Here is a 230,686-nt window from a genome sequence, read left to right as displayed (position 1 = left end):
GTCGGCACTCGAAGCCGTCTTCTGCGCCACTTCGTCGTCCTCTTCTCCCCCGGCTCATCGCCGTGCTCTCTCGTGGGCCTGACCGTTCTCACCCGGCTCGCCGGGCGACGCACCCCGGTCAGGTCGCCTGTTGATCGGCGTCATCGGACTCATCGTCGGGCCCGGGCCGACCGCCAGAGCCGAGCAGCCGTGCGGCGTCGGAGCGTCCCCGCCGGGTGCCGGTCTGGTACGAACTCATCATGCGCCGAACCTGTTCGGGCTCGCGGATCACGTCGTCGTCCCCCGGCACCGCCTCAGGCTCGGCCCGCAGTGCCGGTGCCAGGCTCGCCTGGCGTACCCGGACCGGTAGGCCCGACTCGGTGCGGCTCACCTCGATCTCGGCAGCCGTGGGGCCGCCCGCGTCGGCCGGGGTCACCGGTCGTGCCGGCTGACCCGGGGCGGGTTCGACGTCGGGCCACCCACCGGCACCGGTTCCTGGGCCGGGCTCGGTCGGCCGGTGCGGCGGTGACGCCATGCCGTCGCCGGACGCGGAGGTGACCGGCAGACCGAGCGGGAAGGTCGGTCCGTCGAGCGCTGAGGAGTGCCCGGAGTGACGCCGCGGCCTGGTCGGCAACTCGGACCCGTCGGCATCGTCACCGGCCGCGGGCTGGGCCGCAGTCGGTAGCTGCCGGCCGGTCCCGACCACGCCGCCGTCGCCCGTCGAGCGCGACTCGGCCTCGTCCGGGACGATCAGGGTGCTCGGGATCAACACCACAGCTGTCGTTCCGCCGTACACGGACTCCCTGAGCCGGACCCGTACCCCATGCCGCTCGGCCAACCGGCTCACCACGTAGAGGCCCAGCCGGGCGGCGTCAGCGGGGTTCAGCTCGGAACGGTCCACGATGCGGTGGTTGGCGGCGGCGAGATCCTCCCCGGTCATACCCAGACCGCGGTCCTCGATCTCGATGGCGAAGCCGTTGGCGACAAGCTGTCCGCGTACCTCGACAGTGGTGTGCGGCGGGGAGAACGAGAGTCCGTTCTCGATCAGTTCGGCGAGCAGGTGGATGACGTCGCCGACGGCCTCCCCGGCAAGTGACGCGCCGCCCATCGCCGGCACGGTGACGCGCGCGTAGTCCTCGACCTCACCTACCGCGCCGCGAACCACGTCCGTCATCGGGACGGCGCGCCGCCAGGCCCGGCCGGGTGTGGCGCCGGCGAGCACGATCAGGTTCTCCGCGTTGCGTCGCATCCGGGCGGCCAGGTGGTCGACGCGGAACAGGTCGGTCAACTCCTCGGCGTCCCGCTCGCGTCGCTCCAGCGCGTCGAGCAGGGTGAGCTGTCGATGCACAAGTGCCTGGGTACGCCGGGCCAGACTGAGGAACACCTCGCGCACGGCGCGGCGCAGCTCGGCCTGTTCGACAGCGGTACGGACGGCAGTCTCCTGCACCACGTTGAAGGCCCGGCCGACCCGACCGATCTCGTCGTCGCCGAATCGCAGCGGCGGAGCCTCCTCGGCGATGTCCACCTGCTCACCGCGCCCGAGCCGATCGGCCACGGTCGGCAGCCGTTCGTCGGCGAGTTGGAGCGCGGCCTCGCGCAGTCGCCGCAGGCGCCGCACCAGGGATCGGGCCGTGGTGATCGAGAGGATCACCGCGGCGATGACCGCGAGCAGACCGAGACCGGCCACCAGCACCAGCCGTACGATGACACCTGTCGCGACCGGCGTGGCCTTCGTGACGACGTCGTCGCCACCGGCCAGCACCACGTCACCGAGCTCGATCAGCGCCGCACCCGTGGTGTCGGACCACTCACCGGCCGGGAACGGCGGTCGGGAGGTGCCGTTACCGGTCGAGATCTGGTTCTTTAGGTCGGCCAGCCGACGGAAGTTCGCCCCGGCGACCATCTGCTCGTAGCGGCGCTGATCCGCCTCGGGCAGCCGGACGATCGCCTGCTCGGCAACGAACTGACGGGCACCGACCAGCCGGGTGAACTCGGCCCGCTCGACCGCGGTGATCCGTCTCGCGGCGAGCGCGCCGGCCAGCAGGGCGTCCTGCTGGGACAGCAGCTCCCGGGATCGGCTGAGCCGGATCAGTTGGCTGCTGTCCTCGGCGACCTGATCGTCGTCGAGATTGCCGAGCTCGTCGTACACCTCGTAGATCGACTCGATGAGCTCGGTGAAGGTCGCACCGGCCTCGCCACGGCCGATGTTGCGCCCGTCGACGGCGGTCCGCGTGTCCGCCAGCGCGGCCAGTCGCCGTTTCAGCTCCGCGACCCGCTCGTGCAGGCCGTCGCCGCCGAGCAGGTCGACCTGCCAGTTCTCGGACGACTCGGCGAACTCGGCGGCCAGTTGGTCGGTGCGTTCCCGCAGCCGCGTCAGCTCCTCCAGTTGTCCCTCGTCCGGGCGTCCGAGGTAGACGAGCGAGGTACGCCGTTCCAACTGCAACTGCAGCAGCAACGGCTCGGTGGGATCGAACACCCGCTCGTCGAGTACCCGCACACCCACCAGGTCGACGCCATCTCGGACGGTGACCCAGGCGGTGAAACCCCAGAGCGCCACCAACAAGGCCAGCAGGGCCACCACCTTGGTGCGAAGATTCGTACCGCGGGAACCCATCACACCGTCCATGGCCCTGAGTTCGTTGATCGGTCAGTCAGGATGCGTCGCACAGCACACCGACCCCGGCGCAACCTAACAGCGTCACCGCGTCAACTCAAGCCTCATGATCATGCCCTGGTCGGCCCGGTTCACCCGCCACGGGTGCACCTTCCGACGGCGGTCCGGCGACCTCGACAGCCAGTCGTCGGGCCGCCAACACCGCCGCCCGCACGATGAGCAACGGCGCGTAGAGATCCTTGTCGTGCCAGAGCGGCGGATGGTCGTTGCCATCGACGGTCAGGTGCGCCAGTGCCCCCCGGACGGCCGGTGGCACGTCGGGCCGGCTCCGCTGGCCGGTGGCGAGCAGGATCTGCACCGCGTAGGCGGTCTCCTCGGGCGTGCTCGCCCAGCGGCCCCAGCCCCCGTCGGCGCGCTGCGTCGCCAACACCCAGTCCACTGCCCGGTCGAGGGCACCGGTCGCCGTACCGGTTGGCGCGTATCCAGCCAGAGCCTGCACCACGCAACAGGTGGCGTAGTACGGCGAGGCGTGCCACCGGTCCACCCAGTGCCCGTCGCGTTGCTGCCGATCGGAGAGCCAGTCCGCCAGCGCCGCCACCCGCGCCGCGTACCGACCGGCACCGTCGCGGGTGTGTCGGGCGTGCCAGCCCAACGCCTCCAACACGTGCGCGTTGGTGGTGACCGAGTGCCCGTCCTCTCCCCGCCAGGTGCAGAAGTGACTGCCCAGGTCGTAGTGGGCCAGGCTGACCGGCTCCACCGGACGGCCCAGCCGGGCGAGGGCGTACAGCACCACCGAGGTGGTGTCGGCGTCGGCGGGCAGCCCGGGGCCGGTCGCCGCGCCGGTCGGTCCGAGCGCGTCCGCCAACTCGGCCACCAGTCCCGGCGAGGGCCGGACCGGCAGACCCACCCGGGCGAGCGTGGCCAGGGTCCAGGACCGCTCGAAGGCGGTGATCGGGGTGCAGCAGGGCACCGGACCGCCGTGCCGGGCCACCACGTCGTCAAGGTACGTGCGGGCGGCCCGGTCGGCGGCGGGACGGTGACCCAGCCAGGCCGCCGTGGCCGCCGGTGACGCGCCCACCGCTCCGGCCACCGGGCGGACCTCGGGGCGGCCGGCGGCGGCCGGTCCCAGCACCTCGTAGGCGTGCCACAGCTTGTCGGGCACCTGTCGGTCGGTGGCGAGCAGCGCACCTACCGCGTCGAGCCGCCGCCGGTCCACCGGGGGCAGTGCTCTGGGTGCCCCGGCCAGCAACGGGTCGTTCAGGTCGCGCAACCGGGACAGGTGGATGTCGATCCGGGCCGCCAGGGCCGGCACGATCAGGTCCGCCGCCGGGGTGTCCGGCATGGACTGCTCGGCGTCGAGTCGCCGGGCCAGGGCGATCAGTCCCCGGATGGCGGCCACGGCCAGGTCCGCCCGGGTGAGGCCATGGGGCTCGGCCTGGTCGGCCCTGGCGCGGTCGCCGGAGTCGGCCGGGTCGGCCCTGAGGTGGCCGCCGGAGTCGGCCCGGTCGGCCCGGACCAGGTCGGCCAGCAGCGCCTCCACCGCGCTCGCCGTCGGCACCAGGGCGTAACCGCCGACGCCACCCCAGGTGCCGTCGGCGCCCTGCTGCCCGAGCAGGTATCCCAGCCGCCGTGCGTGCCCGGTGAGCCACGGCGCGTCGGCGACGAGCCGGCCGGTCTCGTAGACCGAGGTGCTCACCTGTCCGGACGGTTCCCGTTCGAGCTGCGCGACCAGTTCACCTGTCGCGTCGTCGACGGCGGCCGTCGCCGTGGCCGAGGTGGTGACCGTCGGGGCCGTCACGGCGCACCCCAGCGGCCGGTGGAGCTGCTGAAGCCGATCTGCCGGGCCAGGCGGGTGGCGACACTCTGGACTGACATGGCGTGGGTCGGCTCCCCTGAAAGGGCCCCAAGGGTGCGGGGCGTCACTCTTCGAATTGCCGTGGTTGCAATGAGCATGACATCGCACCGGCGTTTCTCACTAGTCGCGTGGCGAGAAATCTTCGCGGTCGACATTCCCACTGTCCACTACGGACCTGAGCGCTCCAGCGCTCCCGCGCCGACCGTGTTCGGTGCCCTCGGCCGCGTCGCCGCCCTGCCGCATGAGCGCCTGCGCACCACGATCTGCCTGCCCAGGGCCCATGGGGACGAAACCGGCGACCGGTGCGCAGCTGCGGTGCTGTCGATGTCCGCCCACGCCGAGACCCCGATCGGACCGAATAGGTGATCTACGTCATGCTGGTCGGCGGCGTTCGGCGGCTGTCGATGGCTACGGCCGACCGGCGCCCCGACCGACGGGGCCCGGAGCGCCGATCCGTGGGATTCGCCGACGGGAATGCGGGCCGTGGTCGGCCTCGCTGTGCCAGGCTCAGGGACATGGACGACACGACCATCCTGAACCGGATCTCGGATCTGGTTGACGAGGAGCACCGGCTGCGCGCACAGGCGCAGGCCCACGAGTCGGGCACCGACGACGAGGCCCGCACCCGCCTGCGTGAGCTGGAGGAATCCCTCGACCAGTGCTGGGACCTGCTGCGCCGCCGCCGCGCCGCCCGGCAGGCTCATGGCGACCCCGAAGCCCAGGGCGCCCGCCCCGTGTCCGAGGTCGAACGGTATCTGCAGTAACTGCCGCTCAACCTCACCTCGCGGTCCGGCCGGTCCCGGTCGGCAGGCACGCCGCGTGGCCGGGTTGGGCAGGTTCGGTAGCCGCGCACGGGCTCTGGGCGGCGGTCGCCGCCACCCGGAGCCCGTCGGGTCAGGCCAGGCCGGCCTCGCGGCACAGCATGTCGGTGAGCACTGTCGGGTCCGCGAGGTCCGCCGGCAGGCCCCGGGCGGTGAACCAGTGGGCGACGATCCGAACATCGCGGGCCAGGAACTCCCGCCCCTGCGGGTTGACCACCACGTCGACCACCTGGGGCAGGTCGATGAGCGCCAGCCGCCCGGCATGCACCAGCAGGTTGTACGGCGACAGGTCGCCGTGGGCGTACCCGGCCCGAGCCAGGACGACAAGCGCGTCGACCAACTGCCCCCACAGCTCACGCAGCTCGGCCGGTGCGGGTCGCAGCTCGGCCAGCCGGGGGGCGGCCGTTCCCTCGTCGGCGTCGCCGAGGAACTCCAGCATCAGCTCGGTGCCCCGCAGCTGCACCGGGTACGGCACCGTGATCGTGCCGTAGCGCCTGCCGATCTCCCAGAGCCGACTCAGGGCGGCGAACTCCGCCGCCGCCCACTGTCCGGCGATCATCTGCCGGCCGAACGCCGTCCGGCCGGTCATCGCCCGCATCTCACGTGAGCGGCGCACCCGGCGCCCTTCGAGGTACCCCGCGTCGCGGTGGAAGAGCCGGTGCCGGGGGTCCCGGTACCGCTTCGCCGCCAGCAGGCAGGATATGTCGGTGCCGGGAATTCCCCGGCGGACCAGGTGGACGTCGGCCTCCTTGCCGGTCTTGAGCACACCGAGTTCGGTGTCCTTCGCGGCCAACTCGGTGACCAGCCACTCCGGGTGGGGCGATGGCCCGTGCACCGCCTCGTCCCAGGAGGACCAGGTCTCGTCGCTGCCCGGGTCGGACGCGTCGTCGTAGTCGGTGGAAGCGGCGGCGGCCGGCCGACCGCGCTTCAGGAACCGTGGTTCGTCGTCGTCGAAGCGGCGTCCGCCGCGGACACGGCGCTCGGGCGCCGGAAAGTCGTCATCGCGCATCGCGCTGGAAATCCCTTTGTCGAGGTTTTGGGAGGCAGGAAGTGACAGGCGAAGACGGCCATGACCGACCCCCTCTCCTCGACCGGGCGCACACCCGGGGTGCACGATGCGCGGACCATGCTCGTCGGCAGTTCCGCCCGGGTCAACCGAATTAGGGCGCGTGCCATCGGGCCGGGCCCGGCTGCGCCGGGCGAGCCTGATGAAACGCGCCCCAGCGACTCAGGCGCCCATGATCTCGGCGATGGCGGCTATCACGGAGTCCACCGTCGCCGTGGGGGCGAATCGGGCGTCGGTCCAGGGACGGCCCCGGTGCAGCCAGACGCTCGGCAGGCCGACGGCGGTGGCGCCGCCGATGTCCGCCTCCGGGCCGTCCCCGACCACCCAGGCGCCGCGCAGTGGCATCCTGGCCCGCTGTGCGGCGAGCGCGAAGATGCGGGGGTTGGGCTTGCTGACCCCGGCCTCCTCGGAGATCACCCAGTCGGCGACGTACCGGTCCAGCCCGGTGCGGCGGATCTTGGCGTCCTGCTGCCGAACCGCGCCGTTGCTCACCACGACCGGCATCCAACCGGCGTCGTCGGCGATCCGCAGGGCGCACGCCACAAGCGGGTCCAACCGGGTGAACTCGACGACCCCGTCGTGCAGTTCCTCCACCAGGTCGATGGAGGGGATCCGCAACCGGTAGCGGTCCCGGATCGCGTCCGCCACGTCCCAGCGATCCGTCAATCCGTCGGCGTCGATGGATAGCAGCCATTCGATGTCGTGCGGTGGCGCTCCGATGCCGTCGAGGAAGCGCTCTGCCCAGGTGCGGAACGGCCCGGCCCGGTCGAGCAGGGTGTTGTCCAGATCCAGCAGGAGCAGCGGCACTCGGGCACCTTACGGGAATCGGGTACCTCGCCGACAGGGCAGAAGGTTACGCAGTGATGTCAGGCGGGGCCGGCTGCCGCGCGATCCCGGCCAGCAGCACCAAGCCGTACGTACGGTTTGCGCCAGTCGGGGGGAGCTGACACGATCGGCACGTGCCCAGAGTAAGTCAGGATCAGCTCGACGCCCGCCGACAGGAGATCCTCGCCGCCGCGCGTGCCTGCTTCGCCCGGCACGGCTACGAGGGCGCGACCGTACGTCGGCTGGAGGAGGCCACCGGCCTGTCCCGAGGCGCGATCTTCCACCACTTCCGGGACAAGGACTCCCTCTTCCTCGCCGTCGCCGAGGACGACGCGGCGACGATGGTGGAGACGGTCGCCCGCAACGGACTTGTCCAGGTGATGCGTGACCTGCTCGCCCGAGCGGTCTCCCCGGACACCACCGGATGGCTCGGCAGCCAGTTGGAGGTGTCCCGGCGGCTGCGCACCGACCCGGCCTTCGCCACCCGCTGGGCCCAGCGGTCGGCCGCCATCGCCGAGGCGACCCGGGACCGGCTGGCCCGTCAACGGGAGGCCGGCGTGCTCCGCGAGGACGTACCCATCGACGTGCTGGCCCGCTTCCTCGAACTCGCCTATGACGGTCTGGTGCTGCACCTGGCCATGGGTCGGCCGGCCGGCGACCTGGGCGCCGTGCTCGACCTCGTCGAGGAGGCGGTGCGCCGACGCTGACTCGTCAGGTAACGAGAAGATAACTCGACAGTCCGGGCAGCCGGATGCTGGCATCGCCGCTCCACAATGAAGCCGCGTTCCCTCGCGCGACAGGAGCAGGCCATGACGGGTTTCGCTGTCGATTACGACACCTGGGGAGTTCCCGGTCCCACCTTCATCACGCTCTACCTGGTAGCCACGGTGGTCGCCGTCGCCGTGGTGCTGATCCGCCGCCGGGCGCTGCTGGGCGGCCGGGCCGCTCCGCCCGCCGACCAGGTGAGCCCGCAGCAGGTCGCCTACCTCAACGGCGGTGCGGACTTCGCCGTCTGGACCTCGCTGGGCGCGCTGCGCAGCCAGGGCGCGATCGGTGTCGACGCGGCGGGCCGGCTGACCGCCGACGGTCCGCTGCCGCCCGCCGTCACCTCACTCGACCGGGCCATCCACTACGCCGCGACGCAGCGCGTCCCGGCCAAGGACGTACGGCGTACCGAATGGGTCGAGCGCGCCCTCACCGAGCTGCGCGACGGACTCGACAAGCGCGGCCTCGCGATCGGTCCGGACCGCCGGGCCGCCCTGCGGCAGGGGCCGCTGCTGCTTGTCGCGTTGCTGGTGCTCGGGGTCGTCCGGATCATCGCCGGGATCGCCAACGACCGCCCGGTCTGGTACCTCGTGCTCACCGTCCTCGCGCTCGCCGCACTGACCACCGTGCTGCTCGTCCGGGTACCCCGCCGCACCCGGGCGGCCGAGGCCGCGCTCCGGACACTGCGCCAGCGCAACCGCCACCTCGCACCCGCCGCCAACCCGGCGTACGCCACCTACGGAGCCGCGGGAGCGGGCATGTCTGTCGCTCTCTACGGCACCGCCTCGCTCTGGGCGCTCGATCCGGTCTTCGCCCAGCAGGCTCAGATCCAACGCCACGTCGCCGCCAGCGGCGCGAGCTCCAGCGGAGGGTGCGGCGGCGGCAGCACCGCCGGCGCCGGCGGCTGTGGAGGTGGCAGCAGTTGCGGCGGCGGAGGTGGCGGGGGCTGCGGCGGCGGAGGCTGCGGCGGATGACCACCCCGCACGGCGTCGGCATCGGCTGGCGCCCGGAGATCGCCGGATTCGTCGCCGAGTTGCCCGGCCTACGCTTCGTCGAGGTGATCGCCGAGTCGGTACCGACCGCCGGCCCGCCACCGGACGACCTGGTCGAGCTACGCGACCGCGGCGTCACGGTCGTACCCCACGGCGTGCGGCTCTCCCTCGGCGGCGCGGAACCTGTCGACCCGGCCCGGGTCGCCCACCTGGCGGCGGTCGCGCAGCTACTGGCGGCTCCCCTGGTCAGCGAGCACATCGCCTTCGTTCGCGCCGGCGGCCTGGAGGCGGGCCACCTGCTGCCGCTACCGCGAAGCCACGAGGCGGTCGACGCGGTCTGCGCCAACATCGTCCGCGCCCAGGCGGAGCTGCCGGTGCCGATCGCGCTGGAGCCGATCGCCGCCCTGTTCGACTGGCCGGACGACGAACTCGACGAGGCGTCGTTTCTCAACGAGATCCTGGAACGCACCGGGGCGCTACTGCTGCTCGACGTCGCCAACGTGTACGCCAACGCCCGGAACCGGGGCACCGACCCGCTCGCGCTGCTGGACCGGCTGCCCCTGGAACGGGTGGCGTACCTGCACGTCGCGGGTGGTGCCGAGCGCGGCGGCTTCTACCACGACACACACACCGACCCGATCGGACGCGAGGTGTTGGACCTGCTCGCCGAGCTGTCCGCCCGGCAGCGCCCACCAGCAGCACTACTGGAACGCGACGGGTACTACCCACCCGCGGCCGAGCTGCGTACCGAACTGGACGCCATCGCCGCCGCCTGCGGCTTCCCGGTGGTGACGTGACACCGGCCGGGACCGGCCCGGCCCGCCGGTCCGAACCGCCGACCGCGACGGCAGCCGGATCGCTCGCCGCGCGGCAGGCGGAGCTGGTCGCGGCCCTGGTGGCCGGTGGTCCGCCGCCGCCCGGCTTCGTTCCCGGACCGTTGGCCGCCGCCCGCGCCGCGTTGCTGCGCAAGCGGGCCGGTGAGGTAGCCCGGCACTGGCCGCTGCTCGCCGCCGGGCTCGGCCCTGACTGGCCTACGGCGTTCACCGAATGGGCGGACGGCCGGCCCACCGGCGGCGGGCTGCGCGACGGCTGGGATCTGGCCCGCGCATTGCACGCCCGCGCCGCCCTACCGCCGCTGGGCGCGGAGGAACTGGCCGTCCGGGAGGCGGAGTTCCGCTACGACGGGCACCGGGCACCGCGCCGCCGCCGGTCCCCCGCCCTCGGACGGGCCGGCGGCGCGATCGCCGTCCAGGTCGCCGGTCGGGTACGCCTGCTGCGCCCGACCCGCCCCTGAACCGAAACCCGGGCCTGTTTCCCGCCGGGCCGACTGGGGCAGGATCCTCGGCATGGATCTCGGACTGACCGATCGGGTGTACGTGCTCACCGGTGCCTCCCGTGGACTCGGTTACGCCACCGCGCAGTGCCTGGTGGCCGACGGCGCCCGGGTGGTGCTCTCCGCCCGGCACTCCGACGCGGTGCAGGCCGCCGTGGCCGGCCTCGGTGGGCCCGACCGGGCTGTCGGCGTCACCGCCGACCTGGCGGACCCGGCGACCCCCGAACGGCTGCTGGCCGCCGCACGGCAGCACTTCGGCCGCGTCGACGGTGCCCTGGTCTCCGTCGGCGGACCGCCCGCCGGCAGTGCCGCGTCCGTCGCCGACGAGCAGTGGCGGCAATCCTTCGAGACGGTCTTCCTCGGCAGCGTCCGCACGGTACGAACTGTCGCCGCCGCGCTGCCCGACGGCGGTGCGATCGCACTGGTGCTCTCCACCTCGGCGCGCGGCCCCGTGCCCGGACTGGGCATCTCCAACGCCCTGCGGCCAGGTCTGGCCGGTGTCGCCAAGGACGTCGCGGACGAGTACGGCCCGCGCGGCGTACGGGTGGTCGGGCTGCTGCCGGGACGGATCCTGACCGACCGTAACCGGGAACTGTTCGCCGCCACCGGTGACCCCGAACGGGCCCGGGCCGAGGCGGAGGCCGCCATCCCGCTGCGCCGCATCGGTGACCCCGCCGAGTTCGGTCGGGTCGCCGCCTTCGTCCTCTCCCCCGCAGCCAGCTACCTCACCGGCGTCACCGTGCCGGTCGACGGCGGCGCGCTGCGCGGCCTGTGACCGCCGGGCAGCCGCCCCACCGGCGGACCACCGGCGGCAGGTCGACGAAGCCGGCCCGACCGGGCCGCACGGAGCCGGGACCGTACCCGCGTCCGAGCCGGGAAGAACTCGCCGCGGCGGTCGACAGGACCATCCCGGACGTCATCGCGGTCGGGTTGGACGTGCTCTTCGTCGGGATCAACCCGGGGCTCTGGTCGGCGGCTACCGGGTGGCACTTCGCCCGCCCCGGCAACCGGTTCTGGCCGGCGCTGCACCGGGGTGGGTTCACGCCACGGCTGCTGCACCCCAGCGAGCAGGACGGCCTGCCGGCGCTCGGGCTGGGCATCACAAACATGGTGGCCCGGGCCAGCGCCCGCGCGGACGAGCTGACCGCCGCCGAACTTGTCGACGGTGCGCGGCAGCTCACCGACAAGGTGGCCCGGTACCGGCCGCGCTGGGTCGCGGTGGTCGGCGTGACCGCGTACCGGGTCGGCTTCGCCCGGCCGAAGGCGGGGTTCGGGCCACAACCGGAGCAGTTGGCCGACGCCCGGCTGTGGGTGCTGCCCAACCCCAGCGGCCTGAACGCCCACTACACCCCGCAGACGCTCGGTGCCGCCTTCGCCGAACTCCGCTCGGCCGCCCTGGATTGAACCGGGCAGAACGGGCCGGCGACCGGCTCGGCGGTCTGGGCGCGGCAGCCGTCAGTTGGCGGCGGCGGGCGGCATGGCCTCGTCGGCGATGTACTCCCGGGACGGGATGACCACCGGCTCCGGACCTGTGGCGTCGGCGTACGGAGTGGGTGAGTCGGCCACCGCGAACTGGGTGCGGTACAGCTCGGCGTAGAGACCGCCGACGGCGACCAGCTCGTCGTGCCGGCCCCGCTCCACGATCCGGCCGTCGTCGAGGACCAGGATCTGGTCGGCGTCCCGGACGGTGGAGAGCCGGTGGGCGATCACCAGGGCGGTGCGCCCGGTCAGCGCCACCGACAGCGCCCGTTGCACAGCCGCCTCACTCTCCGAATCCAGGTGGGCTGTCGCCTCGTCGAGGATCACGATGGATGGCGCCTTGAGCAGCAGCCGGGCGATGGCGATGCGCTGCTTCTCGCCACCGGAGAAGCGGTAGCCGCGCTCCCCGACGGTGGTGTCGAGCCCGTCGGGCAGCGACCTGACCAGATCGGCGACCTGTGCCCCCGCCAGGGCCGCCCACAGCTCGTCGTCGGTGGCCTCCGGCTTGGCGTAGCGCAGATTCTCCGCGATGGTCTCGTGGAACAGGTGCGAATCCTGGGTGACCACACCGATCTCGTCGCGCAGCGAGTCGAGCCGGGCGTCGCGGACGTCGACGCCGCCGACCAGCACCTGCCCGTCGGTGACGTCGTAAATGCGGGAGATCAGCATGGACAGCGTGGACTTGCCGGCACCGGAGGGCCCGACCAGCGCCACCATCTGCCCCGGCTCGACGCTGAAGGAGACGCCCTTGAGCACCGGTTCGTTGACCGTACGGTCCAGCGCCGCGACCTCCTCCAGCGACGCGAGGGAGATCTCCGCAGCGCTCGGGTAGCGGAACCGGACGTCGCGGAACTCGACAGTCCCCGCCCCCGGCGGCACCCGCACCGCGTCGGGCCGTTCCTTGATGCCCGGTTGCAGGTCGAGCACCTCGAAGACCCGGTCGAACGAGACGAGCGCGCTCATCACGTCCACCCGGACGTTGCTCAACGCGGTGAGCGGGCCGTAGAGGCGGGTGAGCAGCAACGCGAGGGTCACCACGGTGCCGGCGCTGACCTGGCCGCTGACCGCGAGCCAGCCGCCGAGGCCGTAGGTGAGTGCCTGGGCCAGTGAGGCCACCAGCAGCATGGCCACGAAGAAGGTCCGCGAATACATCGCGGAGGTGATGCCGATGTCGCGCACCCGCTCGGCCCGGGCGGCGAAGCGGGCCGCCTCCGCGTCCGGTCGGCCGAAGAGCTTCACCAGCAACGCGCCGGCGACCCCGAACCGCTCGGTCATCGTCGCGTTCATCCTGGCGTCGAGGTCGTACGACTCACGGGTGATCTCCGCCAGCCGCCGGCCCACCCGACGGGCCGGGATGATGAAGACCGGCAGCAGCACCAGTGACAGCGCCGTGATCTGCCAGGACAGGGTGAACATCACAGCTGCGGTGAGGACCAGCTGGATCACGTTGCTGACCACACCCGACAGCGTCGAGGTGAACGCCCGCTGGGCGCCCATGACGTCGTTGTTGAGCCGGCTGACCAACGCACCGGTCTGGGTCCGGGTGAAGAACTGCAACGGCATCCGCTGCACGTGGTCGTAGACGCGGGTCCGCAGGTCGAGGATGATGCCTTCGCCGATGCGGGCCGAATACCACCGTTGGGCCAGCGACAGCAGGGCGTCGGCGACCGCGAGCGCGGCGATGAACATGGCCAGCCGGATCACCAGCGCGCCGGCCTCGGAGCCGCCCCGGGTGATCGCGTCGATCACGTCACCGGCGAGCAACGGGGTCGCCACCCCGATCACCGCAGCGACGATCACGGTCAGCAGGAAGACGACGATGTCGCGTCGGTAGGGGTGGGCGAAGGCCACGATCCGGCGGGCGACACCGCGCTTGAGCCGGTGTGCGGCGATGTCGTCCTGGCTGCGCATCGACCGGAGCATGCTCCAACCGCCCATGCCGCCAGCGGCCATGTGGTTGGACATGCTCACCTCCGGATCAGGACGTCGTACACCGTCGGGTCAATTCTCCCGATGACTACGACAACCACGCGAGTAACCCGGATCTTCCCGAGCGGTCCTTACCTATTCTCCCCGGCCGGCGAGGTCCCGCAGCCGTCGCGTCTGCGCCTCCCGCTCGGCGCGCTGCTGCTCGGCGTGGGTACGCCCGGCAGCCCCGGCGAGCAGCGCCTTGATCTCGACGACGGTGTCCCGGTTGTGGGCGAGCAGCCCGGCGGTCAGGTCACGCACCGCGTCGTCCAGCTCCGCGGCGGGCACCACCAGGGTGGCCAGCCCGATCCGGTCGGCCTCCGCGGCGTCCATCCGCCGCCCGGTGGTGCAGATCTCCAACGCCCGGGCGTAACCGACCAGCTCGACCAGACGCTTGGTGCCGGCCAGGTCAGGTACCAGCCCCAACGCCACCTCGGCCATGGAGAACTTCGCGTCCTCGGCCAACACCCGCAGATCGCAGGCGAGGGCGAGCTGGAAACCGGCGCCGATGGCGTGCCCCTGCACCGCGGCGATCGAGATGATGTCGGGCCGGTGCAGCCAGGTGAAACCACCCTGATAGTCGGCGATCTTGTCGGCGCACTCCTGCTCCGGCAGGGTGGTCAGCTCGGCGAAGGAGCCGGGCCCGGAGGCACCGGCCACCGACAGGTCGAGGCCGGCGGAGAAGGCTCGCCCCTCGCCGCGTACCACGACCACCCGCACATCACCGGGCAGGTCCCGGGAGAAGTCGCTCATCGCGCGCCACATCGCCGGGGTCTGCGCGTTGAGCACGTCGGGCCGGCACAGGGTGACCGTGGCGACCGGCCCGTCGCATTCCAGCCGGACCCCGGTCGCCTCGGCGGTCACCGGGCGGCCCGGGTCGCGGTGGTGGTGGCGGTGCTGCTGGACAACGCTGACGGGCGGGTCACGCCTTCTTGCGACGCCGAGCGCCGCCGCGCTGCCGCAGCTGCACCCCGGACTCGGTGAGCACGCGGTGGATGAACCCGTACGATCGCCCGGTCGAGGCCGCGAGCGCCCGGATGCTCTCGCCCCCGGTGTACCGCTTGACGAGGTCCTTCGCGAGCGTCTGACGCTCGGCTCCGACGATCCGGCGACCCTTCTCAGTGCTGGTGGCTGTGCCAGTGGCTGCCATGCTGTGTCCTCACGTCCCAGACTGTGCGGTTCGGATACGGTCCCACCTATTAGACCGTCTCGAACGATCATGCGCCAGATATCAACTATTCGCCAACCGACACGCTATGCAATGTCAGCTTCCCGATAGGTGATGCCGCGAGCCGGTCAGGCCAACTCGACGAGTTCCAGCAGGTCGTCGCTCCAGGCGTCCTCGTCACCGTCCGGCAGCAGGATCGCCCGGTCCGGCTTGAGCGCGAGGACCGCCCCCGGATCGTGCGTGACCAGCACGATCGCCCCCGGATAGCGGGCGATGGCGTCGAGCACCTGCTCCCGGCTGACCGGGTCCAGGTTGTTCGTCGGCTCGTCGAGCAGCAGCACGTTGGCACCGGAACAGACAAGAGTGGACAGCGCCAGTCGGGTCTTCTCCCCGCCGGAGAGGACCCCGGCGGGCTTGTCCACGTCCTCGCCGGAGAAGAGGAAGGCACCCAGGATCTTCCGCAGTTCGGTGTCGGTCTGCTCGACCGCGGCGGCCCGCATGTTCTCCAGCACGGTCCGCTCCACATCCAGCGTCTCGTGCTCCTGAGCGTAGTAGCCCAGTCGCAGACCGTGACCGGGCCGCACCTCGCCGGTGTCCGGCTCCAGCAGACCACCGAGCATCCGCAACAGCGTGGTCTTGCCGGCACCGTTGAGCCCGAGGATGGCCACCCGGGAACCCCGGTCCACCGCCACGTTCACGTCGGTGAAGATCTCCAACGAGCCGTACGACTTGGACAGTCCGGTCGCGGTCAGCGGGGTCTTGCCGCACGGCGCGGGCGCGGGGAAACGCACCTTGGCCACCTTGTCGGCGACGCGTACCTCCTCCAGGCCGGACATCAGCCGTTCGGCTCGGCGGGCCATGTTCTGCGCGGCTACCGTCTTGGTGGCCTTGGCCCGCATCTTGTCGGCCTGGGCCATCAGCGCGCCGGCCTTCTTCTCGGCGTTCGCCCGCTCCCGACGGCGACGACGCTCGTCGGTCTCCCGCGCCTCCAGGTACGCCTTCCAACCCAGGTTGTAGACGTCGACCACGCTGCGGGTGGCGTCCAGGAACCACACCTTGTTGACCACCGACTCCAGCAGGTCCCCATCGTGGGAGATCACGATCAACCCGCCCTTGTGGTTGGCGAGGAAACCCCGCAACCAGGTGATCGAGTCGGCGTCCAGGTGGTTCGTGGGCTCGTCCAGCAGCAGGATGCCGCCACCGTTCTCGCCCGCGTCCCGGAACAGGATCCGGGCCAGCTCGATGCGGCGACGCTGACCGCCGGAAAGGGTGCCGATCGTCTGCGCCAGGGCCCGGTCGGGCAGCCCCAGGTTGGCGCAGATGCGGGCCGCCTCGGCCTCCGCCGCGTACCCGCCGAGCGCGGCGAACTGGTCCTCGAGCGCGCCGTAGCGGCGCACCAGGCGCTCGTCGCTGTCCTCGGCGAGCCGAGCCTCCAACTCCTTCATGCCGGCCATCAGCGCGTCCAGGCCACGGGCGGAGAGCACCCGGTCGCGGCCGGTGACGTCCAGATCGCCGGTACGCGGATCTTGCGGGAGGTAACCGACAGCGCTACGCCTGTCGACCTGCCCGGCGTACGGCTGGCCCTCACCGGCGAGCACCTTCAGCGTGGTGGTCTTGCCGGCGCCGTTGCGCCCGACCAGGCCGATCCGGTCACCGGGCTGCACCCGCAGCGTGGTGTCGGACAGCAGGATCCGGGCTCCGGCGCGCAGTTCCAGGCCGGTGGCAGTGATCATTTCGGGGTACTCGCTCTCGGGATCCGAAGGGCTGACTCAGGGCACACGAAAGCGCCGGCGGATCGTGGTGACCCGTCGGCGCGGGGCGTTCAGCCTTCGCAGCGCAGCACGGCACCAAGTGTACCGGGCCCCGGCCGACACCCCACGCGGATTACCGACCAAGATCGTCGGGTACCGGATCGCCGACCGGACCGGTTCCGGCCCACGAGCCACTTACTGATCGGGGTCACCATGGAGCTGAACGAGAACGCACGGATCGACACCAGCCAGGTGGAGGACCGGCGAGGCAGCGGCGGAGGCGGCGGGATGGGCATCCCCATCCCGATCGGCGGCGGGCGCGGCGGCATCGTCGGCATCGTCATCGCCGTGCTGGTGGCCCTCGTCGGTGGCGGCTTCGGCCTGAACGCCATGACCGGCGGCGAGGAGCAGGGCGACAACGCCGCGTTGGAGCAGCGTTGCGCCGCCGAGAACGCCCTGGAACAGCTCGACTGCCGCAACACCCTCTACGTCAACTCGATCCAGGCGTACTGGCGTACCGCCCTGCCGGAGGCGCTGGGCGAGCAGTACCGCCCGACCCGCACCGTCTTCTTCAGCCAGGCCGTCAACACCGCCTGCGGCCAGGCCGACTCCGGCGTCGGCCCGTTCTACTGCCCGGCCGACTCGCTCGTCTACATCGACCTCTCCTTCTACGAGGTGCTCGCCACCCAACTGGGCGCCGAGGGCGAGTTCGCCCAGCCGTACGTGCTGGCCCACGAGTACGGTCACCACGTGCAGAACCTGCTCGGCACCAACGAGCAGGTTCGCCGCCAGCAGCAGCGCGACCCGGGCAACGCCAACGACCTGTCGGTACGCCTGGAGTTGCAGGCCGACTGCTACGCGGGCGCGTGGGCGAAGAACGCCACAGGCACCGCCGACGAGAGCGGCCAGAAGATCTTCACCAGCATCACCGAACGGGACATCGCCGAGGCCATCGACACCGCGGAGGCGATCGGTGACGACGCCATCTCAAAGCGCGCCGACCGGCCGGTGAACCCGGAAGAGTTCACCCACGGCTCGTCCGCCGACCGCAAGCGGTGGTTCAACCGGGGCTACGAGAGCGGCGACCCGGCCTCCTGCGACACGTTCAGCGGCGCGGTCTGACGAATCGACACCCAGCGGGCCTGGTCACTCGTGACCGGGCCCGCGTCTGCGCGACGAGCCAGCCCACACCGGCGGTGTCCTAGCGGCCGGCGTCCGATTGCGGCTCGCGAACCAGAATGCGGACCGACCGGGCGGCGGCGAGAGCGGCGACAAGTACCGCGTACCGGGGTTCCGGGACGTCGAGCAACCGGTCGGCGCGCCGCGCGGCGAGCGGGGCGAGCCGACGGTCGGCCAGCACGGTGTCCACCGCCCGTCGGTCGCCGCCGGCGACCAACGCGTCGAGCCGGTCGGCCTCCGGCAGCAGCAGGCGTACGGCAAGATCCGCCGCATCGGCCAGCGCCGCCTTCGTCTGGTTGTCCCGGCGGCGGGCGAAACGCTGCTGCGACCAACCACCGGCGGCGGTACGTCCCTGCACGTAGCGGGTGTCCACCTTGTGCACGCTCAGCTGCGTACCCTCGGCCACCCCCATCGCCACCGCCCCTTTGCGGGCCAGCAACAGTCCGATCCGGCGCGGCGTGACGACCTCCCGGACGAAGGCATCCAGCTCCGGCAGGACAGGTGCCCCCGGCGGGGTGTGCAGTTCGGCGGTCGCACCGTCCGGGGCGGACAGCAGCAGGCCGTACGCCTGCCCGGTGACGGTGGGCGGGCCGTGCCGGTCGGCGAAGCCGGCGACCCAGCGGGCGGTCCGGTCCGGATCGACCTCCACCCACCGGCCACCGCCGGCGGCGGGTCGGCTGCTCATCAGCCGACCGTACGGCACGGGCCGCCCGGGTCAGCCACCGAGGAGCATGGCTACGGCGAGCACGGTGATGATGGCACTTGACAGCAGGGCGGTGACCAGCCGGCCACGGTCACTTGTGAGCACCCGCCCGATCAGTGAGCCGCCCCCGGCGATCAGCAGCTGCCAACTGGCCGAGGCGAGGAACACCCCCAGGCTGAAGACCACCGCGACGGCGGCGCCGGAGCCACCCAGGTCCGCCCGACCGAGCACCAGTGCCGTGAAGTAGACGATTGTCGCCGGGTTGAGCAGGGTCAACGCGAGGATTCCGACGAAGGCCCGGGCCGGCGTGTCCAACCCACGCGCGGGCTTCGAGGAACTGCGTGGGCGGCGTACCCGCAGGGCGCGCCACGTGCCGTGGGTGGCGAGGGCGAACAGCACCATGGCCCCGACCAGCCGCAGCGGCCCGGCGACCGGCGCGAGCCAGCCCGCGACCACCGCGCCGCCGAGCGCCGCGACACCGGCGTAGAGCCCGTCGGCGGTGGCCACTCCGAGTGCGGCGGCCGAGCCGACCCGGAACGAGGTCCGCGCGGTGAGCCCGAGGATGAGCACGGCGATCGCGCCGACCGGGACGGCCACGCCGTAGCCGGCGACCAGACCGGCGAGGAACGCGCCGGTCACGACAGACGCCGTGCCGAGACGCGACCCGACGCGAGCCGCTGTCGACGCGCGGCGGTGGCCACGGCGACAGGACACGGCTTCATCGGGTACGCCTCACTCACCGCGCCATCCTGCGGCGAGCCGGCGCAGCAGCGCCACGGATTTTCCGACCCGGGCGGCACGCCTCTCGATCCCGTCGGACAGCTCGGTACCGTGACGTCGCCCCGATTGCCGGTCGCCCGGCGCCGCTGCCTCATCAACGCTGTCGAGCTGAACCGTCCACGCCCTCAGGCATCCGCCCCGCCACCCCACACCCGGCAAGGCCGTCGCCGGGTCGGTTGCGATGCGCCCACGCCCTCAGCTCGACAGCGCCACGACCACCAGCACCCCGTGCCGGGACACGCTGGCCGCCGCCGGGAGGTTGGCCATTGTCGCGGCGGCCCGAGCCGTCGACGGATCCGCAGCGAGACGTCGGGCGCGGCATCCGGTGGATGCCGCGCCCGAGGTGGCACTCCGGAGCCTGCCCGGAGAAGCTGTCAGACGTTGAACCCGAGGGAGCGGAGCTGGTCGCGGCCCTCGTCGGTGATCTTGTCCGGTCCCCACGGGGGAAGCCAGACCCAGTTGATCCGGATGTCGTCGACCAGACCACCGCCGGGGCCGGTGGTCAGCGCCTGGCGGGTCTGGTCCTCGATCACGTCGGTGAGCGGGCAGGCCGCCGAGGTCAACGTCATGTCCAGGGTGGCCACGTTCTGGTCGTCGACGTGCACCCCGTACACCAGGCCGAGATCGACCACGTTGATGCCCAGCTCCGGGTCGACGACGTCCTTCATCGCCTCCTCGATGTCGGCGACGGCGGCCTTGCCGCCGGCCGGCGCGGTGTTCTCACTCATGCCTTCACCTCCGTCGGGCTCGCGCCCACACCGGCGCGTGCCGCGGCGTCCTTGAACGCCATCCACGGCAACAGCGCGCACTTGACCCGGGCGGGGTAGCGGGCGACACCCTCGAACGCCACCCCGTCACCGAGCACGTCCTCGTCCGGCGTGACCTGACCACGACCGGACATCAGCGCCAGAAACGCCTCGTGCACCTCGAACGCCTCCGTCGCACCCCGGCCGGTCAGCAGCTCGTGCAGCACGCTCGCGGACGCCTGGCTGATCGAACAGCCCATCCCGTCGTACGACACGTCGTGCAGCAGCTGACCGTCGGTGGCCACCCGGACGGTGATCTCGTCCCCGCAGGTCGGGTTGACGTGGTGCGCTTCGCCGACCCGGTCGGCCGGGTCCTCGGCGTCGCGCAGCCCGCGACCGTGCGGGTGCTTGTAGTGGTCCAGGATGATCTCCTGGTAGAGAGATTCAAGCTGCATCAGCCGAAGACCTTCCGCACCTGCTCCAGGCCCGCCACCAGCGCGTCGATCTCCTCGGTGGTGGTGTAGAGGTAGAACGAGGCCCGGGTGGTGGCCGGCACCCCGAACCTGGCGCAGACCGGACGGGCGCAGTGATGGCCCACCCGCACCTGCACGCCGAGGGAGTCGAGCACCTGACCCACGTCGTGCGGATGCACGTCTCCGAGGGCGAACGAGATGGTGCCGCCCCGGCCGACCGGCACCTCCGGGCCGAAGATCCGCAGGCCGGGCACGGTACGCAGGGCGTCCAGCGCGTACGCGGTCAACTGCTTCTCGTGCCACTGGATCGCCGGCATGCCGACGCCGGTGAGGTAGTCCACTGCCGCACCGAGCGCGACCGCCTCGGCGATCGGCGGGGTGCCAGCCTCGAAACGGGCCGGCGGCGCGGCGTACGTGGAGCCGCCCATCGTCACCGTCTCGATCATCGAGCCGCCACCGAACACCGGCGGCATCGCGGCCAGCAGTTCGGTCCGGCCCCAGAGCACGCCGATGCCGGTCGGGCCGCACATCTTGTGCCCGGTGAAGACGATGAAGTCCGCGTCCAGGTCGACCACGTCGATCGGCATGTGCGGCACCGACTGCGAGCAGTCCAGCAGCAGCAGCGCCCCCACCTCGCGGACCCGGGCGGTGATCCGCGAGGTGGCGTTGACGGTGCCGAGGATGTTGGACATGTGCACCAACGAGACGATCTTCGTCCGCTCGTTGACCAGGTCGGTCAGGCCGGACTCGTCCAGCCGGCCGTTGTCGGTGACCGGGAACCAGCGCAGTGTCGCACCGGTCCGCTCGGCCAGCAGCTGCCACGGGACGATGTTCGAGTGGTGCTCCATCTCCGAGATGACGATCTCGTCGCCCGGCCCCAGCCGGAACCGGGGGTCGGCGTCGGGCCGCAGCGAGGCGTTGGAGAACGCGTACGCCACGATGTTGATCGCCTCGGTGGAGTTCTTGGTGAAGACCACCTCGTCGACGCTCGGCGCGTTGACGAACGCGGCGACCTTCCCCCGGGCCCCCTCGTACGCCTCGGTGGCCTCGGTGCCGAGCGTGTGCACCGAGCGGGACACGTTGGCGTTGTGCCGGGCGTAGTGCTCGGCCAGCACGTCGAGCACCTGGCGCGGCTTGTGCGAGGTGTTGGCGCTGTCCAGGTAGACGAGCGGATGCCCGTTGATCTCCCGATCGAGGATCGGGAAGTCGGCGCGTACCGCCGCCACGTCGTAGCGGGGCACGTCGTCGTACTGCGGCATCCCCGGGGGGATCGCGATGGTGGTCATCGTCGTGACCGGCCCTTCCTTCGGGATCAGACCCGCGCCGGACCAGCCCCGGCCGCGTACCGCTCGTAGCCGGACTCCTCGAGCTTGTCGGCCAGCTCCGGGCCACCCTGCTCGACGATGCGACCGGCGACGAAGACGTGCACGAAGTCAGGCTTGATGTAACGCAGGATCCGGGTGTAGTGGGTGATCAGCAGCAGGCCGGTGTCACCGGTGTCACGCACCCGGTTCACCCCCTCGCTCACCACCCGCAGCGCGTCCACGTCGAGGCCCGAGTCGGTCTCGTCGAGGATGGCCATCTTCGGCTTGAGCAGTTCCAGCTGGACGATCTCGTGGCGCTTCTTCTCACCGCCGGAGAAGCCCTCGTTGACGTTGCGCTGGGCGAAGGCCGGGTCCATGTGCAGCCGCTCCATGGCACCGCGCAGCTCGCCGCCCCAGGTGCGCAGCTTCGGCGCCTCGCCGTCGATCGCGGTCTTGGCGGTACGCAGGAAGTTCGCCACCGAGACGCCGGGGACCTCGACCGGGTACTGCATGGCGAGGAAGAGACCGGCGCGGGCCCGCTCGTCGACGGACATCTCCAGGACGTCCTCGCCGTCCAGGGTCACCGAACCACCGGTGATCTCGTACTTCGGGTGGCCGGCGACCGAGTACGCCAGGGTCGACTTGCCGGAGCCGTTCGGGCCCATGATCGCGTGGGTCTCCCCCGACTTCACGATCAGGTCGACACCGTGCAGGATCGGCTTGAGCTCACCCTCGGGCAGCTTCACCGACACCTGCAGGTCGCGGATCTCCAGGGTGCTCATTATCGGGTCACTCCATTGCTCGGCGTCAGACTGACGTAGATGTCACCGTCGCGGACTTCGACGGGGTAGACGGGTACGGGTTCGGTGGCGGGCAGCCCGGTGGGCTCGCCGGTACGCAGGTCGAAGCGGGAGCCGTGCAACCAGCACTCCAGCGTGCAGCCTTCGACCTCGCCCTCGGAGAGCGCCACGGCCGCGTGCGAGCACTCGTCGAACACGGCGTAGAACTGGTCGTCCTCGCCGTGTACGAGCGCGATCTGGGTGCCGTCGACGTCGGCGCTGATCACGGTGCCCTTCGGCACGTCCTCGATGGCGCAGATGCGGATCATCAGGCGCCCGCCTTCGCCAGCCGAGCCTCGATAGCGTCCCCCAGGCGCTCACGCAGGGGCTCCACCGGGATCTTGTTCAGCAGCTCGGCGAAGAACCCGCGCACCACCAGCCGGCGTGCCTCAGCCTCCGGGATGCCCCGGGCCATCAGGTAGAACAACTGCTCGTCGTCGAAGCGGCCGGTGGCGCTGGCGTGGCCGGCCCCGGCGATTTCGCCCGTCTCGATCTCCAGGTTCGGCACGGAGTCGGCTCGGGCGCCGTCGGTGAGCAGCAGGTTCCGGTTGATCTCGTACGTGTCGGTGCCGGTCGCCTCGGCCCGGATCAACACGTCGCCGACCCAGACGGTGCGGGCGCTCTCCCCCTGCAACGCGCCCCGGTAGCCCACGTAGCTGCGGCAGTCCGGCACGGTGTGGTCGACCAACTGGCGGTGCTCCTGGTGCTGGCCGGAGTCGGCGAAGTAGACGCCGTACAGCTCGGCCTCGCCGCCACGGTCGGTGTACTCGACTGTGGTGTGCTGGCGGACCAACTCGCCGCCGAGGGTGACCTGCACGTGCAGCACCCGGGCGTCCCGACCGAGTCGCACCTTCAGGTGCTGCGCCTGCACCGCGTCGTCGGCCCAGTCGGCCACGGTGACCAGGGTGAGCTTCGCCCCGTCGCCCACCGACACCTCGACGTTGTCCGCCAGGGTGGCCGAGCCGACGTGCTCCAGCACCAGGATCGCCTCGGCGAACCGACCCACCTCCACGACCGTGTGCCCGAAGGCCAGGCCCTCGACGCCGCCACCGACCGCCCGGAGGATGGCCGGGCCACTGATCACGGCGTCCTGCGCCACCCGCACCAACAGCGCCTGCCCGGCTCCGGTGTACGCCAGCGCGCTGACCCGGTCGAACGGGGTGAGCACGCTGCCGACCCGCGGGTCGTCGTGGCCGATGCGCTCCACGGACACGCCCTCGGGCAGGTCGGCGTACTCGTGCCGAATCGTGCCGGTGGCGGTCGGGTCGTCACCGACCAGCCCACGCAGCCGCTTGAGCGGGGTGAAACGCCACTCCTCCTCCAGGCCGGTCAGGGCCGGGAAGTCGGCGACATCGTACGAACGCAGCGCCTGCGACTTGGTGCTGGGCGGCGCGGAAGCCTGGGTAGTCATCTCGTCCTTGATCTGTTCTACGACGACGGTGTCATTGACTGGAGGGTCGGTCAGGGGGCGCACGCCCCGGCCCGACGGATGGCGTTCGCCGGTGACGCCGCTCGGCGTCAGCCGACCGCGCCCTCCATCTGCAGCTCGATCAGGCGGTTGAGCTCCAGCGCGTACTCCATGGGCAGTTCCTTGGCGATCGGCTCGATGAAGCCGCGCACGATCATCGCCATCGCCTCGTCCTCGCTCAGGCCCCGGCTCATCAGGTAGAAGAGCTGGTCCTCGCTGACCTTGGAGACGGTCGCCTCGTGCCCCATCGACACGTCGTCCTCGCGGATGTCGACGTAGGGGTAGGTGTCGGAGCGGGAGATAGTGTCGACGAGCAGGGCGTCGCACTTGACCGTGCTGGCGCTGCTGTACGAGCCCTCCAGCACCTGCACCAGGCCCCGGTACGAGGTCCGGCCGCCGCCCCGGGCGATCGACTTCGACACGATGGTGCTGCTGGTGTGCGGTGCCGCGTGCACCATCTTGGCGCCGGCGTCCTGGTGCTGGCCCTCACCGGCCATGGCCACCGAGAGCACCTCGCCCTTGGCGTGCTCGCCGGTCATGTAGACCGCCGGGTACTTCATGGTCACCTTGGAGCCGATGTTGCCGTCGATCCACTCCATGGTCGCGCCCTCGTGGCACACGGCGCGCTTGGTGACCAGGTTGTAGACGTTGTTCGACCAGTTCTGGATGGTCGTGTAACGGCACCTGGCGTTCTTCTTGACGATGATCTCCACCACGGCGCTGTGCAGCGAGTCCGAGGAGTAGATCGGGGCGGTGCAGCCCTCGACGTAGTGCACGTACGCACCCTCGTCGACGATGATCAGCGTCCGCTCGAACTGGCCCATGTTCTCGGTGTTGATCCGGAAGTACGCCTGCAGCGGGATCTCCACGTGCACACCCTTCGGCACGTAGATGAACGAGCCGCCGGACCACACGGAGGTGTTCAGCGCGGCGAACTTGTTGTCGCCGACCGGGATCACCGTGCCGAAGTACTCCTTGAAGACGTCCTCGTGCTCCTTGAGCGCGGTGTCGGTGTCGAGGAAGAGGACACCCTGCTCCTCCAGGTCCTCGCGGATCTTGTGGTAGACCACCTCGGACTCGTACTGGGCGGCGACACCGGCGACGAGGCGCTGCTTCTCCGCCTCCGGGATGCCCAGCCTGTCGTAGGTGTTCTTGATGTCCTCGGGCAGGTCCTCCCAGCTGGCGGCCTGCTTCTCGGTGGAGCGCACGAAGTACTTGATGTTGTCGAAGTCGATCCCGGTGAGGTCGGCGCCCCAAGCCGGCATCGGCTTGCGCTCGAACAGCCGCAGACCCTTCAGGCGCAGGTCGAGCATCCAGGCCGGCTCGTTCTTCTTGGCCGAGATGTCTCGCACCACCGCCTCGTTGAGGCCGCGCTGAGCCGAGGACCCGGCGACGTCCGGGTCGGCCCAGCCGTACTCGTAGTTGCCCAGGGCGGCGAGCTGCTCCTCCTGGGTCAGGGGCTGGACGATCTGCTCGGTCATCTATCTGTCCTCACAGTGGTGACGGTCTTACCGGACTGGGCGTGCGGCGAACCCGGAATGTGCGTGGTGCACACCCCGTCGCCGTGCGCGATGGTGGCCAGGCGCTGCACGTGGGTACCGACCAGGCGGGAGATCACCGTGGTCTCGGCCTCGCACAGCTGGGGAAACTCGGCGGCCACGTGCGCCACCGGGCAGTGGTGCTGACAGAGCTGGCCGCCGGAGGCGATCGTGGAGGCACTGGCAGCGTATCCCTCCGCGGTCAGCGCCGCGGCGAGTGCCTCGGCACGGGCCATCGGATCGTCGCCGGCATCGGCCAGGGCGGCCTGACAGCGCGTCTCCAGGGCGGCCACCTGCTCGGCGGCGAACCTCTCCACCGCGCGTGAGCCGCCGGTACGCGCGATCCAGCGCAGCGCGGCGGTGGCCATGTTGTCGTAGTGGTGCGTGCCACACCGGCTCCGGGCGGCGTCGGTGAGCAGGAACACCTTTGCCGGTCGGCCCCGCCCCCGGTGACCGCGTACGGTCTGCTCACGGGCCACGACGTCACCGTCGGCGAGCATCGCGTCCAGGTGCCGGCGGATCGCCGCCGGGCTGAGCCCGAGCGCGTTGCCCAACTGGGCGGCGGTGGCGGCGCGACGTTCCAGCAGCAGCAGGGTGACCCGGTCCCGGGTCGACGGCTCACCGGCCGGTGTTGCCTGGGTGCCGGCCGGGACCTGCGGGGCGGATGTGACGACGGGCAACGACCCGCCGACGGCCGGCCCGGCCGTCGGCTGGTGCCCGGTGAGTCCCGCCGCCTTTTTCACAACGCCCACGTTACGTAATTCAATCTGGGCCCGCAAACGTGACCCCGGTGATCCGAGCCACCGCACCGGCGGAGTCACCCGATCGGCGACAACTACGTTGCGTAGGATTCGGCTCGTGAATCGACCCGCCCGATCTCTGGTCTCCATCACCCTGCTGCGTCGACTGGCGTTGGCCAACGTCGTCGCGAACGTCGCGATCGTGGTCACCGGCGGGGCGGTGCGGCTGACCGCGTCCGGGTTGGGCTGCCCCACCTGGCCCCGGTGCACCGACGAGTCGTACACCACCACGGCCGAGATGGGCATGCACGGGGTGATCGAGTTCGGCAACCGCCTGCTCACCTTCGTGCTGGTGCTGATCGCGGGCGCCACGCTGCTGGCCGTGCTCGCGTACCGGCCCCGCCGACGGGGTGCGGTGCCGCTGGCACTGGCCGTCGTCCTCCTCATCGTGGCGCAGGCCGTGATCGGCGGGATCACCGTCCGCACCCAGCTGCATCCCTCGATCGTGGGCATCCACTTCGTGGTGTCGATGCTGCTGCTTGTCGTCGCGTACGCCCTGTGGCGTCGGGTGGGCGAGCCGGACGGCCGCAAGGTACCGGTGGTGCCGCCGGCGCTGCGGTCCCTCACCTGGATCACCGTGGTGGCCAGCGCGGCGGTCATCGTGGTCGGGGTGGCGGTGACCGGTAGCGGACCGCACGCCGGCGACGCCGACGCCGTCCGCAACGGCCTGGATCCGCAGACGATCTCCCAGATCCACGCCGACCTGGTCTTCCTGCTCGTCGGCCTGACCGTGGGCCTGTGGCTGGCGTTGCGGGCGGTCGGCGCGCCGGCGCGGGCGGTACGAGCCGCGCTGACCCTGCTGCTTGTTGAACTGGGTCAGGGCGTGATCGGCTTCGTGCAGTACTTCACCAACCTGCCGGCGCTGCTGGTCGGCCTGCACATGCTCGGCTCCTGCCTGGTCTGGCTCGCCACCCTGGCCGTGCTCTGGTCAACCCACGAGCGCCACCCCGCCGACGACCCGACGCCAACCCAGCCAGCCGCCCCCACCCCCACCGAGCCCGCCCACCCGGCCCCCACCCCCGCCTGACCTCGCATTGATCATGAAGTAGTTGTCACTCTCTCCGGCGTGGCACGACAACAACTTCATGATCAACCCGTCGAGGCGAGGGGGGGCAGCGGGGGGGCAGCGGGGGTCAGGGGGTGGGGTGGGAGAGGTGGGTGAGGTAGGTGAGGATGGCGTCGGCTAGGCGGTCGGGTGCGCCAGCGGAGTGGCCGAGGAAGAGGGAGGGCTCGGTCAGTTCCAGCTCCACCAGCACCGGGGTGCCGTCGGGGCCGGGAATCAGGTCGACCCGGGCGTAGAGCAGGCGGTCGGACCCGCCCGGCACCGCCGCGAGGGTCTGCTCCGCGACGGCGAGTTGCGCCGGCTGCGCCGTGCGGGCGGTGATTTCCTCGACCTTGTACAGCCCGTCGACACCCTCGTCCGGCCCGGTCAGCATCGGGCCTTTGCGGATGGCGTGGCTGAAGGTCAACCCGGTCGGGCCGGCCAAGAAGAGCAGCGCGGTCTCTCCGTCGGTGTCGACCGCGTTCAGGTACGGCTGGACCATTGCCACCCGGCCGGCCGCACCGAGCCGACGCACGTGGGCGACCGCGAGGTCCCGGTGCCCCGGGTCGGCCAGGTCGTACCGGCCGGTGTCCTGGCTGCCGGCGCTCACGGCCGGCTTGATGACGTACTCACCGTGATCCGCAGGTGGCTGCCACGGCTCGCCGGGCCGCACCCAGCCGGTCGGGACCGTGGGTACACCGGCGGCGGACAACTCGTCGAGGTAGCGCTTGTCGGTGTTCCAGCGCACCACGTCCGCTGGATTGACCAGTCGGGGCACGCCCGTGGCCCAGGCGACGAACTCGTCCCGGCGGGACATGTAGTCCCAGGGCGAGCGGAGCACGGCCAGGTCGTAGCGGGCCCAGTCGACGTCCGGGTGGTCCCAGACGACGGGTTCGGCGAGGATCCCGCGCGCGGCCAGCGGAGCCACCACGAGACGGTCGTCGTCGTCGAGGTCGGCCAGATCGGTGCAGGTGACAAGAGCGACCCGGGGTTTCCCCCGGGTCGACTGGTGGTGATCGGTCAACTTATCTCAACGGGCCATCGTGCGCCGGGCCATCGAACGCCACAGGTCGTTGCTCGGGCGCATCTGGTCCATCAGTTCCCGCTCCCAGGCGTTCTCCACGGCCACCCCGGCCTGCGCGCAGGCCTCACGGGCGGTCACGGTGTCCTCGGCGAACTGGTCGCCCCAGGCGCCGTCGGAGCCCACCAGGACGATGCGGGCGCCGCGCTTGCCGACGTACTCGATGACCGCCTTCGCCCCGCCGTGCTCGGCGGCGAACGACTTGATGCCCGCGACCAGCCCGTTGGAGGCCTGCCCGGAGGCGGTCTGATCAGCCGTCAGCGTCGTATCGGAACCATCTGCCATAACGTGAAGCCTAAGCAGACAGCCACTCGAACGGGCGAGAACCGTGAAGCTTTTGTGATACCCATTACCCGAAGGTTTAAGCGGGACCACAGACGTTTCGCCCGTATTTATCAGCATCAAACAGGGTCTTTCGGAGCGGCGAAAGCGTCACCAACCGGGCGCATCTGGAGACACGGCACTCATGCCCCACTGCCCCGCCCACCGCAGCGACCGGCGAGCAGGCGGTCAGAGCAGGGCGTCGAGGGCCGCGGCGGCGAAGACGATGGTCAGGTACGTCGTCGACCAGTGGAACAGCCGCATCGGCTTGACCGGCTCGCCCCGGCTGGCCCGGCCGGCGAGCTTGTGCGCCTCGGCCACGAAGATCGCGCCGACCACAAGCGTCGGAACACCGTAGACCGCACTCAGCCCCAGCGGCCAGACGGCCAGCGAGGTCAGCACGGTCAGCCAGGCGAAGAGCACGATCTCGGCGTTGACCCGGCGGACCGACGCGACAACCGGAAGCATCGGGATGCCGGCCCGGGCGTAGTCGTCCTTGTACTTCATCGCCAGCGGGTAGAAGTGCGGCATCTGCCAGAAGAAGACCACCCCGAACAGCGCCCACGCCACCGGCGACAGCGAGCCGGTCACCGCCGCCCAGCCGATCAGCACCGGCGCGGCGCCGCAGGCGCCACCCCAGAAGGTGTTCGCCGCCGTCGTGCGCTTGAGCCACAGGGTGTAGACCACGTCGTAGTAGACGATCGCGGCAAGCGTGAGCCCGGCGGCGAGCAGATTTGTGAACACCGCCATCAACGCGACCGAGACCACCGCCAGCACCAGGCCGAAGATCAGCGCGTTGCGGGGCGTCACGGTGTGCGCCGGCAGCGGCCGTCGCTTCGTACGCCGCATCACCTGGTCGATGTCCCGGTCGATGTAGCAGTTGAGCACGCTGGCCGCGCCCGCCGCGAGCGAGCCGCCGACAAGCACCACCGCGACCAGCCACAGCGACGGCAGCCCACCGTGCGCGAGCATCATCGCCGGCACCGTGGTGACCAGCAGCAGCTCCACGATCCGCGGCTTGGTCAGCGTCACGTACGCCGCCACCACCGCCCGCAGGTCGCGGGGGCGGGCTGGGGTCTCCCCGGCCGTACGCACCGGCGTCTGCCCGGCAGGGTTGCTGACGGGGCGCTCGGTGATCATGCTCACGGATTGCCACCTTCCGGCGTCGGGAGGGGAGGTCACGGCGGCCGGACCGGCTCGGGTCCACACACCGACCCACACACTACGCGTTGTCGTTTTGGCTGCCCGGGCGACCCGGCAACGGTGCCAGTCGTCACACCGACGGGCTGGCGGACGGCCTGACGGCGGGCTGAACCGTGTAGCGCACCCGAAACGTACAGACCAGCATGCTGAGATCCTCGGGCGCACGTTTAGCCGCGCTCGATAGGGTCATCACTGAGGGTTCCGCCCATCTCGCCGAGGAGCACAAACCACCGTGGCTGCCAACCGACCCGCGCCCCCCGCACTTGACTGGTCCGACCTCGACCGCCGTGCCGTGGACACCGTCCGCGTACTGGCCATGGACGCCGTGGAGAAATCCGGCAACGGCCACCCGGGCACCGCGATGAGTCTCGCCCCTGCGGCGTACCTGCTGTTCAACCGGGTGATGCGGCACAACCCCGCCGACCCGAACTGGCCCGGCCGGGACCGCTTCGTGCTCTCCGCCGGCCACTCCAGCCTGACGCTGTACATCCAGCTCTTCCTGGCCGGCTACCCGCTGAGCCTGGACGACCTGAGGTCGCTGCGGCAGTGGGGTTCGCTCACCCCGGGCCACCCCGAGCACGGGCACACCCCCGGCGTGGAGACCACCACCGGCCCGCTCGGCCAGGGCCTGGGCAACGCCGTCGGCATGGCCATGGCGGCGCGGCGCGAACGCGGCCTGTTCGACCCGGAGGCCGAGGCCGGTGAGTCCGCCTTCGACCACCACATCTGGTGCATCGCCTCCGACGGCGACATCGAGGAGGGCATCAGCCACGAGGCCAGCGCCCTGGCCGGGCACCAGCAGCTGGGCAACCTCTGCCTCATCTACGACGACAACGAGATCTCGATCGAGGACGACACCCGCATCGCGATGAGCGAGGACGTGGCCGCCCGCTACGCCGCGTACGGCTGGCACGTGCAGACCGTCGACTGGCGGCGCGGCGACGCGGAGCAGGGCGACTACCACGAGAACGTCGAGGAGCTGTACCAGGCGCTGCTGGCCGCCAAGGCGGAGACCGGCCGCCCGTCGTTCATCGCGCTGCGCACCATCATCGGTTGGCCGGCACCGAACAAGCAGAACACGGGCAAGATCCACGGCTCGGCGCTGGGCGCCGACGAGGTGGCCGCCACCAAGGAGGTCCTCGGTTTCGACCCGGCCGGTTCGTTCGAGGTCACCGAGGAGGTGCTCGGCCACACCCGGTCGGCGCTGCGTCGTGGCGAGGCCGCCCAGCAGGAGTGGACGGCCGCCTTCGACGCGTGGTCGAACGCCAACCCGGAGCGCCGCGCGCTCTACGACCGGCTGGCCGGCCGGACGCTGCCCGAGGGCTGGGCCGACGCCCTGCCGGAGTTCCCCGCCGACGCCAAGGGTGTCGCCACCCGGGCCGCCTCCGGCAAGGTGCTGGCCGCGCTCGCCCCGGTGCTGCCCGAGCTGTGGGGTGGCTCCGCCGACCTGGCCGAGAGCAACAACACCACGATGAAGGGTGAGCCCTCCTTCGTCCCCAGCCAGTACGCCACCAAGGAGTTCCCGGGCCACGAGTACGGCCGGACCCTGCACTTCGGCATCCGCGAGCACGCCATGGGCGCGATCCTCAACGGCATCGCCCTGCACGGTGGCACCCGCCCGTACGGCGGCACCTTCCTGGTGTTCAGCGACTACATGCGGCCCTCCGTCCGGTTGGCCGCGTTGATGAAGCTGCCGGTGGTCTACGTCTGGACGCACGACTCCATCGGTCTCGGCGAGGACGGCCCGACCCACCAGCCGGTGGAGCAGCTGACCGCGCTGCGGGCCATTCCCGGCCTGGACGTGGTCCGGCCGGCCGACGCCAACGAGACCGCCTGGGCCTGGCGGCAGGCGCTGGAGCACACCGACCGGCCGACGGCGTTGGCGTTGAGCCGGCAGGCGCTGCCGACGCTGGACCGCTCGCAGCTGGCCGGCGCCGAGGGCGTCGCCAAGGGCGGCTACGTGCTGGCCGAGGCGTCCAACGGCAAGCCCGAGGTGATCATCGTGGGTACCGGCTCCGAGGTGCAGCTCTGCCTGACCGCCCGGGAGCGGCTGGAGGCCGGCGGCACCCCCACCCGGGTCGTGTCGATGCCCTGCCAGGAGTGGTTCTTCGAGCAGGACGAGGCGTACCGGGAGTCGGTCCTGCCGCGCGGGGTAAAGGCCCGGGTGAGCGTGGAGGCGGGCATCGCGATGTCCTGGCGCGGCATCGTCGGCGACTGCGGCGAGACCGTCAGCCTGGAGCACTACGGCGCGAGTGCCCCGCACTCCGTGCTCTTCGAGCAGTTCGGCTTCACGCCGGACCGGATCGTCGCCGCCGCGCACGCGGCGCAGACCCGGGTCGGCGACATCACCGGTTTCACGACCGGCAACTGAGGGGAGCGCTGGCGCAACATGACTGACCGACTGGGCGAACTGACCGCTGCGAAAGTGGCGGTCTGGCTCGACGACCTTTCCCGGGTACGACTCAGTTCCGGCGGGCTGGACCAGCTGCGCCGGGAGCAGCACGTGGTCGGGGTGACCACCAACCCGACCATCTTCGCCAAGGCGCTGAGCGACGCCGACACCTACGACTGGCAGCTGCGTGACCTGGCCACCCGCGACGTGGACGTGGAAGAGGCCGTCCGGATGCTCACCACGTACGACGTGCGGTGGGCCTGTGACGTGATGCGCCCGGCGTACGAGGCCAGCGACGGCGTCGACGGCAGGGTGTCGATCGAGGTGGACCCGCGTTCGGCACACGATTCGGCCAAGACCATCGCCGAGGCCAAGGCCCTGTGGTGGCTGGTGGACCGGCCGAACCTGTTCATCAAGATCCCGGCGACCGAGGCCGGTCTGCCGGCGATCACCGCCGCCCTGGCCGAGGGGATCAGCGTCAACGTCACCCTCATCTTCGGGCTGGACCGCTACTCGCAGGTGATGGAGGCGTTCCTCACCGGCCTGGAGCAGGCCCGGGAGAACGGCCACGACCTGTCGAAGATCGCCTCGGTGGCGTCGTTCTTCATCTCCCGGGTGGACAGCGAGGTGGACAAGCGGCTGGAGAAGATCGGTTCGGAGCCGGCCAAGGCGCTGCGGGGCAAGGCCGCGGTGGCCAACGCGCGGCTGGCGTACGAGCGCTACAGCGAGGTGTTCTCCTCGGACCGGTGGCAGGCACTTGCCGACGCCGGGGCGCACCCGCAGCGGCCGCTCTGGGCGTCCACCTCGACCAAGAACCCGGACTACCGGGACGTCATCTACGTCGAGGAGCTGATCGCGCCCGGCACGGTCAACACCATGCCGGAGTCGGTCATCCACGCGTACGCCGAGCACGGTGAGACCCACCCGGACACCGTCACCGGCGCGTACGACGACGCCCGGGGGGTCTTCGCCGCCCTGGAGTCGGCCGGCGTGGACCTGGCCGACGTGATCGCCACGTTGGAGCGGGAGGGCGTGGAGAAGTTCGAGGCCAGCTGGCAGGAACTGCTCGACGGCGTCCGCAAGTCGCTGGCCGCCGCGGGTCAGGGCAGCAGCAACCCCAGCGACGCCGCCCGGGGCAACGCCGACGCCGCCGTGCGTGCCGGAGGAAATGCGTGACGGTGCCGTCCGGCGACACCCACGCCGCCACCTGGACCGGGTGGCGGCGTGGGTCGGCGGTGGTACGCGAGTGGTTCGCAGGTGAGTAGCTTCTTCAGACAACCGGTACGGTCGGCGTTGATCTACCGGTGCCCGGAAACCCGTACTCCTGGGCGGAGTCGCCGGCGGTGACCGGTGCCCCTGGCCGGTCGGGGGACGTCCGCCGCCACGCCGGCACCCGACCGAGCGGCAGACGGACCCGGACCGGTCGCGGCGCGGTGGGTCGCTACGGGCATGACGATTGACGACGTGGACGAGCGGAGCGAGGAGGCAGCGTGAACCCGCTGCGCGACCCGCAGGACCGGCGACTGCCCCGGATCCCGGAGCCGTGCGCTCTGGTGATCTTCGGGGTGACCGGTGACCTGGCCCAGAAGAAACTGCTACCCGCGATCTACGACCTGGCCAACCGGGGGCTGCTACCACCCGGCTTCGTGGTCGTCGGGTTCGCCCGGCGGGACTGGGGCGACGGCGATTTCGCTTCGCTGGCCCGCGAGGCGGCCAAGGCCCACTCCCGGACACCGTGGCGGGAGGAGGTGTGGTCCCGGCTCGAACACAACATCAAGTTCGTCGGTGGGTCGTTCGACGACGACACCGCGTTCGACAATCTCGCGCGCTGCCTGGATGGTCTGCGCGACAGCCACGGCATCCACGGCAACGCGGCCTTCTACTTCTCCATCCCACCGGCGGCCTTCCCGGTGGTGCTCAAGCAGTTGGCCCGCACCGGCATGGCCGACAACGAGAAGTGCGGCGGCTGGCGCCGGGTGGTGGTGGAGAAGCCGTTCGGCCACGACCTGCCCTCGGCCAAGGCGCTCAACGACCTGGTCGACGACGTCTTCACCCGGCAGGACGTCTTCCGCATCGACCACTACCTGGGCAAGGAGACGGTCCAGAACATCCTGGCCCTGCGCTTCGCCAACAGCCTCTTCGAGCCGTTGTGGAACTCGCAGTACGTCGACTCGGTGCAGATCACCATGGCCGAGGACGTCGGGATCGGCAGTCGGGCGGGCTTCTACGACTCGGTCGGCACCGCCCGCGACGTGTTGCAGAACCACCTGCTGCAACTGCTCGCTCTGGTGGCGATGGAGGAGCCGACAAGCTTCGACGCCGACGAGATCCGGGCCGAGAAGCTCAAGGTGCTCAAGGCCATCACGCTGCCCAGGGACGTCAGCGAGGGCACGGTACGCGGTCAGTACCTGCCGGGCTGGGTCGGTGGGCAGCGGGCCAGGGGCTACCTGGAGGAGGACGGCGTCCCGTCGACGTCGACCACCGAGACGTACGTGGCGGTGCGGCTCGGCATCCAGAACCGCCGCTGGGCGGAGGTGCCGTTCTACATCCGGGCCGGCAAGCGGCTGCCGCGGCGGGTCACCGAGGTCGCCGTGGTGTTCAAGCAGGCCCCGCACCTGCCGTTCACCGCTGCCGACATGGAGATGCTCGGCAACAACCAGTTGGTGATCCGGGTCCAGCCGGACGAGGGCGTCGTGCTCAAGTTCGGTTCCAAGGTGCCCGGCACCACGATGGAGGTCCGCGACATCGCGATGGACTTCCAGTACGGCGAGGCGTTCACCGAGTCCAGTCCGGAGGCGTACGAGCGGCTGGTGCTGGATGTGCTGATCGGCGACCGGACACTCTTCCCGGACGCCGCCGAGGTCGAGCAGAGCTGGGCCGTGGTGGATCCGCTGGAGGTCGCCTGGGAGGGCACGAAGCCCGAACCCTACCGGTCCGGCGAGTGGGGCCCGCGGGCCGCCGACGAGATGCTGGCCCGCGAGGGCCGGGCCTGGCGGCGGGCGTGAGCGAGCGTAGCGAGCGAACCATCAGGCTCAGTAGCGTGGCGCCTCGCGCCGCCGGTGAGCGAAGCGAGGCGGCGGCGCGAGGCGAGCGAAGCAGGAGGCTGCGGTGATCGGACTGTGGGACACCACCGGCAACGAGGTGGTCAAGGCGCTCGCCGCGGAACGGCGCAGCGCGGGCGGCGTGGCCAGCGGCATGGCGCTGACCCTGATCGTGGTGGTGGATGAGAAGCGGGTCCGCGAGGCTGAGGCGGCGGCCACCATCGCCGCCGCCGCACATCCCTGCCGGCTACTGGTGGTGGTCCGCTCCGACGTGGACCGGGACCGCAACCGGCTGGACGCCGAGATCGTGGTCGGTGGGCGGCTGGGCCCCTGCGAGGCCGTGGTGATGCGGATGTACGGGCGGTTGGCGCTGCACGCCGAGTCGGTGGTGATGCCGCTGCTGGTGCCGGACGTTCCGGTGGTCACCTGGTGGCACGGTGAGCCGCCGGAGGAGATCGCCACCGACTTCCTCGGTGTGGTGGCCGACCGGCGGATCACCGACTCCGCGCAGGCCGCCGACCCGATCGCGGCGCTGCGGCAGCGGGCCCGCGACTACGCCTCCGGTGACACCGACCTCGCCTGGACCAGGATCACCCCGTGGCGCACCCTGGTGGCCGGCGCCTTCGACACCACCGACGCGCAGCTGACCGAGGCGGTGGTGGTCGCACCGCCGACCGACCCGACAGCCGCGCTGATGCGGGGCTGGCTGCGCAGCCGGCTCGGCATCAAGCCGCGCTGGGACCGCACCCGCGAGTTTCCCCGGATGCGGGAGGTGCAGTTGCGCTGCGGCAACGGCGACGAGCTGACCCTCACCCGCGAGGACAGCGTGGCCACCTTCCGGCGTACCGGCCAGGAGGATCGGATCCTGCCGCTGGTGCGCCGGCCGCTCGGCGACGAACTGGCCGAGGAACTGCGTCGGCTCGGCACCGACCAGGTGTACGCGGAGGCGTTGGGTGCCTTCGCCGGGCTCACCAACCTGGACCGGCGGCCCAGCCAGCGGGTGCACGTCTGGAGGGATCCGGCCACCGCCCAACGGGCCGAGGCCGGCGTCACCGCGCATTCCACGACGAGCAGTGCCTCCTGACCCCCACCTCTCAGCTACGCACGACAGCGACCGCCACGCGGTCCCGGAAGGACACCATGAGTGAGGCGAGTGTCGCCGTACACGCCGACGCCGACCTGCTGGCGCAGGCGGTCGCGGCCCGACTGGTGGTGCGGCTGCTCGACGCACAGGCCGAACGCGGTCAGGCATCGGTGGTGCTCACCGGCGGTCGGATCGCCGCCGCGGTCTACCGGGCGGTGGGCACCTTGCCCGCCCGGGACGCGGTCGACTGGTCCCGGGTCGATTTCTGGTGGGGCGACGAGCGGTTCCTGCCGGCCGGCGACCCGGAGCGCAACGAGACCCAGGCCCGTGCGGCGCTGCTCGACGCGCTGCCGGTGGACCCGGCCCGGATCCACGCCATGCCGGCCTCGGACGGCGGTGCCGACCCGGAGGAGGCCGCCGCCCGGTACGCGGCCGAACTCGCCCGGGCAGCCCGGCCCGGCACCGCAGTGCTGCCCCACTTCGACGTGCTGATGCTCGGGGTCGGTGAGGACGGGCACGTCGCCTCGGTCTTCCCGGAGCACCCGGTGCACTACGAGAGCCGCCCGGTGAGCGCGGTGCGGGGCAGCCCGAAGCCGCCACCGGTGCGCATCACCCTCACCCTGCCGGCGATCAACACCGCCGAGGAGGTGTGGCTGGTGGCCGGCGGCGGCGACAAGGCCCACGCGGTAGGCATGGCGCTGGCCGGCGCCGGCCCGGTGCAGGTGCCGGCGGCCGGGGTCCAGGGCACCGGACGTACCCTCTGGCTGCTGGACCGCGCCGCGGCGGCCGACCTGCCGGCCCGCTTCCGCAGCCTGCGCTGACGACGTGAGCACCTGACGTGCCCGGGCCCACCGAGGGCCCGGGCACGTCGGGTGGCGCCACCGCCGGCTGATCGTCGCTTGTCGACGCCGGGTGCGCCGAACTGGTACCAGCGACTGTCACCTAGCTGGTCTGGCTCTCGCCCCCTCCTGGCCGAAGACTGTGCTCACCGACCGAAGGTGAGCCTCGCTCGTCCACGCTCGCCGGAATGTCGGATCACCATGCGGCGGTGCAGGCTCGGGAGGGGCTTCGGTGAAGGAACTGTTGCTGATCGGTGCCGGCTACATGGGCACCCCCTACCTGACAGCTGCCGAGCGCCTCGGGGTACGCGTCACCGTGGTCGAGTCGGCGCTGCACCGCGACCGGCTCGCTCCGCAGGCGGACCGCTTCATCCTCACCGAGGGCACCGCCGAGGAGGACTGGGCGGCAGCGGCCACCGCCGCCGCCTATTCGTGTGAACCGGACGGCGTGCTGGGGTTCGCCGAACCGCAGGTCATCGCCGCCGCTCTGGTGCAGGACGCCCTCGACGTGCCCGGCCCGTCGCTGCACGCCGCCGTCGTCTCACGGAACAAGGCCCTGCAACGTGGCTGTTTCGCCACCGCCGGGCTGTGCCAACCGAAGTACCTGATCGTTCCGGATGTCGAAGCGGGTGTCAGCTGGGCGCGGAACCGCTATCCGGTGATCGCCAAGCCGCTGCACAGCAGCGGGAGCGCCGGTGTGGTCCAGGTGCTGGACGAGCCCACCCTCGTCGCCGTGCTCCGGTCCCGGCTGCCCCAGGAGAAGGTGCTGCTGGAGGAGTTCCTCGTCGGCACGGAGTACAGCTGGGAGGCACTCGTCCGGGGCGGTGAGGTGATCTTCGAGAACGTCACCGCGAAGGAGACGACCGGCCCACCGGACTTCGTCGAGCTGGCGCACGTCGGTGGCGCACGGATGTCCGGTGCGGACATGTTCACGATCGACAGCCTGGGCCGTGGCGTCGTGGCGGCGATGCGGATGCAGACCGGCATCGTGCATCTGGAGTTCCGGATGACCGCGGACGGCCCGGCGATCGTCGAGGTCGCGGTCCGCACGCCCGGCGACTACATCATGGACGTCATCGCGCTCACCCACCGGTTCGATCCGTACGCCGCGCTGATCGCCATGGCGCTGGATCTGCCCGTCGCCCTGCCCTCGACGGCGACGCCGGGAGCGCACGGCGCCAGCTGGTTCCCGCAGTTCCCGGCCGGTCGGGTGGCACGCGTCAACGGCCTGGACGCCCTGCGCGCCCAGCCGTGGGTGGCCGACGTCAAGCTCAAGGTGCGGGCCGGCGAGACGATCGCTCCGTACTCCTCGTCGGCGCAGCGGGTGGGGCACGTCCTGTTCCAGGCTCCCGACCTGGACGCGTTGACCGCGGCGATGGAGCTGGCCCGCAGCACGCTCACCGTGGATCTGGTCGACGAGCCACAACCGTCCGAACCGGCCCTCGGGATCAGCGCGTCGGTGTCCCCGTCGTCGAGCCGGTCCGGCTAGCGGAACGCAGTCGTCGCAGGGCTGTGGCCCTTTCGATTCCGTTTCGTGCCCCACGGGTGCGGCCTAGGGAGAGACACCTCATGCAAGGCGACCTTCAGCCGGTCATCGTCGGTTACGGACGAGCCGGTCGTGACCTGCACCATCGCGCGCTACGTCCGTTCCTCGACCCGGACGACTGCGTGATCGTCGTGGACCCGCGTCCGGTGCCGGCGCAGCCGGGGATCCAGTGGGTGGCGACGCTTGCCGAAGCAGCGCGGGCCCTGCACGCGATGTCCGTACCGATGCGTCGGGCGGTCTTCCACCTGACCACTCCCCCGGCCGCGCACCTGGCCGGGGTGGAGCAGCTCGTCGCGCTCGGCGCCCGGCAGGTGATCCTGGAGAAGCCGATCGCCACAAGCGTGGCGGAGGCGCACCGGATCGCCAGCCTGTCGAGCGACATCGCCATCATGCCGGTGAGCGTCTGGCTGGAGAGCACCACGAGCACGGTGGTGGAGCGCGCGGTCGCCGCCGGTGCGGTCGGCCGGGTGACAACTCTGCACATGGAGCAGAGCAAGCCCCGGTTCCGGCGGAACCTGGAGGCGACCGACGCGCACACGACGCCTTTCGACGTCGAGTTGCCGCACCAGATGCTGCTCGCGTTGCACCTGGCCGGAGCGGACGCCGCCGTCGAGTCCGCCGTCCGGTGGTCGATGTCCTCCTGTGACGAGTACGGGCACGTCATGGGTGGCGCCGCGGTGACGCTGACGCACGGATCGGCCGTCACCAGCACCCTGCTGTCCGATCTCACCGCACCCATCCGACGTCGCCGGCTGGTGGTGACCGGCATCCACGGCCAGATCGTGGCCGACTATCCGCTGAGCTCCGACGACGACTACGGGCAGGTACGCATCCGTGGTCGTGGCGATCGCCAGATCGTCCGGGATCTGCCGCTGTCCCAGTTCCTGAAGGCCGCGTACGACTCGCGGCGCGGTGCCGGCCCGCCACCTCGTGGCGACCTCGGCATGCACGTACGCAGCATCGAGCTGCTGGACCAGGCCCGGAGTACCGCCGTGACCATTCCGCCTCAGGTGGCGCTTCCCCAGCTGACGGAGTTCGCATCATGGCAAGGCTGATCATCATCGAGCCCAGGTCGTCCGGCTGCCTGCTCATCGACCGCGCCCGGGAACTCGGCCATGATCCGGTGGTGCTGACCGCTGACCGGGGCGAGCGAGCCGTACCCCGTGAGCGGTTGGCCGCCGCGAGCGAGGTGAAGATCGTCGACACGAACGACGACACGGCCGTGCTCGACATGCTGGAGACGTTGCACCGGGCCACGCCGCTGGGTGCCGTACTACCCGGGTTCGAACACTACGTCCCGGTCGCCGCCCGGGCGGCGGCCAACCTGGGCCTGCCGGGGATCGACCCCGACGCGGCGATGAAGCTGCACTACAAGCACCTGATGCGCCAGGCGGTCACCGACGCGGCCGTGGACCAGCCCGCCGCCGTGCTGGTCACCGAACCGAACGAGGTCGAGGCCGCGGTCACCAAGGTCGGCCTGCCCTGCGTGGTGAAGCCGGTCAACCAGTCCGGCAGCCTGTTCGTCCGTCGGGCGGACACGCTGGACGAGGCGATGGCCGCGTTCGACCGTATCCGCAACCCGGCCGCCACCTATCTGGACCGGCAGACGTTGCCCGTCGCCCTGGTCGAGGAGTACGTGCGGGGGCCGGAGTTCAGCGTCGAGGGTTACGTCCACGACGGCGTGACACACGTCCTGTGCATCACCGAGAAGATGCTCGGGGCGGAGCCCTGGTTCGTGGAGGCGGGCCACGTCCTGCCGGCCGACCTGCCGACCGGCCTGGCAGCCGAGATGGCCGCCTATGTCCGGCGGGTCGTCGCCGCGCTCGGTCTCGGGCTGGGTCCGTTCCACGCCGAGGTCCGGCTGGCCGACCGGGGGCCGCTGTTGATGGAACTCGCGGCCAGGTTGCCGGGCGATCACATCCCGGTGCTGCTGTCGCTGGCCCAGGACATCGACATGCATGCGATCACGGTGCGGGCCCACCTGGGTGAGCCGATCGGCCCGCTGGCGCACGGCGTCCGTCGACAGACCGCGGGCATCCGTTACTTCCTGCGGCCGGAGATCCGCCGCTTCACGACGATGACGGTCGGCCGCCGGGTGGCCGACGATCCTCGGATCAAGGAGATCTCCCTGCTGCACTCGCCCGGTGCCGAGGTGCCGGACCCAGGGAGTTCGTCGGGCCGGCTCGGCTACGTCGTGGCCACCGGTGCGACCTATCAGGAGACGACCGCGCTGCTCGACGCGGCAGACGCGGCGGTCGTCTTCTCATGATCTTCTCAGCCACCGCCTCGTTCAGGAGTTGACCGTGTCCAGTCACATTCTCATCCTCAACCGATGGAGCAACGAGTTCGGCGAGTACCACCGCTACGTCGACCACCGGAGCAACCGGGTGGCGTACCTGACCACGCCGGCCGGTCGGGAGCCGCTGGACGAGCAGCTCGCCGAGGCGATCGTCACGCTGCCCGATCTCGGTGACGTGGCGGCGGTCACCACTCAGGCGAAGGAGTTGTCCACCCGGTACGGACAGTTCGACCACATCATCGCGCTGTCCGAGTTCGACCTGGAGACGGCGGCGGAGTTGCGGGCCATCCTCGACGTGCCCGGTAAGAACTCGGCGGAGGTACTGAAGGTCCGCGACAAGCTGGTCATGAAGCGGCACATCGAGCAGGCCGGGCTGCGGGTGCCGGCGTACGGTCCGGCGAACTCGGTCGAGCAGGTGCGGGAGCTGGTCCGGCGGGTGGGCCTGCCGATCGTGCTCAAGCCCCGGGCGGGTGCCGACAGTCAAGGAGTCTTCGTCTGCCGTACGGAGGCCGAGCTGGACCGGCTGCTGGCCGACGAGTCGTTCACCGACTACGAGGGCGAAGAGTTCGTCGAGGGCGGGCTGTACCAGGTGGACGGGGTGGTCCAGGACGGTCGGCTGCTTGTCGTCCGGAGCTGGCAGTGCCTGGCCGGATGTCTCGACTTCGCCCAGGGCACGCCGTTCGGCTCGGTCGCCAACGACGATGCCGAGTTCGAGCGGCGGGTCATCTCCTACACCGAGCGGGTGCTGGCCGCGTTGGGCCTCACCGACGACGTGTTCCACCTGGAGTTCTTCCGCACCGACACGCCGATCGGCGACGACGAGCACGCCGACATGGTCTTCCTGGAGATCGGTGCCCGGGCCGGCGGGGGCCAGGTGCGGTTCGTCTGGCGCGACGTGTACGGCGTCGACCTGATCGACGCCTCGGTCAGGTTGCAGATCGGGGAGAAGCTGGACCTGCCGGCGATGGACCTCGGCACCGTGGCCGGTTACCTGATGATGCCGGAGCCACCGGTACGCCCGGCGGTCGTCCACGCGGTCGGTTCCCTGCGCGGCCGGGTGGACGACCTGTACGACGAGACCCTGCCGCCGCCCGGCGCGGTCCTCAACGGCACGGGCGGTGCCCGCCACACGGCCGGCACGTTCCGGTTCCGGGCGCCCACCGCCGCACGAGTGAAGCAGGCGATCTCCCGGGCCGCCGAGCTGTACGAGCTGTCCTGGTCACCGGCGCAGGCCGAGCGCGACGCCACCGGAACGCACGGGTGAGCCAGGACCGCGGAGCCGACTCGCTGCTGTCCGACCCCCCGTCGCCCGATCGACCGCCGGAGGTGGCGGCATCGCTGTGGCGCCACCCCGATTTCCTCCGGCTCTGGGGAGCACAGACCATCGCGATGCTCGGTTCCCGAGTGACCGAGTTGGCGCTACCGCTTACCGCGATTCTGCTCCTGGACGCCGGACCGACCAGTTTGGGCCTGCTCAACGTCGCCGAGTACCTGCCCTTCACCCTGGTCACGTTGTTCGCCGGGGTGCTGGCCGACCGTTACCGACGGCGTGGCCTGCTCATCGGTGCCAACATCGGCCGGGCGTTGATCCTGGCGGTGGTGCCGCTGCTCGCCCTGACCGATCAGCTGTCCATGACGGCGCTCTACGTCGTGGCCTTCCTGATCGGTGTCCTGACCTCGCAGTTCGACGTCGCTTACCAGGCGTACGTGCCGGTGCTCGTGTCGCGGGCCCAGCTCGTGGAGGCCAACTCGAAGCTGCAGTCCACCCGATCCATCGCCGAGACCGGTGGCAAGGGCTTCAGCGGTGTGCTCATCCAGGTGTTCACCGCTCCCGGCGCGATCATCGTCGACTGCCTGACGTACCTGATCTCCGCCGCGTCCTTGCTGGCCATCAAGACCCGTGAACCACGTCGCTCCACCACGTCCCGAGGGTTCAGGGGGGTGTGGAGCGAGATCGGCGAGGGATTGCGGGCAACCCTCGGTCATCGCATTCTCCGGGCCGTCCTCCTCCAGGCCGCCTGGTTCAACCTGTTTCACGACGTCGTACTCGTGCTGTTTCCCCTGTACGGCCTCAAGGACCTGGAGCTGTCGCCGGCGCTGCTGGGGTTCATCATCGCCTCGGCCAGCGTCGGCGCCTTCGGTGGCTCACTGATCGCGGGAGGGCTGGCGCGACGCCTCGGGATCGGCCCGGCGATGGTCGCGGGCGTGCTGACCTCAGCACTGGGCCTACTGGCGTTGCCGCTGGCCACCGGCTCGCCGACGGTGCAGTTGCTGCTGCTCGGCGCGGGGTACGTGGTCAGCGGCGTGGGCATCACCATCTTCAACATCCACTCGGTGGCGCTGCGCCAGGCGATCATCCCCAACCGTCTCCTCGGGCGGGTCAGCGGCACCTACCGCTTCGTCGCCTGGGCGGTCATCCCGCTGGGCGGCCTGCTCGCCGGAGTTCTGGCGAACGTCCTGAGCGCCCGAGGCGCCCTGTTGATCGCCGGCATCGGCCTGATGGTCGGGGCCGTGGTGTTCGCGTTCACCCCGGCCGGACGGATCGCCGAGGCACCGGAGGGACCGGAGGCCGAGATGCCCACCAACCTCAAGCGCTCGGGCGACCCGAGGTAGCGATCGAGTCGTGGCCACGGCACCACACCGCCACCCCGCCCGGCACGCGCTCCCGTCGCGCCCCGGGCACCGATGCAGAATATGGATGTCGAAGGAGGACATGCTTGTTCATCAAAGTCTGCGGCCTGAGGACCTCGACCGATGTCGCCGCCGCCGTACGGGCCGGGGTGGACGCGGTGGGCTTCATGCTGACGGAGAGCGTTCGTCGAGTGACCCCGACGGAGGCCGGCCGCCTCGCGGCCGAGGTGCCGCCACAGGTGCTGACCGTCGGGGTGTTCCGGGGTGAGCCGGTCGACGTCATCCGCGAATGTGTGACCACCGCCGGTCTTCGGGCGGTGCAGTTGCACGGCGGCGAGCCCCGCGAGCACTACGAGGCGCTGCGCGACCTGGACGTCGCCCTGATCAGGGCGACGTCGCTGGCGGAGGGGCAGGACCTACAACCCGGCTCGTACGGCGAGGACATGCTGATCATCGACTCTCCCCAGCCGGGTTCCGGCAACCAGTGGAACTGGTCCTCCCTGAGGACGAAACCGGTGGCCGGGCGATGGATGCTGGCCGGTGGCCTCAGCCCCGGCAACGTCACGGCCGCCGTCGCGGCACTGTCTCCGTGGGGGGTCGACGTCTCCAGCGGAGTGGAGGTGCGCCGGGGGATCAAGGAACCGCGGCTGATCGCGGAATTCGTAACGGCTGCCCGATCGAACGGGTCAGGCTCGCCCCATTCCGGTTAGGCCGGGGGTCCGCGTACCAGGCGTAGGACTCACCGACGCGGGCGAGCGCCTCGTTGATGTCACTGGGCCGTACCGCCGAGTAGCCGATGACAAGCGCTGGACGGGTGGTGCGGCAGGGGGTCTCGGCGAGACGGAAGTGCCCGCCCCCGCGCAGGAGAACCGACCGGCGCAGGGCGCCGTCGACGACGGCCGCCTCGTCCACGTGGTGGGGCAGCTCGACGTAGACATGACGGCCGGCGGACGCGCCCCTGATGCTCGCACCGGGCAGATGTCGCCGTACCGCCTGGACGACGGTCTCCAGCCTGGACCGGTACCTCGGCCGCAGCCGCCGCAGGTGCCGGTCGAGCAGGCCGGCACGGAGGAACTCCGACACCGCCAGTTGGGTGATGCTGTCAGAGCCCTGGTCCGATGTGGCCCGTGCTCGTTCGACCGCACCGAACAACCATTCCGGCATGGCGAGCCAACCGAGGCGCAGCCCGGGGGCGAGTACCTTGCTCAGGCTTCCGCCGTAGACGACCCGCTCCGGGTCGCTGCCCTGGATCGCCGGTGGTCGCTCCCGCTGGTCGAACCAGAACTCCGTGTCGTAGTCGTCCTCGATGATGATCCCGTCGACGTCGCTCGCCCACCGCAGCAGCGCTTGCCGGCGTTCGAGCGACATCATCGCCCCGGTGGGAAACTGGTGTGCCGCGGTGATCAGGACAGCGCGGACACCACTACGCGCCAGGGCGTCGAGGTCCACGCCGTCGGCATCCACCGGTACGGGCACCGCGCGCATGCCGGTGCTGCGGATGAACTGGAACTGCTTGCCGCTACCGGGATTCTCGACACCGATCCGGTCGATGCCCACCGTCGGAAGGGTCCGGCAGATCAGACCGAGGCCGTGGGCGAAGCCCATCGTGACCATGGTGTGGGCGGGTTCCACCCGTACGCCCCGCACCCGGCCCAGGTAGCTCGCCAACTCCGTACGCAGCGCCGGGATGCCGGTTATCGGCGGATAGCTCAAGTCGTTGGCCCCCAGGCTCTGCGTCGCCCGTTGGTAGCACGACAGCCATTCCTGGAGTGGAAAGTTCGTCACGTCCGTCGCACCGACACGGAGGTCCCAGCGCACGACCGGTACCGACGGCTCGTCGAGACTGGATCCCCGGTCCACGCCGACGACGGGCCGGGCGGCGACGCGGGTACCCGAACCCTGGACGGCTTCCAGGTACCCCTCGGCGGTCATCTGCTCGTACGCCTCGACCACCACGCTGCGCGACACTCCGATGTCACGAGCCAACAGGCGGCTCGACGGCAGCGGCACGCCGGGCAGGAGAACACCATTTCGAATCTTCTCCTTGATGGCGCTCTGGATCTGCCGACTAAGCGGCTCGTCGACATCCCGGCAAACGCTGATTGTCAGATGCCACGGCATTCTGGAATTGCCCCCTCAGCATGGCAGCATCGCCCTTGGCTTTTGCTCATCGGATGTCACGTGCTGAACTTTAGGTCGGTCACCAATGACCGAATCCGATGATCGCCGCCCCACCCACAATGGCACGCAGAGTGGATTCTAGCGTCGCCGCGCAGCCGACACCGAATCGTGGCCGACGAAACAACGCCGCCGACCACCCGGCGCAGAGTGCCCATCGTGGATCAGGGGCCGCCCGTAGCGCGCCCTTTAGCCAAATCCGCCGGGATGATCCGGCAACCTAAAGTAGGCGAAATCGGACGCACTGTAGCCGCGAGCGGCCCGCACCACCGAACTACGCCCATTTCGACGCTTTGGTGCTCGCTATTGCCATATGCACCTCGTGCGGAAGCAGGAGCGGCCCATCGCATAGGCGGCAATTACTGCCCGGACGGTGCACCGGCGAGACGATCCGGCCGAGCGAAGATTGACCAATACGTGGACGACACCCAGGTCAACCCAGACGATTCGTGGCGTAACCCGGTCCTGGTCTGCCGATGTCCCCGTTCAGTGGTCTGGGCCGGGCGACCGGCCGGCTGATTGGATCGCCGCTGGCACTCAGTGGCCGAGCATTCACGCCCACCGCTTGGAGCTGTACAAATGGTTACTATGGTCAGCTCGCCCACCGATTCCAGAGCAGCGGACCCGCGCGCCGGCACCGTTGTCGAGGTGGCCGACTTCGATCGCCTCATCGCCAGCCGAAAGGCGGTCGTCGGCATCATCGGGCTCGGCTACACCGGCTTGCCGCTGGCTACCGGTTTCGCCGCGGCGGGCTTCTCAGTGGTCGGTCTCGACACGGACGCCCAGAAGATCAACGCCATCGTCCGGGGCGAGTCCTACCTGCCCGACGTCTCGGACCTGGAGCTGGAGGAACTGCATCCACTGTTGTCGGTAGGAACGTCCCCGGCCGCGATGGCGGCGGCAGACGCCGTGGTCGTCTGCGTCCCGACACCGACCAGTCACGGCGTCGCCGACCTCTCGCACGTCGACGCCGCCCTTGCCGTGGTGGTCCCGCACCTGCGACCGGGGACGCTGCTGGTGTTGCAGTCCACCATTCCGCCGGGAACCACGTCCGCTGCGGCGCGCCGGCTCACCAGCGAGGGTGGCATACGCATCGGCACCGACCTCTACCTGGCGATGGCTCCGGAGCGGATCAATCCAGCGAACGCCGACGGCTGGCGGATGACCAACACGCCCAAACTGGTCGGCGGCCTCACCCCCGAGTGCACCCGCCGGGCCACCGTGTTGTTCGAGCAGGTCTGCGAGCAGGTCCATCCGGTCTCCAGCCCAGAGGTCGCCGAGCTGGCGAAGGTCTTCGAGAACACCTTCCGGCTGGTCAACATCGCCCTGAGTCTGGAGCTGTCCGACCTCTGCCGGCACCTGCGGATTCCGGTCCGGGAAGTCATCGACGCGGCGGCGACCAAACCGTACGGCTTCCTCGCGCACTACCCGGGTCCCGGTGTCGGCGGTGAGTGCATCCCGGTCGATCCGCTCTTCCTCCAGCCCCTGGCGCAACTGGCGGGCACGGACCTCAGCCTGGTCCAGGCCGCACACCGACGGATCACCGAGCGTCCGGGGCAGGTCGTCGACCGGATCGTGGAGCTCGTCGCGGCCGGGGGCGGAACGATCCAGCAGGCCCGGGTGCTGATCGTCGGCGTCAGCTACAAGGAGGGCGTCGCCGACCTGCGCAACGCGCCGGCCCTGGACATCATCCGGGCGCTGCGGCACCGCGGCGCGCAGGTCAGCTACTACGACCCGCTGGTGCCGTCGATGGTCCTCGACAACCAGGTTGTGCCCGTGGCGTCCTGGACGCCCACGGAACTCGCCGCACAGGACTGCGTCGTGCTGGTGACCCCGCACAACCGCATCGCGGCGGACCCGCATTGGAGCGCAGCACCGCTGGTGCTGGACACACGCAACGTCCTGACGCCGGCCGACAACATCGAAATCCTGTGACGCCGGCCTGCCGATCCCTGCCCGTGGCACCGGCCGGACTCGACGATCTGTGCGGCGAGCCAACCGCCGTCACCGCCGCCGGACCCGACTCGCGTTGACGCAGTCACCACTACCCAGCAAGGAGTTCCGCATGCATCTCGACGACATCGTCGCGGCGAAGCGGTCGGCCTGGACAGGTGCGCGAGCGCCGGTGTCGAAGGCGGGCGGGCGTGCCACGCCCGCCCGTCCCGGCACGTTCGCCGCCGCCCTGAGCGGTACCGACGTGGGCATCATCGCCGAGGTCAAGCCGAAGTCGCCGTCCAAGGGCGACCTGCTGCCCCTGACCGAGGCGCTGCCGCTGGCCCGGACGTACGCCGGAGCCGGCGCCGCTGCGGTGTCCGTCCTGGCCGACACCGCCTACTTCGGCGGCTCGCCGGACCTGGTCGCGCAGGTCGCCAACGACCCCGAGGTCACCGTTCCAGTGCTGTTCAAGGACTTCCTGGTCGACGTACGGCAGGTGCAACTCGCACACGACTGCGGCGCCGACGCGGTGCTGGTCATCGTCCGGGCGGTCGACGACGCCCTGCTCGCCGACCTCCTAGCGGCCGCCGACGATCTCGGAATCGACGCGCTTGTCGAGACCTTCACCGAGGAGGAGGTGGACCGGGCCGTCCGGGCCGGCGCCCGGATCGTCGGCGTGAACAACCGCGACCTGCGCACCTTCGCGGTCGACCTGGACAACTCGACGCGGCTACGTCGGTTGATCCCGCCCGCCGTGCTGACGGTCAGCGAGAGCGGTCTGCACACCCCGGCCGACCTGGCCCGCATCGGTGCGCACGGCTTCCACGCCGCGCTGATCGGCGAAAGCCTGCTCACCAGTGACGACCCGGCGGACAAGCTCCGTTCGCTACGCGGTGTCCGGATCGTGCAGGCTGTGCGATGAGCGGGTGGTTCGGCGGGTACGGCGGCCAGTTCGTGGCGGAGACGTTGGTGGCTCCGTTGGAGGAACTGGAGGCGGCGTACCAGAAGGCCCAGGCCAGCGAGGATTTCCTCAGCGAGCTGGACGACCTGTTGAACAGGTTCGTCGGGCGACCCACCCCGCTGACCAGACTTCGCAGGTTGGGGGTCGAGACCAACGGCTGCACCCTCTGGCTCAAGCGGGAGGACCTGACCCACACCGGCGCACATAAGATCAACAACGCGCTCGGGCAGGCTCTGCTGGCCCGGCGCATCGGCAAGCGGCGCATCATCGCCGAGACCGGGGCGGGCCAGCACGGTGTGGCCGTCGCGGCGGCGTGCGCTCATCTCCAGCTCGACGCGACCATCTACATGGGACGCGTCGACGCCGAGCGGCAGGCGCCGAACGTCCAGCGGATGGAGTTGCTCGGCGCCGAAGTGCGTCTGGTCGACAACGGCACGGCGACCCTCAAGGACGCCATCAACGAGGCGATCCGCGACTGGATCGCCCACCCCGACTCCACCCACTACCTGCTCGGCTCGGTGGTCGGGCCACATCCCTTCCCCACGATCGTGCGCGGCTTCCAGTCCGTCATCGGTCGGGAGGCCCGACAGCAGTTCCTGGACAGCGTCGGCGATCTGCCCGACGCGGTGGTGGCCTGCGTCGGCGGTGGCAGCAACTCGGTCGGGATGTTCAGCGCGTTCCTCGACGACCCGGTACGCCTGATCGGCGTACAGGCGGCCGGTGAGGGGCTGGGTCCGGGCGGCCGGCACGCCGCACCGCTGCTCTACGGCGAGCCCGGCGTGCTGCAAGGTACCCGCACCTACCTCCTCCAGGACGACGACGGACAGATCCTGCTGACCCACAGCGTGGCACCGGGACTGGACTACCCCGGCGTCGGACCGGAGCACAGCTACTTCAAGGACACCGGCCGGGTCGAGTACCGAACGGCCAGCGACGAGCAGGCGCTCGCCACCTTCGCGCTGCTCAGCCGCGCCGAGGGAATCATCCCCGCCCTTGAGTCCGCACACGCGGTGGCGGGTGGGCTCGAACTGGCTGAGGAACTGCCGCACGGCAGCAACATCCTGGTGAACCTCTCCGGACGCGGCGACAAGGACCTGGTCAGCGCGCTGGCAGCGATACGCGAACGGGATGGAGCAGACCGGTGAGGCGACTTGAGCACGCGTTCGCGGACAGCCAGCGCGAAACCGCGCTTGTGGCATACCTGACCGCCGGCTACCCGAGCCTCGACGAGACCGTCGATCTCGTCGACGCCGCCTGCGCGGCCGGTGCCGACGTCATCGAACTTGGCGCACCGTTCTCCGACCCGCTCGGCGACGGTCCGGTCATCCAGGCCACCACCCAGCAGGCGTTACGCGCCGGCGTGACGGTGGCGGCGACGCTCGACCTGGTGGCCAAGGTGCGGGCCACCGGCAACGACGTGCCGATCATGCTGATGGGTTACTGCAACCCCTTCCTCCGGTACGGGCTGCCGAAACTCTTCGCCGACGCCGCATCGGCCGGTGCCGACGGCTTCATCGTGCCGGACCTGCCCGCCACCGAGAGCACGGACTGGCTGGTGGAGGCGGAACGGCACAACCTGGGCCAGGTCTTCTTCGCCGCTCCGGGCAGCAGTCCCGAGCGGCTGCGCCGCACCGCGCGACAATCCCGCGGATTCCTGTACTGCCTCGCCGACAACGGGGTGACAGGTGTCCGGGACCGGCTCGCCGACGGGCTCGACGCCTACCTCGCCCGGGTCCGAGCCGCGGCGACCACGCCCGTCGCGGTGGGCTTCGGCATCTCGCGACCGGAACACGTCGCCGCCCTGCGGGGCAAGGTCGACGGCGTCATCGTCGGCAGCGCGCTGCTCAAGCGAATCGGGGCGGCCACCACCCCGCAGCAGCGGATCGCGGAGACGACCGCCCTGATCAGTGAGCTGAAGGAGGCGTGCCGATGAGTGCTCCGACGACGACCTCCACCACCGCGGTGCCGTTCTTCAGTGGCGCGGCGTCGATCCGCCGGGACTGGGCCGGGCTCGCCGCCAGGCTGCGTACGGTCACCGACACGGGACGGTTCACCTTCGGACCGGTGGGCGAGGAACTGGAACGGGCGATCGCGGAGCGTACCGGCGCCCGGCACACGGTGGCGGTGAACAACGGCACCGACGCGCTGATCATCATGTTGCGGGCGGCGGGGATCGGGCCGGGCGACGAGGTGATCGTTCCCGCGTACACCTTCTTCGCCAGCGCCTCCTCGGTGCTGCACGTCGGCGCCAGGCCGGTCCTTGTCGACATCCAGCCCGGCTCCTACGCGTTGGACCCCGAACGGGTCCGCGCCGCCGTCACGGATCGGACCCGGGCGATCATGCCGGTGCACCTGTTCACCCAGATGGCGGACATGGTGGCGTTGGGCGAGGTGGCCGACGAGCACGGCCTGCAACTGCTGGAGGACAGCGCCGAAGGCATCGGCATGCACATCGACGGCCGGCACGCCGGCCGCTGGGGTCGGGCCGGGGTGCTCTCGTTCTTCCCCACCAAGACGCTCGGCGCCCTGGGCGACGCGGGCATGCTGCTCACCGACGACGAGGATCTCGCCCGCACGGCACGCCAACTGCGCTGCCACGGTCAGCCGAGCGACGGCTCCTACGAATACCTCGAACTCGGCTACAACAGCCGATGCGACGAGCTTCAGGCCGCGTTCCTGCTGTGGCGGCTGGAGTCGTTGGACGCGGAGATCGCCCGGCGGGCGGACGTGGCGGCGCGCTACGACAAACGGCTCGGCGAACTCGCGCCACTGGTACGCACCCCCTGGCTCGCTCCTGCCGGCAGGCAGAGCAACCTCGTCCACTACGTCTACCTGATCGAGTGTGAGCGACGTGACGAGCTGGTCGCGTACCTGACCTCTCACGGCGTGGGCACCGAGGTGTACTACCCCCGGCCGCTCACCGAGCAGCCCTGCCTGATCACCCGGGCCGGGGTGGACCAGCCCGTACCGGTCGCGAAGGCGGCCAGCCAGCGGGCGGTCGGACTGCCGATGTATCCCGACCTGACCGACGAGCACGTCGACCGGGTCTGCGAGCTGATCCACGAGTTCTACCGGGAGCGACAGTGACCATGGCAGTCCCGTACTTCGACTACCCCACCCGGTACGCCGGATGGACCGAGGACGTCCTGGACGCGGTCCGGGAGGTCGGCGAGTCGGACGAGTTCATCCTCAAGTCCCGGGTCGCGGCCCTGGAAACGGCTGTGGCGCGGCGAACCGGCGCCGCCGAGGCCATCGCGGTCGCCAGCGGCACCGGCGCGTTGACGGTGATCCTCACGGCGATGGACATCGGCCCCGGCGACGACGTGGTCACCCCCGCCTTCTCGTTCATCTCCTCGGCCAGCACGGTGGCGCTGTGCGGTGCCCGTCCGGTCTTCGCCGACGTCGACTACGACACGGCGATGCTGACCGTGGCGACCGTCGAGGCCGTCCGCACCACGGCGAGCCGGGCTGTCCTGCCGGCGTACCTCTTCGCGAGCAGCCCCGACATGCCGGCGCTGCGGGCACTTGCCGACCGCCACTCGATGCGCCTGATCGAGGACAGCGCCGTCGCGCTGGGTGGTCAGGTCGCCGGCCGACCCGCCGGCCGCCACGGCGACGCCGGGGTGTACTCCTTCTTCCCCGGCAAACCGCTGGGCGGGATCGGGGACGCCGGCATGATCGTCACCGACGATCCGGAGCTGGCCACCACCTGCCGGATGCTGCGCAACCACGGTCAGGACCTGAAGGTTCGGTTCCTGCACCACCTGGTCGGCTTCAACAGTCGGATGGACGAGGTCACGGCGCTGTTCCTGCTGCGCCGGCTGCCGCACCTCGACCAGTTCCTCGCCGAGCGTCGCCGGCTGGCCCGCCAGTACGGCGAGCTGCTGCGCGAGGCCGCGCCCGTCGTGCTGACGCCCACCGGAGACCTCACCGGGCAGGCCGTCTACACCTACGTCGTACGCGCGCCACAGCGCGACGACCTCCGCTCGTACCTGGCCGGACGCGGTATCGAGACGAAGGTCTACTATCCCCGGCCGCTGCACCTGCAACCCGCGTTCCGGCACCTCGGCCACGGGCCGGGTGACTTCCCGGTCGCCGAGCGCCTGTCCCGCGAGTGCCTGGCGCTGCCGTTGCATCCGGAACTGCCCGCCGGAACCGTCGAGCGGGTCGTCGAGGAGATCGCCGGCTTCTACCGGCAGGGCGCATGACAGCGGTGGGGATCTGGGCCAGCCGGGTCTGCGGCATCGGTGACGAGGCCGCCCCGGGCCTGGTGAGACAGCTCGACGTCCACCGCGACCTGGGCATGTCCGGGGTGGAGCTGCGTACGGTCGACGGTCGGGGTCTGCACGAGCTCGGCACCGACGAGGTGGCCGACCTGCGTCGGCAGATCGAGGCCAGCGGTCTGCGGGTACCGGTGCTGGACACGCCGATCGGCAACTGGTCCACCACCGTCGCCACCGACCTCGACACCGAACTGTCGATCCTGAACCGCACCGCGACTGTCGCGCACGCGCTGGGCTGTCGGTGGCTCCGGGTCATGTCGTACCCCAACGACGGCTGGCCGGACGACGCGTGGGCCGCGGAGTCGCTCCGGCGCATGCGGTTGCTGGCCGACGAGGCGGGCCGGCTCGGAGTCGTGCTGCTGCACGAGAACTGCCAGGGGTGGGCGGGGGCCTCCGCCGCCAACACGCTGCGCATGCTCGACCACGTCGACAGTCCGCACCTCAGGCTGATCTTCGATGTGGGCAACGGCCTGGCGTACGGCTACCAGGCCGAGGAGTTCCTCGCGCAGGTGCTGCCCTGGGTCGAACACGTCCACATCAAGAACGGCCACCGAGACCCGGACGGCCAGGCCCGGTTCACCCTGCCCGACGCCGGCGAGCTGGACCTGGCCGCCTGCATCCGCCGGCTGGAAGCGGCAGGCTACCGGGGCTGGTACAGCCTGGAACCACACGTGGCGCACATTCCGCACCTGCAGGTCTCGGGCGACCCGGAGCAGCTGGAGCAGAGCTACCGGGCCTACGCGACGGGCTTTCGCGACATCGTCGAAGGGGCAGCCCAGCCGTGACAGCCTGCTGGACGCAGACCGACCTGGACTGGTTGCGGCAGTTCATGGCGGTGGACTCGGTGTCGCCGTTGGAGGGCGGACGGATCGCCGCCACCCGGCAGGCGCAAGAGGTGTTCCTCGCCGGTGCGTCCGCGCGCGGCTTCCAGGTCCGCCACTACGACAGCCCGCCCGCGCAGAGCATGACGTCCGGGGAGATCCCGATGCCGGTCCGGCGGGCGCTGGAGGCCGCCCCCGACACCTTCCTCGATGCCCAGCCCTCCCTGGTGGTGGCCATGGGAGACCCGGCACCACCGGAGCGACGGCTGGTCATCAACTTCCACGTCGACACCGTCGGCCCGCACATCGAGTCGCGCCTCGACGGCGACATCCTGCACGGCCGGGGCGCCGTCGACGACAAAGGACCCGGGGTGGCCGCCGCGGTGGGTGTCGCCGCCGCGTTCGCGGATGATCCCTCGCTGGCCCGACGCATCGAGGTGATGCTCACCAGCGTGCCGGGTGAGGAGGGCGGCGCGATGGGTGTCCTCGGCACCCGATGGCTGGTGCAGCAGGGCTACACGGGTCGACTGATGCTGTTCGCCGAGCCGACCGGCGGCCTAGTCATGGACGCCTGTACGGCGGCGATGACCCCGCGACTCCGGGTGCTCGGCGAGGGCAGCACTGACGACCATCCCGCCGACGCGCACAACGCCACGGTGGCGCTGGGTTTCCTCGCGGATCATCTGGTCCGCGCGGTCGGCCCCCGGGCCGCCGCCCTCGGCGCCAAGCTCTGCGTCGCCGGTCTGCACACCGGGACCGCGCACAACCGGGTCTACGGCGAGGGCGAGTTGCTGCTCAACATCGCCTACCGGGACCAGGTCAGCGCGGAGACGCTTGTGCACGAGCTGGAGCGGGCGGTCGAGGAGGCCCGTGACGTCTTCGCCAAGGCACACCTCGGCAACCCGTTCACCGCCCGCCTGGTCGACGACTGGGATCGGGTGGTGCGGTTGGACTGGCTCAAGCGAGGACTGCCGGTGCTCGACAACCGCGACCCCGAGATGGAAGACCTGCTCGCCGCGGCGGGATTCCCCCGCCACGACGGCCTGGCCGACGGCAGCGCCTTCACCTGCGACGCCATCTGGGCCGGCGGGCCCGGCCGGTACGTCGCGGTGTGCGGACCGGGCCGGCTCGACGAGAACGGCGCGCACACCGCAGCCGAGTGGGTACGCGTCGACGACCTGGCGACCTACGCGAGACAGATCCGCGACCTCGTGGTGCGTTTCGGCGCCCACGTGCCGACACAGTAACGGGAGAGACATGGCCAACAGCGTGACGGTCGAGCACACCCAGCTCACCACCTTCGTACGGACGGTTCTGCTGCGGTGTGGACTCGACGAGCCGGCGGCGACGACGGCCACCGAGGTCATCTGCTACGCCGACATCCACGGCTTCACCACCCACGGCACCAACGCGCTGGCCGGGATCTACGCCCCTCGCCTGCGCAGCGGGAGCATCCGACCCGACGCGCAACCCAAGGTCGTGGTCGAGACCCCGACCACGGCCGTCGTCGACGGCGACAACGGCCTGGGAGCCGTCACGATGGTGACCGCCGTCGACCTGGCCGCGGCCAAGGCGCGGGAAATCGGCCTCGGCATGGTGACGGTACGCAACAGCAGCCACTTCGGTAGCGCCGGCTACTACGCCAGCCGGGTCGCCGCCAGCGGGCTGATCGGGATCGTCATGTCCAACTGCGGCGCTCAGGGTGTCGTCCCACCGCTGGGCGGTGTCAAGCGGCTGCTCGGCACCAACCCGCTGAGCGCGGCGGTGCCGGTCTCGCACGGTGCGCCGTTCGTCCTGGACATGAGCGCCACAGCCGTGGCCACCGGCAAGATCCGGGCGGCCCAGCGCGAAGGACGACCGGTCCCCGAGGGCTGGCTGGTGTCCGCCGACGGGTCGACGACCACCGACCCCGACGCGTACTTCGACGGGCACGCCGACGTGGCCTGGCTGGGCGGCACCGCGCAGACCGGTGGCGCCAAGGGGTACGGCCTCGCGCTGCTTGTCGACCTGTTGTGCGGACCGTTGGCCGGAGCCGCGTACGGGCCCCGGCCGCAGGCACTGACCGAGACCGAACCGGCCGAGGACGTGAACATCGGCCAGGTCGCCCTCGTGATCGACCCCGCCGCGTTCGGCGTCGCGGACGGTTTCCCGACCGAGACCCGCGCGCTGTTGGACACGGTGTCGTCGTCGCCCGCCGCACCCGGACAGCGGGTGACCTACCCGGGGGCTCCGGAGGCGGAGCGGGCCGCGACGTCGTACGCCGAAGGGATCCGACTCCCGCACCACGTCGCCGTCCAGCTGGTACGGCTCGGTGCCGAACTCGACGTGACAGTCCCGGTCGCGCTGGCTGAGGTGGGACCGGCATGAGGATCGGGGTCATCGGCCTCGGTGTGATCGCTCCGTACTTCCTGCGGGCCATCGAAGACGACGAGCACCTCACGCTGACCGCCGTCTGTGATCGCAACGACACGAAGCTCGTGGACTTCGCCGACGGCAGCCGTGACGTCGCGACCTACACCGACCACCGCGAACTCCTCGCCTCGGGTCTGGTCGACGCGGTCGTGTTGACCCTGCCGAACGCGGTGCACGCCGAGGTCGCCGCCGACGCGCTACGCGCCGGGGTGCACGTCTGCTGCGAGAAGCCGATGACCGTGCATCTGGCGGACGCACACGAGCTGACGGCGTTGGCGCGGGAGTCCGGCCGGACGCTGTTCACCGCCTTTCACCGGCGGTACAACCGCAACGTGGCCGCGCTGCGCCTCGGAGTGGGCGATCCGGACGCCATCGAGCGTCTGGTGTGCCGCTACTCCGAGCGCATCGAGGAGCACACCGGATCGGAGGCGTGGTACCTCGACCAGGATCTGGGCGGCGGTGGCTGTGTCATCGACAACGGCCCGAACGCGCTGGACGCGGTCCGCACGATCGTCGGCGACCTGGAACTTGTCGACGCCACGATCGGCGATGTCCGTCGTGGGGTGGAGTTCTGCGCCGAACTCCACCTGCGCTCCGTCAGCGGCGTGCCGGTCACCGTCGAGCTGGACTGGGCACTGCCGTCGGGCGAGGTCAAGGACATCACCGTGTACGGAAAGGACGGCTCGGTCCGGTCGGCCGACATGCTGGCCGGATTCTCCGGGTTCAAGTCCTCGCTCGACCACGAGTACGCCGCGATCATGGCGGACTTCCGGCACGTGGTGTCGCTCGGTGACGCGTACACCGATGCGGGTCCGGACATCGTCGCCCTCGTCGAGCAGGCGTACGCGCTCGCCCGGCGCAAGGAACCACGGCTGCGTACGCCATCGAAGCGACCGACGATGGCGCGGTTCGTGAAGCTGTTGTTCCACAGGCGCGACGAACGCGGCATGACCATGTCGCCGTGGCTGTCGCGGTGTGTCCGACAGGGCGAGATCCACGAGTTGGTGACGACCACGGACCAGCCGACCCGGCCGGGTGACCGGGTGGACGCGGTCGGTTTCCTCGGATTCGCCGAGTTCAGTACGGCCACCGTCGTGCAGCGGGGCGACGTGGTGGTCTGCAACGGGCAGCGGATCGGCACCGTCGCCGGTTTCGACGAGTGTCACTGGCCCAACCACTACAACATCCTCATCGACACCGAACGCATCATCACGGCCGAGGACCTAAGCTTGCAGGTCGGCGATTCGCTGCAACTTCTGGAGGCTGTGCGATGACTGCTCAGGCGCACCTGCCCATGGCCGAGGTCACCGTTTCCCCGCCGGTCGCGGCAGCATTTCCCGATGTCAGGGTGCTCTGTGTCGAGGCCGAGGTGGGCGGTGGTGACGCCATCGCACGCGAGGTGCAGGAGCGTTGGACGCAGCAGCACGGCCGGTGGCACGGGGTGGCGAAGGCGGAGATCCGCGCACACCCGGCGATCGACGCCTACCGACGCTTCTCGCGGCAGATCGGCGTGGACCCGGACCGCCAGCCGCCGTCGATCCAGGCACTTGTCGAGCGTGGCCTGCGGACGAAACCGCTGGGCAACTGGCCGAAGATCAATCCCACTGTGGACGCGGTGAACGTGACGGCGGTGGCGACAATGGTCGCGCTCGGCGTGTTCGACGCGGAGCGGCTCTCCGGTCCGGTCCGGCTGGCCCTGAGTCAGGGCGGCGAACGCCTGCGACCGATCGGTGCCCAGGAGGACGTGGCGGTGGAGCCGGACCGGCTGATCCTGGCCGACGACGCTCGGGTGCTGTCGCTCTTCGCCCACCGCGACGGCGTTCACCAGGCGGTGCGGGCGGACACCCGCCGGGTGTTGCTGCTCGCGTGCGTGGTGGACGGCATCGCCCCCGATCAGGCGGCGGACGCGCTACGGCAATCCGCCGACCTGCTCAACCTGCGCTGACCGGCGGCTGGCCGGCCGCTGTCCCCCGTGGCCGGCCTCCCCGCCGCCGGGTCGACGCCGGGGAGGGAGCATGCCCAGGCTCACGCCCGCCCCGACCAGGACGGCGCCGAGCAGGACCTGCATCGACAGGTCGGTGGTGCCGATCCCGGCCGCGATGAGGGTGGCAGCCACCGGGACGAGGCCGGCCAGCAGGCCGGCCCGGTCCACTCCCAGCGACCCGACGGCCGCGTACCACAGCGCGAACGCCACGGCGGTGACGAAGACCGCGAGGAAGGCCAGCGACAGCAGCTCCACGCCGGTGGGCACGGTGGCGACGTCGCCCCGCTCGACGAGCAGGGCGGTCACGGCCAGCATGACGCTGGCCAGCGCGCAGGTGTACGCACTGACCCGCACCGGCCCGAGCCGGGGCAGCAGCGGGACGGCGAGCAGGGAGAAGAGGCACTCACCGGCCAACGCGCCGAGGGACCACAGCACGCCCGGCAGACTGAAGTGCCCCCCGCCGAGGACGGTGCCGACTCCGACCACCACGATCACCGCCGATGCCGCCACGAGCGGCGACGGCCGACGACCCGCCAGCAACGGCCCGACGATGGCGAGCACCAGCGGAGCCGCCCCGACGATGGCTCCGAGCACCGGAGGGTCGGTGTGCCGGGCGGCCTGAAGCAGGCACACGTTGAACGCTGCCAGACCGGTTGCGGCGAGCAGGACGAGTCGTGCCCAGTCCGACCGGCCCACCCGGACCCACGGCAGCCGGCGCAGCCACAGATAGCCCAGCAGCAGTAGAGCCGCGGCCGCGTAGCGCCACGCCTGACCGGTCAACACCGGATAGTCGGTGAGCAGCGGGCTGACGGCAGCGGAACTGCCGACGAAGGCCATCGCGAGCGCCCCGCTGATCAACCCCGTACGGTAACCGGTCACAGCCATTGCGTGAGCATAAGACCTCGGCATTCACGGCGATGACCCGCGGCGTGCCGGGACGGCGGGCTCACCCCCCGCCGCGCCGGTTACGCAGGGCGGCGAGGGCCTCGGCGAGGATCGCCTCCCCCTCGGCGTCGGTACGTCGTTCCTTCACGTACGCCAGGTGGGTCTTGTACGGCTCGGCCCGGGTCCGGCCCGGCGGATCCTGGGCGTCCTGGCCGGCGGGCAGCCCGCAGCGGGGGCAGTCCCAGACGGTCGGGGCCGCCACGTCGGCGACGATCCGGATGTCGGTGCGGTGCCCGTTGCGGCACCAGTAGCTGACCGACCGGCACGGGACCGGCTGGTGGCGTTCGGGGGACGTGGGGGCGCGGACCCGACGCGGGCGCCCCGGATGACGTGGCCGTTCGGCACGGCGCTGACTCCTGTCGTCGGAGGGGACCGCCGTCGACAGGGGTGGACGGCGGGCGACGCGGTGCAGCGGGTGAAACGGACTGCGCGCGGCCCGTCGGGTGACGGACCGCGCGCAGATTGTACGCCTGTGGGGTCGGATCAGACGCCCGTACCTACCTCAAGCCGGAGCCAGAGACCGAGCCCGATGATGCAGGCGAACCAGACGATGCCCACCAGAACGGTGTAGCGGTCCAGGTTCTTCTCGGCCACCGACGAGCCGGCCAGGCTGGAGCTGACGCCACCGCCGAACATGCTGGACATTCCACCGCCCTTGCCGCGGTGCAGCAGGATGAGCAGAACGAGCAGGAAGCTCGTGATGACCAGCAACACGATCAACGTGTAGGCGAACCAGAGCGGCATGGCGGGGGTCAGTCCTCTCGTTACGATCCTCGCCCGGGCAGATCGGGCACGGCGGCACCGACCGGCGGACGGGCGGAGTCAAGGATAGCGAGCGATCAGCCGGTGATGTGCTCCGGGAACCGGCAGATCTTCGCGAACTCCTCGGCGTCCAGGCTGGCGCCGCCCACCAGGGCACCGTCCACGTCCGGCTGCGCCATGATCGAGGCGACGTTCGAGGACTTGACCGAGCCGCCGTAGAGGATCCGCACCCCGTCGGCGGTGGCCTGGTCCACGGTCTCGGCCAGCCGGGCCCGCAGCGCGCCACACACCTCCTGAGCGTCCTCCGGCGTGGCCGTCTTGCCGGTGCCGATCGCCCAGACCGGCTCGTAGGCGACAACCACCCGCTGGATCTGCTCCGGGCTGAGCCCCTTGAGGGCCGCGTCGAGCTGGTCGGTGCAGTGCGCCACGTGGGTGCCCTGCTCCCGGACGTCCAGCCCCTCCCCCACACAGAGGATCGGGGTGAGCCCGTGGGTCAGCGCCGCCTGCACCTTGGCGCCGACGAGCGCGTCGTCCTCCCGGTGGTACTGCCGGCGCTCGGAGTGCCCGACCGCCACGTACGTGCAGCCGAGCTTGGCCAGCATCGCGCCGGAGATCTCCCCGGTGTACGCGCCGGAGGCGTGCGGCGACAGGTCCTGCGCGCCGTAGCCGATGAGCAGCTTGTCGCCCTCCACCACGGTCTGCACCGTGCGCAGGTCGGTGAAGGGTGGCAGCACCACTGTCTCCACCTCGGTCAACTGCTTCTCGGTGAGGCTGGCCGCCAGCTTCTGCACCAGCAGGTTCGCCTCAAGGTGGTTGAGGTTCATCTTCCAGTTGCCGGCCATCAGCGGCCGGCGGGGAGCGCTCGCCATCAGTTCTCCAGAGCCGCGATGCCGGGGAGGGTCTTGCCCTCCAGGTACTCCAGGGACGCGCCACCGCCGGTGGAGATGTGCCCGAAGGCCTTCTCGTCCAGCCCCAGGGCCCGTACCGCGGCGGCCGAGTCACCACCACCGACCACGCTGAACGCGTCCGCCCCGGCGATCGCCTCGGCCACCCCACGGGTGCCGTGCGCGAACGCGGGCATCTCGAACACGCCCATCGGGCCGTTCCAGAAGATCGTCCGGGCGCCCTTGAGCGCTGCGGCGAAGCCGGCCACCGTCTTCGGGCCGACGTCCAGCCCCACCCGCTTGCTGGGGATGCCCTCGGCCGGCACGGTGTCGTGCGCGGCGTCCGGGGCGAACGCGTCGGCGGCCACCACGTCGACCGGGAGCATGATCTTGCCCTCGGAGCGCTCCAGCAGGTTGCGGCAGGTCTCCACCATCTCGGCCTCCAGCAGCGAGGAACCGACCTCGTGACCCTGGGCCTTGAGGAAGGTGAAGCACATGCCACCACCGATGAGCAGCCGGTCGACAGTCGGCAGCAGCGCCTCGATCACCGCGAGCTTGTCGGAGACCTTCGACCCGCCGAGCACCACCACGTACGGCCGCTCGGGGTCGCCGGTGAGCTGCGAGAGCACCTCCACCTCGCGCAGCACCAGCCGGCCGGCGAAGTGCGGCAGCCGCGCGGGCACGTCGTGGACGCTTGCGTGCTTGCGGTGCACCGCGCCGAACGCGTCGTCGACGTACACGTCACCGAGGGCGGCCAACTGGTCGGCGAAGGCGCCCCGCTCGGCGTCGTCCTTGCTGGTCTCCCCCTTGTTGAAGCGGAGGTTCTCCAGCAGCGCCACCTCGCCGTCGGCGAGCGCCGCCACCGTCGCCTGGGCGGACTCACCGACCGTGTCGGTGGCGGCGTGCACGGTCGTGCCGAGCAGTTCACCGAGCCGCCCGGCGACCGGGGCGAGGCTGAACTGCGGGTCCGGCGCACCCTTCGGCCGGCCCAGGTGGGAGCAGACGACGACCTTGGCGCCGGCCTCGGTCAGCGCACCGAGGGTCGGCAGCACCGCCCGGATGCGGCCGTCGTCGGTGATGTCGCCGGTCTGCTTGTCGAGTGGGACGTTCAGGTCGGCGCGCACCAGCACGCGCCGACCCGAGACCCCCTCGGCGAGCAGGTCGTCGAGGTTACGGATGCTCACAGCGAGCTACCCACCAGCTTCACCAGGTCGACCAGGCGGTTGGAGTAGCCCCACTCGTTGTCGTACCAGCCGACGACCTTCACCTGGTTGCCGATGACCTTGGTCAGCGGCGCGTCGAAGATGCACGACGCCGGGTCGGTGACGATGTCGGCGGAGACGATCGGGTCCTCGTTGTAGGTCAGGATGCCCCGCAGCGGGCCCTCGGCGGCGGCCTTCATCGCGGCGTTGACCTCGTCCACCGAGGTCTCCCGACCGACGGTGACGGTGAGGTCGGTGGCGGAGCCGGTCGGGATCGGCACCCGCAGCGCGTACCCGTCGAGCTTGCCCTTGAGGTCCGGCAGCACCAGGCCGATGGCCTTCGCGGCACCGGTCGAGGTCGGCACGATGTTCAGCGCGGCGGCCCGGGCCCGACGCAGGTCCTTGTGCGGCGCGTCCTGGAGGTTCTGGTCCTGGGTGTACGCGTGGATGGTGGTCATCAGACCCTGCTGGATGCCGAACGTGTCGTGCAGGACCTTCGCCATCGGCGCCAGGCAGTTGGTGGTGCAGGAGGCGTTCGAGATGATGTTGTGGCTGGCCGGGTCGTACTGGCCGTCGTTGACGCCCATCACGACCGTGACGTCCTCGTTCTTCGCCGGAGCGGAGATGATGACCTTCTTGGCCCCGCCGTCGATGTGCGCCTTGGCCTTGGTGCCGTCGGTGAAGAAGCCGGTCGACTCGATGACCACGTCCGCGCCGACGTCGCCCCACGGCAGCGCCGCCGGGTCCTTCTCGGCGTACGCCTTGATGGACTTGCCCCCGACGGTGATCTCGTCGGCGGTGGCCTTGACCTCCTGCGGGAGGCGACCCAGGATGCTGTCGTACTTGAGCAGGTGGGCGAGCGTCGCGTTGTCGGTCAGGTCGTTGACGGCCACGACCTCGACGTCAGCGCCGGACGCCAGCACTGCCCGGAAGAAGTTACGGCCGATCCGGCCGAAGCCGTTGATGCCAACCCGGATGGTCACAGGTCCCATCTCCTCGCGTTCTGGTCCGCCGGCGTGGAGACCCTCGGCCGGCGAAGCGGTGTGCGCCGACCGTTGGAGCCGGCCGTTGACGGTTCATCCCGGCCACCCCGCCGCGGTCCGAGGGACCTGACCGCCGTCGAGGCGGTGGGTACGGCGGGAAACACCGGTGCCGGCCCCCTTGCCGTACGCAGCGACCATATCCGAGCGTGCCGAGCCACGCTGCGCCGGGTGGTCGCCCCACCGTCCTATCAGACCACGAGCATGTCGGGCGTGACGGCCGCTTCGGTATCCGGGATGCCCAGGTCCCGGGCGCGCTTGTCGGCCAGCGCCAGCAGCCGCCGGATCCGCCCGGCGATGGCGTCCTTGGTCAACGGCGGGTCGGCAAGCGCGCCAAGCTCCTCCAGCGACGCCTGCCGGTGCTCCAGCCGCAGCCGACCGGCCGAGGTCAGATGCTCCGGCGCGTCGTCGGCGAGGATCTCCAACGCCCTGGTCACCCGGGCCGCCGCGGCGACCGCCGCCCGGGCCGAACGCCGTAGGTTGGCGTCGTCGAAGTTCGCCAGCCGGTTGGCCGTCGCCCGGACCTCGCGCCGGACCCGACGCTCCTCCCAGGCCAGCACACTGGAGTGGGCACCGATGCGGGTGAGCAGCGCGGCGATCGCGTCGCCGTCCTTGACGACCACCCGGTCGACGCCGCGTACCTCCCGGTTCTTGGCGGTGATGCCGAGCCGCCGCGCCGCGCCGACAAGCGCCAGCGCCGACTCCGGCCCGGGGCAGGTGATCTCCAGGGCGCTGGAGCGCCCCGGCTCGGTCAACGAGCCGTGCGCCATGAACGCCCCCCGCCAGGCGGACACCGCGCAGCAGACGCTCGCGGCCACGACGTGCGGCGGTAGTCCCCGTACCGGCCGGCCACGCACGTCGAGCAGCCCGGTCTGCCGGGCCAGGGCCTCACCGTCCTTCACCACCCGGACGATGAAGTGGCTGCCCTTGCGCAGCCCACCGGAGGCGAGCACATGGATCTCGCTCGGGTAGCCGTAGACCTCGGCGATCTCCCGCCGCAGCCGCCGGGCCACCGCGCCGGTGTCGAGTTCGGCCTCCACCACCACCCGCCCGGAGACGATGTGCAGCCCACCGGCGAACCGCAGCAGCGCCGCCATCTCCGCCCGCCGGCAGCAGGGCTTGGGCACGTCGACCCGACTCAGCTCGTCCTTGACCGCAGCCGTCATCGCCATTGTGCGTCCCCTCACGGACCGGTTCCGGCGTGTCGCCGGAGATTACGTACGTGTCTAACGATCGGCGCCCAGTACAGGCACCAGGGCGGCGCCCAGAGCAGCCGGATCATGACGGGGAGTGCCGTCGTCGACCGCGACGGGAGCGAGGACCAGTCGGGCTCCCAGGGATTCTGCCGCACCGTGGACCGGTTCGGGGTCACCCACCGCCTTGGCGTCGGCGAGCACGAAGTCGACGGTCAGCTCCGGCAGGTACCAGCGCAGCGCCACCAGGTGGTCGGCGACGGAGAGCCCGAGCGTCTCCTTCTCGGCGGCCAGGTTGAGAGTGACGAGTCGTCGCGCCGGGCTGGCCAGGATCGCCGTGGCCAACTGCGGCACCAGCAGATGCGGCAGCACGCTCGTGTACCAACTGCCCGGCCCGAAGATCAGCCAGTCGGCGGTGCCGATCGCGGCGACCGCCTCCGCGCACGCCGCCGGAGCCTGCGGGGTGAGCCGCAGCGACTCGACCCGGCCGGTGGTGACCGCCACCTGGTGCTGTCCGCGTACGGTGCACACCTCGTCGGGTCGGCCCGGGTCCGCCCCGCGTACCCGGGCCTCGATGTCGACCGGCTGACGGGACATCGGCAGCACCCGGCCGACCGCACCGAGCATCGCCCCGGCGTGCTCCAGCGCCGCCACCGGGTCGCCGAGTGACTCCATCAGGCCGCAGAGCACCAGGTTGCCCACCGCGTGTCCGGCCAGCCCGTCACCCCGGCCACCGGCCGCGACCTCGGCGAACCGGTGCTGGAACAGCCCGGCGCTGCGTCGGGTGGCGGGATGGTCGCCGGCCAACGCCACGAGTGCCTGCCGCAGGTCGCCGGGGGGCAACCCGCCCCGCTCGGCACGCAGCCGGCCGCTGGACCCGCCGTCGTCACCGACGGTCACCACAGCCGTGATGTCCAGGTCCAGTTCGGGAGCGCAACGGCGCAGCGCGCGCAGCGAGGCGGACAGACCGTGCCCGCCGCCGAACGCCACCACCCGGATCGTCATTCCCGCCCCAGGTCGCGGTGCTGGGCGTTGGCCGCCAGCCCGGAGCGGCGCAGCCGGGCCGCCAACTCCTCGGCGATCGCCACGCTGCGATGCTTGCCACCGGTGCAGCCGACCGCCACGGTCAGGTACCGCTTGCCCTCCCGCTCGAACCCGGCAGTGGTGGCGTTGACCAGGTCCGCGTACGCATCGACGAAGGCGTCCGCACCCTCCTGCCCCAGCACGTACGCGCTCACCGCCTCCTCGCGCCCGGTGTGCTCGCGCAGTTCGGGCACCCAGTACGGGTTGGGCAGGAACCGGGCGTCCATCACGAAGTCGGCGTCCGGTGGCAGGCCGTACTTGAAGCCGAAGGAGATCACGGTCAGCCGCAATCGACGGGCGTCCTCCCCGCCGAACAGCTCCTCGACCCGCCGGCGCAGCTGGTTCACGTTGAGGTGGCTGGTGTCGATGATCACGTCAGCCTGGTCGCGGGCCTCCTCCAGCAGACCCCGCTCGACGGCGATGCCGTCGGCGAGCCGGCCGTCGCCCTGCAACGGGTGCGAGCGCCGCACGCTCTCGAACCGGCGGATCAGCACCTCGTCGTCGGCGTCGACGAAGACCACCCGGGGTGCGTAGCCACGCTCCTTCAGCTCCCGGATCGCCTCGGCCAGATCGGTGGAGAAGGCCCGGGAGCGCACGTCGAGCACCATCGCGGTGCGCCGGGCCGCCCCACCCGCCTTCACCGCCAGCTCGGCCATGTCCAGCAGCAGGGCCTGCGGCAGGTTGTCGACGACGTAGAAGCCGACGTTCTCCAGCGCCCGGGCCACGGTGCTGCGGCCACCGCCGGACAGGCCGGTGACCACGACCAGTGTGGTGTCCGTCTCGGCGGTCGCCCCGGTCTGCTCACCGGGAACGCCCGTACGGTGACCGGTCGTGTGCGCCTCGCCCACCCGTCAAACCTCCAGCCGCGCTGCCCCGGCCGGTCCGGCCGGGCTTGGTCAAGCAGCGACTCTAGCTCGCCGGTGTCCGGCTCCGCGGGACGCACCGCCGCGTTCCCGGCAGGGTCACCGAAAGCGCCGGCCGGTCTGTCGGCTGACTGACGGCGCGCGACGCGCGCCGCGGCTATTCTCCGGCCATGGGCAGGCACGGGGCGCGGCTGCGCTGGGTGGTTGCCCTGGTGTCGGTCACGATCGCGGTGCTGGCCACGGTGGACCGCTACGTCGACCGCGAACGCGAATGGGCTCGCGGCGGCGACCAGGTGGCGGTGACCGTCGAGGCGGTGCTGCCGGATCCGGACGGGGTGACGGGCGCGGTCGTCGCGTTGGGCTGGCCCGAGCCGGTGGACAACGTCATAGGTGACCCCGACCGGCAGTCGGTGGTGTTGCGGCTGCGCTGGTCCGGGCCGCCACGGAAGGGCTACTACCAGGTCATCCTGCTCGACTCCCGGGTGGAACCCGCCCGGGTGGTGCAGCCCTACGCCGGCTGGGACCGCGACGGCGGCACCGGTTCCAACTGGGCCGGAGCGTACGACGTGCTGGCCGAGCGGTACGCCTGGCTCGCCGACACGGCCACCCGCGAGGAGCCCGAGGGCACGTTCACCACCCCGGACAACGTCGGCGCGGTGGGCACCCGCGCGACCGCCGACGGCAGCCTGATCGCCGTCTTCCGACTGGTGCCCGGCGCCCTGCCGTTGACCGACCCGTCGCGTCTGGTGGTGGCGTTCTGCCACGTCGACCCCGACGGTGACGTGCGCTGGGCCAAACGCGTCCCCGTCCCACCCACCCCGTGACCCCCCGCCCTGATCAGTGGCTGCGCGGCGCCCCGCGTCGAACTGTGGCACCCCAGGTGGTCGACACGCCGAACCGGCAGCACCGGAACTGCCACGGATCGAGCGCGGAGATCAGCCGCTCGTAGAATCCTCGGATGGTCTCCCCCGCCGACCCGAGCAGCGCCGACGTGAGCGTCACCGACCTGGCCGCTTCCGACGCACCCACCGCCGAGAAGGTGACAGCGACGCTTGAGGTGCTGCGGCGGGTCTTCGGGTACGACGCGTTCCGGGGCTTTCAGCGGGAGGTCATCGACCACGTGGTGGCCGGCGGCGACGCGCTGGTGCTGATGCCCACCGGCGGCGGCAAGTCGTTGTGCTACCAGATCCCGGCGCTGGTCCGCGACGGCGTCGCCGTGGTGATCTCGCCGCTGATCGCGCTGATGCAGGACCAGGTCGACGCGCTCACCGCTGTCGGCGTCCGGGCCGGTTTCCTCAACTCCACCCTCGACCTGGACACTCGTCGGCTGGTCGAGGCGGAGTTCGTGGCCGGCGAGATCGACCTGCTCTACCTCGCGCCGGAGGCGCTGGCCAGCCGGGCCACGCTGAGCCTGCTGGACCGGGGGCGGATCAGCCTGTTCGCCATCGACGAGGCGCACTGCGTGTCGCAGTGGGGTCACGACTTCCGGCCGGACTACCTGAACCTGTCGATGCACGAACGTTGGCCGGGTGTACCCCGCATCGCGTTGACCGCCACCGCGACGAGCGCCACCCGGTCCGAGATCGCCACCCGGCTCAGCCTCACCGAGGCGCGGCACTTCGTGGCCAGCTTCGACCGGCCCAACATCCAGTACCGGATCGTGCCGAAGCGGGAGCCACGCAAGCAACTGCTCGCTCTGCTGCGCGACGAGCACCCCGGCGATTCCGGCATCGTCTACTGCCTGTCGCGGGCCTCGGTGGAGAAGACCGCCGACTTCCTGGTCGCCAACGGCATCGACGCGCTGCCCTACCACGCCGGCCTCGACGCCGGCACCCGCGCCGCCAACCAGCAGCGCTTCCTGCGCGCCGACGGCGTGGTGATGGTGGCGACGATCGCCTTCGGGATGGGCATCGACAAACCCGACGTACGGTTCGTCGCCCACCTCGACCTGCCCAAGTCGGTCGAGGGCTACTACCAGGAGACCGGCCGCGCCGGCCGCGACGGGTTGCCGTCCACCGCCTGGCTGGCGTACGGGCTCCAGGACGTGGTGCAGCAACGAAAGATGATCGACACCTCCGAGGGCGACCTGGCGCATCGGCGCAACCTCGCCGCCCACCTCGACGCGATGCTGGCGCTCTGCGAGACGGTCCGCTGCCGCCGGGCGCAACTGTTGGAGTACTTCGGTGAACCGGCCACCGGCGGCTGCGGCAACTGCGACACCTGCCTGGAGCCGCCCGAGTCCTGGGACGGCACGGTGGCCGCGCAGAAGCTGCTCTCCACCGTCTTCCGGCTGGACCGCGAGCGCAACCAGCGATTCGGTGCCGGGCACTGCATCGACATCCTGCTCGGTCGCGCCACCGACAAGATCACCCAGCACCGGCACGACTCGTTGACCGTGTTCGGCATCGGCGACGATCTGAGCGAGGCGGAGTGGCGCGGCGTGGTCCGGCAGCTGCTCGCCGAGGGACTGCTGGCCGTGGAGGGCGACTACGGCACGCTGGCGCTCACCGACGCCAGCGGCGAGGTGCTCGGCCGGCGGCGCACCGTGATGCTGCGCCGCGAGGCGGCGCGTCCGGCGAAGGCGGCCAAGCCCCGGGGCGCGGCCACCGTGGTCGCCGAACTGCCGGCGGAGGCGGCCGGCACGTTCGAGCGGCTGCGGGCCTGGCGGGCGGCCACCGCGAAGGAGCAGGGCGTACCCGCGTACGTCATCTTCCACGACGCGACGCTGCGGCAGATCGCGGCCGATGCGCCGTCGTCACTGGCCGACCTGTCCCGGATCAGCGGCGTCGGCGAGAACAAGCTGGCCAAGTACGGCGAGCAGCTGCTCGGGGTGCTCGCCGAGGCCGCCTGAGTTCCAGCGGATGAACCGGCTGGCAGCCGCCAGGACGCGCGATCACGATCACCGGCTGAGGTGGCGGCCTTTCGAGGTCACGGGCTGAGTTGGCGGCCTTTCGAGGTAACGGGCTGAGGTGACGGTCTTCCAAGTCACGGCTTCAGGTAACGCTGCCGCAGGCCACGGGTACAGGTCGGGATGCTGTCGAGCTGAGCCGTCCACGCTATCGCCCTCGGCGATCCATCCGTGCCATCAGCTCGACAGGGGCGACAACCGAGACCAGCCGGCGACGGCCAGGCCGGATTCACGACTGCTGCTGGTCGCCGCCGGCGCCGAGCGCGGCCAGGATGGCCTCGGCGGTCCGGCGGCCGACACCGGGCACCTCGGTGATCTCCTCCACGGTGGCGGCCGACAGGCGTTTCAGCGAGCCGAAGTGACGCAGTAGCGCCTTGCGGCGTACCTCGCCCAGGCCGGGGACGTTGTCCAACGCCGAGGTGGTCATCCGCTTGGAGCGGCGCTGCCGATGGAAGGTGATGGCGAAGCGGTGCGCCTCGTCGCGGATCCGTTGCAGCAGGTAGAGCCCCTCGGAAGCGCGCGGCAGGATGACCGGGAAGTCGTCGTCGGGCAGCCAGACCTCCTCCAGCCGCTTGGCCAGCCCGCACAGCGCCACATCGTCGATGCCCAACTCGGCGAGGGCCTGCGCGGCGGCGGCGACCTGCGGCGCGCCGCCGTCGACCACCACCAACTGCGGCGGGTACGCGAATTTGCGCGGCCGGCCGGTGGTCGGGTCGACCAGGGCTCCGATCCGCGGTTCGTCGCCGCCGTCGGTCGCGCCCAGCTCGGCCGGGAGGGCGTCGGCTTCGACGCCCACCTCACCGGTCTCGGCGCGGGCGTCGAGGTAGCGGGCGAAGCGACGGCGCAGCACCTCGGACATCGCCGAGAGGTCGTCGGTGGCCCCCGGATGATGAAGCGGCGGTACTCGCTCTTGCGGGGCAGCCCGTCCTCGAAGACGACCATGCTCGCCACCACGTCGGTGCCCTGGATCTGCGAGATGTCGAAGCACTCGATGCGCAGCGGCGCCGTCCGCAGACCGAGCGCCTCGGTGATCTCGTCGAGGGCCTTGCTGCGGGTGGTGAGGTCACCGGCCCGCCTGAGTTTGTGCCGGGCCAGGGCGTCCTTCGCGTTGCGTTCGACGGTCTCCATCAGGGCCCGCTTGTCGCCGCGCTGCGGCACCCGCAGGGTCACCCGGCCGCCCCGGTGGGTGGAGAGCCAGTCGGCGAGCGCCTCGGCGTCGGCGGGCAGTTCGGGCACCAGCAGCTCGCGTGGCACGTCGGCCTCGCCGTGCTCGCCGCCGTAGACCTGGGTGCAGAAGTGGTGCACCAGGTCGCCGGTGGTCAGCTCCTCGGTCTTCTCCACCACCCAGCCACGCTGGCCCCGCACCCGACCACCGCGTACGTGGAAGACCTGCACCGCGGCTTCGAGCGGGTCGTCGGCGAAGGCCACCACGTCGGCGTCGGTGCCGTCGCCGAGCACCACCGTCTGCTTCTCCATCGCCCGGCGCAGCGCGGCGACGTCGTCGCGCAGCCGGGCCGCCCGCTCGAACTCCAACTGCTCGCTGGCCTCGGTCATCTCGCGTTCCAGTTTGCGGACCATCGTGTCGGTGCGCCCGGCCATGAAGTCACAGAAGTCGTCGACGATCTCCCGGTGCCGCTCGGCGGAGACGCTGCCGACGCAGGGGGCCGAGCACTTGCCGATGTAGCCCAGCAGGCAGGGCCGGCCGACCTGACCGGCCCGCTTGAACACCCCGGCGGAGCAGGTGCGGGCCGGGAAGACCCGCAGCAGCAGGTCGAGCGTCTCGCGGATCGCCCAGGCGTGTGAGTACGGCCCGAAGTAACGCACCCCCTTGCGCTTTGCCCCGCGCATCACCTGGAGCCGGGGGTATTCCTCGTCGAGGGTCACCGCCAGGTAGGGGTAGGACTTGTCGTCGCGGTACCGGACGTTGAATCTCGGGTCGTACTGCTTGATCCAGAGGTATTCGAGCTGGAGCGCCTCGACCTCGGTGCCCACGGTGACCCAGTCGACCGACTCGGCCGTGGTGACCATCTGCTGGGTGCGCTGGTGCAGCCCCCACAGGTCGGCGAAGTAGGAGTTGAGCCGACTGCGCAGGTTCTTCGCCTTGCCGACGTAGATCACCCGGCCGGTGCCGTCGTAGAAGCGGTAGACCCCCGGCGCCTCGGGGATCGTGCCCGGCGCGGGCCGGTAGGTCGACGGATCAGCCACACTCCGAGATTAGTCGCCGCCCCCGACAGCCCGAATCATCCCTGGATGGCCGTTCTCACCCTGGCCGACGCCGGCACCCCGCCGCCCCGATCGACGCCTTCCAATATCGAGCACTGCGGCCTACCATCCAGTAACCGAATGTTCTTCATGTAATGATCCCGCCCGATCCCCCGTCCACAGAGGATCACCATGACCGGTCACCGCACCCTCCGCCGGCTGCTCGCCGGTGCCACGACCGCCACCGCCGTCGCCGCCCTGCTCGTCGCGGCCCCGACCACGGCCACCGCCACCCCGCCCGACAGCACCGTGACCGCCCTCGCGGCGAACGTCGCGAGCGCCTTCGCCGCCAACGACTACTGCCTCGGCGAATGCTCGGAGATCCTGCCGCCCGGCCAGAACGGCAACGCCACACTTGTCGAGATCCTGGGCAACCAGGCCCTCGGCACCCTGCCCCGGCACTCCGCCGACCAGCTCGACAGGTACGCCGACCTCGTCTACGGCTACGCCGGGCTGCGCGAGGACCAGATCGACACCTTCTTCAACGACGCCTCCTTCGGCGTCGCGCCCAACCAGGTGGAACGCGACTACTCGCCCCGCTCGGACGTGCGGATCGTGCGGGACCGGGCCACCGGTGTCCCACACGTCACCGGCACCACCCGCGCCGGCACCATGTTCGGCGCCGGTTACGCCGGAGCCGAGGACCGGCTGTTCACCATGGACCTGCTGCGGCACGTCGGCCGGGGCACCCTGACCCCGTTCGCGGGCGGTGCACCGGGTAACCTGGCGTTGGAGCAGAGCGTCTGGCGTACCTCCCCGTACACCGAGGCCGATCTGGCGGCGCAGGTCGCCGCGCTGCGGCAGAAGGGTGCTCGCGGTGAGCAGCTCCACGCCGACGTGCAGGAGTACATCGCCGGGGTCAACGCCTACATCCGGACCTGCATGGCCAACCGCAACTGCCCCGGCGAGTACGTGCTCACCGGGCACCTCGACGCGATCACCAACGCCGGTGGGCCCGAGCCGTTCGTCATGACCGACCTGGTCGCCATCGCCGGTGTCGTCGGTGGCCTGTTCGGCGGCGGAGGCGGCACCGAGATGCAGTCCGCGCTGGTCCGCATCGCCGCCCGGGCCAAGTTCGGCCCGGTGGAGGGTGACCGGGTGTGGCACGGCTTCCGGGGGCAGAACGACCCGGAGACCGTACTGACCCTGCACGACGGGCAGAGCTTCCCGTACGGCGATGCCTCCGCCGACGCGCCGAGCGTGGTGCTGCCGGACGCCGGCTCGGCCCGGGCCGAGCCCGTCTTCACCGACCCGACCGGCTCCGCCACCGCCGCCACGACCTCGAACAGCGGCTCCGAGCTGGCCGCCGCGCTGTCCGGGCTGACCATCGACCCGGCACACCGGGGCATGTCCAACGCCGCGGTGATCTCCGCCGAGCACTCCGCCAGCGGGCACCCGGTGGCGGTCTTCGGGCCGCAGACCGGCTACTTCTCCCCGCAACTGCTGATGGTCCAGGAGTTGCAGGGACCGGGCATCAGCGCCCGAGGTGCCGCCTTCGCCGGGCTCAACCTCTACGTCCTGCTCGGCCGGGGCCAGGACTACGCCTGGAGCGCCACCTCCTCCGTGCACGACATCACCGACACGTACGCCGTGCCGCTCTGCGTCCCCGGCGGTGGCACGCCGACGCTGGGCAGCAACCACTACCTGTTCCGTGGCCAGTGCCTGGCGATGGAGGAGCTGTCCCACGTCAACAGGTGGAGCCCCACCGTCGCCGACAGCACCGCGGCCGGGTCGTACAAGCTGGTCGCCTGGCGTACGAAGCTCGGCCTGGTGGCGTGGCGGGGCACCGTCGGCGGGGTGCCGCACGCCTTCACCCAACTGCGCTCCACCTACGGTCGGGAGGCCGACTCCGCCATCGGTTTCCAGATGTACAACGACCCGACCCAGATGGGCTCCGCCAGCGCGTTCCTCACCTCGGCGAACAACGTGGAGTACGCGTTCAACTGGTTCTACGTCAACTCCACCGAGTCGGCGTACTTCAACTCCGGGCTCAACCCGGTGCGGGCCGCCGGCACCAACCCGAGCCTGCCGATGAAGGCCGACCGGGCGTACGAGTGGCAGGACTTCAACCCGGACACCGGCACCGCCCGGTACGCGCCGGCGTCAGCCCACCCGCAGTCGGTCAACCAGGACTACTACGTCAGCTGGAACAACAAACAGGCAAAGGACTTCGGTGCCGCCGACGGCAACTTCAGCTTCGGCGCCGTGCACCGCGGCGACCTGCTGGACAAGCCGGTGAAGGCGGCCATCGCGGCGGGTCGGACATTCGACCGGGCCTCGCTCACCGAACTGGTCCAGCGGGCCGGGCTGACCGACCTGCGCGGCGCCGAAGTGCTCGGTGAGCTGATCCGGGTGCTGGAGAGCCAGCCGGTCACCGACACCGCCCTGGCCGCCGAGATCGCCCGGCTGAAGACGTGGCGGCAGGCCGGCGCGCTGCGGGTGGAGACAGCCGAGGGCAGCAAGGTCTACCAGCACGCCGAGGCGATCCGGACCCTCGACGCCTGGTGGCCGCTGCTGGTCCGGGGCATGTTCCGCGATCCGCTCGGCGCGGAGCTGTACCAGTCCCTGGTCAACACCCTCCAGGTCAACGAGTCACCCTCCGGCCACCAGCAGGGCGACGTGTCGAACCTGCCGTCGTCGGCAAGCAGCGCCCAGACGCACAAGGGCTCGGCGTTCCAGTACGGATGGTGGGGCTGGGTCGACAAGGACCTGCGGGCCGTGCTGGGTGACCCGGTCGCCGGCGGGCCCGGGCGTACCTTCTGCGGCAACGGGAACCTGGCCTCCTGCCGGCAGATCCTGCTCGACACGCTGCGCACGGCGGCTGCCACGCCGGCCGCGCAGACCTATCCGGGCGACTCGACCTGCGCCGCCGGTGACCAGTGGTGCGCCGACGCCATCATCCAGTCACCGCTGGGCGGCATCAAGCACGCCACGATCGCCTGGCAGAACCGCCCCACCTACCAGCAGGTGGTCTCGTTCCCCGCCCGACGGGGCGACGACCTGACAAACCTGGCCACCGGCCGCCCGGCCACCGCCTCCAGCAGTCAACTGTTCAACGGCCCCGGCCGCGCCGTCGACGGTGACCTGGGCACCCGCTGGGCCAGTTCCTGGTCGGACAACCAGTGGTTGCGGGTGGACCTCGGATCCGTACGCCAGGTCGGTCGGGTGGTCCTGGCCTGGGAGGCGGCGTACGCCCGGTCCTACCGGGTGGAGGTCTCCACCGACGGTGCCGCCTGGCGGCAGGTCTGGTCGACCAGCGCCGGCGACGGCGGTACCGACGTGGTCACCTTCGCGCCACAGTCGGCTCGGTACGTGCGGATGTACGGGCTGACCCGGGGCACTTCCTACGGCTTCTCGCTCTGGGAGATGTCGGTCCACGGCCAGTGAGGCCACCGGGCGCGGCCGGGACGACCCCCGTCCCGGCCGCGTCCTGCGGTCGACTCAGGCCAGCGCGATCTGGTCGCCGTCGACCTTGATGTCCTTGGCCGGCAGCGGCGTGGTGGCCGGGCCCGCCTTGACCGAGCCGTCCTCGATGGAGAACTTGCTGCCGTGGCAGGTGCAGTTGATGGTGCCGCCGTCGACGTTCGACACCGGGCAACCCTGATGGGTGCAGATCGGATCGAAGCCCTTGAAGTCACCCGCGGTGGGCTGAGTGATCACCACGCCCTGGGCGGCGAAGACCGCGCCGCCGCCGACCGGGATGTCGGTGGTCCGAGCCAGTGACTGGGCCCCCGCACGGTCCCCGCCGCCGGCGTCACCGGTGTCGGTGACCTGCGGTCCGGGGCTGGGCGCCGCGCCGTCGTCGCCCTCGCCGCCGCAGGCGGCCAGCACCACCGCCGCGCCGACCGCTCCCGCGCCGGTGAGCACGGCCCGGCGGGTACGCACTCCAGGCCCGGCCGGCACCTGATCGTCGCTCATGTCAGCGCTGCGCTGCGGCTCGCTCATGCCTCGCCCTTCCGTCGGTCACTCCGGTGCATGATCTGTGGCTACTCTCCCTGCACGCACCACTCTGCCCGGCGGTTCACCCGATCGGCCACCCGAGCGCGCCGTCCGACCGTCAGCCACCCGCCGACCGCCGCCTGTCGGTATCCCGCCCGGCGGAGTCGGCCCGTCAGCGCGCGGCAGCTGTGGTCTTCCGACCGCCCCGGGCCCGGCTGCCGTTCGCCTTCGCCGCCCGCGTGGTCGCCGCCACGGCCCCCTTCGCCGCGCCGTCGAGCTTGAGGACGGTACGCAGGAACTGCCCGGTGTGACTCTCGGCGACCTCGGCGACCTCCTCCGGGCTGCCGGTGGCGAGCACCGTGCCGCCCCGGTGGCCGCCCTCGGGGCCCATGTCGATGAGCCAGTCGGCACTCTTGATCACGTCGAGGTTGTGCTCGATCGTGATCACCGTGTTGCCCTTGTCGACAAGGCCCTCAAGCACCAGCAGCAGCTTGCGGATGTCCTCGAAGTGCAGGCCGGTGGTCGGTTCGTCGAGGACGTAGACCGTCCGCCCGGTCGAGCGCTTCTGCAACTCGGAGGCGAGCTTGACCCGCTGTGCCTCGCCACCGGAGAGGGTCGGCGCGGGCTGACCCAGCCGTACGTAGCCCAGGCCGACGTCGACGAGCGTCTTGAGGTGGCGGTGGATGGCGGGGATGGCGGAGAAGAACTCGGCCGCCTCCTCGATCGGCATCTCCAGCACGTCGGAGACGGTCTTGCCCTTGTAGTGCACCTCCAGGGTCTCCCGGTTGTACCGGGCGCCCTTGCAGACCTCGCACGGGACGTACACGTCGGGCAGGAAGTTCATCTCGATCTTGATCGTGCCGTCGCCGGAACACGCCTCGCAACGACCACCCTTGACGTTGAACGAGAACCGTCCGGGGCCGTACCCGCGGACCTTGGCCTCGGTGGTCTCGGCGAACAGCTTGCGCACGTGGTCCCAGACGCCGGTGTAGGTGGCCGGGTTGGAGCGCGGGGTGCGGCCGATCGGCGACTGGTCGACGCCGACGACCTTGTCGACGTGCTCCAGGCCGGAGACCCGGGTGTGCCGGCCCGGCACCAGCCGCGCGCCGTTGATCTGGTTGGCCAGCACGGCGTAGAGGATGTCGTTGACAAGTGTCGACTTGCCGGAGCCGCTGACCCCGGTGACGGCGATCAACTGGCCGAGCGGGAAGGACACCGTCAGGTTGCGCAGGTTGTGCTCGCGGGCCCCGTGCACCACCAACTCCCGCCCGGGAGTCTGCGGCCGGCGTCCCTCGGGTGTCGGGATCTCCCGCCGGCCGGACAGGTACGCCCCGGTCAGTGACTCCGGATTCTCCAGCAGCGCCGGCACCGAGCCGCTGTGCACGATCTGCCCGCCGTGCTCCCCCGCGCCGGGACCGATGTCCACGATCCAGTCGGCGGTGCGGATGGTGTCCTCGTCGTGCTCGACCACGATCAGCGTGTTGCCCAGGCCGCGCAGCCGCACCAGCGTCTCGATCAGCCGGTGGTTGTCCCGCTGGTGCAGCCCGATCGACGGCTCGTCGAGCACGTAGAGCACCCCGACCAGGCCGGAGCCGATCTGGGTGGCGAGCCGGATCCGCTGCGCCTCACCCCCGGAGAGGGTGCCGGCCGGGCGGTCCAGGGAGAGGTAGTCCAGCCCGACGTCGAGCAGGAAACGCAACCGGGCGTTGATCTCCTTGAGCACCCGCTCGGCGATCAGTTTCTGCCGGTCGGTCAGCTCGATGCCGGCCAGCAGGTCGGCGCACTCGCCTACCGACAGGTTGCACACCTCGGCGATGCTGCGTCCGGCCAGGGTGACCGCGAGCACCTCGGGCTTGAGCCGGGCACCGCCGCAGGCCGCGCAGGGCACGTCGCGCATGTAGCCCTCGTACTTGTCCCGCGACCACTCACTCTCGGTGTCGGAGTGCCGGCGCTCGATCCACTGCACCACGCCCTCGAAACCGGTGTAGTACGACCGCTCCCGGCCGTACTTGTTGCGGTACCGCACGTGCACCTGGTCGTCGGAGCCGTGCAGGATCGTCTTCTGCGCCCGCGACGGCAGCGCCCGCCAGGGCGTGTCGACGTCGAAGTGCTCCGCCTCGCCGAGCGCCTCCAGCAGGCGCAGGAAATACTCCAGGTTGTGCCCGGTGGCCCAGGGCTGGATCGCCCCCTCGCGCAGACTGCGCTCCGGGTCGGGGACGACCAGCTCCGGGTCGACCTCCTTCTTGGTGCCGAGGCCGGTGCACTCCGGGCAGGCGCCGTAGGGCGCGTTGAAGGAGAAGACCCGGGGCTCCAGGTCCTCGATCGCCAGGGGGTGGTCGTTGGGGCAGGCCAGGTGCTCGGAGTAGCGACGTTCCCGGTCGGGGTCGTCCTCGGCCAGGTCGACGAAGTCGAGCAGCACCAGGCCGCCGGAGAGGCCCAGGGCCGCCTCGACCGAGTCGGTCAGCCGCTGCTTGGCGCTGGGCTTGACGCTGAGCCGGTCGATCACCACCTCGATGGTGTGCTTCTCCTGCTTCTTCAACTTCGGCGGGTCGGTGAGCTGGTGCACCACGCCGTCGACCCGGGCCCGGGCGTACCCCTTGGCCTGAAGTTCGGCGAAGAGGTCGACGTACTCGCCCTTGCGCCCCCGCACCACGGGTGCGAGGACCATGAAGCGGGTGCCCTCCGCCATGGCGAGGACCCGGTCGACGATCTGCTGCGGGCTCTGCTTGGAGATCCGCTCGCCGCAGACCGGGCAGTGCGGTTCGCCGACCCGCGCGAAGAGCAGCCGCAGGTAGTCGTAGACCTCGGTGATCGTGCCCACGGTGGAGCGGGGGTTGCGCGAGGTGGACTTCTGGTCGATGGACACGGCCGGGCTCAGACCCTCGATGAAGTCGACGTCCGGCTTGTCCATCTGGCCGAGGAACTGCCGGGCGTACGACGACAGCGACTCGACGTAGCGACGCTGCCCCTCGGCGAAGATCGTGTCGAAGGCCAGGCTCGACTTGCCCGACCCGGACAGCCCGGTGAACACGATCAGGGCGTCCCGGGGCAGGTCGAGGCTGACGTCACGCAGGTTGTGCTCGCGTGCGCCACGGATGATCAAACGGTCGGCCACGGTCCGTGTACTCCCGGGTGAGAATGAAGAGGAAGATCTGTCCGCTTTTGTGGTGAGCCCAGCGGTTGTCTGAGCGCGGAGAGTGCGCCCCGGCAACTGTAGACCCGACCTCCGACAACTTCCCCCACCCACGCATCCCACCCCCACCCACCCGCCTCCCACACCCCCGCCCCGCCGCCGATCATGCAGTTGTGGCACGTCGTGAAAGCGGACAGACCGCCACGTACCAACGACCACAACTGCATGATCGCGAACCTGGGCGGGGGGAGTGCGGGTGGGTCAGTGGGGTGGGGTGGGTGGGTCAGTGGGGGTGGGGGTGCGGCGGGTGGCGCGGGACACGCGGGTGGGGCGGGAGGCGCGGCGGTGGGTCTCGTGGGCGATCTCCCGTTGCAGCCGACGCCAGCTCTCCCAGCGGCGGGCGGTCAACGCCCCGGAATCCCGCGCCGCCTGCACCGCGCAACCCGGTTCGGCCTCGTGTCCGCAGTCGCCGTACCGGCAGTCGGCGGCCAGTTCGGCGATGTCGGCGAAGGCACGGTCGAGCCCGATCGCGCCGTCGAGCAGGCCGACGGCCCGTACCCCGGGCGTGTCCACCACGGCGCCCCCGCCGGGCAGCGGCACCAACGCCCGCCAGGTGGTGGTGTGTCGACCCTTGCCGTCCACCCGACGGATCGCCTGGGTGGGCATCACCACCGCCGAGACGAGCGCGTTGACCAGGCTCGACTTGCCGGCGCCGGAGGGACCGAGCAGCCCGAGCGTGCGCCCGGGGCCGACCTCGGCGCGTAGCGGGTCCAGTCCGGTGCCGCGTTCGGCGCTGACCGGCAGCACCGGCACGCCGGGCGCGAGAGCGGAGAGTTGACGCGCCACCGCCGCCGGATCGGCCGCCAGGTCGGTCTTGGTCAACACCACCAGCGGCCGGGCACCCGACTCGTGGACCAGGGAGAGCAGCCGTTCGATGCGGGCGGCGTCCGGCGCCGGGTGCACCGGCTCCACCACCGCGGCCACATCGAGGTTGGCGGCCAGCAGTTGACCGCCGGCGTCCTTGCCGGCGGTGCGCCGGATCAACGCGGTACGCCGCGGCAGCACCGCCTCCACCGTCACCCGCCCGTCGGGCCAGGCGCACAGCAGCACCCAGTCGCCGACGCCGGGCAGCCGGGTGGCGTCACCGACGGCAGCGGCCAGTACGGCTCCGCCGGTCGAGGCGCGCACCGGGCCGTCCTCGGTGAGCACCGTGCAGACGCCGCGGTCGACGCGGGCCACCCGGCCGGGACGCTTGTCGGTACGGATACGTCGCAGGTGCGCCGCCCGGTCGGTGTCCCAGCCCAGGGCGGTCAACGTGATGGTCATGGCTCCTCGTTCAGGGTCGGTGCGGGTGATCCAAGGGTGCGGTGACCGGCATGACCACCACCTCCTCCGCTCCGGCGCCGCGCGCGAACCTGCTCGACCTCCCTCGATGGTCACCGGGCCGCGCCGCAGCAGGCGAGGCGTCCGCGCCCCGGGTCGAGGAAGTCGCTGGCACAGACGGTAGGTCGGACCACGCCGCACCGGAAGTGAATTCCCCGGCGACGCGGTGGACGCGGGCCCGCTAGGGTCAGCAACGTGACGATGGATCCGCTTCTGCTGACCGGCGACGTGGCCGACGCCACGGCCCGCCTGCTGCGGACGGCGGCCTCGTTCGACGCCGCCGACCTCGCGGCGCCGTCCCTGCTGCCGGGGTGGAGCCGAGGGCACGTGCTGGCCCACGTGTGCCGCAACGCTGACGGCTTCGTCAACCTGCTCACCTCGGCACGCACCGGCGAGCGGATCCCGATGTACGCCAGCGCCGCAGCCCGGACCGCCGACATCGAGGCGGGTGCCTCGCGTACCCCTGAGGAACAGTTGGACGACCTGCGGCGCAGTGCGGACCGGTTCGCCGAGGCCGTCGCCGCGATGCCGGTGCCCGCGTGGGGTGCCACCGTCGAGACCCGCAACGGCTCCTGGCCGGCCGCCAGGCTGGTCTGGGGTCGGCTGCGGGAGCTGGAGGTCCACCACGTCGACCTGGCGGCCGGGTACCGGCCCACGGACTGGTCACCGACCTTCGGTCACCGGCTGCTGCACGAGGTGACAAGCGGCTTCGCCGATCGCGACGAGGCACCGGCGATGGTGCTGCGCTTCGACGGCAGCAGCCACGAACTGGTGCTCGGTGACCGGGCACAGGCGCCGGTCATCGCCGGTTCCGCGGCCGACCTCGCCGCGTGGCTGACCGGCCGTGACCCCGGCACCACGCTGACCGTCACCCCCGACGGGCAGTTGCCTCGCCCGCCCGAATGGATCTAGGAGCCATGACCTACAGCGGAGAAGTCACGCCCGGCGGCCCGCCGGCGGTACGCGAACTCGACAGGCTGACCATCACCAAGGTGTCGGTCGGTCCGATGGACAACAACGCGTACCTGCTGCGCTGCGCCAACACCGGCGAGCAGGTGCTCATCGACGCCGCGAACGAGGCGCCGCGCCTGCTGGAGCTGGTCGGCGACGCGGGGCTCGCCACGGTGGTGACCACCCATCAGCACATGGACCACTGGGTGGGTCTGGAAGAGGTGGTGGCCAAGACCGGGGCCCGCGCGCTGGTACACGCCGACGACGCGGACGGGCTGCCGATCGAGGCGCAGCCCCTCACCGACGGCGACGTCGTGCCGGTCGGCGACTGCGCTCTGGAGGTCATCCACCTCCGGGGCCACACCCCGGGCTCGGTGGCGCTGCTCTACCGCGACCCCGGTGGCGTGCCGCACCTCTTCACCGGCGACAGCCTTTTCCCGGGTGGCGTGGGAAACACCGACCGGGATCCGCAGCGGTTCGCCGCGCTCATCGACGATGTCGAGCACAAGCTGTTCGACAGGCTGCCCGACGAGACCTGGTTCTACCCGGGGCACGGTCGGGACTCGACTCTCGGCGCGGAGCGCCCCCACCTGGCCGAGTGGCGCGCCCGCGGCTGGTGACCGCCGCGCCGGTCAGGGAGCGATGCGCAGTCGGCGGATCTGGTTGTCGTCGTAGTCCTCGAAGCGGTACCGCAGACCGGCGAAGGGACTGCCGGGGAAGTCGCCGGTGATGGTGGCGGTGACCACCGTCCCCTCCGGCGTCTGCGTCACGTCGGTGATCTCGTACGACACCAGCGGCACCTCCTGCCGCCATGCCCGGATCGCGGCGATGCCCTCGTGGGTCCGGCCCTCGTCCTCGACGACCGCGTCGGGGGCGAAGAGTGCGAAGTAGGCGTCGCTGTCGGGTTCACCGGCGAGCGCGAAGTAGCGACGGATGAGCTGCGGTGCGGTGCTCACGGCAGGGTTCCTTCCGGGACGGTGCGGTGATGTCCTGATCCTGCCCGACAGGTCCGACAGCCACCCGCGATTCAGCGGGTGACCGCGCGCAGCCGCCGCCGGGTGCCCAGCAGCACAAGTGCCGCCAGCAGCAGTCCGCCGAGCATGGTCACCAGCAGCGGACTCGCTCCGGCCGGCAGCAGCCCGGCCAGTGTCCGCGACGCGGTGCCCACCACCAGGTAGAGGCCCGCCCAGCCGGCCGCGCCGAGCGCCGCGAACCCGAGAAACCGTCGGTACGACATGTGCAGCCCGCCCGCGGCCAGCGGCAGCAGCGCGTTGAACACCGGCAGGAAGGGCGCGATCAGCACCAGTCGGCCACCGTCGCGGCGCAGGATGGCCTCCGCCGCCGTCCACCGCGCCTCGCCCACCCAGCCGCCGAAGCGGCTGTGCCGCAGTCGGTCACCCCACCGCCGACCGACCAGGAAGCTCAGCGACCAACCGGCAAGGCACCCGGTTACCACGGCGACGAAGGTCGCCAACCCGGTGGTGGGGCTACCGACCGCCACGGCGGCGAGCACCGCCACGTCGCCGGGCACGAGCACCCCGAACAGCGGCACCGCGTCGAAGAGCATGACCACCCCGAGCACCGCCATCAGCACGACCACGGGGAGCTCTCCGACCTGAGCCAACTGGTCCGCCATGTCTCGTACGCTAGGACCTGGCCGCCACCGTGGACATCGGGTTTTCCTCCCCATCCTCCCGGTGGCGCCCCTGAGGGTGAACCCTGATCCTGACCGCCCCGGCGCATCCGCCGCACCGCCTGAGGCGCTTCGGCCGGCAAATTCGCTATTCACCGGTTACTGTCGGGAAGGTATTGGGCGATCACCGGCGCGGAAGCCGGGGGTCGCCGCATGGAACAGGGAGAGAGTACGCATGGCAACCGGCACCGTGAAGTGGTTCAACTCCGAAAAGGGCTTCGGTTTCATCGAGCAGGACGGCGGAGGACCCGACGTCTTCGTCCACTACTCGGCCATCCAGTCCGGCGGCTACCGCGAGCTGACCGAGGGCCAGAAGGTCGAGTTCGATGTGACCCAGGGCCAGAAGGGCCCGCAGGCGGACAACGTCCGTCCGCTCTGACTCGTACGGTCCCTCGGGGCTGAACGCACGGCGACGAGTGGCGGCCGGTACCGGCCGCCACTCGTCGGTCCGTCGTCTCAGGCCGCCAGCCGCCGGCTCAACTCACTCACGACCTGTTCGGCCACGGTGGGCGGGATCGCCGCGGCTATCTCCTGCGGGGTGAGGCCGGCCAGCACTCCGGCGACGATCGCCTGTTCGTCGGTGAAGTCCCGGTTCATCAGCGACTCCATACTGCTCTGCAGCGCGGTGAGCTGGGCGCCGATGGTGCGCAGTGTCGGGTGGGTGACCCGGAAGTCGGGGTTCGTGTGGTCCTCGCCCATCGACATCCGGGTGTAGGTCTGCCCGATCGGGTTGCGCCCGTCCAGGACTGTGAGGTTGCGGTGAACGGTCTTGAGCCAGTTGTGCTCCTCGGGTGTCATGTCGTTCTCCCCCTCCTCGGATCTGATCAGTCCGATGGCGGTCAGGTAGCGGCGGAACAGGGGTCGCTGGTCGCGGTTCGCCTTGATCGAGTCCCGGAAGAAACTGAAGTGGGTGTGCCACAGGTGGGACCGGTCGCCGGTGTTGCGCCGACCGAGTCGGTCCCAGCGCCGGACCACGGTGCCGTCCGGTGAGTAGATGATCTCGCGAATGTCCCGGGTGTCCGGGGCATTCGCCACGCACTGCGCCACGCACCAGGTCGAGAACGTGGCCAGGTTGTGGGTACGGCCGCCGGAGTTGAGGCGGAACATCCCCACGTCCAGGGCGGCGGCGTCGAGGGTCAGGCCGTTGCGGTCGCGGGGCGACTCGACCACCGAGTAGTCGTTGGCGACGACCCGGTCCGACCCGCAGTGGTAGCCCCCTCGGTGGTTGGCGTCGCCGACGATGCCGACCTCGTTGGGTTCGAGGTCCTCGTCGCGACTGCGGTTGGGATCACGGTCGAGATGCTCAAGCAGCAGACGACGAACGGCGAGAAGATTAGCCGGTGCCCGCGTCATGGATCCCCCTTCGCTGATCGTCAGGGGCCGAGCACGACAGTGACACCGCGTACGCGGCGAAGAGGCTCACAGGCGCGCCCGGCCAATCGGGTGCACGGCGCCGGGCGTATCACCACGATAGCTCGGTCTACCGGCGTATGCCCAGCTCAGAGGCGCTTTGATTCAGCTTGGAAAAGACTGAGAGGCAGTGTGGACAACCGGTAGGACCACTGCGGACGGATGATCCGGGTCGTGCATGATCTCCCGGAACCCACCACGCAGCGTGACAGCCGCGCCGAGGGGCTCACCGGTGCCGGGGTTGCGCGCGTAGCGGGGATGAGCGCCGCCGGAGACCTGTAACCGCAGTCGGTGCCCGGGGGCGAAGCGGTGGGCGGTGGGCCACATCTCGACAGACACCGCGACGGCGCCGTCGTGGTCGGCGGGGAACCGCTGCGGATCGACCCGGACCAGGCCGTCGCAGATGTTCCACGACCGCCCCCGACGGTCCACGTCGCACAGTCGCACGAAAACGTCCAGGTGGGTCAGCTCACTGCGCAGGTGGATCTGGGCGCGGACCGGCCCGACCACCTCGATCCCGGCGGCCAACGGCTCACTGGTCCAGGTCAACACGTCGGGGCGGGCCTCGACCGGGCGGTTGTCGAACGGTCCGGCCCGCTGGGCCACCAGCAGCGGACCACCGAGCGAGGGCGTCGGGTCGGCCGGGTCGTACCAGAATCCGTCCGGCGGCGACGGCACCGGGTCCGACATGCGCAGGGCCGCCCCCGGGTGCAGGTACCAGCGGGTGGCGTCGGCCGGTGGCGGCCAGTCGGGCAGGTCACGCCAGCCACCGCCGGTCCCACCGACGTGCACCCGCACGGGCGCCTCCGCCACCGGCTCGGACCGTGGGGTGACACCGGCCGCCCGCTCGTCACCGGCCGGGTCGTCGCGGAGGTGGGTGTCGAGCCAACGCAGCCCCTCGCGCAGCGCGGCCACGAACAGCCCGGGACTGCCGTGTGTCCAGGGCCCGACCACCAGGCGCGGGCGGGCACCGGTGGCCCGCAGCGCCTGGTAGTCGCGCAGTTGGGCCGGCAGGAAGATGTCATGCCAGCCGCTGACCATCGCCACCGGGGAGCTGACCAGGTGCAGTCGATCGTCGAAGACGCGGCTGCGCCAGTAGTCGGCCTGCGGGGTGTGGTGGCGCAGCCACTCCTGAAAGAACGGCACGGTCACCCCGGTGGCGACCCGGTCGGCTTCGACAAGCGGAAGGTGGGCCAGGGCGGCGATCAGCCTCGGCTGGCCGCGCTTGAGTTCCCACTGCCGGGCCAACCACGGCACGGTCTGCGCCTGTAGCAGCTCGGCCCAGGTCAGCACGGTGTCCAGGGCGAAGGACTCCCCCGCGTACGTGGAGTCGCGGGTGGTCGAGGCGGTGGCGACCGCCACCATCGCCCGCAGTTGCGGACCGGCGTCCGCCGCGAGCGCCCACTGCACGAATCCCTGGTAGCTGGCGCCGAACATGCCGAAGGCGCCGGTCCACCACAGTTGCCGGCGCAGCCAGTCGAGCGTGTCCAGCCCGTCGTCGCGCTCGTGCACGAACGGCTCGAACTCACCGCCCGAGCCGCCGGTGCCCCGGCAGGACTGGATGACCACGTGGAACCCCTGCTCGGCGGCGAGCCGGCAGAGCAGCCGCATCGGTCCGGCCCGGCCGTACGGGGTGCGGATCAGCACGGTCGGCGCGGCGGGCAGGTCGGGCGCGTAGTGGTCGGTGCGCAGGATCACCCCGTCGCGTACCCGCAACGCGATGTCCCGGGTCACCGTGACCCGTCGGGTGCGCGCCGGCGGCAGCCGCAGCGCGGTGGCGGCGAGTCCGGCCGCCAGGCGATCGAGCACGACTCACTCCGCCCGACGTCGGTGCGGCTCGGTCCGGGCGGCACGGACCTCGTCCCGGTGCTCCCGCAGCGAGGCCCCCATCGCCGTCATGAACCGGTACACCACCTCCAGCTCGTCGTCGCGGAAGCCGGCCATCACCCGGTCGGTACGTTCGCCCAGCGGCCGGAAGAACCCCATCGCCAGCTCGGCGCCCCGTTGGGCGTAGCGCAGCAGCACCTTGCGTCGGTCCGTGGTGTCCCGGTCCCGGCGCAGATGTCCGGCGCGTTCCAGCCTGTCGATCAGGGCGGTGACCGAGCCGGAGGAGAGGCCGAGGTGTTCGCCGAGCCGCCCCGGCGTGATCGGGTCGCCGAGCAGTTCGGCGTCCATCACCGCGATAAGCGCCTGCAGGTCGGTGGCGTTGAGGCCGTGCTGGCCGGCGAAGGCGTGCCCGATGTGCTGGGCGTCCACGCCGTACCGCCGTAGCTCAGCCGTGATCTCGGCGATCAACACGTCCCGGCGCGTGTCGCGCCGACGGTACATCCCGTGAGCTGCCACGTCCCGCCGCTTCCTCCAGATTCCCCGGGTTCGCAGCATAGCCGAATGAGACCCTCGTCTCGTCCGTCAAGATTCTCCACGAGGGAGATGTTGCAGCATCTTTCTTGATAGGCGAAAATCTCGTCTGTCTAGATACTTTCGGCTGGGGGTCTTGATGTCCGTGTTCACCCGCGTGGCGGGCCGTCGCCTGAACGCCTGGTTCACCCTCCTCGCGGCGCTCGTCGTGGGCGCGGCCGTCTTCTGGCTGCCAGTCCCCGACAACCCGGCACCCGTCTCCGCCACCGGCCTGTCCGACCGCTGGCAGTCCACCCAGGTCGAGCGACTCCAGGACGAACTGCCGGCCAGCGACGTCCAACCGGCGATCGTCGTGGTGACCCGCGACGACGGCGCGCCCCTCACCGACGGCGACCGCACCGCCGTCGCCACCGGCACCGGCGCCCTCGGCGGGTTCACCGCCGGCGGTCAGGTCGCGCCGCCGCAGCTGTCCCCCGACGGCACCGTGGCCCTGGTCGCCGTGCCGCTGAGCACCGAGGGCGGCCAGGAGGCCGTGGCCGCCACGGTGGCCGAGGTCCGCACGGCGTTGACGGCGCTACCGGCCGAGTTGAGCGTCGAGGTGACCGGTCCCCCGGCCTTCACCGCCGATCTCACAAAGGTCTTCGACGGCGCCGACACCACCCTGCTCGCCGTCACCGCCGCAGTCGTCGCGCTGCTGCTGCTCGTCACCTACCGCAGCCCACTGCTGTGGATGGTGCCCCTGGCCGTCGTGGCCGCCACCGAACAGGTCGCCCTGCGGGCCCTCGACACGGTCATCCCCGCCGTCGGCATCAACTTCGCCGGCGGCGCGGTCTCCGGCATCGCCAGCGTCCTGGTCTTCGGCGCCGCCACCAACTACGCCCTGCTGCTGATCGCCCGCTACCGGGAGGAACTGCGCCGCGAGGAGGACCGCTTCGCCGCCATGCGCGCCGCGCTGCGACGCACCGCCGAACCGATCCTCGCCAGCGGCGGCACCGTCATGCTCGGCGTCCTCACCCTGCTGCTCAGCGAGCGGGAACTCAACCGGGCCCTCGCCGTCGCCTGCGCCACCGGCATCCTGCTGGCCATGGCGTCGGCCCTGCTGGTGCTGCCCGCCGCACTGGTGCTGCTCGGACGCGGCCTGTTCTGGCCGTTCGTACCGCACGTCGGCAGCGAGGCTCGGGAGGGCCGGATCTGGGGCCGGCTGGGTGCCGCCGTGATCCGCCGCCCGGCGCCGGTCGCGGCCCTGGCCACGCTGCTGCTGGCCGCACTCGCCCTGGGCGGCCTCGGCCTGCGGACCGGGCTGTCGGAGACCGAGCAGTTCCGGGTACAGCCCGAAGCGGTCGCCGGGGCACAGACCCTTGCCCGCGCCTTCCCCGCCGGCACCACGCAGCCGGTCGCGGTGATGACCCGACCCGACACCGTATCGGCGGTCGCCGCTGCCGCCGCCGAGGTGCCCGGGGTCGCCTCCGCCCGCCCCGGCACCGCCGGCCCCACAGTCGCCCAGGTCGACGTGGTGCTCGACGCCGAGCCCGGCACCACCGCCTCCGACCGCACGCTGGAAGCCCTGCGGGACGCGGTCGCCGCCGTACCGGACTCCGCGCCGCCCGCACCGGCGGGCGGCGACACCCCCACCGGCGCCATCGTCGGCGGCACCGTGGCCGGCACGTACGACGCGGCGGCGGCCGACGCCGAGGACCTACGCGTCATCCTGCCGCTGATCCTGCTGCTGGTCGGCGCCGTGCTGGTCCTGCTGCTCCGCGGCCTGCTCGCCCCGGTGCTGCTCGTGGTCACCGTCGTCGCGTCCTACTTCGCCAGCCTCGGCGGCGCCTGGCTGCTCTTCGACCACGTGCTCGGCTTCCCCGCGCTGGACACCACGGTGCCGCTGCTCGCCTTCGTCTTCCTGGTGGCGCTCGGCGTGGACTACAACATCTTCCTGGTCACCCGCGCCCGCGAGGACGCCCGCGCCGTCGGCACCCGCCAGGGCATGCTCTCCGCGCTGCGGGTCACCGGGGGTGTCATCACCAGCGCCGGCATCCTGCTGGCCGCCGTCTTCGCCGTCCTCGGCGTGCTGCCGCTGATCACCCTGACCCAGATCGGGATCATCGTCTGCCTCGGCGTGCTGCTGGACACCCTGTTGGTCCGTACGGTCGTCGTCCCGGCCCTGGCGTTCCTGCTCGGGGAACGTTTCTGGTGGCCCGGCCGGGTCACCGTCGATCAGAACCCGAGGCAGACACACTCCGACATCAGCGCCCGGACGTTGCGCACATAGCTCGGGTTGGGTATGTTCAGCGCCTTACCGTCCGGGGCCACCGCCCCATGCCCGAAGTTGTACGCGGCGATGACCGCGTTTAGCAGGCAGGACTCCAACTCCGAGGTGCACAGGTCGGCGTCGAGCCGGTAGTCGGCGTCGAAGTACCTATCGCCGATGTCCTTGGTCAGCCAGGCCAGGTAGGTGCCGCCGAGGTAGGCGTTGTCCCGGTAGTCCCACACGTCGTAGCTCTGCCCGAAGCGCTGGTTCATCCAGGTCGCGGTGTCCGGCATCACCTGCATCAGGCCGATGCCCCCGTCGCAGGCCACGATGTTGGACTGCCAACCACTCTCCTGCCACGCCGTCGCCTTGATCAGGCTCAACGGGACGCGGATCTTCGGGGCCGACGTCGGCCAGTACGTCCGCCCGGCCGCCTCGGTCAACGCCGCCTTGACCTGCGCACGGCTGGCTTGATCGCCCTTGTAGCTGGGCTTGCATTCGCTTGGGGGCGGCTTCGGCGGATCCGGCGGTACCTCCGTCTCCGTCGGCGGCTTCGGCACCGTCCGGGGGGCGGTGGCCGTGGCTCGCTTCGGCTTCGGGCTGCGCTTCGTCGCCGACGGCGACGCACTGGCACCGGGGGTGGCCTTCGGCGCGGCCCCCATCGACTCCACAGCCGACGGCGTCTCCTGCGGCACCGCCGATCCGCTGGACTCCCCCGAAGCGTCCGGCACCTCCTCCGGAAGCGCCACCGGTGCCGGCACCTCCGCCGCAGGAGTGTCCACAGTGGCACATCCACCGCCGGTCAGCAGCAGCATCGCGGCGACCACCGCGACGCCCCACCGTGCGCCCCCGCGTCCCATGTCGACCCCTTCCGGCCGGTGACTAACCCGCCGCACACTAACAGCTACCCACCGCCGCGCGTGGCCCACGAGACAGCCGCCGGGCCGACCCCGGATCACCGCGCCGGCCGCACCACGCGACAGCCGCCGAACACCCGGAGCACGGCATCGGGATCATCGACCGGCCGAGCCACCCCCGGCCACCGCACGGTCCCGGGTCGCCCAGGCGACCATGAACACCGCTGTCCAGGCGGCGCCGAGCAGCACCGCGCCGACGGTGCCGCTGGCCGTGCTCAGGCCCAGGTACAAGCGGGCCCCGCCGATGGTGACCACGCCCGCCGCCGCCACGGTCCACGCGGCCACCGCCACCGGCCACCGGGCACCCCGCGACAGCAGCCACGCCAACGTGCACAGGCTCGCGGTCACCACCACGTTCTGGGTGGAGAACAGCACCACCCGTCCGCCGGCAGCCAGGTCGGCCACCGCCGCCAGCACCACGAGCGGCACGAAAGCACCGACCGTGCCGACCACGCTGAGCAGATCCGCCCGCCACGGCCGTTGCCGCCAGGCCTGCACCAGCGCCACCACCGCCACCATCACGATCAGCGACGACCCCCGCAGCAGCGACACCGCCGCCTGGGTCGCCTCCACCGCGTCGGGCGTCCGCCGAGCGGCGAACCAGCTCGCGATCACCCCGTCGACCAGGGACAACCCGCTGTGCCGGACCACCGCCCGCAGGGTCCACGCGATCACCAACCCCACCGCGAACAGCAGCACCACCCCGGCCGCCAGGTTCGCCAGCAACGCCCACGCCGGACCGAGGCGCAGACTCAGCAGGAAGAACAGCAGCCCGTAGCGGGCCGACAGCCACCGCAGCGGCGGCAACCGGGCCGCCCGGGTCAGCAAGGCCCGCGCCGGATCGGGGTTGCGGCCCAGCCACCGGCCAGCCAGCACCACCGCGACCAGCGCGGCCACCAGCACCAGCACCGCTCCGGTGGCCCGGCCCAACAGCCGGGAGACCGTCTCGTACGACTCTCCCGCCAGATGCCCGACGAGCACCGAGGCACCCACCCAGGTGATCACCCCGGCCAGGTTCCACGGCACGAACCGGCGGTACCGCATCCCGGCCGCACCGGCCAACCGGGGCACCAACGTGCGGGCGAACGCCACCCAGCGGGCGGTCAGCACACCCCGCCCACCCATCCGGTCGAGCATCGCGTCGGCGCGGGCCCACCGCTCCGCCCCCACCCGGACGCCCCACCTGCTGGCCCGAAGCCGAGGCCCGTACCGCCGGCCGGCGCGGAACGCCAGCGCGTCCCCCAGCGCGGCAGCGGCGATCATCACCAGCAGCGCCGGACCGAGCCGCAACGTGCCGGTGTATGTGAGGAAGCCCACCAGGAGCAGGGTCGCCTCACCGGGCGCGACCAGCCCGATGATCAGCGCCGTCTCGGCGGCCACCACCAGCGCCGCCACCACGTAGATCAGCCACGGCGGCAGGCTCTGCACCGAACTGAGCAGATCGTGCACGGCGCCCCCGGATCACCTCGGCAGAACTGCCCTGCAAGTGTGACAGTGCGCTCCGTCACCGCGCGGCCCCGCCCTCCGGTGACCCCGACGCCACGCGGCTCCCGCGCAGGCGGGAGGATGGAGCTCATGCAGCTTCGCACCGACCTCCGCAACGTCGCCATCATCGCTCACGTCGACCACGGCAAGACCACCCTGGTCGACGCCATGTTGCGGCAGTCCGGCGCCTACGGCGCCCGGGGCGAGGTGACCGAGCGGGTGATGGACTCGATGGACCTCGAACGCGAAAAGGGCATCACCATCCTGGCCAAGAACACCGGCGTGCGCTACCTGCCGGCGGATGGCTCCGACCCGGTCACCATCAACATCATCGACACTCCCGGTCACGCCGACTTCGGCGGCGAGGTGGAGCGCGGCCTGACCATGGTCGACGGCGTGGTGCTGCTTGTCGACGCCAGCGAAGGGCCGCTGCCGCAGACCCGCTTCGTGCTCCGCAAGGCCCTCAAGGCCCGCATGCCGATCATCCTGGTGATCAACAAGGTGGACCGTCCCGACGCCCGGATCAAAGAGGTCGTCGACGACACCTACGAACTCTTCCTCGACCTCGACGCCGACGAGGCGCAGATCGACTTCCCGATCGTCTACGCCTGCGCCCGCGACGGCATCGCCTCGCTCACCCAACCCGCCGACGGCTCCGTCCCGCAGGACAGCCAGAGCCTGGAACCGCTGTTCCGCACCCTGCTGGACACCATCCCGCCGCCCGCGTACGACGAGAGCGCCCCGCTGCAGGCGCACGTCACGAACCTCGACGCGTCCCCGTTCCTCGGCCGCCTCGCGCTGTGCCGGGTCCGCCAGGGCACCATCGCCAAGGGTCAGAGCGTGGCCTGGTGCCGCACCGACGGCAGCACCCAGCGGGTCCGCATCTCCGAGCTGCTGATGACCGAGGGCCTGGAGCGCAAGCCCGCCGACAGCGCCGGACCGGGCGACATCATCGCCGTCGCCGGCATTCCCGAGATCATGATCGGCGAGACCCTCGCCGACGCGGAGAACCCGATCCCGCTACCCCTGATCACCGTCGACGAGCCGGCGATCTCGATGACCATCGGCACCAACAACTCGCCGCTGGTCGGCCGGGTCAAGGGTGCCAAGGTCACCGCCCGGATGGTCAAGGACCGCCTCGACAAGGAACTCGTCGGCAACGTCTCGCTGCGGGTACTGCCCACCGAGCGTCCCGACGCCTGGGAGGTGCAGGGCCGAGGTGAGCTGGCCCTGGCGATCCTGGTCGAGCAGATGCGCCGCGAGTCGTTCGAGCTGACCGTCGGCAAGCCGCAGGTCGTCACCCGGGAGATCGACGGGCGGACCTGCGAGCCGGTGGAGCGGCTCACCATCGACGCGCCGGACGAGTACCTCGGCGCGATCACCCAGCTGCTGGCCACCCGCAAGGGCCGGATGGAACAACTGGTCAACCACGGCACCGGCTGGATCCGGATGGAATGGCTGGTCCCGGCCCGCGGCCTGATCGGCTTCCGCACCGAGTTCCTCACCGAGACCCGGGGCACCGGCATCCTGCACCACGTCTTCGAGTCGTACGAGCCGTGGTTCGGCGAGCTGCGCACCCGCAACAACGGCTCGCTGGTCGCCGACCGCTCCGGCAACGTCACCGCCTTCGCGATGACCAACCTCCAGGAGCGCGGTCAGCTCTTCGTCGAGCCCGGCACCGAGGTGTACGAGGGCATGATCGTCGGGGAGAACTCCCGCTCCGACGACATGGACGTCAACATCACCAAGGAGAAGAAGCTCACGAACATGCGCTCGTCGACCGCCGACGAGACCGAGAAGCTGATCCCGCCGCGCAAGCTGTCCCTGGAGCAGGCACTCGAGTTCTGCCGCGAGGACGAGTGCGTCGAGGTCACCCCGGCCGCTGTCCGCATCCGCAAGGTCGTGCTCGACCAGACCCAACGGGCCCGCACCGCCGCCCGTCGCAAGCACGCCGGCTGAGCCGATCGATGGCCGGAGACGACCTCCATGCCCGGCTGGACCGGGAGCCCGGCACGATCTCGGTATGGGCGGGGCCCCTCGGTGCCCCGCCCACCTGGACCCGGCACGCCGAGGCCACCCACTACGCGGCGAGCACGATGAAACTGGCGGTGCTCGCCGCGCTGCACCGCGCCGCCGAGGCCGGCCACCTCGACCTGGACGCCCCGGTCGAGGTCGTCAACAGGTTCACCTCCGCCCGGGCGGGCGCCCCGCCGTACTCCTGTCGCCGCGCCTACGACAACGACTCGGCCGTCTGGGACCGCCTGGACGGCCGGGCGTCGCTGCGCTGGCTCGCCGAACGCATGATCGTCCGCTCCAGCAACCTCGCCACCAACCTGGTCATCGAACACGTCGGACTGCCCGCCGTGGCACAGGTCTGGCAACTGGTCGGCGCCCGGCACAGCGTCACCGGGCGCGGCATCGAGGACTTCGCCGCCCGCGAAGCCCAGATCACCAACCTGGTCACCGCCGCCGACCTGGCCGCGCTGCTCGGCGCCATCGCCACCGGCGCCACCGGCCACGGTCCGCTCGCCTCGCCGGCCGGGTGTGCCGCCATGCTGGACGCGCTCTGCGCCCAGCAGATCCGTCAGGACATCGCCGAAGGGCTGCCCGCCGGCGTCCGGCTCGCTCACAAGAACGGCTGGGTACGCGGCGTACGGCACGGGGCGGCGGTGGTCTACCCCGACGACGCCGACGCCTACCTGCTCGTCGTCTGCACCACCGTCGGCGACGACCAGGCCGACCCGCGGACCGACGTCGACGCCCGTGAACTGGTGGCCGACATCTCCCGCCAGGTCTGGCAGGGCCGCCACGACCTGACCACGCTCAGTCCAACAGGTTCGCCCGCAACGCCGCCACCGTCTCCTCGGTGATCCCCAGGCCGTCGCGCAGGTACGCCCCGAACGACCCGTGCGTCTGCCGCACCTGCGCGTACGCGGCGTCGAGGTACTCCGGGCGGACCTCCAGCACCGGCCGGACCGCCGCCTCGTCGAGCCCGGGATGCCGCTGCCGCATCGCGTCGACGAGCACCTCGCGCAGGCTCTCGGTCATCGGATTGTGGGCCAGGTAGTCGGCGCGGATCGCGGCCTCGTCAACCCCGAGGGCGTGCAGCAGCACCACGGTCAGCCAACCGGTCCGGTCCTTGCCCGCCGAGCAGTGGTAGACCAGCGGAAGGTTCCGCTCGTCGGCGGCCAACCGGACCGCCGCGGCGAACCCCTCCCGGGCCGAGGCTCCGGTGACGAACCAGCGGTAGATCGCCGCCATCGCCGCCGGTGTCCCCTGCCGGGCCAACTCCGCGTACCCGCTCAGGTCGTGGCCGAGCAGCACGGCCGAGACGTACGTGAAGACCGGATGCGCCGGGTCGTGCACCGGCAGGTGCACCACCGTCGGCTCGCCCGCCAGCCGGTCCGGCGGCGCCACCGACACCTCCGACCGGGCTCGCAGGTCCACCACGCAGGCCGGTCCGAGCTTCGCCAGCACCGGCAGGTCCTCGTCGGTCAAGCGGCCCAACGCCGGGGTACGGATCAGCCGTCCGGGGCGTACCCGCCGGCCCGCGACCCCGATCAGCCCACCCAGGTCCCGCGCGTTGGGAGCACCGACGAGCGTCCAGTCCGACCCGTTCACGCGCTCACCCATCTGTCTCCTCCTCACGTACAGCGTGCCGTACCCGATGATCCTCGCGGCACGCGCCCACCGCCCGACCACGGCGGGCGCCGGCCGATCGCGACGGACCTCGTCCGGCCGGCCCGACGCCGGCCGGCCCGACGCCGGCCGGCCCGACGCCGGCCGGCCCGACGCCGTAAAAATCCAGACTGACGAATTGATGGACGGCTCGGGTTTCCCTATGGTCCGAGCAACGGGGGTGTGACCGACCGGGGGTGTGATCGTGCCGCAGGGCACCGAGGCGATGGTCCGGGTCGCCGTGGCTGCCCTGTGGAGTTCCCCCGACGCGGTCCGGCCGGTGGACGCCCCGGCGCTCGGCGCACCCGCCGACGTCGGGGCGTGGGTCGCCGGCCTGGCCGCCGCCCAGCAGGTCGGTGAGGCGGTGCTCAGCCAGTTGCTGCTCGGCGAGCGGGTGCTGATCACCGAACTCCGGCCGGACGGCTGGGCGCACGTGGTGGCTGTCGAACAACCGTCGGCGCGACTCGACCCGCGTGGCTATCCGGGCTGGTTGCCGATGGCGCAGTTGACCACGGAATCCACGGGTGCCGACGGCACCGCACAGATGGTCGTCGACACCGCTGTCACCGCCCTGCACGCCACCGCCGCCGGTCCGGTCGCCGTACCGGGAGTCGTCCTCGGCACCCGTCTCGCCGGGGCCGGTGACCCGGTCGACGGGTGGCAGCCCGTCCATGCCCCGGGGCGCGCCGGGGCACTGTGGCTGCCGGCAGCGCACGTGGTCGCCGCGCCCATCACGCCACCGACGGCCGAGCAGGTGCTCTCCGTCGCGGCCCGCCTGCTCGACGTCGAATATCTGTGGGGCGGGCTGTCGGCGTACGGCATCGACTGTTCCGGACTGGTGCACCTGGTCTGGCGGCGGCTCGGCGTGCTGGTCCCCCGCGACGCCAGCGACCAGGCCACCGCCGCCCGCCGGTTGGAGCTGGGCACCGAGCGGGTGGGGGATCTGTACAGCTTCGCCCGGCCGGGTCGCCGGATCCACCACATCGGCATCGTCACCGCCACCGGGCCGCGGCGCGAGCGACGCATGCTGCACGCCTGCCACGGGCATCGCCGGGTGCTGGAGGAGCCGCTGTCCGTCGAGCGCACCGCCACCCTGCTCGGCGCCCACCGGCTCGGCGCCGGCCCGGCACGGTGAGCACCGCCCCGGCTGCCCGGCGTCGCTGACTGGTCGCCGGCTGTCCGGGCCCGCGCCCAGCGGCGGGTACCGCTCTGGCGTACCCGGTGCGGCAGGGCCCGGTGGTACGGCTCAGCGACGGGACGCGGTCAGCTCACGTCGCCGGTCCCGCGAGGACCTGACCAGGCTCGCCGCCGTGGCCACCGCCAGGGTGCCCAGGATGATCAGCAGTGACAGCCAGATCGGGATGTGCGGCGCCCAGCCGACGTGCTCGCCGTTGTTGATGAACGGCAGATTGTTCTCCGCGAGCGCCTCCAGGATCAGCTTGACCCCGATGAAGCCGAGCACCACCGCGAGCCCGTGACTCAGGTAGATCAACCGGTTGAGCAGCCCACCGAGCAGGAAGTAGAGCTGTCGCAGCCCCATCAGCGCGAACACGTTCGCGGTGAAGACGAGGTACGGCTCGTGGGTGATGCCGAAGATGGCCGGGATCGAGTCGAGCGCGAAGATCAGGTCGGTGGTACCGATGGCGATCATGACGATCAGCATCGGCGTAAACATCCGCCGGCCGTTCTCCCGTACCGTCAGCCGGGCGCCGTCGTAGCCGCGCGAGATGGGCAGCGCCCGCCGGCTCCAGCGGATCAGGACGTTCTCGGTGAACTCCTCCTCACTCGACTCGCCCTGCCGGGCGAGATTGATCGCGGTGTAGATCAGGAACGCCCCGAAGAGGTAGAACACCCAGGTGAACTGCGAGATCAACGCTGCTCCGGCGGCGATGAAGCCGCCCCGCATGACGAGCGCGAGGACGATGCCGACGAGCAGCACCTTCTGCTGGTACTGCCGGGGAACGGCGAAGCGGGCCATGATGATCACGAAGACGAAGAGGTTGTCCACCGAGAGGCTGTACTCGGTGAGCCAGCCGGTGTAGAACTGCCCCGCCACGCTCGCCCCGGCGGTGAGCCAGAGGCCGCCGCCGAACAGCAGGGCCAGTCCGACGTAGAAGGCGACCCAGAGGCTCGACTCCCGCACGCTCGGCTCGTGCGGTCGACGCCCGATGATGAGCAGGTCCACCACGAGGACCGTGGTCAGAGCCACGAGCGTGGCCGCCCACACCAGTCCGGACACGTTCACAGTCTCATTCCTCCGGCAGCCGCTCAGCAACCGGCACACGGTACGCCCTTCGGAATGTGACCGCGGCCCCACCCTCTTTGGGCATCCTAGGAGGATGGGTCACTAGGTGTGGCGGTGTAGCGGCGCGGACGGCCCGCACCGGAAACCCGACCGGGTCGACACGGCCCCGGCTCCGATGTGGCAGGCTGCCGCCATGGTCCTCGAGGTAGCGCTCATCGACGTCATCCCCGGCCACGAGGAGGCGTTCGCCGCCGCGTACGCCCAGGGGCATCCGCTGCTGGCCGGCACGCCCGGCTGCCGCTCGGTACGGATGACCCGGGGCCTGGAGTCCCCCTCCCGCTTCGTGCTGCTTGTCGAGTGGGACTCGGTCGAGGCGCACGAGCAGAACTTCCGGGCCACCGAACGCTTCACCGGGTGGCGTGAGCTGATCGGCCCGCACTTCGCCGCGCCGCCGCGGGTCGAACACTTCGTCGACGTACCCGCCTGACGGCATCGGGGCAGCACGCACCGAACCGAGAAAGTGTCACACCGTCCACCTACTGTGCGTCTCGCGTCGGCACCGGCCCCGACGGCTTCGGGGGCGCCGGGCCCGGTGCCGACGCCACGATCGCGGTCCTTCCTACCCCACCTGCCGACCTCAGCCCGACAGGTGCCGGGGCATCACCCGTCGAGCCGGCGGGCCAGCAACCGCACCGTCTCCTCCTCCGGCAGCGCCGTCTCCAACAGGCAGTCGGTCATCCGCTCGTACCTGTCGACGTCGGTCGCAGTGGTCAGCCGCACATCCGTGGTCAGCGCCTCCAGCATGACGGTGCGTGGGTCCGCCGGGTCCGGAAAGGAATAGCAGGAGAACGGCGTCAACGGCAACGGGGTGCGGCTTGCGCCGATCCGCAGCAGTCGGATCGTCACATGCGGCAGGGCGGCCAGGTCGAGCAGGTACCGCAACTGCTCACGCCACACCTCCACCGGATCATCCCCCGGCTCGCAGGCCAACTCGGTGATCAGCGCCGTGTAGCGGGGCGGCTCGACGCGGCGCAGCACACCCTGCCGGGCGGCCCGAGCCCGCAGGTCGGCCTCCACGTCCACAGTCGGGTCGATCAGCTGACCGGCGACGATGCGCAGTCGGGCGTACGCCGGGGTCTGCAACAGGCCGGGCACGATCGCCGGCTGGTACTCCACGATGCCCGCCGCGCCGGCTTCGAGCTCGGCGTAGGTGCGCTGCCGCTCCCCCATCTCGCCGAGCGACTTCCACCAGCCCCGGCTGGTCGCCGCGTCCCGGGCGATGACGATCAGGGCGTCGCGTTGCCGCGACGGCACCTCGTAGATGTCGAGCAGGTCGAGCACGTCGGCCAGGTCGGGACGGCTCTGCCCCAGCTCGATGCGGGACAGCTTGGAGGTGGACGCCCAACCGAGTCGCTCACACACCTGTTCCAGTGTCAGCGCCTCCCGGCGGCGTAGCTGACGCAACTCGGCGCCCAGTCGCGCACGTCGAATGACCGGACTCGTTGGCAACGGCATCCCTGCCTCCCCACCGAGGGAGAGTACGCACGGCGATCACGTAGCGCAATAGGACGCTCGCATTCCGCTATCCCCCCACCGTGGGAAGTGGATTGTCCACCCGGCCGGGACTACCGCACGCCGGCGGCGTCCATCCCCCGCAACTCCTTCTTCAGGTCGGCGACCTCGTCGCGGATCCGGGCGGCCAACTCGAACTGCAACTCCCGCGCGGCGGCCAGCATCTGGTCGTTGAGCTCCTGGATGAGCTGCGCCAGCTCGGCCCGCGCCATGCCCTCGCGGGCCGGCGTGGCCGCGCCGCCCCGGGCCCGGCTGCGCGTCTCCTTGACCGGCGCCTTACCCCGCGACAACTGGCGCACCGCACCGCCGACCCGGGTCGCCTCGGTGTCCTCCGCCTCGCGGTAGATGTCGTCGAGAATGTCGTGGATCTTCTTGCGCAGCGGCTCCGGGCTGATGCCGTGCGCCTCGTTGTGCGCGATCTGCTTGGCCCGCCGCCGGTTCGTCTCGTCGATCGCGTCCGCCATCGACGGAGTGATCTTGTCGGCGTACATGTGCACCTGGCCGGAGACGTTACGGGCGGCCCGGCCGATGGTCTGGATCAACGATCGGCCGCTGCGCAGGAAGCCCTCCTTGTCCGCGTCCAGAATCGCCACCAACGACACCTCCGGCAGGTCGAGGCCCTCCCGTAGCAGGTTGATGCCGACAAGGACGTCGTAGTCACCACGACGCAACTCGCGCAGCAGCTCCACCCGGCGCAGCGTGTCCACCTCCGAGTGCAGGTAGCGCACCCGGATGCCGTTCTCCAGGAGGTAGTCGGACAGGTCCTCGGCCATCTTCTTGGTCAACGTGGTGACCAGCACCCGCTCGTCGCGCTCGGTCCGCAACTTGATCTCGTGCATCAGGTCGTCGATCTGGCCCTTGGTGGGCTTGACGACCACCTCCGGGTCGACCAGGCCGGTCGGGCGGATCACCTGCTCCACGAACTCGCCCTGGGCGTGTTCCAGCTCCCACGGGCCGGGGGTGGCCGACAGGAAGACCATCTGGCCGACCCGCTCCAGGAACTCGTCGAACCGCAGCGGCCGGTTGTCGGCGGCGCTGGGCAGCCGGAACCCGTGGTCGATGAGCATCCGCTTGCGCGAGGCGTCGCCCTCGTACATGCCGCCGATCTGCGGGATCGTCACGTGCGACTCGTCGACGACGGTGAGGAAGTCGTCGGGGAAGTAGTCCAGCAGGCAGTGCGGCGGGCTGCCGGGCAGCCGGCCGTCGATGTGCATCGAGTAGTTCTCGATGCCCGAGCAGAAGCCGACCTGCCGCATCATCTCGATGTCGTACGTGGTGCGCATCCGCAGCCGCTGCGCCTCCAGCAGCTTGCCCTGCCGTTCCAGCTCGGCCAGCCGCTCGCCCAGCTCCGCCTCGATGTCACGGACCGCTCGTTCCATCCGCTCCGGCCCGGCCGCGTAGTGCGTCGCCGGGAAGATCAACAGATGGTCCACCTCGCGCACCACGTCACCGGTCAACGGGTTGAGGTAGTAGAGCTTCTCCACCTCGTCACCGAAGAGCTCGATCCGCACGGCGAGTTCCTCGTACGCCGGAATGATCTCCAGCGTGTCACCGCGGACCCGGAAGGTGCCGCGTTGGAAGGCCATGTCGTTGCGTGTGTACTGGATGTCGACCAGGCGGCGCAGCAGCTGGTCCCGGTCCAGCTCCTGGCCCACGGCGACCCGCACCGCGCGGTCGAGGTACTCCTCCGGGGTGCCCAGCCCGTAGATCGCCGAGACGGTCGCGACCACCACCACGTCACGACGGGTGAGCAGCGACATCGTCGCCGAGTGCCGGAGCCGCTCGACCTCCTCGTTGATCGAGGAGTCCTTCTCGATGTACGTGTCGGTCTGCGGGATGTACGCCTCGGGCTGGTAGTAGTCGTAGTACGAGACGAAGTACTCCACCGCGTTGTCCGGCAGCAGCTCGCTGAACTCCTTCGCGAGCTGGGCGCAGAGCGTCTTGTTGGGCGCCAGCACCAGCGTGGGGCGTTGCAACCGCTCGATCAGCCAGGCGGTGGTGGCGCTCTTGCCCGTGCCGGTCGCGCCGAGCAGCACCGTGTGCCGGTCGCCACGGCGGACCCGTCGCTCCAGGTCGTCGATCGCCGCCGGCTGGTCACCGGCCGGCTGAAAATCACTTATGACCTGGAAACGACCGTCGAGCCGGGGTATGTCGAGCGCCATGCCGTCAACGGTACGCCCGGGCTACGACAGCCGATCCGTTTCGCCGCTGCCACCGGCGGACCCGGAGTCAGGCCACGGTGGGGTTCGGCGGCGCGCCCCGCGGCGGCCCCGGCCGACTACGTGCAGCACGTGATCGGCTTCGATATTCGCATTGTGTGGTTCTTCTCACCCCGCTACGCTTTTCCCGTAGGCCGCTCGCGGCGGCCGACCGGGCCGGTGGCGGGCCGCACAGGCCACGCCGCCCCCGGCACCGAGGGTCGCAGCACCCGGCATGCCTGGCGTGCGCACCGGACGTGGTCGCGCCGAGAGCGCTGACCGGCCGCCGCGAGCGCCCCTGCTCGTCACCCCCACGTGGTCCGCGCCGTTCATCCTCCCGTGGAGAGCAGCTCACAACCGCCGCCCGACAGCCGCCGTCGCCGCGCGGCCAACCGTCGTCACCGGGCCGGCACCGTGCCGCCCGCGGTGCTCAAACTGGCCGTCGCCGAACCGGCCACCCGGCTACCGGAGTCACGGCCGGGCATCCGCCGGGCCGTGGTCTCCGGCGGGCTGCTCGACCTGGCCGCCGGTAACCGGGCCGAGGAGGAGGACCTGGCCGGATCGGCCACGGAGGCCGACGACCCGCGGCGTGACGGCAACCGTCGGCGTCGCCTCATCCTCACCGGGCTGGTCCTCACCGCGGTGCTCTCCGCCGTGATGCTGGTGGCGACCCTCGTCAACTGGGCGCCGGACGGGCCACCGCCACGGGAGCTGACGGCAGGTGAACGAGAGCGCCTGGCCGCCATGCGGGTGACCAACTACCGGGAGCTGCGCGCCGGTCTCCACGTCACCGCCGGCACTGGCGCCACCCGCACCGACCTGCTCGGCTGGGTCGACTGGGCCCGGGGGTTGACCTATCTCGACGTGGGCGGCCCGGGCGCGGGCCCGTCCCGAGGGTTGGCCCAGGCCACCCCCACCGTGCTGGTGGTCCGGCCCGACCCGGCGGCCGTGCCGACGCCGGCCATGCCGCCGTTGGTGCCACCGGCCGACGGTTGGCGGCTCCCCGCCGACCGGCGCCTCGATCCACTGCTAGGGCTGATCTTCGCGCTCGCCGCCGATCGGCCCGACGAGACGACCGGCTGGGTCGGCCGTTGGGTGGGCCGGGAACATCTCAACGGTGAGCCGGTCGACGTCCTGGAGATCACCGCGCCCGGTCCCGGCGCGCCGGCGACCCGCACCCCTGGTGCCGGCACCGCCACGGTGGGCGCCCCGGCCCGCTACTGGCTCGACCCGGCCGGCCGGCTGCACCGGGTACAGGCCGACCTCGCCGGAATCGGACCGGTCACGGTGGCCCTGAACCGGGCCGACCGACCGACGCTGCGGCCGGTCGAGGCGCTCGGTGGTCGGCCCGGCCTGCCCCGCGCGCTGACCGCCGCCGAACGGGACCGGTGGCGCCGGTTGCCGGCCCGCCTGCGGACCGCCGGTGGGGCGACCGTCACCCTGACCGTGCCCGCCTCCGCCGCCACCAACCTGCGCGGCAGCGGCTGGCTGAGCTGGACGTCAGGCACCGCGTACCTCGGTGTCACCGACCTCGACGCCGACGGTCGACGCACCCTGGTCCGCCAGCACGGCCGCAAGATCACCCGGATCGACGACGCCACGACCGGTGGGCCGGCACGTCCACCACTGCCGCCACCGACCGCGGGATGGCGGGCCGGACCGCATCGCACGGAAGCCCTCGACCCGCTGGTGGCCGCCGCGCTCCGGGCCGCGCAGCGCTCCGGAGTGCCGGGCAGCGCACAACGGGTACGCGGCGACACCCTCGCCGGCAGCACCGTCGACGTGGTGCAGGTCGACACCGCCCGAGGGCCGCTGCGCTACTGGGTCGATCGGGGCGGGATGCTGCGCCGGCTGGAGCTGCCGACCCGGGCGGGCGCCTGGGCACAGCTCGACCTGACCCCGGGCCGGGTACCACGGTTGACGCCGCCGCCCGCCAAGCGCTGACGGGTACCGGCCCGCGTCAACGGATGCCACGTTCTCAGGGACGCCAGCCCGTGCGCGCGGCCCACTCCTCCGCCCGGAGGTGCTCCTCGTCGAACCAGGGGTCCTTCGCCGTGGCGTACACCCCGCTGTCCGGCGCGGACGCCGCCAGTTCCCGCTTGAGCACCAGGTACGCCGCCCGCTGGTCGGGATCGGCCCGCAGGTGGTCACGCATCAGCAGGGCATACCGCCAGCCTGGCGAACCGGTCACCCGCACGTGCAGGTGAACCGGGCGGGCCGGGTCCGCGCTGCCGTGCAGCCGCTTCTCCCACCGGCCGCTGCCGACCGGTCGGGGGCTGTCCCACCACTCGCCCGGCAGGGCGGGAAAACCCGCGTCGGCCAGCCGCTCGGCCAACGCACCGTCGGCGTCGGCGAGCGACGGCACGCTGAGCTGGATGTCGATGACGTCCTTGGCGGCCAGGCCAGCCACGGCTGTCGAACCGATGTGGTCGATCCGCAGGTCGGCCGGGGCGATGGCGTGCCGGATCCGGTCCGCCAGCCGCGCGTACTGCTGGGGCCAGGTCGGGTCGGGCTCGGCCAGCCTGACCTGGTTCACCCGCACCGCCCGCCGGTGGCGCACGTTGGTCTCGAAGGGCACCAGCCGCTGCCGCCAGAGCGCGTCGACAGCGGCGTGCAGTTCATCGAGGGTGCCGTCGTTCGTCAGCAGCACGTCCGCGACCGCCGCCCGGCGGGCGTCGTCGGCCTGCGCGGCGATCCGACGCTGGACATCCGCCCCGCTCATCCCCCGGTCGCGGGCCAGCCGCGCCAACCGGGTCTCCACCGCCGTCTGCACCACCACCACCAGGTGGTACGTGGCCGCCAAGCCGACCTCCACCAGCAGCGGCACGTCGCTGACCACCACGGCGTCGGGTGGGGCGGCACCTGTCAGTTCGGCGGTACGGACGCGGACCCGGCCGTGGATGATCGCCTCCAGCTTGCGCCGGGCCGGCTCGTCGGCGAACACCAGCTCACCCAGGGCAGCCCGGTCCAGGGCCCCGTCGGCGTCCAGCACCCGGTCGGAGAACGCGGCGACGACCTCGGCGAGACCCTCGGTGCCGGGCGCGACCACCTCGCGGGCGAGCTGATCGGCGTCGACGAGCATCGCGCCCCGCTCGACAAGCCGTCGCGCCACAGCGCTCTTGCCCGAACCGATCCCGCCGGTCAACCCCACCCTCAGCACGGCACCCAGTCAACCCGATCATGCCCTTCCCGCCAACCCACCCAGCGTTGATCATGAGGTTGACGGCACTTGTTGATCTTCAAAGTGTCACTAACCTCATGATCAACGGGATGAGCGGGGCGGTAGGGGTTGATGAGGGAGGGCCCCGCCTCGACCCGGAGTACCGGGTCGAGGCGGGGCCCTCTGTTGTCAGCCGACAGCTTCAGATCGCAGCGAGGCGTCAGACACGCCGAACCGAAGATGTCACCGGCTCACTTGCCGCCGGCGAGCTTCTCCCGCAGTGCGGCGAGCGCCTCGTCGGTGGCCAGCGTGCCCGCGGGCTCCTCGGCCTGGCGGCTGGGGGCCGCGCTGGTCGAGGTGGTGGTGCCGCCAGCCGCGGGGGCCGGCTGCGGGTTGGCAGCGGCCTCGGCCTCGGCGGCCCGGGACGTCTGCACCTGCTTCTGGTGCGCCTCCCAGCGCTGCCGCGCCTCGGCGTACTGGTTCTCCCAGGTCTCGCGCTGCTTGTCGTACCCCTCGAGCCACTCGCCCGTCTCCGGGTCGAAGCCCTCCGGGTAGATGTAGTTGCCCTCGGTGTCGTAGGTCGCGGCCATGCCGTAGAGGGTCGGGTCGAAGTGCTCCTCGCCCTCGACGAAGCCCTCGTTGGCCTGCTTGAGCGACAGCGAGATCCGGCGACGCTCCAGGTCGATGTCGATGACCTTGACCATGACCTCGGAGCCGACCTGCACGACCTGCTCGGGGATCTCCACGTGACGCTCGGCCAGCTCGGAGATGTGGACCAGACCCTCGATGCCGTCGTCCACCCGGACGAAGGCGCCGAACGGCACCAGCTTGGTGACCTTACCCGGCACGATCTGCTGGATGGCGTGGGTGCGGGCGAACTGACGCCACGGGTCCTCCTGGGTCGCCTTCAGCGACAGCGAGACCCGCTCGCGGTCCAGGTCGACGTCCAGGACCTCGACCTCGACCTCCTGGCCCACCTCGACGACCTCGGACGGGTGGTCGATGTGCTTCCAGGACAGCTCGGAGACGTGCACCAGGCCGTCCACGCCGCCCAGGTCGACGAAGGCGCCGAAGTTGACGATCGAGGAGACGACGCCCTTGCGGACCTGCCCCTTCTGGAGCTTGTTGAGGAACTCGGTGCGCACCTCGGACTGCGTCTGCTCCAGCCAGGCCCGGCGGGACAGCACCACGTTGTTGCGGTTCTTGTCCAGCTCGATGATCTTGGCTTCGAGCTCGCGGCCGACGTACGGCTGGAGATCGCGCACCCGCCGCATCTCGACCAGGGAGGCCGGCAGGAAGCCGCGCAGCCCGATGTCGAGGATGAGGCCACCCTTGACCACCTCGATGACCGAACCACGGACGACGCCGTCCTCGTCCTTGATCTTCTCGATCGTGCCCCAGGCCCGCTCGTACTGCGCCCGCTTCTTGGAGAGGATCAGCCGACCCTCCTTGTCCTCCTTTTGGAGGACAAGGGCCTCGATGTGGTCGCCCACCGAGACGACCTCTGCCGGGTCCACGTCGTGCTTGATCGACAACTCCCGAGAGGGAATGACACCCTCGGTCTTGTAGCCGATGTCGAGCAGGACCTCGTCCCGATCGACCTTGACGACGGTGCCTTCGACAATGTCGCCGTCGTTGAAGTACTTGATGGTCTCGTCGATCGCGGCGAGGAAAGCCTCCTCTGAGCCGAGATCGTCGACGGTGACCTTGGTGGCGCTCGAGGGGGCCTCGATGCTGCTCGTCATGTGGGCGGTTGCTCCGGTCGGATGGTGTGTCACAGCAGTCTGGTGTCGCGGTGACCTGTGCGCGCCAACGGATCCGTCGGCGGGCCCACCTGGAAATCGCTGAACGAGATCTTGATGTGACTCCGTCGACCGCGCACCTGCTCCCTGCCGAGGCACACGATCCGCGAGCGCATCGTCTACCCTACCTGCTGCATTACCACAGCGTGCAAGCCCTCCCGTCTACTCATCAGCGCACCAGCCGCGAAAGCGGAGATTTCGACCAGACACGCCGTACGGCGTGACGGGCCGCCGCCGGCCACCCCGTCGTCAGGGCCTAGCGTGGCCTGGTGGACGACGAGGACCGGGTGACCCGGCGCCAGGTCGGTGACGCCGAGGCCCGCACCGCCAACCGCCGCTGGTGGGACACCGACGCCGACGCGTACCAGGCCGAACACGGCAGCTTCCTGGGCGACGTGGACTTCGTCTGGTGCCCGGAGGGACTACGCGAGGCCGACGCCCGACTGCTGGGAGACGTGGCCGGACGGCGGGTGCTGGAGGTCGGCTGCGGGGCCGCGTCCTGTTCCCGCTGGCTGGCCACCCAGCATGCCCGGCCGGTCGCGCTGGACCTCTCCGCCGGCATGTTGCGGCACGCGGCGCAGGCCAACGCCCGCAGCGGGGTACGCGTGCCGCTGGTCCAGGCCGACGCGCTCGCGTTGCCCTTCGCCGACGAGAGCTTCGACCTCGCCTGCACGGCGTTCGGCGCGGTCCCGTTCGTCGAGGACTCGGCGGCGCTGATGCGCCAGGTGCACCGGGTGCTGCGCCCCGGCGGCCGGTGGGTCTTCTCGGTGACCCACCCGATGCGCTGGATCTTCCTGGACGACCCGGGGGAGGGCGGGCTCACCGCCGTGCACTCGTACTTCGACACCCGCCCGTACGTGGAGCAGGACGACCACGGCCGGGCCAGCTACGTCGAACAGCACCGCACCCTCGGCGACCGGGTACGCGAACTGGTCGGTGCCGGCTTCCGGCTGCTGGACCTGGTGGAACCGGAGTGGCCGGAGGGACACGAGGGGATCTGGGGGCAGTGGAGCCCGCTACGCGGCCGGCTCTTCCCCGGCACCGCCATCTTCGTCACCGAGAAACCGGCCGACTGAGCCTGCCGGCTGCCCGGTCCGGCGCCGTCCCGGACAGCGAGTGCGACGATGCCGTCCCGGGGTGGCGTTACGCTCACGTCATGAGCGAGCGCCGGCGAGCGAATCATCGACTCGGTGCCGTGGTGCCTCACGCCGGCCCGCAGCGCAGCGGAGGGCCGGCGTGAGCGCCGAGCCCGTCCCGACATCACCTGGCCCCTGGTGTCCGGATCCGATGCGGCAGCAGCGTGCCGACTACACGCTTGACGACCTGCTCGCCCTGCCGGACGAGTACGCCGCCGCCGGCATCCCCTTCTACTGGCGCATCGAACAGGACCCGGTGCACGTCTACGCGTACCGCCTCGGCGACCGGATCGGGCCGGGCGGGGAGCGACAGTACGAACTCGCCGCCGACAGCGCGGAACTGAACGACAACAACTTCCCGTTCTCCACCGGCCGCGCCCCGGGGGTGGCCGAGGACAACGAGTGGATCGTCATCACGCTGCCCCGCTCACTCGACCCGGACCGGCGCGTCCTCAGGTAAGCCGACAGATCCAGTGCTGCCTCGTCCCCGTGGACCCGGTGGACGGGGCAGCGGCGTTTCCGCCGGAGTCGCCCGGGTACCCGAGCGCCATGGCCGACAAGGAGTTCCGCACGGGCGACCACGTCTCCTGGGCCAGCCACAGCGGCCGGGCCCACGGTGTGGTCAAGGAGAAGCTGACCGAACGCACCCACGTACGCGGGCACGCCGTGAACGCCACACCGGAGCAACCGCAGTACCGCATCCGCAACGACGACTCGGGCCGGGACGTGGCCCACCGCCCGGAGGTGTTGCGCCGTGAGCCGTCGTGACGATCCGGACCAGACCTACCGGGAGTTCACCGAGGCGGTCAACATGAAGCCGGGCGAGTTGTCGACGTGGTTGGACAGCGACGAGTCCAAGCATGTCGGCTGGCGGCGCAAGGGCAGCGGCGGCGAGACAGTCGGCCACGAGTCCGGCCGTAAGATCATCGACCTGCTCCGCCGCAAGCGTGGCCAGCTCACCGAGGCCGACTACAAGCACATGCGCAAGGTCGTCGGCTACGTCCGCCGGCACATGGCGCAGCGTCCCAGCGGCGACGTACGCGACACCCGGTGGCGGTACTCGCTGATGAACTGGGGTCACGACCCGGTCAAGGCCCCGTTGCCGCCGCCCGGCGGCCCCTCCCGCAAGGCCCTCGAACGGCACGGCACCCCACCCAAGTCCCGCCGAGGCCCCGGCCGCTGAGACCCGCACCGAACTGCGGACCCACCCAAAGCAGGCGACAACTTCGGCGAAGTTGCTGTGTCAGCCGGCCCGCGAGGCAGCCACTTCCCCGAAACTGCGCACGGGTCGTCCATAGGACCGCGCCCGAACCGCGTTCCGGAACCACGTCAGGGTTTCGGGGCAGCCCCGAAACCCCTCCGACAGGAGAATCAGTGGTCGGCGCTGTTCCAGTCGCGGCCGTCGCCCACCGACACCTCCAGCGGCACCGACAGCGGGTATGCCCCGCCCATCTCACGCCGGACCAGCTCCTCAAGGGCCGCCCGTTCTCCCGGCGCCACCTCGAAGACCAACTCGTCGTGCACCTGCAACAGCATTCGGGAGCGCAGGCCGGCGTCGCGCAGCGCGGTGTCGACGTGCAGCATGGCCACCTTGATGATGTCCGCCGCGGAGCCCTGGATCGGGGCGTTGAGCGCCATCCGCTCGGCCATCTCCCGCCGCTGCCGGTTGTCACTGACCAGGTCGGGCAGGTAACGCCGGCGGCCGAGGATGGTGGAGGTGTACCCGTCCTGCCGGGCCCGGGCGACCACCTCCTGGAGGTAGTCCCGCACGCCGCCGAATCCGGCGAAGTAGTTCTCCATCAGCCCGCGCGCCTCCTCGGCGCTGATGCCGAGTTGCTGGGACAGGCCGAAGGCGCTGAGACCGTACGCCAGGCCGTAGTTCATCGCCTTGATTTTGCGCCGCTGGTCCGGGGTGACCTCGGCCAGCGGCACCGTGAAGACCGACGAGGCCGTCGCGGCATGGAAGTCGGCGCCGGAGTTGAACGCCTGGATCAGCGCGTCGTCGGCCGACAGGTGCGCCATGATCCGCATCTCGATCTGGCTGTAGTCGGCGGTCAGCAGGCACTCGAAGCCCTCCCCCACCACGAAGGCGCGGCGGATCCGTCGCCCCTCCTCGGTGCGGATGGGAATGTTCTGCAGGTTCGGCTCGGTGGAGGAGAGCCGGCCGGTGGCGGCCACCGTCTGGTTGAAGGTGGTGTGGATGCGTCCGTCGTCGGAGACCGACTTGAGCAACCCGTCCACAGTCGACTTGAGCTTGGCCACGTCGCGGTGCCGCAGCAGGTGGGCCAGCACCGGGTGCGGGTTCTGCGCGTAGAGCCACTGCAACGCGTCGGCGTCGGTGGTGTAACCCGTCTTGATCCGCTTGGTCTTGGGCAGGTTCAGCTCGCCGAAGAGGATTTCCTGCAACTGCTTGGGTGAGCCCAGGTTGAACTCCCGCCCCACCGCCTCGTACGCGCCCTGCGCGGCGGCCTTCACCTCGGCGGCGAAGTGCGCCTCCAGCTCCGTCAGGTAGTCGGTGTCCGCGGCGATGCCGGTGCGCTCCAGCTGCGCCAGCACCCGCATCAGCGGCAGCTCCACCCCGGCCATCAGCCGGGCCGACTGCTCACCGTCGCGGGACAGCTCCGCGTCGATCGCGTCGGCCAGGTCGAGGGTGGCCCGGGCGTGCAGCATGAGGTTCTGCTCGGCCTCACTGTCGCCACCGAGCCCGTCGAGGGTCAGCTGGCCGGTCTCCGGGGAGTCGACCCGCAGCTCCCGGTGCAGGTAGCGCAGCGCCAGGTCGGTCAGGTCGTAGGACCGCTGGTCGGGGCGGGCCAGGTAGGCGGCGATCTGCGTGTCGCGGGCGATGCCGGCGAGTTCCCAGCCGTGCGCGGCGAAGGCGAGCACTGCCGGTTTGCTGTCGTGCAGCACCTTGGGCCGGGTCTCGTCGGCCAGCCACGCCGCCAGCGCCGCCTCGTCACCGGGCTCCAGCTGCGCCGGATCGAACCAGGCCGCCGCGCCGTCGGCGGTGGCCAGGGCCATCCCGGTGACGCTTGCGGTGTGCCTGCGGTTCGGACCGGTGTCGAGCTTTACCGCGACGCCCACGCCGGTGCCGGCCGGCGCGTGCGTCTCCAGCCAACCCACGAGCGCGCCGGGCGCGGCCAGCACCTCACCGGTCAGGTCGAAGCCCGACTCCGCCTCCGGCTCGACCGCCTCCAGGTACTGGTAGAGACGGTCCCGCAGGATGCGGAACTGAAGGGTGTCGAAGACCTGGTGCACCGCCTCGCGGTCCCATCCCGGCCAGCGGGCGTCCTCGGGACGCAGCGACAGCTCCAGGTCGGCGACCAGCCGGTTGATCTCGTAGTTGCGGATCACGTCGGCGAGCCGTTCCCGGAGGCTGTCACCCGCCTTGCCCTTGATCTCGTCGGCCCGGGCGATCACGCCCTCCACCCCGTCGTAGGCGTTGATCCATTTCGCCGCGGTCTTCGGGCCGACCCCGGGGATGCCGGGCAGGTTGTCGCTGGTCTCGCCGACCAGGGCGGCCAGGTCGCGGTAGCGGCCGGGGGTCACGCCGTACTTCGCCTCGACCGCCGCCGGGTCCATCCGAGCCAGGTCGGAGACGCCCTTACGCGGGTAGAGCACGGTGATCTGCTCGTCGACGAGCTGGAAGGCGTCCCGGTCGCCGGTGCAGATCAGCACCGCCATGCCCTGGTCGCGGGCCTGGCAGGCCAGGGTGGCGATGACGTCGTCGGCCTCGTACCCCTCCTTCTCCACCACCGGGACGCGCAGCGCCGCCAGGACCTCCTTCACCAGGCTTACCTGGCCCTTGAAGTCGGTGGGGGTCTCGCTGCGACCCGCCTTGTACTCCGCGTACCTGTCGGTACGGAACGAGCGGCGGGAGACGTCGAAGGCGACGATGATGTGGGTCGGCTGTTCGTCCCGCAACACGTTGATCAACATCGAGGTGAAGCCGTAGACCGCGTTCGTCGGCTGCCCGGTCGTGGTGGAGAAGTTCTCCACAGGCAGGGCGAAGAACGCCCGGTAGGCCAGGGAGTGTCCGTCGACGAGGAGCAGGCGCGGGGTCGTAGCTGTCACGGCTGCGACTCTAGTCCGTACCGCCGACAAGGCTGGCGCGGCAGCGCCGGAACGCCGCCGGCCGCCCACCCACCAGGGGCGGACGGCCGGCGCCGTACGACGTACCTCAGGCCACGCCCAGGTACGCCTCCTTGATCGACGGGTCGTGCAGGAGTTCCTGACCGGTGCCCTCCTTGACGATCCGACCGGTCTCCAGCACGTACGCCCGGTGGGCCCGGGAGAGCGCCTGCTGCGCGTTCTGCTCCACCAGCAGCACCGTGGTGCCCTGCTGGTTGATCTCCACGATGATGTCGAAGATCTGCTGGATGATCATGGGCGCGAGGCCCATCGACGGCTCGTCCAGCAGCAGCAGCTTCGGCCGGCTCATCAGCGCCCGGCCGACGGCGAGCATCTGCTGCTCACCGCCGGAGAGGGTGCCGCCGGCCTGCTTACGCCGCTCCCGCAGCCGGGGGAACATCTCCAGCACCCGCTCCAGATCGGCGGCGATGCCGGCGTGGTCACGCCGGGTGTACGCCCCCATGTCCAGATTCTCCAGCACGGTCATGCCGGGGAAGATCTGCCGACCCTCGGGTGACTGGCACAGGCCCCGGACCACCCGCAGGTCGGCACGGAGCTTGCTGATGTCCTCGCCGTTGAAGGTGATCCGACCGCCGGACAACGCCCGGGTGCCGGAGATCGCCCGCATGGTGGTGGTCTTGCCGGCGCCGTTGGCGCCGATCAGGGCCACCACCTCCCCCTCGTTGACGGTGAGGCTGATGCCGTGCAACGCCTCGATCCGACCGTACGAGACGCTGACGTTGTCCAACTCAAGCAGCATCGGCGGGCTCCCCCAGGTATGCCGCGATCACCCGCGGGTCTCGGCTGACCTCGTCCGGCAGGCCATCGGCGATCTTGCTGCCGAACTCCAGCACCACGATCCGGTCGGTGACTCCCATCACCAGCCGCATGTCGTGCTCGATCAGCAGCACCGTGATGCCCTTGTCGCGGATGCGGCGGATCAGCCCCAGCAGATCCTCCTTCTCGGCCGGGTTGAACCCGGCCGCCGGCTCGTCCAGGCAGAGCAGCTTTGGCTCGGTGCCGAGCGCCCGGGCGATCTCCAGCCGCCGCTGGTAGCCGTACGGCAGGTTGCGTGCCGCGTCGTTGGCCCGGTCGGCGATGCCGACGAAGCGCAACAACTCCATCGCCTTGTCCTCGGCCGCCCGCTCCTCCAGGATGTGCCGGGACAGGCCGAAGGTCTTGGCGAACGAGCGCCGCAGCTGCTGCCAGGTGCGCACGATGCCACCGGAGGCGGTCACCTCCGGCAGTTCCTCAGGCTTCGGCCGCACCCGGTAGAGCCGGAACAACGCGCCGGGCACGCTCGTCTTGTGCCGGGAGTCGGTCCCGACCATGACGTTCTCCAGCGCCGACATCTCCGGGAACAGCCGGATGTTCTGGAACGTCCGGGAGATGCCCAGCCGGCTGATCTGGTGCGGCTTGCGACCGGTGACCCGCTCGCCACGGAACCGGACCGCGCCCGAGGTCGGCTTGTAGACACCCGTCATCACGTTGAAACAGGTGGTCTTGCCGGCCCCGTTGGGCCCGATCAGGCCGAGGATCTCGCCTTCCTTGATCTCGAACTTGACCTCGTTGAGCGCGACCACGCCGCCGAAGCGGAGCGTGACGTTGTCGACCTCCAGCAGGGTCCTGGCCGGTCCCGGCTGGGCCGGGATCTTCGGCGCCGCCGGGGTGTTCGTCTCATCAGACATGAGCGGGCGCCTCCTCTGCCTCCGCCGCGCGGTCCTTCAACTCGCGGGCCCGCCGCCGGCTCGGGATCAGACCCTGCGGCCGCAGGATCATCACCAGCACCATGGCCAGTCCGAAGGCCAGCCAACGGTAGTCGGCGATCTCCCGGAACCGCTCCGGCAGGTATGCCAACAGCACCGCACCCACCGACACGCCAACCATGTTGCCGGACCCGCCGACCACCACCATCGCCACGAACAGGATGGAGAGGTTGACGTTGAACTGGGTCGGGTCGATGAAGGCGTACCGGCTGGCGAACAGGAAGCCGGCAAAGCCGCCCAGGGCCGCGCCGATGGCGAAGGCCCAGAGCTTGAACTTGAACGGGTAGACGCCCATCACGGCGGCAGCGTCCTCGTCCTCCCTGATGGCCAGCCAGGAGCGGCCGACGCGGCTGTGCTCCAGCCGCCGCACCGCGAAGACCATGAGCAACACGACGGTGATCGCCAGCCAGTACCAGGGCTTGATGTCGATCAGGCCGAAGATCTGGTTGTCCGATGAGGGCGGGCCCTCCGGACCGGGAATCGCCGCGATGCCCTGCGGGCCCCGGGTGACACCCTCCATGTTGCGGGCCACGATACGGATGATCTCGCCGAAGCCGAGCGTCACGATGGCCAGGTAGTCACCGCGCAACCGCAACGTCGGCCAGCCCAGGAGCACCCCGGAGATCAGCGCCATCACCAGTGCGATGAAGGCACAGATCGCCCAGGTCACCGCCCAGGTGGGCGGCAGGTCGAACTCCCGCTGGAACCACTGCACCACAGGCGAGTTCACCGAACCGAACAACGCCACCGCGTACGCGCCGATGGCGAAGAAGCCGATGTAGCCGAGGTCGAGCAGGCCGGCCAGGCCGATGACCACGTTGAGGCCGATCGCCACCAGCACGTAGACGGCGCAGGTGAACAGCACACCGGCCCAGTTGCTGCCGCCCGAGATCGAGTCGGTACGCAACCAGGTGAGGCCGGGTATGCCGAGCAGCGGCAGGTAGTAGAGGAACACCACGAAGGCGACGAACGCCAGGGACCGCTGCCACCTCGGCAACGCCTTCCACCGGTCGGCGACCGAGTGCAGGGCGTTGACCCGGCTGCGGTCCAGCTCTCGCATCTTGTTGATCATGCTCGGGCCCTCCCCAGCGATTCACCCAGAATGCCGGTCGGCCGGAACATCAGCACCACCACCAGCACCACGAAGGCGATGACGTCCTCCCAGTTCGACGCGAAGAGGGTGGCGCCGTAGACCTCGACGATGCCGAGGAACAGCCCGCCCACGAGCGCGCCGCGCAGGTTACCGATGCCACCGAGCACCGCCGCGGTGAACGCCTTGAGGCCGAGCACGAAGCCGATGCTGCTCTGAGTGAAGCCGAACCGCATGCTCCACAACAGCGCCGCCGCGCCGGCCATGATGCCGCCCAGCACGAAGATCAGCATGATCACGCGCTCCTGGTTGACGCCCATCAGCGCCGCCGTCTCCGGGTTCTGCGCCACCGCCCGCACACCCCGGCCGTACCGGGTGCGGTTGATGAACCAGTCCAGCACCGCCATCATCGCCACGGCCGCCACGAAGACGATCACCTGGATGTTGGTGACCGACGTGCCGAAGACCGTGAAGAGCGTCTTCGACTCGATGATCGTCGGCATGCCGAGGATGATCCGGGCCCGGCCGAACATCGAGGGCACCGCGTCGCCCAGCAACTTCGGCAGCACCAGGCCGAAGATCTCCACCAGCACCAGCGACAGGCCGATGGCGGTGATCAGGAAGATCAGGGGCGGCGCGTTCTTGCGCCGCAGCGGGCGATAGGCGATCCGCTCGATCGCCAGCGCGGTGCCGCCCGAAGCCAGCCCCGCGACTATCAGACCGAGCACCAGAAGCAGCACCGCCTGGCCGATCGGCGGGTTGTTCTCCACCCCGAAAGCGGTCCACAGACCCAGCACCGCGAAGGTGCCGACCATGAACACCTCGGAGTGGGCAAAGTTGATCAGGCGCAGGACGCCGTACACCAGGGTGTAGCCCAGGGCGATCAGGGCGTAGATCGCCCCCTTGGACAACCCGTCGACGGTGTGCTGGCCGATGTGGCCGAAGAGATCGTCGAAATTCACCAGGTCTCCTTGCATGGAGCGCGGCCGGGGCAACGAACAACCCCGGCCGCACTCGGTGCCGGTCGTCAGCTGAGCTTGAGCTCCTGCAGCGGCTCGAACGCCGTGCCCTTGATCTCGTAGGACCAGATGACAACGCGGCTCGGGTCGACGTCACCGTTCTCGGCGAACTTGATGTACTTCGACACGCCCTGCTTGTCGTAGTTCTTCACGTACTCCAGGATCTCGGCACGGGACTTCTTGCCGTCCTTGAAGGCGTCCACGAAGATCTGCGCGGCGTCGAAGCCCTCAGCACCGTAGGAACCCGGCGCCTGGCCGTACGCGGCCTGGTAGTCGGCGGTGAAGGTGCCACCGGCCTTGTCGGCCGGGAGGCACGGGCAGGTGATGATGGAACCCTCGGCGCCACCGGACGCACCCGCCGGGAAGGCCGGGTCGTAGAGACCGTCCGGACCGATGAACTTGGCCTCGACACCCGCGGCACGCATCTGGCGGACCAGCGGCGCGGCCTCACGGGTGTAGCCACCGTAGAAGACGAAGTCGGCGTTCGCCGCCTTGATCTTGGAGATGGTCGCCTCGAACTGCGACTGCCGCTCCTGGATCTTGTCGCTGGCGGCGACCGTGGCGCCCAGGTTCTTGGTCAGCTCGGCGGTGATGCCGGCACCGTAGGCGCTGGCGTCGTCGATCAGGAAGACCCGCTGCGCGTTCTGCGACTTCAGGTAGGTCGCCACCGCACCCGCCTGGGTGCCGTCGTTGCCAACCACCCGGAAGAAGGACTTGTTGCCCTTCTGGGTCAGGTCGGTACGGGTCGCCGACGGGGCGACCATCACCAGACCGGCGGCCTCGTACACCGGCATGGTGGCGTCCGACTCACCGGAGAAGTGACCACCGATGACACCGAGGAACGAGGTGTCACCCGCCACCTGGTTCGCCACCGGGGTGGCCTGTGCCGGGTCACCCTGCGTGTCGAACTCGACCATCTCGATCTGGCAGTCGGCGTTCGCGTCGTTGTGCTTCTTGATCGCGAGCTTGGCGCCGTTCAGCGACGGCAGCACCAGACCCGCGTTGTCGCCGGTGAACGCACCGAAGATGGCGATCTTGCCACCGCAGTCCCCGGACGCGGCGTCATCGCCGTTGCTGCTGCCGGTGTCCTGGCAGCCCGCGGCGGCCACCAGCACCGCGGCGAGCGCGGCAGTACCCAGCGCCCTTGAATAGCTTCGCCTCACGGCTTCCTGACCTCCTCCAGAAGCAGGACAGGCACCTGATCCGGGCGGTGGCGACGGCTGTGGCGCGGCACCACCGGCCCAGCAAGGAGACCCCCTGCATTACGGCTCGTGATGGCGGAGCGTACCCACACTCATACGGTCTCGGAAGGGGCTGGGCCGGGGTCTGCGAAACCGTTACGAAGACGGCCCCGAATGCCGCCACTCCCGTAACAGGTCAATCCGCTGACCGGTCGTTGAGCGGCTGACCGTCCGCCAGTCGGGACGTCATCAATCACCGCAAACGCCCTACCGACAGCCGGAGGCGCCACCCGGACGGACGCGCGCCACCACCTAAAGCAACCACGGAAAGTAACCGATCGGCTTCACTGCGGCGTCCCGGCGAACTGCCCGACCCACAGCGATGTCTCCGACCCGTCGTCCACCGCCAGCCACCACCGCCCACCGTCCGCCGTCAGACCCACCGCCCGGTCCGCCCCCACCGGCGCCGCCACCGGCAACTCGACCACCCGCCACCTGTCGCCCCGGTCCACCGACAACCACCCGCCGTACCGCTCACCGTCGGAGACCACCGCCAGAACCCGACCAGCCGAAGCCGCCAATCCACCAACTGAGGGCACCCCACCGGCCACCCCACCGAACCCCCCGGCAGCCGCCCAGCCCGTCGACTCCTGCCGCCACGCACCGAACCCCCGACCACGCAGGCCCACAGCCACCGGCGTGCCGTCGACCAGGACCACGCGCTGAATCTCCTCGTACGCCTCGGTGCCCGGCAGCACCGTGCGACGCCAGCCACGCCCATCCACCGACGTCCAGACCACCGGATCCCTGTCGATCCGACCCGGGGCCAGCAACCCACCCACCGCCAACCACCCCGGCGGCCCGGCCACCGCGTCAAACACCCAGGTCACGCCCTGCTCGTCGGTGGACAGCTCCGGCGCACCCTCGATCAACGTGAACTCCGCGGCATCCGGCGAGACCCAGGCCGCCGCCCCACTGGCCCGGTTGCCCACGATCAGCCAGCCAGCGGGACCGGCGGCCAGCCGGGACACGTTCACCGCCTTCGGGCCGCCGTACGTCTCGAACGACGCCGCCACCTCGACAAGCGCGCCGTCCCCGCGCTGCCACCAGGTGCTCACCCGCGGATTGCCGTGCGCGCCACCGACCTTGCCTCCGACGGCCGCCGCCCGACCGTCCCGGCAGGCGATCGAGAACAACACACTCCGCTGCCCGTAATAGGAATCGGCCACCACCGGCACCGGCGTCCACCGCGCACCGTCCCGGCTGGACCACGCCGCCGGCCGGGTGCCACCGGATCCGTCGGCCACCGCGCCCCCGGCGTACCAACGGCCGCCGCAGACGGCCAGATCCCGCACCACGATCCGTCCCGGCCCGTCGGGCGACGGCAGTTGGACCCGCTGCCACAGCAACGACGCCGGCTCCGGTTCGTCGGTCTCACCGCCGGCTGCGGGACAGCCAGCCAGCAGCACCGCGAGCAGGCCGCACACCACCGGAAAGAGACGACGACCACCGCCACGGCGGGTACCCCCGAGCCACCCCATGCCCATGTGGCCAGATGCTAGGCCCTGACCGCGCTCCTCGGCGACGGCCCGACGCGCTGCTGGCACCGGCGGCGCTTGTGGCGCACCGCCCGGTGCTGGCCACCGCACCCGTCGCGAGGCGCACTCGTCGCGAGGTATCGATGAGCGGCGGTCGGGACGGTGCCGGTCAGGAGGCCGGCTCGGCCACCTCGCCGCCAGCGGTCTCGGCGAGGATCCGGTCGGAGACCTCCTTCATGGTCATCCGATGGTCCATCGCGGTGCGCTGGATCCACTTGAACGCCTGCGGCTCGCTCATGTTGTAGGTGGTCATCAGGGCGCCCTTGGCCCGCTCGACGGCCTTGCGGACCTCCAGCCGGTCGGTCAGCCCGGCCACCTCGGCCTCCAGCGCGGCGATCTCCGAGTAGCGGGAGAGGGCGATCTCCACCGCCGGCACCAGGTCACTCTTCTGGAAGGGCTTGACCAGGTACGCCATCGCACCGGCCGCGCGGGCCCGCTCCACCAGGTCACGCTGGCTGAACGCGGTCAGAATGATCACCGGGGCGATCCGGGCCCCGGCGATCCGCTCGGCGGCCGCCAGCCCATCCATGATCGGCATCTTGATGTCGAGGATCACCAGGTCGGGCTTGAGCTCCTCGGCCAGCCGGATGGCGGCCTCGCCGTCACCGGCCTCGCCGACCACCTCATAGCCTTCCTCGGCCAACATCTCGGCCAGGTCCAGCCGGATCAGCGCCTCGTCCTCGGCGATCAGTACCCGCCTGCGCGCGGCATCCGTCTGCGTCTCGGCCACGAGCCACTCCCACCCAGTCTGTGCCCTGACACCCGCGGTACCGGGTGTCGCCGCTCCTAGCGTAGTGGGTAACCTATGGGGCGACGCGACAGGCGTTGAGCGAGAAAGTCCCCGTATTCCAACCGGTAGAGAAACGGAGCTCAAACCTCCGACAGTGTGGGTTCGAATCCCACCGGGGACACCGAAAATGTCGTACGGGCGTTCGACGATGACGCCATGCATCCACCCGAGGTGCGGGAACGCGCACGAAGCCTGTACCTGGCTGGTGCGACAGTCGCCGAGGTTGCCAGAAGCGTCGGCCTGCCCTATCCGACAGTCCGTCACTGGTGCAGGGATCGGCCGGTGCCGAAGATGCGGAGCACCGCCTTTCGGTGCTTCCGATGTCGCACCGACGTCGGCAACCCGACAATCGATGCCGCCTACGCCTATCTGCTCGGTCTCTATCTCGGCGACGGGCACCTGGTGACGTCCGCACGAGTGCCGGTTCTCCGGATCTCATGCAGCAACGCGTGGCCCGGCCTGATCGACGCATGCGAGGCGGCCATGCGGACGGTGTTGGCGACCAAGGTGCAGCGGGTCCAGCAGGAGGGTTGCGTCAGCGTACAGAGCTATGGCACACACTGGCCCTGTCTGTTGCCGCAACACGGGCCTGGCAAGAAGCACGAGCGGCGGATCGTCCTTGCCGACTGGCAGGTGGCCATTGTCCGGGCGGTCCCCGGTGACTTTCTGCGCGGCCTGTTCCACTCCGACGGTTGCCGGATCGCGAACCGGGTCACCGTTCGGGGAAAGACGTACGTCTACCCGCGTTACATGTTCGTCAACGAGTCCACCGACATCATGGGGCTCTGCCAGTGGGCACTGGACCTGCTCGGCATCGGCTGGCGGATGAACCGCCCCAACAGTCTCTCGGTCGCCCGCCGCGAAGCGGTCGCCGCGCTGGACCGCCACGTGGGCCCGAAGTCGTGACCCACCCGGACGACGCCGACCGGCGACGGCCCGCACGCCGAAGGTCAAACTCATCGTGCCAGGTCAGATCGTGGCGAGCGCGTTCTCCAGGTCGGCGCGCAGGTCCTCCGGGTCCTCCAGGCCGACCGAGAGCCGCAGCAGGCCGCCGTCGGGCTTGGCCGCTCCCTCGACGGGGCGGTGGGTGAGTGACGCCGGGTGCTGGATGAGCGTGTCGACGCCGCCGAGGGAGACGGCGTGGGTGATCAGTCGGCAGGCGTCGGCGACAGTGGCGGCGGCGGGCGCGCCGCCGCGTACCTCGAAGGCGAGGAGGCTGCCGGGGCCGGACATCTGGCGGCCGATGAGCCCGGCCGGGTCGTGGACGCCGGGGTGGTGGACCCGCCGGACCGCCGGGTGGGTGGCGAGCCAGAGGGCGAGTTTCTCGGCGCCGGCCTGCTGGGCGCGGACCCGCAGCGGCAGTGTCTGGAGGCCGCGGTGCAGCAGGTACGCCCCGAGCGGGTGCAGGATCGCGCCGGTGAGGGCGCGGATCTGGCGCAGTCGGGTGGCCCACTCGGCGTCGCAGGCGATCACTCCGGCGAGGACGTCGCCGTGGCCGCCGATGCTCTTGGTGGCGCTGTGCAGCACCAGCCTGGCGCCGTGGCGGGTGGGTTGCTGGAGGACCGGGGTGGCGACTGTGTTGTCGATCAGGAGGGGCACCGGGCCGGCGGCGTCGGCGAGGGCGGCGATGTCGATCAGGTCGAGGGTCGGGTTGGCGGGGGTTTCGGCGATCACCAGGGCGGTGTCGGGGCGGATGGCGGCGGCGACGTCGTCGGGGCGGGCCCAGGTGACCTCGGTGCCGAGCAGGCCGGTGGCGAGTACGTGGTCGGTGCCGCCGTAGAGGGGCCGGACGGCGACCAGGTGGCGGCGGCCGTCGCGGGTGGCGGCGAGCAGGGCGGCGGTGAGGGCGGCCATGCCGCTGGCGTACGCGACGGCTTCGGCTGTGCCTTCCAGTTCGGCGAGGGCGGTTTCGAAGCGGGCGACTGTCGGGTTCCACAGCCGTTGGTAGACGGCGCTGGCGCCGGTGGGGAGGGTGCCGCCGGTGGCGAGGGTCTCGTAGGCGTCGCCGCCGGCGTCCACCGAGGGCAGCGGGTTGGTGGTGGACAGGTCGATGGGTGGCACGTGGACGCCGAGGGCGGTGAGGTCGTCGCGGCCGGCGTGTACGGCTCGGGTGTCCACGGTCGTCATGTCGAGAGGATCGAACATCGCGCCCACCAGGGGCAATAGTTCCGAATATTATTCGGCATAATCGCTTTCGGATCGGCTGCTGTTCGATGGAGGATGCGAGCATGCCCCCCGCACCGAACGATGTTCGGCCGTTCGCGGCCCTCGACGACACCGACCGCGCCATCCTGACCGAACTGGCCGGCGACGGCCGGTTGCCGAACAATGCGCTGGCCGAACGGGTGGGGGTGGCGCCGTCGACATGTCTGGCGCGTACCCGGGCGTTGCGGGAGTGCGGGGCGATCCGGGGTTTCCACGCCGAGGTGCATCCGGCCGCGTTGGGGTTGCCGTTGCAGGCGCTGGTGTCGGTGCGCCTGACCGAGCACGCGCGGGCGGCGGTGGACGCGTTCCGGGCCCGGTCGGTGCGCCTGCCGGGGGTGGTGTCGGTGTTCCACGTGGCCGGCGCGGACGACTACGTGCTGCATGTGCGGGCGGCCTCGGCGGAGGCGTTGCGCGACTTCGTGCTGGACCATCTGGCGGTGGATCCGGCGGTGCAGCACACCCAGACCAGCCTGATCTTCGAGCAGGCCCGCGGGTCAGGTTGATCACGTCGTGGGCCGGGTCGGGAACAGAACGGACGCACGCCGGGTTGGCCAGCCGTGTGATCGATGTTCCGTTGTCTGTCCTCGACCTCGCCCCCGTCGCCGCCGGCGCCTCCGCCGGTGAGGCGTTGCGGCACACCACCGAGTTGGCGCGCCGCACCGACGAGCTGGGCTATCACCGGTTCTGGGTGGCCGAGCACCACAACATGCCGGCCATCGCGTCGTCGGCGCCGGCGGTGCTGATCGCGCATCTGGCCGCGCACACGAGCGATATCCGGCTCGGTTCGGGTGGGGTGATGCTGCCCAATCACGCTCCGTTGGTGGTGGCCGAGCAGTTCGGCACCCTGGAGGCGCTGCATCCGGGCCGCATCGACCTGGGCATCGGACGCGCGCCCGGCACCGACCAGGTGACCGCGTTGGCGCTGCGGCGGACCATGGAGGGGTTGTCGGCAGAGGGTTTTCCCCGGGAGCTGAACGACCTGATGGGCTACTTCGACGAGACCGGGTCGGGGCGGATCACCGCGACGCCGGGGCGCGGCCAGCGGCCGGCGGTGTGGCTGTTGGGTTCGAGTGGGTTCAGCGCCCAGTTGGCCGGCGCGTTGGGGCTGCCGTTCTCCTTCGCGCATCACTTCAGCGCGCAGAACACGCTTCCCGCGTTGGCGTTGTACCGGCAGAGTTTCCGCCCGTCGCGGTGGCTGGAGCGGCCGTACGCGATGGTGGCGGTGAACGCGGTGTGTGCGGAGTCCGACGAGCGTGCCGAGTGGTTGGCCGGGCCGGCCGGGTTGTCGTTCCTGCGGTTGCGGTCGGGGCGGCCGGAGGCCCTTGCCACGCCGGATGAGGCGGCGGCGTACCCGTACACCGAATTCGAGCGGGAGTTCCTGGCGCAGCGCCGCCAGGGTCAGGCCAGTGGTTCTCCGGAGACGGTGCGCCGGCAGTTGGGTGAGCTGCTGGCCAGCACCGGCGCGGACGAGCTGATGCTGACCGCGATGGTGTACGACGTGGCCGACCGGGTGCGTTCGTTCGAGTTGATCGCGTCCGAGGTGGCCGGCGGCTTGCGGCGCTGACACGGTCGCCGGCACCGGGGCGGGCGCCGGTGGCCGGGATGGCATGGTGGGCCAGGTCACAGCGTTTCGAGGGTCGTGAAACACGATCTTCACGGCAGCGTCACCCTCGCGACGCGGAGGCCGCCTAACTTTGTATCCGGTGGTGGTACGGCACTCCCCGGTCGGGACGGGTCGGGGGTGCCGCGGTGTGGGGCACCGGGCCGCAGTTGTGCGGATTCCGCGATTGCGGCCCGGTGCCTTTTCCTTTCTTCTACCGCTTGCCGCCCCGGCCGGTCAACGCAGGTGGATGTCGGGGGTGGGCGGGGTGGCCATGCCGTCGCCGATGAAGAAGCTCGGGTGCGGGGGCTGGTTGTAGGCGGTGTTCTGCCAGGCGATGGCGACCCGGTACTGCATGTCGTGCATCAGGGTGTGGATCCGGGTGCCTGTCGGCGTCGGGGTGCTGTAGATCCGCAGGGCCCGGCTGTCGGTGGTACGCCAGACGACCTCTTCCCGCCAGTCGCCGAGGATGTCGGCCGACAGGCTCGGGGTCGACTTGGTGCCGTTGTTGGATGCGACGCCGCTGCCGGTAAGCAGGCGGGTGTCGCCGCCGGTGCCGTACTTGTCGATCCGGGTGGCGTCGAGCAGTTCGCGGACCGGGTCGCCGTCCCACCAGACGAGGAAGTTCGTCGAGGACGGTTTGCGGCCGATGTTCTGGCCTCGGGTGTTGGCCAGTCCGTTGACCGCTGACGACCAGGATTCGGCGCCGGGGCTGCCGGCCCAGATGTCGGCGGAGACGCCCCGGCCGTTGTCGCCGCCGGTCGGGGTGGACCAGAGGATCTGGCCGGTGCGGGCGTCGGCGAACCAGGAGCTGGGCTTGCTGCCGTCCTCGCTGACCTTGAAGTATTCGAGCCCGGGGCGGGACGGGTCGAGGTCGCCGACGTGCCCGGCGTCGCCGTGGCCGTGGCCTGTCGACCACAGCAGGCGGCCGTTGTCGTCGATGGTGGCCGCGCCGTAGACGATCTCCTGCCGCCCGTCGCCGTCGACGTCGGCGATGGAGAGGCTGTGGTTGCCCTGCCCGGCGGCGGAACCGTTGCCGGAGGCGTTGGAGTCGAAGGTCCACCGCTTGGTCAGGGTGCCGTTGCGGAAGTCCCAGGCGGCGATGACCGCGCGGGTGTAGTAGCCACGGGCCATGATCAGCGACGGGCGCTGCCCGTCGAGGTACGCCGTGCCGGCGAGGAAGCGGTCGACCCGGTTGCCGTAGTTGTCGCCCCAGGAGGAGACGGTGCCGCGCGGCGGGTCGTAGGTGACGGTGGAGAGGGCGGCACCGGTGCGGCCGTCGAACATGGTCAGGTACTCGGGCCCGGCGAGGACGTAGCCGGCGGAGTTGCGGTGGTCGGCACCGGCGTTGCCGATCACCTGGCCGGTGCCGGAGCGGGTGCCGTCGGCGGTCTTCATGGCCACCTCGGCGCGGCCGTCACCGTCGTAGTCGTACACCTGGAACTGGGTGTAGTGGGCGCCGGCGCGGATGTTGCGGCCGAGGTCGATGCGCCACAGCCGGGTGCCGGTAAGTGTGTACGCGTCGACGTAGACATTGCCGGTGTAGCCGGACTGGGAGTTGTCCTTGGCGTTGGACGGGTCCCATTTGAGCACGAACTCGTACCGGCCGTCGCCGTCGAGGTCGCCGACGCTTGCGTCGTTCGCGGAGTACGTGTACGCCTCGCCGCTGGGCGTGGTGCCGCCCGGCGGGACCTGCAACGGCACGTCGAGGTAGCCGGAGGGGAACTGCAACGCGGGCGCGGAGGCGGCCTGCTCGGCGCCACCCACCACGGCCCGCACGGTGTACGCCGTGCCGGCCGGCGCGCCGCTGTCGAGGTAGTTGGTGGCGCCGGTGATCGGGCTGGAGTTCACCCTTGTCGTACCCCGGTAGAGGTTGAAGGCGACGCCTGTGGTCTCGGTGCCCAGCAGCCGCCAGGAGACCAGGTTGGCCGAGCCGGAGCGGACGCTGGTCAGGCCCCGGTCCAGGTTCTCCGCCTGCATCGCCCCGGACGGTGGCGTCGTCGGTGGGGGTGTGGTGGGTGGGGGTGTGGTGGGTGGGGGTGTGGTGGGTGGGGGTGTGGTGGGTGGGGGTGTGGTGGGTGACGGCGGGGACGTGGTCGGTGAGGGTGGCGCGCTGGTCGGGGTGGTGGCCCCGGTGCAGGTGGTGCCGTTCAGCGCGAAGCTGGTCGGTGTCGGGTTGCTGCCGTTCCACGAGCCGTTGAAGCCGAAGTTGGCGCTGCCGTTGGTGGCGATGGCGGCGTTGTAGTCGACGTTGCGGGCGCTCACCTGAGCGCCGGACTGGGTGACTGTGGCGTTCCAGGCCTGGGTGACCTGTTGCCCGGCGGCGTAGGACCAGGTGAGCGTCCAGCCGTTGACCGGGTCGCCGAGGTTGGTGACGGTGACGTCGGTGCCGAAGCCGCCGGTCCACTGGTTGGTGACGCGGTAGTCGACGCGACATCCAGCGGCGGCGGCCGAGGCGGTCAGGGTGGTCAGTACGCCGGCGGCAGCGACGGTGGCGGCGGTGGCGGCAGCGAGCAGCGTCGCCCGGTGGGCGGTGCGAGGCATGGTTCCTCCGGTGGAGGTCGGACGCGTGGCGTGCGGTGGCCGGCCGGCTGTGCCCGGAGCCGACGAGCCGTTGGTCCGCTGGCCGTGCCCGGGCCAGTGGACCGCGCCACGCTAGCGGAGTTAATCGACGCCCATGAGTGCGGTCCCGCGCATCTGTGATGCTAGGGCAAGCGTTTTCTGCACACAATCGATCCGTTGCCTTGCCCCCGGAGCTGGTCTTTTGATCCACTCGCCGGGTGGCTGCGCACATGACTCCCGAGGAGTTCCGCCGGGCCGGGTACGCGGTGGTCGACTGGGTCGCCGACTACTGGGCGACGCTCCCGGACCGCCCGGTGACCTCCCAGGATCCGCCCGGCACGGTGGCCGCGGGACTGCCGGCCGGGCCACCGGCCCGGGGCGAGCCGGTCGAGGCGGTCCTCGCCGACCTGGACAAGCTGGTCGCGCCCGGGTTGACCCACTGGCAGCATCCGGGCTTCTTCGGGTTCTTCCCGGCCAACACCTCGGGCCCCAGCGTGCTGGGGGACCTGGTCAGCGCCGGGCTGGGCGTGCAGGGCATGCTGTGGGCCACCGGCCCGGCCTGCACCGAGTTGGAGACGGTGCTGCTCGACTGGCTGGCCGACCTGCTGGACCTGCCGGCGCGGTTCCGCTCCGCCGGCAGCGGCGGCGGCGTCATCCAGGATTCGGCCTCCTCGGCAACCCTGGTGGCCACCCTGATCGCGGTGCACCGGGCCGCCGGCGGCCGGTGGCGCCAGGCCGGCGTCGACAGCCGCTACCGGGTGTACACCTCGACCGAGGCGCACTCGTCGGTGGAGAAGGCCGCCCGGATCGCGGGCCTCGGCGCCGAGGGGGTACGCCTGATCGCTGTCGATCCGGTGACCCGGGCGATGTCGCCGACGGCGCTGCGCGCCGCGATCGAGGCGGACCAGGCGGCCGGGGTGGTGCCCGCCCTGGTGGTGGCGACCGTCGGCACCACCTCCACCACGGCCGTGGACCCGCTGCCGGAGATCGGGCCGATCTGCGCCGAGCACGGTGTCTTCCTGCACGTCGACGCCGCGTACGCGGGTGCCGCGGCGGTCTGCCCGGAGTTGCGTTCGGGCCACGCGGGTCTGGAGTACGCCGACTCGTACTGCTTCGACCCGCACAAGTGGCTGCTCACCGGCTTCGACTGCGACGCCTTCTGGGTGACCGACGCGGGCGAGTTGGTCGAGGCGTTGACGGTGCTGCCGGAGTACCTGCGCAACGCGGCCACCGAGTCCGGGTCGGTGATCGACTATCGGGACTGGCAGGTGCCGTTGGGCCGGCGGTTCCGGGCGTTGAAGCTGTGGTTCGTGCTCCGCTGGTACGGCGTGGAGGGATTGCGTGAGCACATCCGTCGAGGGGTGGCGCTGGCCGCCGGGTTCGCCGAGCGGGTCCGCGCCGACGAGCGCTTCGAACTTGTCGCCGACCACCCGTACGCCCTTGTCTGTTTCCGGCTGCGCGGCCCGGACGGGCCGAACGAGCGGCTGCTGGCGGCGGTCAACGCCACCGGCCGGGTCTACCTGACCCACACCCGGGTCGCCGGTCGACACACGCTACGCCTGGCCGTAGGCGCCCCCCAGACCACCCAAACCCACGTCGACGAGGCCTGGGACCTGATCTCCCGCGCTGCGGATTCCCTCCCGAACTGACTCCGAGCGACCCTCCCGTTGATCATGAAGTTGTTGTCGACGGGTTCGGCGTGGCGCGACAACAACCTCATGGTCAACCGGGATCAGTGGGGGCGGTGCGCTCAGTGTTCGGTGGGGGTGGGGGCGCCGGCAGCGACGGGCTCGGGGGTGCGCGGGAGCGCGTCGGTGGGGTGGGCGGCGGTGGGGTGGGTCGCGGCGAGGGCCCGTTCGCGGCGGGTCCGCAGCAGCACCCGGACGGCAAGTGTCAGGGCCGTGATCCACCCGGCGGCCAGCAGCAGGTAGACGATCACCGGCAGCGGACCACCCAGGTCGCCGGCGCGCATCAGGACGCGGGCGTTGGTCAGCACGATCACGCCACCGACCGCCGCACCGAGCAACTGGGCCGGCACGATGCGCACCAGCCAGGCCGCGATCGGCGCGGCGATCAGACCACCGGCGAGCAGCGCGAGCACGATCGGCAGCAGGAAACCCTCGGTGCCCAGGCCGATCAGGAAGCCGAGGCTGGCGGCGGAGGCCACGACGAACTCGGAGGTGTCCACCGAGCCGATCACCTTGCGGGGCTCCATCCGGCCGCTGACCAGCAGCGCCGGGGTGGCCACCGGGCCCCATCCGCCGCCGCCGGTGGCGTCGACGAAGCCGGCGACGAGGCCGAGCGGGCCGAGGAACCGCCCGCGTAGCCGGCCGGCGGCCGGGTTTCGGCGCAGCGGCCGGGAGAACCGGATGAGCAGGTACGCGCCGAGGGTGAACAGGATCGCGGCCATCCACGGGGCGGCCGACTCGGTGGACAGCGCGCTGAGGAAGGTGGCGCCGGCGAAGGCGCCGAGCGCGCCGGGCACCGCGATGCGTCGTACCACCCGCCAGTCGACGTTGCCGAATCGCCAGTGCGCCGTGCCGGCGGCGAGGGTGGTGCCGATCTCGGCCAGGTGCACCGAGGCGGAGGCGGCGGCCGGTGCGACGCCGGCCAGCAGCAGCAACGTCGAGGAGGTCAGCCCGTACGCCATGCCGAGTGAACCGTCGACAAGTTGCGCGGCGAGCCCCACCAGTGCGATGACGAGCAGCTTGCGCATGGCGCCTCCCGACTAGACGGCATCTCCTATCAACTTGGTCGACAATGCGGCATCGCCGGTCTCCGGTCAAGCCTTCGATCAGTCAGTGAGACGACACACCGTCGGCGGTGGCCAGAGCGCCCGCGAACCGCGGTCGGGCCGGGATCGGGCCGGCGTCAGCGCCGCGCGGCTCGTCAGGTCCAGGCGCCGGGATCGGCGACCAGCTTGGTGACCGACTCGGGCAGGGTGCCCTGGGCCACGTCGGCGATGGTGACGAGTTCGAGGATCTGCCGCTCGCTGGCCCGCAGGGCGATCCAGACCTCCTGCAACGCCCGGGCCGCGCCCTGGTATCCGAGGTGCTCGGGGCGTTGGCCCCGAATGTGCGCCAGCGGCCCGTCGATCACCCGGATCACCTCGGCGAGGGAGATCTCCTCGGCCGGCCGGGCCAACCAGTAGCCACCCTCGGGCCCACGCTGGGCCTGTACCACGCCACCGCGGCGCAGTTGCAGCAGGATGCTCTCCAGGAACTTCGGCGGGATCTGCTGGGCCCGCGCGATCTGGTCGGCGGTGACCGGGCGACCACGTCCAACCCCGGTCACCGAGGCCAGTTCGGCAACCGCTCGAAGGGCGTAGTCCACCCGGGCTGAGAGACGCATGTCGGACAGGTTAACCGCCAGGTATCCGGGCCCTCACCGGCGGGACACCACCGGCGGGACAGGACCTAACCGCCGACCCGGCGCAGCAGGCCCTCCTGCACGGCGCTGGCGATCTGGCTGCCGTCGACGGTGAACATCCGGCCGGTGGCCAGCCCGCGCGCTCCGGACGCGGACGGACTCCAGCAGTCGTAGAGGAACCACTCGTCGGCCCGGAACGGCCGGTGGAACCACAGGGCGTGGTCCAGGCTCGCGCCGACCACCCCACCCGGTCCCCACACCTCGCCGTGCACCGAGAGCACCGAGTCGAGCAGGGTCAGGTCGGAGGCGTACGTCAGGGCGCAGGCGTGCAGCAGCGGGTCGTCGGGCAGCTTGCCGTCGATGCGCATCCACACCCGCTGGTGCGGGTCGGCCGGCCGGTCGCCGGGGCGTACCCAGCCCGGTTCGCCGACGTAGCGCACGTCGATGGGTCGGGGAATCTGCCCCCAGATGCCCAGCCGCTCCGGGTACCGGGACAGCCGGTCGGTCATGGTCGGGACCGACTCGGGCTCCGGCACGTCCGGCGGCAGCGGGGCGTGGTGGTCCAGTCCCTCCTCGTGCCGCTGGAACGAGGCGGACATGAAGAAGATGGTCTTGCCGTGTTGGAGCGCGACCGAGCGGCGCACCGAGAACGAGCGGCCGTCGCGGATGTTCTCCACTTCGTACTCGATCGGTTCGGTGGGGTCGCCGGCGCGGACGAAGTAGCCGTGCAGCGAGTGGACCACGCGCTCCGGGTCGACGGTGCGCCCGGCGGCGACAAGTGCCTGGCCGGCGACCTGGCCGCCGTAGACCCGCTGCGGGCCGACCGGGGGGCTCATCCCCCGGAACGACATGGTGCCGGTCGGCGCGAGGTCGAGCACCTCCAGCAGCTGGTCGACGGCGGCCTGGCCGACGAGCGAGCCGTCGGTCACTGCAACGCCCGCGCGGTGGCGGCGTCGACGAGCGAACCGAGCTGGTGCACGCGCAGCGTGTTCGTCGATCCGGGGCTGCCGGGCGGGCTGCCCGCCACGATCACCACGTAGTCGCCGGGGTTGCCCCGGTTGAGCCCGAGCAGCGCCTGGTCGACCTGGCGGAACATGTCGTCGGTGTGCTGCACGAACGGCATCAGGAAGGTTTCCACCCCCCAGCAGAGGGCGAGCTGGGCGCGCACCTCGGGCACCGGGGTGAAGGCCAGCAGCGGCAGGTCGCAGTGCAGCCGGCTGAGCCGGCGCACGGTGTCACCGGTCTGCGAGAACGCGACGAGCGCCTTCGCGCCGATGGCCCGGGCGATCGAGGAGGCGGCCACGGTCAGCGCACCGCCGTGCGTACGCGGGTCGTGCTGGAGGCGGGGCACCAGCAGGGAACCGGCCTCCGTGGTGGTGATGATCTTGGACATGGTGCTGACCGTGAGCACCGGATACTTGCCGACGCTCGTCTCGCCGGAGAGCATCACGGCGTCGGCGCCGTCGAGCACCGCGTTGGCCACGTCGGATGCCTCGGCGCGGGTCGGCCGCGAATTCTCGATCATGGAGTCGAGCATCTGGGTGGCCACGATGACCGGCTTGGCGTTCTCCCGACACAACTGCACCGCGCGCTTCTGCACCAGCGGCACCTCGTCGAGCGGCAGCTCCACGCCGAGGTCGCCACGGGCCACCATCACGCCGTCGAAGGCCAGCACGATCGCTTCGAGGTGGTCGACCGCCTCCGGCTTCTCGACCTTGGCCAGCACCGGGCGGTGCACACCGACCTCGCTCATGATCGCGTGGCACAGCTTGATGTCGTCGGCGGAGCGGACGAACGACAGGGCGACCAGGTCGACACCGAGGCCGAGCGCGAAGCGCAGGTCGGCCGCGTCCTTCTCCGACAGGGCGGGCACGCTCACCGCGACGTTGGGCAGCGAGACGCCCTTGTTGTTGCTGACCGGCCCACCCTCGGTGACCAGCACCCGGATGTCGTTGCCGGTGACGTCGGTGACCTCGACGGCGACCCGGCCGTCGTCGATCAGCAGCCGGTCACCGGGCTTGACCTCCTGGGGAAGCTTGCGGTACGTGCAGGAGACCCGCTCCTTGCTGCCCACGACGTCGTCGCCGGTGATCACCACGGAGTCACCGGTACGCCACTCGTGCGGCCCGTCGGCGAACCGACCGAGGCGGATCTTGGGCCCCTGAAGGTCGGCCAGGATCGCCACCGGCTGGCCCGCCGCCTCGGCTGCCTCCCGGACGAGCCGGTACACCGACTCGTGGTCGGCGTGGCTGCCGTGACTGAAGTTGAGCCTCGCCACGTTCATGCCGGCTTCGACGAGCCCACGGATGCGCTCGGGCGACGAGGTGGCGGGGCCAAGAGTGCAGACGATCTTCGCGCGGCGTGTCACGCCCATCAGGCTAGTCTCTCCTCCGGGTCGGACCACCGGCCGACCCCTTGCGCAATGTGGAACAGTTGTCCAACGGCACGCGGCTCACCCGCACAGCCGGCGAGCGTGAGCCGCTCCGGACGTCGATGGCGGGCAACGGCGACCGCGCGCCGGAATGGTACGCCCCTGGTGCCAGTGCACGTCGGGGCGCTCCGGGCGGGCAGCCGATGGCGATCATCCGGTGACGTTTCGTGAGCGCTGTCGTACCCGCTCAGCTCTCCGTCTTGACCAGCGGAAACTCCAGCGAGCCGGCCGGGCAGAGGAAGGTCATCACGTCCACCCGGTAGAGGCCGGCCTGCACCGCCGGGTCGGCTTCCATCACGCTGCGGACGTCGTCGACCGACCCGGTCCGGGCCAGACCGAACCCGAGCGGCGGGTCCGGATCCCGGGCCTGGCCGTCCACCGCCCCGGCCACGAGGATGATCCCCCGCCGCTGCATCGCCTGCATGTGACTGGCGTGCTCGGCCTGCAACCGCTGCACGGTCTCGGTCGGCAGCGCCCGCCCGGCGGCGCCGGGATAGAGCACGATGCACTCGTACGTGTCGAGCGCGAAGTCGACCTGCGGCTCCCCTGACATGGCTTCCCCTTCGCACGGCCCGCCGACGCCAGGCGGTGCACGCGGCGGTACCGCCCAGCCTCCCACGGACGGGTCAGGTCGCACCGGCGCTCCGCCGATCCCGCCACCGCGTCGAGGGCCGGGGCCGCCCGCGCGCCGGATGACCGGCGGGCGGGCGGCGGCTACCGTGTGGTCGATGGCGTACGGCCGACGGCGGGAGGGTGCATCGATGCGGGGTCCTGAGCCGCTGCCGTACGCGGAGGTCACCGACGAGGGGTACGCCACCCGGGTCGCGGAGACATTCTCGGTGCGCCGGTACGGTCCGGCGGTGCTGCTCAGCGGCGACTGCCCCCGCTGCCAGCATCCGATCACCTGCCCGATCGTGGACGAGGTGTACCGGCGGGAGACACCCGCGGCAGTTGTCGATCCCGGCTACCGGACCCTGCTGTGCGGCTGCGCCGTCGACCATCCGGACCGCCCGGACGGGCTGGCCGGCTGCGGTGCGTACTGGACGGTGACGCTGGAGGTCGAGTCGTGATCCGGCTGCGACCGGGCCCCCCGGCGACGCTCACCGACCTGCGCCGGGCACAGGAACTCGCCACGTTGCTGCGCGGCGAACTGGACCGGGTCCGGGCCGCCGCGCTGGCCTGGCGCAACGGGCTGGGTGGCCTGCTCGTCGCGCTTGTCGGCTTCAGCCTGATCCGGGGACGCTCCGACGTCAGCACGCTCGCACCGGGCTGGGGTGCCCTGGTCGGCGTCCTGCTGCTGGCCGCGATCGTGGCCGGGGTCGCCGGGGCGCTGGCGTTGCTGCGGGCCGCGCACGGGCCGCTGTCGGTGTCGCCGGTCGCCGAGCTGCCCCCGGCCCCGCTCGGCGAGCACCGGGAAGCCCTCGCCGCGGCCCGGGCACTGCGTTTCGGGGTGCTGCTGGTGCTGCTCTGCACCGCCCTGCTGATCGCCGCCGTGGGCGTCACCTGGTACGCCCCCGGCCAACCCTGACCCTGCGGTCCCCGGTTCACCGGCCGAGATCAGCGGCCGGTCGCACCGGCAAGCGGCGCGGCGTCGACGGTCAGGGGCCGAAATGGGCGTACCCGGCCCAGAGTTCCGGCAGTCCGGGCAGGGCGGCACGGACCCGCCGGACGGCGTGGTGCAGGGCGGACGCGGCCCGCTCCGGGTCGAGGCCGCCGGGCACCGCCAGCGCGCCGTACAGGTCATCGCACAGTTGCACGGTCAGCTCGTCGGAGATGGCCCAGAGCGCGCCGATCACGTGCCGGAAACCCGCCAACTGGAACGCGGTGCCCAGGGTCAGCGCCTCGTCCGGCAGGGCGGCACCGCCCCGCGCCGTGTCGCAGGCGGACAGGACGGCGAGCGCCGCCGTGGTGTCCGCCGGCCGCCACAGGTCCCGCACGTGCAGCGGGCCACCCGCCAACGCGAGCCGACCCCGGGCGGGTGCGGCCAGATCCTGGGTACCGTGACAGCACAGGTGGACCACTGGCGTTCCCGGTAGGGCGTCGAGCACCGCCGAAGGGGTGGCCGCCGGTCCGGTCAGCGACGTCACGTCGCTCAGGTGCCGGCGTACCACCGCCTGCTCCCCCGCCGCGCCGGGCAGGTCCGTCAGCCCCGGCGTGCGGGGCATCCCGACGAACAGGGCCGAGGTGACCGGCGCGGACCTGGCCGCCGGCCCCTGCCGGGCCCGGACGAGCGACCGCAACGAAGCGGTGTACGACGAGACGACCCGGTCGAGGACCCCGGCTCCGCCGTCCAGCGGGGCAGCGGCGTGCAGCGGCAGCAGGGTGAGCACCCCGGTGGGACACCACCACAGGCGGGCCGGCGCGGCGCCGGCCGGTGGTGCGGCGGTCGGGCCCAGCGCGTCCAGCACCGGGGCGGCGACCACCCGCCACAGCCAGTCGAAGGTCTCCGGGATCCGGCGGCGGAACGCGGCCCGGCGGCGCTGCGCCTCCGGACCCGGGTCGCCGGCGGGCGCGGTGGCCTCGGCGAGACCGATCAGGAAGTACGCGGCCCGCATGTGCAGTTCCCCGAGGCTCAGCTCGGGCAGCGGCACCGTCGTCACCCGCCCGCCGTTGACCACAAGCGCGTCACAGCGCCGGGCGGCGACGTTGACGAGCACCACCGGACCGTCCTCGCCTGCCCGGGCCAGGTCGGCGAAGGGCGGTGGGCGGAGGAAGCGTTCGAAGCCGGGCAACCGCCGGATCTCCGCGAGCACCTCGCGCCGCTGGACGGCCAACTCGTGTCGTCGCTCCGAGCCCGCCCCCGACTCGTCGGCCACCGGTGGGACCGCCACCGGAACGACAGTAGCGGCGGGCCCACCGAGCGGTCCCGGCCCGGCCGGACCGGTAAACGGATCAAGGCGATCGAGGGCGGCCTGCGTGGCGGCCAGCCGCTCGGCCAGCCGGGGTGCCCGCGCGCGCAGCGCCGCCAGGTCGGCACCCGCGTCGTGGGCCCGGGTCAGCAGCACCCCCCGGCCGTACTCCAGCAGTTCCACCGCACGTTCCGGCCGGTCGAGCGCGATCGCCACCGCCGCGGCGTCGCCGGCCAGCCCCGGGAACTGCCCGAGCAGCCGGCCCTGGTCGTCGAGGTCCATGCCGTGCCAGGCCACCAGGTCGAGCAGCTCGATCGCGGTGGTGTAGCCCGCAAGCGCCACCGGCAGGTCGCCGACCTCGGCGGCGAGACCGGCGTACGTCCGCGCGGCACCGGCCCGCAGCAGCGACGGCGCCGCCTCGATCGCCGCGGCCTCGCGCAGGGCGTCGATCGCCTCGGCCAGGTCGACCGGCGGCAGGTCACCGGAGCCGCCCGACCCGGCCTGCGCGATCTCCTCGACGGCGGCGGCCAGGTTGCTCAGGCACATCGTCCGCTCCGGATGGTCGACGGGCAGTGCCGCGACCGCCGCCCGGTACACGGTCAGCATCTCGTGGGCGTCGTGGCCGGTCCGACCGGACCGAAATCTGATCAGCAGCGCGTTACCGAGGTTTGTCAACAGCCGGTACCGGTCACCGGCCGAGACGGGGGGCGCGTCGACGAGCGCCCGCAGCAGGGTGACCGCCTCGTCGAGCGCGACGGGGTCCCCGGCGAGTTGGTGCCGCAGCAGATGGCTGAGCGCGAGGGTGCCGACGATCCGGACGCGTTCACCGGGCTCGGCCTCCCGTTGCGCCAGCTCCGCTGCCTCCCGCAACAGCGCGACCGCCTGCGCGGCGTCGGTGAGCGCGGCGGCCCGGGCCTGCTCCGGTGCGATGGTGCCGTCGGCCGGCAGTGCCGCGTTGACCACCAGTTCGGTACGCCGGTTCAGGGCCGATCCCAGGTTGAGCAGGCTCAGCATCCGGTCCGCATTCTCGGCTGGGGCAGCGGCCAGCGCCCGCCGCAGCACCGCGATCGCCTCGGTGAGCAGTCCCAGGTCCTGGGTACGGGCGAAGAGTTCCTGCAGCGCCAGCCCAAGATTCGACAGGCGGAGCGGCAGCTTCGCGGAATTCGTCGTGGCGGCGACCGCCTCACGCAACCTCGCCACGGCCGGCTCCAGCAGGTCCGGCTCCCCCGCCAGGCTGGCCAGCTCACGCAGCGTGTTACCCAGATTGTTCAGCAGGTCGGGCCGATCCCGGTGATCCACCGGCAGCAGCCGCTCCGCCTGCGTCAACACCTCGCCGGCCTCCCGCAGGGCCGGTAATCCGTCCAGGTCGGCGTGCCAACGGCCCAGCGCGTACCCGAGATCGCCGAGCCGCCCGGCCCGCTCCACCGGGTCGGTCACCTCGTCGGCGGCCATCCGCAGCAGTCGCAACGCCTCGTCGAGGTCCTCGGCGCGGCGGTGCAGCGCGTAACGCGACAACAGCAGCTTTCCCTCGGCCTGCCTCAGCCCGCCGGGGTCCTGCCCGTCGAGCCGGGGCCCGGTAGCCGCAGCCCGGTACGCCTCGATCGCCGCGTCCAGGTCGGCCGGGGCCTTCCGCCGCTCGTGACGCTCACCGACCAGCCCGGCCAGGGTGGCCCGGACCAGGCTGTCCTGGTCGCCGCTGAGTCCGGCCGCCAGCGCGGCACGGTTGGCGTCGATCGCCGTGTCCAGGTCGCCGTCGGCACCGCTGACCAGGAATCGTCTACTGGCCAGCGTCGCGTACGCGAAGAGCACAGGCGGATCGGCCCGGACGGACACCGCCTGGGCCAGCGCGTCGACCGCCCGGTCGAGGTCGGCCGGCTGACCACGGCGCTCCCAGCGTTCCCGCAGCCGCCCGCCGAGGTTGACCCGAGCCATCAGCCACACCGGCGAGTCGGCGGGAGCGACCCGGGCCGCGTCGCCGAGCAGGTGGATCGACTCGTCCAGCGCGGCGGGGTCGCCCGCCTGCTCGAACCGGTCACCGAGGACGTTGCCGAGGTTGAACATCCGGGTCGGGCGTTCGGGGTCGCCGGCCGGGGTCGACTCCAGACTCTCCCGGTGCGCGTCGATCGCCGCCGGAAGCGACAGCTGCCGGCCCAGGTGCAGGTACTGATCCCGATGCACCCGGCCGAGCGCGGACAGGTAGTGCAGGCGCTCGGGTGCGTCCGACGGTGTGCCGGCCAGGGCCCGTTCCAGCAGGGCCTGCGCCTGGTCGGCCACCCGGTAGTCCCCGGCCCGTTCGGCGCCGCCCATCAGCATGACCGCCTGGCCGAACAGCGCGGCCGGCGCGTCGCCACCGGATCGGCCGGGCGCGGAGCGGGCTGCGGGGATCCGGCCACCGGTCCGGGCGGAACCAGCGCTGGCGGGCGCGTGGGCGCGGAGCAGGGCCAGCAGCGACGGTGGCACCCGCTGCGGTGCCAGATGCAGCAGCATCTCGGTCAGCCCGACCGCCTGCACGAGGTCTGCGGCGTCCTGCCCGGCCGGCAGGATCTGGTACCGGTACCAGTGCAGACAGGCCAGCAGGAACAGGGCCTCGGCCTGGTGCTCGTCGAGTGAATCGCCGCCGGCCGCCCCGTCGAGCAGTTCGTACACCGGTCGGGCCTCCTGGAGGGCCGCGGGTTCCAGCACCCACCGGGGCTCCATGGTGGCCCCGAAGCCGTCCAGCCGCTCCCGTAGCCGCCGCACCGGATCGGACCTGAACCGCCGCCACATGCCAGCCCTCCCGTCACAGGCACCGTCCCGCTCAGGGGTAGCAGCTACGGTGATCGGGCGCTATCCCAAAGCCGACCGGGTAACTTGGGGCCCCGACAGGCAGCGATCCGAGAAGGTGGTCCACATGGCGCTCGAAGCTGGCACCCGGCCTGCGAAGGAGTCCGGCACCTACCGCATCGGCGGCGATCTTCAAGTCGACCGGCTCGGATACGGCGCGATGCAGATCACCGGTCCCGGGATCTGGGGTGACCCGAAAGACCCGGCCGAGGCGGTCCGGGTGCTACGCCGCGCCTACGAGCTGGGGGTGACGTTCATCGACACCGCCGACTCGTACGGGCCGTTCGTCTCCGAGCTGCTGATCCGCGAGGCGCTGCACCCGTACGCCGACGACCTGCTCATCGCGACGAAAGCCGGCCTGACCCGCAGCGGCCCGGGCGACTGGCGGCCGGTGGGCCGACCGGAGTACCTGCGTCAGCAGTGCGAGCTGAGCCTGCGCCACCTCGGGCTGGAGTCCATCGGTCTCTATCAGCTGCACCGCATCGATCCGGCGGTGCCGCTGGCCGACCAGCTCGGTGAGCTGGCGCTGCTGCGGGAGGAAGGCAAGATCCGCCACATCGGGCTCTCCGAGGTGACTGTCGAGCAGATCGAGGCGGCCCGCCGCATCGTGCCGATCGTGTCGGTGCAGAACCTGTACAACCTGGCCAACCGCGACGCGGAGGACGTGCTCGACCACTGCGAACGGCACGATCTCGCGTTCATCCCGTGGTTCCCGATCGCGACCGGCGAACTGGCCCGGCCGGGCGGTCCGCTGGACGCCGTCGCCACCGAGCACCACGCGACGCCCGCGCAACTGGCCCTCGCCTGGCTGTTGCGGCGCTCGCCGGTCATGCTGCCGATCCCCGGTACGTCGTCGGTGGCGCACCTGGAGGAGAACGTGGCCGCCGCCCAGGTGAAACTGACCGACGCCGAGTACGAGGCACTCTCCACCGCCACCTCCTGACGGCGGCGGATGGTCTCTCGGGTGGGTGCGACCCGGCGACTGGGTGGGAGTCGCCGGGTCGCGGTGGGATTTACAGGGCGACGCAGTTGGGTTTGATGGCGGTGTCGCGGAGGACCTGCCGGATGACGGTGTAGGTGGTGCCGTCGAGCACCAGGCCGAGGTGGCCGACCACGCGCAACGGGCACCGGGACTGGATGAGGACGTTTGTCGCTCCGTCGGCCAGCACCGCGTTGTCGACAGGTCGGACCAGTTCGTCCTGCCAGGTTCGCACGGTGGTCCAGCGCACCGGGTCCGGGGTGTCGTCGCCCGCGTTGAGGGCGGTGAGGAACGACGACCCGATGGTCATCTGCTGGCAGGCGACCACTCCGGCGCAGCTGCCCAGGCCGAGGAAGGCCACGATGTTGGCCACGTACGTGCCGTACTGCGGGGTGCCGAGGCTGACGTAGCGTTCGACGGCGTCGCCGCCGCCGAGGCTCTTGATGTAGTAGCGGCTGACCAGGCCGCCTTCGGAGTGTGCGACCAGGTCCACCTTGGCCGCTCCGGTGGCGGAGCGGACCTGCCCGACGTACCCGCGCAGCCCGGCGGCGGACGCGGTGATGTCGCCGAGCCCGAGGTTGGGCAGCTGGTAGATCCAGACCCGGTAGCCGTCGGCGCGTAGCCGGGCGGCGAGCGGCTCGTAGACGGCGGCGATGCCGCTGAGCCCACCGACCACGATGACCGGGTTGGCACCGGCCAACGCCCGCAGGCTGGCGTCGGCCCCGGCCGCGCCATTGGTCGCGGTGCCGTCGGCACCGGCGACACGGGTAGGTGCGTCGGACGCAATGGGCATGCCGCCAGCAGGGGGCGTAGCGCCGGTGATGACGGTTCCGGTGACGCGGGTGGGCGCTGCCGGATCGGGCGGAGCGGCGGTGGCCGCGGGGGCGGCGAGGACGGCGGCGACCGTGAGAGCCAGGACGAGGACAGCCTTTCGGAGCAGCATCGCTGCACCTCCCAAGGGGATCCCGGGGTTACCGGGTGGAGGCGGTGGGATGTCCGATCGACCGTGCACTGATGATGCGGGTCACGATCCAGAAACGTCAATGAAAAGTTACGCGCGGGTAGCCGCAGCTCCACCAGGCATCGCGCCAGCGAGCCGAGCCGACCGTCCAGGGACGACGAACGCCGCACGCACCGGGTGGGTGCGTGCGGCGTCGGGTTCGACGTGGGTCAGCCGGCCGGGGTGACCTCCGGCTCCGGCTCGGGCCGACTCGGCCCGTTCTTCACGTACGTCGGGTGCAACTGCACCGGCTGCCGCTCCTGCTGGCGACGTTGCCGTGCCCGGACCCGCAGGTTGAGGAACTCCACGAAGATCGAGAAGGCGATCGGGCCGTACACGTAGCCCTTCGGGATGTGCTGGTCGAAGCTCTCCGCGATCAGGCTCGCACCGATGATCAGCAGGAACGACAGGGCCAGCATCTTGACCGTCGGGTGCTGGTTGACGAACCTGCTGACCGCACCGGCCGAGACCAACATGATGATCATCGCGATGACCACGGCGGCGATCATGATGGCGAGTTCGTCGACCATGCCGACGGCGGTGATCACCGAGTCGAGCGAGAAGACCACGTCCAGCACCAGGATCTGCGCGATGACCGCGCCGAACGAGACCACCTTGCCGCCCTCCCGGGCGTGGTCGGAGCCTTCCAGGTGCTCATGGATCTCGTACGTCGCCTTGCCCACCAGGAATATTCCGCCGAGCAGCAGGATCAGGTCACGCCCGGATATCTCCTGCCCGAGCACGGTGAACAGCGGTGCGGTCAGACCGATGATCCAGGACAACGACGCCAGCAGCAGCAGGCGGGTGATCAGGGCGAGCGAGATGCCGATCGTCCGGGCCCGGGCCTGCTGGTGCTCGGGCAACCGACCGGACAGGATCGAGATGAACACGACATTGTCGATGCCCAGCACGATCTCCAGCAGGAGCAGGGTCGCGAACGCGATCCACAGCTCAGGACTGGTCAAGAACTCCATGCCATCCTCGACTCTCACGACCGGCCGCCGGGTCGGCACCCGGACCATCGGCTGATCTGCATCATGATGACCTACCGGGCCGTCCGCTGCATCGCAACCCCGGCCGCCCCACAGCACCCCAGACCAGCACCGGGTCGGCGGCACGAGTTGCGGCGTGTCGGGCTTTCCCGGCGGCCGGAAACCGCGAGATACCGCAACCCGCGACAGGTCGCCCGGCAGGTTCCGGTGGCGGGCCGCGACAGCGACTCCGGCCGTCCGGTGGTCGAGCCCCGGGGCCCCACGCCGGGTACGGATCGGTGGCATGCTGTGGGCCGTGCCTGGCGCCTCACCCCCCGACGAACGCCTGCGGGTCATGCCGTGGTGGCTGGTGCTCGTCGGGCTGCTGCTGGCCGCCCTGCTCGGCTGGTGGGTGCTGCACTGGCTGCTCGGCGAAGCCGACAGTGCCACCGCGCCGGACACCCGGGCCACCCTGCGCATCGACGCGATCCGTACCGGGCTGACGGTGGTCGCCGGCACGGGTGGCGGACTGGCGCTGCTGCTCGCCGCCCGACGACAGTGGATCAGCGAGCGGGCGCAGCGACACCAGGAGGTTGTCGCCGCCGCCGACCAGGCGCACCGCGATCGGGTGCAGGCGCACACCGAGGCGGTCGCCGAGGCCGGGCAGCGCCACCAGGAACGCCAGGCCGAGGCCGCCGCGCACGACGCCGCCGAGCGCCGGCTGACCGAGCTGTACACCCGGGCTGTCGAACTGCTCGGCAACGACAACGCAGCGGTACGCCTCGGCGGCCTGCACGCCCTGGAACGGCTCGGTCAGGACAATCCGGCGCAGCGTACGACGATCGTGGGGGTGCTCTGCGCGTACCTGCGGATGCCGTCGCCGGACGACGACGCGCGAGAGACGGAGGTACGCCGCAGCGCGCAGCGGGTGTTGACCCGGCACCTGCGCACGGACGGCGACGCCTACTGGCCCGGCATGCGGCTGGACCTGACCGGCGCGCGACTCGACGACTTCGACGCCGCCGGCTGCACCCTCGACGACGCCGACCTGACCGGCGCGACCTGCACCGGAACCACCCGACTCGCCGGTGCCACGGTGACCGGGCGGCTGGCCCTCGGGGCGCGCTTCGACACCCTCGTGCTCGACGAGGTTGCCGGCGACGCCACGATCGTCCTGGACGACGCCCGGGTGACCGGCGGGCTCAGCGCCGACGGTGCCGAGATCGGCGGCCGGCTGTCCTGCCAGCGGGCCACCATCGGCGAGACATCCTGGCGGGGCACCACCTTCCGCCGGACCGTCACCTTCGACCACACCACGGTCACCGGCAGCGCCAGCTTCCGGGACGCGGTGTTCCACGGTGGACTCTCGATGGAGCACACGACGTTCGGCAGCGACGCAGATCTCCGGCGGACCCACTTCGCCGACATGGCACTGTTCCGCTGGACCGAGTTCGGGGCCGACGCCTCATTCGCCGACGCCCGCTTCGCCGGGGCGACGAGCTTCGGCCGCGCCCGCTTCCACGGCCCGGTCACGTTCGAGGGCGTCACCCTGGCCCGCCGTCCCCTGTTCGACCAGGCCCGCGCCACCACCTCGGGGACCCACACCTGGCCCGACGGTACGCACGTCGAGCGCCTGGACACCGACTGGCTCCTGCTCACCGACCCGTAGAGCGGATACCCGATGTGGTCGGTCTTCGATCTCCTGGACCCGACATAGGACGCGGCGCTCCTGACATTAGGACGAGGAGACTCATGTCCACGGCTAAGCAGAACCCCATGTCCTCGGTGTTCTCGGTGGACCTCGGCATGCTCCTGGCCACCCTGCTCGCCCTCGTCGGGTACCTGCTGCCCTGGTTCCGTCCACGCCCCCGGGCCCAATGGTCCTTCTCCGGCTGGGCGTACGCGTCGCCTGACGACGGGAGCGGGGGTGGCTGGACGCTGCTCACCTTCGGGTGGCTGCTACTGGCCGCCGGGGCCGCGCTGTGGGCACGGCAGGTCATGGCGGCGGCGATGGCCGGCATGGTTGCCGCCGTGGGCACCCTGGTCACCGCCATGGCGGTGGTGGCGGCCAGCTTCGGCATGATCGGTGAGAGAAGTGCGCTGGACTACGTGACGGAGCTGCCCTTCGGAGCCGGAATCCCGATCATGGCCGCCGGCATCGGACTACTCCTGGCGACCTCCTGCCGGGCGATCGTGCGGTGCCACCTACCGGAAGCCACCCTGGAACGACCCGCCCCACCAACCCCCTGACCCGCCCACGCCCCACGCCCCACGCCCCACGCCCCACGCCCGCCGATCATGCAGTTGTGGCACCCGAAATCAGCCGGTTTGCTCCGCTCTGTCAACGACCACAACTGCATGATCGACGCCGCGCTGAGCGTCCAGGGTGGAAGGAGCACGCCCGAAGCGCCGGCGGGCACCCGCGAGGACGGGACGCCCCTGGTCGCCGCCGGCGTGTACCTGCTGACCCGCGAGGCATCCCCGCAGTTCGCCACACCGATCGTGGTTCGGGTGATCCGCGAGCGGACCGACCGGAGCACCTACGACGGTTGGGCGTGGATCGAGGTGTACCAGCTCGATTCCCGTGGCGAGGCGATCGACCGCCGCGAGTTGTACGTACGCCCCGACGGGATGCGCCCCGCGCCGCCGCCCCGACACCGCGCACCGCCCCGACACCGCATACCGGCCCGGCTTGCTGCGGCGAGGGCCGCCCGATGAGCACGCCCGCCCGTGAGCACGTACCGTCCCGCCCGACGTGGCGCTGCCGGGGCTGCGGCATCGCCTGGCCCTGCTCCCCCGCGAAACTGCGCCTGCTCGCCGAGTATCGCAGCAACATTCCCGGCCTCATGATCTACCTAGTGACGTTGCGCGAGGAGGCCATCGAGCAGCTCGCCGAACGCGACCCCGGCACCCGCCTGCCGGACCTGCACCGGCGTTTCACCGACTGGGTTCCGGTCCGCGCTGCGGGCGGCGCTGTCCCGGATGGACGACTCTGATCATTGCGGCGGCGGCTCGATCCACCGCATCGACAGGTGCTGTTAGCATCACCGGCGGACGCGTCCAGCACCCATGAGGATCCGGCGAAAAAATGTCCCCGAACGAGCAGGATCCGTACGTGCTTCTCGGCGTCACCCGGGAAGCGTCGCTGGCGCAGATTCGAGAGCGCTACCTGATCCTCGTGCAGGTCTGGCACCCGGACAAGCATCAATCCAGTCCGGAAAATGTGCGCGACGAAGCGACACGTCAGATGCAGCAGATCAACCGGGCGTACAAACTGCTCACCGACGTCCGGGAACGCGAGACGCGCGAACGCCAGGCCCGCCGGGCCGAGGAACGGGAACGCGCGAAACGCCAGCAGGCTGACGGTGGGCAGCGGGCCCAGGACTGGGCCGCCCAGCAACGCGAGGCACGCGCACAGGAAGCCCGGGAGCGTGCGGCACACGAACAGCGGGCCCGGGAACACGCCGCGCGTGAGGCCCGTGAGCAGGAGGCCCGCGAACGCGTGACCCGCGAGCGGGCGGAGGCCGAACGTCTGGCGCAGATGCGCGAGCGGGAAGCACGCGAGCATCAGCATCCCAGCGCCCGGTGGACCCACCCCTGGTACGAGCCGGCTAATCTGCCGGGACCGCTGACCATCGACCCGATAGCCGTCTCATTGGCGGATGGCGCCGCGGGTTACACGCTGTTGGCTCGATCCGAGGGCCAGGGGTCCGTGGTCTTCTTTCCCGGCGCCGACGGCGAACTGCTCCTTTTCCGCTCCACGGAGACGCTCCACCGATACCTGACCGAGACGGGGAGCCACGAGTTGGCCGGCGTTCCCGGTTGGGACGACTTCATGAACTCCATCCTGAAGAACGGAATCAGCGCCGACGACGACCGGTCGTTCGATTTCGGCCTGATTCTCTACAACATCAGGCGTCCGGTGACCGACTGGGTTCCTCGACTCTTCATCACCAACCGCGATCTCATCATGGAGATCGCGGAGGCCTTCCAGATTGCCGACGTGCTCGGCCTGTTGAGCGCAGGCTCAGCAATCGACACGCTCGACGACCTGATGCGGATCGTCGACCGACCACTCGCCGGATGGGGCGCGCGCCGTCGGCTCGAGACCATGGACTCGGGGTCGGCGAGTACCGCGTGGCGCAAGATGATCCGCCAGGTCGAGAAACGCGTACGGTGGCTGCGGTGAGCGCCCGGCCCGGCCTCGTCACCGCCCTGCGTCGGTGTTGCCGGCCCGGATGGACCGGGCGGTCGGCAGGAGCGACTCGCTGAACTCCGGGAGCGTCAGCACGCTTACCGCGACACCGGGCTCCACGAGCCAGAACGCCTGGACTCCGTCGTGCAGACCGGCGCTGTCATCGTGCTGGAACTCGCTCAGGTGCCACTCGGCGGGGTCGCGTTCATGATACTCGCGGAGGAAGTCCCGTAGCGCGGTCAGGTCGACAAGCCGCTCCCCGCGCAGCACGTGGACCCGCAGATCCACCCGATGGCCGTCGGGCGTCTGTCGCTCCCAGACCCGGCTGGCGAGCCGTACGTCGTCCCACTCGGAGGCGAAGTCCGACACCTCGTCGCCGACACCGGCCGGCACCTGCCCGATCCGGAAGCCGTCGAGCATCCCTCCGTCACGCGTCTCGTCGCTGCTCATCCCACCGCCTCGATCGGATTCCGCTGGCCAGAATCAGTTACCCAGCGCGCGTACCTTGGCGATCGTCTCCTGGACGTGCTGCCGGGCGGGCTCGTGCCCCTGGGCCGCCTGGGCGAGCGCCTGCCGGTACGAGTCGATCATGTTGATCAGTGGCCCGGCGGCGATCCCCTGCAGGGCACCGGCGACGAGTTGGCGCGCCTCGGCCGCGTCCTGCGCCGCCGCCGCTGTCTTCGCCTTCGCCTCGTCCAGTTTCTGTGCCGCCGCCGCCAGCCTGGCGATCATCTCCGCTGCGCTCACACGCCCTCCCCACGATCGCACCACACAGGCGTCGCCACTTCCACACGAGCAGCAACCACACAGGAGGGTACGAGATCCACACATGCACCGCGACCACCCGAGCGCCCCGCGCCGCCGACGGCGGGTACGTCTGTCGCCGCCCCGGCGACCACAACCGCACCCGGCATCGCCCCGACCCGCCGGCCGCCCTGCCGAGGCCGATCCGGTGGACCGGCCGACGCGGAGGTCAGCGCATGGCGCGGAAGAGCAGCAGGTAACCGCAGTAGGCGAGGGGCACCGCGAGGAAGCAGAGCAGGAACCCCAGGACCGGATGGCGCGGCGGGGTGGCGGCGCCCACGGCGGGCCGCCCCCAGCGGCCGAGCACCAGCCAGCCGCCGATCAGCGCCATGGCGGGCAGGCCGGCGAGCATCCAGGCGAGCAAGGTAACCAACCCGACCACGCCAAGGCTCCAGCCGAACGCCAGGACCAGCAACAGCAGCACCGCGACACCGGCGGCACCGGCGTAGACCGCGACCGCTCGGGCCCGCGACGACCACGTCGGCAGCAGCGCCGGCTGCTGGGCGAGCAGTTCAGCCTGCTGCCCGTGCCGGTCGGCCTCGTCGGCCCAGCGCCGGGCCAGTTCCAGCTCCGTCGCCGGGTCGACCTCGCCCGCACGCGGGCTCGGCACCCCCGCCGCCGTCGTGCTCACCGCCACCGGCAGCGCCGGGGCCGGCTGTCCCACCCCGGCCGGGGGGTACGCCCCGACGCCCGGCCGCCCCGGCGCGGCGGCTGCGCCGCCGGCCGACCCCGTCCCCGGTCCGGTGGCGGTGACCGGGGACCCCGGCGGACTCAGCGGCCGACCAGCCGGCCCGGACACCGGAGCCGCGCTCCACGCAGGACCGGGCGGGGCCGGCGGGCCGGACACCTGTGCACCGGGCGGGGCCGGTGGGCCGGACACCTGTGGTGCACCGGCAGGCGGCCCGCCGGGAGGGAAGCCGCCCGGCCCGGCCGCAGTCGGTGCCGGGCCGCCCGGCGCGACGCCGATGGCGCGGCCGAGGTGGTCGAGGCGCTGCCCCTGGGCGATCAGCCGCCGGTCCAGGTACTCCACCGCGGCGCCGAGATCCCGCTGCCGTTCGGCTTCGGCAGCGGCGCCCTGCTCACCGGCGCGCTGCTGCACGGCGAGGTGGCGGGCCAGCGCCGCGTACTCGTCGAAGGTGGACACGCCTCACTCCTGCCCGTCGGAAGGGTGACCGTCGCGGGCGAACGGCACGATCAACCGGACCCGCTGGTCGTGCCGGTCGACAAGCAGCGCCCGATCCGCACGGGGGGTGTACGCGAGGTCGTGCACGCCGAGGTGCAGGCCGAGATCCGCGCCGGGCACGTTCAGCGCGACCAGGCAGGCGACGTCGTCGCGGTTCTGCGTGCCGCCGAGGTCGTCGGCGAGCCGACGCAGGCCGCGCCACCAGCCGAGCAGGTGCACCCCGTGGCCGGGCCCCTGCCGCAGCAGCACCCGCAGGTCGTCGTGGCCGGAGCGGAACGTGGTGGGGTCGCTCTCGCCGAGCAGGCCGGCAGCGGCGTCCATCCCGAACACCACCAGGTAGGCCCGCCCCGCCGACCCGACGTCCGGGCCCGTCGGCGCACCGCCAGAACCCGTAGGCGCGCTGTCCCGGCCGGCCGGCACGGCAGGTGGCGTGCTCGGGGCGCTGTCCCCGGCAGGTGGCGGCGGTGCACCGCCGGGCCGGTGCCTGCCGGCCAGGTTTGTGGCGAGGGTGCTGATCCGGTCCCGCAGGGCGGCGGCGTCGAGTCGGTCCACCCGGTGCCCGGCGGCGGCAAGTGTCGCGGCCGTGTCGTCGGCCGCCGGGTCGGCGGCGGCCACCAGCGCGGCGAGCAGGAAGGTGGCCTCGCCCGGGTGGTGCTGGCGGGCCAGGCTCAGGGTGGCCGCCCGTAGCACCTCGGCCCCGGCGGACGAGGTGCCGACCACGGCCAGATGCCGGCCCGGCGCGGTGTCCATGATGAACAAAGCTGTGGTGCCGTCCACGTCGACCGTCCGGCCGACCAGGGCCAGGGGACGTCGGCCGCCGGGGCGCAACCCGGTGAAGGTGGCGTCCTCCTCGACGTGGGCGCTCTCGTAGCCCCGGAACACCGACGGCGGGCGGGCACCCGCCGGGCGGGCCTGCCACAGCTCGTGGCGCAGCCGGGTCAACTCGTCGGTGGCCGCGTGCGCGTCGGGGAAGCGGATCACGGAGTTCGCGCCGGGTGCACCGGCGGCGGTGTTCACCACGGCCGAGCCGACCGGCAGCGTCGCCGCGGCGTCGTTGAGGTGGTCGAGAACTCCCCCGCCGCCGGGCAGCGCCACCCGCAGGGCGAACTGCCCGAAGACCGCCTCGGCGCGGCCGTAGAGCGCCTCGATCCCCGTGGTGCTCTGGCTGGCCAGCACCAGGTGTACGCCGTAGGAGCGGCCCTTGCGGGCCAGATCCTCCAGCAGGTCCACCGACTCGCGGGCGAGCGGGTCGTTGCCGGCGAGCAGCACGTGGAACTCGTCGATCACGGCGACGATCCTGGGCACGGCGGTGTCGGCGGGCAGGTCGGCGAGCTTCGTGACGCCGTGCCGCTTCAGCGCGGTGGCCCGCCGGTGCAGTTCGCGGCGCAGTTCGCGCAGCACGGCCACGCCGTACTCCCGGTCGCTCTCGATGCCGACGGCGCGGGCGTGCGGCAGCCACGACGGGTCGCGCTCGGTGGGCACGAACTCGGTGAAGCTGACCCCCTCCTTGAAGTCGAGGAGGTAGAGCTGCAACTCGGCCGGAGAGTAGCGGGCGGCCAGTCCGTACAGGACGTCGAGCAGGAAGACCGTCTTGCCCGCGCCGGTACGCCCACCGACCAGCCAGTGCGGGGTGGCGTCGTCGAACGCCATGGTGACCGGGTCACGTCCGACGCGGCCCACCACGGTGCGCAGGCCCGCGCGGGCGGAGACGGTCCAGCGCTGCCCGGGCAGCAGGTCGGCGAAGCCGACCGCCTCGCCGCGTCGGGCCGCCTCGCCCAGGTGGGTGGCGAGCGCGGCGACGGAGGCCGGTGGCGGGTCTCCGTCCAGGATCACCGGCGCGGCCAGGCCGCTGCCGTCGGCGCTGAACGGCGCACCGGGCGGGTCGCCGACCCGGGCGTACCCGTCGGTCAGCCGCAGCACGGTGGTGGCGCCCAGCGGTGGGGCGGACTCCCCCGGCCCGGTCGGCGGCCAGCCGGCGAGCAGCACACAGACGGCGGCGGCCGGACCGGCGTGGGTGAGCGCGCCCAGTCGGGCGGCCTCGCGGGGCGAGGGGATCGACGCGGCAACCAGCACCAGCAGGTCCTGGTCCGGTCGGTCGGCCTGCCGGGCGGCGCGGGCGTGCTGTTCGGCGGCGTCGAGCAGGGCGGCGACCTCGGCCTCGGTGGTGGCCGGCGGGTCGACGACTCCGGCGTCGAGAAGTGGTCGCATTGGACCGAATGTCGCGCCGAGCGCCGCGGTGTCCAGCGCGGCGACCCGGACGCCGCCGGGCGCGGCGGTGGCCAGCAGTCGCAGCACCAGGGCCCGCAGCAGCCCGGCGACCGCCGGGTGGCGGGCGTCGCCGTCGATCGCCAGATGGTGCCCGGCGCCCAGGGGCAGCAGGACCGGGAAGCCGCCGCCGGCGGTGACGGCCTCCCCGACGCGTACCGGAACGGGCTGGCGGGCCAGCGGGGTGCCCGGGATCGGGGTGGCCAGCGCGGTGCCGACCCGGGCCAGCCGGCCCAGCAGGTCGGTGTCGACCACCGGGGCTGACGGCGTGGTGGCGTTCAGCGCGGTGCGGGCGGATTCGAGGTGGGCGCGTGCGGCCCGGTGGGCGGCGACCGCCTGCTCGTACGTCGACGCGAGCCTGCCCACACCCCTGCCCTTCACCGCCGAGCGCCGCCTGGTCGCAGAAACCCTAACGGACGGCGGCGACACCGGCACGTGTCCGAACCGGACGTGTCGGTCCGCCGGGTCACCCGGTCGCGACGCACGGCGGCCGACGGTCCGAACCGGACCGTCGGCCGCACCGCACGGTCAGCCGGTGACCGCGTTGAGCGCGGGCAGGTAGCCGTAGCGGTAGCCGTCGGCGTTCGGGTGGTACGCCTCGATGACCCCGGTGACGTCCCGGATCCACGGCTGGGCGCCGCAGACGCCGTGGCCGGCGAAGGTGGGTCGGGTGTCGGCGAAGGTGGCGCCGGCCGCGGCGGCCCGGTCGGCGGTCACGGTGGCGAGGACGTCGGCGGCCTCGTTGAGGATGGTGCGCTTGTAGGTGCTCATGGCCAGCAGTCCGCAGTAGCGGGTCTCGAACAGCCGTGGGTAGCCGAGCACGATCAGTCGGGCGTTGGGCGCCCGCTCCCGGATGGCGGCGTAGGTGCGGTCCAGCCGGGCCGGCAGCGTGCCGGTGGCGAACGCCTTCGCCGCGTTCACCGCGTTGGTGCAGGTGGAGGTGCTGCCGAAGCGGCAGTCGGTCATCACGTCGGCGAACCCGGCGTCGTTGCCGCCGATCGTGATGGTGACCATCGTGGTGGTGGCGGAGAGCGAGCCCAACTGGTTGTTGAGCACGTCGGCGGTGACCGCGCCGCCGCAGGCGGGGAACCGGAAGCTCGCCACGTCGTTGGCGGCGGCCCACAGCGGGGCGTACGACTTCTGGCTGCGCAGGCAGGTGGACAGGTCGTACGGCCCGGCACCGACGCCGGAGGAGTACGAGTCGCCGAGGGCGACGTAGTGGATCGGGGCGGCGGCCTGGGCGACGCCGGGGACGGCCAGCGCGCCGACAGCGGCGGTGAAGAGGGCGACCAGCGCGGTCAGGGCGCGGGCCAACGGACGGTGTGGCATGACGGACCTCCACGGGGGTGGTGGTGGAGCCCGAGAGCCGCGCGCGAGGCCAAGGGTTGTTACTGGTCGGTAATGCTATCGAAACAGTTGGATAAAGTGAATAGCCGTTAAGGTGCCGGACCCGACGAGGCCGCGTCCGCGCGGTCGTCCCGCGTGGACGCGGCCTCGTGCGGACCTCGTCAGCAGCTGGCGGTCAGCGCGCCGCCAGGGGTTGGCTGGCCGGGTGGACCGGTGCCGGCAGGGCGCCCACGCCGTCCAGGTACGTGTGGATCGCCGCGGCGGCGGCCCGACCCTCGGCGATCGCCCAGACGATGAGCGACGCGCCCCGGTGCATGTCACCGGCGACGAAGACCCCGTCGGCCTCGGTCTGCCAGTCCGCCCGGGAGTCGACAGCGCCCCGCGGGTTACGGGCCACCCCGAGCTGCGCCAGCAACGGCTGCTCCTCGGTGCCCTCGAAACCGATCGCCAGCAGCACCAGGTCGGCGGGCAGTTCCCGTTCGGTGCCCGGCACCACAGTGACGATCCGCCGGCCGTCGCGCTTCTCCACGCTCACCTCGGCGATCCGCACCGCCCGCACCGCACCGCTGCCGTCGTCGACGAACTCCTGCACCGCCACCGCGAAGACCCGCTCACCGCCCTCCTCGTGGGCCGGGTACTCCCGCAGGATCCACGGCCACGTCGGCCACGGGTCGCGGCCCTCGTCCCGGCCGCGCGGCGGCTGCGGGTACAGGTCGAGCTGGTGCACGCCGGCCGCGCCCTGCCGGTGCGCCACGCCCAGGCAGTCCGCCGCGGTGTCACCCCCGCCGATGATGACCACGTGCTTGCCGGCCGCGTCGATGGGCGTACCGTCCGGGAGGGTGGCCGGCGCGGGCCGGTCCTCGCCGGCCGCCGCGACCACCCGGTTGGCGGCCACCAGGTGCGCCATCGCCTGGTGTACGCCGCGCAGCTGCCGGCCCGGGGTGTCGGTGTCGCGGCCCTGCAACGCACCGCAGGCCAGCAGCACCGCGTCGTGCTGGGCACGCAGCTGCTCGGCGGTGATGTCGACCCCGACGTTCACCCCGGCCCGGAAGACGACACCCTCGGCGCGCAGTTGCGCCAGCCGGGCGTCGATGTGGCGCTTCTCCAGCTTGAAGTCGGGGATGCCGTACCGCAGCAGGCCGCCGATCGCGTCGTCGCGCTCGTACACCGTCACCGCGTGACCCGCGCGGGCCAGTTGCTGCGCGGCGGCGAGCCCGGCCGGGCCCGAGCCGACCACGGCGACCGACCGGCCGGAGGACACGGGTGCCGGTCGGGGGGTCAGTCCCCGGGCCCCGGCCGCGTCGGCGATCTCCACCTCGACCTGCTTGATGGTCACCGGCGCGCCGCCGGCGATGCCGAGCACACACGCCGCCTCGCAGGGCGCCGGGCAGAGCCGGCCGGTGAACTCGGGGAAGTTGTTCGTGGCGTGCAGCGACTCCACCGCCGCGTCCCAGTTGCCGGTACGGACCAGGTCGTTCCAGTCCGGGATGCGGTTGCCCAACGGACAACCGTCGTGGCAGAACGGGATGCCGCAGTCCATGCAGCGGGTGGCCTGCTCGCGGATCAGTCCCTCACCGGCCGGCGGGTAGACCTCCCGCCAGTCGCTGATGCGCACCGGCACGGGCCGGCGGGCCGGCAACCGCCGGCCGTAGCGCAGGAAACCGTTCGGGTCAGGCACGAGCCACCTCCTGGGCGACCGCCCGCGGGGCGGGCGTTACCGACGCGGACGAGCCGGCGGCCGGCTGGGCCGGTGCCGCCAGGGCGCTCATCACCGCGTCGTCGACGTCCTGGCCGGCGGCTTCGGCGGCCCGCATGATCTCCATCACCCGGCGGTAGTCCCGGGGCACCACTGCGGTGAACTCCTCCACCGCCTCCGGCCAGCGCTTGAGCAGCTGCTCGGCAATCGCCGAGTCGGTCTCGGCGAAGTGCCGCTGCACCAGCTCGTGCAGCCGGGTCCGTTCCGCCTCGCTCGGAGCGGACAGGTCGACAAGTTCGGTGTTGACCCGACGTCGGTCGAGGTTCCAGACGAACGCCGTACCGCCGGACATCCCGGCGGCGAAGTTGCGGCCGGTCGGGCCGAGCACCACCACGGTGCCGCCGGTCATGTACTCGCAGCCGTGGTCGCCGACCCCCTCGACGACAGTCACCGCGCCCGAGTTGCGGACCGCGAACCGCTCTCCGACCCGGCCCCGCAGGAAGACCTCACCGGCGGTGGCGCCGTACAGGATGGTGTTGCCGGCGATGATCTGGTCCTCGGCGCGCTCGCCCGCGTCGGCGTCGGCGGCCACGAACGGCGCCGCCGGGTCCGGCCTGACGACCAGCCGGCCACCGGAGAGTCCCTTGCCGACGTAGTCGTTGGCGTCGCCGTGCAGGCGCAGGGTCACCCCGCGCGGCAGGAACGCACCGAAGGACTGCCCGGCGGTGCCGCGCAGGGTGAACTCGATGGTGTCGGCGGGCAGTCCCGCGCCACCGTGGCGACGGGTGACCGCACCGCCGAGCATCGCGCCGACGCTGCGGTGCTCGTTGCGGATCGCCACCTCGGCCCGCACCAACGGGACCGACCCGTCGGGCCCGACAGGACCCAGGGCCGGCGCGGCGAGAGCGATGAGGTCGTTGTCCAGCGCCAGCTCCAGGCCGTGGTCCTGGGCGCGTACGCCCCGGCGGGCCGCACCCTCGGGCAGCTCCGGCAGGTGCAGCACCCGACCGAGGTCGAGCCCGCCGGCCTTCCAGTGCTCGACCGCCGGTGCGAAGTCGAGCAGCTCGGTACGCCCGATCGCCTCGTCGATGCTGCGCAGGCCCAGCTCGGCCAGGTAGCCGCGGATCTCCTCGGCGAGGAACAGGAAGAAGTTCTCCACGAACTCCGGCTTGCCTGTGTAACGCTCACGCAGCACCGGGTTCTGGGTGGCGATACCCACCGGGCAGGTGTCCAGGTGACAGACCCGCATCATGATGCAGCCGGAGACGATCAGCGGCGCGGTGGCGAAGCCGAACTCCTCGGCGCCGAGCAGCGCCGCGACGATCACGTCCCGACCGGTCTTGAGCTGCCCGTCGACCTGCACGGTGACCCGGTCCCGCAGCCTGTTGAGCAGCAGCGTCTGCTGTGCCTCGGCCAGCCCCAGCTCCCACGGGGTGCCGGCGTGCTTGAGCGAGTTCAGCGGGGACGCGCCGGTGCCGCCGTCGTGGCCGGAGATCAGGATGACGTCGGCCTTGAGCTTGGCCACCCCGGCGGCCACGGTGCCGACACCGACCTCGCTCACCAGCTTCACGTGCACCCGGGCGGCCGGGTTTACGCACTTGAGGTCGTGCACCAGCTGGGCGAGGTCCTCGATGGAGTAGATGTCGTGGTGCGGCGGCGGCGAGATCAGACCGACGCCCGGGGTGGCGTGCCGGGTACGGGCGATCCACGGCCAGACCTTGTTGCCGGGCAGCTGCCCACCCTCGCCGGGCTTGGCCCCCTGCGCCATCTTGATCTGGAGGTCGTCGGCGTTGACGAGATATTCGCTGGTGACCCCGAACCGACCGCTGGCGATCTGCTTCACGGCGGAGCGCCGGGCCGGGTCGTGCAGCCGCTCGACGTCCTCCCCGCCCTCACCGGTGTTGGACTTGCCGCCCAGCCGGTTCATCGCGATGGCGAGGGTCTCGTGCGACTCGGCCGAGATCGACCCGTACGACATGGCGCCGGTGGCGAACCGCTTGACGATCTCGCTGGCCGGCTCGACCTCCTCGATCGGCACCGGCGGCAGCACCCCGCCGCGCAGCCGGAACAGCCCGCGCAGCGAACCCGCCCGCGCGGCCAGCTCGTCGACCTTCGCGGTGTACTCGCGGAAGACGTCGTACTGCCGGGTGCGGGTGGCGTGCTGGAGCAGGAAGACCGTCTCCGGGTTGAACAGGTGCAGCTCACCCTCGCGACGCCACTGGTACTCGCCGCCCACCGGCAGCAGTTCGACCGACTCGGCGCCGGGCGCCGGCCAGGCCAGCGCGTGCCGGGCCGCCACCTCGGTGTGGATGCCGTCCAGCCCGACGCCGCTGATGGTGCTCGGGGTGCCCCGGAAATACCGCTCGACAAGTCGGGTGTGCAGCCCGACCGCCTCGAAGACCTGCGCACCGCAGTACGACGACACGGTCGAGATGCCCATCTTGGACATGATCTTCAGGACGCCCTTGCCGAGCGCCTTGACGTAGTTGCGGATCGCCGTCCTCGGCTCGACGCCGACAAGCGCCCCCGTGGAGATCATGTCCTCGACCGACTCGAAGGCGAGGTACGGGTTGACCGCGGCGGCGCCGTAGCCGATCAGCACGGCCGCGTGGTGCACCTCGCGGCAGTCGCCCGACTCGACGATCAGCGCGACCTGGGTCCGGGTCTGCTCCCGCACCAGGTGCTGGTGCACCGCCGCGGTGAGCAGCAGCGACGGGATCGGGGCCAGGTCGGCGTTGGAGTCCCGGTCGGAGAGCACCAGGATCCGTACGCCGTCCTCGATGGCCTCGGAGACGTGCCGGCAGATCTCGGTAAGCCGGGCCTTTATCCCGGCGCCGCCGTCGCGGATGCGGTAGAGCCCGGAGACCCGCACCGCCTTGAACCCGGGCAGGTCACCGTCCTCGTCGATACAGAGGATCTTCGCCAGCTCGTCGTTGTCGATCACCGGGTAGGGCAGCACGATCTGCCGGCAGCTCGCCGGGCCGGGATCGAGCAGATTGCCCTCCGGGCCGATGGTGGTGGCCAGGCTGGTCACCAACTCCTCCCGGATCGCGTCCAACGGAGGGTTGGTGACCTGGGCGAACAGCTGATGGAAGTAGTCGTAGAGCAGCCGTGGCCGGGTGGACAGCGGGGAGATCGGGGTGTCGGTGCCCATCGAGCCGATCGGCTCCACACCGGTACGCGCCATCGGCGCGAGCAGGATCTTCAGCTCCTCCTCGGTGTAGCCGAAGGTCTGCTGGCGGCGGCGTACCGAGTCGTGGGTGTACACCACGTGGTCGCGGGCCGGCAGGTCGTCCAGCTCGATCAGCCCGGCGTGCAGCCAGTCGGCGTAGGGCTGGGCGGCGGCCAGCTCGGTCTTGATCTCGTCGTCGTGCACGATCCGCCCGGCGACGGTGTCGACCAGGAACATCTTGCCCGGCTGGAGCCGACCCTTGGCCACCACGGCGGCCGGGTCGAGGTCGAGGACGCCCGCCTCGCTGCCCAGCACCACCAGACCGTCAGCGGTCTGCCACCAGCGACCCGGACGCAGACCGTTGCGGTCGAGCACCGCGCCGACGATCTCACCGTCGGTGAAGGCGACCGAGGCCGGACCGTCCCACGGCTCCATCAGGCTGGCGTGGAACCGGTAGAAGGCGCGCTTGTCGGCGCGCATGTCGGGGTCGTTCTCCCACGCCTCGGGGATCATCATCAGCACGGCGTGCGGCAGGCTGCGCCCGGCCAGGTGCAGCAGCTCCAGGACCTCGTCGAAGTTGGCCGAGTCGGAGGCGGCCGGGGTGCAGACCGGGAAGACCCGCCGGATGTTGCCCGGCAGGTCGGGCGTCCGCAGCAGCGCCTCGCGGGCCTGCATCCAGTTCCGGTTGCCCCGGATGGTGTTGATCTCGCCGTTGTGGGCGATGAGGCGGTACGGGTGCGCCAACGGCCAGGACGGGAAGGTGTTCGTGGAGAACCGGGAGTGCACGAGCGCGATGGCGCTGTCCACCCGCTCGTCGGTGAGGTCCGGGTAGAACGCGGGAAGCTGCTCCGGGGTGAGCATCCCCTTGTAGACGAGGGTCCGGCCGGACAGCGACGGGAAGTAGGCCGGCACCCCCCGCTCGGCGGACTCGCGTTCGGCCTGCTTGCGTACGCAGAAGGCGACCCGCTCCAGCTCGATACCGCTCAGCGACGCGCCGGCCGGACCGGCGGGGGTGTCGGTGAGCCGTTTCGCGGCGAGGAAGACCTGTCGGACCCGCGGCATCGCCGCCAGGGCCGTCTCGCCGAGGTCGCTCGGGTCCACCGGGACGTCCCGCCAGGCGAGCACCTCGGCCCCCTCGACCAGGGCGTACTTCTCGACCACCTGCCGGGCGCGGGCCTCGGCGGTGTCGTCGTCGGGCAGGAAGACCAGACCGGTGGCGTACTCGCCGGCCGGGGGCAGTGGGAACTCGACAACCGCGCGGAGGAACGCGTCCGGCACCTGGATCATGATGCCGGCGCCGTCACCGGTGTTCGGTTCCGCGCCCCGGGCACCCCGGTGGTCCAGCCGGCACAGCGCACCGAGGCCGTTGGCGACCACGGTGTGCGAGCGTCGGCCGTGCAGGTCCGCCACGAAGGCCACGCCGCACGCGTCATGTTCGTACGCGGGGTCGTGGAGGCCGGCAGGGGACGCTACCTGGCCTTCTCGCGGCGCCGGCTGGGGGCGGTGTGGGTACGCAAGGGCCACCGGGCCTCCTGTCGTCGCTCAGGCATGAACATGGTCGGGACGACGTCGGCCCTGTATCGGACTATTGAGTCTACGTTAGGGCCCAGCCCGCAAGGCCAGTGCAGATTGATCACACCGTCCAGACTCTGGGACCTGTAATCTCGCCGCGTGGATTCCGAGCGTACCGACCTCCTCGACCGGTTGGAACGGTTCTACGACGCGGTGCCCCGGGATGCGGCCCGTGTGGAAGATCACGGAGCTCTGGTGCTCTTCGTCCGGGAAGGCCCGGGATGGCCGTTCTACGCCCGCCCACGGCGCGACGCCGCCGGGTCGCCGACCCTCGCCGACGTGGCAGCGGTGCGGGCACGCCAGCGCGAACTCGGCCTGCCCGAGGCGCTCGAATGGGTGCACGACACCAGCCCCGCGCTGCTGGCGGTGGCCCGCTCGGCCGGTCTCTGCGTCCTCGAAGCGCCGCTGATGGTGCTCGACCCGGCCGCGCTGCCCGATCCGGCGGAGCTGGCGGGGCCGGTGCGGTTGCTCGACCCGGCGGATGGGGACTTCGACTCGGCGGTGGCCGCCCGGCGGGCGGTGGCGGCTGTTGGGTTCGCCGCCCCGGGTACCGCACGGGGCGACGCCGGCGCTGCCGACCGCGATGCCGCAATCATCGGCCTGGACGCGGCGGCGGTCGAGGAGGAACGGTCCCGGGTCGCCGACGGCAGCCGCCTGTCCGCGCTGGCCGGCAGCACCACCGAAGGCCCACTCGCCAGCGGGATGGCCATGCGGGTCGGCGACGTCGCCGAGATCGCCGGGGTGGCCACCCTGCCCACCGCGCGTCGGCGAGGGCTCGGCGCGGCGGTCACCGCCACCCTGGCCCGCGCCCTGCTGGCCACCGGCGCCGACCTGGTCTTCCTCTCCGCCGGCAGCGACGAGATCGCCCGGGTCTATCTGCGGGTCGGCTTCCGCCGCGTCGGCACCGCCTGCATAGCCTCCCCCGCCCCCCTGCACGCCTGACCTGCCGTGTCGATCAAGAAGTTCTGGTCGGGATCCGCGCTTCTGGCGACCAAAACTTTTTGATCAACGCGACGAGGTGGGATGGGGGTCAGGTTGGGGGGCGCCATTGGGCGGCGATGGTGGCGGCGGTGCCGAGCAGGCGGGGGGTGATGGTGCCCAGGGCGGCGTCGCGGGCACGCAGCGCCAGGCGACCCCGGGTGCGCAAAACGGCGGACATCCGGCGGGTCTGCCGGACCACGGCCGCCGCGCGGGGTCGCCGCGCCCGGTCGTACGCCATCACCGCGTCGGGCAGGGTCGACTCACGCAGCAGTACGGCGAGCGTCGCGGCGTCCTCGAAGGCCAGGCAGGCCCCCTGGCCCAGGTGCGGGGGCATGGCATGTGCGGCGTCGCCGAGCAGCACCACGCCACCCGGCCCGGCCGGGAAGCCGTACGACCGGGGCAGCGGACGCAGCTCCCGGATCTCCCGCTGCACCAGGTCGGCCGGCTCGGTGGCGGCCAGCAGGTCGTCGACCGGCGCGGGCCAGCCGGCGTACCAGCGACGCAGCAGCGCCAGCTGGGTCTCCGGCGGCTCGGGACGGGCGGCACCGGCCGCGGTGGCCATCCAGTAGATGCCGCCACGGCTGGAGGCGCCCGAGGAACCGCGCTCACCCAGCGAGGCGGCCACGAAACGGTAACCGGCACCGAGGATCTCACCACCCACCGAATCGGGCAGACTCGGCGCGCGGTACCAGGGAATCACCGCCCGCCAGGCGGCGCAGCCGGAACTGACCACGCCCGAGCCGGGGGCGAGCTGGCGACGGATCACGCTGTCCGTACCGTCGGCGGCGACGACCAGGTCCGCCTCGTACGTGTGTCGGCCGTCGCCGACGGCGGGCCGTTCACCAGCGGCGGCGCGCACCGTCCGCACCGTCACCCCGGTACGCAACTCGACCCGCTCGCCCAGACCCGCGATCAGCGCGTCATGCAGGTCCTCCCGGTGCACCACCACCGGGAGGCGCTCCGCCGGTGTCGGTCGGGGTTGCACCAGCCAGTGCCCGTCCGGGCGGCGTACCCCACCGTCGGGCAGCGCGGTGGCGATGGCGTCCAGCCCGGCGCCGAGCCCCAGCGCACGCAGCGCCCGGACCCCGTTGGGCCAGAGCACCACGGCGGCCGGCTCCGGGCGGATCCGGTCGGCCCGCTCCAGGAGGGTGACCTGCCAGCCCGAGCGGGCGAGCGCGCCGGAGACCGCCAGGCCACCGAGCCCGCCGCCGACCACCACAGCGGTCCGCATGGCGTCTCCTGACCTCAGCTGTCGCGGTCGGCGGGCCGCGCAGTCGCGGACTCCGCCGCCGGGCCACCGGCCGGCGATTCCGACGCCGACCCGTTCTCCTCACCGTCGGCGGGCCCGTCGACCGGGGTCGCCGCTTCGGGGGGAGCCTCGCCGGTCCGACGCCAGTGCTCGAACTGCTCCTCGCTGACCACCCGGTAGCCCTCGGGCACCGCCGGCTCGGTGGTGGCCCCCTTGGCCGACAGGTCAACCTGCGAGACGTCGGAGGTGGCCGGCGGGGCGGTGGCCACGGCCGGCAGGCCGACCGGGATCAGGTACTCCCGTGGCCCGCGCACCCGCAGGAAGTAGATGAGCGCGCCGAGGAACACGAGCGCGGCGGTCCAGACGTTGACCCGTACGCCGAGGATCGTGTTGGCCTCGTCGGTACGCATCATCTCGATCCAGAACCGGCCGGCGGTGTAGCCCATCACGTAGAGGGCGAAGGCGCGGCCCCGGCCGAGCCGCAGCTTACGGTCGAGGAAGTAGACCATCGCGGCGACGCCGACGTTCCACAGCAACTCGTACGCGAAGGTCGGGTGGTAGAGCCCCTCCTCCAGGATCGGCTGGCCGGCCTCGTCGCGCAGCGCCTGCCCGCCGTCCATCCGGTGGATCTCCAGCCCCCAGGGCAGGTCGGTCCGCCCGCCGTAGAGCTCGTTGTTGAACCAGTTGCCCAGCCGGCCGATCGCCTGCGCGAGCGGCAGGCCCGGCGCCAGGGCGTCGGCGACCACCGTCAGCGGGATGCCCAGTTGCCGGGCGGCGATCCAGGCGCCGATCGCGCCACCGGCGACCGCACCCCAGATGCCCAGCCCACCCTCGTGGATGAAGAAGATCCTGATCCAGTCACCGCCGGTGCCGAAGTACTGCTGCGGTGAGGTGATCACGTGGTAGATCCGGGCGCCGATGATGCCCGCCGGCACCGCCCAGACGGCGATGTCGAGCACCGCGCCGGGGGCGACGCCGCGCCGGCGCAGCCGCCGCTCGGTGACCCAGCAGGCCACCGCGATGCCGGCGAGGATGAACAGCGCGTACGCCCGGATGGGGATCGGGCCGAGCTGCCACACGGCGTTGCTCGGGCTGGGAATGGCGGCCAGGGACGTCGGCGAGGCGAGACTCACGGGTGCACACGCTACCGCTGCGGACCCCTCCACCGTCACCCCGGTCCACCGCCCCCACCCACCCCCACCCCGCTCCAACCCCCGCGATCTTGCACTTTCGGTCGCCACATAAGCGGCATTCAACACAAAACGGTGACCAAAACTGCAAGATCGACGCGGGGTGGGGTGGGGAGTGTGGGTGTGGGGTTTTAGGGGGTGGGGTGGTGGACGCCTTCGGCCAGTTCGGCGCTGAGGGTGCGTAGGGCGGTCAGGGCGGCCGCCTCGTCGGGGGCGTCGAGTAGGCAGCGGATCAGGGCGCTGCCGACGATCACCGCATCGGCGTACCCGGCGACGGCGGCGGCCTGCGCGCCGGTGCCCACGCCCAGCCCGACGCCGACCGGCAGGTCGGTGACCTCCCGTACCCGGGACACCAGCACCGGCGCCGCCTGCGAGGTCTGCGACCGGGCCCCGGTCACACCCATGATCGCGGTGGCGTAGACGAAGCCCCGGCAGTGCGCCGCCGTCATCGCCAGCCGCTCGTCGGTGGAGGACGGCGCGACCAGGAACGTGCGGTCCAGCCCGTGCGCGTCCGAGGCGGCCAGCCACTCGCCGGCCTCCTCGGGGATCAGGTCGGGCGTGATCAGCCCGGTCCCACCGGCCGCGGCGAGGTCCCGGGCGAACGCGTCCACCCCGTACCGCTCGATCGGATTCCAGTAGGTCATCGTCACCACCGGGGCGCCGGTGGCGGCGACCGCCTCGATGATGCGCAACGTGTCCCGGGTGCGTACCCCACCGGCCAGGGCGATGTCGCTGGCACGCTGGATCACCGGGCCGTCCATCACCGGGTCGGAGTACGGGATCTCCACCTCGATCACGTCGACGCCCGCGGCGACCATCGCCTTCATCGCGGCGATGCTGCCCTCGACCGTGGGGAAACCGGCAGGCATGCAGCCCACCAGCAACGCCCGGCCGTCCGCCCGGGCCTTGTCGAAAGCCACTCCGATCCGGCTGGTCCGCTCGCTCATGGCCTCACTCCTTGTCGAGGATGCCGAAGTACTCACCGGCGGTGTGCACGTCCTTGTCGCCCCGGCCGGAGAGGTTGACCACGATCGTGGGCTGCCGACCCAGCTCGGCGGCGAGCTTCGGCGCGATGGCCAGGGTGCCGGCCAGGGCGTGCGCGCTCTCGATCGCGGGGATGATCCCCTCGGTCCGGCAGAGCAGCTCGAACGCGGCCATCGCCTCGTCATCGGTGACCGGCTGGTAGGTGGCCCGGCCGGTGTCGTGCAGCCAGGCGTGCTCCGGGCCGACGCCCGGGTAGTCCAGGCCCGCGGAGATCGAGTGCGACTCCCGCGTCTGGCCGTCGGCGTCCTGGAGGACGAAGGTCCGGGTGCCGTGCAGCACGCCTGTGGAACCGCCGGTGATGCTTGCCGCGTGCCGGCCGGTGTCCATCCCGTCGCCGCCGGCCTCGAAGCCGTACAACCGCACCTGGGGGTCGTCGGTGAAGGCGTGGAAGATGCCGAGCGCGTTGGAGCCGCCGCCGACGCAGGCGGTCACCGCGTCCGGCAGCGCGCCGGTCAGGTCCAGGCACTGCGCCCGGGCCTCCTCGCCGATGCCCCGGACGAAGTCGCGGACCAGTGCCGGGAAGGGGTGCGGTCCGGCGGCGGTACCGATCAGGTAATGGGTCTCGTCGACGTTGGCGACCCAGTCCCGCATCGCCTCGTTCATCGCGTCCTTGAGGGTGCGCGAACCGGTCGTCACCGGGACGACAGTCGCGCCGAGCATCCGCATCCGGGCCACGTTCAGCGCCTGCCGCTCGGTGTCGACCTGGCCCATGTAGACCACGCAGTCCAGGTCGAACAGGGCCGCGGCGGTGGCGGTGGCGACACCGTGCTGACCGGCACCGGTCTCGGCGATCACCCGCCGCTTGCCCATCCGCCGGGTCAGCAGCGCCTGACCGAGCACGTTTCGCACCTTGTGTGCGCCTGTGTGGTTGAGGTCCTCCCGCTTGAGCAGCACCCGGGCACCGGCCCGGGCGGAGAACCGGCGGGCCTCGTAGAGCAGCGAGGGCGTGCCCGCGTAGTCGCGCAACAGCCCGGCGAACTCGGCCCGGAACGTCTCGTCGGCCATCGCCGCCTGGTGCGCCGAGGCCAGCTCGTCGAGCGCGGCGACGAGTGCCTCCGGCACGAACCGGCCGCCGAACGTGCCGAAGTGCCCGGCGGCGTCGGGGAACTGCGCCGGCACCTCGGTGTTCGTGACGTCAGCACTCATCACGGGTCCTCTCGCTCACGACGGTCAGCGGTGGGGGTCAGCGCACCGGACGGGGCGTCGCCGGGTGGTTGCCGGCGTTCACCAACTCGGCCACCGCCTCCCGGGGACTCTTCTGGGTGACCAGCCCCTCACCGACGAGGACGGCGTCGGCGCCGGCCGAGGCGTACCGGATCAGGTCGTGCGGGCCGCGTACACCCGACTCGGCGATCTTGACCACGTTGCTCGGCAGGCCGGGCGCGATCCGCTCGAACACCGACCTGTCGACCTGAAGGGTACGCAGGTCACGGGCGTTGACCCCGATCACCTGGGCACCGGCCTCCATGGCCCGGTCGGCCTCCTCCTCGTCGTGCACCTCGACAAGCGCGGTCATGCCCAGCGACTCGATCCGCTCCAGCAGGCCGACAAGCACGTTCTGCTCCAGCGCGGCGACGATAAGCAGCACCAGGTCCGCGCCGTGGGCGCGAGCCTCGTGCACCTGGTAGCTGGAGACCACGAAGTCCTTGCGCAGCACCGGGATGTTCACCGCGGCCCGCACGGCGGCGAGGTCGTCAAGCGACCCGCCGAACCAGCGGCCCTCGGTGAGCACGCTTATCGCGCGGGCACCACCGGCCGCGTACTCGCCGGCCAGATCCGCCGGGTCGGCGATCTCGGCCAGCTTGCCCTTGGACGGTGAGGAGCGCTTCACCTCGGCGATCACCGCGACGCCGGGCCGGCGCAGGGCCGCGTACGCGTCCAGCGGCGGCGGCGCGGCGGCGGCCAGTTCGCGGATCCGCTCCAGCGGAACCTGCTCCTGCCGCCGGGCCACGTCCTCCCGGACGCCGGCCAGGATCTCGTCGAGCACGCTGACGGGCGCCGCCGAACCGGCCTCGTCCCCTTCCGCGTGCGCATGCTCAGCAGTCACCAACGGACTCCCCTCTCCGGGTGTCATGGGCCGATGCTAGGGGGCCCCACCTGGACCCGACCGCCGGGGGTATGGCGCTCCTCACGAAATGGGCTGGGGCATAATGGCCAACTTGCGCGCACGCATTGTGACTCTGCGTCACGATACCATCGACGTTCGCCCATGCGCAGGCTGACCGATCACCCCGTGGCGGGTCGGCTATCCGCCCGCGTCGATGCTGTGACCAAGCTCAAGGACCAAGGTCCCTGTGCCGGTCACGCCCCCTACCGCAGAGTTGACGGTGCAGTCATCACCACGAAACCCGGGCCGAGCAACATCAGGCTCGGGCACACTCAATGACGCGTCTGCCCCACCGCCACGACGATCTCTCCCCGGGGTGATCATGAGTACCTCCGCGCCGCACCAGACCATCGGACTCACCACCATCTCGCGCACCGTCGCGTCGCTCGCCGTCGGTGTCGTCCACACCCTGGAGCGCGCCGTCGTCGGACCGGACCGGATGCGTACCGCGTCCGGCAACGCCTGGGAGGCCATCTGCGCCGACCGGGCCCGAGCCGACCAGCGAGCCGAGTTGGACCGCCTCGTCGCGGAACTCGCCGCCGCCCGGGCGCGCGCCCGCCAGCCGGTCGGCTGACCACGCCGCGACGGCACGCGCCGCCCGGTCGGTCAGCGGATCGTCGGGTCCTCGCCCCGGTCCAGCGCCTCCCACGCCTCGACGGTGCCGGCACCACCGATCGGCCCGCTGGTCCCGGCCGGCCGGGACGGCCGACGGTCATAGCGGGCACCCATCGCCGGCCAGCGGTGACCGCGCAGCAGGGTCAACGAACCGCCCCCGGCGGCGAGGACCCCACCGAGCAGGGTGAGCGCCGGCCACTGCCAGGTGACCGGATCCCCGAGATCACCGACGAGCCCGTAACCGCCACCGGCCGCCACGGCCAGGCCGAGCAGGGTCAGCAACCCGCCGAGCACCCGACGCGGCCGACCCCGGGTGGCCAGCACCGCACCGCCGCCAGCCAGGCCGACCAGGGCCAACGCCGGCAGCCAGGGCAGCAGTTGCCCGCCCGTGCGGCCCTCCTCCACCAGCATCATCGGCTCCGACCGGCCGACCACCCCGACCACCCAGGTGCGGGTCGCCGCCCACAGCGCCAGCCCCGCGCCGGCCAGGCAGAGCAGCACGGCGTACGCCAGCTCCCGCCGACCCCGCGCCGGCCGTGCACCGGTGGTCCCTGGTTCCTCCGTCGCGCTCACCGAGCCCACCTTCCGCTCGCGACTGCGGGACTCCGCTGCGCTACATTCCTCGCGCTCACCGAGCCCACCTTCCGCTCGCGACTGCGGGACTCCGCTGCGCTACATTCCTCGCGCTCACCGGGCCGGCCTGAGCGTTTCCGCGGCGGCGATGGCCGCCAGCACCGCGGCGGCCTTGTTCCTGGTCTCCTGGTCCTCGGCGGCCGGATCGGAATCGGCCACCACACCGGCACCGGCCTGCACGTACGCCCGGCCGGCGCGGATCAGCGCGGTCCGGATCGCGATGGCCATGTCGAGATCGCCGGCGAAGCCGAAGTACCCGACCGTTCCGCCGTACAGACCCCGACGGACCGGCTCCAACTCCTCGATGATCTCCATGGCCCGCACCTTCGGCGCGCCGGAGAGGGTGCCCGCCGGGAAGGTCGCGGCCAGCGCGTCGAAGGCGGTGCGGTCCGCCCGGAGGGTGCCGACCACTGTGGAGACGATGTGCATCACGTGGCTGTACCGCTCGATGGTGGCGAACTCCGGCACCTCGACAGTGCCGGGCCGGCACACCCGCCCCAGATCGTTGCGCCCCAGGTCGACGAGCATCACGTGCTCAGCCCGCTCCTTCGGATCGGCGAGCAGTTCGGCGGCGAGCCGGGCGTCGGCGTCCGGGGTCGCGCCGCGCGGGCGGGTGCCGGCGATCGGATGCAGCAACGCCCGCCGCTCGCCGTCCACCTCGCCAGTCACCTTCAGGTGCGCCTCGGGCGACGAACCGACGATGTCGAAGTCGTCGAAGCGCAGCAGGTACATGTAGGGACTGGGGTTCGTGGTGCGCAGCACCCGGTAGACGTCCAACGGGTCGGCGTCGGTCTCCCGCTCGAACCGCTGGGCGAGCACGATCTGGAAACACTCCCCGGCCCGGATCGCCTCCTTCGCCGCCTCCACCGCCTTCGGATACCCGCCCTCCGGGGTACGGCTGCGCACCTCGCCGGCCGGCGGGCGGGCGACCGTGGCGACCATCGGTGGGATGGGCCGCGACAGCGCCGTGGTCATCGCGTCCAGCCGGCCCACCGCGTGGTGGTAGGCGGCGGTGACGCGCTCGTCACGGCCCGGCTCGTCCAGCGGCGGCAGGATGGCGTTGGCGACCAGGATCGCCGAACCGTCGAAGTGATCGAGCACCACCAGGTCGGTGGCGAGCATCATGCCCAGCTCGGGCAGGCGCAGATCGTCCTCCGTGATCGCGGGCAGCCGTTCGAAACGACGGATCAGGTCGTAGCCGAGATAGCCGACCATGCCGCCGGTCAACGGCGGCGTCCCGTCACCCGGTGCGCCGGACGGGCCGGCCAGTGCCGTCACCGTCGCGCGGAGCACCTCGACCGGGTCCCCGGTGGTCGGCAACCCGGCCGGCGGCACGCCGAGCCAGGCGGCGGTGCCGTCGCGTTCGACCAGGGTGGCGCTGCTGCGCACCCCGACGAAGGAGTACCGGGCCCAGGCCAGCCCGGACGAGCCGACCCCCTGTTCGGCGGACTCCAGCAGAAACGTCCCAGGGCCACCGGCGAGCTTGCGGTAGACGCCGACCGGAGTCTCCGCGTCGGCGAGCAGTCGGCGGGTGACCGGCACCACCCGCCACCGGGCGGCCAGCTCGGTGAAGGTCGCCGCGTCCGGGCTCACCCGACCGTCGCTACTCAGCCCAATGGTTCGCTCGCTCACGAGGTCACCGGGCCGGTGACCGGGAGTTCGGTGAAGAAGCAGGTGCGCTGCCCGGTGTGGCAGGCGGCGCCGACCTGATCGACGCTGACCAGCACCGCGTCGCCGTCGCAGTCGAGTGCCACGGAACGGACGTACTGGTGGTGGCCGGAGGTGGCGCCCTTGACCCAGTACTCGCGGCGGCTGCGGGACCAGTAGGTGGCCCGACCTGTGGTCAGCGTGCGGTGCAGGGCCTCGTCGTCCATCCAGGCCATCATCAGCACCTCACCGCTGTCGTGCTGACGGACCACGGCGGCGACCAGGCCGTCGGGGGTACGGCGCAGACGGCCGGCGATCTCCGGGTCGAGCCGCGACGGCCACTGCGAACCGCCCGGCGGCTCCGGCTGGTCAGGGTGGGCGCCGGTCACCGGCGCGTCAGGTACGGGCACAGTGACCCATTGTCCCGCACGCGGCGCGGGTACCCCAGCGGGCTCCCGGCTGACGGACGGCGTACCGCCGCCGGGGCGGCCCAACTGGGCCACGTAGCGATCCAGACGCCCGTCGAGCAGGGCGTCGGCGAAATCCGGCCCGGCGGCCCGGGTCACCTCGGCGGCGTGCCGGCGGATCAGCGGCAGGGTACCGGTGACCAGCCGGGCCGCCGCCGCCCACACCTGGCCGATCGAGCCGGGCCGCAGACCGAGGCAGCGCAGCATGTCCTCGCGGTAGCCGTCGGGCGCCACCGGCAGGTCGAGTGCGGCGGCGAAGGCCGACCGGCGGGAGACCACCCGTACCGACGGGTTGGCCAGCCGCAGCACCGACGGGCAGAGCCGGGCCAGGTCGGCGGCGGCCAGCCGGGCGCCGAGCGAATCCTCGTCGTCCCGGGCCGCCGCCACCTTGCCGAGCGTGGCGATCAGTTCCTCCAGCCGTGGCTCGTCCGCCGGCTGGCAGAGCACCGGCAGGTCGATGCGGTGCCGCCAGTACGGGTCGGCCCAGAGCAGCCGGGTGGGGGCCGTCACCGGCAGACCGAACGCCCAGTCGGCCGGTTCGCCGAGCCGGCTCACCCACGAGCGGATGTCCCGGGCCGCCACCGACACGTGGGTCAGCCGACCGGAGTGCTCCGCGAGGTACGCCTGGCGGGCCGCGTACGGAGCGCCACCGAGCAGCACGTCGAGGTCGACGTCGCTGTGCGCGGTGGCGGCCCGGCGGGCGTGGCTACCGCGCAGCAGGATGCCCACCACAGGCCGGTCGGCGCGCTCCCGCAGCCGTGCTGCCCAGTCGTCGAAGAACCCACTGTCCGGTGACGGAGCGTGATCCACTGCGCCATCGTGCCGCACGTCCGATCAGGGCGCAATGACCGGTGACGGACCTGGCGTCCGATCTGGGGCCTGGTGACCGTGCTATGGGATTTACGACCACCAAGGGTGTTTCGCCAAACTTCGCACCGGGTCAGTCGAACTCGCCCAGCTCCGCCCGCCGGTAATGGTCAATTTTGAAGTCGAGCACCTTGAGGTCCTCCTCCAACTCGGCCATCCGGTTCAGCACCCGGACCCGGTGTTCCTCGAACAGTGCCCGACGGGCCCCGAGCGTGCCGTCGCCCTGTCGGGCCAGCTCGACGTAACGACGCATGTCGCGCACCGGCATGCCGGTGCGCCGCAGCCGGGTCAGCAGCAGCAACCAGTTGACGTCCTGCGGGGTGTAGCGACGCCGCCCGGCGGAGTCCCGGCCCACCGGGGCCACCAGCCCCTCCTGCTCGTACCACCGCAAGGTGTGGGTGGTCAGGCCCACCTGGTGGGCTGCCTCGCTGACGGTGAAGGTCGGCTCCCGCGTACCGATGTCCATCGTTCGAGGGTCCCAGCAACAGCCGGTCCGGCGCGACCCCGGGCCACGTCTTGCCGAACCGGCGGTATTTCATCTACCGTTGATTTCATCGGACGATGAATTAGGGAGGTGGGCGATGGCGGACGCGATCGCCGTTCGGGGCCTGGTCGTGGACCGGGGCGGACGGCGGGTGCTGCACGGGATCGACGCCACGGTGCCGCGCGGCTCGGTCACCGGCCTGCTCGGGCCCAGCGGCAGCGGCAAGACCACGCTCATGCGCGCGATCGTCGGCGTGCAGGTGATCAGCGCCGGCACGGTGACGGTGCTCGGGGCCCCGGCCGGCTCGCCGCCGCTGCGTCACCGGGTCGGTTATCTGACCCAGGCACCGAGCGTCTACGCCGACCTGACGGTGCGGGAGAACGCCCGCTACTTCGCCGCGCTGCACGGCCGTGACCGGGCCGAGGCCGATCGCGCGGTGGCCGACGTCGGGCTGGCCTCGGCCGCAGGTCAACTGGTGGGCACTCTCTCCGGCGGGCAGCGCAGCCGGGCGTCGCTGGCCTGCGCGCTTGTCGGCGACCCTGAGCTGATCGTGCTCGACGAGCCCACCGTCGGCCAGGATCCGGTGCTGCGGGCGGACCTCTGGGCCCGGTTCCATGCCCTCGCGGCGACCGGGACGACCCTGCTGGTGTCGAGTCACGTGATGGACGAGGCCGCCCGGTGTGACCGCCTGCTGCTCATCCGCGAGGGACGGCTCATCGCCGACGACACCCCGGACGCCGTCCGGGCCACCGCCGGGGTGGACGACCTCGACGAGGCGTTCCTGCGGCTGATCAGAGCCAGTCAGCCCGACCAGTCCGGGGAGGCGTGATGAACCCGCGGATTCTGTCCGCCACCGTGGCGCGCATCCTGCGGCAGCTGCGCCACGACCGGCGAACCGTCGCGCTGCTGGTGGCGGTGCCCACCGTGCTGCTCACCCTGGTCTACTACATGTACGCCGACCAGCCCGCGCCGCCCGGGCAGCCGTCGTCCTTCGACCGGATCGCACTTGTGATGCTCGGCTTCTTCCCGTTCATCATCATGTTCCTGGTGACAAGCATCGCGATGCTGCGCGAGCGGACCACCGGCACGCTGGAACGGCTGCTCACCACCCCGCTGGGCAAGACCGACCTGCTCTTCGGGTACGGGATCGCCTTCGGGCTGGCCGGCGCGGTGCAGGCCGTCATCGCCTCGGCCGTCGCGTACTGGGTCTTCGGTCTGCAGACGGCCGGCAGCAGCGCTCTGGTCATCCTGATCGCCGCGCTGAACGCGGTGCTCGCCGTCGCGCTCGGCTTGCTGTGCAGCGCCTTCGCCCGCACCGAGTTCCAGGCCGTACAGTTCATGCCGGTCGTGGTCGCGCCGCAACTGCTGCTCTGCGGGCTGTTCGTGCCCCGCGACGAGATGGCCGGCTGGTTGCAGGCGACAAGTGACGTGCTGCCCCTGTCGTACGCCGTCGAGGCGCTGCAGGAGGTCGGCGCGCACGCCGAGCCGACCGGGACGATGTGGCGCGACGTGGCCGTCGTCGCCGCCGCGGCGGTGCTGGCGCTGGTGCTCGCCGCGGCCACCCTGCGCCGGCGTAGCGGCTGAGGGCGGCGGGCCTGTCCGGCCGCGCGGGCCGCGCCGCCGGACAGGCCCGGCCGTCGGAACGGAGCGAGGGAGAGCGATGGTACGGCGTAGCGGTCGGCGACCCGGTAACCCCGGCACCCGGGAGACGATCCTGGAGGCGGCCCGGTCCACATTCGCCGAACGCGGCTTCGACGCCAGCACCATCCGGGCCATCGCCGCCGCCGCCGGGGTCGACCCGGCCCTGGTGCACCACTACTTCGGCACCAAGGAGCAGCTCTTCCTGGCCGCCATGCGGTTTCCGGTGGACCCCCGGGAACTGCTGCCGAAGGTGCTCGCCGGTGACCGTGACGGCCTCGGCGAGCGGCTGGTACGCATGTTCGTCACGGTGTGGGACTCGCCGGCCGGCGCCGCCGGGGTGGCCCTGCTGCGCTCCGCGGTCAGCAGCGAGTGGACCGCCCGGCTGCTGCGCGAGTTCCTCACCACCCAGGTGCTGCGCCGGGTCCTCGACCAGCTCGACGTCGACCCGGCCGAGGTGCCGCTGCGCGGGTCGCTGGTGGCCAGCCAGCTCGTCGGGCTGGCACTGATGCGCTACGTGATCCGGCTGGAGCCGGTCGCCTCCGTCGCGCCGGACACCCTGATCGCCACGGTCGGCCCGACCGTGCATCGCTATCTCACCGGCGACCTCGCCGGTTGACCGGGCGCAGACCCGACGGACCGCGGCGACCGGCGGAGACCCGCGGGACGGTGGGTCAGCCCGCGCAGAACACCGGGTGCAGCAGTCGGGTCAGCTCCGCCTGGTCGGCCAGCCGTCGCCCGAAGGCGAGTCGGGCCCGTCGCCGGGCGCCCGGTCGGCCGAAGGTCACAAGCATCCCGTACCTGTCGATCCGCTCGACGCGCGGCGCGTGCTCGGCCGGACCGGCGGCCAGGCCGAGCTGCCGGCGCAGGTAGTCGGTCATTCGCCGAGCGTGGTTCTCGCCCAGGTGGGTGAGCAGCCCCGCCTCGACCGGGTGCAACGGATCCGGCTCGGCCTCCGCGTACGCCTGGGGGTCGATCCGGCGCAGGTCGCCGGCCCGGTGCCAGCGCGCCTCGGCCACCTCGAACCGGAACAGCTGGAAGCGGGTGCCGACGTCCAGCAGGTCGCCGGTGGGCTCGACCGCGGCGAAGTCCACAGCGGCGGCGCGTGCCTCGTCGCCGACCAACCGACGGGCCCAACCGGAGACCAGGGCCCGGCCGAGTGACGGCGCCCCGGCGGCGGGCGGCAGGTCGAGCACGTCGAGCACCACCGCGACGGCCCGGGCGTCGGTGCCGGGACAAAGCGCCGCCGCGAGATCGCTGACCACCGGCACCAGCAGCAGCACCCGCCCCTCGGGATCGGTGGCGTGGCGTACGTGGTGCAGACCGGGCCGGCAGGCCAGGTGGACGAGGCCGGGCAGCCGGCCCGCCACCAGGGTCCGGACGATCTCAGCGGGGCTGGGCCGCATGACACGACCTCCTTTGAGGTTAGGCTTACCTAACTCGGAGGGTATGGCATCGGCCCCGTGTCGTCTACCGGGTCTGCTCAAGCCACGAGGCGTAGAGCAGCCCGTACACCGAATCCGGTTCGCGGACCAGCTCGTCGTGCGAGCCACGCTGCACGATCCGCCCCCGGTCCACCACGATCACCTCGTCGGCGTTCTGCGCCGTCGACAGCCGGTGCGCGATCGCCAGGGTGGTCCGGCCCCGGGTCACCGCGTCCAGCGTGCGCTGCAACCGCACCTCGGTGGCCGGGTCCACAGCACTCGTCGCCTCATCCAGCACCAGCAGGTCGGGGTCGGCCACGTACGCCCGGGCCAGCGCCACCAACTGACGCTCCCCCACGCTCAGCGCCTCACCACGCTCACCCACCCCGGTCGCCAGCCCGGCGGGCAGCCCGTCCAACCAGTCGGCCAGACCCAGCTCGGTGAACGCGGCGGTGAGCTGCTCATCGGTCAACTCCGGACGGGCGAAGCGGACGTTGTCGGCCACCGTGGCGTCGAACAGGAAGCCGTCCTGCGGAACCATCACCACCCGGGACCGCAGCGAGTCGAAACGCACGTCGGTGAGTGGCACCCCCGACAACAGCACCGCGCCGGCCGTCGGGTCCATCAGCCGGGTCACCAGCTTGGCGAAGGTGGTCTTGCCGCTACCCGTCTCGCCGACCACCGCCACCCGGCTCTTCGCCGGAATCTCCAGGCTGATGTCGTGCAGCACGGTCGGCCCGCCGGGATAGGCGAAACGCACCCCGCCGAAGCGGATGTCCAACGGCCCGGTGGGCAGCTCGCGCCCCTGCGCTCCGGGATCCGCCACGTCCGGTTCGACGTCCAACACGTCGAGCACCCGACGCCAGCCGGCTATCGCGTTCTGCGCCTCGTTGAGCACCTCGGTGGCGATCTGCACCGGCTGGATGAACAGCGTCACCAGGAACAGGAACGCGGTGACCTCACCGATGCTCAGCGTCCGGTCGGCACCGAGGAACACCCCGAGCACCACCACCCCGGCCAACGCCAGCCCGGCGGCCAGCTCACCTACCGAACTGCCGAGGATGCTGATCCGGATCGCCTTCTGCTGGGCCCGCCGCTGACCGTCGATCGCCTCGTCCAACCGGCGGGCGGTCCGCCCCGCGATGCCGTACGCGCGGATCACCGGCGCGCCGACCACGCTCTCCCCGACCGCCCCCAGCAGAGCGCCGGTGCGCTGCCGGACCACCCCGTACGCGGCGGCGAGCCGGCGCTGGAGCAGCCGGATCACCAGCACCGCCGGCCCGAAGGCGGCGAAGACCACGAGCGTCAACTGCCACGAGTACGCCAGCATCACGGCCGTGGTGACGGCCAACTGACCCAGGTTGACAAGCAGGATCACCCCGCCCCACTGGAGGAACTGGGTGATCTGGTCGACATCACTTGTCACCCGGGAGACGAGCGAGCCCCGCCGCTCCGACTGCTGGTGCAGCATCGACAGGTCGTGCACGTGCCGGAAGGCGCGTACCCGCACCCCCGCCAGCGCCGTCTCGCTGACCGTGAACAGTCGGCGCATCATCAGGTAACCGCAGGTCGTGGTCACCACAAGCACCGCCGCGGTGACCGAGACCACAACGAACAACGCGTCCAGGTTCAGCCCACCGGTGATGCCCCGGTCGATGCCCTGCTGCACCGCCACCGGCACGGCCACCCGGCCGATCATGTACACGAGCGCCAGGCCGAGCGTGCCGGCCAGCCCGACCCGCAGCTCCGGGGAGAGCGCCAGCCCCCGACGTAGCGTCCGCCACGTCGACTCGGCCCGCTCGGGCGCCTCGTCGACCCGTACCGAGCCCACACTCACCGGATCCGCCTCTCGTTCGCGACTGCGGGGCTCGCAAGCTCACTCCTCGCGCTCACCGGATCCGCCTTTCGTTCGCGACTGCGGGGCTCGCAAGCTCACTCCTCGCGCTCACCGGATCCGCCTTTCGTTCGCGACTGCGGGGCTCGCAAGCTCACTCCTCGCGCTCACCGGTCCACCTCCAGTCCGGAGGTCATCGGGGTGACCTCGTCGTACGTGCGCTGCCGGTCGTGGTCAACCTCGGCCTGCTCGTAGGCGGTGACGAGATCGGCGTAGCCCGGCACGGTGGCCAGCAGCGTGGTGTGCGTGCCCCGCGCCACCACCCGCCCCTGCTCCAGGTAGATGACCTCGTCGGCGAGGGCGATGGTCGCCCGCCGGTAGGCCACCACCAGGATCGACGCGCCCGGACCGCCGCCGGCCGACGAGCGCAGCCCGGCCAGGATGGCGGCCTCCACCCGGGGGTCGACAGCGCTTGTCGCGTCGTCGAGCACCAGCAGGCGGGGGCGACCCGCCAACGCCCGGGCCAGGGTGAGTCGCTGCCGCTGGCCGCCGGAGAGCGAGGTGCCCCGCTCGCCGACCATGGTGTCCAGCCCGTCGGGCAGCGCGGCGACGAACCCGTCGGCCTCGGCCAGCCGCAGGGCGGCCCAGACCGCCTCGTCGTCGACGCCGGGCCGGTCCAGCGAGACGTTGGCCCGCACGGTGTCGTCGAAGACGAACGGCACCTGGGCGACGAGCGCGGCGGTGCCGGCGAGCACGTCCGCGGCCAGGTCCCGGACGTCCACCCCGTCGATGCTGATCGTGCCCGAGTGCGGATCGACGAGCCGGACCGCCAACGCGGTGACCGTGGACTTGCCGGCACCGGTCGGCCCGACCAGGGCGACCGTCTTTCCGGCCGGCACGGTGAAGGAGACCTCGCCCAGCACCTCGGCGCCGGGCAGGTGCGCCTCGGCGGGCTCGTAGGCGAAGCCGACGTCGGCGAAGGTGAGCGTGGCCGGCGTCGTCACGGCCGGGTCCGGCCGGATGTCGCCGTACGGCATCTCGCCGGTGGCGTCGAGCACCCGGCGGATCCGGTCCCAGCCGGCGACGCTGCGCGGCAGCTCGGCCAGCACCCAGCCGATCGCCCGCACCGGGAAGGCCAGCACGGTGAACAGGAAGGCCACGCTGACCAGCTCGGACACCTCGATCGCGCCCTGTCGCAGCCGGTACGCACCGACCACCAGCACCGCGAGGGTGCCGAGACTGGGCAGCGTCTCCAGCAGCGGGTCGAACACGCCCCGGAGCCGACCAACCGAGATCAACGCGTCTCGCAACTCGCCGGCCCGGGCCGCGAAGCGGGCGGTCTCCTGGGCCTCCCGACCCATCGTCTTGACCACCAGGGCGCCGTCGAAGCTCTCGTGCGCGATACCGCTGACCTCGGCGCGCAGGCGCTGCGCCCGCGCCTGACGGGGGCCATCCGACGGGAGTACGCCACGTTGAGCGCGAACAGCGCCGGGAACACGGCCAACCCGACAAGCGCCAGCGCCCAGTCCACGGCGAACAGCGACGCCACGGCGCCGACGAGCATCACAAGCGTGCCCACCGCGAAGGGTAGCGGCGCGATCGGCTGCCAGGCGGCCTCGACGTCGGAGTTGGCGTTGGACAACAGCGTGCCGGTGGCGTTGCGGTGGTGCCAGGACAGGGGCAGCTCCAGGTAACGGCGGGTGACCCGGCGGCGGTAGGCGGCCTGGAGGCGGAACTGCATGTAGCCGGCACCGAGCCGTCGACCGAAGATGCCGACCACCCGCAGCACACTCAACCCGAGCAGCGCCGCGGCGGCCAGCGCCAGCGCGCCCACCGGCACCGAACCGGTCTCCACGGCCGGCACCACCACCTCACCGACCACCGCGCCGACCACGAACGCGCTGGCGACCACCATCAGGCCGAACAGCACGCTGCCGGTCACGGCGACCGCGAAGATCCTCGGTTGTTCCCGGATGGCCCGCCCGAGGACGGTCAGCCCACGACCGAGCACGTCCCGACTAGTCCCGCTCGCCACATTCTCCCCCGCCGTAAGCCGCCATAATCCTCCCTCATCCTTACCGCTACGCGCCCGGTACGCCGACCCGCGGCAATATGTCCGACGTCACCCGCGAGCCGGATCGCCCCGCTCGCCCCGCTCGGGACGCGGCCTCGTCCGCACCGGCTTACGATCACTGTCATGCCGCGGTACGCCCGATCGGAGCGCGAGGCGCTCACCGAGCTGATGTCCACCCTGGGCCCCGACGCCCCGACCCTCAACGAGGGTTGGACCACCCGTGACCTCGCCGCACACCTGGTGGTCCGGGAGCGCCGCCCGGACGCCGCGACGGGCATCTTCCTGCCACCGCTGACCGGGTACGCCGAACGGGTCCGACGCCAGGTCGCCGCCCTCGACTGGACCGAGCTGCTCAGCCAGGTGCGACGTCCTCCGCTGTGGAGCCCGGTGAGCAACCCGGTCACCGACGAGCTGGCCAACACGCTCGAGTTCTTCATCCATCACGAGGACGTCCGCCGGGCCCGGGCCGGCTGGCAGCCCCGCGAGTTGCCAATGGGGTTGGAGCGGGCGTTGTGGCGACGGGTGTCCACCCTCGGCCGGCTGGCCCTGCGCCGCTTTCCCGCCCAGATGCTGGTCCAGGCTCCCGGCCACGGCGAGGTGGCCACCGGCCGTGGCGGCGAACCGCTGCGGTTGGTCGGCACGCCCGGCGAGCTGGCCTTGTTCCTGTCCGGCCGGCAGCGCGCGGCGCGGGTGCAACTCGACGGCGCCCCGGCATCAGCCGACCGGCTCCGCGCCGCCAACCTGGGCTTCTAACCGTCTGTGCGGAACCGGTCACGGCGAAATCCGAAACGTTACTCGGTTCATCGACCGACCACCATCGGTGCTCCCGTACGCTGACCCGCGCCGCCTCGTGGGGGGCGGCGACAGGGAGCGCGATGCGAAGCTTTGTGGTCTCGGCCCTGCGCGAGCCCCCGTTCACTGGTGTCCGACACGATGACACCGAACGCGTGGCCCGGGAGAGCGCCGACTGGGCGCAGGAGCTTGGCCTGATCAGTAACGGGCAACGGCTGCACCGGGCGGACGCCGCAGGTCTCGCCGGACGGGCCTGCCCGCAGGCCCCGCTGGAACGCCTACGCCTGCTCACCGACCTGATTTCCTGGCTCTTCGTGATGGATGACGCCTGCGACGAGGACGGACTGGGCGCCGAGCCGACCCGGCTGGCGCCGACCGTGGCCGCCCTGCTGGACGTGCTGGACCGCCAGGGCGCGGCGGGCCCGGTGCCGCCCGGCCCCGCCGGGACGCTGGCGCTCGGCCTGGCCGACCTGTGCCAGCGGGTACGCGGCCACCGACGCCCGGCGGTGCTGCTGCGGTTCGTCGCCGGGATGCGCGAGTACCTGCTCGCGCTGTTGTGGGAGGCGGCGAACCGGGAACACGAACGGGTGCCGCCGGTCGACGAGTACGTGCAGATGCGCCGGCACACAGGCGCCGTGTACCCCAGTCTGACCCTGACCGACCTGGCCCTCGACGGCTTTCCGCCCGCCGTACGCCGGGCCGATCCCGGCTGGGCCGCCCTGGAGATGCTCGCCGCCGACCTGATCTGCTGGTGCAACGATGTCTTCTCCTACCGCAAGGAGCACCACGGCGGGCCGGACGCGCACAACCTGATCACGGTCCTGACCAGGGAGACCGGCGACGAGTCGGTGGCGCTGCGAATCGCCGCCGACCGGTTCAACGACCGACTCGGCGCGTACCTGGCGGCCGAGAGCAAGCTGCTGGCGAGCCACGGCGACGCGGTACGCGCGGCGCTGGACACCCGGCGGAACTGGATCCGGGCCACCTACGACTGGTCACGGGCCGCAGCGCGCTACGCGTGAGCCGAAGGTGCCATTTCCGGGGGAACGGGCTGGTCGATGATCGTCAGGGCTAGCCGACGCCCGGGGACAGGCAATACCCTTCGGTAACGAACACCGACCGTGACGACCGTCACGCCTCCACCCCCGAAGGCGGCTACAGCGATGGCTCTCGATGTACCGTACAGCTCCATTCCTGACATGTTCCTCAAGCGTGTGGCGGCGACCCCCGACCGCCATGCTTTCGCCCACCCCGGCTCGGCCGGACCGGTCTGGCTGACCTGGGAACAGGTCTCCCAGCGGGCCAAGGCGATCGCCGCCGGCCTGCACGGCCTGGGCGTCGGTCAGGAGGACCGGGTCGCGATCCTGGCGAACACCCGCCTCGAATGGGTGATCGCCGACTTCGGCATCATGTGCGCCAGCGGCGCCACGACCACGGTCTACCCGACCACGGAGCCCGAGGACGCCACCTACATCATCGCCGACTCCGGCTCCAAGGTGCTGTTCGCGGAGAACCCGGACCAGGCGGCGAAGATCGCCGGGGCGCAACTGCCCGCGCTGACCCACGTGGTCCTCTTCGACGGTGCCCCCGACCCGTCCGCTGCCGTGCCCCAGCTGACCCTCGCGCAACTGGAGGAGCAGGGTGCCCAGCGGCTCGCCGAGGACCCGGAGCTGATCGAGCGCCTGGTCGCCGGTATCGGCCCGGACCACCTGGCCACTCTGATCTACACCTCCGGCACCACCGGCCGTCCCAAGGGCGTCGAGCTGCTGCACGGCGGCTGGTGCTGGGAGGGTGTGGCTCAGGAGGCGGTCGGGTTGCTCCGCGAGGACGACCTGCAGTACCTCTGGCTGCCGCTGTCCCACTCGTTCGGCAAGACGCTGCTCTGCGGCGCCACCCACGTCGGCCTGCCCACGTACGTGGACGGCCGGGTCGACAAGCTCGTCGAACTGCTCTCGGTGGTCCGCCCGACGCTGATGTGCGGCGCACCGCGCGTCTACGAGAAGGTCTACAACAAGTCGGTCACGACCGCGCAGGACGCCGGCGGGGCGAAGGCCAAGATCTTCGCCTGGGCAGTTGGCGTCGGCAAGGAGAAGGTCGCCCTGGAGCAGGCCGGCAAGCCGGTGCCGGGCGGGCTGAAGCTCAAGTACACGGTGGCGGAGAAGCTGGTCTTCAGCAAGCTCCAGGCCCGGCTCGGTGGCCGGATCCGGGTGCTGGTCTCCGGCGCCGCTCCGCTCAGCCCGGAGATCGCCACCTTCTTCGCCGCGGCGAACCTGCCGATCTCCGAGGGCTACGGGCTGACCGAGACGAGCGCGGGCAACTTCGTCAACCCGCCCGACGGGCTGCGGATCGGCACCGTCGGCAAGGCCATGGGCGACCTCGAGTGCCGCATCGACACCGACGGCGAGATCCTGCTCAAGGGCCGGCCGGTGATGCGGGGCTACCACAACCTGCCCGAGGAGACCGCCGCCGCCTTCACCGAGGACGGCTTCTTCCGGACCGGTGACATCGGCAGCCTCGACGACGACGGTTACCTGCGCATCACCGACCGCAAGAAGGACCTGGTCAAGACCTCCGGCGGCAAGTACGTCGCACCGTCGCACATCGAGGGCATGTTCAAGGCCACCTGCCCGTACACCTCGCAGGCAGTGGTGATCGGCCAGGCCCGCAACTACTGCACGATGCTCGTGACGCTGGACCCGGACGCCATCACCGGCTGGGCCGCCGGCACCCCGCTGGAGGGCCGCCCGTACGCCGAGATCGTCGCCTCGCCCGAGGCCCAGGCCATGGTGGAGGAGTACGTCGCCCAGCTCAACCAGAAGCTGAACCGCTGGGAGACCATCAAGAAGGTCACCATCCTGCCGCGTGACCTGACCATCGAGGACGGCGAGATCACCCCGTCGCTGAAGATCAAGCGCCGTGGCGTGGAGAACAACTTCTCCGACGAGATCGACAAGATGTACGTCGGCACCGTCGCTGAGATCTGACAGCCCACCGCTTCGGCCCCGCACCCGTCCCTCCCCCGGGTGCGGGGCCGATCCGTGTCGCGCCACGGGCAGTGGCGAGTCACCTGTTCAGGCGATGACGCTCGGCTCCCGCCAGCGGGGCTGCCCCGCCCGGTCCAGGTCGTAGCGAACCGCCGCGATCCGCCCGACGGCCTCGACCAGGTCGGCGACGGGCAGGGTGAACGGCAACCGCAGAAAACGCTCAAGCGTGCCGTCCAGGCCGAAGCGCGGCCCGGGCGCCAGCCGTACGCCCACCTCCTCGGCGGCCCGCGCCAGCGCGCTGGAGATCGGGCCGTCCAGCTCGGCCCAGAGCGTCACCCCGCCACGCGGCATGGTGACCCGCCACTCGGGCAGCCGGGCGGCCAGCGCGCCGAGCAACGCGTCCCGCTGCACGGCCAACTGTGTCCGCCGGGCGGCCACGATTGCCGGCGCGACATCCAGCAGGTGCACCGCGACCAGTTGATCCAGCACCGGGCTGGACATGTCGACACCCACCCGCGCCGCGGCCAGCCGCTGCACCTGCGGCGCCGAGCTGCGGATCCAGCCGATCCGCAGCCCGCCCCAGAACGGCTTGCTCATGCCGCCGATGCTCACCACCCGGGAGTGCCTGTCGAAGCTGGCCGTCGGCGGCGGCAGGTCGGTCCCGTCCAGCGGCAGGTCCACGAACGACTCGTCGATGACGAGATCGGTGCCGACCGCGTGCGCGGTGGCCACCAGCCGCTCGCGCAGCTCCGCCGGCATCAGGTGCCCGGTCGGGTTCTGGAAGTCGGGGATCAGGTACCCGACCCGGGGGCGCACCTGCCGCAGGGTGCCCAGCAGCAGATCCGCGTCCCAGCCGTCGGCGTCGGCGGCCAGGCCGTGCGTGGTGATCCGGGCCCGGCGGGCGGCGAGCGCCGCGAGCGCGTTGGGGTAGCTCGGCGACTCGACAAGGACCCCGCCACCCGGGGCGAGGGCCAGCCGCAGCACCAGGTCCAGGGCGTGCTGCGTGCCGTTGGTGACCATGATCTGGTCGGGCGAGGTGGGTAGACCCCGCTCGGTGTACCGCTGGGCGATAGCCTCCCGCAGCTCGATGATCCCGATCGGGTGGTACCCGGCGCCGTTGAGGTAGCGGGGCAGGTCCTCCGCCGCCGCGCGGGCCGCCGGCAGCAGTTCAGGCGGGGCCGCCAGCGCGGCCACCCCGAGGTCGAGCATGTCCCGGTCGTCCAGCGGGATCCAGAGCCCGTTGGGCGCCACCCGGTGCGTCCCCGGCAGCATCGTCCAGCTTCCGGCGCCTCGGCGGCTGGCCAGGTGCCCGCTGTCGCGCAGCTCGCGGTACGCGGCCGTGACCGTGGTACGGCTGATCCGCAGCGCCTCGGCCAGGTCCCGTTCGGCCGGTAGACGCACGCCGAGAGGTAGCCGCCCATCGGCGAGCAGACCGCGTACCGCGCCGGCCAGTGCCGCGTAGTCGGGGCTGCGTCGCCGACCGGGCAGGGCGTGCCACTGCCCGAGTAGCCGGGCCAATTGGACCCCGCGCACCTGACTCACCATGGCCACTCTCCCAATATTGGCTCTATCGTGAGCGCAATTGGCACCTACAGTGGCATGCGTGGCAATGATTGGCAACCTCCGGCACCGGCCGGTCCGACGGCTGACGCACCTGTTCGTCGGGCTCGTCCTCTACGGCTTCAGCATGGCCCTGATGATCCGCTCCGGGCTCGGGCTGAACCCGTGGGACGTTTTCCACCAGGGGTTGTCCCGGCTCACCGGCCTGAGCATGGGCACCATGGTCATCGCGGTGGGCGCACTGGTGCTACTGGCCTGGATCCCACTGCGCCAACGCCCCGGCCTCGGCACCGTCGCCAACGTCGTGGTGATCGGCCTGGCGGTCGACGCGACCCTGGCCCTGCTGCCACCCGGGGGGCCACTTCCGCTGCGGATCGTCCTGCTGGTCGCCGGGATCGTCGGCAACGGCGCGGCCACCGCGCTCTACCTCGGTGCCCGACTCGGACCCGGCCCCCGGGACGGGCTGATGACCGGCCTGGTCGCCCGCCACCCCAACCGGTCGCTCCGCCTGATCCGCACCGTCATCGAGATCGGCGTGCTGGCGGTGGGAGCGGTGCTCGGCGGCACGGTCGGCATCGGCACCGTCGCCTACGCGCTGAGCATCGGGCCACTGGCCCAGCTGTTCCTGCCGCTGTTCGACGTCGCCGAACCCAACCCCCCGGCACCGGAACGGATCACGCCGGCCCCGGCCACCTGACGACCACCCAGCGCCACCGACTCATACCGGATCCGGTGCGCCCCGTCCAGCCGCATCGACTGTCGGCATTCATGACGCCACTCACTGTCGCAGTGCGACGATCGGTGTTTTCCTGAAGCCGGGTCGCCCGGCAGAATCTCCGCATGGGGGACAACGCCTGGCGTCGCACCGACGCATGGATCTTCGTATCGCTGGTGATCGCCAGCGGCGCCGGACGCCACCGACGGTCCACGACCACCCGCCGCCCCGAGGGGGTACGCCTCGCCGACGTGCTCTCCACGGCCGACCATCTCGACCAGAGCATTCCCGAGCGACACGACATCGAGGAAGCGATCCGCCGGTTGCTCGGCGCCGGGCTGGTCGACGTCTCCGACGGCTGGTTCCGGCTCACCCCCGACGGCGAGCACCTGTGGCGCTCCCGACCCAGCGCCGGGCTGGCCACCACCGTCGACACCGTGCAGGGCGTGCTCAGCCGGCGGCACGCGCCGGGCACCGCGGACTGGCACCTCGACGAGCAGGAGCACGCCGCCGCCGTTCAGGAGTACCTGGTCCGGTTCATCCCGATGCCCCGACGCTCCCCGGAGGGGCACTCCGGCCGCGGCTGAGCGCAGCGCCGTCGGCCACGCCCGCACCCCCACAGGCGGCAGCGCCCCGCCGGCCTCAGCGGACGGGGTGACCGGCGCCGCGCAGCACGTCCTTGACCTCCGCCACGGTCAGCTCCCCGAAGTGGAACACGCTGGCGGCGAGCACCGCGTCCGCGCCGGCACCGATCGCCGGCGGGAAGTGGGCCGCCGCACCCGCACCGCCGCTGGCCACCACCGGAACGTCGACGACCCGGCGCACCGCGCCGATGAGTTCGAGATCGAAGCCGGCCTTCGTGCCGTCGGCGTCCATCGAGTTGAGCAGGATCTCGCCGGCCCCCAGCTCGGCGCCGCGCCGCGCCCACTGCACGGCGTCCAGGCCGGTGCCGCGCCGGCCGCCGTGGGTGGTCACCTCGAAGCCGCTGGGGGTGGTGCCCACCGGCGCCCGCCGCACGTCGAGCGAGAGCACCAGCACCTGCCGGCCGAACCGCTCCGCGATCTCGGCGAGCAGCTCCGGCCGGGCGATCGCGGCCGTGTTCACCCCGATCTTGTCAGCGCCGGCGCGCAGCAGCGTGTCCACGTCCGCCACCGTCCGCACACCACCGCCGACGGTCAGCGGAATGAAGACCGACTCCGCGGTACGCCGGACCACGTCGAGCATCGTGCCCCGGTCACTGCTGGAGGCGGTGACGTCGAGGAAGGTCAACTCGTCGGCGCCCGCCCGGTCGTACGCGGCGGCCAGCTCGACGGGATCGCCCGCGTCCCGCAGGTCGACGAAGTTGACGCCCTTGACCACCCGTCCCGCGTCCACGTCGAGACAGGGGATCACCCGCACCGCCACCGTCATGTGCCGAGCCTATCGCCGCCGGTACGCCGCCTGCCGGCCCCACCGGGCCGACGGCGTGCGCCGCCGGTCACAGACGCACCAGCATCTTGCCGAGGTTCTCCCCCCGCAGCAGGCCGAGGAAGGCCGCCGGGGCGTTCTCCAGCCCGTCGACGATCGTCTCGTCGTAGGACAGCGTGCCCTCCCGCAGCCAGCCGGAGACCTCCCGGACGAACTGATCCCGCAGGTGGTTGTGATCGCTGACCAGGAAACCGCGCAGGGTCAGCCGCTTGCCGATGAGCTGCGCCAGGTTGCGCGGCGCGGCCGGCGCCTCGGTGTCGTTGTAGTGCGCGATCATGCCGCAGATCGCCGCCCGACCGTGCAGGTTCATCGACGAGATCGCGGCTTCCAGGTGCTCGCCGCCGACGTTGTCGAAGTAGACGTCGACGCCGTCCGGGGCGGCGGCCCGCAGGCTGTCACGTACCGGGCCGTCGTGGTAGTCGAACGCGGCGTCGAAGCCGAGCGCCAGCAGTCGCTCGACCTTCGCCGCCGACCCGGCGCTGCCGACCACCCGGCCCGCACCGCGCAGCCGCGCGATCTGGCCGACCATGCTGCCGACCGCGCCGGCCGCGCCGGAGACGAAGACCGTCTCGCCCTCGCGCATCGCGGCCACCTCCAGCAGCCCGGCGTACGCGGTCAACCCGGTCATGCCGAGCACACCGAGGTACGCGGTCACCGGCGCGAGACCCGGCTCGACCTTCCGGGCGGCCTTCGCCTCGACGAGCGCGTAGTCCCGCCAGCCGAGGCCGTGCAGCACGACGTCGCCCGGGGCGAACCCGTCGACCTCGCCGCCGACCACCTCGCCGACCGCCCCGCCGTCCAACGGTGCGTCCAGGGCGAACGGCGGCACGTAGGACCGCACGTCGTTCATCCGCCCACGCATGTACGGGTCCACCGACATGTACTGGTTGCGCACCAGCAGCTGCCCCGGGCCCGGCGTGGGCACCTCGGCGGTGACGAGCCGGAAATTGTCCTCGGTGGGCCAGCCCCGCGGGCGCGAGGCCAGCTGGATCTCACGATTGGTGGGCACGGGAGTGTCCTTCCTCTGCCGTCGGGACGATGACGCGGCCGGGCCGGAGCCGGATCACGGGTTGGCGAGGACCGCCAGCGCCTCGGCCACGGTGAACGCCTCCGCGTAGAGCGCCTTGCCGGCGATGACCCCCTCCACGCCCACCGACTCCAGGGCGGCCAGCGCCCGCAGGTCGTCCAGGGTGGAGACTCCACCGGACGCGATCACCGGAGCGTCGGTACGGGCGCACACCTCGCGCAGCAGGTCCAGGTTCGGTCCCCGCATGGTGCCGTCCTTGGTGATGTCGGTGACCACGTACCGCGAGGCGCCCGCCTTGTCGAGCCGCTCCAGCACCTCGTACAGGTCGCCGCCATCGCGGGTCCAGCCCCGGGCCGCCAGGGTCCGACCGCGCACGTCCAGCCCGATCGCGACCCGGTCGCCGTACTCCGCGCAGATCCGGTCGCACCACTGCGGATCCTCGAGCGCGGCGGTGCCGATGTTCACCCGCTCGGCGCCGGTGGCCAACGCCGCGCGCAGCGAGGCGTCGTCCCGGATACCGCCGGACAGTTCCACCCGTACGTCGAGGCGGCGGACCACCTCGGCGAGCAGTTCGGCGTTGCTGCCCCGACCGAACGCGGCATCGAGATCGACCAGGTGGAGCCACTCGGCACCGTCCCGCTGCCACGCCAGCGCGGCCTCCAGCGGGTCGCCGTAGGCGGTCTCGCTGCCGGCGGCGCCCTGCACGAGGCGGACGGCCTGGCCGTCGACGACATCCACGGCGGGCAACAGGGTGAGGCTCATGTGACTTGTCCCTCTCGCATGGTCAACGACGGTCCAGGGCGATCACCACGATCACCGGCAGGACGAGCAGCAACAGCAGGATCAGCCCGACGCGCAACGCCAGGTCGGGCACGAGCACCCAGATGAGGGTGATCGCGGCCAGGGTGAGCGCCACGATGGCGGCCCGCTCGCCCCGGGAGTATCGGGGCAGTCGGCCCGTCCGGCCCCGGCGCACCGTCGGCACCACCCGGCGGACCAGCGCCCGACGCCGTGCCCGACGGGCGGTGGCGCGCTCGCGCAGCACCCGCTGCCGGGCCGCCTCGGCCTCGCGGGCCGCCCGACGCTGGGCCCGTTCCCTGCTCACCATCGCTCCCTACGGGGGTCACCCATCGGCTCAGCCACCGGCGGGCACCGTGGCCAGCCAGTTGCGCAGCAACGCGGCGCCGGTGTCGGCGGACTTCTCGGGGTGGAACTGGGCGGCCGACAAGGCGCCCCGCTCCACCGCCGCGACGAAGTCACAGTCATGGTGGGCGGTGGTCACCCGCGCCCCGGAGGCGGTGAGCGCGGCGGCGTCGCCGACACCGTACGAGTGGACGAAGTAGAACCGGCTGTCGGCAGGCAGCCCGGCGAAGAGCGTCGAGCCGACAGGTGCCTGCACGGTGTTCCAGCCCATGTGCGGCAGCCGGGCGGCGGCGAGCCGGGTGACCGTGCCGGGCAGCAGGCCCAGCCCCTTGGTGACCACCCCGTGCTCGTCGCCGGACTCGAAGAGGATCTGCATGCCCACGCAGATGCCCAGCACCGGACGGCCCGCAGCGACCCGCCCGGCGATCACCGGACCCGCGCCGATCGCCTCGATGCCGGCCACGCAGGCGGCGAAGGCCCCGACTCCGGGAACCACCAGACCGTCGGCGTCGGCGGCGGCGGCGAGATCACCGGTGACCAGCACGTCGGCTCCGGCCGCGGCCAGCGCCCGCTCGGCGGAGCGCAGGTTGCCGGAGCCGTAGTCGAGCACGACCACGCGTCGCCGCCCACCGGGCCGGGCCCCGCCGCCGGCACGGCCGGTCATGACCCGTCTCCCGGCAGCAGCCAGAGCACGCCCGCGACGGTGGCCAGCACGGCCAGCAACGCGGTGACGACCACCGCGCTCCGGGGCGCCCCCTGCCGGTGCAGCGACAGCGCCCCACCGACGAGCACGCCGGCCAGGATCAGCAGCAGGGTGGGCAGGATGCCGCTCATCGGCGACACCTCCGTCGCGCCGCACCCGGGCCTGTCACAACGCCCCCTTGGTGCTGGGAATCGCCCCGCCGGCCGTCGGGTCCACGGCGGTGGCCTCGCGCAGCGCCCGGGACACCGCCTTGAACTGCGCCTCGACCACATGGTGGGCGTCCGGATGGCCACCAGGCCGGGCCGCCCGCAGCACGTCCACGTGCAGGGTGATCCGGGCCGCCTGACCGAAGGACTCCCAGATGTGCCGGGTCATGCTTGTCGGGTACACCGGGCCGATGTACGGCGCCAGGGGCGGTTCGTCGTGCACCACGTACGGCCGGCCGGAGAGGTCGACGGCCGCCCGGACCAGCACCTCGTCCATCGGCACGGTGGCCGAACCGTACCGGCGGATGCCCGCCTTGTCGCCCAGCGCCTGGTCGAACGCGGCACCGAGGGCCAGCGCGGTGTCCTCCATCGTGTGGTGCGCGTCGATCTCCAGGTCACCGACGGTACGCACGGTCAGGTCGAAACCACCGTGCCGGGCGATCTGGTGCAGCATGTGGTCGTAGAAACCGACCCCGGTGCTGATCTCGGCCACTCCGGTGCCGTCCAGGTCGACCTCGACCAGGACCTTGGTCTCCTTGGTGATCCGCTCCACCCGGGCGGTCCGGCTCATGATTTGCCTTTCGTCGGTCGCGGCTGCGGGGCGATGGAGCCCTCGCGTCGAGTGCTGTCCAGGGCGGCGAGGAAGGCGTCGGTCTCGGCGCGGGTGCCCGCGGTGACCCGAAGCCAGCCGGGCAGGCCCACGTCGCGTACCAGCACACCGTGCGCCAGCAGCGACCGCCAGGCGACCGCCTGGTCGCCACCCACCTCGTACAACACGAAATTCGCGTCGCTGTCGGCGACCCGCAGGCCACGGCGGCGCAGCTCGGTGACGATGCGGTCGCGCTGTTCGGCGATCTCGGCGACCGTGCCGAGCAGGGCGTCGCGATGCGCCAGCGCGGCCCGCGCGGCGGCCTGGGTGAGCGCGGAGAGGTGGTACGGCAGCCGGACCAGCTGCACCGCCGCCACCACCGCCGGATCGGCCGCCAGGTAGCCCAGCCGGCCACCGGCGAACCCGAACGCCTTGCTCATCGTCCGGGTCACCACCAGCCGTGGGTGTCCGGGCAGCACCGCCACGGCGCTCACCGTGCCCGGGCGGGCGAACTCCGCGTACGCCTCGTCGACCACCACCATGCCGGGTGCCACGTCGAGCACCGCGGCGATCACCGCCGGGTCGAGCGCGGTGCCCGTGGGATTGTTCGGCGAGCAGAGGAAGACCACGTCCGGCCGATGCTCGCGGACCTGCGCGACCGCCTCGTCGGCGGTCAGCGCGAAGTCGGCCCCCCGCCGGGCCGGTACCCACCGGGTGCCGGTGCCGAGCGCCAGCAGCGGGTGCATCGAGTACGCCGGAGTGAACCCGAGCGCGCTGCGTCCCGGCCCGGCGAACGCCTGGAGCAGCTGCTGCTGGACCTCGTTGGAACCGTTGGCCGCCCACACCCCGTCGGCGGTGAGCCCGTGGCCGAGATACCCGGCCAGGTCGGCCCGCAACGCCACCGCGTCCCGGTCGGGGTAGCGGTTGAGGTCGCGCAGCTCCGCGGTGAGAGCCTTGCCGATCGCCTCGGCCACCGCCTCCGGCAGCGGGTGGGAGTTCTCGTTCGTGTTCAACCGCACCGGCACGTCCAGCTGCGGCGCGCCGTACGGCGACAGCCCTCGCAGCTCGTCACGGATCGGCAGGTCGGCCAGCCCGATCATGGGGTGGCCCCGAACCGGGCGGTGACCGCCTGGCCGTGCGCCGGCAGGTCCTCCACGTTCGCCAGCGTCACCACGTGGCCGGCGACCTCCCGCAGCGCCTGCTCGGTGTACTCCACCACGTGCACGCCGCGCAGGAACGACTGCACCGACAGCCCGGACGAGTGCCGGGCGCACCCACCGGTGGGCAGCACGTGGTTGGAGCCGGCGCAGTAGTCGCCGAGCGACACCGGCGAGTACGCGCCCACGAAGACCGCTCCGGCGTTGCGTACCCGCATCGCCCACTGACGGGCGTCCACCGTCTGGATCTCCAGGTGCTCCGCCGCGTACGCGTCGACCACCCGCAGCCCCGCCGCCAGGTCGTCGACAAGCACCACACCGCTCTGCTCGCCGCCCAACGCGGTGCCGACCCGCTCGGCGTGCTTGGTGGCCGGCACCAGTCGGGCCAGCTCCCGGTCCACCGCGTCGGCCAGCGCGACCGACGGGGTGACAAGCACGCTTGCCGCGAGGGGGTCGTGCTCGGCCTGGCTGATCAGGTCGGCGGCGACGTGCACCGGGTCGGCGGTGTCGTCGGCCAGGATCGCGATCTCGGTCGGGCCGGCCTCCGCGTCGATGCCGACCACCCCGCGCAGCAGCCGCTTCGCGGCGGTGACCCAGATGTTGCCCGGGCCGGTGATCACGTCCACCGGGGCGCAGTGCCCGCTGCCGGCGGCGTCGACGGCGCAGCCGTACGCCAGCATCGCCACCGCCTGGGCACCGCCGACGGCGTACACCTCGTCGACACCGAGCAACGCGCAGGCGGCGAGCACCCGGGCATCGGGCAGACCGCCGTTGTCCTTCTGCGGCGGGCTGGCCACCACCAGCGACCGGACGCCTGCCGCCTGGGCGGGCACCACGTTCATCACCACCGTCGACGGGTACATCGCCAGCCCACCGGGAACGTAGAGGCCGACCCGGTCGACCGGGATCCACCGCTCGGTGACCGTGCCGCCCGGCACCACCTGGGTGGTGTGGTCGACCCGTCGTTGATCGGCGTGCACCCGCCGGGCCCGGGCGATCGACTCCAGCAACGCCGCCCGGACCTGGCCGTCCAGCGTGCCTTCCGCCGCCGCGATGGCCGCCGCGGGCACCCGCAGCGTCTCCGGGGCGACCCCGTCGAACCGTTCACTGGCCTCGCGGACCGCCGGATATCCATGCTCGCGCACCGCCGCGACGATCGGGCGGATGCGCTCGACCGCCACCGAGACGTCGAGCTGGGCGCGAGGCAGCAGGTGGCGCGGGTCACGCGCGCCACCGCGCAGGTCGATCCGGTTCAACACGCCTGCGAGTCTAGGCGGCCGTCCGCCGGGCCGACCGGCGCCGCCCGTTGTCCGGGACGGTGAGCCGGGACACGCCCGCGCCCGCCGATCGGGCTACGCTTGATCACGTGACCGCACGGCTGCCGGTGTTCCCGCTCGCCACGGTGCTCTTCCCGGGGCTGGTACTGCCGCTGCACATCTTCGAGGAGCGGTACCGGGCGCTGGTCCGGCACCTGATGGCGCTGCCCGAGGGCGCACCGCGCGAGTTCGGGGTGGTGGCCATCCGCAGCGGCTGGGAGGTCGCCGCCGGTGCCGACGTGTCAGGTGCGGCGGAGGTCACCTTGCACGAGGTCGGCTGCACGGCCGAGCTGCGGCAGGTCACCGAGTTGGAGGACGGTGGCTACGACATCGTCACCGTGGGGCGGCGACGGTTCCGGGTGGGTGACGTCGACCGCGACTCCGCGCCGTACCTGACCGCCGAGGTGCAGTGGCTGCCCGAGCCGGACGGCCCGGACGAGACCGCCGACCTGTTGGCCGCCCGGGTGATCGCCGTCTTCCGGCAGTACCTGGGCCTGATCCGGGCCGAGGCCGGTCAGCTGACCGAGCAGTTACCCGAGGACCCGACGGTGCTGTCCCATCTCGTCGCCGCGACCGCGGCGTTGACGGTGGCCGACCGTCAGCGACTGCTCGCCATCGACAGCACGGCGGCCCGACTCCGCGCCGAGCTGCACCTGCTCAACCGCGAGGCGGCTCTGCTGCGCCAGGTGCGGGCGGTTCCGGTGCCGCTGGCGGAGCTGGCGACTCCCCCGCCGACCCCGAACTGACGTCTCCCGCCGCCGGGGAGGGCGGCGGCTGCGGCCCGGGCCCGGCCCCGTCCAGCTTCGGAGCCGCTGGCGGCTGCGCGGCGAGCCAGGCCAGGTCCGGCTCCGGCTCCGGCCGCAGCGACGGCCACCGCGACCAGCCGGCCAGCAGGGTGTACGTCACCGCGGCGGCGAACGCCGGCAGCAGCACGTTGCCGTAGGGCACCGGCAGCACGTCGAGGTACAGCTCGATCCCGCCGGCCCGCAGGTCGGCCGGCTTGCTGAAGCGGGTGCCGTCGGGTGCGGTCTCCAGCAGTCGCTGGTAGCCGGCCAGGCCGACCCGACGCCCCACCTGCCAGGCGACAAGCGCCGCGGCGAGCCCACCGGCCGCGGCGACGACCAGCCCGACCGGTCCCCGGTGGCGACGCAGCAGGAACCACACGGCGAGCGCGCCGAGCACCCCGAACGCCAGCCCGAGCAGGCTGAACCACCCGTCGGCGGCGATCGGCTGCTCCGGCTGCGCCTGGCCGTAGACCGCGCCGTCGGCGCTCTTGACGACCGGCGTGTCCGGCGCGATCGCCGCCCAGAGCCACCCCAGCGGCGCCCCCAGCAGGCCCATCACCAGCACCGTCGCCACCCCGAACGCCGCTGTTCGGCCACGCCTTCCCGGCTGCCCGGCGGCCTCGGTGGAGGACGCCTCGGCCACGGTCGCCGGCGTGCTTGTCGACTCGGCTGCCGGCCCGGCGGGCTCGGTGGACGACGCGGCGGGCTCGGTGGACGGCCCGGCGGGCTCGGTGGACGGCCCGGCGGGCTCGGTGGCCTGCGTCGTCGGGTCGGTCGGGAGGGCCGCCGGGGGCCGTGCGGGCGGTTCGGCGGCGGGGGTGGTCGGGCTCACCTGATGATCCTCGCAGCTACCCGCATCGGTCGTACACCGTGTCGCGGTGCCAGGTGGCCGCGGGCCACCTGGCACCCGATCACACCGCGGCACCTCGCCGAGGGCGACACCGTCCGACACCGGCAGCAGACGGCCGGTGTCCCGGATGCGGTCAGCGGCCGAACGGCTCCAGCATCGTCGAGGCCGCCCGCAGCCAGGCCTGCCGCGTGTCGCCCTGGAGCTGGTGGTACTCGATCGACGATCCGGTCTCCAGGGCCGGGTCGTACGGCACCACGGTCACCGCCCGGGTCCGGGTGGCGAAGTGCTTCTCCAGATCGCTCTGCAACGGCAACCGACCGGGGGTCGGGCAGGAGATCAGAGTGACGGCGTTGTCGGCCAGCTCACCCATCCCCTCCTCGTGCAGCAGGTCGAGCATCCAGTCCGCGCTGAACGCGGCGTCCTCGCGCGGCACCGTGGTGACCACCAGTTGGTCGGCGGCCTGCATGACGGTGCGCCAGTTCGGGCTCTCCACGTTGTTGCCGGTGTCCACGCAGATCACGTCGTGGGTGCGGCGCAGCAGTTCCAGCACCCGTTTGACGGTGAACTGGTCCAGTCGTTGGGCGAACCGGGGGCTCTCCTCACCGGCGAGCACGTCGTACGACCCGTCGGAGGCGTGCCGCAGGTAGTCGTCCAGGATCTCCAACAGCTCGGCGCCCTCCCGGATCTCGATCTGGACGAGATCGGCCACCAGGTGCCGGATCGTGCGGGCGTGCCGGGCGCTGCCGGCGCGCAGCCCGAGCGTGCCGCGCAACTCGTTGTCGTCCCAGGCCAGCACACCCCGGCCGCGTACGCTGCCGACGGTGGCCGCGGCCAGCACGGTGGCGGTCGTCTTGTGCACGCCGCCCTTGGGGTTGGCGAAGGCGATCACCCGGGGGGTGCCCAGATCGCGCCGGAGCGCCGCGGCGGCCCGTTCGAGATCGCTGCCGGCGCTCTGCGCCCGCCACTCGATGCGCCCGGGGCGGCCGGCCACGGCCGGCGGCGCCACAGCCGGTGGCGGCACCGGAGGCACCACAGCCGGCAACGGTGCCGGCGACGCCGGAGCCGGTGGGGCCACGGCCGGCGGCGCGACCGCCGCGGCGGGTGGCTGGTAGCCGCCGTTGTCCAGCAGGGCGTACCGGGACTCCAGCGGTGGCGCGGCGTGCCGGTAGCCGTTGTCCAACAGGGTGTACCGGGACTCGACCGGCTCCGGCCGGCGCGGCTCCGGTACCGCCGGGTACGGCGGCGGCCCCGGCTGTCCCCGGTACGGCTGGGCGGGGCGCGCCGGGTCGACCCGGTACGCGGGTTCGGCCCGGTAGGCGGGCTCCTCGCCGTACGGCCGGTCCGCCGGCTGCCCGACGGCTGGCACCCGCCCCGCGTAGCCGGTGCCGGGCCCCCGTCGCGGCAACGGCTCGGGTGACGGTGGCCCTGGCGGCGGCTCCTCGGCCCGCCGCTCGGTGGCGGGCGGCTCCGCGTTGCGACCGCCGAGGCGGGCTCGGTCGAGCAGCGCCCGCCACCGCGGTGCCGGTTCGGCGGGTCGTCCCCAACCGGTCTCGCTGCCCTCCACGGATCGCCTCCCCAGCGCTACGGTCTCCGTCTGACAGGCTACGAACGAAAGCCTATTGAGGCCACACCGGGCGGCAACCGGATGTGTCGACAACCGTCACGGTGTCGGCTCTGGATCATCCTCGTCGACCATGTCCGCCGAGGTGGACGGCGTCCAGGTCGACGTCGAGAGGGCGGGCGACGGCGGTGCCGGTGACGGTGACGAATCCGTCACCTGCGGCACTGGCGAGCGGTCCGCCACGGTCGGTGCCGGCGTGGGCGGGCTGGCGGTGGCAGCGGCGGTGGCGGTGGCGGTCGGGCTCACGGTCGGGTCCGGTGTGGCCGTCCGATCCACCGGCGGCCGGACCACGTCCCGCTGCTCGGGCAGCGGTGGGGTGAACACCGTCCGCTCCAACCGCCGGACCTCCGGAGCCGGATCCACCACCCGCACCCCGGACCGGGCCGCCACGCCACGTAGCTTTGTCGGTTCGGCGCGCACCACGAGCGCGTACAGACAGGCGCACTCGGAGCGGTACGCGGCCGCCTCCGCCGCCGCGACCCGGGCGCCGCTGAGATACAGCTCGCGCAGTTCGCGTTCCTGTGGCCCACCGCCGCCCAACGCGGTGGCCCGGGCGCGGTAGTCGGCGGCCTCCCGCTCCTTACGGTCTGCGAGCTTGACCATCCCGGCCGTCACGTCCTCCGGTACCCGCTGGGCCGGAATGCGGACGATCTCGGTCTGCCGCTCCGGCAGCGGCACCCGGCCGAACACGACAGCGACTCCCACGTCGCCGACCACCGCGGCGAGCCGGGCCGGGGTGAGGTACTCGTTGAGCGAGACCAGAGCGTACGTGCCGTCGCCGAGCGACCGGCCGGCCAACGCGGCCAGGTCGGCGGCGGCAGCCGCTTCGTAACGGGGGATGGAGTCGCCCTCGACCACGCCCACCCGGGTCACCTCACCGACCGTGCGATCCGGCACGGGTGGGCCACCGGTGGCGAGCACCGCCGTGGCCAGCACCGTGGCGCACGACAGCATCGCCACCCAGCCGAGCAGCGGAGTACGGCTCGGACCGTGGCCCAGCCGGGTCACCGTGGCCGCGAGGCGGGGCAGCAGTCGCTGGTCCAACTTCCGCAGCAGATCGCCGGCGCGCACGGGCGGTCCCCTCGTCGGTCGGTCGGAACGGGCGGGACGCGTCAGTCGCGGAGGATGTCCAACGCGCGTCCCAGATCGTCAGGGTAGTCGCTGACGAAGCGGACCTCGTCCCCCGTACGGGGGTGCTCGAAGCTCAACTCTCTGGCGTGCAACCACTGCCGATCCAGCTTGAGCCGCGCGGCGAGTGTCGGATCGGCGCCGTACGTGAGGTCACCCACGCACGGATGCCGCAGCGTCGAGAAGTGCACCCGGATCTGGTGGGTCCGGCCGGTCTCCAGCCGGACGTCGACAAGGCTCGCGGACGGGAACGCCTCGATGGTGTCGTAGTGGGTGATGCTCGGTTTGCCGCCGGAGACCACGGCCCAGCGGTAGTCGTGGTGCGGGTGCCTGTCGATCGGGGCGTCGATGGTGCCGCGCAACGGGTCCAGGTGCCCCTGCACCACCGCGTGGTAGCGCTTCTCCACCTCCCGGTACTTGAAGGCCCGCTTCAGCACGCTGTACGCCTGCTCGCTCTTGGCCACCACCATGACGCCTGTGGTGCCGACGTCGAGCCGGTGCACGACGCCCTGCCGCTCGGCGGCACCGCTGGTGGCGATCGTGTGCCCGATCGCGGCGAGCCCACCGATCACCGTCGGACCGGTCCACCCCGGGCTGGGATGCGCGGCCACGCCGACCGGCTTGTCGATCACCACGATGTCGTCGTCGGCGTACACCACGCGCAGGCCGGGCACCGCCTGGGGCACCACCACAGGTGCCGTGGCCGGCGCGGGCAACGTCACCTCCAGCCAGGAACCCGCCCGCACCTTGTGCGAGTTGGGTCGTACCGCGCCGTCCACAAGCGCCTCGCCGGCGTCGACGAGCGCGGCGGCGGTGGTACGGGAGAGGCCGAACAGTCGGGCCACGGCCTGGTCCAGCCGCATCCCGTCGAGTCCGTCGGGTACCGGCAGACTGCGTTGGTCGCCGCCGGCGGCGAAGGTGGCTGTCATGCCCGCTCCCGCTGTCCGCCGTCGCTGTCGGTGGAGCTCTGTCCGCCTGCGTCGACTGTCCGCCGGTCGGCGGGGTCGCCGCCCACCGCTGCGTCGTCCCGATCAGCGTCACTCCGCCGGTTCTCGGCCAGCGCCCGGGTACCGTCGCGTTGGCGGCCGGTGAACTCCAACCCGACGGCGAGCAGCACGCCGCAGACCAGGGCGCTGTCGGCGACGTTGAAGATCGGGAAGACCCGACCGTACGGGTCGAAGACGCTGAACATGTCGACCACGTGCCCGACGAACCAGCCCGGTGCCCGGAAGATCCGGTCGATCAGGTTGCCGACCACGCCGCCGACCACCAGGCCCAGCGAGATCGCCCACGGAACCGAGCGCAGGGTCCGTGCCATCCAGGCGATCCAGCCCAGCACCCCGATCGCGATGATCGGAAAGATGAAGGTGTAGTCCTTGCCGAGACTCCACGCGGCCCCGCTGTTGCGGGTCAGCGACAGGTAGAGAGCCCCACCCAGCAGCCGTACCGGCTCGCGATCACTCAGTTGCTGGAGCGACAGGTGCTTGGTCAACAGGTCGACGGCCAGCGCGAACACCGCGAGCGAGAGGAGGATCGTGACGGACCGGCGCCGCGATCTCGTGGCGGTGCCTGACCCGGTGGTGCCGGATCCAGCGGGCGGTGCTGCGCTCATCTGCTCCCCATCGACAATCGCGGCGGTGCCGTCGCACCGCCGCGCGCGGACGCCGGGGAGCGTGCCGTCAGCGCCGCTCCTCCAGCTGCTTGCAGGTCACGCAGAGGGTGGCGGACGGGAAGGCGGCCAGCCGCTCCACCGGGATGGGGTTGCCGCACCGCTCGCACCAGCCGTAGCCACCCTCGTCGAGACGCTCCAGGGCGCGCTCGACCTGCGTGATCCGTTCCAGGATGCTGTTGGCGAGGGAGATCTCCTGCTCCCGCTCGAACGTCTTGGTGCCGGTGTCGGCCTGGTCGTCCCCGGCCGAGTCGGTGAGGCGGTCGCGCTGCAGCTCGGTGATCTCGCTCAGCGTCTGATCGTACTCGGCTCGCAGTTCCTCGTGCCGCGCCGCCAGCGCGGCTCGGATCTTCTCGGTCTCCGCGGCGCTGCGGGTGGACTTCACCGCAGGCTTGCGGCCGGCGGTCCTGGTCTCGGCTGGCTTGGCCATCGTCGCTCCCTCGGCCACGGAGCCGCGGTGAGTCCGCGACACCTCGACAGGGGCAGCCAGCATCGACCGCCCCAGGTACAAAACGGGCGCGCGGCGACGGGGCCGCGCACTCCGGAGGTTGGCAAGGATACGGAACGTAAAGGCGTCCGACAACGTGCCGCACCGAAACGCCCGCTCCACCCCGGTTACTGCCATTTCGGGGCAAAGGGAACGCTAGCAGATCACCGCCACTCAGCCGGCCCGTTCCGCGCCGTCCCGTAGCCGGCTCAGCCGGCCGGCCAGATCCGGCCCGGACGGGGTGACCAGAAAGAGCTTGTCTCTGCTCGCCGCGCCGGTACGCAGCGACACGGCGGCCGGCCGGACGCCCAGCGCGGCGGCCAACGCGCGACGGGCAGCCTCGGTGGCCCGACCGTCAGCCGCCGGCGGATGCACCGCGATGACCAGAGCGGGCCCGTGCGGGCCGTCGAACCGGCCACCCACGCGCGCCCGGGAGGCCCCCGGTTTCACCCGCACGGCGACGGTGAGCGCATCGTCCATCGAACCGACTCAGCGGCGTCCGGATTCCGACAGCAGCACGGTGTCCGGCGTGCAGTGCGCGCAGGGGGTGAAGCCGAGTTCGACCGCCTCCGACACGGGTAGCGGCTCATGCTCCCGGCCGACCAGATGCGGGCACTCGTCGAGGTGGTAGCGCGGCCGACCATCGACGACCCGCACCTCGTCCGCGAGGCGGGCCACCCGGGCCGCCTGCTCGACGGTGATCTCCTCGGCTCCGGGCTCGTCGTCGTACCCGTCGGCGAAGCCGGGCCGCTCACGCGCCTCGGACACCGGCGAACCGGGTGGTTGCCGCCACCCGGAATCACCGGTGTCCACGTCTGCCGAGGTCTGCTGAGTCGGAATGCCCGACTCACGCCGGTCGCTGTCGCGACCAGTCTGGGTGCCGCTGGCAGCCGAAGCGCGGCCGGCCGCCTGGCGGGCACCGGCGACAAGTGCCACGGCGGCCAGCAGGCTGGCCCCGATCGAGACGACGAGCAGCGGGCTGGAGCCACCGGCCAGGCCGAAGACCAGCAGCACCACCGCGACGAGGATGAGCGCGAGACTGATGACTATCATGGCTCACCCTCGCCGTGTCGTACCGATGAGGCAGGGCGGGTGATCGCCGCGCTGGCGGCAGTCACCGACCCGGTTCAGCGACCGGCCTCAAGCGCGCCGGAGCGGCCCCCGCCGTAGGACCCGGCGAGACCCGCCGCGGCGAGCCCGTTGCCGGCGGCCCGGGCACCCTCGCCCCGGGTCATCTCGGCCTCCAGGCCCTGGCCACGGCCGTCGAGGTCACGCAGCTGGCTCTCCAGGTACGCCTTGAGCCGGGTGCGGTACTCCCGCTCGAACTGCTTGAGCTCCTCGATGTGCTTCTGCAACGCGGTGCGCTTGGCGTCCAGGCCGCCCATGGCCTCCTGGTGCCGCTGCCGGGCGTCGCGCTCCAGCGCGTCGGCCTTGGCGCGGGCCTCGCGGGTGACCTCCTCGGCCTTGGAACGGGCCTCGGAGAGCAGCTGGTCGGCCTCGCGGCGAGCGTCGGAGACGTGGTCGTCGGCGGTGCGCTGGGCCATCATGAGCACGCGCAGCGCCTGCTGCTCGCCGTCCGGGCCGGCCGCGGCGCCACCGACACCGACGGAGCGGACCTGCTCCAGCTCGGCCTGCATGGCGCGGGCGGCCTGCTCGGCGGCGGCCTTGTCGCGCTGCACCCGGTCGAGCTGGGCCTTGACGTCGTTCAGCTCGGCCGCCAGGCGGGCGTCGCCGCCGGGGCCGGCGGGGGCACCGCCCCGCCCACCGCGCTCCACCTGGGCGCGCAGCTCGTTGTTCTCCTCGATAAGACGGGCGAGTTCGCGCTCGACCTCGTCCAGGAAGGCGTCGACCTCCTCCTCGTCGTAGCCCCGCTTGCCGATCGGCGGCTTCTTGAAGGCGACGTTGTGGACGTCGGCCGGGGTCAGCGGCATCGAAACTCCTCGGGTCAGTTGCGGCCGCGATAGCGCGTCGGTCATCAGGCGGTCCTGATGATCGCCGGCTCTAACACAAACCTCATCAGCACGAACAGGATAACCAGGAGCACAAGGGAGGCCAGGTCGATGCTCACGGTACCAATTCGCAGCGGAGGGATCACACGCCTCAACGCCCGGAGCGGGGGATCAGTGACGCTCCACACGGATTCCAGTCCGGCTGACGCTCCCCGACCGGGCTGCCAGCGCCGGCCGTACTGCAACACCGCGCTCAGCACGAAACGGGCCAAAAGAACGATCAGGAAGATGTACGTGGCCAGGTAGAGAACCTGTAACAAGATCGACAACACGGCAGGCGACGTCCCTCAGGTCGGGCGGGTCAACTCAGGCTGAAGAACCCGCCCTCAGCGATCTTGGCCTTGTCCTCCGCGGTGACCTGGACATTGGCCGGTGAGAGCAGGAACACCCGGTTGGTCACGCGCTCGATCGTACCGCGCAGCCCGAAGGCCAGCCCGGCGGCGAAGTCCACCAGACGGCGGGCATCCGCCTCATCCATCTCGGTGAGGTTGATGATCACCGGCACCCCGTCGCGGAAGTGCTCGCCGATCGTGCGCGCCTCCCGGTAGGTGGTCGGGTGCAGCGTGGTGATCTGGTAGCGCTGCTCCTCCTCCGGCACCAACTGGCGCTCGCGCGGCTGCGCCTGCGGCGCCAGGGCGAGGTTGTCCCGGGTGTGGTACGTCAGCGCGCCGGACGACTCGCCGGTGGACCGGGTGATCGACCGGACGCTGGACCGCTCGGCCCGCTCCGGACGCTCGGAGCGCTCGGACTCCAGCCGCTCGGCCTCGCCCAGCCGGCCCGGACGCTCACTCAGGCGCCCACGCTCACCCAGCCGTGGCCGGGGAGCCGGCGGCTCCTCCGCCTCGTCCTCCTCGTCGGCGAACTCCTCGGCGTACCGGCTCTGCCGGTAACGCGACTCCCGGTAGCCACCCTTGTCGTAGCCACCGTCGTCGTAGGCCCGCTCGTCGTCCTCTTCGACAAGTCCGAGCCAGACCCCCGCCTTGCGCAGTGCACCCATCCCCGCGCCCTTCCCGTCCGCCGTGCGGCACACGCCCCCGCCGTGTCGCCTGTCGCGAGTGGACCATCCCTGCCCACCGGACTGGAACGGCAATCCCTCGACGCGCAATTCGCGTTGCACGTCACGCCCCCCGGTCGCCGGGAAGACCGTTCCCACAAACAACACTGATGTAATTTGCTTCCCTCGCGGCCAGGCTACCGCAGCGTGGGACGCATTCCGAGCAACGCACTGCCGACGCGGACATGTGTCGCGCCGTGACCGATCGCCGTCTCCAGGTCGCCGCTCATCCCGGCGGACAAATCCGTGGCCTGCGGATGGTCCGCCCGCACCAGCGCCGCGACAGTGGCCAGCCGGGCGAACGCGCGCTCCGGCTCCCAGCCCAGCGGTGCCACCGCCATCAGACCGGCCAGTCGCAGCCCAGCGGCGGCGGCGACCGCCTCGGTGACCGGGCCGAGGCCCACATCCGGGTCGGCCGAGTCCGGCACCGCGCCGCCCCGCGCCGTATCACCGTCGATGCTGACCTGCACCAACACGTCCAACGGCCGGTCCCGGCCGATGGACGTGACGCCCGCGTCCAGGGCGGACGCCAACCTGACGCTGTCGACGGACTGGACCACGTCCGCGTACCGCAGCACCGACCTGACCTTGTTGCGTTGCAACCGGCCGACGAAGTGCCAGCGCGGGGTGACTCCGGCGGCGGCTACCTGCACCGCCTTGGCCGCCGCCTCCTGGTCGCGGTTCTCCCCCACGTCTGTCACCCCGAGGGCGACCAGCGTCACCACGTCTGCCGCCGGGTAGGTCTTGGTGACGGCGATCATGGTCACCTCGGTCCGGTCCCGGCCCGCGGCGGCGCAGGCATCGGCGATGCGGGAGCGTACGCGGGCGAGCCCGGCGGCGATCTCCGCGCGCCGGTCGGCTTCCGCCGGGGTTTGGCTGTCGGTCATCGGCGGGGTTCAGGACCCGTTCTTCAGGAAGTCCGGCACGTCCACGTCGTCGAAGAGCACCCGGCGCGGCGACTGCGGCGTGGCCGGAGCAGCCGGCGACGGCAGGACCGGCGTGCTCGGCTGAGCCGGCTGGTTCTGGTTCGTCTTCCGGGTCGGCTCGGCCGCCTTGTACGCCGGAGTGCCGCCGTCGAAGCCCGCCGCGATCACGGTGACCCGCACCTCGTCACCGAGCGCGTCGTCGATGACCGCGCCGAAGATGATGTTCGCGTCCGGGTGGGCCGCGTCGGTGACCAGTTGGGCCGCGTCGTTGATCTCGAACAGGCCGAGATCGGAACCACCGGCGATGGAGAGCAGCACGCCCCGGGCACCGTCCATGCTCTGCTCCAGCAGCGGGCTGGAGATGGCGGCCTCGGCGGCCTCTACCGCACGGTTCTCGCCCCGGGCGCTGCCGATGCCCATCAGCGCGCTGCCCGCGCCGCTCATCACGCTCTTGACGTCGGCGAAGTCCAGATTGATCAGACCCGGCGTGGTGATCAGGTCGGTGATGCCCTGGACACCGGAGAGCAGCACCTGGTCGGCGGTCCGGAAGGCGTCCATCATGCTGATGTTGCGGTCACCGAGCGCCAGCAGCCGGTCGTTGGGAATGACGATCAGGGTGTCGCACTGGTTGCGCAGCTCGTCGATACCGGCCTCGGCCTGCACCTGGCGACGCTTGCCCTCGAAGGAGAACGGCCGGGTGACCACACCGATGGTCAGCGCGCCGAGCTTCCGGGCGATGTTCGCCACCACCGGCGCGCCACCGGTGCCGGTGCCGCCACCCTCACCGCAGGTCACGAAGACCATGTCGGCTCCCTTGAGGACCTCCTCGATCTCGTCGCGGTGGTCCTCGGCGGCATTCTTGCCGACGTCCGGATTGGCGCCGGCGCCCAGGCCACGGGTGAGTTCCCGACCGACGTCGAGCTTGACGTCGGCGTCGCTCATCAGCAGCGCCTGCGCGTCCGTGTTGATCGCGATGAACTCGACGCCCTTGAGCCCAACCTCGATCATCCGGTTGACGGCGTTGACGCCGCCACCCCCGATGCCGACGACCTTGATGACCGCCAGGTAGTTGTGCGGAGGTGTCATCTCCGGTCCTTTCCCTTCGAGATCGGCTACTCCCCGACCGGCTACGGCCTGGCCGGACCGACGGTCGACGCAGCTACCACCACCGAGGTCGAGAGGTAAACCCTCACCCTCTACTAGAGGGTTAGAGTTATGTCAACCACTGATCCTCTTCCGGGCAACGTAAGCGCAGCCGAGCGATGAGCCAAGGACCGCTCCGGCGTGTCGCCGGTGTAGCGAGACGGCTCACCACTGATCGGCCGCTCACCGGAAGGTGACCACGTCCGGCGCGCTCACGTCGATCCGGGCCGCGTCCTGGTCGAGCAGCGCGGTGGCCACCCGCGCCTTGTCCGCGCCATCGGTTGCGTCGCCCCAGAACACCGTACGGTCGTCACGCAACTTCAGGCTGATCCGCGCCAACCCCTCGACACTGACCTCGACCAGCTGGTCGAGCAGCTCCGGGGTGAGTACGCCGAGCACTTCCAGGCCGGCCTGGGTCTCCGGATCCTCCGGACCGGGCGTGGCCAGCCGTACCAGCGGCAGGCCGTCCGGACGCTGCGGCACCGTCCGGAACACCACCCCGGCGGCGTCGACCACCGCGAACTGCTCCCCACGCGGCACCACCGCCACACCCGTGCGCTCGGTCAACCGCACCACCAACGCGTCCGGCCAGTCCCGGGTCACGGTGACCCGCTCCACCGGCGGCAGGGCACCGATCCGTTTCGCCAGCGTCGCCAGGTCGACCCGGGCCAGCGGGGCGCCGTCCGGCACCCCCGCCGCGTCCCGCACCTGCACCGCCGTCACCAGTTCGGCACCCTCCACCCGCACCTCACGCACCCCGAACAGGCCGGTGCCCAACAGCGTCCACGCCACCAGCCCGGCCACCGCGAGCAGACCACCGGCCACCGCCCAGGGCAGCGCCGCCCGCATCCGACGCCGCCGGGCCCGGGCCATGAACCGCCGGGTGGACGCGGGCACCGCGTCGCTGCCGGCGCGTACCAGCTGCCACCTGCGGACAGGGCGACGCCCCGCACCACCGTCCACACCGGTGCCGCGGCCACGGGCCGGACCGGGACTCATTCCGCGACGGGCGCCACGCCGTCCACCCCGACGGCTCCGGGCACACTGCCACCGATACTCGTCGACCCGCCGGTCACCCCGCCGGCGACGGTGCCGGTCAGCTCCTGCCCACCGGCGGTACGCGCCGCCAACGCGGCCAACAGCTCGTCGCCCATCAGCGAGATCGGCGGGGCCCCCATCGTCACCACCACGTCGCCGGAGCGGGCCCGACGGGCCACCTCAACCGGCGCGGCCTCCCACGCGTCGACGAAGACCTTCCGCTCCGCCGGCAACGACACCGCCTCGACAAGCGCCAACGAGCCCTCGCCCGGAGCACGCTGCTCGCCCGGCCCGAAGACCTCCAGCAGCACCAACTCGTCGGCGATCGCCAGCGCCTCGGCGATCTCCGCCTGCAACTCCCGGGTGCGGTAGAGCCGGTAGGGCTGGAAGACGACGATCAGCCGGCCGTCGCCGGCCACCTCGCGCAACGTCCGCAGGGCCAGTGTCATCGAGGTCGGGTGGTAGGCGTACTCGTCGTAGACCAGCACCCCGTCCACGACACCCTTGCGCTCGAAGCGTCGGCGCACCCCGGGGAAGGCCGCGAGCGCCGCCTCCGCCGCCGGCAGCGGCAACTCCAGCAGGTACGCGGCCAGCACCGCCGAGGCGCTGTTGAGTCCCATGTGGCGGCCCGGCACCGGCAGCCGGAACTCGCCGAGCGGGCGACCGTCGATGTGGGCGAGGTAGCGCACCCCCCGCGCCGAGGAGGCCATGTCGGTAAGCCGCAGGTCGGCGTCCTCAGCCTCCCCGTAGGTGAACACCCGACGCCCCTCGGCGCGCAGCGTCGCCGCCAGCCGCCGGCCACCCGCGTCGTCGGCGCAGGTGATGACGAAGCCGTCCGGATCGGTGAGCCGGGCGAACTCGGCGAAGGCGGCCTCCAGGTTGGCCAGGTCGCCGTAGGTGTTCAGGTGGTCCGCCTCGACGTTCGTGATGATCGAGACGAACGGGCGGTAGATGAGAAAGGAGCGGTCACTCTCGTCGGCCTCGACCACGAAGTACTCGCCGGTGCCGTGATGCGCCCCGGAGCCACCCTCGGAGATCTCCCCACCGATCACGAAGGACGGATCCGCCCCCGCCTGCTGAAGCACCATGGTGACCATCGAGGTGGTGGTGGTCTTGCCGTGGGTACCGGCGACGGCCACGGTCCGGCGACCGGTCATCGCCGCCGCCAGGGCCTCCGAGCGGTGCAGCACCCGCAGCCCGCGCCGCCGCGCCTCCACCATCTCCAGATGGTCCGCGGGGATCGCCGAGGAGTACACGACGGTGTCGACCCCGTCGAGATTTGCCGTCTCGTGGGTCATGTGGATGGTCCCGCCGAGCGCCCGCAGGCCGGCCAGCGACGGCCACTCACGCAGTTCGCTGCCGGAGACCGGCAGGCCCCGGGTGAGGAAGAGCCGGGCCAGCCCGCTCATGCCGACGCCGCCCACGCCGATCAGGTGAATGTGGCCGAGATCCTCGGCCGTCAGCGTCCCCGCCGGGCTGAACGTGGTCATCGGGTTACCGCCTCGTAGACGAAGTTGAGCAGCGCCTCGTCGCCGTCGCGCCGGCCGTAGGCCGCCGCGGCGGTACCCATCGCGTGCAGCCGCTGCGGGTCACGGATCAGCGGGATGACCGTGCGTTCGAGCCAGTCCGGGGTGACCTCGGCGTCGTCGACGAGCAGCCCACCGCCGGCCTCGACCACCGGCAGCGCGTTGCGCTTCTGTTCCTGGTTGCTGTGCGGGTACGGCACGTAGATGGTCGGCAGCCCGATCGCGGCGACCTCGGCGCAGGTCATCGCCCCGCCCCGACCCAGCATCAGGTCGGCGGCGGCGTACCCGGCGTCCATGTCGGACAGGTACGGCAGCGTCACGTACGGCACCGGCAGGTCGGTCGGGACCGACACCGGCTCGTTGCGGGCACCTATCACGTGCAGCACCTGGATGCCGTTGCGGGCCAGCTCCTTCGCCGCACCGGCGACCGCGAGGTTTATCGACCGGGCACCCTGCGACCCACCGGCGACGAAGAGCACCGGCAGGTCGGGGCGGAGCCCGAAGTGGGCGCGCGCCGCGTTGCGCATCGCGGCCCGGTCCAGGCCGGCGATGCTGCGCCGCAGCGGTACGCCCACCACCCGGGCGTCGCGCAGCGACTCGGCCTGCGCCGGCTGGTGCGGGAAGCCCACCGCCACATGCTTCGTGAACTTCATCCCCAGCCGGTTGGCCACCCCCGGCGGCACGTTCACCTCGTGGATCACGATGGGCAGTTCCCGGCGCCAGGCGGCCAGGTAGGCCGGCACCGAGACGTACCCACCGAAGCCGACCACCACGTCGGCGCGTACCTCGTCGATGACCTTGCCCGCGGCGCGGGCGGCGGTCCACATCCGGCCCGGGGTACGGACCAGGTTCATGTTTATCGACCGGGGCAGCTGGTAGGCGGGGATATTCCGCAGGTCGTACCCGGCCGGCGGAATCAGCTCGTTCTCCAGGCCCTTCGGTGTGCCGAGGCAGGTTATCCGGACGCCGGGGTCATGCCGGCGCAGGCAGTCGGCGAAGGCGAGCAACGGGTAGATGTGCCCCCCGGTGCCACCTCCTGCGAGCACCACCGAACGCAGCGGACCCATCAACGTCTCCTCTCGCTCGCCGTCCCGCCGCGACCCCGGGCAGCCCGGGTGCCACGCGGTGTGGCCTGGTCGTCCGTGCGCCGCCTGCGTGCCTGAGGCACGGGGCCCCGGGCCGTCGACGGCGTCGCCGCGCGGCGACGCCGGCCGGGAAGCGGCGGCAACGGTGCCCACACTAGTCGGACCCACCGGGCCGGCGGACGGGCATGCAGGGCCCGGGCCGCATCGGGTTCCGCACGGGCGAACGAGGCGAGCATGCCGACCGCCGCGAGGGTGACCACCAGGGCGCTGCCGCCGTCGGAGATGAACGGCAGCGGTACGCCGGTCAGCGGCAGCAGCCCGATCACCCCGCCGATGTTGATGAACGCCTGCCCGACCAGCCAGGCGGTGGCGCCCGCGGCGGCCAGTCGCCGGAACGGGTCGTCGACCCGCCGGGCGATGCGCAGGCCGGTGTAGCCGAGCACGGCGAAGAGGGTGACGATCACGGCGCAGCCGACCACCCCCAGCTCCTCGGCGATCACCGCGAAGATGAAGTCGTTCTCCGCGGCCGGCAGCCAGGCCCACTTGGTCCGGCCCTGGCCCAGCCCGGTGCCGAACCAGCCGCCGTTGGCGATGGCGTAGCGGGCCTGGACCATCTGGTAGCAGAGCTGCTCCTTGCAGGCGTCCAACGGCGGCGGGTTGAAGAAGACGGTGAGCCGGGCCAGCCGGTAGTTCTCCTCACCCCGTACGCCCGATCCGGCGCCGAGGGAGGCCACCGCGACCAGCAGACCGATGCCGAGCAGACCGATCGCGCTGAGCGCGGCGAAGACCCGCAGCCGCACCCCGGCCGCCCAGAGCAGCCCCACCACCAGGGCCAGCAGGCAGAGCATGCTGCCCAGGTCGTTGTAGCCGACCAGCACGAACAGCAGCCCCACCACCGGGAACAGCGGCGTGGCCAACTCCCGCCACCAGCCCAGCGCCGCGCCCTTGCGGGCGAGCACGTGCGCGCCCCACAGCACCAGCGCGAACTTCGCCAGCTCCGAGGGTTGCAGGCTGATCTCGCCGACGTACAGCCAGAGCAGCCTGGCCTCCAGTGGGCCGATCTTCGCGTCGCCGTCGGTCAGCCGCCCGTACGCCACCAGCAGGTTCAGCAGGATCAGCAGCCCCACCGCGACCGCCAGGGTCGGCCGACCCAGACTCCGGTAGGTGCTGGCCGGCAGGCGCTGGCAGGCCCAGAACGCCACGATGCCGATCACCGCGAAGATCGCCTGCTTGGTCAGCGAGGCCGAGGCGTTGCCACCCTGGGCGTAGTCCCGCACGCTGGTGGCCGAGAAGACCATTGTCAGCCCGATCAGCAGCAGCAACCCGGCGCTGGCCAGCAGCAGGTGGTAGGAGGCCAGCGGCCGGGACAGCAGGCCACGCAGCGCCGCCAGCGACCCCACCGCGTCCAGCCCCCGCCACGCGCCACCGTCCGGCCCGACGCCGACGGCACCCGCCCCGGCCGAACGGGTAGCACCGCTGCCCGTACCTGACCCGGGTGGTCGCGGCGGGTCCTCGGTTCGCACCGCACCGCCAGCCGCATCCACCGCTCCGGCAGCCTTCACCGAGCTGGCAGCCTTCACCGCCTCGCCACCGGACCGTCGCCTGCTCGGTGCCACACCCTTCTCGTCCCGCGCCTCCCCCACAACGCCATCATCGCCGCTGTCGTCATCCGACACCGCCGCTATCGCCCACTCGGCGTGTCGCACTTGCCCCCACCCGGTTAATCATGAAGTTGTTGCCACGCCACGCCGGACAGGGCGGCAATAACTTCATGATCAACGTGGCTGTGCCGTCCGGAGGGGCGGCCCGAAGGGGGTGGGTCAGCCCATGTTGGCCAGGAAGTCGCTGTAGAAGAGGCCGAGGGCGATGGCTACGCCGATGCCGGCGATGATCCAGAAGCGGACCACGATGTTGACTTCGCTCCAGCCGGCGAGCTCGAAGTGGTGTTGCAGCGGAGACATCCGGAAGACGCGCTTGCCGGTGGTCTTGAAGGAGATGATCTGGATCACCACCGACATCGTGATGATCACGAACAGCCCACCGATGATCAGCAGCAGCAGGATGGTACGGGTCGACATGGCCATTCCGGCGATCAGGCCACCGAGGCCGAGGGCTCCGGTGTCGCCCATGAAGATCCGGGCCGGCGAGGTGTTCCACCACAGGAAACCGACGCAGGCCCCGGCCGCCGCCCCGGCGATCAGCGCGATCTCCAGCGGATCCCGGACGGTGTAGCAGTAGTTGTCCGGATTCGCGGTGTACGCCGGGTCGGCGCACCAGTGGCGGTACTGCCAGAACGCGATCACCGCGTACGCGCCGAGCACCATCACCGAGGCACCGGTGGCCAGCCCGTCGAGACCGTCGGTGAGGTTGACACCGTTCGTCGCCGCCATCACCACGAAGATGAAGATGATCACCGCGCCGATCTTGGTGACGTCCAGCGCCGGGATGTCCCGGATGAAGCTGAGCGTGGTGCTGCCGACCGTTTCGGTGTTCGTCACCGCGCCCGACGCGTCGGTCATGGTGGACGGGAACCAGAGCGCGACCACCCCGAACACCGCACCGACCAGGATCTGCCCGAGCAGCTTGCCGCGCGCGCTCAGGCCGCCACTGTGCCGCTTACGCACCTTCAGGAAGTCGTCGATGAAGCCGACCGCGCCGCAGAAGACCATCAGCCCCAGCAGCACCAACGCCGTGATGGTCGGCTCGACCTGGGCGATCTGCGCGTCCGGCAGCGTGGTCAGGGCGAGGTGACCGGCCACGTACGCGATGACGGTGGCCAGGATGAACACCACGCCGCCCATCGTCGGCGTGCCCTTCTTGCCCTGGTGCATCTGCGGGCCCTCGGCCCGGATCGGTTGCCCCGCCTTGAGCCGGGTGAAGACCCGGATCGCGATCGGGGTGCAGAACAGCGAGACGAGGAAGGCCACCCCGATGGCCACGATTACCGCTCTCACGCGGTGCCACCTCCGGCCGACGCCGACGTACCCGTACCGTCCCCGACGGCGTCGACGCGCAGCGCGTCGGCCACCTCCCAGGTCCGGTACCGGGAGCCCTTCACCAGGACCACGTCGCCCGGCCGTAGCTCGCTCCGCAGCACCTCGACGGCCGCCGCCTGATCGGTGAGCAGCACCGACTCTCCTCCCCAGTCACCTACCGATGTCGCCCCGTGGTGGATCGACGCCGCCGCCTCGCCGACCACGAGCAACCGGTCCACGCCCAGCTCGGCCGCGAGCCGGCCCACCTCGGCGTGTCCCTGCGCCTCGAACTCGCCCAGCTCCGCCATGTAGCCGAGCACCGCGACGGTACGCCGTCCCGCGCCGATGCCGCCCAGCGCCCGCAGCGCCACCGCCATCGACGCCGGATTGGCGTTGTACGAGTCGTCGATCACGGTCACCCCGTCGGTGCGCTCGAAGACGTCCATCCGACGGGTGGAAACCAGCCCGAGCGCGCCCAACGCGATGGCCAGTTCGGCCAGCGGCATCCCCAACTCGCGGGCCACCGCGGCGGCGGCCAGGCTGTTCCAGACCTGGTGCCGGCCGGTGAGCCCGAGCCGCACCGGCGCACTGCCCTCCGGCGTCACGAGGGTGTACGCGGGCCACCCCCGCTCGTCCAGCTTCACGTCCACGGCCCGCACGTCGGCGTGCGCCGACTCGCCGTAGCGGACCACCCGGGCCACCGTCCGGGAGGCCATGGCGTCGACAAGCGGGTCGTCGGCGTTGAGCACCGCCAGGCCGTCGGTCGGCAGCGCCTCGACCAGTTCGCCCTTGGCCACGGCGATGTTCTCCTGGGAGCCGAACTCGCCGATGTGTGACACCCCGACGTTGAGCACCACGGAGATCCGGGGCGGTGCCACCTCGCAGAGGTACCGCACGTGCCCGATGCCCCGGGCGCCCTTCTCCATCACCAGGTAGCGGGTGGTCGGTCCGGCCTGCAACGCCGTGTACGGGTGGCCCAACTCGTTGTTGAACGAGCCGGGCGGCGCTACCGTCTCCCCGAGCCGGGCGGTCAACTGGGCGATCAGGTCCTTGGTGGTGGTCTTGCCGGAGGACCCGGTCAACCCGATCACGGTGAGCCCGGGCAGCCGGTCCACCACCGCACGGGCCAGCCGGCCCATCGCGGCCAGCGGGTCGGCGACGACGATCATCGGCACCCCGGGCACCTCGCGGGTGCCCAGGACGGCCACCGCGCCGGACGCCACCGCCGCGGCGGCGAAGTCGTGGCCGTCCACCTTCTCCCCGTCGAAGGCGACGAAGAGCCCGCCGGGAGTGACCTTGCGGGAGTCGAACTCCACGCTGCCGGTGACGGACGCGGCGGGATCGGCGGCGACCAGCCGTCCGTCGACCGCCGAGGCCACCTCGGCCAGGCTGAGCGTGATCACTGGCCCTCCAGATCCCCGAAGCGGCCCCGCAGCGCGTCGGCGAGTTCGGTCCGGTCGTCGAACGGGTACACCTCACCGGCGATCTCCTGGCCCCGCTCGTGCCCCTTGCCGAGCAGGGTCACCACGTCACCCGGCGCCGCCAGCCGCACCGCCTCGTCGATCGCCGCGCGGCGACCACCCACCTCGATGACCTGGGCCGCCGCGCCGGCCTGCTGGGCACCCACCAGCACCTCGGCACGGATCGCCGCCGGATCCTCGGTACGGGGGTTGTCGTCGGTCACCACCACCACGTCGGCACCGGCCGCGGCGGCGGCACCCATCGCCGGTCGCTTGCCCCGGTCCCGGTCGCCGCCGGCGCCGATGACACAGATCAGCCGACCGGTGCTGAGTTCCCGCAGCGCGGCCAGCGCGGCCACCACCGCGTCGGTCTTGTGCGCGTAGTCGACCACTCCGCGCACCCCGCCGGCCACGCCCACCGACTCCAGCCGGCCCGGTACGCCCCCGCAGGCGGCCACTCCCTCCGCGGCGGTCACCGGGTCGACCCCGGCGGCCACCAGGCTGGCGATGGCCAGCAGGGCGTTCGACACGTTGTGTCGGCCGGGCAGCGCCACCCGGGCGGGCAGCACCAGCCCGTCCGGGCCGTGCGCGGTGAACCGCTGCGCGTACCCCTCGCCGGTCAACTCGTCGGCCCACCAGGTGGCGGCCGGGTCCCCGGCCGCGGAGAAGCTGACCGTATCCGGTTTGAACAGCGCCTTCAGCGCGGGGTCGTCGTGGTTGAGCACCTCGACGGCACAGCGGCCGTCGAACAGGCGCGCCTTGGCCGCGAAGTAGTCCTCGGCGTCGGCGTGGAAGTCCAGGTGGTCGGAACCGAAGTTGGTCCAGCCGCCGACGGCGAACCGCACCCCACCGACCCGGCCCATCGCCAGGGCGTGGCTGGACACCTCCATGACCACCGCGGTCACCCCGAGCTCACGGGCCGCGGCCAGCATGGCGTGCAGGTCGGTCGCCTCGGGCGTGGTCCGCACGCTGTCGATCACCAGGTCACCCAGCCGGGTCTCCACGGTGCCGATCAGGCCGGTGGTGTGCCCGGCGGCGCGCAGCCCCGACTCGACAAGGTAAGCGGTGGAGGTCTTGCCGGCGGTGCCGGTCACTCCGATCACGGTAAGCCCGGCCGTCGGATCGCCGTAGACGGTCGAGGCGAGCGTGCCGAGCACCGCCCGGGGGTCGGCCACCACAAGCGTCGGCAGCCCGCTCCCGGCGGCCCGCTCGGCACCGGCCGGATCGGTCATCATCGCGACCGCGCCGGCCGCCGCCGCGTCGGCTGCGAACTCCGCGCCGTGTCGTCGGGCGCCGGGCAGGGCCGCGTACAGATCACCGGGGTGGACCTCGCCGCTGGCGTGGGTCACCCCGGTCACCACCGGATCGGCACTTGTCGGGGACGCCACGGCGAGCCGGGCGGCCAGGTCACCGAGCCGGACCCCGGTCACGGAACGGGGACGAGGATTGCCGCGCACGGCGTCAGACCCTACCCGGTCGCTCGGTCCACGCCGCACGGCGCGCCTGAATCTCCGTCTCATGGAGTCGAACCGCAGGTAGCGGCTACGGGAAAACGGTGAACGTCGGTGCCGCCTCGGTCGACGGCGGTACCCGGAAGTGACGCAGGGTGAAGGTCATCATGTCCCGGAAGGCCGGCGCCGAGATCTGCCCCCCGCCGCCGCTCGGGCTGTGCACGAAGACCGCGATGACGTACCGGGGATTCTCCGCCGGTGCCATCCCGATGAACGAGGCGACCTCGCCGGGCTGCTTCTTGCCGTCGACAAGCCGCCAGCCGGTGCCGGTCTTGCCGGCGACCCGGTAGCCCGGAACCGCGGCGGCCAGACCCGTGGCGTCCGGCACCGTGGTGACCGCTTCCATGATCGTACGCAGCGCGGCGGCGTTGTCCGGGCTGAGCACCTGCCGGGTCGCCGGCTCCGGCGCCGGGGTCCGTTTCCCGTCCGGGGCGATCGTCTCCTTCAACAGGTGCGGTTGGACGTACACGCCGTCGTTGGCGATGGCGGCGTACGCGGCGGCCATCTGCAACGGGGTGGCGTCCACGCTGTGCCCGATCGGCACCGACCCGTGCGACGACTCGCTCCACTCCTGTACCGGCAGCAGCCGCCCGCTCGCCTCACCGGGCATGCCGACCTCGGTCGGCTTACCCAGGCCGAACCGCCGCTGGTAGTCGAGCAGGCGTTCCGCGCCGAGCTTGTCGGCGATCTGGATGGTGCCGACGTTCGAGGAGTACGCCATCATGCCGGCGACGCTCATCCGCCGACCGTCCGCCTGGTGGGTGTCCCGGAACCAGGTGTCGCCCTTGCGGATCGCGTTGGCGACCGGGAACGACGTGTCGGCGGTGATCACCCCCTCCTGCAGGGCGGCGCCGAACGTGATCGGTTTGTGCACCGAGCCGGGGTCGACGATGAAGCTGGTGGCCGCGTCCTCCCGGTCGGTCGGCTCACTGGGGAACGGCTTCGCCGCGTTGTAGGTGGGGTGGCTGGCCTGGGCCAGCACCTCGCCGGTACGCGCGTCCAGCACCACGGCCGCCCCGGTGCTGCCCTGCACCTGCTGCATCCGCTCGCTGAGGATGCGCTGCACCATGTACTGCAGGTCGCGGTCGACGGTGAGCACCACCGAACTGCCCGGCTTCGCCTTCGTGGTGCTGCTGTAACCACCGGGAATGGGGGCGGCCAGATCGCCGAGGCCGACCTCGAAGACCCGTTGGCCGTCCTCGCCGTGCAGCACGTCGTCGAAACGCGCCTCCAGGCCCTCCAACCCGACCATGTCCGGGCTGGTGAAGCCGATCAGGTTGGCGGCCAGGTCACCGCCGGGCACCTCGCGCCGCTCGTCGCGGTGGGCGGCGATGCCGGGCAGCTTCAACGCCATGATCTCCTTGGCGCGACCGATGTCCACCCCCCGGGCCAGGTACTCGAACTGCGAGTCCACGCCGTTGATCCGCTTGCGGGGCTTCATCTTCTCGGCCAGTTCCGAGGCCGGGATGCCGAGCAGCGGGGAGAGCGACCGCGCGGTCGCCGCGACGTCCACCACCCGGGTCGGGTCGGCGTAGACGTACCGGGCCTCGACGCTGTGCGCCAGGGCGGCCTCACCGGAGCGGTCGAAGATGGTGCCGCGCGGCGCGGGCAGCGGCACGGTCGTGATGCGGTCGGCGAGCCCGCCATCGGCGTACGCCGGAGTGTCGACCGCCTGGAGCACGACGAGCCGCACGCCGACGGCGACGAAGAGGGCCAGGGTCAGTGCGGTGCCCAGCCGCAGCCGACGCCCCGGGTCGGCCAGCCGGGGCGGGCGGGGCGGCTTGCGTGACGGCCGGCGCGGGGGCGGCCGGTCACCCCGACGCGGCTCCCGACCGGCGACCCGCCGCCGGGGCGCGGTGACCGGGGGCTCGTCGCGCGGGGTGCGATCGGTGACGGTACGGGTCACCGTGGCGCGACCGGCACCACCGTCACGGCGGGCCGGGCCGCCCGGCCGACCGGCGGCACGGCCGGCGGTGACCCGGCCGCCGTCGAGGACCTGTAGCGCCGGCCGGAACGGATCCTGCGACCGGTTGCTGCGCGGGGTACGCCGCTGCTCCGCCCGCCCGGCGGTGGGCGCGCCACCCTCACGGACGGAACGGCCTCGCGGGGTGTAGGCGCGGGCGTCGGAGATGCCGCCGATGCCCCGCTCCGCGTCCCGCTCCCCCGCCGAACGGGGCGGCACCCCCCGCTGCCCGCCGCCACGCGAGGAACCGCGCCGGGAGCCTTCGGCGTCCCGGCGCGGTTCCTCCGACCTCGGTGGCACGGCCTACCCCTCCGCGCCCTGCTGGCTGGCGATGGAGAGCTGCCCGCCGGCCGGCTGGGGCACGCCGATCACCTTGCCGTCCGGCAGCCGGATGTACGCCGGCTCGCCCGACTCGACGAGCCCCAGCTTGCGGGCCTGGGCGGCCAGGTTGCCCGGCGACTCGGACTCGGCGATCTGCTTCTTCAGCTGCTGCTGCTCCACGTCGAGCTTGGTCTGCTGCTGCTGCAACTCGTCCAGCCGGAAGGCGTTCTCGTTGATCTTCGTGTTGACCGCCAGGATGCCCAGCACGCCACCGACGACAAGCACCACCACCAGCGCGGCGAACGGCGCCCGCGGCACCCGCACCGGCGGCGGCGGAGCGACCCGCAGCCGCGGCGACTCCGCGCGCTCGGCCGCGACAGCGGTGCGCTCCACCGGACGCAGCGCCGCGTTGCCCTGGGTCGGAAACTCGCGCGCCCCCCGGGCGCGAGTCTCCGCCGACCGGTTAAGCCGGTCCGTCCGCCGGGCACCGTCACCCGATCCTCGGGTCCGCTCCGCCGCGATCCGGCCCCCCGACCGCGGTGTGCGCTGCCCGGCGCCGGCGATGTCCCGACGCTTGTCTACGTTCATGTCCCCTCCCCCTCTTCGTCCGTGGTGTCCCCCGGCGCCCGCCGCGGATCCGGACCGGATTCCGTGGCCGACCCCGTCCCCGGTTGGTGCATCGCCTTGACCCGGCGGCGGTACCGTTCGCGGTCGGTACGCCCCCGTTGCCGTGCCTGCGGGTCGATCCGCTCCGCGGCCCGCAGGCGCACCGATGCGGCCCGCGGGTTCGCGGTGACCTCCGCCTCCCCGGGCAGTTCCGCGCCCCGGCTGAGCAGCCGGAACGTCGGCTCTGACCCGGGCAGTTCGACCGGGAGGTCGATCGGGCCCGTGCTGCGGACCCGATCGGCGAGCGCCTGCTTGGTGAGCCTGTCCTCCAGCGAGTGGTAGGACAGGACCACCAGGCGACCGCCGACGGCAAGCTTGTCCAGAGCGGCCGGCAGCGCTGTCTCCAGCGCTGCCAGTTCTCTGTTTACCTCGATCCGTAAAGCCTGAAACGTTCTCTTTGCCGGGTGTCCCCCGGTTCTCCGGGCCGGTGCCGGAATCGACTCCCGGACCAGTTCGGCCAGCCGCGCCGACGAGGTGATCCGGCCGCGTTCCCGCTCCCGGATGATCGCCGAGGCGATCCGCCCGGCGAACTTCTCCTCGCCGTACACCCGCAGCACCCGGGCCAGGTCCGGGTGCGGGTAGGTGTTGACCACCTCCTCGGCGGTCATCCCCCGGGTCTGGTCCATCCGCATGTCCAGCGGCGCGTCCTGCGCGTACGCGAACCCGCGGTCGGGCGCGTCGAGCTGCAACGAGCTGACACCGAGGTCGAACAGGACGCCGTCCACGGACGGGTAGCCCAGCCGGTCGAGCACCTCGGGCAGTTCGTCGTAGACGGCGTGCTCCAGGTGGACGCGGTCGGCGAACCGGGCCAACCGGACCCTGGCGTGGGCCAGCGCCTCGGTGTCCCGGTCCAGGCCGACGAGCACCGTCTCCGGGTGGGCCTGGAGCACCGCCTCGGCGTGACCGGCGAGACCCAACGTCGCGTCGACGTGTACGGTGCGTCCACCCCGGCCCAGCGCGGGGGCCAGCAGCTCGAGACACCGCTCGAGCAGCACCGGCACATGCGTGCCGCGTAGCTCCCCCATGTCGACCCCCACTGGTTGAACCGGTTGTGTATCCGCGCCCTGTTCGTCGGACGACGCCGTGCCGTCGTACCGCCAGATCCCCATCCGCTCTCCGCCCGCCCGTCGGGCCGTGGCCCGGTGGGTCGGATCGTGCGCCTGGCACCGGGGAAGGGATGCCAGGAACTCGAAAGCGGCTGGAGATCTCGCAGTACGTCGGGCGTCGCCACGCCCTACAGACCGCCGGGCAGCACCCCTTCCTCGATGTCGGCGAAGTCGTCTTCGCTCTCGGCGAGGTAGGTCTCCCAGGCGACCTTGTCCCAGATCTCCACCCGGGTGCTCGCACCGATGACCACCAGGTCCCGGTCGAGCCCCGCGTAGGTGCGCAGGTGCGCCGGGATGACCACCCGACCCTGCTTGTCCGGCACCTCGTCGTGCGCGCTGGCGAAGAACACCCGGCTGTAGGCCCGGGCCGCCTTGTGCGTCATCGGCTGCGCGCGCAACTGCTCCGCGATCCGCTGGAACTCAGGCGTCGGGAAGACGTAGAGACAGCGCTCCTGCCCTTTGGTGATCACGACACCCCCCGCCAGCTCATCCCGGAACTTCGCCGGAAGGATCAACCGGCCTTTGTCGTCCAGGCGCGGAGTGTGGGTGCCGAGGAACATCGGCCCAACCCCCTCGCCCTTTAGCGGCGTTCGCGCGCCGCTGACCCCCCGGGCCGGTGGGCCCCTCCCGGCCCCACCAATGCGCCCCACTCTACTCCACTTCCCTCCACTCGCAACCAGATTCGACCGCGTGGCGCGCCGCGCCGCACGACAAAACCGCACGTCAGCCGGGGTGGAGCGGAGTGGAGGGCCGCGCGGCCCGCCAGGGCGGGTCCGCTTTCCGACATAGATCGACTCCGTCCGGCCGAGGGTCATCCGACCGGGCGCCGGCCGCGCCGAGCCGAACGGATCGCCGTCGGTGCCGATCTCGCGGGTCCGCTGGTCCGGTAACCTCGCTCGCGTGACGGACGCGAAGATGCCCCTGCGGGCGAAGGTGGCCAGCTCCGTGTCCCGGACCGCCGCGGCGTTGTCCCGGGCGGCGGGCCGGGGCGACGGGTCGGTGATCGGTGGTTGGCTCGGCCTGAAGATCGACCCGGAACTGCTCGCCCACCTCTCCGCCGGACGGGCCATCGCACTGATCTCCGGCACCAACGGCAAGACCACCACCACCCGGCTCGCGGCCGCTGCCGTCGGGGTGCTCGGCCGGGTCGCCACCAACTCGTTCGGCGCGAACATGCCCACCGGGCACACCTCCGCGCTGGCCAAGGCCGGCAGCACGCCGTACGCCGTGCTGGAGGTCGACGAGCACTACCTCGCGCAGGTGATCGAGGCGACCGACCCGCACGTGGTGGCGCTGCTCAACCTCTCCCGTGACCAGCTGGACCGGGCCAAGGAGGTCGCCATGATGGCGCAGCTATGGCGCGCCGCACTGGCCCGACACCCGGACATCCGCGTGGTCGCCAACGCCGACGACCCGATGGTGGTCTGGGCCGCCACCCCGCCGGCCACCCACGATCAGCGGATCACCCCGCCGCACGTCACCTGGTTCTCCGCCGGACAACGCTGGCACGACGACTCCTGGGTCTGCCCCGAGTGCGGTTCCACCATCCAGCGCTCCGGCGAGCAGTGGTGGTGCACCGGTTGCCCGCTGCGCCGGCCGGAACCGCAGTGGACCGTGGACGACGAGGGCGTGCTCGACCCGACCGGCGCCTGGTACAAGGTCAAGCTCCAGCTCCCCGGCAAGGTCAACGTCGGCAACGCGGCCACCGCGCTCGCGGTCGCCGCCGAGTTCGGCGTCCGCCCCTTCGACGCGGTCCCCCGCCTCGGCGACGTCACCTCGGTGGCCGGGCGTTACGCCCAGGTCGTCCGGGAAGGTCGCACGGTACGGCTGTTGCTGGCCAAGAACCCGGCCAGCTGGCTTGAGGCGTTCGACATGGCCGACGAGGCGCCGACCCTGCTGTCCATAAACGCCCGCGACCCCGACGGGCTGGACACCTCCTGGCTCTTCGACGTCGACTTCGCCCCGCTGCGCGGACGTCTGGTGCTCATCACCGGCGACCGGGCGTACGACCTGGCCGTGCGCCTGGAGGTCAACGACGTGCCCTTCCAGTACGTGCGCACCTTCGACGAGGCGGTCCGGGCGGTGCCGCCGGGCCGGCTGGAGGTCATCGCGAACTACACCGCGTTCCAGGACATCCGAGCGGAGTTGGACCGTGTCAACTGAGACCCTGCGCATCGTCTGGATCTACCCGGACCTGCTGTCGACGTACGGCGACCGGGGCAACGCCCTGATCCTGGCCCGCCGGGCTCAGCAGCGCGGGTTCCCGGTCGAGGTGCTGGAGGTCCGCTCCGACCAGCGGCTGCCCACCACCGCCGACATCTACCTCATCGGCGGTGGCGAGGACGGCCCGCAGGCGCTCGGCGCGCAACGGCTGCTCGCCGACGGCGGCCTGCACCGGGCGGTCGCCCAGGGTTCGGTGGTGTTCGGCGTCTGCGCCGGCTACCAGTTGCTGGGCACCTCGTTCTTCGCCAAGGGCACCCAGTACCAGGGCCTGGAACTGCTCGACCTCTCCTCCGACCGGGGCCCCAGCCGGGCCGTCGGCGAGTTGGCCGGTGACATCGACGCCCGCCTCGGCCTGCCGCCGCTGACCGGGTTCGAGAACCACGGCGGCCGCACCCACCTCGGCCCCGGGGTCTCCCCGTTGGCCCGGGTCACCGCCGGCGTCGGCAACGACGGTGCCACCGAGGGGGCCTGGCGGGGCAAGCTGCTCGGCACGTACTCGCACGGCCCCGCGCTGGCCCGCAATCCGGCCCTGGCCGACCTGCTGCTGCGCTGGGCGACCGGCGCGCAGCACCTCCCGCCGCTCGACGACACCTGGGCCGACCGGCTGCGCGCCGAACGCCGGACCGCGGTGGCCACCGCCCGGGCATGATCCGGGGGCTGCGGAGACGACTCCTGCGGACGGGCCGGTCGGGCGAGTCCGCAGCCGGCGTCCCACAGCCCGACCCCACGTCGGCCGACCCCGCCCAACCCGGTGCCGAAACCGCCCAACCCGGTGCCGGCCCGGGCGACGACGCACGGTACGGCGACACAGCGCTCACCGCCCCAGCCACCGCGCGGCGGCTCCTGCTGCTCGCCACGACGCCGTCGGTCACCCGGTTCTCGCTGCTGCTGCTCCTGCTCGCCGCCTTCGGGGTGACGCTGCTGCTGGTGCCGCAGCCCGACCCGACGGCACTTCCCGACCTGGCCGACCGGATGGGTCGGCTCGCACCGGTGGCCGGTGTGCTCGGCGGAGCGCTGCTGCTGGTGGCACTGGTCCCCCGCACGTTCATCACGCTCGCCGCAGGAGCGATATTCGGGGCCCTGGAAGGTGCCGCGTACGCCCTCGGCGCCGCGCTGCTGGCGGCGCTGATCGGCTTCACGGTGGGCCGGGTGCTGGGCCGTGAGTTCGTCGCCGAACGCGTCCGGGGCCGGCTGGCCCGCCTCGACCGCTGGTTCACCCGGCAGAGCGTCCTCGGCGTGGTCACCGTACGGCTGCTGCCGATCTCCGGTTTCGGTCTGGTCAGCTACGGCTACGGCACCACCGGCGCGCGGGTGTTGCCGTTCCTCGTCGGCAGCGTGATCGCCTCCGCGCCGACCGCGTTCGGCTACGCGGCGGTCGGCGCGGCCGTGACCAGCCCCAGCGAGATCAACTGGTTCGCCGCCGCCCCGGCCTCGCTGGGCTTCATCGCCAGCGCCGTGCTGCTCGTCCGCTGGTGGCGCACCGAACGCCGGCTCCGCCGCCCCCTCCCCTGAGCAACCCAAGACCGCCCCCCAACCACCGTCCCACGCAGGCCGCGCACCTCACGCAGGCCGCGCAGTTCCGCGGAAAGTGCTGGGTCCGCGGCGGTCGAGGCAGCACTTTCCCCGAAGGTGCGGACGCAGGTGAGCCTGGGGCGGGGGTGGGAGTGGTGCGGGTCAGCGGGGCGGGGTGACCAGGCCGGCCTCGTACGCGGCGATGACCAGGTGCACCCGGTCCCGGGCGCCGAGCTTGCTGAACAGCCGGGCCACGTGCGCCTTGGCGGTGGCCGCACTGATCACCAGTTCGGCGGCGATCTCGGCGTTGGACAGGCCCCGACCCACGAGGGTGAGCACCTCGCGCTCCCGATCGGTCACTCCGGACAGCGGCCGGGGCGACGGCACCGCCGGCCGGCGGGTGAACTCGGCGATCAGTCGCCGGGTGACGCCCGGTGCGATCAACGCGTCCCCGGCCGCCACCACCCGGATCGCGCCGAGAATGTCCTCCAGCGCCATGTCCTTGACCAGAAAGCCACTCGCACCGGCCCGCAGCGCGGCGTGCACGTGCTCGTCGTCGTCGAACGTGGTGAGTACCAGCACCCGGACGGGACCGCCGGAGTCGGTGATCGTCCGCGTCGCCTGGATGCCGTCGGTTCCCGGCATCCGTAGATCCATCAGCACCACGTCGGGCACGACCTCACGAGCCAGGCGCACCGCCTCGGCACCGGTGCCCGCCTCGCCGACCACCGCCATGTCCGGCACGTCGGCGATCAGCACGCGCAGCCCGGCCCGCACCAGCGGCTGGTCGTCGACGAGCAGCACCCGGATGGTCACCCGTCCACCGCCTCGGCCCGGCCGACGCCAGCCGGGACGACGATCTCCGAGGGCACCGGCAGCCGGGCCGCCACCCGGAAGCCTCCCTCGGGGCGCGGCCCGGCCCGTAGGTGGCCACCGACTGCCAGCACCCGCTCGCGCATGCCGATCAGTCCGTGCCCGTCGACGCCGATCGGGCCGCCACGGCCGTCGTCGACAACCTCCACCGTGACCGCGTCGTCGCCACGCTCGACGATGACCTGGCACGCGTCGACCCCGGCGTGGCGGACCACGTTCGTGAGTGCCTCCTGGACGATGCGGAACGCGGCGAGGTCGACCTCGGCCGGGACGGGTGCGTCGCCGGTCGTACACAGCTCGACCCGAACGCCGGCGTCGCCGGTGGCGGCGACCAGCCGGTCCAGGTCCGCCAACCCGGGCGCGGGCTCCAGCGACGCCGGATCCCCGTCGCCGTGGCGCAGCGCGCCGAGGGTACGCCGCAGCCCGGCCAGGGTGTCCCGGCTGGCCGCCTCGATGGTGGCCAGGGCGGCACGGGCCTGCGCCGGCTGGGTGTCGATCACCCGCGCTCCCACCCCGGCCTGGATGGCGATGACACCGATGCTGTGCGCGACCATGTCGTGCAGTTCCCTGGCGATGCGCAGCCGTTCGGCGGTGACCGCCTCGGCGGCGGCGTGGACGCGCAGCGCGGCCGCGTAGTTCCGCCGGGCCCGCACCGAGTTGCCGGCGATCCAGGCTGCCGCGACCGCCAGCACGGTCAGCGCGGCCTGGTTCACCGGCTCGACTCCGAGGTTCACGAAGGCCGCGAGCAACTGCGTCACCAGCACCACCCCGGCGGCGGGCACCGACACCCGACGGGAACGGTTCGCGGCGACCACGGCGAGCGCCGCGTCGACGGCGAGGAACTGGAGGTTGAACAGATCACCGAGGTATCCCGGGTCCCGGCCGTGCACTGTCGCGCTGCACAGCGTCGCACCGGCGAGCATCAGGCCGAGCCCGGTCAGCGGCCGGCGGCGCAGCAGACCCGCCGGTAGCGCCACGATCAGCACCGGCACCAGGTAGCGCACCGGCAGCCACCAGCCCACGACGCCGACACCGTCGCCGCTGTGCGCCACGGCCGGCGCCATCACCCAGAGCGCGGGCAGGAGCGCGACCCCGGCCCACACCAGCGCCGCCCGCAACACCGGCACGGCGCCACGCGGTCGGAGCAGGGCGATGGCGTTCACCGGCACACGGTATCCAGCTCCGCGCCGCACCGGCATCGGCCCGGGGGCGTACGCCCGCAGGCCACCGCCCTGGTGCGCGGTACGGCCGGTGGGGTGACGCGGTCGGGCCCGGCGACCGGCAGCGTGAACGGCATGATCGAACTTGATGGCCTGACCCGGCGGTACGGCCGCACCACAGCCGTCGACGACCTGACCCTGACCGTCCGGCCGGGCCGGGTGACCGGCTTCCTCGGCCCCAACGGAGCCGGCAAGTCCACCACCCTGCGCATGGTTCTCGGGCTGACCACCCCGACAAGTGGCACCGCCACCGTCGGCGGCGTCCGGTTCCGGGCTCTTGCCCGCGGGCTGCGGCACGCTGGCGCGTTGCTCGACGCCGCGGACGTGCACGGCGGGCGCAGCGCCCGCGCCCACCTGGCCAGCCTGGCTCGCAGCAACGGCATCGGGGCCGCCCGGGTCGACGAGGTGCTGGGGCAGGTCGGCCTCGACGACGCCGCCGACCGCCGGGTCGGCGCGTTCTCGCTGGGGATGCGGCAGCGCCTCGGTATCGCCGCCGCGCTGCTGGGCGACCCACCCGTGCTGATGTTCGACGAGCCGTTCAACGGCCTGGACCCGGAGGGGGTGCGCTGGGTGCGGGGGTTGTTCCGCCGGCTCGCCGACGAGGGCCGCACGGTCTTCGTCTCCAGTCACCTGATGGGCGAGATGGAGCACTGCGCCGACCACCTCGTGGTCATCGGCCGGGGCCGCCTGATCGCCGAGGAGTCCCTGGACGAGTTCGCCGCCCGCGTCGGCCGCGCCGAGGTCGTCGTGCGTACCCCTGAGCCGGCCACCCTGACCACGGCGCTGGCGGACGCCGGCGCGAGAGTGCGCCCGGATCCCGCTGGTGCGCTCACCGTGACCGGGGTGAGCGCCGAGCGGATCGCGGAGCTGGCCCTGGGCCTGCGGATCCCGCTGCACGAGTTGAGCCCCCGCACCGCCTCGCTGGAGGAGGCCTTCATGGCGCTCACCGCCGCCGATGTCGAGTACGCCGCCCGGGAGAGCCGATGACCGCCGTGACCCGACCCACCACGCCGACCACCCTCACCCGTCCGGCACGCTTCCGTGACCTGCTCGCCGCCGAATGGATCAAGCTCTGGTCGCTGCGCTCCACCTGGGCCGCCTTCGCCCTGATCCTGCTCGCCATGGTGGGCCTCGCCGGCCACGCCGCGCTGGCCACCCACGCGGGCTGGCCGGACTGGCCGGCCGAGCGGCGGGCGGTGCGCTCCCCGCTCTGGGACGCCTTCCCCACCGAGGCGCAGATGTTCGTCGTCCTCGCGGCCAGTGGTGTCGGCGCGGTCGCGATCGGCGGCGAGTACGCCTCGGGGCTGATGCGTACCACGTTCGCGGCCGTCCCTCGGCGCAGCGCCGTCGCCGCCGCGAAGCTGACCGTGCTGACCGGCGTGCTGACCCTGCTGGGTGCGCTGGGGGCGGCGGCGGCGTTCACGGTGTCGCAGGCGATCCTCGCCGACGTCGGCGCGAACATGTCCGTCGGTGACCCCGGCGCCCTGCGTGGCATCGCCGCCTCCGCGCTGCTGGTGCCGCTCTGCGCGCTTGTCGGTATGGCCCTCGCCGCGCTGATCCGGCACACCGCGCCGACGATCGTCACCGCCGCGACGGTGCTGCTCCTGCTGCCCACCGCCGTCGACGAGAACGAACGCTGGAGCGCGCTGCTCCGGCACGCCATGCCGCTCCCCGCGTGGCAGCGGCTGATGGAGCCGACCGGCCCCCCGGCCTGGCTCGACAACCCCTATCCCGCGACCGTCACCGGCGCCTGGACCACCTACGCCGCCTGGGCCGCAGTAGCCACCCTGATCACCATCACAGCCCTACCCCGCCGCCACCCCTAACCCCTCACCAACCACCCCCTCGCCCTCCCGGGAGGGTCGGGGAGGGCCGGGAGGGTGGGGGGTGGGGTCAGGCGACGATGGAGACCATGCGGGTGGGGATGACGATGACCTTGCGGGGGTCCTTGCCGGCCAGGGTGGTGGCGACCGCGGCCAGGGCCGCTGCGCGTACGTCGGTCTCGGTGGCGTCGGCGGGGACCTCGATGCGGGCGCGGACCTTGCCGTTGACCTGCACCGGGTAGGTGACCGTCTCGGCCACCAGCAGGGCCGGGTCGGCGGTCGGGAAGTCGGCGTAGGTCAGTGAGGTGTCGTGGCCCAGCCGCTGCCACAGCTCCTCGGCGACGTGCGGGGCGAACGGCGCGACCATCAGCACCAGCGGCTCGGCCACCTCGCGCGGGGTACCCGCCAGCCGGGTCACCCCGTTGGTCAGCTCGATCAGCTTGGCGATCGCGGTGTTGAAGCGGATCTGCTCCATGTCGCCCCGGACACCGTCGATGACCTTGTGCAGCAGCCGCCGGGTCTGCTCGTCGGCGGGGGCGTCCACCACCCGCGACTGCCCGGTCCGCTCGTCGACGACGGCCCGCCAGACCCGTTGCAGGAACCGGTACGAGCCGACCACCGCCCGGGTCTCCCACGGACGGGACACCTCCAGCGGGCCCATCGACATCTCGTAGACCCGGAACGTGTCGGCGCCGTAGGCGGCACACATCTCGTCCGGGGTGACCACGTTCTTCAGGGACTTGCCCATCTTGCCGTACTCGCGGTTGACCTGGACGTCACCCAGGAAGAAGCCGCCGTCGCGCTCGGCGACCTCCTCCGCCGGCACGTAGGCGCCCCGGGCGTCGGTGTACGCGTACGCCTGGATGTAGCCCTGGTTGAACAGCTTGCGGAACGGCTCGAACGAGGACACATGGCCCAGGTCGTACAGCACCTTGTGCCAGAACCGGGCGTACAGCAGGTGCAGCACGGCGTGCTCGGCCCCGCCGACATACAGGTCGACGCCGCCGCAGTCGCCCTCACCGCGCGGGCCCATCCAGTACCGCTCGTTGTCCGCGTCGACGAACCGGCCGTCGTTCGTCGGGTCCAGGTAACGCAGCTCGTACCAGCAGGAGCCGGCCCACTGCGGCATCACGTTCGTCTCCCGGGTGTACCGCTTGGGGCCGTCACCCAGGTCCAGCTCGACCTCGACCCAGTCCCGGCGGCGCGACAGCGGCGTCTCCGGGTCGCTGTTCGCGTCCTGCGGGTCGAAGGTACGCGGGGAGAAGTCGTCCACCTCGGGCAGCTCGACCGGCAGCATCTCCTCCGGCAGCGCGATGGCCGCGCCGTCGGCGTCGTACACGATCGGGAACGGCTCACCCCAGTAGCGCTGCCGGCTGAACAACCAGTCCCGCAGCCGGTAGGTCACCGCGCCCTGGCCGCTGCCGGTCTCCTCCAGCCAGGCGATGATCCGGGCCTTGGCGTCGGCCACCCCCAGGCCGTCCAGGTCCAGGCCGCGCTCGGGCGCGGCGCTGTTGATGGCCGGCCCGTCCCCGGTGTACGCCTTGCCGTCGAAGCCCTCCGGCGGCTGCACGGTACGCACGATCGGCAGTTCGAAGACCTCGGCGAACTCCCAGTCCCGCTCGTCCTGGGCGGGCACCGCCATGATCGCGCCGGTGCCGTAGCCGGCCAGCACGTAGTCGGCGATGAAGATCGGGATCTGTCCCCCGGTGACCGGGTTGGTGGCGTACGCGCCGGTGAAGACGCCTGTCTTCTCCTTCGTCTCGGCCTGCCGCTCCACGTCGGTCTTGGCCGCCGCCGCCTTGCGGTACGCCTCGACGGCCTCCCTCGGGCCGGCGTGCCCGCCGGTCCACGCGTCCCGGGTGCCCGCCGGCCAGGCCGCCGGCACCAGCGTGTCGACCAGCTCGTGTTCCGGGGCCAGCACCATGTAGGTGGCCCCGAAGACGGTGTCCGGGCGGGTCGTGAACACCCGGATCGGGGCGGCCGGGGTCGGGAAGTCGATGTGCGCGCCCTGGGACCGGCCGATCCAGTTGCGCTGCATCAGCTTGATCGGCTCGGGCCAGTCCAGCTTGTCCAGGTCGTCCAGCAGCCGGTCGCCGTACGCGGTGATCCGCATCATCCACTGCTTCAGGTTGCGCTTGAAGACCGGGAAGTTGCCCCGCTCGGAACGGCCGTCGGCGGTGACCTCCTCGTTGGCCAGCACCGTGCCCAGCCCGGGGCACCAGTTCACCGGCGCCTGCGACACGTACGCCAGCCGGTGGTCGTCGACGATGGCGCGTCGCTCGGCGGGCGACAGCTCGGCCCACGGCCGGCCGTCCGGGGTCCGCCGGGTGCCGTCGGCGAACTCGGCGATCAGCTCACTGATCGGCCGGGCCCGGCCGGCCTCCCGGTCGTACCAGGAGTTGAAGATCTGCAGGAAGATCCACTGGGTCCAGCGGTAGAAGTCGGTGTCGATGGTGGCCACCGAGCGCCGCTGGTCGTGGGCCAGCCCCAGCCGGCGCAGCTGCGCCTTGTACCGCTCGATGTTGGCCTCGGTGGTGGTCCGGGGGTGGGTGCCGGTCTGCACCGCGTACTGCTCGGCGGGCAGGCCGAACGCGTCGAAGCCCATCGCGTGCAGCACGTTGCGGCCGGCCATCCGCTGGTAGCGGGCGAAACAGTCGGTGCCGATGTAGCCCAGCGGGTGCCCGACGTGCAGCCCGGCACCGGACGGGTAGGGGAACATGTCCAGCACGTACAGCTTCTCCGCACCCGACCGGGGGTGGGCCGGGTCGGCCAGCGGGCCGGACGGGTTCGGCGCGTGGAAGCTGCCCTCCCGTTCCCAACGGTCCTGCCAGCGGCGTTCGATCTCGTCGGCCAGCGCCGCGGTGTACCGGAACGGTGGGACCTCTGCCTCGGTCATGGCCTTCTCCTCGCGTCGCTCGGCGGAGTCTGTCGCAGTGCTGGCTGGTCTCGGGTCTGCCTCGACGGCCCGTCTCCGGGCCGGCGGCGGGCACGAAAAAGCCCCTCACGCAGGAGGGGCCGCCGTGCTGTCGCGCGCTCAGCGCATCAGCACGGCCCGGTAAGAAGCAGGAAGACTCCGGCCATGCCCGGCAGTGTACCGCGCGTGATGCGACGCCGCTTCCCACTACCCCTCAGGCGGAGTCCCGGGCCGGCTCGTCGCCGCCCTCGCCGGCCCGGCCGCCGAGTTCGTCGTAGCGGGTGATCGACGCCAGTGGGGTCCCCGCGCGGTAGGCGGCCCGGGCCAGGGCGTAGCCGCCGACCGGCGCGGTGAACAGTTGCAGCCCGACGGCGGCCAGCACCACCACCGCGGTACGCCAGCCGGGAATCAGCAGCAGCACGCCGAGCAGGACGCAACTCAGCCCCAGGCTGGCCGCCTTGGCCACCGAGTTCATCCGGTGGTAGACGTCCGGCAGGCGGATCAGACCGACCGCGCTTATCGCGATCAGCCCCGTGCCGAGCAGCAGCAGCGCCGACGCCGCCACGGTCCGGATCACCGCTGCCTCCGGTGCACCAGCCGGGCCATCGCCACCGTGGCCAGGAAACTCACAAGCGTCCCGCTGAGCACCAGGTCGAGCAGGTCCGGGGCGCGCAGGCGGGCGGCGAGCACCGCCAGGGCCGCCAGGAAGACGAAGAAGCCCAGGTCCAGCGCGGCCGCCCGGTCGGCGTCGGTCGGGCCGACCACCAGCCGGACGATCACCACCGCCATCGAGCCGGCGAGAACCACGAGCACCGCGTCGAGCAGGAACATCGTCACCTCCGGATCACCTCCGACCGGCCCCCGTCGGGGCCGCCGTCCGGGTGGGTGGCCGGGCGCAGGGCGGCCAGCAGCCGCCACTCCAGTTCGGTCACCTCCCGGCGGAACGCCACCGGGTCGGCGGCGTACATGCCGTGCACCGACAGCGCGGCACCTGGTTCCCGGTGCACGCCAAGGGTCAGCGTGCCCGGGGTCAGGCTCACCGCCAGCGCCACGGCCGCCACCTCGGTGTCGGTGGCCGCCCGCAGCGGTACCCGCACCACCGCCGGCGCCAGCCCGGAACCGGGCGTCAGGATCTCCCAGGCCACCGCGAGGTTCGCCTGCACCAGCCGGACCGCGAAGTAGCCGGCGAACCGCAGCACGCGGCGAGTCCGCACCGCCGTACGACGGACGACCGTCATCACCGTGGTGCTCATCGGCCGGTCACCGCCCGTACGTAGCCGGCCGGGTCACGCAGTCCGGCCGCCGCCGTGTCGGCGACCACCAGCAGCGGTTGAGCTGCCAGCCCGGCCGCCAGGGAGAGGCCGGCCAGGGCCAGCGGCGGTCCGACAAGCGTCGGACCGATCCGTTTCGCCACTGTCGACGACGCCGGTGGCGCACCGGTGAACAGCGCGCTCCAGATCTTCAGCATGGACAGCAGGGTGAGCAGGCTGACCAGCACCGCGACCGCCATCGCCAGCCAGGCGCCGGTCTCCGCGGTGGCCCGCAGCAGCAGCAACTTCGCCACGAAACCGGAGAACGGCGGCAGGCCGGCCAGCGACAGCGCCGCCCCCGCGAAGGCGAGGGCGAGCGTGGGACGTTGCCCGGCCAGCCCGCCGGAACCGTCCAGCCGGTCGGTGCCCCGGCCGACGCGTACCGCCGCCGCGCAGAGCAGCAGCGCCGCCTTCACCAGGATGTACTGGGCCAGGTAGTAGACCGCCGCGGCCAGGCCGGCAGTGGTGAACAGAGCCAGACCGAGCAGCACGTAGCCGATCTGGCTGACCATGTGGAAGGTCAGGATCCGCCGCATCGAGTCCGCACCGACGGCACCGAGCACGCCTACCACCATCGACAGCAGCGCCACCGCGCCGAGCAGCCAGCGGTACCCGGGATCTCCGTCGTACACCACCGCGTAGATCCGGATCACCGCGTAGAGACCCACCTTGGTCAGCAGCCCGGAGAAGAGCGCCACCACCACCGGCGAGGCCACCGGATAGGTGCGGGGCAGCCAGTCGTGCAGCGGCACCAGCGCACTCTTGACGCCGAGGGCGAGCAGCACCACACCGCAGGCGACAGCGACAGTCGGCTCGTCGCGGGCCGCGCCGGCCAGCTCGCCCAGCCCGACCACTCCGGTGGTGCCGTAGACAAGCGCCACCCCGGCCAGCAGGAGAGTGGAGCCGAGCAGGTTCGTGGCCACGTACACCCGTCCCGCGCCACCGCGCCCGGCCCCGCCGGCCAGGCTCAGCAGCACGTACGAGGGCACCAGCATCACCTCGATCAGCACGAAGAGGTTGAACAGGTCGGTGGTGAGGAACGCGCCGCTGCCCCCGGCGGAGAGCACCAGCACCAGCGGCAGGAAGTGCGGGCGGCGGTCGTCCCCGGAGCCGACGGCGGAGACGAGGCAGCAGAGCACCACGACTGCGGTCACGGTGACCAGCAGGGCACTGAGCGCGTCCGCCGCCAGGCTGATGGCGATCGGGCCGGGCCAGCCACCGACCCGCAGGACGGGCACCGCGCCATCGCTGGTCCGGACCAGCAGGACCAGCCCGGCCACCAGCACCACGCCCATGGTGGCGAACGCGCCGACCCGACGCAGCCGGATGCGACCCGGCAGGGCGAGCAGCACCCCGGCGACCAGCAGCGGTCCGACCACCGGGATCAGCAGAAGACCGCTCACCCCGGCCGCCCCGCTGCGCCGTGCCCGCCGGTGTCGTCGCGTCCGCCGGCACCGTCGGAATCAGCCTCGTCAGCGGGATCCGCACCGCTCGTGGGTCCGCCGGCATCGCGCCGCAGCAGGCCGAGCAGGTGGACGGTGATCCCGAAGGTGATCACGATGGCGGTCAGCACGAACGCCTGCGGCAGCGGGTCGGCGGTGTCCGGGCCCACCTCCTCCAGCGCCGCGGTCCGCCGTCCGAGCCCACCCGCGGCGAGCAGCACCACGTTGACGGCGTGCCCGAGCAGCACGAAGCCCAGCACCACCCGCAGCAGGCCCGGCCGCAGCAGCAGGAACACCCCCGCGGCGACCAGGACACCGACCACGAACGCGGCACTCACCGGGCGCCTCCGGCCCCCGATGGCACGGCCGGGCGGGCCGGCGGTACGCCGAGGCGTCGTACCGCGGCCACCACCAGCGCCAGGACCATCAGGTATATCCCCAGGTCGAACAGCAGCGACGTGGACAACGACGGCACCGGCCCCGGCGTGTCCAGGGTGAGTGGAGTGAGCAGCGGCCGGCCGGCGACGAGCGGCGCCAGACCGGCGACCGTCGCGCCCAGCAGCCCGACCGCCGCCAGCGGCACCGACCTGAGCCGGCCCAGCACCGGCGCCCCGCCGGGGTGCGCCAACTGGCCGAGCCCGACGGCGGTACCCGCCAGCAACGCCCCGATGAAGCCGCCACCGGTCTCCTCGTGCCCGCGCAGGAACAGCACCGCCGAGGCGAGCAGCATCACCGGTGCGAGCACCCGGTAGGCGAGGCAGAGCACCAGGTCCTCGTCGGCGGGATCGGCGTCGGCCGACACGACCGGACCACCGGCGGTGAGCCGGACCAGCCCGAGTGCCACCACCGCGAGCACCACCGCCTCACCGAGAGTGTCCAGGGCCCGGAAGTCCACCAGGATGGTGTTGACGACGTTGGCACCGCCGGTCAGGTCCTCCGCCCGGTCGAGGTACCACCGGCCGGGGTCGGACAGCCGGTCGCGGCCGGTCAACACGGCGGTACCCGCGCCCGCCGCGACGCCCATGGCGACCGCCAGCAGGGCCGCGCCGGTGACCGGCCAGTGCCGCCCGACGGGGGCGAGCCGACGCGGCTGCTGCCGCAGCGCCAGCATGACGACCACCGCGGTCAGCACCTCCACGAGCATCAGGGTCAGTGCCACGTCAGGTGCTCCGACGGTCAGGAACCACGCGGACAGCAGCAGCCCCACCACTCCGGTGAGCCCGATCGCGGCCAGCGCGGACCGCACCACCAGCAGCCCGGCGAGGGCCGTCACGAGCAGTACCAGCAGCAGCCAGTCACCGGGCCGACCCGGCGCGCCGCCGAGGCTGACCGGCCCGTCCGGCAGCGCCACGGCCGCCACCGCGGCCAGGACCACCGCGGCCAGCAACGGTCGAGCCAGGTAGGGCGTCGGACCCGACGCGTGCGCGGTCCGACCGACCACCGAACCGGCGTGCAGCAGCGCGTGTCGGGCGCGCTCCAGCAACTCGGCGAACGGTGGGGTGGTCGGCACGGCCCGCAGCCACCTGTCGACCCGGACGCGGCCGAGGAACATCAGCACACCCAGCAGCACGGTGAGCAGGCTCAGCCCCAACGCCGGGGTGAAGCCGTGCCAGAACGCCAGGTAGGGCGGCGTACCCTCCGGGCGGGCGTCGTTCGCGGCCCGTTCCACGAGCGGGCTCAGCACGGCCACCGTGGGACCGAGCGCGGTCGCCACCACCGCGGCCACCGCGGCCGGGGCGAGAAACGCCCAGGACGGCTCGCGCAGCTGGCGTTGCCGGGTCGGCCCCTCCACCATCCCGTGCACCAGACGGGCCGCGTACGCGAAGGTGAGTACCGAGGCGAGCACCCCGAGCCCGGCGGCGCACCAACCCAGCAACCATCCGCCGTGGGCCTCACCGAGGGACTCGAAGATCGCCTCCTTGCCGACGAAACCGATGGTCGGCGGCAGACCGGCCATCGACATCGCCGCCAGCACGGTGAGCCAGACCGTCGCCGGCATCACCCGGTGCAGCCCGGCCAGCTCCCGCACGTCACGGCTGCCCGCCTGATGGTCGATGATGCCGACCAGCATGAACAGGGTCGCCTTGAACAGCGCGTGGGCGACGGTGTAGAGGATCGCCGCAGCGTCGGCGGCCGGGGTGCCGACGCCGATCACCCCGACCAGCAGGCCGAGCTGACTGACCGTCGAGTACGCCAGCAGCGCCTTGAGGTCGTACTGACGCAGCGCGAGCAGCGCGCCGAGGATCGCGGTGAGCAGACCGACGGCGATCAGGGTGCCGTCCCACGCCCAGGAGCCGGCGAACACCGCCGAGAAGCGCATCAGCAGGTAGATGCCGGCCTTGACCATCGTCGCCGCGTGCAGGTAGGCGCTCACCGGCGTGATCGCCACCATCGCGCCGGGCAGCCAGAAGTGGAACGGCAGCTGCGCGGACTTGGTGAACGCCGCGACGATGATCAGCGTCCCCACCACCCAGGCCGGCCCCCCGCTCAGCCGCTCCGGCTCGGCCACGATGGTGTCCAGGCTTGTGGTGCCGAGGTGCACCGCCAGCAGCACGATGGCGGCCAGCAGCGCCAGACCGCCGGTGACGGTGACCAGCAACGCCTGCACGGCGGGGCCGGTGGCCGCCGGCCGGCCGCCCTGCCCGATCAGGACGAAGGAGAGAATCGAGGTGAGTTCCCAGAAGACGAAGAGCACCAGCAGGTCGTCGGCGAGGACCAGGCCCAGCATCGCGGCGGCGAAGAGGGTCATCGTGACGTACACCCGCTCCTGCTCCACCTCGTTGCCGTCGAGATAGCGGGGGCAGTAGGCCATGATGAGCGCGCCCACACCGAGGGCCAGCAGCGCGAAGACCAACCCCAGCGCGTCCATCCGCAGCGCGGCGTGCGCCTCCAGGCTGGGCAGCCACCGCCAGGCCACGGCGACCTCCCGGTCGTCGAGGATCACCGGTAGCCGGATGAGCAGCAGCGCCGCCGCGACGAGGTACCCGGCGGCCAGCGGATAGCCGGCGTCGCGGCCGAAGCGCCGCACCAGCAGCGGTACGCAGGCCGCCAGGCCGACCTGCCAGGCGAGCGCGACGGCCAGGATCACCTCGTCCCGCCCGCCTCAGTAGCCGATGGCGGCACCGTCGCCACGCGGGTCGGCACCCGCCTCCAACAGGCCCCGCTCGGCGTCGATCCGGATCGCCTGGGCGTGGCCCATGTTGTCGTCCCAGTTCGGCATCATCCGCACCGGCTGGCCACGGCGTTGCAACTCGCGCACCACCTCGTCGGAGATGCGCCCTTCCAGGGAGAGGTCCTGTGCGCTGCTGCCCCAGGTACGGCCCATCAGCCAGCGGGGAGACTCGATCGCCTGCTGCACGTCGTAACCGAAGTCGATCAGGCGGGTGAGCAGCGCCGCGTGGGTCTGCGGCTGCCCCTCGCCCCCCATCGACCCGAAGGCCAACCACGGTCGGCCGTCGACGCAGACCAGACCCGGGATGAGAGTGTGGAAGGTCCGCTTCCCCGGCTCCATCCGGTTCGGGTGCCGCTCGTCCAGGGAGAAGAAGGAGCCCCGGTTCTGCGGGATGATCCCGGTGTCACCGGAGACCAGTCCGGCGCCGAAGTCGTGGTAGATCGACTGGATGGCGGAGACGACCAGCCCGTGCTCGTCGACGACGCAGAACGCACAGGTGTCGCCCTCCGGTGCGCGACGGCGGGCCTGAGGTCCGAAGCGGATCCCCGGCTCGACGTCGGCCATGACCATCGCCCGGTCCGGCCGGATCAGCTCGCGGCGACCTGCCGCGTACGCCTTGTCGAGCAGGTCAGAAATCGGGATGTCCACCCAGTGCCGGTCGGTGAGCCACTCGTCCCGGTCGGCGAAGGCCAGCTTCACCGCCTCGGCGAGGTGGTGGTAGTAGTCCGGGGTGCCGTCGCCCCAGGCGGCCACGTCGTAGCCCTCGATCAGGTTGAGCAGCTGAAGGGCGGCGAAACCCTGCGTGTTCGGTGGCATCTCGTACACGGTGTGCCCCCGGTAGTCGACGGCGATCGGCTCCTCCCAGTGGGCCTGGTAGGCGGCCAGGTCGTCCGGATGCAGCGGCGATCCCTGCGCGGCGATCCCGGTGCAGAAGCGCCGCCCGAGGTCGCCCTCGTAGAAGCCGGCACGAGCACCCTGGGAGGCGATCAGTTCCAGCGAGCGGGCCAGCTCCGGCTGCGCGATCCGTTCCCCCTCACGCCGCGCCCGGCCCTCCGGCACGAACAGCCGCGCGGTCGAGGACTCCGCGCCGAGCAGATCGAGATCCTCCACCAGCCAGTCAGCGAGCGAGCGAGCCACCGGCACGCCGTGCCGGGCGTAGTGGATGGCGTCGTCGAACAGACTCGCCCAGGGCAACCGGCCGTACCGCTCGTGGGCCAGCCGCCAGCCGTCGACCGCGCCCGGCACGGTCAGCGCCGACAGTGGGCCGCGCGACGGCACCTCCTCGGTGTGGCCCCGCTCGCCGTAGTAGTCGCGGGTGGCGGCCTGAGCCGCGGGGCCCGAGGCGTTCAGCGCGTGCACCGCACCATCGGGCTCGGCCAGCAGCCAGAAGCCGTCGCCGCCGAGGCCCGCCATGTGC

General features: G+C 71.8%; 202 protein-coding genes, 1 tRNA gene and 4 pseudogenes (1 of these 207 cut by a window edge). 76 read left to right on the top strand and 131 right to left on the bottom strand.

Features of this window, described 5'->3' with window-relative positions; genetic code table 11:
- The 3 genes from CLT74_RS01035 to CLT74_RS01025 all read right to left on the bottom strand — a co-directional run.
- Positions 1 to 30 carry the 5' end (the start) of a roadblock/LC7 domain-containing protein gene (locus CLT74_RS01035; protein WP_099844862.1) on the bottom strand. It extends 402 nt beyond the left edge of the window, so the window shows 30 of its 432 coding nt (coding positions 1-30); its start codon is at positions 28 to 30; its stop codon lies off the left edge, out of view.
- Positions 31 to 118: 88 nt separating this feature from the next.
- On the bottom strand, positions 119 to 2,593 hold the full coding sequence (locus CLT74_RS01030; protein ID WP_099851074.1) for a nitrate- and nitrite sensing domain-containing protein: 2,475 nt from the start codon (positions 2,591 to 2,593) through the stop codon (positions 119 to 121).
- A gap of 97 nt (positions 2,594 to 2,690) precedes the next feature.
- Positions 2,691 to 4,391 carry a prenyltransferase/squalene oxidase repeat-containing protein gene (locus CLT74_RS01025; RefSeq protein ID WP_099844861.1) on the bottom strand — a complete coding sequence of 567 codons (1,701 nt, stop codon included), beginning with the start codon at positions 4,389 to 4,391 and terminating at the stop codon, positions 2,691 to 2,693.
- Positions 4,392 to 4,963: 572 nt separating this feature from the next.
- On the opposite strand from CLT74_RS01025, the gene CLT74_RS01020 reads away from it, so the two are divergent.
- Complete coding sequence (locus tag CLT74_RS01020; protein ID WP_099844860.1) at positions 4,964 to 5,212, top strand: DUF2630 family protein; 249 nt, start codon at positions 4,964 to 4,966, stop codon at positions 5,210 to 5,212.
- Between the two features lie 130 nt (positions 5,213 to 5,342).
- On the opposite strand, the gene CLT74_RS01015 is transcribed toward CLT74_RS01020, so the two are convergent.
- Together CLT74_RS01015 and CLT74_RS01010 are read right to left on the bottom strand one after the other, a co-directional pair.
- Positions 5,343 to 6,278, bottom strand: a complete 936-nt coding sequence (locus tag CLT74_RS01015) for an RIO1 family regulatory kinase/ATPase domain-containing protein (RefSeq protein ID WP_099844859.1) — start codon at positions 6,276 to 6,278, stop codon at positions 5,343 to 5,345.
- A gap of 219 nt (positions 6,279 to 6,497) precedes the next feature.
- Complete coding sequence (locus CLT74_RS01010; RefSeq protein WP_099844858.1) at positions 6,498 to 7,142, bottom strand: HAD family hydrolase; 645 nt, start codon at positions 7,140 to 7,142, stop codon at positions 6,498 to 6,500.
- A 152-nt stretch (positions 7,143 to 7,294) separates the two neighbouring features.
- Here CLT74_RS01010 and CLT74_RS01005 point away from each other — a divergent pair, with 152 nt between their 5' ends.
- From CLT74_RS01005 to mug, 6 genes are all read left to right on the top strand, one after another.
- Entirely contained in the window at positions 7,295 to 7,867 is a 573-nt protein-coding gene (locus CLT74_RS01005) for a TetR/AcrR family transcriptional regulator (protein ID WP_099844857.1), read from the top strand.
- A 102-nt stretch (positions 7,868 to 7,969) separates the two neighbouring features.
- Positions 7,970 to 8,899, top strand: a complete 930-nt coding sequence (locus CLT74_RS01000) for a TIGR04222 domain-containing membrane protein (protein WP_099844856.1) — start codon at positions 7,970 to 7,972, stop codon at positions 8,897 to 8,899.
- The gene (locus CLT74_RS00995) at positions 8,896 to 9,714 is read left to right on the top strand and encodes an MbnB/TglH/ChrH family RiPP precursor modification enzyme (RefSeq protein ID WP_099844855.1); all 819 of its coding nucleotides are present in this window, start codon (positions 8,896 to 8,898) and stop codon (positions 9,712 to 9,714) included. Before CLT74_RS01000 ends, CLT74_RS00995 begins: the two co-directional genes overlap by 4 nt.
- Positions 9,711 to 10,211 carry an SCO6045 C-terminal-like domain-containing protein gene (locus tag CLT74_RS00990; RefSeq protein WP_099844854.1) on the top strand — a complete coding sequence of 167 codons (501 nt, stop codon included), beginning with the start codon at positions 9,711 to 9,713 and terminating at the stop codon, positions 10,209 to 10,211. Before CLT74_RS00995 ends, CLT74_RS00990 begins: the two co-directional genes overlap by 4 nt.
- A gap of 52 nt (positions 10,212 to 10,263) precedes the next feature.
- A complete protein-coding gene (locus CLT74_RS00985) occupies positions 10,264 to 11,025 on the top strand; it encodes an SDR family oxidoreductase (protein WP_099844853.1) in 762 nt (253 codons plus the stop codon).
- Entirely contained in the window at positions 11,022 to 11,654 is a 633-nt protein-coding gene (gene mug / locus CLT74_RS00980; protein WP_099844852.1) for a G/U mismatch-specific DNA glycosylase, read from the top strand. The genes CLT74_RS00985 and mug overlap by 4 nt, the downstream gene beginning before the upstream one ends.
- 51 nt (positions 11,655 to 11,705) lie before the next feature.
- Here the strand turns inward: mug and CLT74_RS00975 are convergent, their stop codons facing one another.
- From CLT74_RS00975 to CLT74_RS00960, 4 genes are all read right to left on the bottom strand, one after another.
- Entirely contained in the window at positions 11,706 to 13,682 is a 1,977-nt protein-coding gene (locus CLT74_RS00975; RefSeq protein ID WP_199172295.1) for an ABC transporter ATP-binding protein, read from the bottom strand.
- 111 nt (positions 13,683 to 13,793) lie between these two features.
- The gene (locus tag CLT74_RS00970) at positions 13,794 to 14,561 is read right to left on the bottom strand and encodes an enoyl-CoA hydratase/isomerase family protein (protein ID WP_099844851.1); all 768 of its coding nucleotides are present in this window, start codon (positions 14,559 to 14,561) and stop codon (positions 13,794 to 13,796) included.
- Between the two features lie 58 nt (positions 14,562 to 14,619).
- Positions 14,620 to 14,847 (bottom strand): helix-turn-helix domain-containing protein, encoded by a 228-nt coding sequence (locus tag CLT74_RS00965; protein ID WP_007072022.1) that lies wholly within the window; start codon positions 14,845 to 14,847, stop codon positions 14,620 to 14,622.
- A 146-nt stretch (positions 14,848 to 14,993) separates the two neighbouring features.
- Positions 14,994 to 16,598, bottom strand: coding sequence for an ABC-F family ATP-binding cassette domain-containing protein (locus CLT74_RS00960; protein WP_099844850.1), 1,605 nt, complete (start codon positions 16,596 to 16,598; stop codon positions 14,994 to 14,996).
- Positions 16,599 to 16,829: 231 nt separating this feature from the next.
- Here CLT74_RS00960 and ypfJ point away from each other — a divergent pair, with 231 nt between their 5' ends.
- The gene (gene ypfJ, locus CLT74_RS00955; protein ID WP_099844849.1) at positions 16,830 to 17,738 is read left to right on the top strand and encodes a KPN_02809 family neutral zinc metallopeptidase; all 909 of its coding nucleotides are present in this window, start codon (positions 16,830 to 16,832) and stop codon (positions 17,736 to 17,738) included.
- A gap of 79 nt (positions 17,739 to 17,817) precedes the next feature.
- Here ypfJ and CLT74_RS00950 read toward each other — a convergent pair whose 3' ends face one another.
- The 10 genes from CLT74_RS00950 to CLT74_RS00905 form a co-directional block, all read right to left on the bottom strand.
- Positions 17,818 to 18,480 (bottom strand): acVLRF1 family peptidyl-tRNA hydrolase, encoded by a 663-nt coding sequence (locus tag CLT74_RS00950; protein WP_099851070.1) that lies wholly within the window; start codon positions 18,478 to 18,480, stop codon positions 17,818 to 17,820.
- A gap of 30 nt (positions 18,481 to 18,510) precedes the next feature.
- Positions 18,511 to 19,137 carry a LysE family transporter gene (locus CLT74_RS00945; RefSeq protein WP_099844848.1) on the bottom strand — a complete coding sequence of 209 codons (627 nt, stop codon included), beginning with the start codon at positions 19,135 to 19,137 and terminating at the stop codon, positions 18,511 to 18,513.
- A gap of 515 nt (positions 19,138 to 19,652) precedes the next feature.
- Positions 19,653 to 20,006: a metal-sulfur cluster assembly factor gene (locus CLT74_RS00940; protein WP_486581877.1), complete on the bottom strand. Its 354-nt coding sequence runs from the start codon at positions 20,004 to 20,006 to the stop codon at positions 19,653 to 19,655.
- On the bottom strand, positions 20,003 to 20,479 hold the full coding sequence (gene sufU / locus CLT74_RS00935; RefSeq protein WP_099844847.1) for a Fe-S cluster assembly sulfur transfer protein SufU: 477 nt from the start codon (positions 20,477 to 20,479) through the stop codon (positions 20,003 to 20,005). The genes CLT74_RS00940 and sufU overlap by 4 nt, the downstream gene beginning before the upstream one ends.
- Positions 20,479 to 21,783, bottom strand: a complete 1,305-nt coding sequence (locus tag CLT74_RS00930) for a cysteine desulfurase (protein WP_099844846.1) — start codon at positions 21,781 to 21,783, stop codon at positions 20,479 to 20,481. The genes sufU and CLT74_RS00930 overlap by 1 nt, the downstream gene beginning before the upstream one ends.
- A gap of 26 nt (positions 21,784 to 21,809) precedes the next feature.
- Positions 21,810 to 22,583 (bottom strand): Fe-S cluster assembly ATPase SufC, encoded by a 774-nt coding sequence (gene sufC, locus CLT74_RS00925; RefSeq protein ID WP_099844845.1) that lies wholly within the window; start codon positions 22,581 to 22,583, stop codon positions 21,810 to 21,812.
- On the bottom strand, positions 22,583 to 22,909 hold the full coding sequence (locus tag CLT74_RS00920) for a non-heme iron oxygenase ferredoxin subunit (RefSeq protein ID WP_099844844.1): 327 nt from the start codon (positions 22,907 to 22,909) through the stop codon (positions 22,583 to 22,585). Before CLT74_RS00920 ends, sufC begins: the two co-directional genes overlap by 1 nt.
- Positions 22,909 to 24,051: a Fe-S cluster assembly protein SufD gene (gene sufD, locus CLT74_RS00915; protein ID WP_099851067.1), complete on the bottom strand. Its 1,143-nt coding sequence runs from the start codon at positions 24,049 to 24,051 to the stop codon at positions 22,909 to 22,911. The genes CLT74_RS00920 and sufD overlap by 1 nt, the downstream gene beginning before the upstream one ends.
- A 107-nt stretch (positions 24,052 to 24,158) precedes the next feature.
- Positions 24,159 to 25,589 carry a Fe-S cluster assembly protein SufB gene (gene sufB, locus CLT74_RS00910; protein ID WP_099844843.1) on the bottom strand — a complete coding sequence of 477 codons (1,431 nt, stop codon included), beginning with the start codon at positions 25,587 to 25,589 and terminating at the stop codon, positions 24,159 to 24,161.
- Positions 25,586 to 26,389, bottom strand: a complete 804-nt coding sequence (locus CLT74_RS00905; protein WP_486582682.1) for a helix-turn-helix transcriptional regulator — start codon at positions 26,387 to 26,389, stop codon at positions 25,586 to 25,588. The genes sufB and CLT74_RS00905 overlap by 4 nt, the downstream gene beginning before the upstream one ends.
- Positions 26,390 to 26,504: 115 nt before the next feature.
- On the opposite strand from CLT74_RS00905, the gene CLT74_RS00900 reads away from it, so the two are divergent.
- On the top strand, positions 26,505 to 27,473 hold the full coding sequence (locus CLT74_RS00900) for a COX15/CtaA family protein (RefSeq protein WP_099844842.1): 969 nt from the start codon (positions 26,505 to 26,507) through the stop codon (positions 27,471 to 27,473).
- Between the two features lie 106 nt (positions 27,474 to 27,579).
- Here the strand turns inward: CLT74_RS00900 and CLT74_RS00895 are convergent, their stop codons facing one another.
- The 3 genes from CLT74_RS00895 to CLT74_RS00885 all read right to left on the bottom strand — a co-directional run bounded on the left by CLT74_RS00895 (position 27,580) and on the right by CLT74_RS00885 (position 30,036).
- Positions 27,580 to 28,512, bottom strand: coding sequence for a hypothetical protein (locus tag CLT74_RS00895; protein WP_099844841.1), 933 nt, complete (start codon positions 28,510 to 28,512; stop codon positions 27,580 to 27,582).
- A 6-nt stretch (positions 28,513 to 28,518) separates the two neighbouring features.
- On the bottom strand, positions 28,519 to 28,854 hold the full coding sequence (locus tag CLT74_RS00890) for a hypothetical protein (RefSeq protein ID WP_099844840.1): 336 nt from the start codon (positions 28,852 to 28,854) through the stop codon (positions 28,519 to 28,521).
- 225 nt (positions 28,855 to 29,079) lie between these two features.
- Positions 29,080 to 30,036: a heme o synthase gene (locus tag CLT74_RS00885; protein ID WP_099844839.1), complete on the bottom strand. Its 957-nt coding sequence runs from the start codon at positions 30,034 to 30,036 to the stop codon at positions 29,080 to 29,082.
- A 289-nt stretch (positions 30,037 to 30,325) separates the two neighbouring features.
- Here CLT74_RS00885 and tkt point away from each other — a divergent pair, with 289 nt between their 5' ends.
- The 11 genes from tkt (at position 30,326) to CLT74_RS00830 (ending at position 44,635) form a co-directional block, all read left to right on the top strand.
- Positions 30,326 to 32,464, top strand: a complete 2,139-nt coding sequence (tkt, locus tag CLT74_RS00880; protein WP_099844838.1) for a transketolase — start codon at positions 30,326 to 30,328, stop codon at positions 32,462 to 32,464.
- A gap of 18 nt (positions 32,465 to 32,482) precedes the next feature.
- The gene (tal, locus tag CLT74_RS00875; RefSeq protein ID WP_099844837.1) at positions 32,483 to 33,661 is read left to right on the top strand and encodes a transaldolase; all 1,179 of its coding nucleotides are present in this window, start codon (positions 32,483 to 32,485) and stop codon (positions 33,659 to 33,661) included.
- A gap of 314 nt (positions 33,662 to 33,975) precedes the next feature.
- Positions 33,976 to 35,490, top strand: coding sequence for a glucose-6-phosphate dehydrogenase (gene zwf, locus CLT74_RS00870; protein ID WP_099844836.1), 1,515 nt, complete (start codon positions 33,976 to 33,978; stop codon positions 35,488 to 35,490).
- A 103-nt stretch (positions 35,491 to 35,593) separates the two neighbouring features.
- Positions 35,594 to 36,610, top strand: coding sequence for a glucose-6-phosphate dehydrogenase assembly protein OpcA (locus CLT74_RS00865; RefSeq protein ID WP_099844835.1), 1,017 nt, complete (start codon positions 35,594 to 35,596; stop codon positions 36,608 to 36,610).
- Positions 36,611 to 36,666: 56 nt separating this feature from the next.
- Complete coding sequence (gene pgl / locus CLT74_RS00860; RefSeq protein WP_099844834.1) at positions 36,667 to 37,431, top strand: 6-phosphogluconolactonase; 765 nt, start codon at positions 36,667 to 36,669, stop codon at positions 37,429 to 37,431.
- Positions 37,432 to 37,681: 250 nt separating this feature from the next.
- Complete coding sequence (locus tag CLT74_RS00855) at positions 37,682 to 38,938, top strand: ATP-grasp domain-containing protein (protein ID WP_099844833.1); 1,257 nt, start codon at positions 37,682 to 37,684, stop codon at positions 38,936 to 38,938.
- Positions 38,939 to 39,018: 80 nt separating this feature from the next.
- Positions 39,019 to 40,050, top strand: a complete 1,032-nt coding sequence (locus tag CLT74_RS00850) for a Gfo/Idh/MocA family oxidoreductase (protein WP_099844832.1) — start codon at positions 39,019 to 39,021, stop codon at positions 40,048 to 40,050.
- On the top strand, positions 40,038 to 41,264 hold the full coding sequence (locus CLT74_RS00845; protein ID WP_099844831.1) for an ATP-grasp domain-containing protein: 1,227 nt from the start codon (positions 40,038 to 40,040) through the stop codon (positions 41,262 to 41,264). The genes CLT74_RS00850 and CLT74_RS00845 overlap by 13 nt, the downstream gene beginning before the upstream one ends.
- Positions 41,265 to 41,298: 34 nt before the next feature.
- Positions 41,299 to 42,558, top strand: coding sequence for an ATP-grasp domain-containing protein (locus CLT74_RS00840; protein ID WP_099844830.1), 1,260 nt, complete (start codon positions 41,299 to 41,301; stop codon positions 42,556 to 42,558).
- Positions 42,555 to 43,907, top strand: coding sequence for an MFS transporter (locus tag CLT74_RS00835; protein WP_099844829.1), 1,353 nt, complete (start codon positions 42,555 to 42,557; stop codon positions 43,905 to 43,907). Before CLT74_RS00840 ends, CLT74_RS00835 begins: the two co-directional genes overlap by 4 nt.
- A gap of 104 nt (positions 43,908 to 44,011) precedes the next feature.
- The gene (locus CLT74_RS00830) at positions 44,012 to 44,635 is read left to right on the top strand and encodes a phosphoribosylanthranilate isomerase (protein WP_099844828.1); all 624 of its coding nucleotides are present in this window, start codon (positions 44,012 to 44,014) and stop codon (positions 44,633 to 44,635) included.
- Here CLT74_RS00830 and pdxR read toward each other — a convergent pair.
- Positions 44,559 to 46,046, bottom strand: coding sequence for a MocR-like pyridoxine biosynthesis transcription factor PdxR (gene pdxR, locus CLT74_RS00825; protein WP_099844827.1), 1,488 nt, complete (start codon positions 46,044 to 46,046; stop codon positions 44,559 to 44,561). The two genes, CLT74_RS00830 and pdxR, sit on opposite strands and share 77 nt — an antisense overlap.
- 705 nt (positions 46,047 to 46,751) lie before the next feature.
- On the opposite strand from pdxR, the gene CLT74_RS00820 reads away from it, so the two are divergent.
- The 11 genes from CLT74_RS00820 (at position 46,752) to CLT74_RS00770 (ending at position 58,460) form a co-directional block, all read left to right on the top strand.
- On the top strand, positions 46,752 to 48,038 hold the full coding sequence (locus CLT74_RS00820) for a nucleotide sugar dehydrogenase (protein ID WP_158240161.1): 1,287 nt from the start codon (positions 46,752 to 46,754) through the stop codon (positions 48,036 to 48,038).
- A 130-nt stretch (positions 48,039 to 48,168) separates the two neighbouring features.
- Complete coding sequence (locus CLT74_RS00815; RefSeq protein ID WP_099844825.1) at positions 48,169 to 48,960, top strand: indole-3-glycerol phosphate synthase TrpC; 792 nt, start codon at positions 48,169 to 48,171, stop codon at positions 48,958 to 48,960.
- Positions 48,957 to 50,144 carry a tryptophan synthase subunit beta gene (gene trpB / locus CLT74_RS00810; protein WP_099844824.1) on the top strand — a complete coding sequence of 396 codons (1,188 nt, stop codon included), beginning with the start codon at positions 48,957 to 48,959 and terminating at the stop codon, positions 50,142 to 50,144. The genes CLT74_RS00815 and trpB (CLT74_RS00810) overlap by 4 nt, the downstream gene beginning before the upstream one ends.
- Complete coding sequence (gene trpA / locus CLT74_RS00805; RefSeq protein ID WP_099844823.1) at positions 50,141 to 50,932, top strand: tryptophan synthase subunit alpha; 792 nt, start codon at positions 50,141 to 50,143, stop codon at positions 50,930 to 50,932. Before trpB (CLT74_RS00810) ends, trpA (CLT74_RS00805) begins: the two co-directional genes overlap by 4 nt.
- Positions 50,929 to 52,086 (top strand): DegT/DnrJ/EryC1/StrS aminotransferase family protein, encoded by a 1,158-nt coding sequence (locus CLT74_RS00800; RefSeq protein ID WP_099851063.1) that lies wholly within the window; start codon positions 50,929 to 50,931, stop codon positions 52,084 to 52,086. Before trpA (CLT74_RS00805) ends, CLT74_RS00800 begins: the two co-directional genes overlap by 4 nt.
- Before the next feature lie 2 nt (positions 52,087 to 52,088).
- A complete protein-coding gene (locus tag CLT74_RS00795; protein ID WP_099844822.1) occupies positions 52,089 to 53,207 on the top strand; it encodes a DegT/DnrJ/EryC1/StrS aminotransferase family protein in 1,119 nt (372 codons plus the stop codon).
- On the top strand, positions 53,204 to 54,067 hold the full coding sequence (locus CLT74_RS00790) for a sugar phosphate isomerase/epimerase family protein (RefSeq protein WP_099844821.1): 864 nt from the start codon (positions 53,204 to 53,206) through the stop codon (positions 54,065 to 54,067). Before CLT74_RS00795 ends, CLT74_RS00790 begins: the two co-directional genes overlap by 4 nt.
- On the top strand, positions 54,064 to 55,350 hold the full coding sequence (locus CLT74_RS00785; protein ID WP_486581874.1) for a M20/M25/M40 family metallo-hydrolase: 1,287 nt from the start codon (positions 54,064 to 54,066) through the stop codon (positions 55,348 to 55,350). Before CLT74_RS00790 ends, CLT74_RS00785 begins: the two co-directional genes overlap by 4 nt.
- Positions 55,351 to 55,360: 10 nt before the next feature.
- Complete coding sequence (locus CLT74_RS00780; protein ID WP_099844820.1) at positions 55,361 to 56,470, top strand: Ldh family oxidoreductase; 1,110 nt, start codon at positions 55,361 to 55,363, stop codon at positions 56,468 to 56,470.
- A complete protein-coding gene (locus CLT74_RS00775) occupies positions 56,467 to 57,789 on the top strand; it encodes a Gfo/Idh/MocA family protein (RefSeq protein WP_099844819.1) in 1,323 nt (440 codons plus the stop codon). The genes CLT74_RS00780 and CLT74_RS00775 overlap by 4 nt, the downstream gene beginning before the upstream one ends.
- A complete protein-coding gene (locus CLT74_RS00770) occupies positions 57,786 to 58,460 on the top strand; it encodes a phenylalanine--tRNA ligase beta subunit-related protein (RefSeq protein WP_099844818.1) in 675 nt (224 codons plus the stop codon). Before CLT74_RS00775 ends, CLT74_RS00770 begins: the two co-directional genes overlap by 4 nt.
- Here the strand turns inward: CLT74_RS00770 and CLT74_RS00765 are convergent.
- The 9 genes from CLT74_RS00765 to rapZ form a co-directional block, all read right to left on the bottom strand.
- On the bottom strand, positions 58,425 to 59,384 hold the full coding sequence (locus CLT74_RS00765; RefSeq protein ID WP_099844817.1) for a DMT family transporter: 960 nt from the start codon (positions 59,382 to 59,384) through the stop codon (positions 58,425 to 58,427). The genes CLT74_RS00770 and CLT74_RS00765 overlap by 36 nt on opposite strands.
- 61 nt (positions 59,385 to 59,445) lie before the next feature.
- Positions 59,446 to 59,829, bottom strand: coding sequence for an RNA polymerase-binding protein RbpA (locus tag CLT74_RS00760; protein WP_486582681.1), 384 nt, complete (start codon positions 59,827 to 59,829; stop codon positions 59,446 to 59,448).
- A 98-nt stretch (positions 59,830 to 59,927) separates the two neighbouring features.
- The gene (secG, locus tag CLT74_RS00755) at positions 59,928 to 60,188 is read right to left on the bottom strand and encodes a preprotein translocase subunit SecG (protein WP_099844816.1); all 261 of its coding nucleotides are present in this window, start codon (positions 60,186 to 60,188) and stop codon (positions 59,928 to 59,930) included.
- A gap of 95 nt (positions 60,189 to 60,283) precedes the next feature.
- Positions 60,284 to 61,075, bottom strand: a complete 792-nt coding sequence (gene tpiA / locus CLT74_RS00750) for a triose-phosphate isomerase (protein WP_099844815.1) — start codon at positions 61,073 to 61,075, stop codon at positions 60,284 to 60,286.
- A complete protein-coding gene (locus CLT74_RS00745; protein WP_099844814.1) occupies positions 61,075 to 62,274 on the bottom strand; it encodes a phosphoglycerate kinase in 1,200 nt (399 codons plus the stop codon). The genes tpiA and CLT74_RS00745 overlap by 1 nt, the downstream gene beginning before the upstream one ends.
- Positions 62,271 to 63,275 carry a type I glyceraldehyde-3-phosphate dehydrogenase gene (gene gap, locus CLT74_RS00740; protein WP_099844813.1) on the bottom strand — a complete coding sequence of 335 codons (1,005 nt, stop codon included), beginning with the start codon at positions 63,273 to 63,275 and terminating at the stop codon, positions 62,271 to 62,273. The genes CLT74_RS00745 and gap overlap by 4 nt, the downstream gene beginning before the upstream one ends.
- 248 nt (positions 63,276 to 63,523) lie before the next feature.
- On the bottom strand, positions 63,524 to 64,504 hold the full coding sequence (whiA, locus tag CLT74_RS00735) for a DNA-binding protein WhiA (protein WP_093401454.1): 981 nt from the start codon (positions 64,502 to 64,504) through the stop codon (positions 63,524 to 63,526).
- A 54-nt stretch (positions 64,505 to 64,558) separates the two neighbouring features.
- Positions 64,559 to 65,530 carry a uridine diphosphate-N-acetylglucosamine-binding protein YvcK gene (locus tag CLT74_RS00730; RefSeq protein ID WP_099844812.1) on the bottom strand — a complete coding sequence of 324 codons (972 nt, stop codon included), beginning with the start codon at positions 65,528 to 65,530 and terminating at the stop codon, positions 64,559 to 64,561.
- The gene (gene rapZ / locus CLT74_RS00725; protein WP_099851059.1) at positions 65,527 to 66,375 is read right to left on the bottom strand and encodes an RNase adapter RapZ; all 849 of its coding nucleotides are present in this window, start codon (positions 66,373 to 66,375) and stop codon (positions 65,527 to 65,529) included. The genes CLT74_RS00730 and rapZ overlap by 4 nt, the downstream gene beginning before the upstream one ends.
- Before the next feature lie 266 nt (positions 66,376 to 66,641).
- On the opposite strand from rapZ, the gene CLT74_RS00720 reads away from it, so the two are divergent.
- Both CLT74_RS00720 and recQ read left to right on the top strand, forming a co-directional pair.
- The gene (locus CLT74_RS00720; protein WP_099844811.1) at positions 66,642 to 67,295 is read left to right on the top strand and encodes a hypothetical protein; all 654 of its coding nucleotides are present in this window, start codon (positions 66,642 to 66,644) and stop codon (positions 67,293 to 67,295) included.
- Positions 67,296 to 67,429: 134 nt separating this feature from the next.
- Positions 67,430 to 69,322: a DNA helicase RecQ gene (gene recQ, locus CLT74_RS00715; RefSeq protein ID WP_486581873.1), complete on the top strand. Its 1,893-nt coding sequence runs from the start codon at positions 67,430 to 67,432 to the stop codon at positions 69,320 to 69,322.
- Positions 69,323 to 69,608: 286 nt separating this feature from the next.
- Here recQ and uvrC read toward each other — a convergent pair.
- Positions 69,609 to 71,584, bottom strand: a pseudogene (gene uvrC / locus CLT74_RS00710) (excinuclease ABC subunit UvrC).
- Between the two features lie 189 nt (positions 71,585 to 71,773).
- On the opposite strand from uvrC, the gene CLT74_RS00705 reads away from it, so the two are divergent.
- Complete coding sequence (locus CLT74_RS00705; RefSeq protein ID WP_099844810.1) at positions 71,774 to 75,028, top strand: penicillin acylase family protein; 3,255 nt, start codon at positions 71,774 to 71,776, stop codon at positions 75,026 to 75,028.
- 54 nt (positions 75,029 to 75,082) lie between these two features.
- On the opposite strand, the gene CLT74_RS00700 is transcribed toward CLT74_RS00705, so the two are convergent.
- The 3 genes from CLT74_RS00700 to rsgA all read right to left on the bottom strand — a co-directional run bounded on the left by CLT74_RS00700 (position 75,083) and on the right by rsgA (position 80,039).
- Positions 75,083 to 75,559: a Rieske (2Fe-2S) protein gene (locus tag CLT74_RS00700; RefSeq protein ID WP_099851055.1), complete on the bottom strand. Its 477-nt coding sequence runs from the start codon at positions 75,557 to 75,559 to the stop codon at positions 75,083 to 75,085.
- Between the two features lie 193 nt (positions 75,560 to 75,752).
- On the bottom strand, positions 75,753 to 78,695 hold the full coding sequence (gene uvrA / locus CLT74_RS00695; RefSeq protein WP_099844809.1) for an excinuclease ABC subunit UvrA: 2,943 nt from the start codon (positions 78,693 to 78,695) through the stop codon (positions 75,753 to 75,755).
- 279 nt (positions 78,696 to 78,974) lie between these two features.
- Entirely contained in the window at positions 78,975 to 80,039 is a 1,065-nt protein-coding gene (rsgA, locus tag CLT74_RS00690) for a ribosome small subunit-dependent GTPase A (RefSeq protein ID WP_099844808.1), read from the bottom strand.
- 252 nt (positions 80,040 to 80,291) lie between these two features.
- Between rsgA and CLT74_RS00685 the strand changes: the two genes are divergently transcribed.
- Both CLT74_RS00685 and CLT74_RS00680 read left to right on the top strand, forming a co-directional pair.
- Positions 80,292 to 81,008: a maleylpyruvate isomerase family mycothiol-dependent enzyme gene (locus CLT74_RS00685; RefSeq protein ID WP_099844807.1), complete on the top strand. Its 717-nt coding sequence runs from the start codon at positions 80,292 to 80,294 to the stop codon at positions 81,006 to 81,008.
- Positions 81,009 to 81,013: 5 nt separating this feature from the next.
- Positions 81,014 to 81,667, top strand: a complete 654-nt coding sequence (locus CLT74_RS00680; protein WP_099844806.1) for an MBL fold metallo-hydrolase — start codon at positions 81,014 to 81,016, stop codon at positions 81,665 to 81,667.
- Positions 81,668 to 81,679: 12 nt separating this feature from the next.
- On the opposite strand, the gene CLT74_RS00675 is transcribed toward CLT74_RS00680, so the two are convergent.
- Positions 81,680 to 82,003, bottom strand: coding sequence for a nuclear transport factor 2 family protein (locus tag CLT74_RS00675; protein WP_199172030.1), 324 nt, complete (start codon positions 82,001 to 82,003; stop codon positions 81,680 to 81,682).
- A 71-nt stretch (positions 82,004 to 82,074) separates the two neighbouring features.
- Complete coding sequence (locus CLT74_RS00670; protein ID WP_099844805.1) at positions 82,075 to 82,683, bottom strand: VTT domain-containing protein; 609 nt, start codon at positions 82,681 to 82,683, stop codon at positions 82,075 to 82,077.
- A gap of 232 nt (positions 82,684 to 82,915) precedes the next feature.
- On the opposite strand from CLT74_RS00670, the gene CLT74_RS00665 reads away from it, so the two are divergent.
- Positions 82,916 to 83,119, top strand: coding sequence for a cold-shock protein (locus CLT74_RS00665; RefSeq protein WP_093401468.1), 204 nt, complete (start codon positions 82,916 to 82,918; stop codon positions 83,117 to 83,119).
- Positions 83,120 to 83,196: 77 nt separating this feature from the next.
- On the opposite strand, the gene CLT74_RS00660 is transcribed toward CLT74_RS00665, so the two are convergent.
- The 3 genes from CLT74_RS00660 to CLT74_RS00650 form a co-directional block, all read right to left on the bottom strand.
- The gene (locus tag CLT74_RS00660) at positions 83,197 to 84,093 is read right to left on the bottom strand and encodes a hypothetical protein (protein WP_099844804.1); all 897 of its coding nucleotides are present in this window, start codon (positions 84,091 to 84,093) and stop codon (positions 83,197 to 83,199) included.
- A 162-nt stretch (positions 84,094 to 84,255) separates the two neighbouring features.
- A complete protein-coding gene (locus CLT74_RS00655; RefSeq protein WP_099844803.1) occupies positions 84,256 to 85,959 on the bottom strand; it encodes a CocE/NonD family hydrolase in 1,704 nt (567 codons plus the stop codon).
- Between the two features lie 3 nt (positions 85,960 to 85,962).
- Positions 85,963 to 86,478 (bottom strand): MarR family transcriptional regulator, encoded by a 516-nt coding sequence (locus CLT74_RS00650; protein ID WP_099844802.1) that lies wholly within the window; start codon positions 86,476 to 86,478, stop codon positions 85,963 to 85,965.
- A gap of 169 nt (positions 86,479 to 86,647) precedes the next feature.
- Between CLT74_RS00650 and CLT74_RS00645 the strand changes: the two genes are divergently transcribed.
- On the top strand, positions 86,648 to 88,777 hold the full coding sequence (locus CLT74_RS00645; protein ID WP_099844801.1) for an MMPL family transporter: 2,130 nt from the start codon (positions 86,648 to 86,650) through the stop codon (positions 88,775 to 88,777).
- On the opposite strand, the gene CLT74_RS00640 is transcribed toward CLT74_RS00645, so the two are convergent.
- On the bottom strand, positions 88,723 to 89,616 hold the full coding sequence (locus CLT74_RS00640; protein WP_099844800.1) for a transglycosylase SLT domain-containing protein: 894 nt from the start codon (positions 89,614 to 89,616) through the stop codon (positions 88,723 to 88,725). The two genes, CLT74_RS00645 and CLT74_RS00640, sit on opposite strands and share 55 nt — an antisense overlap.
- Positions 89,617 to 89,769: 153 nt before the next feature.
- Positions 89,770 to 91,122: a DedA family protein gene (locus CLT74_RS00635; RefSeq protein ID WP_099844799.1), complete on the bottom strand. Its 1,353-nt coding sequence runs from the start codon at positions 91,120 to 91,122 to the stop codon at positions 89,770 to 89,772.
- Between the two features lie 126 nt (positions 91,123 to 91,248).
- Here CLT74_RS00635 and typA point away from each other — a divergent pair, with 126 nt between their 5' ends.
- Together typA and CLT74_RS00625 are read left to right on the top strand one after the other, a co-directional pair.
- A complete protein-coding gene (gene typA, locus CLT74_RS00630) occupies positions 91,249 to 93,117 on the top strand; it encodes a translational GTPase TypA (protein ID WP_099851051.1) in 1,869 nt (622 codons plus the stop codon).
- 8 nt (positions 93,118 to 93,125) lie between these two features.
- A complete protein-coding gene (locus CLT74_RS00625; RefSeq protein WP_099844798.1) occupies positions 93,126 to 94,028 on the top strand; it encodes a serine hydrolase in 903 nt (300 codons plus the stop codon).
- Here the strand turns inward: CLT74_RS00625 and CLT74_RS00620 are convergent.
- A complete protein-coding gene (locus CLT74_RS00620; RefSeq protein ID WP_099844797.1) occupies positions 93,982 to 94,791 on the bottom strand; it encodes a tyrosine-protein phosphatase in 810 nt (269 codons plus the stop codon). The genes CLT74_RS00625 and CLT74_RS00620 overlap by 47 nt on opposite strands.
- A gap of 250 nt (positions 94,792 to 95,041) precedes the next feature.
- Between CLT74_RS00620 and CLT74_RS00615 the strand changes: the two genes are divergently transcribed.
- On the top strand, positions 95,042 to 95,971 hold the full coding sequence (locus tag CLT74_RS00615; RefSeq protein WP_486581870.1) for a C40 family peptidase: 930 nt from the start codon (positions 95,042 to 95,044) through the stop codon (positions 95,969 to 95,971).
- 111 nt (positions 95,972 to 96,082) lie between these two features.
- Here the strand turns inward: CLT74_RS00615 and CLT74_RS00610 are convergent, their stop codons facing one another.
- Complete coding sequence (locus CLT74_RS00610) at positions 96,083 to 97,081, bottom strand: TerC family protein (protein WP_099844796.1); 999 nt, start codon at positions 97,079 to 97,081, stop codon at positions 96,083 to 96,085.
- A gap of 193 nt (positions 97,082 to 97,274) precedes the next feature.
- Between CLT74_RS00610 and CLT74_RS00605 the strand changes: the two genes are divergently transcribed.
- On the top strand, positions 97,275 to 97,568 hold the full coding sequence (locus tag CLT74_RS00605) for an antibiotic biosynthesis monooxygenase family protein (protein ID WP_099851043.1): 294 nt from the start codon (positions 97,275 to 97,277) through the stop codon (positions 97,566 to 97,568).
- A gap of 173 nt (positions 97,569 to 97,741) precedes the next feature.
- On the opposite strand, the gene CLT74_RS00600 is transcribed toward CLT74_RS00605, so the two are convergent.
- Both CLT74_RS00600 and uvrB read right to left on the bottom strand, forming a co-directional pair.
- Entirely contained in the window at positions 97,742 to 98,596 is an 855-nt protein-coding gene (locus CLT74_RS00600; RefSeq protein ID WP_099844795.1) for a Scr1 family TA system antitoxin-like transcriptional regulator, read from the bottom strand.
- A gap of 110 nt (positions 98,597 to 98,706) precedes the next feature.
- Complete coding sequence (uvrB, locus tag CLT74_RS00595) at positions 98,707 to 100,815, bottom strand: excinuclease ABC subunit UvrB (protein WP_099844794.1); 2,109 nt, start codon at positions 100,813 to 100,815, stop codon at positions 98,707 to 98,709.
- 375 nt (positions 100,816 to 101,190) lie between these two features.
- Between uvrB and CLT74_RS00590 the strand changes: the two genes are divergently transcribed.
- Entirely contained in the window at positions 101,191 to 102,795 is a 1,605-nt protein-coding gene (locus CLT74_RS00590; RefSeq protein WP_099844793.1) for a hypothetical protein, read from the top strand.
- Between the two features lie 34 nt (positions 102,796 to 102,829).
- Here the strand turns inward: CLT74_RS00590 and coaE are convergent, their stop codons facing one another.
- Together coaE and rpsA are read right to left on the bottom strand one after the other, a co-directional pair.
- Entirely contained in the window at positions 102,830 to 104,011 is a 1,182-nt protein-coding gene (coaE, locus tag CLT74_RS00585) for a dephospho-CoA kinase (RefSeq protein ID WP_099844792.1), read from the bottom strand.
- Positions 104,012 to 104,262: 251 nt separating this feature from the next.
- Positions 104,263 to 105,756 (bottom strand): 30S ribosomal protein S1, encoded by a 1,494-nt coding sequence (gene rpsA / locus CLT74_RS00580; protein WP_099844791.1) that lies wholly within the window; start codon positions 105,754 to 105,756, stop codon positions 104,263 to 104,265.
- 326 nt (positions 105,757 to 106,082) lie between these two features.
- On the opposite strand from rpsA, the gene CLT74_RS00575 reads away from it, so the two are divergent.
- The 4 genes from CLT74_RS00575 (at position 106,083) to CLT74_RS00560 (ending at position 108,132) form a co-directional block, all read left to right on the top strand.
- Positions 106,083 to 106,889: a class I SAM-dependent methyltransferase gene (locus tag CLT74_RS00575; protein ID WP_099844790.1), complete on the top strand. Its 807-nt coding sequence runs from the start codon at positions 106,083 to 106,085 to the stop codon at positions 106,887 to 106,889.
- A 211-nt stretch (positions 106,890 to 107,100) separates the two neighbouring features.
- A complete protein-coding gene (locus CLT74_RS30990) occupies positions 107,101 to 107,409 on the top strand; it encodes a hypothetical protein (RefSeq protein WP_486581867.1) in 309 nt (102 codons plus the stop codon).
- Between the two features lie 38 nt (positions 107,410 to 107,447).
- Positions 107,448 to 107,717, top strand: a complete 270-nt coding sequence (locus CLT74_RS00565; RefSeq protein ID WP_486581866.1) for a hypervirulence associated TUDOR domain-containing protein — start codon at positions 107,448 to 107,450, stop codon at positions 107,715 to 107,717.
- Entirely contained in the window at positions 107,704 to 108,132 is a 429-nt protein-coding gene (locus tag CLT74_RS00560) for a DUF3140 domain-containing protein (protein WP_099844788.1), read from the top strand. The genes CLT74_RS00565 and CLT74_RS00560 overlap by 14 nt, the downstream gene beginning before the upstream one ends.
- 188 nt (positions 108,133 to 108,320) lie before the next feature.
- Here CLT74_RS00560 and polA read toward each other — a convergent pair whose 3' ends face one another.
- The 8 genes from polA to CLT74_RS00515 form a co-directional block, all read right to left on the bottom strand.
- A complete protein-coding gene (gene polA, locus CLT74_RS00555; RefSeq protein WP_099844787.1) occupies positions 108,321 to 111,020 on the bottom strand; it encodes a DNA polymerase I in 2,700 nt (899 codons plus the stop codon).
- A 106-nt stretch (positions 111,021 to 111,126) separates the two neighbouring features.
- Positions 111,127 to 111,837, bottom strand: a complete 711-nt coding sequence (locus CLT74_RS00550) for an ABC transporter ATP-binding protein (protein ID WP_099844786.1) — start codon at positions 111,835 to 111,837, stop codon at positions 111,127 to 111,129.
- Positions 111,827 to 112,765, bottom strand: a complete 939-nt coding sequence (locus CLT74_RS00545) for an ABC transporter ATP-binding protein (protein ID WP_099844785.1) — start codon at positions 112,763 to 112,765, stop codon at positions 111,827 to 111,829. The genes CLT74_RS00550 and CLT74_RS00545 overlap by 11 nt, the downstream gene beginning before the upstream one ends.
- Positions 112,758 to 113,903: a branched-chain amino acid ABC transporter permease gene (locus CLT74_RS00540; protein WP_486581863.1), complete on the bottom strand. Its 1,146-nt coding sequence runs from the start codon at positions 113,901 to 113,903 to the stop codon at positions 112,758 to 112,760. The genes CLT74_RS00545 and CLT74_RS00540 overlap by 8 nt, the downstream gene beginning before the upstream one ends.
- An 8-nt stretch (positions 113,904 to 113,911) precedes the next feature.
- The gene (locus CLT74_RS00535; RefSeq protein ID WP_099844783.1) at positions 113,912 to 114,895 is read right to left on the bottom strand and encodes a branched-chain amino acid ABC transporter permease; all 984 of its coding nucleotides are present in this window, start codon (positions 114,893 to 114,895) and stop codon (positions 113,912 to 113,914) included.
- A gap of 65 nt (positions 114,896 to 114,960) precedes the next feature.
- A complete protein-coding gene (locus CLT74_RS00530; RefSeq protein ID WP_099844782.1) occupies positions 114,961 to 116,115 on the bottom strand; it encodes a branched-chain amino acid ABC transporter substrate-binding protein in 1,155 nt (384 codons plus the stop codon).
- A gap of 362 nt (positions 116,116 to 116,477) precedes the next feature.
- Positions 116,478 to 117,680, bottom strand: coding sequence for a hypothetical protein (locus CLT74_RS30065; RefSeq protein WP_143697000.1), 1,203 nt, complete (start codon positions 117,678 to 117,680; stop codon positions 116,478 to 116,480).
- A 160-nt stretch (positions 117,681 to 117,840) separates the two neighbouring features.
- Complete coding sequence (locus tag CLT74_RS00515; RefSeq protein WP_099844779.1) at positions 117,841 to 118,461, bottom strand: ANTAR domain-containing response regulator; 621 nt, start codon at positions 118,459 to 118,461, stop codon at positions 117,841 to 117,843.
- A gap of 107 nt (positions 118,462 to 118,568) precedes the next feature.
- Between CLT74_RS00515 and CLT74_RS00510 the strand changes: the two genes are divergently transcribed.
- Positions 118,569 to 118,642, top strand: a tRNA-Leu gene (locus CLT74_RS00510).
- A gap of 35 nt (positions 118,643 to 118,677) precedes the next feature.
- Positions 118,678 to 119,427 (top strand): terminase gpP N-terminus-related DNA-binding protein, encoded by a 750-nt coding sequence (locus tag CLT74_RS00505; RefSeq protein ID WP_099851038.1) that lies wholly within the window; start codon positions 118,678 to 118,680, stop codon positions 119,425 to 119,427.
- Positions 119,428 to 119,490: 63 nt separating this feature from the next.
- Here the strand turns inward: CLT74_RS00505 and CLT74_RS00500 are convergent, their stop codons facing one another.
- Entirely contained in the window at positions 119,491 to 120,666 is a 1,176-nt protein-coding gene (locus tag CLT74_RS00500; RefSeq protein ID WP_099851036.1) for a PLP-dependent transferase, read from the bottom strand.
- Positions 120,667 to 120,749: 83 nt separating this feature from the next.
- On the opposite strand from CLT74_RS00500, the gene CLT74_RS00495 reads away from it, so the two are divergent.
- Together CLT74_RS00495 and CLT74_RS00490 are read left to right on the top strand one after the other, a co-directional pair.
- Positions 120,750 to 121,229 carry an Lrp/AsnC family transcriptional regulator gene (locus CLT74_RS00495; protein WP_099844778.1) on the top strand — a complete coding sequence of 160 codons (480 nt, stop codon included), beginning with the start codon at positions 120,750 to 120,752 and terminating at the stop codon, positions 121,227 to 121,229.
- Positions 121,230 to 121,285: 56 nt separating this feature from the next.
- Positions 121,286 to 122,290: an LLM class flavin-dependent oxidoreductase gene (locus CLT74_RS00490; protein ID WP_199172028.1), complete on the top strand. Its 1,005-nt coding sequence runs from the start codon at positions 121,286 to 121,288 to the stop codon at positions 122,288 to 122,290.
- 273 nt (positions 122,291 to 122,563) lie between these two features.
- Here the strand turns inward: CLT74_RS00490 and CLT74_RS00485 are convergent, their stop codons facing one another.
- Positions 122,564 to 124,870 (bottom strand): rhamnogalacturonan lyase family protein, encoded by a 2,307-nt coding sequence (locus CLT74_RS00485; protein ID WP_099844776.1) that lies wholly within the window; start codon positions 124,868 to 124,870, stop codon positions 122,564 to 122,566.
- A gap of 236 nt (positions 124,871 to 125,106) precedes the next feature.
- On the opposite strand from CLT74_RS00485, the gene CLT74_RS00480 reads away from it, so the two are divergent.
- The gene (locus CLT74_RS00480; protein WP_486581860.1) at positions 125,107 to 126,537 is read left to right on the top strand and encodes a pyridoxal-dependent decarboxylase; all 1,431 of its coding nucleotides are present in this window, start codon (positions 125,107 to 125,109) and stop codon (positions 126,535 to 126,537) included.
- A 101-nt stretch (positions 126,538 to 126,638) separates the two neighbouring features.
- Here the strand turns inward: CLT74_RS00480 and CLT74_RS00475 are convergent, their stop codons facing one another.
- The 5 genes from CLT74_RS00475 to CLT74_RS00455 form a co-directional block, all read right to left on the bottom strand.
- On the bottom strand, positions 126,639 to 127,604 hold the full coding sequence (locus CLT74_RS00475) for a sulfite exporter TauE/SafE family protein (protein ID WP_486581859.1): 966 nt from the start codon (positions 127,602 to 127,604) through the stop codon (positions 126,639 to 126,641).
- 173 nt (positions 127,605 to 127,777) lie between these two features.
- The gene (locus CLT74_RS00470; RefSeq protein ID WP_099844774.1) at positions 127,778 to 128,239 is read right to left on the bottom strand and encodes an RrF2 family transcriptional regulator; all 462 of its coding nucleotides are present in this window, start codon (positions 128,237 to 128,239) and stop codon (positions 127,778 to 127,780) included.
- A 65-nt stretch (positions 128,240 to 128,304) separates the two neighbouring features.
- On the bottom strand, positions 128,305 to 129,186 hold the full coding sequence (locus tag CLT74_RS00465) for an acyl-CoA thioesterase (RefSeq protein ID WP_099844773.1): 882 nt from the start codon (positions 129,184 to 129,186) through the stop codon (positions 128,305 to 128,307).
- Positions 129,183 to 130,631 carry a pyruvate kinase gene (pyk, locus tag CLT74_RS00460; protein WP_099844772.1) on the bottom strand — a complete coding sequence of 483 codons (1,449 nt, stop codon included), beginning with the start codon at positions 130,629 to 130,631 and terminating at the stop codon, positions 129,183 to 129,185. The genes CLT74_RS00465 and pyk overlap by 4 nt, the downstream gene beginning before the upstream one ends.
- 244 nt (positions 130,632 to 130,875) lie before the next feature.
- Complete coding sequence (locus CLT74_RS00455) at positions 130,876 to 131,241, bottom strand: YciI family protein (RefSeq protein WP_099844771.1); 366 nt, start codon at positions 131,239 to 131,241, stop codon at positions 130,876 to 130,878.
- Positions 131,242 to 131,449: 208 nt separating this feature from the next.
- Between CLT74_RS00455 and CLT74_RS00450 the strand changes: the two genes are divergently transcribed.
- Both CLT74_RS00450 and CLT74_RS00445 read left to right on the top strand, forming a co-directional pair.
- A complete protein-coding gene (locus CLT74_RS00450) occupies positions 131,450 to 131,758 on the top strand; it encodes a hypothetical protein (RefSeq protein ID WP_099844770.1) in 309 nt (102 codons plus the stop codon).
- Positions 131,755 to 132,216, top strand: coding sequence for a hypothetical protein (locus CLT74_RS00445; protein WP_099844769.1), 462 nt, complete (start codon positions 131,755 to 131,757; stop codon positions 132,214 to 132,216). Before CLT74_RS00450 ends, CLT74_RS00445 begins: the two co-directional genes overlap by 4 nt.
- A gap of 70 nt (positions 132,217 to 132,286) precedes the next feature.
- On the opposite strand, the gene CLT74_RS00440 is transcribed toward CLT74_RS00445, so the two are convergent.
- Positions 132,287 to 136,303, bottom strand: a complete 4,017-nt coding sequence (locus CLT74_RS00440) for a CHAT domain-containing protein (protein WP_099844768.1) — start codon at positions 136,301 to 136,303, stop codon at positions 132,287 to 132,289.
- 124 nt (positions 136,304 to 136,427) lie between these two features.
- On the opposite strand from CLT74_RS00440, the gene CLT74_RS00435 reads away from it, so the two are divergent.
- Positions 136,428 to 137,303 (top strand): aldo/keto reductase, encoded by an 876-nt coding sequence (locus tag CLT74_RS00435; protein ID WP_099844767.1) that lies wholly within the window; start codon positions 136,428 to 136,430, stop codon positions 137,301 to 137,303.
- A 70-nt stretch (positions 137,304 to 137,373) separates the two neighbouring features.
- Here CLT74_RS00435 and CLT74_RS00430 read toward each other — a convergent pair whose 3' ends face one another.
- Complete coding sequence (locus CLT74_RS00430) at positions 137,374 to 138,282, bottom strand: alpha/beta fold hydrolase (RefSeq protein WP_099844766.1); 909 nt, start codon at positions 138,280 to 138,282, stop codon at positions 137,374 to 137,376.
- A gap of 227 nt (positions 138,283 to 138,509) precedes the next feature.
- The gene (locus tag CLT74_RS00425; RefSeq protein WP_099851033.1) at positions 138,510 to 139,313 is read right to left on the bottom strand and encodes a TerC family protein; all 804 of its coding nucleotides are present in this window, start codon (positions 139,311 to 139,313) and stop codon (positions 138,510 to 138,512) included.
- 301 nt (positions 139,314 to 139,614) lie between these two features.
- On the opposite strand from CLT74_RS00425, the gene CLT74_RS00420 reads away from it, so the two are divergent.
- The 5 genes from CLT74_RS00420 to CLT74_RS00400 all read left to right on the top strand — a co-directional run bounded on the left by CLT74_RS00420 (position 139,615) and on the right by CLT74_RS00400 (position 143,499).
- Positions 139,615 to 140,979, top strand: coding sequence for a pentapeptide repeat-containing protein (locus CLT74_RS00420; RefSeq protein ID WP_099844765.1), 1,365 nt, complete (start codon positions 139,615 to 139,617; stop codon positions 140,977 to 140,979).
- A gap of 83 nt (positions 140,980 to 141,062) precedes the next feature.
- On the top strand, positions 141,063 to 141,560 hold the full coding sequence (locus tag CLT74_RS00415; RefSeq protein WP_143696999.1) for a hypothetical protein: 498 nt from the start codon (positions 141,063 to 141,065) through the stop codon (positions 141,558 to 141,560).
- Between the two features lie 78 nt (positions 141,561 to 141,638).
- Positions 141,639 to 142,028 carry a hypothetical protein gene (locus tag CLT74_RS30590; RefSeq protein WP_199172026.1) on the top strand — a complete coding sequence of 130 codons (390 nt, stop codon included), beginning with the start codon at positions 141,639 to 141,641 and terminating at the stop codon, positions 142,026 to 142,028.
- The gene (locus CLT74_RS00405; protein ID WP_099844763.1) at positions 142,025 to 142,306 is read left to right on the top strand and encodes a flavin reductase; all 282 of its coding nucleotides are present in this window, start codon (positions 142,025 to 142,027) and stop codon (positions 142,304 to 142,306) included. The genes CLT74_RS30590 and CLT74_RS00405 overlap by 4 nt, the downstream gene beginning before the upstream one ends.
- Positions 142,307 to 142,398: 92 nt before the next feature.
- A complete protein-coding gene (locus tag CLT74_RS00400; RefSeq protein WP_099844762.1) occupies positions 142,399 to 143,499 on the top strand; it encodes a J domain-containing protein in 1,101 nt (366 codons plus the stop codon).
- Between the two features lie 18 nt (positions 143,500 to 143,517).
- Here CLT74_RS00400 and CLT74_RS00395 read toward each other — a convergent pair whose 3' ends face one another.
- The 7 genes from CLT74_RS00395 to gltB all read right to left on the bottom strand — a co-directional run bounded on the left by CLT74_RS00395 (position 143,518) and on the right by gltB (position 155,496).
- On the bottom strand, positions 143,518 to 143,955 hold the full coding sequence (locus CLT74_RS00395) for a hypothetical protein (RefSeq protein WP_099844761.1): 438 nt from the start codon (positions 143,953 to 143,955) through the stop codon (positions 143,518 to 143,520).
- Between the two features lie 33 nt (positions 143,956 to 143,988).
- A complete protein-coding gene (locus tag CLT74_RS00390; protein WP_099844760.1) occupies positions 143,989 to 144,252 on the bottom strand; it encodes a DUF6244 family protein in 264 nt (87 codons plus the stop codon).
- 226 nt (positions 144,253 to 144,478) lie between these two features.
- Complete coding sequence (locus tag CLT74_RS30985; RefSeq protein ID WP_099844759.1) at positions 144,479 to 145,453, bottom strand: hypothetical protein; 975 nt, start codon at positions 145,451 to 145,453, stop codon at positions 144,479 to 144,481.
- A 3-nt stretch (positions 145,454 to 145,456) separates the two neighbouring features.
- Positions 145,457 to 148,123 (bottom strand): FtsK/SpoIIIE domain-containing protein, encoded by a 2,667-nt coding sequence (locus tag CLT74_RS00380; protein ID WP_099844758.1) that lies wholly within the window; start codon positions 148,121 to 148,123, stop codon positions 145,457 to 145,459.
- A 162-nt stretch (positions 148,124 to 148,285) separates the two neighbouring features.
- Entirely contained in the window at positions 148,286 to 149,086 is an 801-nt protein-coding gene (locus CLT74_RS00375) for an SGNH/GDSL hydrolase family protein (protein WP_099844757.1), read from the bottom strand.
- Positions 149,087 to 149,279: 193 nt separating this feature from the next.
- Positions 149,280 to 150,782 carry a glutamate synthase subunit beta gene (locus tag CLT74_RS00370; RefSeq protein WP_099844756.1) on the bottom strand — a complete coding sequence of 501 codons (1,503 nt, stop codon included), beginning with the start codon at positions 150,780 to 150,782 and terminating at the stop codon, positions 149,280 to 149,282.
- Entirely contained in the window at positions 150,775 to 155,496 is a 4,722-nt protein-coding gene (gene gltB / locus CLT74_RS00365) for a glutamate synthase large subunit (protein WP_099844755.1), read from the bottom strand. Before gltB ends, CLT74_RS00370 begins: the two co-directional genes overlap by 8 nt.
- A gap of 147 nt (positions 155,497 to 155,643) precedes the next feature.
- Here gltB and CLT74_RS00360 point away from each other — a divergent pair, with 147 nt between their 5' ends.
- Complete coding sequence (locus tag CLT74_RS00360; RefSeq protein WP_099844754.1) at positions 155,644 to 156,486, top strand: GNAT family N-acetyltransferase; 843 nt, start codon at positions 155,644 to 155,646, stop codon at positions 156,484 to 156,486.
- Positions 156,487 to 156,574: 88 nt separating this feature from the next.
- Here the strand turns inward: CLT74_RS00360 and CLT74_RS00355 are convergent, their stop codons facing one another.
- The 5 genes from CLT74_RS00355 to trpC form a co-directional block, all read right to left on the bottom strand.
- Positions 156,575 to 157,756, bottom strand: coding sequence for an FAD-dependent oxidoreductase (locus tag CLT74_RS00355; protein WP_099844753.1), 1,182 nt, complete (start codon positions 157,754 to 157,756; stop codon positions 156,575 to 156,577).
- Between the two features lie 14 nt (positions 157,757 to 157,770).
- On the bottom strand, positions 157,771 to 158,907 hold the full coding sequence (gene lgt / locus CLT74_RS00350) for a prolipoprotein diacylglyceryl transferase (protein WP_099844752.1): 1,137 nt from the start codon (positions 158,905 to 158,907) through the stop codon (positions 157,771 to 157,773).
- A 188-nt stretch (positions 158,908 to 159,095) separates the two neighbouring features.
- A complete protein-coding gene (trpA, locus tag CLT74_RS00345) occupies positions 159,096 to 159,911 on the bottom strand; it encodes a tryptophan synthase subunit alpha (RefSeq protein WP_099844751.1) in 816 nt (271 codons plus the stop codon).
- A 4-nt stretch (positions 159,912 to 159,915) separates the two neighbouring features.
- The gene (trpB, locus tag CLT74_RS00340) at positions 159,916 to 161,154 is read right to left on the bottom strand and encodes a tryptophan synthase subunit beta (RefSeq protein WP_099844750.1); all 1,239 of its coding nucleotides are present in this window, start codon (positions 161,152 to 161,154) and stop codon (positions 159,916 to 159,918) included.
- Between the two features lie 37 nt (positions 161,155 to 161,191).
- Positions 161,192 to 161,995, bottom strand: a complete 804-nt coding sequence (gene trpC, locus CLT74_RS00335; protein ID WP_199172292.1) for an indole-3-glycerol phosphate synthase TrpC — start codon at positions 161,993 to 161,995, stop codon at positions 161,192 to 161,194.
- A gap of 442 nt (positions 161,996 to 162,437) precedes the next feature.
- Between trpC and CLT74_RS00330 the strand changes: the two genes are divergently transcribed.
- A complete protein-coding gene (locus CLT74_RS00330) occupies positions 162,438 to 162,689 on the top strand; it encodes a hypothetical protein (RefSeq protein ID WP_099851031.1) in 252 nt (83 codons plus the stop codon).
- A 32-nt stretch (positions 162,690 to 162,721) separates the two neighbouring features.
- On the opposite strand, the gene CLT74_RS00325 is transcribed toward CLT74_RS00330, so the two are convergent.
- The 5 genes and pseudogenes from CLT74_RS00325 to CLT74_RS00310 form a co-directional block, all read right to left on the bottom strand.
- Positions 162,722 to 163,303, bottom strand: a complete 582-nt coding sequence (locus tag CLT74_RS00325; RefSeq protein WP_099851029.1) for a Trp biosynthesis-associated membrane protein — start codon at positions 163,301 to 163,303, stop codon at positions 162,722 to 162,724.
- A 114-nt stretch (positions 163,304 to 163,417) separates the two neighbouring features.
- On the bottom strand, positions 163,418 to 164,974 hold the full coding sequence (locus tag CLT74_RS00320; RefSeq protein WP_099851027.1) for an anthranilate synthase component I: 1,557 nt from the start codon (positions 164,972 to 164,974) through the stop codon (positions 163,418 to 163,420).
- 17 nt (positions 164,975 to 164,991) lie between these two features.
- Positions 164,992 to 165,420: a phosphoribosyl-AMP cyclohydrolase gene (hisI, locus tag CLT74_RS30980; RefSeq protein ID WP_099851025.1), complete on the bottom strand. Its 429-nt coding sequence runs from the start codon at positions 165,418 to 165,420 to the stop codon at positions 164,992 to 164,994.
- 186 nt (positions 165,421 to 165,606) lie between these two features.
- A pseudogene (locus CLT74_RS30975) lies at positions 165,607 to 165,924 on the bottom strand (phosphoribosyl-AMP cyclohydrolase); the annotation flags it as partial.
- A 493-nt stretch (positions 165,925 to 166,417) separates the two neighbouring features.
- Positions 166,418 to 166,810 carry a MerR family transcriptional regulator gene (locus CLT74_RS00310; RefSeq protein WP_099844748.1) on the bottom strand — a complete coding sequence of 131 codons (393 nt, stop codon included), beginning with the start codon at positions 166,808 to 166,810 and terminating at the stop codon, positions 166,418 to 166,420.
- Positions 166,811 to 166,925: 115 nt separating this feature from the next.
- On the opposite strand from CLT74_RS00310, the gene CLT74_RS00305 reads away from it, so the two are divergent.
- The 3 genes from CLT74_RS00305 (at position 166,926) to CLT74_RS00295 (ending at position 169,085) form a co-directional block, all read left to right on the top strand.
- On the top strand, positions 166,926 to 167,657 hold the full coding sequence (locus tag CLT74_RS00305) for an ABC transporter ATP-binding protein (RefSeq protein WP_099844747.1): 732 nt from the start codon (positions 166,926 to 166,928) through the stop codon (positions 167,655 to 167,657).
- Positions 167,657 to 168,412: an ABC transporter permease gene (locus CLT74_RS00300; protein WP_099851023.1), complete on the top strand. Its 756-nt coding sequence runs from the start codon at positions 167,657 to 167,659 to the stop codon at positions 168,410 to 168,412. Before CLT74_RS00305 ends, CLT74_RS00300 begins: the two co-directional genes overlap by 1 nt.
- Before the next feature lie 76 nt (positions 168,413 to 168,488).
- Complete coding sequence (locus CLT74_RS00295) at positions 168,489 to 169,085, top strand: TetR/AcrR family transcriptional regulator (protein ID WP_099844746.1); 597 nt, start codon at positions 168,489 to 168,491, stop codon at positions 169,083 to 169,085.
- A 55-nt stretch (positions 169,086 to 169,140) separates the two neighbouring features.
- Here CLT74_RS00295 and CLT74_RS00290 read toward each other — a convergent pair whose 3' ends face one another.
- The 3 genes and pseudogenes from CLT74_RS00290 to CLT74_RS00280 all read right to left on the bottom strand — a co-directional run bounded on the left by CLT74_RS00290 (position 169,141) and on the right by CLT74_RS00280 (position 173,759).
- On the bottom strand, positions 169,141 to 169,872 hold the full coding sequence (locus CLT74_RS00290; RefSeq protein ID WP_099844745.1) for a DUF2470 domain-containing protein: 732 nt from the start codon (positions 169,870 to 169,872) through the stop codon (positions 169,141 to 169,143).
- A gap of 64 nt (positions 169,873 to 169,936) precedes the next feature.
- Positions 169,937 to 171,721 carry an ABC transporter ATP-binding protein gene (locus CLT74_RS00285; RefSeq protein ID WP_099844744.1) on the bottom strand — a complete coding sequence of 595 codons (1,785 nt, stop codon included), beginning with the start codon at positions 171,719 to 171,721 and terminating at the stop codon, positions 169,937 to 169,939.
- A 170-nt stretch (positions 171,722 to 171,891) separates the two neighbouring features.
- Positions 171,892 to 173,759, bottom strand: a pseudogene (locus tag CLT74_RS00280) (ABC transporter ATP-binding protein).
- A gap of 162 nt (positions 173,760 to 173,921) precedes the next feature.
- On the opposite strand from CLT74_RS00280, the gene CLT74_RS00275 reads away from it, so the two are divergent.
- The 3 genes from CLT74_RS00275 (at position 173,922) to CLT74_RS00265 (ending at position 177,574) form a co-directional block, all read left to right on the top strand.
- Positions 173,922 to 174,551 (top strand): TIGR03085 family metal-binding protein, encoded by a 630-nt coding sequence (locus CLT74_RS00275; RefSeq protein ID WP_099844743.1) that lies wholly within the window; start codon positions 173,922 to 173,924, stop codon positions 174,549 to 174,551.
- A gap of 122 nt (positions 174,552 to 174,673) precedes the next feature.
- A complete protein-coding gene (locus tag CLT74_RS00270) occupies positions 174,674 to 175,612 on the top strand; it encodes a terpene synthase family protein (RefSeq protein ID WP_099844742.1) in 939 nt (312 codons plus the stop codon).
- A gap of 141 nt (positions 175,613 to 175,753) precedes the next feature.
- Positions 175,754 to 177,574, top strand: coding sequence for an AMP-dependent synthetase/ligase (locus CLT74_RS00265; protein WP_099844741.1), 1,821 nt, complete (start codon positions 175,754 to 175,756; stop codon positions 177,572 to 177,574).
- A gap of 87 nt (positions 177,575 to 177,661) precedes the next feature.
- Here CLT74_RS00265 and yczR read toward each other — a convergent pair whose 3' ends face one another.
- Positions 177,662 to 179,119: a MocR-like transcription factor YczR gene (yczR, locus tag CLT74_RS00260; RefSeq protein ID WP_099844740.1), complete on the bottom strand. Its 1,458-nt coding sequence runs from the start codon at positions 179,117 to 179,119 to the stop codon at positions 177,662 to 177,664.
- 58 nt (positions 179,120 to 179,177) lie between these two features.
- Between yczR and yczE the strand changes: the two genes are divergently transcribed.
- Together yczE and CLT74_RS00250 are read left to right on the top strand one after the other, a co-directional pair.
- Positions 179,178 to 179,831 carry a membrane protein YczE gene (yczE, locus tag CLT74_RS00255; protein WP_099844739.1) on the top strand — a complete coding sequence of 218 codons (654 nt, stop codon included), beginning with the start codon at positions 179,178 to 179,180 and terminating at the stop codon, positions 179,829 to 179,831.
- 143 nt (positions 179,832 to 179,974) lie between these two features.
- The gene (locus CLT74_RS00250) at positions 179,975 to 180,436 is read left to right on the top strand and encodes a hypothetical protein (protein ID WP_099844738.1); all 462 of its coding nucleotides are present in this window, start codon (positions 179,975 to 179,977) and stop codon (positions 180,434 to 180,436) included.
- Between the two features lie 55 nt (positions 180,437 to 180,491).
- Here the strand turns inward: CLT74_RS00250 and hisF are convergent, their stop codons facing one another.
- The 9 genes from hisF to hisD form a co-directional block, all read right to left on the bottom strand.
- Entirely contained in the window at positions 180,492 to 181,259 is a 768-nt protein-coding gene (gene hisF, locus CLT74_RS00245) for an imidazole glycerol phosphate synthase subunit HisF (protein WP_099844737.1), read from the bottom strand.
- 67 nt (positions 181,260 to 181,326) lie between these two features.
- Complete coding sequence (locus CLT74_RS00240) at positions 181,327 to 182,325, bottom strand: MDR family NADP-dependent oxidoreductase (protein WP_099844736.1); 999 nt, start codon at positions 182,323 to 182,325, stop codon at positions 181,327 to 181,329.
- 54 nt (positions 182,326 to 182,379) lie between these two features.
- Positions 182,380 to 183,105 (bottom strand): bifunctional 1-(5-phosphoribosyl)-5-((5-phosphoribosylamino)methylideneamino)imidazole-4-carboxamide isomerase/phosphoribosylanthranilate isomerase PriA, encoded by a 726-nt coding sequence (gene priA / locus CLT74_RS00235; protein ID WP_099844735.1) that lies wholly within the window; start codon positions 183,103 to 183,105, stop codon positions 182,380 to 182,382.
- A 22-nt stretch (positions 183,106 to 183,127) separates the two neighbouring features.
- A complete protein-coding gene (locus CLT74_RS00230) occupies positions 183,128 to 183,448 on the bottom strand; it encodes a hypothetical protein (protein ID WP_099851021.1) in 321 nt (106 codons plus the stop codon).
- A gap of 30 nt (positions 183,449 to 183,478) precedes the next feature.
- Entirely contained in the window at positions 183,479 to 184,150 is a 672-nt protein-coding gene (hisH, locus tag CLT74_RS00225) for an imidazole glycerol phosphate synthase subunit HisH (protein WP_099844734.1), read from the bottom strand.
- Complete coding sequence (locus CLT74_RS30580; RefSeq protein WP_199172024.1) at positions 184,147 to 184,320, bottom strand: hypothetical protein; 174 nt, start codon at positions 184,318 to 184,320, stop codon at positions 184,147 to 184,149. The genes hisH and CLT74_RS30580 overlap by 4 nt, the downstream gene beginning before the upstream one ends.
- A 34-nt stretch (positions 184,321 to 184,354) precedes the next feature.
- Positions 184,355 to 184,966, bottom strand: coding sequence for an imidazoleglycerol-phosphate dehydratase HisB (gene hisB / locus CLT74_RS00220; protein ID WP_099844733.1), 612 nt, complete (start codon positions 184,964 to 184,966; stop codon positions 184,355 to 184,357).
- Positions 184,963 to 186,084 carry a histidinol-phosphate transaminase gene (locus CLT74_RS00215; RefSeq protein WP_099844732.1) on the bottom strand — a complete coding sequence of 374 codons (1,122 nt, stop codon included), beginning with the start codon at positions 186,082 to 186,084 and terminating at the stop codon, positions 184,963 to 184,965. Before CLT74_RS00215 ends, hisB begins: the two co-directional genes overlap by 4 nt.
- The gene (hisD, locus tag CLT74_RS00210) at positions 186,081 to 187,400 is read right to left on the bottom strand and encodes a histidinol dehydrogenase (RefSeq protein WP_099844731.1); all 1,320 of its coding nucleotides are present in this window, start codon (positions 187,398 to 187,400) and stop codon (positions 186,081 to 186,083) included. Before hisD ends, CLT74_RS00215 begins: the two co-directional genes overlap by 4 nt.
- 107 nt (positions 187,401 to 187,507) lie before the next feature.
- Here hisD and CLT74_RS00205 point away from each other — a divergent pair, with 107 nt between their 5' ends.
- On the top strand, positions 187,508 to 188,203 hold the full coding sequence (locus tag CLT74_RS00205; protein WP_099844730.1) for an LON peptidase substrate-binding domain-containing protein: 696 nt from the start codon (positions 187,508 to 187,510) through the stop codon (positions 188,201 to 188,203).
- On the opposite strand, the gene CLT74_RS00200 is transcribed toward CLT74_RS00205, so the two are convergent.
- From CLT74_RS00200 to mraZ, 24 genes are all read right to left on the bottom strand, one after another.
- A complete protein-coding gene (locus tag CLT74_RS00200) occupies positions 188,115 to 189,074 on the bottom strand; it encodes a DUF2567 domain-containing protein (protein WP_486581851.1) in 960 nt (319 codons plus the stop codon). The genes CLT74_RS00205 and CLT74_RS00200 overlap by 89 nt on opposite strands.
- Before the next feature lie 151 nt (positions 189,075 to 189,225).
- Positions 189,226 to 190,656, bottom strand: a complete 1,431-nt coding sequence (locus CLT74_RS00190; RefSeq protein ID WP_099844728.1) for an AAA family ATPase — start codon at positions 190,654 to 190,656, stop codon at positions 189,226 to 189,228.
- A gap of 96 nt (positions 190,657 to 190,752) precedes the next feature.
- Positions 190,753 to 191,784: a hypothetical protein gene (locus tag CLT74_RS00185; RefSeq protein WP_199172022.1), complete on the bottom strand. Its 1,032-nt coding sequence runs from the start codon at positions 191,782 to 191,784 to the stop codon at positions 190,753 to 190,755.
- A gap of 41 nt (positions 191,785 to 191,825) precedes the next feature.
- Positions 191,826 to 192,770, bottom strand: coding sequence for an RluA family pseudouridine synthase (locus CLT74_RS00180; RefSeq protein ID WP_099844727.1), 945 nt, complete (start codon positions 192,768 to 192,770; stop codon positions 191,826 to 191,828).
- A complete protein-coding gene (gene lspA, locus CLT74_RS00175) occupies positions 192,767 to 193,453 on the bottom strand; it encodes a signal peptidase II (RefSeq protein ID WP_099844726.1) in 687 nt (228 codons plus the stop codon). The genes CLT74_RS00180 and lspA overlap by 4 nt, the downstream gene beginning before the upstream one ends.
- 67 nt (positions 193,454 to 193,520) lie before the next feature.
- Positions 193,521 to 193,940, bottom strand: a complete 420-nt coding sequence (locus CLT74_RS00170) for a TraR/DksA family transcriptional regulator (RefSeq protein ID WP_099844725.1) — start codon at positions 193,938 to 193,940, stop codon at positions 193,521 to 193,523.
- A 231-nt stretch (positions 193,941 to 194,171) separates the two neighbouring features.
- Complete coding sequence (locus CLT74_RS00165; RefSeq protein ID WP_099844724.1) at positions 194,172 to 194,477, bottom strand: DUF167 domain-containing protein; 306 nt, start codon at positions 194,475 to 194,477, stop codon at positions 194,172 to 194,174.
- 9 nt (positions 194,478 to 194,486) lie between these two features.
- Entirely contained in the window at positions 194,487 to 195,050 is a 564-nt protein-coding gene (locus tag CLT74_RS00160; RefSeq protein WP_099844723.1) for a hypothetical protein, read from the bottom strand.
- Between the two features lie 74 nt (positions 195,051 to 195,124).
- A complete protein-coding gene (locus CLT74_RS00155; RefSeq protein WP_099844722.1) occupies positions 195,125 to 195,928 on the bottom strand; it encodes a DivIVA domain-containing protein in 804 nt (267 codons plus the stop codon).
- A 44-nt stretch (positions 195,929 to 195,972) separates the two neighbouring features.
- Positions 195,973 to 196,278 (bottom strand): YggT family protein, encoded by a 306-nt coding sequence (locus tag CLT74_RS00150; RefSeq protein WP_099844721.1) that lies wholly within the window; start codon positions 196,276 to 196,278, stop codon positions 195,973 to 195,975.
- A gap of 29 nt (positions 196,279 to 196,307) precedes the next feature.
- The gene (locus CLT74_RS00145; protein ID WP_099844720.1) at positions 196,308 to 197,003 is read right to left on the bottom strand and encodes a cell division protein SepF; all 696 of its coding nucleotides are present in this window, start codon (positions 197,001 to 197,003) and stop codon (positions 196,308 to 196,310) included.
- Between the two features lie 194 nt (positions 197,004 to 197,197).
- Positions 197,198 to 197,947: a YggS family pyridoxal phosphate-dependent enzyme gene (locus CLT74_RS00140; protein WP_099844719.1), complete on the bottom strand. Its 750-nt coding sequence runs from the start codon at positions 197,945 to 197,947 to the stop codon at positions 197,198 to 197,200.
- 9 nt (positions 197,948 to 197,956) lie between these two features.
- Positions 197,957 to 199,072: a cell division protein FtsZ gene (ftsZ, locus tag CLT74_RS00135; protein WP_099844718.1), complete on the bottom strand. Its 1,116-nt coding sequence runs from the start codon at positions 199,070 to 199,072 to the stop codon at positions 197,957 to 197,959.
- Between the two features lie 240 nt (positions 199,073 to 199,312).
- On the bottom strand, positions 199,313 to 200,092 hold the full coding sequence (locus CLT74_RS00130; protein ID WP_199172290.1) for a cell division protein FtsQ/DivIB: 780 nt from the start codon (positions 200,090 to 200,092) through the stop codon (positions 199,313 to 199,315).
- A gap of 32 nt (positions 200,093 to 200,124) precedes the next feature.
- Positions 200,125 to 201,657, bottom strand: a complete 1,533-nt coding sequence (gene murC, locus CLT74_RS00125; RefSeq protein WP_099844716.1) for a UDP-N-acetylmuramate--L-alanine ligase — start codon at positions 201,655 to 201,657, stop codon at positions 200,125 to 200,127.
- The gene (gene murG / locus CLT74_RS00120; RefSeq protein WP_099844715.1) at positions 201,654 to 202,760 is read right to left on the bottom strand and encodes an undecaprenyldiphospho-muramoylpentapeptide beta-N-acetylglucosaminyltransferase; all 1,107 of its coding nucleotides are present in this window, start codon (positions 202,758 to 202,760) and stop codon (positions 201,654 to 201,656) included. Before murG ends, murC begins: the two co-directional genes overlap by 4 nt.
- Positions 202,760 to 204,169, bottom strand: a complete 1,410-nt coding sequence (locus CLT74_RS00115) for a peptidoglycan glycosyltransferase FtsW (RefSeq protein ID WP_099851017.1) — start codon at positions 204,167 to 204,169, stop codon at positions 202,760 to 202,762. Before CLT74_RS00115 ends, murG begins: the two co-directional genes overlap by 1 nt.
- Positions 204,170 to 204,598: 429 nt before the next feature.
- Positions 204,599 to 205,732 carry a phospho-N-acetylmuramoyl-pentapeptide-transferase gene (gene mraY / locus CLT74_RS00110; RefSeq protein ID WP_099844714.1) on the bottom strand — a complete coding sequence of 378 codons (1,134 nt, stop codon included), beginning with the start codon at positions 205,730 to 205,732 and terminating at the stop codon, positions 204,599 to 204,601.
- Entirely contained in the window at positions 205,729 to 207,156 is a 1,428-nt protein-coding gene (locus CLT74_RS00105) for a UDP-N-acetylmuramoyl-tripeptide--D-alanyl-D-alanine ligase (RefSeq protein ID WP_099844713.1), read from the bottom strand. Before CLT74_RS00105 ends, mraY begins: the two co-directional genes overlap by 4 nt.
- Positions 207,153 to 208,709 (bottom strand): UDP-N-acetylmuramoyl-L-alanyl-D-glutamate--2,6-diaminopimelate ligase, encoded by a 1,557-nt coding sequence (locus CLT74_RS00100; protein ID WP_099844711.1) that lies wholly within the window; start codon positions 208,707 to 208,709, stop codon positions 207,153 to 207,155. Before CLT74_RS00100 ends, CLT74_RS00105 begins: the two co-directional genes overlap by 4 nt.
- A 46-nt stretch (positions 208,710 to 208,755) precedes the next feature.
- Positions 208,756 to 210,987, bottom strand: coding sequence for a peptidoglycan D,D-transpeptidase FtsI family protein (locus CLT74_RS00095; protein WP_099844709.1), 2,232 nt, complete (start codon positions 210,985 to 210,987; stop codon positions 208,756 to 208,758).
- Between the two features lie 3 nt (positions 210,988 to 210,990).
- Complete coding sequence (gene ftsL, locus CLT74_RS00090; protein WP_099844708.1) at positions 210,991 to 211,596, bottom strand: cell division protein FtsL; 606 nt, start codon at positions 211,594 to 211,596, stop codon at positions 210,991 to 210,993.
- Positions 211,593 to 212,699: a 16S rRNA (cytosine(1402)-N(4))-methyltransferase RsmH gene (gene rsmH, locus CLT74_RS00085; RefSeq protein ID WP_099851015.1), complete on the bottom strand. Its 1,107-nt coding sequence runs from the start codon at positions 212,697 to 212,699 to the stop codon at positions 211,593 to 211,595. The genes ftsL and rsmH overlap by 4 nt, the downstream gene beginning before the upstream one ends.
- Before the next feature lie 209 nt (positions 212,700 to 212,908).
- Entirely contained in the window at positions 212,909 to 213,340 is a 432-nt protein-coding gene (gene mraZ, locus CLT74_RS00080; protein ID WP_099844707.1) for a division/cell wall cluster transcriptional repressor MraZ, read from the bottom strand.
- Between the two features lie 355 nt (positions 213,341 to 213,695).
- Between mraZ and CLT74_RS00075 the strand changes: the two genes are divergently transcribed.
- The 3 genes and pseudogenes from CLT74_RS00075 to CLT74_RS00065 form a co-directional block, all read left to right on the top strand.
- Positions 213,696 to 214,943 carry a MurT ligase domain-containing protein gene (locus tag CLT74_RS00075; RefSeq protein WP_099851013.1) on the top strand — a complete coding sequence of 416 codons (1,248 nt, stop codon included), beginning with the start codon at positions 213,696 to 213,698 and terminating at the stop codon, positions 214,941 to 214,943.
- Positions 214,933 to 215,652, top strand: coding sequence for a type 1 glutamine amidotransferase (locus CLT74_RS00070; protein WP_093401153.1), 720 nt, complete (start codon positions 214,933 to 214,935; stop codon positions 215,650 to 215,652). Before CLT74_RS00075 ends, CLT74_RS00070 begins: the two co-directional genes overlap by 11 nt.
- 133 nt (positions 215,653 to 215,785) lie before the next feature.
- Positions 215,786 to 216,515 (top strand): annotated as a pseudogene (locus tag CLT74_RS00065) (TVP38/TMEM64 family protein); the annotation flags it as partial.
- A gap of 162 nt (positions 216,516 to 216,677) precedes the next feature.
- Here the strand turns inward: CLT74_RS00065 and CLT74_RS00060 are convergent.
- Positions 216,678 to 217,331, bottom strand: a complete 654-nt coding sequence (locus CLT74_RS00060) for a response regulator transcription factor (protein ID WP_099844706.1) — start codon at positions 217,329 to 217,331, stop codon at positions 216,678 to 216,680.
- Entirely contained in the window at positions 217,328 to 218,551 is a 1,224-nt protein-coding gene (locus CLT74_RS00055; protein WP_199172020.1) for a sensor histidine kinase, read from the bottom strand. The genes CLT74_RS00060 and CLT74_RS00055 overlap by 4 nt, the downstream gene beginning before the upstream one ends.
- A gap of 132 nt (positions 218,552 to 218,683) precedes the next feature.
- Here CLT74_RS00055 and CLT74_RS00050 point away from each other — a divergent pair, with 132 nt between their 5' ends.
- Complete coding sequence (locus CLT74_RS00050) at positions 218,684 to 219,595, top strand: ATP-binding cassette domain-containing protein (protein WP_099851007.1); 912 nt, start codon at positions 218,684 to 218,686, stop codon at positions 219,593 to 219,595.
- Positions 219,592 to 220,434, top strand: a complete 843-nt coding sequence (locus CLT74_RS00045) for an ABC transporter permease (protein WP_099844704.1) — start codon at positions 219,592 to 219,594, stop codon at positions 220,432 to 220,434. Before CLT74_RS00050 ends, CLT74_RS00045 begins: the two co-directional genes overlap by 4 nt.
- A 67-nt stretch (positions 220,435 to 220,501) precedes the next feature.
- On the opposite strand, the gene leuS is transcribed toward CLT74_RS00045, so the two are convergent.
- From leuS to ggt, 8 genes are all read right to left on the bottom strand, one after another.
- Positions 220,502 to 223,327: a leucine--tRNA ligase gene (leuS, locus tag CLT74_RS00040; RefSeq protein ID WP_099844703.1), complete on the bottom strand. Its 2,826-nt coding sequence runs from the start codon at positions 223,325 to 223,327 to the stop codon at positions 220,502 to 220,504.
- Positions 223,328 to 223,559: 232 nt separating this feature from the next.
- A complete protein-coding gene (gene mnhG, locus CLT74_RS00035; protein WP_099844702.1) occupies positions 223,560 to 223,922 on the bottom strand; it encodes a monovalent cation/H(+) antiporter subunit G in 363 nt (120 codons plus the stop codon).
- Positions 223,919 to 224,176, bottom strand: a complete 258-nt coding sequence (locus CLT74_RS00030; RefSeq protein WP_099844701.1) for a monovalent cation/H+ antiporter complex subunit F — start codon at positions 224,174 to 224,176, stop codon at positions 223,919 to 223,921. The genes mnhG and CLT74_RS00030 overlap by 4 nt, the downstream gene beginning before the upstream one ends.
- A gap of 2 nt (positions 224,177 to 224,178) precedes the next feature.
- A complete protein-coding gene (locus CLT74_RS00025) occupies positions 224,179 to 224,598 on the bottom strand; it encodes a Na+/H+ antiporter subunit E (protein ID WP_099844700.1) in 420 nt (139 codons plus the stop codon).
- Complete coding sequence (locus CLT74_RS00020; protein WP_099844699.1) at positions 224,595 to 226,058, bottom strand: proton-conducting transporter transmembrane domain-containing protein; 1,464 nt, start codon at positions 226,056 to 226,058, stop codon at positions 224,595 to 224,597. Before CLT74_RS00020 ends, CLT74_RS00025 begins: the two co-directional genes overlap by 4 nt.
- The gene (locus tag CLT74_RS00015) at positions 226,055 to 226,435 is read right to left on the bottom strand and encodes a sodium:proton antiporter (protein ID WP_099844698.1); all 381 of its coding nucleotides are present in this window, start codon (positions 226,433 to 226,435) and stop codon (positions 226,055 to 226,057) included. The genes CLT74_RS00020 and CLT74_RS00015 overlap by 4 nt, the downstream gene beginning before the upstream one ends.
- Complete coding sequence (gene mbhE / locus CLT74_RS00010; RefSeq protein ID WP_099844697.1) at positions 226,432 to 229,185, bottom strand: hydrogen gas-evolving membrane-bound hydrogenase subunit E; 2,754 nt, start codon at positions 229,183 to 229,185, stop codon at positions 226,432 to 226,434. Before mbhE ends, CLT74_RS00015 begins: the two co-directional genes overlap by 4 nt.
- A 15-nt stretch (positions 229,186 to 229,200) precedes the next feature.
- Positions 229,201 to 230,686, bottom strand: a 1,486-nt coding sequence (gene ggt / locus CLT74_RS00005) for a gamma-glutamyltransferase (RefSeq protein ID WP_099851004.1), incomplete at its 5' end; no start/stop codon positions are given.

It is taken from the genome of Verrucosispora sp. CNZ293 (assembly GCF_002754655.1).
This window is presented reverse-complemented; position numbering and strand designations above follow the sequence as displayed.

Bases quoted from the DNA above. Each gene is read 5' to 3' on its own strand.
- CLT74_RS01030 (WP_099851074.1), bottom strand. From the start codon at position 2,593: ATGGGTTCCCGCGGTACGAATCTTCGCACCAAGGTGGTGGCCCTGCTG.
- CLT74_RS01020 (WP_099844860.1), top strand. From the start codon at position 4,964: ATGGACGACACGACCATCCTGAACCGGATCTCGGATCTGGTTGACGAG.
- CLT74_RS01015 (WP_099844859.1), bottom strand. From the start codon at position 6,278: ATGCGCGATGACGACTTTCCGGCGCCCGAGCGCCGTGTCCGCGGCGGA.
- CLT74_RS01000 (WP_099844856.1), top strand. From the start codon at position 7,970: ATGACGGGTTTCGCTGTCGATTACGACACCTGGGGAGTTCCCGGTCCC.
- CLT74_RS00995 (WP_099844855.1), top strand. From the start codon at position 8,896: ATGACCACCCCGCACGGCGTCGGCATCGGCTGGCGCCCGGAGATCGCC.
- CLT74_RS00985 (WP_099844853.1), top strand. From the start codon at position 10,264: ATGGATCTCGGACTGACCGATCGGGTGTACGTGCTCACCGGTGCCTCC.
- CLT74_RS00975 (WP_199172295.1), bottom strand. From the start codon at position 13,682: ATGGCCGCTGGCGGCATGGGCGGTTGGAGCATGCTCCGGTCGATGCGC.
- CLT74_RS00965 (WP_007072022.1), bottom strand. From the start codon at position 14,847: ATGGCAGCCACTGGCACAGCCACCAGCACTGAGAAGGGTCGCCGGATC.
- CLT74_RS00960 (WP_099844850.1), bottom strand. From the start codon at position 16,598: ATGATCACTGCCACCGGCCTGGAACTGCGCGCCGGAGCCCGGATCCTG.
- ypfJ (WP_099844849.1), top strand. From the start codon at position 16,830: ATGGAGCTGAACGAGAACGCACGGATCGACACCAGCCAGGTGGAGGAC.
- CLT74_RS00950 (WP_099851070.1), bottom strand. From the start codon at position 18,480: ATGAGCAGCCGACCCGCCGCCGGCGGTGGCCGGTGGGTGGAGGTCGAT.
- CLT74_RS00940 (WP_486581877.1), bottom strand. From the start codon at position 20,006: ATGAGTGAGAACACCGCGCCGGCCGGCGGCAAGGCCGCCGTCGCCGAC.
- sufU (WP_099844847.1), bottom strand. From the start codon at position 20,479: ATGCAGCTTGAATCTCTCTACCAGGAGATCATCCTGGACCACTACAAG.
- CLT74_RS00930 (WP_099844846.1), bottom strand. From the start codon at position 21,783: ATGACCACCATCGCGATCCCCCCGGGGATGCCGCAGTACGACGACGTG.
- sufC (WP_099844845.1), bottom strand. From the start codon at position 22,583: ATGAGCACCCTGGAGATCCGCGACCTGCAGGTGTCGGTGAAGCTGCCC.
- CLT74_RS00920 (WP_099844844.1), bottom strand. From the start codon at position 22,909: ATGATCCGCATCTGCGCCATCGAGGACGTGCCGAAGGGCACCGTGATC.
- sufD (WP_099851067.1), bottom strand. From the start codon at position 24,051: ATGACTACCCAGGCTTCCGCGCCGCCCAGCACCAAGTCGCAGGCGCTG.
- sufB (WP_099844843.1), bottom strand. From the start codon at position 25,589: ATGACCGAGCAGATCGTCCAGCCCCTGACCCAGGAGGAGCAGCTCGCC.
- CLT74_RS00890 (WP_099844840.1), bottom strand. From the start codon at position 28,854: ATGGCAGATGGTTCCGATACGACGCTGACGGCTGATCAGACCGCCTCC.
- tal (WP_099844837.1), top strand. From the start codon at position 32,483: ATGACTGACCGACTGGGCGAACTGACCGCTGCGAAAGTGGCGGTCTGG.
- pgl (WP_099844834.1), top strand. From the start codon at position 36,667: ATGAGTGAGGCGAGTGTCGCCGTACACGCCGACGCCGACCTGCTGGCG.
- CLT74_RS00850 (WP_099844832.1), top strand. From the start codon at position 39,019: ATGCAAGGCGACCTTCAGCCGGTCATCGTCGGTTACGGACGAGCCGGT.
- CLT74_RS00845 (WP_099844831.1), top strand. From the start codon at position 40,038: ATGGCAAGGCTGATCATCATCGAGCCCAGGTCGTCCGGCTGCCTGCTC.
- pdxR (WP_099844827.1), bottom strand. From the start codon at position 46,046: ATGCCGTGGCATCTGACAATCAGCGTTTGCCGGGATGTCGACGAGCCG.
- CLT74_RS00815 (WP_099844825.1), top strand. From the start codon at position 48,169: ATGCATCTCGACGACATCGTCGCGGCGAAGCGGTCGGCCTGGACAGGT.
- trpB (WP_099844824.1), top strand. From the start codon at position 48,957: ATGAGCGGGTGGTTCGGCGGGTACGGCGGCCAGTTCGTGGCGGAGACG.
- CLT74_RS00800 (WP_099851063.1), top strand. From the start codon at position 50,929: ATGAGTGCTCCGACGACGACCTCCACCACCGCGGTGCCGTTCTTCAGT.
- CLT74_RS00795 (WP_099844822.1), top strand. From the start codon at position 52,089: ATGGCAGTCCCGTACTTCGACTACCCCACCCGGTACGCCGGATGGACC.
- CLT74_RS00790 (WP_099844821.1), top strand. From the start codon at position 53,204: ATGACAGCGGTGGGGATCTGGGCCAGCCGGGTCTGCGGCATCGGTGAC.
- CLT74_RS00780 (WP_099844820.1), top strand. From the start codon at position 55,361: ATGGCCAACAGCGTGACGGTCGAGCACACCCAGCTCACCACCTTCGTA.
- CLT74_RS00775 (WP_099844819.1), top strand. From the start codon at position 56,467: ATGAGGATCGGGGTCATCGGCCTCGGTGTGATCGCTCCGTACTTCCTG.
- CLT74_RS00770 (WP_099844818.1), top strand. From the start codon at position 57,786: ATGACTGCTCAGGCGCACCTGCCCATGGCCGAGGTCACCGTTTCCCCG.
- CLT74_RS00765 (WP_099844817.1), bottom strand. From the start codon at position 59,384: ATGGCTGTGACCGGTTACCGTACGGGGTTGATCAGCGGGGCGCTCGCG.
- secG (WP_099844816.1), bottom strand. From the start codon at position 60,188: ATGCCGCTCTGGTTCGCCTACACGTTGATCGTGTTGCTGGTCATCACG.
- tpiA (WP_099844815.1), bottom strand. From the start codon at position 61,075: ATGGCGAGCGCTCCCCGCCGGCCGCTGATGGCCGGCAACTGGAAGATG.
- whiA (WP_093401454.1), bottom strand. From the start codon at position 64,504: ATGGCGATGACGGCTGCGGTCAAGGACGAGCTGAGTCGGGTCGACGTG.
- CLT74_RS00730 (WP_099844812.1), bottom strand. From the start codon at position 65,530: ATGACGATCCGGGTGGTGGCGTTCGGCGGCGGGCACGGTCTGTCCGCC.
- CLT74_RS00720 (WP_099844811.1), top strand. From the start codon at position 66,642: ATGGGCAGGCACGGGGCGCGGCTGCGCTGGGTGGTTGCCCTGGTGTCG.
- recQ (WP_486581873.1), top strand. From the start codon at position 67,430: ATGGTCTCCCCCGCCGACCCGAGCAGCGCCGACGTGAGCGTCACCGAC.
- CLT74_RS00705 (WP_099844810.1), top strand. From the start codon at position 71,774: ATGACCGGTCACCGCACCCTCCGCCGGCTGCTCGCCGGTGCCACGACC.
- CLT74_RS00700 (WP_099851055.1), bottom strand. From the start codon at position 75,559: ATGAGCGACGATCAGGTGCCGGCCGGGCCTGGAGTGCGTACCCGCCGG.
- rsgA (WP_099844808.1), bottom strand. From the start codon at position 80,039: ATGACCATCACGTTGACCGCCCTGGGCTGGGACACCGACCGGGCGGCG.
- CLT74_RS00680 (WP_099844806.1), top strand. From the start codon at position 81,014: ATGACCTACAGCGGAGAAGTCACGCCCGGCGGCCCGCCGGCGGTACGC.
- CLT74_RS00670 (WP_099844805.1), bottom strand. From the start codon at position 82,683: ATGGCGGACCAGTTGGCTCAGGTCGGAGAGCTCCCCGTGGTCGTGCTG.
- CLT74_RS00665 (WP_093401468.1), top strand. From the start codon at position 82,916: ATGGCAACCGGCACCGTGAAGTGGTTCAACTCCGAAAAGGGCTTCGGT.
- CLT74_RS00660 (WP_099844804.1), bottom strand. From the start codon at position 84,093: ATGACGCGGGCACCGGCTAATCTTCTCGCCGTTCGTCGTCTGCTGCTT.
- CLT74_RS00650 (WP_099844802.1), bottom strand. From the start codon at position 86,478: ATGTACCGTCGGCGCGACACGCGCCGGGACGTGTTGATCGCCGAGATC.
- CLT74_RS00645 (WP_099844801.1), top strand. From the start codon at position 86,648: ATGTCCGTGTTCACCCGCGTGGCGGGCCGTCGCCTGAACGCCTGGTTC.
- CLT74_RS00640 (WP_099844800.1), bottom strand. From the start codon at position 89,616: ATGGGACGCGGGGGCGCACGGTGGGGCGTCGCGGTGGTCGCCGCGATG.
- typA (WP_099851051.1), top strand. From the start codon at position 91,249: ATGCAGCTTCGCACCGACCTCCGCAACGTCGCCATCATCGCTCACGTC.
- CLT74_RS00625 (WP_099844798.1), top strand. From the start codon at position 93,126: ATGGCCGGAGACGACCTCCATGCCCGGCTGGACCGGGAGCCCGGCACG.
- CLT74_RS00620 (WP_099844797.1), bottom strand. From the start codon at position 94,791: ATGGGTGAGCGCGTGAACGGGTCGGACTGGACGCTCGTCGGTGCTCCC.
- CLT74_RS00605 (WP_099851043.1), top strand. From the start codon at position 97,275: ATGGTCCTCGAGGTAGCGCTCATCGACGTCATCCCCGGCCACGAGGAG.
- CLT74_RS00600 (WP_099844795.1), bottom strand. From the start codon at position 98,596: ATGCCGTTGCCAACGAGTCCGGTCATTCGACGTGCGCGACTGGGCGCC.
- uvrB (WP_099844794.1), bottom strand. From the start codon at position 100,815: ATGGCGCTCGACATACCCCGGCTCGACGGTCGTTTCCAGGTCATAAGT.
- rpsA (WP_099844791.1), bottom strand. From the start codon at position 105,756: ATGACGAGCAGCATCGAGGCCCCCTCGAGCGCCACCAAGGTCACCGTC.
- CLT74_RS30990 (WP_486581867.1), top strand. From the start codon at position 107,101: ATGCGGCAGCAGCGTGCCGACTACACGCTTGACGACCTGCTCGCCCTG.
- CLT74_RS00550 (WP_099844786.1), bottom strand. From the start codon at position 111,837: ATGCTGCTTGAGTTGGACAACGTCAGCGTCTCGTACGGTCGGATCGAG.
- CLT74_RS00545 (WP_099844785.1), bottom strand. From the start codon at position 112,765: ATGTCTGATGAGACGAACACCCCGGCGGCGCCGAAGATCCCGGCCCAG.
- CLT74_RS00540 (WP_486581863.1), bottom strand. From the start codon at position 113,903: ATGCGAGAGCTGGACCGCAGCCGGGTCAACGCCCTGCACTCGGTCGCC.
- CLT74_RS30065 (WP_143697000.1), bottom strand. From the start codon at position 117,680: ATGGGCATGGGGTGGCTCGGGGGTACCCGCCGTGGCGGTGGTCGTCGT.
- CLT74_RS00505 (WP_099851038.1), top strand. From the start codon at position 118,678: ATGCATCCACCCGAGGTGCGGGAACGCGCACGAAGCCTGTACCTGGCT.
- CLT74_RS00500 (WP_099851036.1), bottom strand. From the start codon at position 120,666: ATGTTCGATCCTCTCGACATGACGACCGTGGACACCCGAGCCGTACAC.
- CLT74_RS00495 (WP_099844778.1), top strand. From the start codon at position 120,750: ATGCCCCCCGCACCGAACGATGTTCGGCCGTTCGCGGCCCTCGACGAC.
- CLT74_RS00485 (WP_099844776.1), bottom strand. From the start codon at position 124,870: ATGCCTCGCACCGCCCACCGGGCGACGCTGCTCGCTGCCGCCACCGCC.
- CLT74_RS00475 (WP_486581859.1), bottom strand. From the start codon at position 127,604: ATGCGCAAGCTGCTCGTCATCGCACTGGTGGGGCTCGCCGCGCAACTT.
- CLT74_RS00470 (WP_099844774.1), bottom strand. From the start codon at position 128,239: ATGCGTCTCTCAGCCCGGGTGGACTACGCCCTTCGAGCGGTTGCCGAA.
- pyk (WP_099844772.1), bottom strand. From the start codon at position 130,631: ATGGGCGTGACACGCCGCGCGAAGATCGTCTGCACTCTTGGCCCCGCC.
- CLT74_RS00455 (WP_099844771.1), bottom strand. From the start codon at position 131,241: ATGTCAGGGGAGCCGCAGGTCGACTTCGCGCTCGACACGTACGAGTGC.
- CLT74_RS00450 (WP_099844770.1), top strand. From the start codon at position 131,450: ATGCGGGGTCCTGAGCCGCTGCCGTACGCGGAGGTCACCGACGAGGGG.
- CLT74_RS00440 (WP_099844768.1), bottom strand. From the start codon at position 136,303: ATGTGGCGGCGGTTCAGGTCCGATCCGGTGCGGCGGCTACGGGAGCGG.
- CLT74_RS00435 (WP_099844767.1), top strand. From the start codon at position 136,428: ATGGCGCTCGAAGCTGGCACCCGGCCTGCGAAGGAGTCCGGCACCTAC.
- CLT74_RS00430 (WP_099844766.1), bottom strand. From the start codon at position 138,282: ATGCTGCTCCGAAAGGCTGTCCTCGTCCTGGCTCTCACGGTCGCCGCC.
- CLT74_RS00425 (WP_099851033.1), bottom strand. From the start codon at position 139,313: ATGGAGTTCTTGACCAGTCCTGAGCTGTGGATCGCGTTCGCGACCCTG.
- CLT74_RS00420 (WP_099844765.1), top strand. From the start codon at position 139,615: ATGCTGTGGGCCGTGCCTGGCGCCTCACCCCCCGACGAACGCCTGCGG.
- CLT74_RS00415 (WP_143696999.1), top strand. From the start codon at position 141,063: ATGTCCACGGCTAAGCAGAACCCCATGTCCTCGGTGTTCTCGGTGGAC.
- CLT74_RS00405 (WP_099844763.1), top strand. From the start codon at position 142,025: ATGAGCACGCCCGCCCGTGAGCACGTACCGTCCCGCCCGACGTGGCGC.
- CLT74_RS00400 (WP_099844762.1), top strand. From the start codon at position 142,399: ATGTCCCCGAACGAGCAGGATCCGTACGTGCTTCTCGGCGTCACCCGG.
- CLT74_RS00395 (WP_099844761.1), bottom strand. From the start codon at position 143,955: ATGAGCAGCGACGAGACGCGTGACGGAGGGATGCTCGACGGCTTCCGG.
- CLT74_RS00375 (WP_099844757.1), bottom strand. From the start codon at position 149,086: ATGCCACACCGTCCGTTGGCCCGCGCCCTGACCGCGCTGGTCGCCCTC.
- CLT74_RS00355 (WP_099844753.1), bottom strand. From the start codon at position 157,756: ATGCGGACCGCTGTGGTGGTCGGCGGCGGGCTCGGTGGCCTGGCGGTC.
- trpA (WP_099844751.1), bottom strand. From the start codon at position 159,911: ATGAGCGAGCGGACCAGCCGGATCGGAGTGGCTTTCGACAAGGCCCGG.
- trpB (WP_099844750.1), bottom strand. From the start codon at position 161,154: ATGAGTGCTGACGTCACGAACACCGAGGTGCCGGCGCAGTTCCCCGAC.
- CLT74_RS00330 (WP_099851031.1), top strand. From the start codon at position 162,438: ATGAGTACCTCCGCGCCGCACCAGACCATCGGACTCACCACCATCTCG.
- CLT74_RS00310 (WP_099844748.1), bottom strand. From the start codon at position 166,810: ATGGACATCGGTACGCGGGAGCCGACCTTCACCGTCAGCGAGGCAGCC.
- CLT74_RS00305 (WP_099844747.1), top strand. From the start codon at position 166,926: ATGGCGGACGCGATCGCCGTTCGGGGCCTGGTCGTGGACCGGGGCGGA.
- CLT74_RS00300 (WP_099851023.1), top strand. From the start codon at position 167,657: ATGAACCCGCGGATTCTGTCCGCCACCGTGGCGCGCATCCTGCGGCAG.
- CLT74_RS00295 (WP_099844746.1), top strand. From the start codon at position 168,489: ATGGTACGGCGTAGCGGTCGGCGACCCGGTAACCCCGGCACCCGGGAG.
- CLT74_RS00290 (WP_099844745.1), bottom strand. From the start codon at position 169,872: ATGCGGCCCAGCCCCGCTGAGATCGTCCGGACCCTGGTGGCGGGCCGG.
- CLT74_RS00275 (WP_099844743.1), top strand. From the start codon at position 173,922: ATGCCGCGGTACGCCCGATCGGAGCGCGAGGCGCTCACCGAGCTGATG.
- CLT74_RS00270 (WP_099844742.1), top strand. From the start codon at position 174,674: ATGCGAAGCTTTGTGGTCTCGGCCCTGCGCGAGCCCCCGTTCACTGGT.
- CLT74_RS00265 (WP_099844741.1), top strand. From the start codon at position 175,754: ATGGCTCTCGATGTACCGTACAGCTCCATTCCTGACATGTTCCTCAAG.
- yczR (WP_099844740.1), bottom strand. From the start codon at position 179,119: ATGGTGAGTCAGGTGCGCGGGGTCCAATTGGCCCGGCTACTCGGGCAG.
- CLT74_RS00250 (WP_099844738.1), top strand. From the start codon at position 179,975: ATGGGGGACAACGCCTGGCGTCGCACCGACGCATGGATCTTCGTATCG.
- hisF (WP_099844737.1), bottom strand. From the start codon at position 181,259: ATGACGGTGGCGGTGCGGGTGATCCCCTGTCTCGACGTGGACGCGGGA.
- priA (WP_099844735.1), bottom strand. From the start codon at position 183,105: ATGAGCCTCACCCTGTTGCCCGCCGTGGATGTCGTCGACGGCCAGGCC.
- hisH (WP_099844734.1), bottom strand. From the start codon at position 184,150: ATGACCGGCCGTGCCGGCGGCGGGGCCCGGCCCGGTGGGCGGCGACGC.
- CLT74_RS30580 (WP_199172024.1), bottom strand. From the start codon at position 184,320: ATGAGCGGCATCCTGCCCACCCTGCTGCTGATCCTGGCCGGCGTGCTC.
- hisB (WP_099844733.1), bottom strand. From the start codon at position 184,966: ATGAGCCGGACCGCCCGGGTGGAGCGGATCACCAAGGAGACCAAGGTC.
- CLT74_RS00215 (WP_099844732.1), bottom strand. From the start codon at position 186,084: ATGATCGGGCTGGCCGACCTGCCGATCCGTGACGAGCTGCGAGGGCTG.
- CLT74_RS00180 (WP_099844727.1), bottom strand. From the start codon at position 192,770: ATGACAGCCACCTTCGCCGCCGGCGGCGACCAACGCAGTCTGCCGGTA.
- lspA (WP_099844726.1), bottom strand. From the start codon at position 193,453: ATGAGCGCAGCACCGCCCGCTGGATCCGGCACCACCGGGTCAGGCACC.
- CLT74_RS00170 (WP_099844725.1), bottom strand. From the start codon at position 193,940: ATGGCCAAGCCAGCCGAGACCAGGACCGCCGGCCGCAAGCCTGCGGTG.
- CLT74_RS00165 (WP_099844724.1), bottom strand. From the start codon at position 194,477: ATGGACGATGCGCTCACCGTCGCCGTGCGGGTGAAACCGGGGGCCTCC.
- CLT74_RS00160 (WP_099844723.1), bottom strand. From the start codon at position 195,050: ATGATAGTCATCAGTCTCGCGCTCATCCTCGTCGCGGTGGTGCTGCTG.
- CLT74_RS00155 (WP_099844722.1), bottom strand. From the start codon at position 195,928: ATGCCGCTGACCCCGGCCGACGTCCACAACGTCGCCTTCAAGAAGCCG.
- CLT74_RS00145 (WP_099844720.1), bottom strand. From the start codon at position 197,003: ATGGGTGCACTGCGCAAGGCGGGGGTCTGGCTCGGACTTGTCGAAGAG.
- CLT74_RS00140 (WP_099844719.1), bottom strand. From the start codon at position 197,947: ATGACCGACAGCCAAACCCCGGCGGAAGCCGACCGGCGCGCGGAGATC.
- ftsZ (WP_099844718.1), bottom strand. From the start codon at position 199,072: ATGACACCTCCGCACAACTACCTGGCGGTCATCAAGGTCGTCGGCATC.
- murC (WP_099844716.1), bottom strand. From the start codon at position 201,657: ATGACCACGTTCAGCCCGGCGGGGACGCTGACGGCCGAGGATCTCGGC.
- murG (WP_099844715.1), bottom strand. From the start codon at position 202,760: ATGGGTCCGCTGCGTTCGGTGGTGCTCGCAGGAGGTGGCACCGGGGGG.
- ftsL (WP_099844708.1), bottom strand. From the start codon at position 211,596: ATGAACGTAGACAAGCGTCGGGACATCGCCGGCGCCGGGCAGCGCACA.
- rsmH (WP_099851015.1), bottom strand. From the start codon at position 212,699: ATGGGGGAGCTACGCGGCACGCATGTGCCGGTGCTGCTCGAGCGGTGT.
- mraZ (WP_099844707.1), bottom strand. From the start codon at position 213,340: ATGTTCCTCGGCACCCACACTCCGCGCCTGGACGACAAAGGCCGGTTG.
- CLT74_RS00075 (WP_099851013.1), top strand. From the start codon at position 213,696: ATGCCCCTGCGGGCGAAGGTGGCCAGCTCCGTGTCCCGGACCGCCGCG.
- CLT74_RS00050 (WP_099851007.1), top strand. From the start codon at position 218,684: ATGATCGAACTTGATGGCCTGACCCGGCGGTACGGCCGCACCACAGCC.
- CLT74_RS00045 (WP_099844704.1), top strand. From the start codon at position 219,592: ATGACCGCCGTGACCCGACCCACCACGCCGACCACCCTCACCCGTCCG.
- leuS (WP_099844703.1), bottom strand. From the start codon at position 223,327: ATGACCGAGGCAGAGGTCCCACCGTTCCGGTACACCGCGGCGCTGGCC.
- CLT74_RS00030 (WP_099844701.1), bottom strand. From the start codon at position 224,176: ATGTTCCTGCTCGACGCGGTGCTCGTGGTTCTCGCCGGCTCGATGGCG.
- CLT74_RS00025 (WP_099844700.1), bottom strand. From the start codon at position 224,598: ATGAGCACCACGGTGATGACGGTCGTCCGTCGTACGGCGGTGCGGACT.